This window comes from Epibacterium sp. HA2-3, from assembly GCF_055693725.2.
Genome location: NZ_CM172490.1, coordinates 766214 through 994517 on the forward strand (window position 1 = coordinate 766214; position 228304 = coordinate 994517).

Below are 228304 nucleotides of genomic sequence, written 5' to 3' on the forward strand. Positions count from 1 at the left end.
ACACCAACGGAGCTGCAGATGCCAATGACGGCCTGCCGCCCCCGGCGTACCAGCCGCAGGCACAGCAGCCCGCACCTCAGCCGCAACCGCAGCCTGCACAACCGGCTGTGACCCAGGCCGAAGTCTTTGTGGCACCGCGCGCCCCGGCTCCGGGCACCCCGTCGCAGGATGCCATCGTGCGCCTGCGTGAGGCGGCACAGCGCCACCAGGCCTCGCAGCAACCGCAGCGCCCGGCACAGCAACCCGCCGCAGCGGCACCGCAGCAAGAGCGTCGCAGCGCAGAAGCGCAGGAGCAGCGCCGTTTCGGCCTGAACTCGCTGATCAACCGGATGACTGGCCACCCGCAAGAGACGTCGCAAAACCGTCCTCAAGCGGCGCAGCGGGTCCAGCCCAGCATGCAGAGCGCACAGCCGCAGCAGGCTGAACAGCCCCATGACGAGGATCAAGAGCGCATCGAAATCCCGGCATTCCTGCGTCGTCAAGCCAACTGATCGGTCATAAATCACACCCAAAGAGACCGCCGAGAGGCGGTCTTTTTTTGTTTTGTTTCAAATGAGTAGAGTGGCTTCGGCGGGGTTTTGCCAAGTTGTAATATTCATGTTTCATTCGGTTACAAAGATTGAATTGAGGCTCACGGCAGGAGCGCTTAGGTGTACCGGCGAGACGGTCCCTCAGGGCCGAAGCTATCCATGAGGCACATTGTGCAGAATACGCTCAAAGCAGCAGTCACCTTTGAAGGCACCGGCCTGCATTCTGGCAAACCGGCCAAGATGGTTGTGCATCCGGCTCCGGCTGGTCACGGCATCACCTTCGTGCGTGTGGACATTGCTCTGGGCAATACCCTCATTCCGGCACGCTGGGATATGGTGGAGCGCACCGCTCTCTGCACCCGCCTTGTAAACGGGGCCGGGGTATCCGTGTCGACGGTCGAGCACATCATGGCCGCGCTTGCAGGCTGTGGCGTTCACAATGCACGCGTGGAGATCGACGGGCCCGAAGTTCCGATCATGGACGGCTCCTCGGCAGAGTTTGTGCGTGAGATCATGGCCACGGGTATTCAGCGACTTGGCGTCCCCGTGCGCGCCTGGAAAGTGCTGAAGCCGGTGATGGTGGAAACCGAGGATGCGCGCGCGACTCTGCTGCCCTGCGATCGCCTGAAGATCTCCTTTGATATCGACTTTGCGGAAGAAGGTATTGGCCATCAGAGCCGTGAGCTGGATCTGCGCAACGGTACCTTCGCGCGCGAACTTTGTGACAGCCGCACCTTCTGCCGCCGCGCAGATGTCGAGATGATGCAGGCCAACGGCCTTGCGCTTGGTGGTGTGCCGGGCGAAAACGCGGTCGTGTTTGATGGCCCCACCGTGCATGCAGGGTCCGGCCTTCGCCATCCTGATGAGCCTGTGCGTCACAAGATGCTGGATGCGCTTGGTGATCTTGCATTGGCGGGCGCGCCGATCTTTGGTCACTATGTTGGTGAACGGGCAGGGCACTCGCTCACCAATACGCTTCTTCGTGCGCTTTTTGACACCCCTGGCGCAGTGCGCGAAGTCACCTGCGACCCGATCATGACCGCGCGCCTGCCTGGTCAGGGGCTCGTCTGGTCCGAAATCCCCGCGCAGGTGCGCCGCGTCGCCTGATCCGCGCGGGCCTCATTTAGCGCGCCGCGAAACGGTCGAGTGCTCTTGGAAACGGTCGATGACATCGGCCGTTTTTTGCATTTCCGCTGCATCCTGAGCCGTCCCGTTGCAGGGCAGCTACCAGAAGTTTGGGGCACCTGAACAAGTATGCAGACTTGACCCTCGGCCGCTTTCTCTGCCAATTGAACATCAACGGTGCGAAAGGCGTTTTGCACATCATATGAATGTGCTAGACCGTGGCGACGCCGTCGCCCACACGAGGGGTCGAACGGCCTCGCCCGCGCCAAGACGCAGGCGAAAGGACGCGGTCGCAAGGCTGTAAACGAGACGGTGAAGTGAGGCAGGAATGATCGGCATCAGGGCAGCAGCCAAAGGGATCGGAGTGGTCGCGCTGATGGCGACACTTGCCGCATGCGGCGGCGCGGATGGGGATGCGCAGCGGTCGTCTTTGGATCTTGAAGGGTTCTCGCCCGCCCAGATTTACGAGCGCGGCGAATTCGAACTGGCCCGCAGTCGTGAAAAAGATGCGGCCTATTTCTTTTCCGAGGTCGAGCGGCTCTATCCCTATTCCGAATGGGCCAAGCAGTCCCTGATCATGCAGGCCTTCACCTACCATCAGGCCGAAGACTACGAGAACAGCCGTTCCGCCGCGCAGCGCTATATTGACTTTTATCCGACAGATGCTGATGCCGCCTATGCGCAGTATCTTCTCGCCCTGAGCTACTATGACCAGATTGACGAAGTCGGGCGTGATCAGGGGCTGACCTTCCAGGCTCTGCAAGCGCTGCGGACCGTAATCGAGGTCTATCCCGAGAGCGAATATGCCAGCTCTGCCATCCTCAAGTTTGATCTCGCCTTTGACCACCTTGCGGGCAAAGAAATGGAAATCGGTCGCTATTATCTGAAACGCCAGCACTATTCGGCCGCGATCAACCGCTTCCGTGTGGTGGTGGAAGATTTCCAGACAACGTCCCACACGGCAGAGGCGCTCTATCGCCTGATCGAGGCGTATCTGTCGCTTGGTCTCACGGATGAGGCGCAGTCTGCTGGCGCGATCCTCGGTCATAACTTCCAGTCGACTGATTGGTACGAGGATGGCTATCGGTTGCTGACCGCTCAGGGGTTGAAGCTCAAGGATCGCGGCAACAACTGGCTTGCCAAGATCTATCGTCAGTCGATCAAGGGCCAATGGCTCTGACGCACAACAGGACAGCGCATTTGACTCCGGGCGGCGGACTGCGCCGCGCGGATGGCGCTCAACACGGGGCATCTAGATGCTGCGCGCGCTTGATATTCGCGACCTTCTGATCATCGACCATCTGGAGCTGTCGTTCCAGCCGGGTCTGAACGTGCTGACCGGGGAAACCGGCGCCGGTAAATCCATCCTTCTTGACTCCCTGGGCTTTGTGCTGGGCTGGCGCGGGCGGGCCGCGCTGGTGCGGCAAGGGGCGGATCAGGGCGAGGTCGTGGCCGAGTTCGATCTGCCGGAAGGGCACGCGGCGCGTGCGGTGCTCGAGGAAGCAGGGCTGCCGGTCTCTGACACATTGCTGCTGCGACGCGTGAACACGTCAGATGGGCGTAAGACCGCCTGGGTGAATGATCGACGCTGCTCTGGCGAAGTTCTGCGGGCGCTCTCGGATACATTGCTGGAGCTGCATGGTCAGCATGACGATCGGGGTCTGCTGAACCCGCGTGGCCACCGGGCGATGCTGGATGACTTTGCCAATGTTCAGGCGCAGCTTGACGAGGTGCGCGCTGCCTGGGGGGCCGCGGCCCGCGCCCGCAAGCAAGTGGAAGAGACCCGCGCCGCTCTGGAGAGCGTGCGTGCAGAAGAAGAGTTCCTGCGCCATTCAGTGTCGGAGCTCGACAAACTCAGCCCCGAACCCGGCGAAGACGAAAGCCTCGACATCCGACGGCGCCAGATGCAGGCCGCCTCGCGCATCCGCGGCGATATTGCCCGCGCGCACGGGCTGCTATCGGAAGGCGCCGAAGGCGCGATGGGCGAGGCACAGCGCTGGCTTGAGGCGGTTTCCGGAGACGCAGGCGAGGCGCTTGATGCCCCGCTGGCCGCACTGAGCCGCGCGATGATCGAACTTGGCGAAGCGCAGGATGGCGTCGAGCGCTTTCTGGAAGGATTGGATTTCAATCCCGGCGATTTGGAAGACTGCGAGGAGCGCCTCTTTGCCATTCGCGCATTGGCGCGCAAACATGATGTGCAGCCGGACGATCTGGCCGATCACGCGGATGTCCTGCGCGAGAAACTGCAGGCGCTGGATGCCGGGGATCAGAACCTCGCGGACCAGGAAGATGCCCTTCGCGCAGCAGAGGCGGCGTATACGGCGGCTGCCGAACGCCTATCGGCCAAACGGCGGGACGGTGCCGCAACGCTTGACGCAGCCGTGATGGCAGAACTGGCGCCGCTCAAGATGGAGCGCGCAGTGTTTGAAACCAAGATCACAGAGGCCGAGCCCGGCCCGGATGGCGTGGATGCGGTCGCGTTCACTGTTGCCACCAATCCAGGCGCGCCCGCGGGTCCGCTCAACAAGATCGCTTCGGGTGGTGAGTTGAGCCGGTTTCTCTTGGCGCTCAAGGTCTGTTTGCGGGGCGAGGATGCCGCAAAGACGCTGATCTTTGACGAAATCGACCGTGGTGTTGGGGGCGCAACCGCCGATGCGGTCGGGCGCAGACTGAAGGCGCTTGCCGATGGCAGTCAGGTACTGGTCGTCACACACTCTCCTCAGGTTGCTGCGCAAGGAGCCCACCATTGGCGGGTCCAGAAATCCGTGACCGAGGGCGTGACGCTGTCGCAGGTGGTGCCACTGAATGAGGGCGAGCGCGTCGACGAGATCGCGCGCATGGTCTCTGGTGACAAGATCACACCAGAAGCCCGCGCCGCCGCCAAAGCGCTTCTGGCAGACGTCTAAGGCTATCGGACGCCCGCAAAATTATTGTTAACTACCATGGGGTAGGTGTGGCACTGATAGGTCAGTGAACAGATCGGAGAACCTGGATGGCGCGACGGGAAAGTAGTCCCCTGTCTGAATATCTCGCCAATACCAAGGCGCGCTTGCGGGATGCCCGTCGTGTATTGGTTCACCGTGGACCAAGTCAGCTGCAATTCTGGTTGATTGCTCTGGTCATTGGGGTGCTCGCTGGCTTTGCCGCTTTGTTCTTTCGCAAAGGCATTACCGCGCTGCAAGGGGCCGTCTACGGCGCCGAGGATGTGGACTACCTGCATAGTTTCGCCGCAACGCTGCCGTGGTACGTGCTGTTGCTGGTGCCGGTATTCGGCGGGTTGATCGTCGGGATCATTCTGCACCGCTTTACGCCAGACGGGCGGGTACGATCCGTCGCCGATGTGATCGAAGGCGCGGCCCTCAGAGATGGGCGCGTTGAAATCCGCGAGGGGTTGGCCTCGGCCTGCGCGTCCTTTCTGACCCTCTCGACCGGGGGCTCTTCCGGGCGCGAGGGGCCAGTGGTCCATATCGCAGGAATGATCTCTACCTGGGTGAGCGACCGCATCCGTGCCGATGGCATAACTGGGCGGGACCTCCTGGGTTGCGCGGTTGCGGCAGCGGTTTCTGCCAGTTTTAACGCCCCGATTGCCGGCGCTCTTTTTGCCATGGAAGTGGTGCTCAGGCATTTTTCCGTAAACACCTTCGCGCCCATCGTGGTGGCCTCGGTGGCAGGCACTGTCATCAATCGGCTTGAATATGGGGATGTCACGGAATTTGTGCTCACGACGCCCGGTGCGTTGCAATTCTACGTCGAGTTGCCAGCGTTCCTGATGCTTGGTCTGATCTGTGGCGTCGTCGCGGTTGTGCTGATGCATTCAATCTTTTTGGCGGATCGGGTGGGGACGGCTGTGCAATCGGCGCTTGGCATGCCGCGCTGGTTGCGCCCGACCATAGCTGGGTTTTTGCTTGGTCTGGTCGCGATCTGGTATCCGCATATCATTGGCGTTGGATACGAGACGACCGTGCTCGCCCTGTCCGGGAGCCTGCTGCTCAGCCAGGCGATCCTGTTCACGATTGTCAAAGTGGCTGCAGTCTCCATCACCATGGGCGGGCGCATGGGGGGCGGGGTGTTTTCCCCCTCGTTGATGGTTGGGGCGCTGACCGGGCTTGCCTTTGGCCTCATTGCGACGAATTTCCTGCCGGATGTCTCGGGTACGCATACGCTCTATGCTTTTGCGGGGATGGGCGCTGTCGCCGCTGCGGTGCTGGGTGCGCCCATTTCGACCACGCTCATTGTGTTTGAACTGACAGGCGACTGGCAGATCGGCCTTGCGGTGATGGTATCGGTGTCGATGTCCACGGCGTTGGCCTCGCGGATGGTGGACCGCTCGTTCTTCCTGACCCAGCTTGAAAAACGCGACCTGCATTGCGCGGCGGGTCCGCAGGCCTACCTCTTGGGCACTCTGCGGGTGGGCAAGGTCATGCGGCCCTTGGCGGATAGTGATCCCGAGAGCGCACAGGCGCTGATCGATGAAGGCATCGCCATCAGCCCCACCTCCACGCTGGAGGCGGCGCTGCCGATTTTTGACCGGGCAGGGGTGGAGTATATCCCGGTGGTCACTGAAGAAGAGTTCTCAGAAGAGACCGGAGAGCCACTGATGACCCTGATCGGCGTGCTCCATCATGTAGACTCGCTCAAGGCATACAACAGCGCGCTCGTGGCCATTGCCGCCGAAGAGCACCGGTAGTCTCGCATTTCGGATCTCGCACGTCTGCGCTGCCTGATGGGCGCTCCGTTTGTCCCGGGATTATTCGTGCCGCATTCTTGATGGGTGCGGGGGCGTGAATGCCCCCCCACGAGATAGCTCAGCGCCCGCGCCAGAGCGCGTGAAAGATATGCGTGAAGGTTGCCGCACCAAGTATCGGGATCAGCAAGTTCACCAGTGGGATCGACAAGGGCATCGCCATCAGCACGCCCGCCGCCCAGATCGTCGCCCCATGGCGACGGCGCAGGCGCTTTGCCTCGATCAAGCCGACCCGACGGGCGGCCGCGAGGGTGAAATACTCCCGCCCCAGCAAGAACCCATTGAGCCCCCAGAAGATAAAGGGCGCGGCAGGGGGGAACATCACATAAAGCACCAAGGCCAGCACGTTGGCGGCGATCAGCACGCCGAGGAAATTCACCGTGTCTTTTACGCCCTCCCAGACCGACAGCCCCGGCACCGGCGGCAGGCCTGGATAGTGTTTGGCTTCGACGGCGGCGGCGACCTCATCAAGAAACATGGATGTGATCGCCGAAGCTACCGGTACCATCAGAAACACCGACAACAGCATCATGAAGAAGAAGGAGCCCACCGACAGCAGGTCGTTGAGCCACGTAACCTGACCAATCAGCGGCAGCGAGGTCTCAGGTCCCACAAACATCTGGATCAGGACCAAAAGCCCGACATATGCCGCGACCAGCAGAGCAAAGGTGAGCCCCACCCCAAGCAGGAGGACCCGCTGAAACCGCGGATCCCCCATCTGGCCAAGGGCTTTGCCAAAGGCGGTGAAAATCATGTCTCGACCCATGTGGTAAGCGCCGTCACATCGGGGCGCGGACGTTCCGGCGGCGCGGCGCCTTCGGTGGCAATATGGATGAGACCGGCGATACGCTCGTTCTCGGCCAGATCAAAGGCGGCTTCACAAAAGCCCCGGTCATGGCTCATCCAGCCAGAGAGCCAGTTTGCGCCCCAACCCGCAGCTAGCGCGGCATTCAACAGGGCAAGGCAGACCGCACCTGCGGAATAGGTCATCTCGATCGGCGGGATCTTTGGGCTCTCTTTCTGAATCTCGACGACGACCACAGCCAGTTGGCCCAAATCGAACTGGCTGCGCGCCTTGGAGATGTCCTCTGGCGACTTGCCAAGCCGCAGGCCGGCCTCAGCGGTCAGGTCGCCGAGCCGCTGCATGGCAGCTTTCTCGACCACGATGAACCGCCAGGGTTCCATCTTGCCATGGTCGGGCGTACGCGCGGCGGCGGTCAAGAGCGGCATCAGCTCTGCACGGGTCGGGGCGGGAGCCTGAAGCGTCTTGGCCGGGCGGGACCGGCGGGTTTGCAGAAAATCGAGAGCGGCATCATTGCGTTGCGGCATATGTAAAACCTTTTTACATCTTGTCCTGCCCTATGTCGGGCAGCTTGAGGCGGGTTTCAAGGGGAAAGCGGCCTGGCGGGACGGTCTCGCGACGCGGAGCGCGGCAAAGCTGGGCGCAGCTTGGGCAAAGGTGTAAGCAGGCATCAAAGCCGAGTCCATGGTCGCTCTTGCACAGAGGATCCCGCGTCAGAGCGCATATGGACGATCGGGTGACGGATCAGGCCGCGCACGGGGCGTTGGCGCCGGGAGATTAGAACGGGTGGAGGCATGGCAAAACCAAAGGCACGAGATTTGGCGGATCTTCGGGACCTTGCGCAACCCGGGGCGCAGATCGCTGTACGAGTGACGCCCAAGGCGGCGCAGAACGCGGTGCTGCGCAAGCGGGATGAGATCAAGGTGCTGGTCACGACGGTCCCGGAAGGGGGCAAGGCAAATGCTGATGTGGTCGCACTTCTGTCCCGCGCACTCGGGGTCTCACCGTCACGACTGACACTCCTGCGTGGTGCGACAAGTCGCGACAAGGTCTTTCTTGTCACCGACCCTTGAGTTGTTCCGGCTAGGCACCGGGATAGGTCCTGTCGCGATCACCGGGAGAGGTGCGGGTTTGCCGCATCGTGGCGTAGAGGCGCTCTGCAGCTCGCCTCACCCCTTCCTCAGCGCGATTTGTCCAGAACCAGGCGATAGACCCCCTCGGGAAGGTCGAGCGCCGCAGCGAGATCTTGTAGCTGCTCTGGCGAGAGCGTGATGCGATGGGTTGAATGGGTGCGCGGATCAAACTGCTCGATCGTGACACATTCGGAAAACGCATTGATGATCACATCCTCGGTCAGATGGGGTTTTCCCTCATCGACCAGCGTGATCACCGTGGAATCAAATTCATGCTCGATTGTAAACATAAGCAAAGCTTGCCACCTGTATCCGCGCGCTGGCAAGGCGCGATTGTCGTCGCGCCTCGGGACGGTGCCTCTAGCCGTTTGCACATGTTGTGAAATCTGCGTTAGCCTGACCCCCATACAGGAGTCCCATGCGCCGTTTTTTGATTCTTTTTGTGCTGTTGGTAGCCGGCTGTACCGGCGTTGACCCCAACAACCCGCAATACCGTGCGTTTGTTGCGGTTGCAGAGGATGTGGAGCCCGTTGGCGAGGCGCAGTGCCGCAGCAAGGACCCCGACCGCAACTGCGATTTTCAGATCCAGCTGGATCTCAATCCCTCCGCCCCCGCAAACGCCTTTCAGACGGTCGATCGCAGTGGACGACCTGTGGTGATCTTTACACGCAGCATGCTCGATAGTTTTCGCAATCCTGACGAGATGGCGTTTGTGATGGGTCACGAGATGGCGCATCACATTCTCGAGCATCTCGACCAGCAGCGGATCAATGCGGTCAAAGGTGCGGTCTTTCTGGGCGAGTTGGTATCGCTCGAGGGAGGCACGCCCGAGCAGGTGGCCAATGCGCAATATGTCGGCGCCGTGGTTGGCTCGCGCAGCTATTCCAAAGCGTTCGAGTTGGAGGCGGATGCGCTTGGAACGCTCATCACCTATCAGGCGGGGTATCGCCCCAGCGTCGGGGTGAAGTTCTTCGAAGAGATCCCGGACCCGGGAGATGTATTCCTTGGCACCCATCCGGCCAATCCCGACCGCATCCGTATCGTGCAAAGAACGATCCGCAAATACGGTTTGAACTGAGGTTCCCCCGATGACAAAAAAGACCGAGGCCGCCGAGAAGGCGCTTACAAAGCTTGGTGTGGTGCTCACGGACCGAGGGTCAAAATATGCTGTAAGCGGTGCCCCTGTGCAAAGCCGGGAGGAGGTGGATGCGGTGCTGTCCACGCTCAAGGAAGACCGCAGCTATGCCAAGGCAACGCACAATACCTGGGCTGCCATGCTTCCGAGCGGTGGGCTCAAGGCCGATGATGGGGAAAGCGGAGCAGGCATGGTGATCCTGCGGATGATGGAGCGCGAGGCCCTCAGCAATCATGTGATTATCGTCACCCGCTGGTATGGCGGCAAGAAACTGGGCGGCGACCGCTTTCGACGGGTGCAGGACGCGGTGCGTGCCTATCTCGACGCTGGCTGAGTGCGGGGCCAAAACCTCTATTTGACCTGCATCAAGGCGCGCGCCTTCCAGATCTCATATGACCCTATGGGACCTTATGAGGAGGAACGCGCATCATGATCGATCCTGACAAGCTCAAAACCCACGCCGCCCTCTTTGACAGAATGGGCAAGGCGGTTGGGCTCGACCTTGAAGAAGAGGCCATCAGCGGCTCGCTTCAGTTTGAAGAAATTGCCGAAGCGGTTCTGCGCTGCACCCGCTGTGCGTGCCCCAAAACCTGCTCGCGCTACCTTGGGACCCTGACCCAAGAGATAGACCGCACCCCGGACTATTGCCGCAATTCCGACCTGCTTGACTATCTCAAGGAAGAACGGGGCTTGGCGGCAGAATAAGCATCACCGTCCGTCTCTGACGTGAAAAAGGCGACCTAGCGGTCGCCTCTTTTGTCTTACGTTCTGGCTGGACGCTTAGCCAAGCTTCTTGGCTACAAGCTGGTTCACCGCCTTCGGGTTGGCCTTGCCGCCGGTGGCTTTCATCACCTGACCGACGAACCAGCCCGCAAGCTTCGGGTTTTCTTTGGCCTTTTCAACCTGTGCGGGGTTGGCGGCGATGATCTCGTCCAGAGCCGCCTCAATCGCACCGGTGTCTGTGACCTGCTTCATGCCACGTTCTTCGACGATCTGGGCAGGGTCGCCGCCTTCGGTATAAACGATCTCAAACAGATCCTTGGCGATCTTGCCGGAGATGGCGTCAGAAGCGATCAGATCAATCACACCACCCAATTGCGCCGGGGAGACGGGGCTGTCGGTGATGTCTTTGTCGTCCTTCTTCAGGCGGCCAAAGAGTTCGTTGATGACCCAGTTCGCCGCCAGCTTGCCGCTGCGACCTTTTGCAACGGCGTCAAAATAATGCGCACTCTCCAGATCCGCCGTCAGCACGGACGCATCATAGTCTGTAAGGCCGAAATCTTTGATAAAACGGGCTTTCTTTTCGTCCGGCAGTTCGGGGAGCTTCGACTTGATGTCGTCTACCCAAGCCTGCTCGATCTCGAGCGGCAGAAGGTCCGGGTCGGGGAAGTAGCGATAGTCATGCGCCTCTTCCTTGGAACGCATCGAACGCGTCTCGCCCTTGTCTGGATCGTAAAGGCGGGTTTCCTGTTCGACTTCGCCACCGGCTTCGACAATGGCGATCTGGCGACGTGCTTCGACCTCGATGGCCTGCTGGATAAAGCGCATGGAGTTCATGTTCTTGATCTCGCAGCGGGTGCCGAGATGCGAGAAATCCTGCGTTTCCTGATACTTCTCGTAGGCGCCGGGGCGGCAGATGGAGACGTTCACATCCGCGCGCAGGTTGCCGTTCTGCATGTTGCCGTCACAGGTGCCAAGGTAACGCATGATCTGGCGCAGCTTGGCGATATAGGCGGCCGCTTCCTCGGGGCCACGGATGTCCGGGCGCGAGACGATTTCCATCAGGCAGACGCCGGTCCGGTTCAGGTCCACAAAGGACATGGAGGGGTCCATATCGTGGATGGATTTGCCCGCGTCCTGCTCCATGTGGATGCGCTCGATACGCACCATGCGCGCCGTGCCATCGCCAAGCTCCACCAGCACTTCGCCTTCGCCCACGATGGGGTGATAGAGCTGGGAGATCTGATAGCCCTGCGGCAGGTCGGGGTAAAAATAGTTCTTGCGGTCAAAGGCAGACCAGAGGTTGATGTCCGCCTTGAGGCCAAGACCCGTGCGGACCGCCTGTTCGACGCAGTACTCGTTGATGACGGGCAGCATGCCGGGCATGGCCGCATCCACAAATGCTACGTTGGAGTTGGGCTCCGCCCCAAACTGGGTGGAAGCGCCCGAAAACAGCTTGGCATTGGAGCTGACCTGGGCATGCACCTCCATACCGATGACCAGTTCCCAGTCATGCTTGGCGCCCGCGATTACCTTGGGCTTTGGGAGTTCATATGTCAGGTCGAGCATGGTTTTCCGCCGTATCCGAATGTCCTTGTTTGCCATGCGTTCTAGGCGCGCAGAGGCCGAGGAGCAAGGGGCAATGGCGGCGAGCGGCGTTCTTACCTTCGAAACGCGGGGCTGGCGCTCCATACGGGACGCCAGTCAGGCAAGGTTTGTCGCCACGATCAGTTCAGGTAGGCGCTGACGATGGCCTCGTAGCTGCCATCAGCTTTCATTTCTTCAAAGGCCTGCGCAAGTTTGGTGGCCACTTCGGGATCGAATTCGGCGTTTGAAGCCAGCCAAAGGCGCAGACTGCCCACCGGTGTGCCGATCACGATGGTGCTCGGGTCGAGCCCCTCTGACTTCACGGCGTGCAGGACGCGCTGACTCAGTGTGAACCAGGCATCCACGCGCCCGCCGGTCAAGAGACGTGCAGCCGTCGCGGTATCGGGGGTGGACTGCACATTGCCGAACTCCAGCTTTGCGAGCCGTTTCTCTCGTGGCGCCCCCCCAAGTGTGGCAATTCGAGAGAGCTGGCGCGCGTCCTCAAGAGAGTTCACCGCCTCGGTGGTGGTCGCGAATACTTCGTCAGCCACAATAAACTCTGCGATCCACTTGTAGACGGTTTCACGCGACTCGGTGCGCGCGGCGGTAAAAAGCAGGGCGTTCGGCGTTTTCTGCGCCATCGATTGCGCGCGCTTCCAAGGAAGATACTCAATCTCGATTGTCACGCCCGAGCGTTTCGACATCTCTTCCAAAATCTCGTGAGAGATTCCCGGCATCTCGAGGTCTGGCGCGATCGTGTAGGGCGGGAGGGCTGCGGTGTACGCTTTGATCGCCTCTGCCCGCGCGCTGTCCATGCCCGCCATTAAAAACGAGACACTCAGAGCGATGGCCAACTTTGTTGATTTTAAGATCATGAAACAGAAACCTTATATTCATTGCCGAGACGCCAATTCGGATCTCTGCAAGCAAATGATTGACCCGGCGTCACTTTGAGTAGACGGGTTTCAAATTAAGAATATGCGAATTGTGGGCTGGTTTCTGACGCAGCTTGCTCGCAACGTTTCCTGATCTCGGCTTGGCCTTGATGTTCCGGACCGCTAAGACGGTACTCCGGCCTCAGTGGTGGCGCATCATCGTGGCCGACGCCAAAGCAAAGGAGCAGCAGGTTTTGGATACGACCCTTCGAATTGCGCGGAAGATTTCCGAAGAAATCGGATCATCGGTACAGCAGGTAAACGCAGCCGTGGGGCTTTTGGACGAGGGGGCGACCGTGCCTTTTGTCGCGCGCTACCGCAAAGAGGTGACCGGGGGCCTTGATGACACGCAATTGCGGACCTTATCAGAGCGGCTGGAATACTTGCGCGAGCTGGAAAAGCGACGGGCCGCAATCCTGGAGTCGATTTCGCAGCAAGACAAGTTGACCGATGATCTGGCGGCATCGATTGCCAAGGCGGAGACCAAGGCGCAGCTCGAAGACATCTATCTCCCCTTCAAACCCAAGCGTCGCACCAAGGCGATGATCGCGCGCGAAAACGGGCTTGAGCCTCTTCTGGAGGCTATTCTCGCGGATCGCTCTGCTGATCCCGAGGTTTTGGCCGCGAACTACCTCTCCGGGGAAGTGGCAGACACAAAGACCGCTTTGAACGGTGCACGTGATATTCTCACCGAGCGTCTCACCGAGAATGCCGAGCTTTTGGGGCGGCTACGTAATTTCATGCAGTCTGAAGCCATTTTGCGATCCAAAGTGGTCGAAGGACAGGAGCAGGCGGGTGCCAAATTCTCGGATTACTTCGATCATTCCGAGGCTTGGAAAACCACCCCGTCGCATCGGGCTCTGGCGATGCTGCGCGGCTCCAACGAGGGCGTGCTGACGCTCGATATTGCCCCACCGGGCGAAGAGGGGGTCACGCGAGCCGAAGAAATGGTCGCCGCTGTTCTGGAGGTGCGAAGCTCGGCTCCGGGCGACAAGTGGCTGCGCAAAGCGGCTGGTTGGACCTGGCGGGTCAAACTGTCGCTGTCGATGATGCTGGAGCTGATGGGCGATCTGCGCAGCCGGGCGCAGGACGAGGCTATTTCGGTTTTTGCGCGCAATCTCAAGGATTTGCTCTTTGCCGCCCCAGCCGGTGCGCGGCCGACCCTCGGGCTGGACCCGGGCATTCGCACCGGCGTCAAGGCCGCAGTGGTTGATGCGACCGGGAAATTGGTGGCCACAGAGACCCTCTATCCGTTCCAGCCGAAAAACGATCTGCGTGGTGCGCAGGTCTCCATTCTGAAGCTCATCGCCGAGCACGGGGTTGAGCTGATCGCGATCGGCAATGGCACGGCCAGCCGCGAGACCGAGCGCATGGTCGCCGAAGTTCTAAAAAACCTGCCCGCAAAGGTCAAAGCGCCGACCAAGGTGGTGGTTTCTGAGGCGGGCGCCTCGGTCTATTCCGCCTCCGAACTGGCTGCGCGTGAATTCCCGGATCTTGACGTCAGCTTGCGTGGTGCGGTTTCGATTGCGCGGCGCCTTCAGGATCCGCTGGCGGAACTGGTCAAGATTGAGCCCAAGAGCATCGGGGTCGGACAATATCAGCATGACGTAGACCAGCATAAGCTTTCCAAATCGCTCGAAGCCGTGATCGAAGATGTGGTGAACGCGGTTGGTGTTGATCTCAACATGGCGTCCGCGCCGCTTTTGGCACATGTCTCGGGTCTTGGTCCCGGCCTTGCCGAAGCCATCGTGGCGCATCGCGACCTCAACGGCGCTTTCAAGACCCGCAAAGAACTCTTGAAGGTTGCGCGTCTTGGCCCCAAGGCGTTTGAGCAATGTGCAGGTTTCCTGCGTATCCAAGGCGGCAAAGAGCCTCTGGACGCCTCTGCGGTCCACCCCGAAAGCTATGATGTCGCGCGCAAGATCGTGAGCGCCTGCGGCCGCGATATTCGCGAGATCATGGGGGACGCCACGGCGCTGAAATCCCTCCGGGCTGAGCAATTCGTCTCTGGTGAGGTCGGCCTGCCCACCGTACATGACATCTTTGCGGAGCTGGAAAAACCGGGGCGTGATCCACGTCCTTCTTTCGTCACCGCAAGCTTTACCGATGGCGTGGAGGAGATCACTGATCTCAAACCCGGTATGGTTCTTGAGGGCACAGTGACCAATGTTGCGGCCTTTGGGGCCTTCGTGGACATTGGTGTGCACCAAGACGGTCTTGTGCATGTCAGCCAGCTGGCCGACAAATTCGTCAAGGACCCGCATGAGATTGTGAAAACCGGCCAGGTGGTCAAGGTCACGGTGGTCGAGGTGGACGTGCCGCGCAAACGCATCGGCCTGACCATGAAAAAGGACGGTGGCGCATCTGCGCGGGAGGATCGCGCAGGCCGTGGGCCCTCCCAGAATGCGGCGCGCGGTGGTGCCAAAGGGCGCAATCCCTCCGCACCCAAACGCCACGGCTCTGCCGCGCCCAGAGGCAAATCCGCCTCAGATACCGGCGCAACGGGCAATGGCGCATTGGGGGCCGCCTTGATGGATGCCTTCAAAAAGAAATAGCCCTCGGTTGAAACGCACCGGCTCCCCTTCTTCTAACGGAAAATGTCGCGGGGGAGGGGGCCCGGAAGGGACCACCGCGGGCAGAGCCCCCTTCTGATCGCGAGCGGTTTATCGTACGTCGCTTACCCAGCGGTCAGTTCAGGTCCATCCGCGGTAAAGACGACCCTGTATCCGGCTTCGATATCGTCGCGAAAGGACTCTGCGATTGCGCGCAGCGCGTCCATCCGGCCACGCTCGGCAAACTGTCGCAACGACCTGACCTGGGCGTCATTGTCAAAACCCGCCGCCGCATGCGCCCAGACCATCGGGTGCAATTCGCGCAGATGCTCACGGATGAGCCAATGCGCGGCCTGTGCGATCTGTTGGCGCACCGCTGCGGCGTCGGCTGCGGTCTCGGGCTGAGGTTTCAGCGCGATGCTGCAATAGGCCGACAGGAGATTGATCCGCTCCTGATTGGCGGCGCGGGCCACGATGTCCGCCATCCCATCGAGGAAATAGGGCACATCGACCTCGAGACAGGCCGCATCGGATTGCGCCACCGCATCAAAATAGACCCAAGCATAGCCGGCGGCGCCCCACTGCGCTTGAACCAGTGCTGCAACGCGTCGCGCTTCGAGTTCCAGCGCGCGCAGCCCCTCTGCGCCTTGCTCTGCCAAATGGGTGCCCAATGCGCGCAGGTGGCGCGGGTTGCCGGGATCGAGCCGGATCAGGTCAAAGTAGTCATCTGCGATTTGTCTGCATCCGGCCGAAGCCTCCACACTGTAAAGGGCGCAGCGTGCGGCGGCCACGAAGGGCCGTGCGCGGGCGTCATTCGGGATTTGAGACAATAGCGTTTTGGCGCGCGCGTGATGGGCCTCGGCGCGGGCGTGCAAGGTGTCACGCTGGCGATGTGACTTGCGTTTGGAGATCCGTCGAAACGCCCAGGCAATATCCAGATGAGCAAGCGCGACAACCGTCGTCATCACCGGGGTGCGCGCGCATTCAAGGCGGGTGCGTTCCAGCGCCATGATCCCATCGAGTGTCACCCGCTCAGTGAGGCTAAGACCCTCACTCAACGCATGCTCAACCGCATTGATAATATCTGCGCGCGCCCCGTAGGCGATCAGATCCGCAATGGGGGTCCCCCCGGGCGTCGCGCGCCGCGCCGTATCAGCGGCGAGGATCTCGGCCTCGATCCTTTCCCAATCTTCCTGCCGGGCGAGGAACTGCCCTTCGGCAATCGCGCGGTCACAGGCTTCGTCCTCGGCGTTGGTTACCGGCGTTGGAATGGTCAGCACATCCTCAAGACTGAGCGGTTCTGATGACAGCGTTTCCGGCGCGCCACGGGTCTTTTTCAGCGCCTCGGGCCAGCTGCGCAGGGCTCTGGGCAGGATTTCCCCCGCGCGCGTGATCGGCAGCGGCATGCGCGCAGACACGAGGCGCATGAGGTGTTTCAAACCGTCTTTTGCCGGAGGCGCAGAGAATGGCATCAGGTGGGTCCCGTTGTAGCAGTCTTTTCGTGGGAGCCACTGTCGGAAAAATTTGGGGCGCAAACATGGCAGCCGCGCGGTGTTCACCGGATCAATTTCGGCACCGCGACAGCAGATGGCGGCAAAAGCGCGGCATTATGTTTGCAGGGCAAAAAATGCCGGCAAGAAGCGCGGATTGGAACCGCTCAGAGAACAGTAAAATGCTGTATTTTTAAGGCAACTTGCCGCTGTTGAAGTGCGGCTTCCAGGACTGACGCCTTGGGGGTGACTTCGGGAGGGATCTGATGATGGGTGCCCGGGCGGGTATGGATCGTGGCCCGCACCGAAAAATCGCTCCGCGTGACCATCCGGATATGATCGATCTCGGCCAGTGAGATGTCACCAGAGCTGCGCAGGCTGCGCCAGCTCAAGTGAGTCTCGGTGATCCGGAGCCAGGCCGCATGGGGGCGCCACAGCTCCCAGAGCGAGGGCAGCAAAGGCAACGCAAGGAGCGCCAGTACCCAGCCCCGTGCTTCAAACGCGACCCAGATCAGACCGACAGCCGAAGCCCAGGCCGCGACCAAAACAATCGACCTAAGAGAGCGCGCGTCTCTTTGAAACAGGAACACGTCCTGCGGCTGGGCCTCCGGGTCAGGCGTCAAGGATACGGCTCACCATCTCGTTGGTATCCCGGCTCAGCCCCTCGGTTGCCTTGATCCGCTTGAGTTCTGCTCTGATCTTGTCCTGACGTCCGGCATCATAGCGCTTCCATGTTTGGAAGGCGCTGCACATACGCGCGGTGGTCTGCGGGTTCAGCGGGTCCAGCGCGATCAACTGATCGGCGAGCAAGCGATAGCCGCTGCCGTCGGCCTGGTGGAACCCGGCATGGTTCATTGCTAACGCCCCCATCACAGCCCGAAAACGGTTGGGGTTCTTGATCGTGAACAGCGGATGTTCGGTCAGGCTCTGGGCGATGGCAGGTGCGCGTTCGGGGCGGGCCGTGGCTACCTGAAGCCCGAACCACTTGTCCATTACCAGACGATCATCCTGCCACTGCTCAAAGAAGGCCTGTGATTGGGCGTCACCCTTCTCGGCCTTGAGCAGACAAGCCAGCGCCGAGTTCTGCACGGTCATGTTGTTGGCGGTCTCAAATTGCTTGGTCGCGGCCTCGCCCCCATCAATCCGGGTCAACAGTCCAAGGATACGCCCGTTGAGCGCCCTCAGTCCGGCGCCCTTGGCATCCGGCACATAGGCGCCATCGACCAAAGTGGCTGCAAACAGGCGTGGGAGGCTGTCGGACAGGCTCTGCGCCAGTGTCTGCGCAAAGGTCTCTGCCGCGTCGTGGATTGCGTCCGGGTCGGGTGTTACGCCCTGATCTGCCAGTGCCTGTGCAATCTCGCTCTCGGTGGGAGGTGCCAGAACCAGGGCGCGAAAGGCCGGATCAAGGTGATCGTCGCGCACCAGGGACTGCAGCGCCTCGAGATAGTTCGAGTCTGGGCTTGCACCGTCAATTACCATCGCGATGCGAGAGGCTTTGGCAAGCTCACGGCCCGCTTCCCAACGGGTAAAGGGGTCGGTGTCATGTGCCAGCAAGAAAGCGCGTTCCTTGGCAGAGCTGTCGCGGGTCAGGATCACCGGAGCAGAGAAATCGCGCAAGATCGACGGGATCGGTCGCGTCTTGAAGCCTTCAAAGGAAAAGCTCTGCTCTGCCTCTGTCATTTCGAGCACGGTGGTTGGCAGCACTTCGTCGCCAGTGGGGGTCAGCAGCCCCACCGCAATCGGGATCACCTTTGGATCCTTGTGGTCCTGTCCAGGTGTGGGGGGCGTCTTCTGCCGGAAGGTGAGCGTGTAGGTGCCATCCTCAAAGCTCTCATCGACCGAAAGGCGCGGCGTGCCGGCCTGGCTGTACCAATTCTTGAATTGTGCCAGATCCCGTCCTGTGGAGTCCTCAAACACCTTGATCCAGTCCTCGATGGTGCAGGCCTGCCCATCGTGACGATTAAAGTAGAGATCGAGCGCCTTGTAATAGGCCTCATCACCAACGAGACGTTTGAGCATGCCGATCACCTCGGCGCCTTTTTCATAGACCGTTGCGGTGTAAAAATTGTTGATCTCTTGAAAGGCTTCGGGGCGTACAGGGTGGGCGAGCGGACCGTTGTCCTCGGGGAACTGGCGCGCGCGCAACTCGATCACGTCTTCGATCCGTTTCACCGGAGCAGAGCGCATGTCGGCGGTGAACTGCGCATCTCGATAGACTGTCAGACCTTCCTTGAGGCACAGTTGGAACCAGTCCCGGCAGGTGATCCGGTTGCCGGTCCAGTTGTGAAAATACTCATGGGCGATGATCGCCTCGATCCGTTCGAAATTGGCATCTGTCGAGGTTTCAGGGCTGGCCAAGACGCAGGAGGAGTTGAAAATGTTCAATCCTTTGTTTTCCATTGCGCCCATGTTGAAGTCATCGACTGCAACGATGTTGAACACGTCGAGATCGTACTCACGCCCATAGACCTCTTCGTCCCAGGTCATCGACTTCTTGAGCGCCTCCATCCCAAAGGCGCATTTGCCCTCGTCACCGGGCCGCACCCAGATATTGAGTTCCACATCCTTGCCCGAGCGCGTGGTGAAACGATCGGGATGGTTGAGCAGATCGCCCGCCACCAACGCAAAGAGATAGGCCGGTTTGGGCCAGGGATCGTGCCATTCGGCAAAGCCCTCACCGCTTTCGCCAGGGTTGCCGTTGGACAGCATAACCTTTTCGTCGCCCTCGATACGGACATTGAAGGTGCTCATGACATCGGGGCGGTCGGGATAATAGGTGATCTTGCGGAACCCTTCGGCCTCGCACTGGGTGCAATACATGCCATTCGACATATAAAGCCCCTCGAGCGCGGTATTGGCCTTTGGGTTGATCTCGACCTCTGCTTCCCATGTGAAGGGCGTGTCCGGCACCTCGCAGCTTAGGCCCGTGTCGGTGACATTGGGCGCGACCTCTGCCCCATCAATCTGTGCTGAAATCAGCTTGAGCTTCTCGCCATGCAGAAAGAACTCCCGATCTGAGACATCAGGGTTGGGTGCAAAACGGATCTTGGACAGCACCCGTGTTGCCTCGGGCGAGAGGCGAAATACCAGCTCGACGCGCTCCACCACATAGCCAAACGGGGTGTAGTCCTTCAGGTAGAAGGTCTCTGGCTGCGTGCTTGGGGCGGCGTCTTTCATGGGTACATCCTTCGCGATTTTTTGGGAACACGCGGCGGGGGGCGTGCGTTGCTACCACAAGACCTATGCAACCGAGGGCAGTGGGGCAAGCGCCCTTCGCCCTCATTTGAAAGGAGAAGCTCATGGCCGATGCCGACACACCGATGACCACTCAGCGCGAGGTTCGTCAGCGCAAACGTGGGCTCTACTGGATCATTGCGGTTCTCGCAGCGGTCCTGTTTGGGCTTGCGATTTTTGGGCTGGGGGAAGACCTCACCGGGATTGAGGGCGCTGGGGCCGAGACAAGCGCCCCCAGTAGCGTGGTGGTGGAGGGAGAAATCGGCGGTTGATTGCCCCAGCCGTTTCTTGAGTCATCGCGATAGATGCCGCGCATTCAAAAAGAAAGGGCGCCCTGATTGGGGCGCCCTTCTTGGTATTTGGGGTCTCTCTCGATCAGTCGATGAGATTTAGCAGCGTTGCGAGAGACTGTTTTGCGTCGCCGTAGAACATGCGGGTGTTTTCCTTAAAGAACAGCGGGTTCTCGATCCCGGAATACCCCGTGCCCTGACCGCGTTTGGAGACAAAGACCTGCTTTGCTTTCCAGCACTCCAGAACCGGCATGCCAGCGATGGGCGAGTTGGGGTCTTCCTGGGCGGCCGGGTTCACGATGTCGTTAGAGCCAATAACGATGGCCACATCCGTCTCCGGGAAATCATCGTTGATCTCATCCATCTCCAACACGATGTCGTAGGGCACCTTGGCCTCGGCAAGAAGCACGTTCATGTGTCCGGGCAAGCGGCCCGCCACCGGGTGGATCGCAAAGCGCACGTTCTTGCCCTTGGCGCGCAGACGGCGGGTGAGCTCGGCCACATTGGACTGCGCCTGCGCCACCGCCATGCCGTAGCCGGGGATGATGACGATGCTGTCGGCGTCTTCCAGGGCCGTGGCCACGCCATCGGCGTCGATTGCCACCTGTTCGCCCTCGACTTCCATCGCAGGACCAGCGCTGCCGCCAAAACCGCCAAGGATCACCGAGACAAACGAGCGGTTCATCGCCTTGCACATGATGTAGCTCAGGATCGCGCCAGAAGAGCCCACCAGAGCGCCGACCACGATCAACAGATCATTGCCAAGGCTAAAGCCAATCGCCGCCGCTGCCCAGCCGGAGTAGCTGTTGAGCATGGAGACCACCACCGGCATATCCGCACCGCCAATGCCCATGATCAGGTGATAGCCGATGAACAAGGCCGCCAGCGTCATCAGCACCAGCGGCAGCATGCCGCCTGCGCCCAGATACCAGAACAGGCACAGAAGCGAGATCCCCGCTGCGCCGATGTTCAGCATATGCCCACCAGGCAGCTTGGTCGCCGCCGAGGACACTTTGCCGGAGAGTTTGCCATAGGCAATCACCGAGCCCGTAAAGGTCACCGCCCCGATAAAGACGCCAAGGAAAACCTCGACCCGCAGGATGTTGATCTCCACGCTGTCTTTCTTGGCGAGGAGCGCGGCAAAGCCTTCGAGCGATTTGCGCGCGCCTTCGTCCATCGCGAGCACCCGGCCCAGTTCGATATGAGCGTTAAAGCCCACCAGTACCGCCGCCAAACCGACCAGCGCATGCATGCCTGCCACCAGTTCCGGCATCTGGGTCATCTCGACCTTCGAGGCCAGCATGTAGCCGATCACACCGCCTGCGCCGATCAGCACCAGCGACAGGAACCACAGGCCAGAGCCCGGCCCGATGAGGGTTGCAAAGACCGCCAGCGCCATGCCGACAATCCCGTACCAGACTGCACGTTTGGCGCTTTCCTGGCCCGAGAGTCCGCCCAGCGAAAGGATAAAGAGAACCGCTGCGACCACATAGGCCGCCGTCGTGAATCCAAAGTCCATGATCTCTCCTCCTTTAGGATTTCTGGAACATGGCGAGCATGCGCCGTGTCACGAGGAAGCCGCCAAAGATGTTGATCCCGGCCATAAAGACACTGAGAGCGGCCAGGAAAATCACCAACCAGGAACCAGAGCCGATCTGCATCAGGGCGCCGAGAATGATGATCGAGGAGATCGCATTTGTGACCGCCATCAGCGGCGTGTGCAGGGAGTGAGAGACGTTCCAGATCACCTGGAAGCCCACAAAGACCGAGAGCACAAAGACGATGAAATGCTGCATGAAGCTTGCAGGGGCCACCAGCCCCACCGCCAGGAGCAACGCAGCGCCGACCGCAAGCAATGTGACCTGATTTTTGGTCTGTTGTTTGAAGGCGGCGACTTCTGCGGCGCGTTTTTCCTCGGCCGTCAGCTCCTTGGGGGCTTCGGGTTTTTTTTGCGCCGCAATGGCCTGCACCTTGGGCGGCGGCGGTGGGAAGGTGATCTCGCCTGCGTGGGTCACAGTGGCCCCGCGGATGACGTCGTCCTCCATGTCATGCACCACCTGACCGTCCTTTTCCGGGGTCAAATCGGTCATCATGTGACGGATGTTGGTGGCATAGAGGCTGGAGGACTGGCTCGCCATGCGGCTTGGGAAGTCGGTGTAGCCGATGATGGTCACGCCGTTGTCGGTGACGACTTTCTCGTCCTTCACGGTGCCTTCGACGTTGCCGCCACGCTCGGCCGCAAGGTCGACGATGACCGAGCCGCGCTTCATCGCCGCGACCATATCCGCCAGCCAGAGCTTCGGCGCCTCGCGGTTGGGGATCAGCGCGGTGGTGATCACGATGTCCATTTCGGGCGCCAGTTCGCGGAATTTGGCCAGCTGGGCCTCTCGGAACTCGGGGCTCGAAACAGACGCGTAACCGCCTGTGGCCGCGCCATCCTGCTGTTCTTCCTCAAAGTCGAGGTAGACAAACTCGGCACCCATCGACTCGACCTGTTCGGCCACTTCGGGGCGCACGTCAAACGCATAGGTCACCGCGCCTAGCGAGGTGGAGGTGCCGATTGCCGCGAGGCCCGCAACGCCTGCGCCTACCACCAGCACCTTGGCCGGTGGCACCTTGCCCGCAGCGGTGATCTGGCCGGTGAAGAAGCGGTCAAAGTTGTTGCCCGCCTCGATCACTGCGCGGTAGCCCGCGATATTGGCCATGGAGCTCAGTGCGTCCATCTTTTGCGCGCGGCTGATGCGCGGCACCATTTCCATCGCGATCACGGTCGCGCCCTTGGATTTCGCGAGCTCGAGGCCCTCTTCATTGCCGCCCGGGTTGAAGAAGGAAATCAGGGTCTTGGATTTGTTGAGCCGCTTCAGCTCGGTCTCGGAGGGCGCGCGCACCTTAGCGATGATATCGGCGGCCTTCCACAGCCCGGCGGCGGTCTTGATGACCTCAACACCGGCTTCGGCGTAGGCCGCATCGGTAAAGCCCGCAGCTTCCCCGGCGCCTGCCTCAATGCAGCACTCAAACCCCAGCTTCTGAAGATCTTTTGCCGAGGCTGGCGTCATCGCAACGCGCGACTCGCCCTCGGCTATTTCTTTTGGTGTGCCTATTTTCAACAGTCATCCCCCTGTCTGCACCGATGGTTGCGAATGCTTGCGCACGTTTCGCAAACACATTAAATACACAGCGCAACAAAATTGCGCAAGCAATTTGCTGCGTTGCGGCAAGAAACTGAAATTTCGCCCACAAATGCCCGAAATCGGGCCAAGGGGCGGTCTTCGTTTCACCGCTGGCACACAGCATCAGATGTTGCAGGAAATGAAAAGCACTGGATGTGAGATTTGGCTCTTTTGCGACATTTCAACCGCCGATACCGCCAAGATTCCGGATAAGATCGACAAACTGACCGTTGTCGCGGGCGATTTGGCAGCAAAATGACGCAAAAGCCGTGGGTTAGGCCGACAGCGACAGGGCAGTGGGGCGCCGGTCTTCTGACCAGCTGTGGACCGCGCGGCCAAAGGCCTCGAAGAGGGGGCGCGACACCGGATCCTCGCCTGCACGATACTCGGGGTGCCATTGCACGGCGAGTGAAAATCCAGCCGCGTCCTTGACATAGAGGGCTTCGGGTGTGCCGTCTTCAGCTTCGCCTTCCACAACGATGCGGGCACCAGGTGTTTTGATCCCCTGTCCATGCAGCGTGTTGGTCATCACCTCTGCGGCGCCAAGAAGCTGATGGAATATGCCACCTTCGCGCAGCTTGACCGGATGGCGCAGCGCGAATTTCTCTTCGATGGTGCCATCGGGGGGCATGCGGTGGTTCATACGTCCGGGCAGGTCGCGAATTTCAGGGTAGAGCGTGCCGCCCATGGCGACGTTCACCTCTTGAAAGCCTCGGCAGATCCCAAAAAACGGCTGGCCGCGTTTCACGCATTCCCGCACCAGCGGCAGGGTGATGGCATCGCGCGCGCGGTCAAAATCTCCATGCGCTTCGGTGGGGTCTTCGCCATATTCCTGCGGGTGCACGTTCGGGCGGCCGCCGGTCAACAAGAAACCATCAAAGCTCTCGAGCAGTTCCTCGACTGAAACAAATCGCGGGTCGGTCGGGATCAACAGAGGCAGGCACCCCGCCACATTGGCGACAGCATCCGAGTTCATGGTGCCCCCGGCATGTGTCGGGTACTGGTCATTCATGAGGTAGGAATTGCCGATGATGCCGACTTTGGGGCGCACGTTTGATCTCCACATCGTTTGGTTCAGGGCCTGTTGCCCTATCACATTAATGTGGCTTGTCTTTTGCGCAAGCCCGAGGCGAGGCGCATTGGCCTGTTCACCTATGCACAGACCTCATGTCTCAGCCCCTTCGGGCTGAGACATTGTATCAAGGGCTGTTAGCCCTGAGCCTTCAGTTCCAGACGGCGGGCATGCAGCACCGGCTCCGTATAGCCGGAGGGCTGAATGCGGCCCTTGAACACCAGATCGCAGGCGGCCTGAAAGGCGATGCCGTCGAACCCGGGAGCCATCGGGCGATAAGAAGGATCGGCAGCGTTTTGGCCATCCACAACGGCGGCCATTTTCTGCATCGCGGCCATAACTTGCTGTTCGGAGACAACGCCATGATGCAGCCAGTTCGCCAAGGCCTGACTGGAGATCCGGCAGGTCGCCCGGTCTTCCATCAGCCCCACATCATTGATGTCTGGCACTTTGGAGCAGCCCACACCCTGATCTACCCAGCGCACCACATATCCGAGAATGCCTTGAGCGTTGTTCTCGATTTCGCGCGTAATGGCCTCGTCCGAGAGGTTCTGGCCTGCCATTACCGGGATCGTGAGCAGATCATCCAATGTGCCCCGCGCGCCCTCGGCCTTGAGCTCGTTCTGGCGGCTCAGGACATCCACCTTGTGATAATGGGTGGCATGCAGGGTCGCAGCGGTCGGCGAGGGCACCCAGGCGCAGGTTGCGCCGGATTTCGGGTGGCCGATCTTTGCGTCCAGCATCTCGCCCATACGGTCAGGCATCGCCCACATGCCCTTGCCGATCTGGGCACGCCCCTGCAGACCACAGGCCAGCCCGATATCGACGTTGCGATCCTCATAAGAGGCAATCCACGCGGTCGACTTCATCTCGCCCTTGGGCAGCATTGCGCCCGCTTCCATCGAGGTGTGGATCTCATCTCCGGTGCGATCGAGGAACCCGGTGTTGATGAAGGCCACCCGCGATTTTGCGGCACGGATGCATTCCTTGAGGTTGGCCGAGGTGCGGCGTTCCTCGTCCATGATGCCGATCTTGACCGTGTTGCGCGGCAGGCCCAGTGCGTCTTCGACGTGATCAAATATTTTTACCGCAAAGGCGACCTCTTCGGGACCGTGCATCTTAGGTTTCACCACATAGACCGACCCATGCAGCGAGTTGCCGCCTTCGGATTTGAGGTCATGCATGGCCACCATGACGGTGATCATCGCATCCATCAGGCCTTCGCCCGCCTCGCGGCCCGCAGTGTCCAGGATGGCCGGGTTTGTCATCAGGTGGCCGACATTGCGCACCAACAGGAGAGAACGCCCCTTGAGCGTCGAAGCCTCGCCGGTGGGGGTGGTGTAGGACAGGTCGTCATTCAATACACGGGTAAAGGTCTTGCCGCCCTTGCTGACCTCTTCGGCGAGGTCGCGTTTCATCAGGCCGAGCCAGTTGGCATAGGCGCTAACCTTGTCGTCGGCATCCACACAGGCGACCGAATCCTCGCAGTCCATGATGGTCGAGAGCGCCGATTCAAGCGTGATGTCGTTGATGTTGGCGGCATCGCCTTTGCCGATGTTGCCGCTTGCGTCGATCTCGAGGATCGCGTGCAGGCCGTTGTTTTTCAGCAGGATGCGGCGCGGACTGGTCGCGTCGCCAGCGTAGCCTGCAAACTGGGTTGCGTCCTTGAGTGCGGGCGCGAGGGCGCCATCCTGCACCTGAAGCGCTGCCACATCGGACCAGGAGCCCGCCGCAAGCGGGAAAGTCTCATCGAGGAATTGACGTCCCCATGCGATCACCCTTGCCCCACGCTCCGCATCGTAACCCGAACCGCTCGGAAGATCGCCCATGGCATCGGTGCCATAGAGCGCGTCATAGAGACTGCCCCAGCGGGCGTTCGCTGCATTGAGCGCAAAGCGGGCGTTGGTGATCGGAACCACCAGCTGCGGCCCAGGCACATGCGCGATCTCGGGGTCAACATTCTGGGTTTCCACCTCAAAATCCGGTCCCTCCGGCATCAAATAGCCAATCTCGGTCAAAAAGTCCTTGTAGGCTGCGGCATCATGCGGCTGGCCACGGTGTTCCAGATGCCAGGCGTCGATCTTTCCCTGAATGTCTGCACGTTTGGCAAGAAGGGCGCGGTTTTCATCGCCCATACCCTCGACCAGCCCCGCAAGCCCGGCCCAGAAGGCCTCCTTGCTGACGCCGGTGCCCGGCAGCGCCTGATCCTCGACAAAAGCCACCAGTTCGGAGGCGACCTGAAGTCCATTGCGTTCAATCCGGCTCATTGTTCTCTCCTTCTGATGGTGCACGATTGCATGCAATTAGATAGGCGATAAGTTTCCGATCGGCAACAAATCGTGCTCTCTGGAAATGCAAACGCATCTGTTTGTTTTTCAAGAAAGTGCTGTAGATTTTCGCAACGCTGAGCAGGAGAACTGCGCATTGATGCGGGGCGAGGTCGCAGATTGCCGCTTGGAACAATGGCCCAGGGCAAATCTGGATTTGTATACCGTTGCATCCAGCTAACGCATTGATTGGGAAGTAAAACTTTACACAAGGGGGGTGTTTTCGCTACGGTCTGGAAACTCTTGTAGGAAGGTTCCTATGGCCGCGATAGAAGATCACCCCCTGCGCTATCAGCTCGCCAACGAGCTGCACGCGCGCCCGTTTCCCACCATTTCCGTGCCCGGCACGGTGGCCTATCTTGCGGTGAAACAACCCAGCGAGGCGGTGCATCGCGACCGCATGGCGGATCTGCAGCATCTGAAGGATCTGCTGGACCGTCACGGCGCAGCTCATCCGCAACCAGGTGCCACCCATCACACGGCCCAGCTCGGACGTTACACGTTGAAATGGGAGCAACACACAGAGTTTGTTTCTTATACGCTTTATGGTGATGGGGTGAGTGATCGCGCCTTTGATCCGCAGGATTTTGATCTGTTTCCGTCGGATTGGCTGGCCAAGGCACCGGGACAGCGGATCACGTCGGCTTTGATTCGCGTGGTTGCGCGTCCTGATGCGGAGCAGATCAAAGCGCGCGTGCGGGACTGGTTTGTCCCTGAAAGCCTCGCGATGGCGTCGGTGCTGGATGACAATGCGGTGGTGGCAGGGGACTTTCGCATCGACCCCGCCGGGCATATCCGCTTTGCCCTGTTCGTGAACGAGGAAACCGGCCCGCAGCGGGTCGGTCGTGTGGTGCAGCGGCTTTGCGAGATCGAGACCTATCGGGCGATGTCCATGCTGGGGTTTTCGCGGGCCCGTGGCCTGACGCCGACCATCAGTGCCATGGATGTCTCGCTCTCGGAGATGATGCGGGAAATGACCCGTGGCGAAGTGCCCGCCGAGCAGACCTTGAGCCAGCTCCTGACCATCTCCGCAGAACTGGAGGCCATGGCGGCGCAATCGGCCTTTCGTTTTGGGGCGACCGGAGCCTATGCGGCGCTCGTCAATCAACGGATTTCGCTGTTGCGCGAAGAGCGTTTTGTCGGCTTTCAGACAATGACGGAGTTCATGCTGCGCCGGTTCGAACCCGCCATGCGCACGGTGGAGTCGACAGAGAAACGTCTCGAGGTGCTGGCTGACCGGGCCCGGCGTGCCGGGGAGCTGTTGCGCACGCGGGTGGATGTCGAGCGCTCCGCGCAGAACTCGGCCCTGCTGGAGAGTATGGACCGCCGCGCGGATCTGCAACTGCGGCTGCAGCACACGGTTGAGGGGCTCTCGGTGGTGGCGATCAGCTACTATGCCGTCTCGCTCGCGGGCTATGCGCTTTATCCTCTGGGCACGATGCTCGGTCTCAGCAAGGGGATCCTGACGGCAATTCTGACGCCTCTGGTGATTGGCGCGGTGTTTCTGGCGGTCCGGCGCATTCGCAATAGCCTGCACTGACCGGGCGCGAGGGCCGGAAGCCGAGCAAAGGGTGCAGAAACGCAAAAGGCCGCCTTGACGGGCGGCCTTTCTTTTGATGTTGGGTGCCTCAGCGGCCCCGGATGCGTGGGTCCAGCGCGTCGCGCAGACCGTCACCCAGATAGTTCACCGACAGAACCGTCAGCGAGATCAGAATACCGGGCCAAAGCACGCGCTCGGGGAAGAGGGTCATCCGGTCGACGGCGTCATTCAGCAGGCGGCCCCAGGTCGGGAAGTCCGGCGGGAACCCAAAGCCCAGGAAGGACAGCGCCGATTCGGTGATGATCGCGGTGGCGATCCCCAAGGTGGCCGACACCATGATGGGCGAGAGCACGTTCGGCAGGATGTGACGCGAGATGATATTGCCGGGCTTGGTCCCGATGGAACGGGCCGCCAGCACGAACTCGCGTTCCTTGATCGCCAGCACGTCGCCGCGCACGATCCGTGCGGTCGGCATCCAGGAGGTGATCCCGATTAGACAGACGATCAGTACAAAGATGCCGCCTTCCGGGCCGATGGTTTTCGACAGGCTCTCGCGAAACAACACCGCTGCGACGAGGATCATCGGCAAGAGGGGCAGGGCGAGAAACAGATCAGTCATCCGCATCAGGAGGCCGTCGAGCTTTTTGAAGTAGCCCGCCAGCACCCCGATCAGGCTGCCGAGGATCAGCGCGAGGATCATCGCCGCCATGCCCACGGCAAGCGACACACGACCGCCAAACATCAGACGCGCCAGCGTGTCACGGCCAAGGTTGTCGGTCCCGAGCGGATAGGCCCAGTCCATTTTGGCCGAGGGGTCCCACAGCGCGTGATAGATTGGACGCATGTCCCGCAACGTGATGAAGTCACGGCCCGTGGGCACGAACTTGGCGTCGTTCCAATAGATGAACGGACCAACCACCACGCCCAGCACGATGAACAGGAACAGGCAGCCCCCGAACAATGCGCCTCGGTGCGATTTGAACTGAACCCAGATCTCGCGCCACTGGCTGCGGGCGGGTGTGGCGAGTTCGTCCTGCACGCTGGAGTGCTGCAGGGTCTTTTCTTTCGCAGCGTCAGTCATAGCGGATCCTCGGGTCGAGAATGCCGTAGAGCACATCGGCGATCAGGTTGAACAGCACGATGAGCACGGCAAAGATGAAGGTAAGCGTCTGCACCATGGGCAGGTCGTTGGCCTGGATGGCGCCGATCAGCAACTGGCCAATCCCGTTCACCTTGAACACCTGTTCGGTGATGATGGCGCCGCCAAAGATCGACGGGATGCCCAGGGCGATCACGGTGACAACCGGGATCATGGAGTTCCGAAGCACATGCACCATGACAACCGTATACTCGCCCAGGCCCTTGGCGCGCGCGGTGCGCACGTAGTCCTGGTTAAGGTTGTCGAGCATGGAGGCGCGCATGAACCGGCTGAGCTGTGCGGTGATCTGAAGTGCCAGTACCATCACCGGCATCACCATCTGCTGGAGCTGTTTCACGAAGGTTTCCCAGCTGTTGACCTCGAGCGTGGTGTCATAGATCGACGGGAACCAGCCAAGCTGAACCGAGAAGATCACGATGACCAGAACACCAGAGAAGAACGGCGGCACCGAGAAGCCAACCATGGAGACAAATGTCCCCATCTGGTCGAACCAGCTGTACTGGCGGTAGGCAGAGTAGATGCCGATGGGCAGGGCGATCAGGATGGCCACGATATAGGCGGTGCCCACAACCCAGAGGGTCTGCGGCAAGCGCTGCACCACGATGTCCATCACCGGAGACCGGGTCTGCCAGGAGATGACACGCAGATCGCCTGCGGAAAAGGATGTGCCAAAGATATGGTCGATCAGAACCTGAGGTTCGATCCAGAAGAACTGCACCAGCCATTTCCAGAACCGGATATGGACGGGCTCGCCAAGGCCGAGGGCCAGGCGCATCTTCTCTTTCACTTCGGGGGGGACGGTCAGGGGAACCTGTGCCATGGGATCGCCGGGGGCGAGTTCCAGCAGCAGGAAGATCACGAGACTGATGAACAGCAGTGTCGGCACTGCTATGATCAGCCGTCGGATGGTAAAAGTCAGCATCAGCCGGGCGCCTTTGCAAATGGGTTGTCGACAGGTCCGCGTTTGCCTTACCCTTGTCGGGCGGGTGTCGCGTGATGGCGGGTCTCTTAAGCCAAGTCCAGCGTAACAACAATGCTGAACCTCTCAGAGTTGGGTAACGCGAATACCAGTGGGCCCCGGCGGTGAAGCCGGGGCCCTCAAGAGTGCGGACGGACGCTTATTCGGAGCGGTACCAGTCAGCTGCGTTCCACAGCTCGCTGTCCCACACGTTCAGGTCGACACCACCAAGGGTGTTGGAGTGTGCGGACAGACGGCCACGGTGGACCAGCGGGATCATCCCACCACGCTCAAAGATGATGGTGTTGAGCTGCTGACCGATCTCGATCCGTTTTGCCATGTCGGCGGTTTGCGAAAGCTCTGCGTGCAGCGCGTCGAACTCTTCGTCACAGAAGCGGGAGATGTTCTCACCCTGCCACTGGGAGGCCGGAGTCGGGGCTTTGTCGCACAGACCGTTGCCGAAGTAGGACTGCGGGTCAGTGCCGTTGAAGGTGTTGGCGTACATTTCAACGTCTGCGTAGAACTTCTGGAAGGTGTCCGGGGAGCCCGGGTCGCCGCCGAAGAACACGGAGGAGTTGATGTTACGCAGTTCGGTTTCGATGCCGATCTCGCTCCACCACTGTTTGATCAGCGCCTGGAAGTCCTGACGGACGGCGTTGGTCGAGGTCTGGTACAGGATCTTCAGCGGAACACCGTCTTTTTCGCGGATGCCGTCACCATCGGTGTCAACGATACCTGCTGCGTCGAGCATGGCGTTTGCACCGGCGATGTCCTGAGTCTCACAGCCTTCGGGGCTGATCGCAAAGGCTTCGGGGGCCGGAACCCAGGAGCAGGACACGCGACCTGCTTTGCCATAGCCGATTTCCACCAGAAGCGGACGGTCGATTGCCATGGACATGGCTTTGTAAACCGCCGGATCGGACAGGAACGGGTGTGGACGGATCACCGAACGCTCTTCCGGGGAGAGATCCGCGGAGGGGTTGGTGTTGTTGAGCATGATGCGCTCGAGGAGCGGACCAAAGCCTGCAACCGCTTGGCCTTTGCCGCCTGCTTCCATCTGCGCGATGACATCGGGGGCCAGCTGGAGGTTCCATGCGTAGTCGAATTCGCCGGTTTCCATCACGGCGCGACCGGCTGCGGTTGCATCGCCGCCACCTTTGAACAGAACCTTCGCGAACGCGGGCTTGGCCGGGTCACGGTAGTTCGGGTTCGCGGAGAGGGTGATCACGTCGTTCGGCTTGAACTCGTCGACCACAAACGGGCCGGTGCCGATCGGGTTGAAGTTGGCTTCGGTACACTCAGGTGCTTTGGCACCAAGGCACTCAGCGAACTGTGCGGCCTGAATGATCGGGCTTTCACCGCCGACGAAGGGGCCATAGGGGAAGGGGGTCGCTTTATCGAAGGTCACGACCACAGTGGAGTCGTCGGGGGTCTCGACAGAGGTAACGCCTTCGAACTTGGTGACCTGTGCGCAGCCGCCCTCGGGGTGGGTGCAGTACTCATATGTGAACTTCACGTCCGCAGACGTAAGGTCGGAACCATCGGACCACTTGATGCCCGGCTTCAGTTTCCAGGTGATCTGGGTCAGGTCTTCGCTCACGCCGCCGTTTTCAACGGTGGGGACTTCTTCGACCAGCCACGGAACCATCTCGCCGGAGGAGTTGTAGCGCGCCAGAGGCTCGATCACGAGCGAGGCCGCTTCGACGTCCTTGGTGCCGCCGGACAGGAACGGGTTCATGATGGACGGAGCCTGCCAATAAATAATGTTGACCTGGCCGTCCGAGCCACGCTCGGCAAAAGCCGCAGGGGCGACAGCGGCAGTTGCCACAGCACCCAGCAGAAGGGATTTCAATGTCATTACACTCTCCTTGTCGGAACCGACATAGTGTTATTGTTGTTTAGGACTGCACGTTTTTTGATCTGTGCAGCCCGCGATCGCCTGAAGACGATCTGGGTCTTGCGTCCACCTCGGACATCTGGATGTCAGGAAATCTCGCAGAAAATCTGCGTTAAGTCGGACCCGGTTGAGCCGGACCTGTTTTCATAACCCCCTGTCGCCTTTGGCGTTCACTGAGGGTATCGAACACAGAGTTTTGACGAAATGCAAGACCTGCCCGACAGGAAAACGTCACTGGGGTTTGACGGTCAGCGCTGCATCGGCTTAGATCGCGCCCCAACAGGCACCGCCAAGGTGCGTCAATACAGACAGGATACGCGGATGCTGGACCAGCCCATTGCACAGATCAAAGGCCTTCGGGTCGAATTCGAAACCAAGGACGGCCCGGTGGTCGGGGTTGAGAATGTTTCGTTTGACGTGACTGCTGGTGAAACTTTGTGCATCGTTGGGGAGTCCGGATCGGGCAAATCTGTCTCGTCCCTGTCTTTGATGCGCCTCGTGGAATACGGTGGCGGCACCATCGCGGGCGGAGAATTGATGTTCAATCCCGGCGATGGCGAGGCGATCGACCTTGCTCAGGCCGAGACCGATTTGATGAAGCAGATTCGCGGAAATCAGATCGGAATGATTTTCCAGGAACCGATGACCGCGCTCAATCCGGTCTTCACAGTGGGCCGCCAGCTCACGGAAGGTCTGCGAATCCACAAGGGGATGGACAAAAAACAGGCAGAGGCCCGGGCCATCGAGATTCTGCGCGAGGTCCGCATCCCCGAGGCCGAGCGCCGCATGAAGCAATATCCGCACGAACTGTCTGGCGGGATGCGCCAGCGGGTGGTGATCGCGATGGCGATGGCGTGCGAGCCGCGTCTGCTCATCGCGGATGAACCCACAACCGCGCTCGATGTGACCATTCAGGCCGAGATCCTCGCCCTGATGGACCGCTTGAAGCGTGAAACCGGCACTGCGGTCATGTTTATCACGCACGACATGGCTGTTGTGGCGCAGATGGCCGACCGGGTGGTTGTCATGTTCCGCGGCAACAAGGTCGAAGAGGGCACCGTCCACGAGATTTTCGAGAACCCGCAGCATGACTATACCAAGGCATTGCTGGCGGCGGTTCCCAAGCTTGGCGAGATGCGCGGCAAGGATTACCCCGAACCCATGAAGCTCATGGGCGTCGAGCAGGCCGAGATCAAGCCGATCACCGGTACCGATGAGGTGCTGCTGAACGTCGAAAACCTCGTCACCCGTTTCCCTGTCAAAGGTGGGCTTCTGCGCCGAACCGTGGCGCAGGTCCACGCGGTTGAGGATGTGTCCTTCAAGGTCTTCAAGGGTCAGACCCTGAGCCTCGTGGGCGAATCGGGCTGCGGGAAATCAACCTGTGGCCGGTCGATCCTGAGACTGGTGGAACCGACTTCGGGCAAGGTAGAGTTTGAGGGGCGCGATGTGATTGGCCTCAACCAGAAAGAACTGCACAAGGCGCGCCTTGATATGCAGATGATTTTCCAGGACCCCTTCGCCTCGCTCAATCCGCAGATGCAGCTGATGGATCAGGTCGCGGAGCCGATGAAGAACTACAATATCGCCTCCGGGTCCGAAATTCAGGACCGGGTCGCATCGCTCTTTGATCGGGTCCACCTGCCGCGCAGCTTCATGCGCCGCTTCCCGCACGAGATGTCCGGTGGTCAGCGCCAGCGGATCGCGATTGCCCGTGCGCTGGCGCTCAACCCGAAACTGATCGTTGCGGATGAGGCCGTCTCCGCGCTCGATGTGTCAGTGCAGGCGCAGGTCTTGAACCTGATGATGGAACTGCAGGCCGATCTGGGCCTCTCCTTCCTGTTCATCAGTCACGATATGGCCGTAGTCGAACGGGTGAGCCATCAGGTCGGCGTGATGTATCTGGGGCGTCTGGTCGAAATTGGCCCGCGTGCGCGTGTGTTCGAAAACCCGGCGCACCCCTATACGCAGGCGCTGATGAAGGCGGTTCCGATTGCCGACCCCAACCAGCGCAAGAGCGAAAAGGATCTGAACTTCAAACCGATCCCATCGCCGATCCACGACATGAACTATCAGGCAGAGCCCTCGCAATACATGGAAGTGGAGCCGGGGCACTTTGTGCTGACCACCGATTCTGGCTATTGATCCATGACCCAACGGCTTTCACCGCTGGAGATCATGATACGTCTGGTCTCCTTTCCGACCGTGAGCAGCGAAACCAATCTGCCGCTCATTGAGTGGACGTCGGAGTATCTGAGCGCGCATGGGATCGAGCATCATGTCTGGATCGATCCCGAACAGCCCGAAAAAGCCGGGCTCTATGCTCATGTTGGCCCGAAGGTCGAAGGCGGAGTCGTGCTGTCGGGGCACACCGATGTTGTGCCCGTCGAGGGACAGGACTGGAGCTCTGACCCATTTGAGGTGGTGGAGCGGGACGGCAAGTATTTTGGCCGTGGCTGCGCGGATATGAAGGGGTTTGACGCGCTGGCGCTCTGGGCGCTGGTCGAGGGGAACTACACCGATCTGCAGCGCCCGCTTCAGTTGGCCTTCACCTTTGACGAGGAAATTGGCTGCACCGGCGCGCCGCCCCTGATCGAGGAAATGCAGAAATATCTGCCCAAGGCCGAGGCGGTCATCGTGGGCGAGCCGTCGATGCTCAAGGCGGTGACGGGTCACAAGGGCGCCTTTGCGATGGCGACTCATGTGCGCGGCTTTGAGGTTCACAGCTCGCTGATGCATGAAGGTGTGAGCGCCGTGATGGAGGCGGCGCGCATTGTCGACTGGGCCAACCATCGCAACGCCGAAAACCGCGCAAGGCCCCAGACCGAGGTCGCGGCCATGTTCACGCCGCCCTGGACCACGGTGCATGTGGGCAAAATATCGGGTGGGACCGCGCATAACATCACGGCAGGGGACTGTAATTTCTGGATGGATTTCCGGGTCGTCCCGGGTGAGAGCCTTGCCGATTGGCAGGCGGCATATGAGGCGGAAATCGCCCGCATCGAGGCCGAGATGCAGAGGGTGCGCCCAGAAGCAGGGATCACGCTTGAAAAAGTCTTTAGCGTGCCGGGGCTCGTGCCGGAGACCGATGGTGCCGCAGAAACATTGGTGCGTGCGCTCACCGGTGACAACGCCCGCCATGTGGTGAGCTATGGCACCGAGGCCGGTCACTATCAGGTTGCGGGCTACTCCGCAGTGGTCTGCGGCCCCGGTGACATCGCACAAGCGCATCAGGCGGATGAGTTTATCACCGTTGCGCAATTTGAGGCCGGTACAAAGTTCATGCAAGATCTGCTTTCGCGTCTCTCTGCATAAGGCTCCCTGATACCGCGCATGTCCCGCAGGCCTCGATCCGCGCGGCGCATGCCGCGCGCTTTCGATTGTCGTGCGCTACCGTTCGCCCGTTGCGCAGGCATGTGCATGGGGCATGGCACCTGTTGGTTCACTTGTGCAACAGCCCTTGCGTTCCGGCCCCCCATGCGGCACTCATTTCGCTAACACGTTAAGGAGAGAGCTCATGCCCGTTCGGAATCGCTTTGCCGAGATGCAGCCCGAAATCACCGCTTGGCGTCATGATTTTCACGAACATCCCGAGTTGATGTATGACGTGCATCGCACCGCCGGACTGGTTGAGGAGCGCCTCAATGCCTTTGGCTGTGACGAGGTGGTGCCCGGTATCGGCAAGACCGGTGTTGTCGGCGTCATCAAGGGCAAGAGCACCGCATCGGGCAAGGTGATCGCCCTGCGTGCCGACATGGATGCACTGCCGATCCACGAGGAAACAGGTCTGGATTATGCGTCCAAGACGCCCGGCAAAATGCATGCCTGTGGTCATGACGGCCACACCGCCATCCTCTTGGGCGCTGCAAAATACCTCTCCGAGACGCGCAACTTTGATGGCACGGTGGTTCTGCTGTTCCAACCCGCAGAGGAAGGTGGGGCAGGAGGCAAGGCCATGGTCGACGATGGGGTGATGGATCGTTGGGGCGTCCAGGAGGTTTACGGGTTACACAATATGCCCGGCCTGCCAGTGGGCCATATCGCGACCCGTGTTGGCGGGCTCTTGGCCTCTTCGGACGAGTTCGAAATCGAAGTGACCGGCAAGGGCGGCCACGCCGCAGCACCGCATGACGCGATCGACACCACGCTGGTGGCCTCGCAGATCGTGGTCTCGCTGCACTCTATCGTATCGCGCAACATCGATCCCATTCATCGTGTGGTGCTGACCGTCGGCACATTTGAAACCGACAGCACCGCGTCGAATGTGATCGCCCATCGCGCCAAGCTCAAAGGCACCGTACGCACGCTCGACTCCGAAAACCGCGCCTTGGCAGAAGAGCGCGTGCGCCGCGTGGCCGAAGATACCGCCTCGGCTTTCGGGGCGAATGCCACGGTCAAATGGACCCCGGGTTATCCGGTCACGGAAAACACCGCCCAAGAGGTTGAATATGCGGTGGAGGCCGCCAGAGCAGTTGCCGAGAAAGTCGACCCTGATGCGGCGCCCATCATGCCGTCAGAGGATTTCGCCTACATGCTTGAAGCGCGCCCCGGCGCCTATATCTTCTTGGGCAATGGCGACACGGCCATGTGTCATCACCCGGCCTATCAGTTCGACGACAGCGCCATCCCGCTTGGGTGCAGCTGGTTTGTCGAGCTTTGTGAACGCCGCATGCCCGCCAGCTCATCATAAGGGCGCTGCGTTGCAGCCCCTGTGCACCCGGCCGCTCCCCGTGCCGGGTGTGACCATCCGAAAGACAAGGAGAAAGACCTATGCCCGTCAAGAACCGCTTTGCTGAGTTGCTGCCCGAAATTACTGCGTGGCGACGTGACCTGCACGAAAACCCCGAAATCCTGTTCGAAACCCATCGCACCAGCGCGCTGGTGGAGGAAAAACTCAAGGCGTTCGGCTGCGACGAAGTGGTCACGGGCATTGGCCGCACCGGCGTTGTGGGCGTCATCAAGGGTAAATCCTCCGCATCAGGCAAGGTCATCGGTCTGCGGGCCGATATGGACGCGCTGCCGATCCACGAAGAAACCGGGTTGGAGTATGCCTCCAAGACCGCAAACGCGATGCACGCCTGTGGTCATGACGGTCATACCGCCATGCTTTTGGGCGCGGCGAAATATCTCTCCGAGACGCGGAACTTCGACGGCACCGTTGTGGTGATCTTCCAGCCTGCCGAAGAAGGCGGCGGCGGCGGCAAGGAAATGTGCGATGATGGCATGATGGAGCGCTGGGGCATCCAGGAAGTCTATGGCATGCACAATTGGCCGGGTCGCCCGGTTGGCAGCTTTGCAATCCGTTCCGGAGCCTTCTTTGCGGCGACCGATCAGTTCGACATCACCTTTACCGGCAAGGGCGGCCATGCCGCTAAGCCGCAGGAAACCATCGATTCGACCGTGATGGCATCGCAGGCGGTGCTTGCGCTGCAAACCATCGCTGCCCGCAACGCCGATCCCGTGCATCAGATCGTGGTCTCTGTGACCTCTTTTGAGACCTCCTCCAAGGCGTTCAACGTGATTCCTGAGCGCGTTCAGATCAAAGGCACCGTGCGCACCATGGCGCCCGAGATGCGGGATCTTGCTGAAAAACGTATCAAGGAAATCTGCGCGGGCATCGCAGCGACCTTTGGCGGTGAAGCCGATGTGACTTACCACCGTGGCTATCCGGTGATGGTGAACCATGACGAGCAGACCGAGTTTGCCGCCAAAGTGGCGCGTGACATTTCCGGGCAGTGCGATGAAGCACCGCTGGTGATGGGGGGAGAAGACTTTGCCTTCATGCTCGAAGAGCGTCCCGGTGCCTATATTCTCGTCGGCAATGGGGACACCGCCGCCGTGCATCACCCCAAGTATAACTTCACCGATGATGCGATTCCCGCAGGCTGCAGCTGGTGGGCGGAGATCGTCGAGCAGCGCATGCCCGCAGCCTGATCCGTATCATCAAAGTGAAGAAGGGGGCCACTTCGGCCCCCTTTTTTGTGCAACCGCTTGGGCTTTTGTCTCACCTTCCCAGCCGCACTCTCGTAAGGATCAGCAGACTATTTTTTGTAGCTCTGGCCAATGATCACGCAGCGATCAAATCCACTTGGGAGCGTCGCCTGACACTGGTTCAATGCCGCAATATCTGCGGCCTTCTGATCGCTAAAGCCGAAGGACTGACCGATCGGAAGAACATTCGAGGAGGAGCCGCAGTCTACGTCGACCCCGACCGGGTAGGCCGGCACAGCATAGGATCCGTGGCCATCAATCTTTGCGGCCCAATTCACCATGGCCTGTTTGGAGCTGTCGCATACACGTGCATCAAGTCGCAACAAGCGCAGATCCTTGTCCACCAAGGGATTGGCCGATTGGGCGAAGGCCGGAGCAGAGATCGCAAGAACAGAGCCAAGGGCGATGACGGTAAGTGTAACTTTCTTCAACATTTTAAAAACCTCCTCCATCATGCTGGGCATGACGACTGATACAAAGTTGCGGCAACGATACGCGCCGCGCACTTAGATTACTCTCAAACCCGGAAAATGTTCCGAAAATTTTATGATATTCGGTTTTTGTGATGCGGGCTTTTTCTGCTTTGTGTATGAATATCAGATAGATATCCTAAAGCCTTCACGGCGATTTTGCGCCGAATGCTTGGCAGGGGATTGCACAAGGGCGCGCGAATCCCCACCCCCTGGTCACATTGGGATCACCTTCGGCACCAAAGTGGCTAGCGGGAAGTCTGATCGAAGCTCTGGCCAATCACCACGCATCTGTCAAACCCACTTGGTAGCCGTGCAGTGCAGGCTGCCATCGCAGCAGCGTCTGCCTCTGCTTGCGTGTCAAAACCCCAGGAATATCCAATCGGCAGAACCGAGTCTGAGCCGTCGCATTTCACCTGCTGGCCTGCCGGATAGCGGGGCACAGCATAGGATCCAACGCCTTCTATCCTGCGCGCCCAGCCGATCATATCCTGCCGGGATGTTTCGCAAATACCCTTGGAAATGCGCAGGACCCGGGGCGTCTCTGACGACACCTTTACGGGGTTTCCTGCATGGGTGGGGGTGGAGAAGCCAAAGACGGTTGCCATCATGGCAGCAGTAAGCGCAAAGGGTTTGTACATATTTACCTCCTAACGACATGAAGAATTCGAATTCTTCAAAAGTGCGAATCCATCGGTGGCTCGAGGGACTTATCGCGTAGGTAAGTATTTCAAATATCACCCCCCCCCATATTCGGGGAAAAATCGAAAATATATGTCATTTATTGAAATCTATGGTGTGGGGGCGGATCCCGTCAACATAGTTGAGCGCGTGGGGCGCATTTGCATATTTCAATATGGTGAATGTTTGCGCTTGCGCAGGAGCGACCGCAGGGGTTAGGCGCCCGCGCCGTTTTGGCCGAGCAGCTTGCGATAGATCGCGATGATAGCAGCTACCTCGCCTTCGAGGCGGAAAGTCCCGGCCACATGCTCACGTGCCACTGTGGCCATCTCATTCAACCGGTCTCGATCCGAGAGCAGAGCAATGACATCAGCCGTGATCTTGTCGAGATCCTCTATGTCGCAGAGCGTGCCGGTCTCGCCCGGAATGACCAACTCTTCAAAAGCCCCGACGCGGGTGGCAACTGCGGGCACGCCGCAGGACATTGCCTCAAGCGGTGTGAGCCCAAAGCCTTCCCAGCGTTGTGGTGCAACATAGAGATCAAGCGCCTGGAAATGGCGCGGCACATCTTCGACAGCCACCTCATCGCGGAACAGGATGCGATCCGAGAGGCTCGCCGCAGCCACCTCATCCTTGAGGCCCTGCAGGAACTCTGCGTTGTCCGCTGTCGCCCGCCCCATCATCAGGCCACGCACCTCTGGATTGGCGCGGCAGGCAGCGATCATCGCTTTAACAAAAAGATCATTGCCTTTTTGCGGGCGGATACGCCCAAAACAACCGACCAGCAGCCCGTCCTCGGGAAGATCGAGCGCGCGTCGCAAGGCGGCGCGATCTGCGACCGGTTGGAACAGGTCGCAGTCGATACCGTGTCGGATGACGGTTGCATCGCGTTCCAGATAGCTTGCAGACCTCGAAGAGGTGGCAATCACCGCGTCCATGCGCCGGATCAGCCAGCGGGTAAACCCCGTGTGTCGGCGTTGCGCAGCCGAGGTGAACAGGAGTTTCAGCCGCTTCCCCAAAAGGTATTTGAGCAAAAGCCCAGCCACCATTTCATTGTTGCGTCGGGCGTGCCAGACCCGCGCCCCGGATGGCCCGTTGCGCGCCATGGTCCAGAGCGCGCCGGGTTTGACCTGTGGCACCTCGGCGGGCAAGTCCGGTGCAGCGGCGCAGATGGCGATCTCGCGTGCCTGGATGGGCACAAGCCGGATCACGGTAGACGTCACACCAGAATAGCGTTTCTTAAAGTTCGGCGCGATCACGTCGATCTGGTTGAGGTCGATCTGGCTCATCAGGCGCCCTTTATGTGGGGGACGGCAGCAAGTCGAGCAGCGCCGTCACAGTGTCATCCATCTGGTCGGATTGGCGGGCCAGAAAATCGCGTGCCCGCGCGCGCGCCGTGTCTAGGGTATGCGGCGCGTCGAGCCAAGTCCTGACTGCGTCGGCAAGCGAGCTGGCATCCTGAACTTCATGGGCCGCGCCTAGCTCGATCAGCTCCGCAAAGGATTCGGCAAAATTATAGGCCCCGGGCCCAGTCAGCACCGCGCCTCCTGCCTGCATCACCTCAAAGGGGTTGTGCCCTCCGATTTCGCGGAGAGAACCGCCAAGGAAGACCCGTGGGCACAGGCTGTACCAGATGCCCACTTCGCCCAATGTGTCCGCAAGATACACCTGTGTCGAGGTGCGGGGCAGGGCGTCCCGACTGCGCCGAATGGAAGTGAGGCCTGCCTCGGCAATCATCGCTTCGATTTGATCGCCCCGGTGTGGGTGGCGTGGCGCGAGCAAGAGCAGCAGATCCGGATGATCCACCAAGAGCGCTTTATGCGCCTCTAACACGACTTCCTCCTCGCCCTCATGGGTGGAGGAAGCGACCCAGACCGGTCGCGCACCGATTGCGTCCCGGACGTCCTCCAGGATGGCCTGATCCACCGGCAGTGGCTCCGAGAGCGCCTTAAGGTTGCTGCCAGCGCGCAGGCGTGCGGGGTCTGCACCAATGGCCTTGAGGTTGACCGCCGTCTGGCTGTTCTGGGTGAGCATCAGCGCAAACTGATCCAGTAGAAACCGCGCGGTGGCGTGCCGTTTCTTCCAGCTGGCGACCGATTTGGGCGAAAGACGCGCATTGAGAAGCACCAATGGGACGCCCGCATCGCGCGCGCGCACCAGCATTTGCGGCCAAAGCTCGCTTTCGACAAAGACCCCGAGGTCCGGCTGCCAATGGTTCAGAAATCGCGTCACCGCGGCTCTGGTGTCCAGAGGCGGAAACTGGTGGCGGGTGCGGGGAGGCAGGCGTTTTGCGACCAGATCGGCAGATGTGGGTGTGCCCGAGGTGATCAGGAATTCCAGATCCGGCGCCATGGTGCCCAGACGTTTGATCAGCGTGAGGACCGACAGGCTCTCGCCGACAGAGGCGGCATGAAACCAGATCAGTCGGCCCTTAGGGCGCGGCAGGGTCGCGTGCCCGAGGCGTTCACGAACCCGTTCTTCCGCAACCCCATGCGCGCGCAGCTTGCCTGCAACTTTGGACCACATCAGCGGCGCCAAGAGCGTGCTGGCACCGCGATAGAGGTGATAGAGCAGGGTCGGGGCGACCTGCGATGGATCGGTCATCGTCTGGAGCCTTACCCGCCGGTGTGGCTCATGTGGCGCGGCATCTGGCCGTCGACGGTCTGACGGGAGTAGTCAAAATCATGCCCTTTGGGCTTGAGGTTGATGGCCGCGCGAATGGCTTCTTCGAGGGGCGCCTCGGTGTCGGGATGATCGCGCAGCGGCGCGCGCAGATCAGCCATGTCCTCTTGGCCAAGGCACATATAAAGCTCCCCTGTGCAGGTGAGGCGCACGCGGTTGCAGCTTTCGCAGAAATTATGGCTGAGGGGCGTGATAAAACCGATCTTTTGGCCGGTTTCCTCAAGCCGCACATAGCGCGCAGGCCCGCCTGTGCGTTCCGCTAGGTCGGTGACCTGATAACCGCTCTCGTAGGCTTTGCGCACGTCTTTGAGGGACCAGTATTGGCCCAGACGGCTCTCGTTTCCGATGTCGCCCATCGGCATGACTTCGATCCAGGTGAGGTCGATGCCGCGATCTGCGCACCACTGGGTCATGGAGAACAGCTCGTCCTCGTTAAAGCCCTTGAGCGCAACCGCGTTGATTTTGATTTTGAGGCCCGCGGCCTGCGCCGCATCGATCCCGCGCAGCACTTGCGGCAGGCGGCCCCAGCGGGTGACGTCTGCGAATTTCTTCTCGTCGAGCGTGTCCAGTGACACATTCACCCGCCGCACCCCGGCGTCATAGAGCGCCTGTGCATGTTTTTCGAGCTGCGAGCCATTGGTTGTCAGCGTCAGTTCCTTGAGTGCGCCGCTGTCCAGATGCCGCGTCATCGAGCGGAAAAACGTCATGATGTCACGGCGCACCAGAGGCTCTCCTCCGGTGATACGCAGTTTTTCAACGCCCAGTCGCACGAAGGTGGAACACATGCGATCGAGCTCCTCGAGCGTCAAAAGCTCCTTCTTCGGCAGGAAGGTCATGTTCTCGGACATGCAGTAAACGCAGCGAAAATCGCAACGGTCCGTAACCGAGACCCGAAGATAGGTGATCGCGCGCGCGAAGGGATCAATCAAAGGTGCTGTCATAAAACTATAGGTAAGGCGGGAAATCGCTCAGGACAATAGGAGCTTATGAAGCAAATCCAGCTTTGTGGCTGGCATCCCCCATGAGGTCGGGCTAGGGTCTCGCCATGACAAGACGTGCATTCAAATATCTGACCCTTGCCGCGCTGGCTGCCGGTGGTGTTTCCGCGTGCAACGCTCTGGGCGGTGTGCATCTGAGTTCTCAGGTTTTGCAGGGCTCTGGCTCCGGCGTTCGGATCGAACCGGCGCAGCCGGTTTCGCCCGATGCACCGCCAGAGGTCGAGACGCAGGAGTTGACGACTTCGGGCGGGACATGGACCTCTCCGTCGGATCGTCAGGAGGTCACAACAGCGGCGCTTGATACGCAGCCCGTTCGGGAGGTCGCGCCGCAACCTGTTGCGCCGACGCAAAGCAGCACGCCTGCACCGGTTGTGGCTTCGGCACAGTCCTTTGTCGGGCAGAAAACCACCGTTGCAGGTCTGGGCGATCCCGGGCGTGACGGGCTTTGGATGGAAACGCCACTGGTGTCCTCGCGGCGCAACGCGCGCCTGACTGCGCCGAATGGCAAATCCGTAGTGGTGACGCTGGAACCCATTTCTGGCTCTGCGGGCCAGGGCAGCCGTCTTTCAATCGACGGTATGCGCGCGCTGGGCCTGCCGCTCACAGAGCTTGTTGAATTGCGGGTGGGCCCGGTCTAGCACCGCGCCGCCCACCTCGTGATTTGTCATCTTAGGTATTTCGCGGCTTCTTTGCGGGCAAAGGCTTTCATGCCGTCACCATGCTCGGCCAAGAAATCCTTGCTGCGTTCGGCGTCATGCTTTGAAAGATCCCGCAGCCACCAGCCAATCGCTTTTTGGATAAACCAGTCGCGATCCGGCACATATCCTGCAGCCCATCCCAGAATGCGCTCGCGCGCGGCGAGCTGTTCAGGTTTGGGGTTGGCAAACTTGGCCCAGGGCAGGGTGGACACAAGCGCCGCACGGCGGGTCCACATGTGCTCAGAGGTTGTCCAGTCTTCCACGGTGTCGAGCCGCGCTGGATCAGCAACGAGACGTTTTGAGATCGCCGAGGCGGCATGATCCGCAATCGCCCAGCTGTCAAAGTCGGGCACCCAGCTTTGCAACAGATCCCAGGCGGGTGCATCCGGCTTGATTCGGGCCTGCGTCAGCAATTTGGCTGCCAAAATCCGCGCTTCAAAGATGTCGCTGGCCCAAAGCTCTGCCGCAAGATCGACGCGCGCGTTCAGATCAAGCGCGGCGCGCCAGTCGCGCGACAGCGTGTTCAGCACTTCATTGCCCACGCCCAGAACCTCGCGGCTCTGTTTGTGGTAGGCAATCATCTGCTCTGCGCGTCCAGGCTCAATCTCGGCCCGAAGCGCCTCCAGTGCGTCGTCGAGCGTCATTCGACGGTCACGGATTTGGCCAGGTTGCGCGGCTGGTCCACATCGGTGCCTTTGGCAATGGCGGTGAAATAGGCGATCTGCTGTGCCGGGATCGCATAGAGGATCGGGGCCAGTGCGTCGGGTACCTGCGGCATGGTAATGACCTCTGCGGTGCCCTCGGAGGCCTCGCGCGCGCCTTCGGCATCAGTGACGAGAATAACCCGACCACCACGCGCCATCACCTCCTGCATATTGGAGATGGTTTTTTCAAAGAGCGCATCGCGCGGTGCCATGACAATAACTGGCACGCTGTCATCAATGAGCGCGATGGGTCCGTGTTTCAGCTCGCCCGAGGCATAACCTTCGGCGTGGATATAGCTCAGCTCCTTGAGTTTGAGCGCCCCCTCAAGAGCCAGCGGGTAGAGGGCGCCGCGCCCGAGGAAAATGATGTCGCGTGCGCCGGCCAGATCGCGTGAGGCAGCAGCGATCTGCGCCTCAGAGGCCAGCGACTGATGGATCAGGCCGGGCAGGGCACGCAAGTCAGCGGGCATGCCTGTGGGCAGCTTCTGTCCGCGATCCTGTGCTGCCTTGAGCGCGAGCATCAAAAGCACCGTCAACTGACAGGTAAAGGCTTTGGTCGATGCTACGGAGATTTCCGGGCCGGCGTGGATGGGCAGCACCACATCGCTTTCACGCGCGATCGAGCTTTCGGGCACATTCACCAACCCGGCGATCACATCGGCCTTCCCTCGCATGTAGCGCAGCGCTGCCAGAGTGTCCGCGGTTTCGCCCGACTGGCTGACAAAGAGCGCCAGCGTGCCGGGGCCGACGGGGGGCTCGCGGTAGCGAAATTCCGAGGCCACATCGACCTCAACGGGCAGGCGAGCGATCGTTTCCAGCCAGTATTTCGCCACCAGACACGCGTAGTAGGCAGTGCCGCAGGCCACGAGCGAAAGCCGCTCGATCTTTTTGAAATCCAGCCCTTCTGGCAGCTCAATTGCGCAGCTGTCGTCCAGATAAGCCTTCAGCGCCTTGTCAACGGCGACGGGCTGTTCGGCGATTTCCTTGGCCATGAAATGCTTGTGGCCATCTTTTTCGACGCGGGTGTTCTCCAGTTTGATCTGGCGTTTTTCGCGGTTGGCGATGTTGCCCTTGGCGTCCCGGATTTCATGGCTGTTGCGCGTCAGGACCACAAAATCCCCTTCTTCGAGGTAGGTGATCTGATCCGTCAGCGGCGCCAGCGCAATCGCGTCGGAACCGACATACATTTCGCCCTCGCCATGGCCTACGGCCAGGGGCGATCCCTTGCGGGCAGCAATCAGAAGGTCCTCTTCGCCATCAAACAAGAACGCCAGCGCAAAGGCCCCTTCCAGTCGGGCCACGGTCTTGCGTGCCGCCTCTGCGGCAGAGGTGCCGTCGCGCATGTAGAACTCGCACAAGAGCGCCACGGTTTCTGTGTCGGTTTCGGTCACAAAGCGGATGCCATGAGCCGCCAGTTCGTCGCGCAATTCCTTGAAGTTCTCGATGATCCCGTTGTGCACCACTGCGACGCAGCCCGCCTGATGCGGATGCGCGTTGGAGACCGTCGGCGCGCCGTGGGTGGCCCAGCGGGTGTGCCCAATGCCGGATTTGCCGGGCAGCGGATCATGCACCAAAGTATCCGAAAGGTTCACCAGCTTGCCCACCGCGCGGCGCCGGTCCAGATGCCCGCCGTTCACCGTGGCAATGCCTGCACTGTCATATCCGCGATATTCCAGCCGTTTCAGCGCTTCGACCAGAATGGGCGAGACTTCATGGTTGCCCAGAACTCCGATAATTCCACACATGTGATTACCCTTTGGCCTTTGCGGCTTTCTTGGCGCGCAGCATATCCATCAGCTTGCGTGCGCGGCCTGGTTTGTTCGTCTGCTGGACGCGCGCAATCGCCAGATCTCCATCAGCGACATCCTTGGTGATGACCGCACCTGTTGCCGTCATCGCCTCATCGCCAACGGTCACAGGGGCGACCAAACACGTGTTTGATCCGATAAAGGCGCGCGCGCCGATTTCGGTGCGATGCTTCATGACGCCATCGTAGTTGCAGGTGATTGTGCCCGCTCCGATATTCGTCGCCTCACCCACAGAGGCATCGCCAATATAGGTCAGGTGGTTCACCTTGGCGCCTGCGGCGATCTCGGCGTTCTTGATTTCAACGAAGTTGCCCACATGGGTGTCCTCGGCCAGTTCCGCGCCGGGGCGTAGGCGCGCGTAGGGGCCGACCTTGGCGCCACGCGAAACATGGCAGCCCTCAAGGTGCGAAAACGCCCGGATCAAAGCGCCGCTCTCAACGGTGACACCGGGACCAAAGACCACATTGGGTTCAATCACCGTGTCACGACCAATGATGGTGTCAAAGGCCAGATGGACGGTCTCAGGAGCCGTCAGCGTGACGCCGATGTCCAACAACTCAGCCCGCGCATGCGCCTGAAACACCGCCTCCGCGGCCGCGAGGTCCGCGCGGGAATTGATGCCGAGCGTTTCCGCTTCGGGGCAGGACACGGCCGTGACGCTCAGCCCCTCGGCCCGCGCGAGTTCGACAAGATCGGTCAGGTAATATTCGCCAGAGGCATTGTCGTTGCCCACTTGATCAAGCAGGCCAAACATCACCTCGGCGTTGCACGCCATGAGGCCCGAGTTGCAGAATGTAATCGCGCGCTCGGCGTCGCTTGCGTCCTTGAACTCGACGATTTTCTCAAGGCTTTCGCCCTGCATGATCAACCGGCCGTAGCGCGCAGGATCGGCGGCTTCAAAGCCGAGGATCACTAGATCGGCGCGGCTGCGCGCTTCGATCATGCGTTGCAGCGTCTCGGCCGACACAAAAGGCGTATCGCCATAGAGCACCACGACATCGCCGCGAAATCCCTCGAGTGCCGCGCGCGCTTGAAGTACCGCGTGGCCGGTGCCGAGCTGCTCTTCCTGCAGCACCACTGTCGCTTCAGGGGCGATCTCTGCGGTGGCCGCGCGCACCATCTCGGCCTCGTGGCCTGCCACAACCACCGTGCGCTCGGGATCAAGCGCACCCCCGGCGCGCATCGCATGTTCCAGCATCGGCGCATGAGCGATCTGATGCAGGACTTTGGGCAAATCGGAGTTCATCCTGGTGCCTTTGCCTGCGGCGAGGATGACGAGGGCAGTGCTCATGGGGTGTTTTCCCTTTGAGTTTTTGTTGCCCCCGTTCTATCCGCTAACAGAGGATGCGCAAGATGCGCTGCCATAAACTTCAGTTGCGACTTGCAACATCGGGCGGCGAAATGGCGCCGAAACGGGGGATCTTTCATGCGCACAGTGATCTTTGACCTTGATGGTACCTTGGCCGATACCTCTGTCGATCTGCTGGCGGCGGCCAATCATTGCTTTGGGGTCATGGGGCTCGGCGAAATGCTCACCCATCCCGAGGACGCAAAGATCGCGTTGCGCGGCGGGAAGCGCATGCTTGCCGAGGGGCTGACGCGCGCAGGTCAGTACCGCGAGGCCACGGTCGAGGAATACTACCCTGTGCTTCTCGACGCCTATCGCGACAGCATCGACACCCACACGGTGATGTATCCCGGCGCGATGGCGGCGGTGGAGGCCCTGAAAGGGGCTGGTTACGGCGTCGGGATCTGCACCAACAAACCCGAAGCGCTGGCAGAGGATCTGATGCAGCGCCTTGGCGTGCGTGATGCATTTGCCTCGCTTGTGGGGGCTGACACATTACCGGTGCGCAAACCTGATCCAAAGCCCTTGTTCGAAGCCGCGCGCCGCGCCGGCGGCACACCTGAGATGTGCGTTCTGATCGGGGACAGTGACACCGACCGCAATACCTCGCGAAACGCCGGGGTGCCGTCGGTGCTGGTGACTTTTGGCCCGGCGGGGGACGAAATGGCCGCGTTGGAACCCGAGGCGCTGCTGCATGATTATGCCGATTTGCCAGCTGTCGTGGCGGGGCTGATCGGGATCAACGACGCGCGCTGACCCTGACGGCATCGCACCCCCCTGATGCGTCAGGGGGTCATGATAGATGCGCGTTCAAACGCAGCTTCTGCAGTGGTCAGGTCATCATAGACCAGACGCACCTTGATGGTTTGCACGGACCCCAACTCAAAACTGCGATAGGGGTCGCCGTCGCCGCTCTTGATGGCGCCGGGAGAGCCCTCGTCGGCGTGGCATTCGGGCATGTCCCAGACCTCGTAGTCGCCCTCGTTGATGGCAAGCTCCATCTGTGCAAGCCCGCAGCGCCAAGCCCAGAGATGGGTCACATAGACGAGATCCTGCCCGTTGAATTCCCGCACCGCGACCCAGTTGGACTGAGTGGCGTTCAGGATCGGTTTGACTTCGGTGGCGGTGAGGAACTTGCCGGTCGCAACCTGCGGCTCTGCGGTCAGGCCCGAGGTGTCCTGAGCATCGGCAGCGCCGCTGTAGATCGCGACAGCGAGTGCAATGGAGGGGATGAGGGAGTTCATGTCAGTGGCCCTTTCGCAGGTTCGGATCACAATCTTGGTCAGGTTACCCTGTGGCTTGATCCGAGGGAACCGCAAACCTGCGGCAAGCTGGCACCCTCTGCGCTCTTGACCTTGCGCGGGCGGCGGATCATGACTTTGCTCATGACAGAGCGTTTTACCGGCAATTTCACCCAGCAAGACCCCATCCCCGAGGAGGCTATCGCTGCCGCCGTCGAGGTAATGCGCCACGGGCGCATCCATCGCTACAACCTCGCCGGAGAGGAACAGGGCGAAACCGCGTTGCTGGAGCAGGAATTTGCGCAGCTGATGGGGGCGAAATACTGCCTTGCGGTCGCGTCCGGGGGCTATGCGCTTGCCACTGCGCTGCGCGCCGTTGGGGTGGGGCATGGGGACAAAGTGCTCACCAACGCGTTCACATTGGCGCCGGTGCCGGGGGCGATTGCATCGGTCGGCGCAGAGCCGGTGTATGTTGATGTGACCGAGGATCTGACCATCGATCTCGACGACCTCAAGGCCAAGGCGGGCGAGGCAAAGGTCTTGATGCTCAGTCATATGCGCGGCCACCTTTGCGATATGGATCACCTGATGGAAATCTGCACCGCCGCTGGTGTAACCGTCATCGAGGATTGCGCGCATACGATGGGGGCCAGCTGGAATGGGACACCATCCGGGCGCCATGGCCTGATCGGGTGCTATTCCTGCCAGACCTACAAACATGTGAACTCTGGCGAAGGCGGGCTTTTGATCACCGACGATGCAGACGTCGCGGCTCGGGCCATTATGCTCTCTGGGTCCTACATGCTCTATTCGCGCCATCTGGCGGCACCTGAGCCTGAAGTGTTCGAGCGGGTGAAATACGAGACGCCCAATATCTCGGGTCGCATGGACAACCTGCGCGCCGCGATCCTGCGGCCGCAACTGCGCGACCTTGATGCACAGGTGGCACGCTGGAACGATCGCTACCGCACGCTTGAGGCCGGGGTGAGGGACACACCGGGCCTACGTGTTGTGGAGCGTCCGGAGGCCGAAACCTATGTAGGCTCGTCCTTTCAGTTCCTGCTTCTGGATTGGGCGCCGGAGGCGGTCCAAGACGTGCTCTCGCGCTGTGCAGCACGCGGCGTGGAGCTCAAATGGTTTGGCGGGGCTGAGCCTGTCGCCTTTACCTCGCGCTATGATAGTTGGCGCTATGCGCCCGCGCAGAGCCTGCCAAAAAGCGACCGCATCCTTGCAGGCATCCTCGATATGCGCGTGCCGTTGACCTTTAGTCTTGAGGATTGCGCGCTCATTGCCCGCATCATTCGCGCAGAGGTCAGCGCCGTCTGGCAGGCGCAGGGGCAGCAGGTCTAACCGACGCAGACTCTTAAAACCGGCGATTGTTTCCAGCCCTGCATCGCGTGAGGGCCAAAAGGCCTGCGCGCTGCTCTGTGCAACATCAGCGTTGACCGCTTCGCAGCTCTGTGTCATTTATTGAACAAGTGTTCATTAAATATCGTGACTCGGGAGGAGACGCGCAATGTTCAACGCAAGCATGACATTCGATCTAGGCGAGGACGTAAACGCCCTGCGCGACATGGTGCACCGCTGGGCGCAGGAGCGCGTCAAACCGATGGCGCAGGAGATCGACCAGAAAAACGAATTCCCCGCCGAGCTCTGGAAAGAGATGGGCGAGCTGGGTCTTCTGGGCATCACCGTGGATGAGGAGTTTGGCGGCGCGGGCATGTCCTATCTGGCGCATACCGTCGCGGTCGAGGAAATCGCGCGGGCCTCGGCCTCCGTATCGCTGTCTTACGGCGCGCATTCCAACCTTTGCGTCAACCAGATCAAGCTCAACGGCAATGCCGAGCAAAAAGCCAAATACCTGCCGCGCCTCATTTCTGGCGAACATGTGGGCGCGCTGGCAATGTCCGAGGCTGGCGCGGGTTCCGACGTGGTTTCGATGTCGCTGCGCGCCGAAAAGCGCAACGACCGCTTTGTTCTGAACGGCAACAAATACTGGATCACCAATGGTCCTGACGCGGACACGCTGGTGGTCTATGCCAAGACTGATCCAGGGGCGGGCTCCAAAGGCATCACCGCCTTCCTGATCGAGAAGGAATTCAAGGGCTTTTCCACCTCCAAGCATTTCGACAAGCTTGGCATGCGTGGCTCAAACACCGCGGAGCTGGTCTTTGAGGATGTGGAAGTTCCGTTTGAAAACGTGCTTGGCGAAGAGGGCAAGGGCGTACGCGTCCTGATGTCCGGTCTGGATTACGAACGCGTGGTGCTTGCGGGGATCGGCACCGGCATCATGGCCTCCTGCATGGATGAGATGATGCCTTATATGGCCGAACGCAAACAATTTGGCCAACCCATCGGGAACTTCCAGCTGATGCAGGGCAAGATCGCGGATATGTACACTGCGATGAACACCGCACGCGCCTACGTCTATGAGGTCGCCAAGGCTTGCGACAAGGGCACCGTGACCCGTCAGGATGCGGCGGCCTGCTGTCTCTACGCCTCTGAGGTGGCGATGACGCAGGCGCATCAGGCGGTACAGGCCTTTGGCGGGGCGGGTTATCTGAGCGACAATCCGGTCGGTCGGATCTTTCGCGATGCCAAGCTGATGGAGATCGGTGCGGGCACGTCGGAAATCCGGCGCATGCTGATCGGGCGCGAGTTGATGGGCCATATGAGCTAAGGCGCCGATGCGGGTCGCCTATTGGATCCCGATTGCAATGCTCGCGCTAGTGCTGGCGGTGGTCGGGTTCCGGTACGGGCTGATCCGGCAGGGGATCACCGAAACCGATGTGATTACGCTCTATGCGCAGAAATACCTCAGGGATCACGCAGACTCTGGGGCTTTGGGGGCGGCGCAGATCAGCGATTGCGCAGCGCGTCCGGCAGAGCGCGGGCATCTTTGGACCTGGCTCGTGGTGACATGCCGCCCGGAGGGTCACACGGATGCTGGGAGCTTTCGCTACCGGATAAACTGGCTGGGCGGGCTGATTGAGTACATTGCGCCGGGAGAGGGCGCGCCACGCGCGCCGCAGACCTGACCGCGCAACTGGCGCGGTGGCAAGGCAAGCGCCGCGCAAGGACGGTGGAACAAAAAAGCGCCACCATGAAGGTGGCGCAACTGGGATGGAAATGCTGCGCGGAAAATGCTCGCGCAGCTTGGGCAAAGGATCAGAAGCGGTGCACGTAAGAGACACCCACAGTGACCGGATCAATCTCCGCCTTGCCAATGGGTGCACCGTTGAGCCGTGCGTCGGTGTCGATGTCCATGTAGCGCACGTTCAGACGCAACGCGCCGCGCTCCGAGATCTGCCAGTCAGCACCCACCGTCGCGGCAAAGCCAAAGCTGTTGTCGAGGTCGAGCGTGCCAAGCGACGACTCTTCCGAGAAGAAGGTGGTGTAGTTCACGCCGACACCAACAAAGGGGGTCACCTTGCCCTTGGTGGGGATATGATAGACCAGCGACAGGGTCGGCGGCAGTTGTTTGGTGGAGCCGATGTTGCTGCCTCCAAGCGCGATGTCGTGCTCAAACGGCGAGGCCGCCAAGAGTTCAATGCCGAGATTGTCGCGGATGAAATACTCCGCCGTGAGCGACAGCTGGGTGTTGTCGTCAATCGTGGCCGCAGCGCCGGCAAGCGTGCCATTGTCGGATTTCGGGTTCACGTTGATGACACCGACACCAAAGGTCCAGTCGCCCTGAGACTGTGCCATGGCGGGGGCAGCAAAGCTTGCGGCGGCAACGCCCAGAGCGAGGGCGGAAACCAGAGTTTTCATGGGGAGAATCCCTTCTTTCATCAGTATGGCGCGACATTGCCAGAGATGAGGTGCGCGCGCTCTGATCTAGATCAAATGAGATCCTCCTTTCCCTTTGGAAAGATTGGAAAAATTGCATACCACCTATGCGCTGAACGCAGGGTTAAACATGACTAAGAAACGCATCATTCCCGGGCTGACCGCCACAGGCGCGTGGGACATCCCCGAGCGGCTCAATATGGCGGCGCAGGCGATGGATCACCCGGCCGATAAACTGGCGATCATTGACCTCACCTCCGGGACCCGCCGTGATGTGTTTCATGGGGAATTGGCCGTAATGGTCGATGGTCTGGCGCGCACATTGCTGCAACGTGTCGCCCCCGGTGATCGCGTCGGAGTGCTCTTGTCGCAATCACCTTGGTGCGTGGCGGCGCATCTGGCGATCTGGAAGATAGGCGCAGTCTCGGTGCCGCTATTTAAACTGTTTCAGCACGATGCCCTTGCCAACCGGGTCGAGGATGCAGGTGCAAAATATGTGCTGACCGATCAGGAAGGCGCGGCGCAGCTTGGCGATCTGGCCGAGCCGCTGATCGCCGCAGAGATCGGCGTCGAGGGCGATCCGGTGCCCTTCGCCGACACTGGATCCGAGGACCCGGCGGTCATTATCTATACCTCCGGTACCACGGGCAAACCCAAGGGAGCCTTGCACGGGCACCGGATGCTGACAGGGCATCTGCCGGGCGTGTCGATCAGTCACGACCATCTTGGCCAGCCCGGTGATTGTCTCTGGACGCCTGCGGATTGGGCGTGGATCGGCGGGCTGTTTGACGTCGCCATGCCGGGGCTTGCGCTGGGCGTGCCGGTGGTGGCCGCGCGGCTTGATAAGTTTACGCCAGACACCTGCGCCGAGGTGATCCGCTTGGGTGAGGTGCGCAACGTCTTCTTTCCGCCTACCGCCCTGCGCATGCTGAAAGCAGCGGGGCAGGGGCTCGACGGTTTGCGCTCTGTTGCGTCCGGCGGAGAGCCCCTGGGCGCGGAGATGCTCGCCTGGGGCCAGCGTCACTTGGGCGTCACCATCAACGAATTTTATGGCCAGACCGAATGCAATATGACGGTGTCCTCCTGTGGTGCGGACTTCCCCGTGCGCCCTGGCTGCATCGGGAAACCGGTGCCGGGGCATGTGGTCGAGGTGATCGACGCAGACGGCCAGCCCACCCGTGAGGAAGGCGATGTGGCGGTGCGCCGTGGTTCCGGGTCCATGATGCTGGAATACTGGAACCGCCCCGACGCCACCGCCGAGAAGTTTCACGGCGACTGGCTGGTGACCGGGGATCGCGGCATTTGGGAGCAGGGCTATCTGCGCTTCGTGGGGCGTGAGGATGACGTGATCACCTCTGCCGGTTACCGCATCGGCCCCTCCGAGATCGAGGATTGCCTGATGACCCACCCGGCCGTTGCCACCGTCGGTGTAGTCGGCAAGCCCGACGCCCTGCGCACTGAGATCGTCAAGGCCTATGTGGTGCTGAAACCGGACCACGCCCCAAGCGAAAAAGAGCTGCAGGATTACGTCAAAGAGCGCCTTGCCAGCTATTCCTATCCCCGCGAGATCGCCTTTCTCGACGCTTTGCCGATGACGGTTACGGGCAAGGTGATCCGCAAGGAACTCAAGGCGCGGGCTGCGGGGGAAGGGAAGTGATGAAGGCAAGGAGCCGCAGTTTGAGTGACCAGCATGTCGCTTGGGCGTCGCGCCTGTTTTTTCATACCTGTCCAACATGTGGCGGAGCGGTGCCGCTTTCGCATCTCACGGGGCGCGGTTGGCCGCAGATTGCCGAGTGTCGAGGCTGTGGAAAGCACTGGCGAGTCGCGCTCAGTTCTCGAGCATACCTTTGGCGGTTTGTATCGCGCGCAATACCACTGGTATTTTTCTCTCTGTTTGTGACAAGCGCCGCGCTCCACTTCGCCTTTCCTGAACTGTCGTATCTGGCGCAAAACGGTCAGACCAAGCTGCGTTTCGTGGCTTTCCCATTCCTGGTTTTCTCCGCTTTGGCGTCCGTACTATTTTTTTCACGTCGTCTCCCTTTGGAAGAGGAACCGAAATGAAACTTCAATCCAAGGCAATGCCCTCCTCTGAAGGGTTCAAGGCAAACAAAGCTGCCCATCTCTCCGCTCTGGCCGAGATCAGCGAGGCCGCCGAGGCCGCGCGCTTGGGCGGGGGCGAGAAATCCCGCGCCCGACATGAAAGTCGCGGCAAGATGCTGCCGCGCCGCCGGGTGGCGAACCTGCTTGATCCCGGCTCGCCCTTTTTGGAGGTTGGCGCGACGGCGGCCCATGGCATGTATGATGGCGCAGCCCCGGCGGCAGGCGTGATTGCTGGTATCGGGCGTGTCCACGGTCAGGAGGTCATGGTGGTCTGCAACGACGCTACCGTGAAGGGTGGCACCTATTTCCCGATGACGGTGAAAAAACATCTGCGCGCCCAAGAGATTGCCGAGGAAAACAACCTCCCCTGCGTCTATCTGGTGGACAGTGGCGGCGCCAACCTGCCGCAGCAGGATGAGGTCTTTCCCGACCGCGACCACTTTGGCCGCATCTTTTACAATCAGGCGCGGATGTCGGCCAAGGGCATTCCGCAGATCGCCGTGGTCATGGGGTCCTGTACCGCAGGGGGGGCTTATGTGCCGGCAATGTCCGACGTCACCATCATCGTCAAGGAACAGGGCACCATCTTCCTTGCAGGCCCGCCACTGGTGAAGGCCGCCACGGGCGAGGTCGTCTCGGCCGAAGATCTGGGCGGCGGGGATGTGCACACGCGGCTTTCGGGCGTTGCGGATTACCTCGCTGAGGATGACGCCCATGCGCTGGCCCTCGCGCGGCGCGCGGTCAGCCATCTCAATCGCACCAAACCCCAGGGCGTGAACTGGCAGAGCCCGGAAGAGCCCGCCTACGATCCCGAGGAGATCCTTGGCGTGGTGCCGGGCGATCTGCGCACGCCCTATGACATCCGCGAGGTGATCGCGCGGCTGGTTGATGGTTCGCGCTTTGATGAATTCAAACCCCGCTTTGGCGAAACGCTGGTCACCGGCTTTGCCCACCTCAAGGGCTGCCCCATCGGGATCATCGCCAACAACGGCGTGCTCTTTTCAGAAGCCGCACAAAAGGGCGCGCATTTTGTGGAACTCTGCAGCCAGCGCAAGATCCCGCTGGTCTTCCTGCAAAACATCACCGGTTTCATGGTGGGCCGCAAATACGAAAACGAAGGCATCGCCCGCCACGGCGCCAAGATGGTAACGGCGGTGGCCTCCACCAATGTGCCCAAGATCACCATGCTGGTGGGCGGCTCCTTTGGTGCGGGCAACTACGGCATGGCAGGGCGGGCCTATTCACCCCGGTTCCTCTGGACATGGCCCAATTCGCGCATCTCCGTGATGGGCGGCGAGCAGGCGGCGGGCGTTCTGGCCACGGTCAAACGCGATGCGATCGAGCGCCAAGGCGGCACATGGTCCGCCGAAGAAGAGGCACAGTTCAAGCAGCCCACCATCGATATGTTCGCCGAACAAAGCCACCCGCTCTATGCCTCCGCTCGGCTCTGGGATGACGGTATTATTGACCCGCGCAAAAGCCGCGATGTGCTGTCGTTGTCGCTCAGCGCCGCCCTCAACGCCCCCATCGAGGACACACGCTTTGGCGTGTTCCGCATGTAACCTCTTCTAACCTCAAATATCCCGGGGGGTCGTCCATTGTGCGCCATTGGTTCAAGCCCAATGGGCGGCGGGCAGCGCCCCCGGTCCAACGCTCCAAGCAAAGGACCTGCCCGATGTTCAACAAGATCCTGATTGCCAACCGTGGCGAAATTGCATGCCGGGTGATGGAAACCGCCCGTCGTCTGGGTGTACGCACCGTCGCCGTCTACTCCGATGCGGACCGAGACGCCAAACATGTGGCGCTTGCGGATGAGGCTGTCCATATCGGTCATGGACCTGCCCCGGCGGATAGCTACCTGCTGCAGGACGAGATCCTCGCCGCCGCCAAAGCCACCGGTGCGCAAGGCATACATCCGGGCTATGGTTTTCTCTCTGAAAACCCCGATTTTGTGGAAAAGGTCGAGGCCGCCGGTCTCGCCTTTATCGGCCCCTCTGCCAGCGCGATCCGCAAGATGGGTCTCAAGGACGCCGCCAAGGCACTGATGGAAGAGGCGGGCGTACCGGTGGTTCCCGGCTATCACGGCGACACGCAGGATGCGGGCTTCCTCGCCAAACAGGCGAACAGCATCGGCTATCCGGTCCTGATCAAGGCGGTTGCAGGCGGCGGTGGCAAGGGCATGCGGCTGGTCGAGGACCCCAAGGATTTCAACGATGCGCTGGCCTCGGCGCAGGGCGAAGCCACCACGTCCTTTGGCAATCCGGCGGTATTGATTGAAAAATACATCCAGAAACCGCGCCATATCGAGGTGCAGGTCTTTGGCGACGGCACATCGGCGGTGCATCTCTTTGAGCGCGACTGTTCGCTGCAACGTCGCCACCAGAAGGTGATCGAAGAAGCCCCGGCCCCCGGCATGACCGAAGAGATGCGCACCGCCATGGGACAGGCCGCCGTGCGTGCCGCCGAAGCGATCGGCTATGCAGGTGCGGGCACGGTGGAGTTCATCGTGGACGGCTCGGACGGGCTGCGTGCGGACGGGTTCTGGTTCATGGAGATGAACACCCGTTTGCAGGTAGAACACCCGGTCACCGAGCTCATCACTGGCGTCGATCTGGTGGAGTGGCAGCTGCGCGTCGCCTCTGGCGAAGGGCTGCCCATGCAACAGGACGACCTTTCCATTACCGGCCACGCCTTTGAGGCGCGGCTCTATGCCGAGGATGTGCCCAAGGGCTTTTTGCCCGCCACCGGCACGCTCTCGCATCTGGCCTTTCCCGAAGGGGTGCGCGCCGACAGCGGTGTGCGGGCAGGGGACACCATCAGCCCTTGGTATGATCCGATGATCTCCAAGTTGATCGTGCATGGCCCCTCGCGCGCGGCAGCGCTGCGTCAGCTGGATGACGCGCTCGCGCGGACCGAGGTTGCCGGAACCGTAACAAACCTTGCCTTCCTCGGCGCGCTCGCCCGGCATGCAGGCTTTGCTGCGGGCGACGTGGACACGGGCCTGATCGCGCGCGATCTCGACAGTCTTGCTGCCGCGCCGGAGATGAGGGCCGAACACAAAATCGCGGCTGCGATGGTGGCGCTTGATGTGATCGATGCCAAACCCGAAATGGGCTTCACGCTTTGGGCGGACCTGCACCGTTCCGTTACGCTTGAAGCGCAGGGCGAGCGTTTCGAAGCCTCGGTCGAGGTGAGCGGCCCGGATCGTCAGGACTGGACCCTTGATGGAGATATGTTTGCCGTCAATCGCATGGGGTCGGGCTGGGTCATCAGCGGCATGGCCTTGCCACCCTATGCAAAAAGTGGCGACGCCATCACGATATTTGACCGCTATGGGCTGAGCTTCAAGGTCGTTGACCCGCTGGACCGCGCCGCAGGCGCCGCCGGGGATGGCAACCTCATTGAGGCCCCGATGCCGGGCTTGGTCAAGGCGGTCTTTGCCGAGGCAGGTGCCGCAGTCAAAGAAGGCGACCGGCTCGCCATCCTTGAAGCTATGAAAATGGAACACTCTTTGCTGGCCGCCCGCGACGGTGTGGTTGCAGAAGTTCTTGCGCAAGCGGGCGATCAGGTGGAGGCTGGTGCAGCGCTGGTGCGGCTTGAGGAAGAGGCCTGAGCCGCGCGCATGAACCGGGAGGAGCAAAACCCATGAAAGACCGCGTCGAGATCTTTGAGGTGGGCCCACGCGACGGGCTGCAGAACGAAAAGCGTGACATTCCTGTCGCCGACAAGGTGGCCCTGGTGGATTGTCTCAGTCGTGCAGGCTTTTCCCGGATCGAGGTGGCAAGCTTCGTGTCGCCGAAATGGGTGCCGCAGATGGCGGGCAGCGCAGAGGTTCTGGCCGGGATCACCAAGGCCAAAGGCGTGCGCTACGCGGCGCTCACCCCGAATATGCGCGGTTACGAGGATGCGCTGGCTGCGCGCGCTGATGAAATCGCCATCTTTGCCTCCGCTTCCGAGGGGTTTTCGCAGGCCAATATCAATGCCTCGATTGCCGAGAGTATTGAACGCTTTGCCCCCATTCTGGAGGCTGCGCGTCATATCGACCTGCCGGTGCGGGGCTATGTCTCCTGCGTGACCGACTGCCCCTATGATGGCGCTGTTGCACCCGACAAAGTGGCCGAGGTCGCGGATCGCCTGTTCTCGATGGGCTGCTATGAGATTTCGCTTGGCGATACTGTGGGAAAGGCCACACCCGACAAGATCGCCAAGATGTTGATCGCGGTCAAAGATGCGGTGCCAGTCACCCGCCTCGCAGGTCACTATCACGACACCGCGGGCCGTGCGATCGCCAATATAGATGCGTCGCTTGCGCTGGGCGTGCGGGTGTTTGACGCTGCCGTTGGCGGGCTTGGTGGCTGCCCCTATGCGCCGGGCGCGGCAGGGAATGTGGCCACCGAGGTGGTCCACGAACATTTGACGCGGCTGGGGTACGACACGGGCCTTGATGGCACCGTACTGCAAGAGGCCGCCGCCATGGCGCGGCACTTGCGCCCCGAGCCCACCGACGCCTGAGCTATCAAGACACGAAGGACCCTTTGGCCATGTATGACACGCTTTTGCTAACCCGTGATGATCGCGGTGTGGCGACCCTTACGCTCAACCGTCCCGAAAAGCACAACGCAATGTCGGGCCTGATGCTGCAGGAACTGCAGGACGCGGCGCGCGCGTTGGCGGCGGACCGCAGCGTGCGGGTTGTTGTGCTCACGGGGGCGGGCAAGAGCTTTTGCGCCGGGGGCGATCTGGGCTGGATGCAGGCGCAGATGGAGGCTGATGCCGAAACGCGCGGGCGCGAGGCCCGCGTGCTGGCCGAGATGCTGAACCTTCTCAACACCTTGCCGCAGCCGCTCATTGGGCGGCTGCAGGGCAATGCCTTCGGGGGCGGGGTCGGAATGGCCTCGGTCTGTGATGTGGCCATCGGTGTCGACAGTCTCAAGATGGGGCTCACCGAGACCAAACTGGGACTGATCCCCGCCACCATCGGCCCCTATGTGATTGCCCGCATGGGCGAGGCGCGGGCGCGTCGCGTATTCATGTCGGCGCGACTTTTTGATGCAGCCGAGGCGGTCGATCTGGGGCTCCTGAGCCGCGCGGTACCCGCCGACTCACTTGATGCTGCGGTGGAAGCAGAGGTAACTCCTTACCTCGACTGCGCGCCGGGGGCGGTAGCGGATGCCAAAGCTCTGGCGCGCGCGCTTGGGCCGCGTATCGATAAATCCACAATCGATTTTACAATTTCCGCCCTTGTAACCCGCTGGGAAAGCGCCGAGGCGGTCGAAGGCATCAACGCGTTTTTTGATAAACGCCGCCCCTCCTGGCGTGACAAATAAGGGGAATTCCCCTCTGCGAGCGCAGCACGTTTGCGCTCGTTTTTGATGCACACAATCCTTAGCGAAACCATAAGGATGGTGTGGCCTGTTGCAGCACTGCGAAACTGGCCAATAAAGCGATCCGCATTAACTCCCCTTTGGTTGACGGTCTCTAGGGACAAGAGTAGTAACGGCGCAAGTCAACACGCCAATTGACGGTGCACGAGCAGCGAATTGCCGTGTGCGCGGAAAGGAGCCACTCGTGGAAGAGATGTTGCGGGAATACCTGCCCATTCTGGTGTTTTTGGCCGTCGCCATCGGCCTTGGTCTCGTACTTATTCTTGCTGCCGTCGTTGTTGCGGTGCGCAATCCCGACCCTGAAAAAGTCAGCGCGTATGAATGCGGCTTCAACGCTTTCGACGATGCCCGCATGAAATTCGACGTGCGCTTTTATCTGGTGTCGATCCTGTTCATCATCTTTGATCTGGAAATTGCTTTCCTGTTCCCTTGGGCCGTGGGTTTCAAGGACATCAGTGATGCGGGCTTCTGGTCGATGATGGTCTTCCTTGGGGTCCTGACCATCGGATTTGCGTATGAGTGGAAGAAGGGGGCTCTGGAATGGGAGTGATGGCTGGCGCGAACACCGCAGGTGTCGACAAGGAAATGGTGGCACAAGCCCTGAACGCAGAGTTGCAGGACAAGGGGTTCTTGCTGACCTCTGCCGAGGATATCATCAACTGGGCGCGTACCGGTTCGCTGCACTGGATGACCTTTGGTCTTGCGTGCTGCGCGGTGGAAATGATGCACACCTCCATGCCGCGTTACGATGCCGAGCGTTTCGGGATCGCACCGCGCGCCTCTCCGCGTCAGTCGGACGTGATGATCGTCGCAGGGACGCTCACCAACAAAATGGCCCCGGCGTTGCGCAAGGTGTACGACCAGATGCCCGAGCCGCGCTACGTGATCTCGATGGGGTCCTGCGCCAATGGCGGTGGCTATTACCACTACAGCTATTCCGTGGTGCGCGGCTGTGACCGGATCGTGCCAGTGGACATCTATGTGCCTGGCTGCCCGCCCACCGCAGAGGCGCTCCTTTATGGGCTGATGCAGCTGCAGCGCAAGATCCGCCGCACCGGCACCCTTGTGCGCTAAGGGCAGGAGACTCAGATGATCGAAGCATTGCAAGACCTTGGCCACCAGATTGAAGCCAAGCGCCCCGAGTGCGTATTGTCCTGGGATATTGCCCATGGCGAACTGAACATCGACGTAAAGCCCGCCAACATCGCGGGCCTCGTTGAATTCCTGCGCGTCGACAGCGCCTGCCGGTTCTCCACGCTGGTGGACATTACCGCAGTGGACTATCCCGAGCGCACCAAGCGTTTTGACGTGGTGTATCACCTCCTTTCGATGTACCAGAACCAGCGCATCCGTCTGCGCGCAGCTGTGCGCGAAGAGGACATGGTGCCCTCCATCGTGGATGTGCACCCCTCCGCCAACTGGTTCGAGCGCGAAGTCTTTGACATGTTCGGCATCCTGTTCACGGGGCACCCGGACCTGCGCCGCCTGCTGACGGACTATGGCTTCCGCGGCCACCCGCTGCGCAAGGATTTCCCGACCACTGGTTACACCGAAGTGCGCTACGACGAGGCGCAAAAGCGCGTGGTCTACGAGCCGGTGAAGCTGGTTCAGGAATACCGCCAGTTTGACTTCATGAGCCCATGGGAGGGTGCTGAATATATCCTTCCCGGCGACGAGAAGGAGGGGGCGAAGTGATGGACGGCTCCAAAGGTTTCGAAGACGCCCAGACGGGCGAACAGAAAATCCGTAACTTTAACATCAACTTTGGCCCGCAGCACCCGGCGGCGCACGGCGTGCTGCGTCTGGTGCTGGAACTCGATGGCGAAATCGTTGAGCGCTGCGACCCTCATATCGGTCTGTTGCACCGCGGCACCGAAAAGCTGATGGAGAGCCGCACCTACCTGCAGAATCTGCCCTATTTCGACCGCCTCGACTACGTGGCGCCGATGAACCAGGAACATGCATGGTGTCTGGCAATCGAAAAGCTGACTGGCGTGGAGGTCCCCCGCCGTGCGCAGCTGATCCGAGTGCTCTATTCGGAGATCGGTCGCATTCTCAATCACCTCTTGAACGTCACCACTCAGGCGATGGACGTGGGCGCGCTGACGCCGCCGCTCTGGGGCTTTGAGGAACGCGAAAAGCTGATGATCTTCTACGAGCGGGCCTGTGGTGCACGCTTGCACGCGGCCTACTTCCGTCCTGGTGGCGTGCATCAGGATCTGCCGGACGAGCTGCTGGATGATATCGACCTCTGGGCTATGGAATTTCCGAAGGTCATGGACGACATCGACGGCCTCTTGACCGAAAACCGAATCTTCAAGCAGCGCAACTGCGACATTGGCGTCGTCACCGAGGATGACATTCAGAAGTATGGCTTCTCCGGTGTGATGGTGCGCGGGTCTGGCCTGGCTTGGGATTTGCGCCGCGCGCAGCCCTATGAATGCTACGACGAGTTCGATTTCCAGATTCCTGTCGGCAAGAACGGCGACTGCTACGATCGCTACCTGGTGCGGATGGAAGAGATGCGTCAGTCGCTCTCGATCATCCGTCAGGCTATCGCAAAATTGCGCGAGGCCACCGGTGACGTTCTGGCCCGCGGCAAGCTCACCCCGCCCAAGCGCGGCGATATGAAGACCTCGATGGAGAGCCTGATCCACCACTTCAAGCTCTATACCGAAGGCTTCCATGTTCCCGAGGGCGAGGTCTATGCCGCTGTCGAGGCGCCCAAAGGCGAATTTGGCGTCTATCTCGTGGCGGATGGCACCAACAAACCCTACCGCGCCAAGCTGCGCGCACCGGGGTTCTTGCATCTTCAGGCGATGGATTACGTCGCCAAGGGCCACCAGCTTGCGGATGTCGCTGCAATTATTGGAACCATGGACATCGTGTTTGGAGAGATTGACCGATGACACTACGCGCATTTATCGCAGGGGCCTCCCTGTGTCTGATCGGCCAAACCGCACTGGCAGAAAAATCGCTGGCGGATCTCGTTGCTGAATCCGTTGGATATGTGCAGGTGCGCGATGGCGTCATCCTGATCGAAGATGATTACGACGAATACATCTGCCGCATGACCGCGAGCGATGCCGCATTCGATGCAAAAGCCGCAGGCCAGGAGATCCCCGCTGGGGCGCTCAGCTCGACCTGTATCCTGCTCGAGGAATTCGACAAATCCGGCACGCCCGCGTTTGCAGAGAAATCGCTGGCGGATCTCGTGGCCGAGTCCGTTGGCTACGCGCATGTGCGCGATGGTGTCGTCATGATCGAAGACGACTATGACGAATATGTTTGCCGTATGAATGCGAGCGATGCCGCATTCGACGCCAAGGCCGCAGGTCAGGAGATCCCCGCAGGATCGCTCACCTCGACTTGCATTTTGCTTGAGGAGTTCGACAAGTAATGCTGCGTCGTCTTCATCACGAACAGCCTGACAGCTTTGCGTTCACCCCGGCCAATCAGGCCTGGGCCGAAGCTCAGATGACCAAATATCCCGAAGGCCGTCAGGCCTCGGCGGTCATTCCGATTCTGTGGCGCGCGCAGGAGCAAGAGGGCTGGATCTCCAAACCCGCGATCGAATATGTGGCCGATATGCTCGGCATGGCCTACATCCGCGTGCTGGAAGTGGCCTCTTTCTATTTCATGTTCCAGCTGCAGCCCACGGGTTCGGTTGCGCACATCCAGATCTGTGGCACCACGTCCTGCATGATCTGCGGTGCCGAGGATCTGGTCGCGATCTGCAAGGACAAGATCTCTGCCAAGCCGCATACGCTGTCCGAGGACGGCAAGTTCTCTTGGGAAGAGGTGGAATGCCTTGGCTCCTGCGCCAATGCGCCGATGGCGCAGATCGGCAAGGATTATTACGAGGATCTGACCTCGGCGTCTTTTACCAAGCTGCTCGATGATCTGGCGGCGGGTAAACCCGTCGTACCCGGCCCGCAAAACGGTCGCTACGCTGCAGAGCCAAAGGCGGGCCTGACCTCGCTCACCGAATATGAAGCAGGCAAGCCGCAGTATAATGCCTCGGCGGAGCTTGCGACCGACATCGGTGACGGCGTGAAGCGTATTCAGGGCGATGAAGTTCCGCTCCTGACCCCATGGGTCGGCAAGGATGGCGTGGTTGCAGGGCGTGCCGCTGCAGATCCCACGCCGCCCGCGCCAGAGCGTCCGCAACCCGCGGCCAAGCAGGCTGAGACCGCCAAGAAGAAGGCTCCGGCCAAGCCCGCGGTAAAGAAATCGGATGCGGCAACGCTTGCACAGCCCGAAGCCGCCGCCGCAAAGGTGACGGAACCCAAGGCGGCCGGGGAAGAACAAGCACCCGAGACGCTGACAGCGGCGCGCGAGGGCGGGGCGGACGACCTCAAACTCCTCAAAGGTGTGGGGCCAAAGCTCGAACAGACGCTGAATGAACTGGGCTTTTTCCACTTTGACCAGATTGCCAAATGGACCGAGGCCGAAGTTGCCTGGGTGGATGCGCGCCTGAAGTTCAAAGGCCGCATCGAGCGCGACGGCTGGATCGAGCAAGCCAAGCAACTGGCAGCCGGTGAAGAAACCGAGTTTGCCAAATCGGCCAAGAAAGACGGCCGCTACAAAGACTAAACTCTCCGCTGCGTGCGGCCTCAAGGGCCCTACGCCGTGGTCAAGGATGACTGGACCGGATGACGCAGGACGAACAGGATAAGGCCATCGCTGCCAAAGGGCGGCACATCTCGCTGGTGATTGCCGGTACGATGGTGGCTTGGTTGCTCCTGTCCCTGCTCGTGGGTCCCGCGATTGGCCTGCCGGGCCGATATGCGCTGCTGTTCGATTTTGCGGCTCTGGCCGCGATGATCTACGCGGGCGTCAACATCATTCAACTCTGGCGTATGCGTCAGAACAGTCAAAGGTAGGCACACATGCTGAAGGATCAGGACCGGATCTTTACCAACCTTTACGGGATGCACGAACGCACGTTGGCGGGCGCACAAAAGCGCGGCCACTGGGACGGTACGGCGGGCCTCATTGAAAAAGGGCGCGACTGGATCATCCAGACCATGAAGGATTCCGGCCTGCGCGGGCGTGGCGGTGCGGGCTTCCCCACCGGCCTCAAATGGTCCTTCATGCCCAAGGAAAGCGACGGACGTCCGGCCTATCTGGTGATCAACGCCGATGAGTCCGAGCCCGGCACCTGCAAAGACCGCGAAATCATGCGTCACGATCCGCATACGCTGATTGAGGGCGCGCTGATCGCTTCCTTCGCGATGAACGCGCATACCTGCTACATCTACCTGCGCGGCGAATATATCCGCGAGCGCGAAGCGCTGCAGGCGGCGATTGACGAATGCTACGACAAGGGTCTCCTTGGGAAGAACGCCGCAGGCTCCGGCTGGGATTTCGATCTTTTCCTGCACCACGGGGCAGGGGCTTATATCTGCGGCGAGGAAACCGCCCTGATCGAGAGCCTTGAGGGCAAAAAAGGCATGCCGCGCATGAAGCCGCCATTCCCGGCAGGCGCAGGCCTTTATGGCTGCCCGACCACCGTGAACAATGTGGAATCCATCGCCGTTGTGCCCACCATCCTGCGGCGCGGGGCGGAGTGGTTTGCCGGCTTTGGCCGTCAGAACAACGCGGGCACCAAGCTTTTTGCGATCTCTGGCCACGTCAACAACCCCTGCGTTGTTGAAGAGGCCATGTCGATCAGCTTTGAAGAGCTGATTGAAAAACACTGCGGTGGCATTCGCGGCGGCTGGGACAACCTTCTGGCAGTGATCCCCGGCGGCTCTTCCGTGCCCTGTGTGCGCGGCGAGAAGATGCGCGATGCGATCATGGATTTTGATTACCTGCGCGGCGAGCTGGGCTCTGGCCTGGGCACTGCGGCGGTGATCGTGATGGACAAGCAGACCGATATCGTCAAAGCGATCTGGCGCCTCTCGAAGTTCTACAAGCACGAAAGCTGCGGCCAGTGTACGCCTTGCCGTGAAGGCACCGGCTGGATGATGCGCGTGATGGATCGTCTTGTGCGCGGTGAGGCGGAGCTTGAGGAGATCGACATGCTCTGGGATGTCACCAAGCAGGTCGAAGGCCACACCATCTGTGCTCTGGGCGATGCGGCCGCATGGCCCATTCAGGGTCTCATTCGCAACTTCCGCGAAGAGATCGAAGATCGCATCAAGGCGCAGAAATCGGGCCGTATGGGCGCGATGGCAGCGGAATAATTTGAAAGATGATGATTAACTCCCGTTTTCCTTTGTCGTTGATGCTTGTGGCCTCGCTGGGGCTGGTGGCTTGTGGCCAGTCGCGCGACGACAAGCGTATGCGCTTTGACGGTATCGTGTTCCGCACCAGCGCCAAGCCGATCGACAAGAAGGAAACGCTGCTCAACTTTCGTGTTGAGGTGCGTGACGCGTTGCAATCCCAGCGTGGTGCGCTGGCGGCTGCGACGCATGAGGCCACGCGCTACTGCATCCAGAACTACGGCACTTCGCGGTTTGACTGGACCAACATCATCCCTGACTCTGAGGGCAGCTATCAGATCCAGCTCGACGATCGCGATGCCATCTTCACGGGACGTTGCAAACCGTGACGCGGATCTCGGCATATCATGGCCGGTTTGGCACAGCGCTATTGAATAACAGCGCGCTACACTCCCGTGGTTCCATTGGAACCACGAAGGAGTCTGTTATGTCCAAAACATATGATCTGTCCCCTGCTGATACTTTCTCTGCGCCGCGCGTGCGGATGATGACTGCGCTGGCGGCGCTCTCTGCCTTTATGTTGGCTTTGGGGGCCAGTGCGGGCGAGGCCAAGCCCTCTCTGCGCGATGTACAAGAGATCGAAGACCCGCTTTTTGCCGTGGCGGTGGCAAGCGAAGTCGCAGAGCGCTGCGAACGCATTGCGCCGCGCACGCTCAAGGGTCTCAATCAGCTCTATCAGATCCGTGCGCGGGCCAATGCACTTGGTTACAGCGACACGGAAATCAAATCTTACATCAAGTCGGACCAGGAAAAATCTCGTATGCGGGCCAAGGGCGAGCGGCTCTTGCGTCAGAACGGGGTGAAACTGGACCAACCGGAAACATTCTGTGCTTACGGGCTTGCAGAAATTGAGAAAAACAGCGCGATCGGCGTGTTACTGAGGGCGAAATAGACCATGTCTGACCTCCGCAAGATCAACATTGACGGAACCGAGATCGAAGTCGACGGGGCGATGACCCTGATCCAGGCTTGCGAGCAGGCCGGGATCGAGATCCCGCGTTTTTGCTATCACGAACGTCTGTCGATTGCCGGCAACTGCCGTATGTGCCTCGTCGAGGTTGTGGGCGGCCCGCCGAAACCGGCAGCGTCCTGTGCGATGCAGGTCCGCGATCTGCGCCCGGGACCAGAGGGGCAGGCCCCGCAGGTGAAGACCAATTCACCGATGGTCAAAAAGGCGCGTGAAGGGGTGATGGAGTTTCTCCTGATCAACCACCCGCTCGACTGCCCGATCTGCGATCAGGGGGGCGAATGCGACCTGCAAGATCAGGCGATGGCTTACGGCGTTGATTTCTCGCGCTTCCGCGAACCCAAACGCGCGGTGGACGATCTGAACCTCGGCCCGCTTGTGGGCACCGCGATGACCCGCTGCATTTCCTGCACCCGTTGCGTACGCTTCACCACCGAGGTCGCAGGCATTTCGCAGATGGGTCAGACCGGGCGCGGCGAGGATGCGGAAATCACCTCCTACCTCAATGAGACGCTGGATTCGAACCTGCAGGGCAACATCATCGATCTTTGTCCCGTGGGCGCGCTGACCTCGAAACCTTATGCGTTTACCGCGCGTCCGTGGGAACTCACCAAGACCGAGACCATCGACGTGATGGACGCGCTCGGATCAAACATCCGCGTGGACACTAAGGGCCGCGAAGTGATGCGTATTCTGCCGCGCAACCATGATGGCGTGAACGAAGAGTGGATCTCTGACAAGACCCGTTTTGTCTGGGATGGTCTGCGCCGTCAGCGGCTTGACCGCCCCTATGTGCGCGTCGATGGCAAGCTGAAGCCTGCCACTTGGCCCGAGGCGCTGGAGGCTGTCGCCACCGCGATGAAAGGCAAAAAAGTTGCCGGTTTGATTGGCGATCTGGTTCCGGTCGAGGCAGCTTATGCGCTCAAAGGCCTGATCGAGAGCCTCGAGGGCAAGGTGGAATGCCGCACGGATAATGCGCGTTTGCCCATTGGCAACCGCGCAGGCTATGTGGGTACCGCCACGATCGAGGACATCGATACTGCCAGGGACATCATCCTGATTGGCACCAACCCTCGCGACGAGGCGCCGGTGCTGAACGCGCGCATCCGCAAGGCGTGGCTCAAGGGGGCCAATGTCAAACTCGTCGGTCCTGCCGCTGATTTGACCTATGACTATGAACATCTCGGCACTGATCGCGCGGCGCTTGATGCGCTCTCTGCGATTGAGGACGCGATTGTCATCGTGGGGCAGGGTGCCCTGCGCGAGGCCGACGGTCTGGCGGTTCTCGCCAAGGCGCAGTCTCTGGGTAAGCTCCTGGTCCTGCACACCGCCGCCGCTCGTGTGGGCGCGATGGACATTGGGGCCGTCACCGAGGGTGGCATGGCAGCAGCCATCGACGGAGCAGAGGTGATCTATAACCTCGGTGCCGACGAGGTGGAAATCGACGCGGGTGCTTTCGTGATCTATCAAGGTTCGCACGGCGACCGCGGCGCGCATCGCGCTGACGTGATCCTGCCGGGGGCAGCCTACACCGAAGAAAACGGTCTCTTTGTGAACACCGAAGGCCGTCCACAGCTCTCGATGCGGGCTGGATTTGCACCGGGGGAGGCCAAGGAAAACTGGGCCATCCTGCGGGCGCTTTCCGCAGAGCTTGATGCCAAACTGCCCTATGACAGCCTCGCGCAACTGCGAAAGGCGCTGATCAAGGACGTGCCGCATCTTGCCAAGGTGGATCAGGTGGTCGCAAATGAAGGCGAGGCTCTGCCGGTTGAAAAACTCGGTAAGGCGGATTTCCTTCCTGCGGTCAACGACTTCTACCTGACCAACCCGATTGCACGCGCATCGCAGCTGATGGCGGAGCTCTCCGCTCAGGCCAAGGCGCGCCGCGAAACGGCGCTGGCAGCTGAGTGATCCGCACGGCGCTCATATCGCTTTTGGGGCTCAGCCTCATCGCCTGCACGGATGTGACGGGTGATGAGGTAAGCCGTGCCGCGCCCGACTATCTGGGCGTGAATACCAGTCTCCTCGATGGGGATCTGGTCCAGTTCCATGTGACCATGGACCGGGTTGGGGCGCTTGAGGATCTTAATGACTATGCCGACTGCGCAGCAGCACAATATGCGCTGATCCGCGGCTATGGCTTCGCGCGTCATGTGCGCACAAAAACGAAACAAGAGGCTGGTATTTGGGAGGCCGATGCGGTCTACACCATCTCGCCCGCCTTACCGCGCGGTTTGCGCACCCTCGACGCAGAAGTCGTGGTGCAGGACTGCAAGGCAAACGGAATACCTACGGTGTGAGGACCCATGGCTGAATTCTTTAACACCCCAGGCGGCATTGCTGTCATCATCCTGGCGCAGACCCTGGCGGTTGTCGCCTTTGTGATGATCTCGCTTCTGTTCCTTGTCTACGGCGACCGCAAGATCTGGGCCGCCGTCCAGATGCGGCGTGGCCCCAACGTGGTTGGGGTCTACGGTCTCTTGCAGACCGTCGCGGATGCGCTCAAATATGTGGTGAAAGAGGTGGTCATCCCGGCCGGCTCTGACCGGACCGTATTTATTCTGGCGCCGCTCACCTCCTTTGTGCTGGCGATGATCGCCTGGGCGGTGATCCCGTTCAACGACACTTGGGTGCTTTCGGACATCAACGTCGCCATCCTGTATGTCTTCGCGGTCTCCTCGCTTGAGGTTTACGGCGTCATCATGGGCGGCTGGGCGTCGAACTCCAAGTATCCGTTCCTCGGCTCCTTGCGGTCGGCGGCGCAGATGATTTCCTACGAGGTCTCAATCGGCCTCATCATCATCGGTGTGATCCTCTCGACGGGATCCATGAACTTTGGCGACATCGTGCGCGCGCAGGACGGCAATGCTGGCCTCTTCAACTGGTACTGGCTGCCGCATTTCCCGATGGTGTTCCTGTTCTTCATTTCCTGCCTTGCGGAAACCAACCGCCCGCCGTTTGACCTTCCCGAAGCGGAGTCCGAACTGGTGGCAGGCTACCAGGTGGAGTACTCCTCGACGCCGTTCCTGTTGTTCATGGCCGGTGAATACATTGCCATCTTCCTGATGTGCGCGCTCACCTCGCTTCTGTTTTTCGGCGGCTGGCTCTCGCCGGTACCGTTCCTGCCGGACAGCCCGCTGTGGATGGTCGCAAAGATGGCGTTCTTCTTCTTCCTCTTTGCCATGGTCAAAGCCATCACCCCGCGCTACCGCTACGATCAGCTGATGCGTCTGGGCTGGAAAGTCTTCCTGCCGTTCTCGCTGATCTGGGTGGTGTTCGTGGCCTTTGCCGCACGTTTCGAATGGTTCTGGGGTGCGTTTGCACGCTGGAGCACAGGAGGCTGATATGACCCAGATCGACTACACCCGCGCTGCCAAATACTTCCTGCTGCAAGACGTGTGGCAGGGGTTCAAGCTGGGGCTGAAGTATTTCTTCGCCCCTAAGGCAACGATCAACTACCCGCATGAAAAAGGCCCGCTCAGCCCGCGTTTCCGCGGCGAGCACGCGTTGCGTCGCTATCCCAACGGCGAAGAGCGCTGCATTGCCTGCAAACTATGCGAAGCGGTATGTCCGGCACAGGCCATCACTATCGATGCCGAACCGCGTGAAGACGGCAGCCGCCGCACCACGCGCTATGACATCGACATGACCAAATGCATCTACTGCGGGTTCTGCCAGGAGGCTTGCCCGGTGGACGCCATTGTCGAGGGGCCGAATTTTGAATTCGCCACCGAGACCCGCGAGGAGCTGTTCTATGACAAGGACAAGCTGTTGGCGAATGGCGAGCGCTGGGAAGCCGAGATTGCCCGCAATCTTGAACTGGATGCGCCCTACAGATGAGCTTGAAAGCAGCACATATTATCTTAAAAGGGCTTCTATGGTTCAGTCCTTTACTAATTGCGAGGGCGTGGACCTGGTATAACGACCCTGAGAAATTTGTGCTGGAAGCGCCGATTTATGCTGTCGGCACCGGTGCCTTAGTCTGGCTCATCTTGGCTTACAACGTCATCGAAGAGTTCCAGAAACCGCGTCTCGGCTGGGCAATGGTGGTCATCGGAATTATCGCGGTGGTGTTTCCCTACGGGAGAGTTCTATGAGCGAGACGCCGAAAAACCCTTTCGAAGCCATGATGGCCCAGGCGCAGGAGATGGCGAAGGCCCTCAATCCTGCGCTAGAGAGTTTCTCTCCCAAGGGGTTCGAGGCGCTGTGGCCCACCATGCCCAAAGAGGTCATGGAGATGATGTTCGGCAACACCGTCAACAAAGACGGGCTTGATGCCAAAACCCGCCTGCTGCTGACGCTGGCGGGATTGACCATGCAGGGCGCGCAGGCCGATACGGCCGTGCGTCAGACCGTGCGCCACGCTCTTGCGGCGGGCGCAAAGAAACAAGAGATCGTTGAAACGATCGGACAGATGTCGGTCTTTGCCGGCATTCCGGCCATGACCCGCGCAATGGATTTGGCGCAGGAGGTCATGGACGACAAAGGGGACGATGAGACATGAGCGTTTTTGCCTTTTACCTCTTCGCCATCAGCGCCATCACCGGCGGGCTGTTCACAGTGATCAGCCGCCAGCCGGTGCACTCGGTGCTGTGGCTCATTTTGGCATTTCTTTCTTCTGCCGGGTTGTTCGTGCTATTGGGGGCGGAGTTCGTCGCCATGTTGCTCGTCATCGTTTACGTGGGCGCGGTCGCGGTGCTGTTCCTCTTTGTCGTGATGATGCTCGACGTGGACTTTGCCGAGCTCAAGGCCGAGATGGCCCGCTACACGCCGCTGGCCCTGTTGATCGGGCTGGTGATCCTGATGCAGTTCGTGATCGCCTATGGGTCCTGGGAGAGCGCGCATAGCGTTGCCGAGAACCTGAGCCAGCCGATCCCAACGGACCGTCACAACACCGAGGCGCTTGGCCTCATTCTTTATGACCAATATTTCCTTCTGTTCCAGCTGGCGGGTCTGATCCTTCTGGTGGCCATGATCGGTGCCATCGTTCTGACCCTGCGCCACCGCCAGGATGTGAAGCGTCAGGACGTGCTCGCCCAGATGTATCGCGATCCGGCCAAGGCAATGGAGCTCAAGGACATCAAACCGGGCCAAGGGCTTTGAAGGGGCTTTGATCAATGATCGGAATTGAACATTATCTGACCGTCGCGGCGACCTTGTTCGTCATCGGCATCTTCGGGCTTTTTCTGAACCGCAAGAACGTGATCATCCTGTTGATGAGCATCGAACTCATGCTGCTTGCGGTGAACATCAACCTTGTCGCCTTCTCGTCGTTCCTTGGGGATCTGGTGGGGCAGGTGTTCACGCTGTTCGTGCTGACCGTTGCCGCTGCTGAGGCCGCGATTGGTCTGGCGATCCTCGTCTGCTTCTTCCGCAACCGCGGCACCATCGCTGTCGAAGACATCAACGTGATGAAGGGCTAATCCAGATGGAAACCATTCTCCTCTTTGCCCCTCTGGTGGGGGCTGTGATCTGCGGCTTTGGCCATAAGATCATCGGTGAAAAAGCCGCCATGTGGACTGCCACGGGCCTCTTGTTCCTGACGGCGCTCTTGTCGTGGATCGTCTTCATCAGCTTTGACGGCGAAACCCGCATCATCGAGATCTTCCGCTGGATCGAGAGCGGTAGCCTCTCGACCTCCTGGTCGATCCGCCTGGACCGGCTGACCGCGATCATGCTGATCGTGATCACCACCGTGTCGGCACTCGTGCATCTCTATTCCTTTGGTTACATGGATCACGACCCGCAGTGGAAAGAGGGCGAGAGCTACAAGCCACGTTTCTTTGCGTATCTGTCGTTCTTTACCTTCGCCATGCTGATGCTGGTCACATCTGACAACCTCGTGCAGATGTTCTTCGGCTGGGAAGGCGTGGGCGTCGCGTCTTACCTGCTGATTGGTTTCTACTACCGCAAGCCCTCTGCCGGCGCGGCGGCGATGAAAGCATTCATCGTCAACCGTGTGGGCGACTTTGGGTTCTCGCTCGGGATCTTTGCGCTGTTCTTCCTCACCGACAGCATCAACCTCGGTACCATCTTTGCGGCAACGCCGGATCTGGCCGAGATGTCCGTGTCCTTCCTCTGGACAGAGTGGAATGCGGCCAATCTGATTGCCTTCCTGCTGTTTGTTGGCGCGATGGGCAAATCGGCGCAGCTGATCCTGCACACCTGGCTGCCGGACGCGATGGAGGGCCCGACACCGGTTTCGGCACTTATTCACGCGGCAACCATGGTGACGGCGGGCGTGTTCCTTGTGTGCCGCATGTCGCCACTGATGGAAGTGGCTCCCGAAGCGACTGCCTTTATCACCGTGCTCGGTGCGACCACCGCCTTCTTTGCTGCAACCGTGGGTCTGGTTCAGACCGACATCAAGCGCGTGATTGCCTATTCGACCTGTTCGCAGCTTGGGTACATGTTTGTCGCCGCAGGTGTGGGCATGTACTCGGCCGCGATGTTCCACCTGTTCACACACGCCTTCTTTAAGGCGATGCTGTTCCTTGGCGCGGGTTCCGTGATCCACGCCATGCATCACGAGCAGGACATGATGAACTATGGTGGCCTGCGCAAAAAGATCCCCTATACCTTCTGGGCGATGATGATCGGCACGCTCGCCATCACCGGCGTTGGTGTCCCGGTCTGGATCATGAAGCTGGGCGAAATTCCGATCGGCTTTGCGGGCTTCCATTCCAAGGACGCCATCGTCGAGAGCGCTTATGCCGCCGGGTCGGCCTATGGGTTCTGGATGCTGGTGATCGCCGCCCTGTTCACAAGCTTCTATAGCTGGCGCCTGATGTTCCTGACGTTTTATGGCAAGCCGCGCGGAGACAAGCATACCCACGAGCATGCACACGAGAGCCCGATGGTCATGCTGATCCCGCTAGGCGTCTTGGCGCTGGGGGCGATCTTTGCCGGGATGCTGTGGTACAAATCCTTCTTCGGCCACACCGACCAGGTCGCGAAATTCTACGGCGTGCCTTATGCAGAGGCCTCTGCAGAGGCGCATGGCGATGACCACGCGTCCGACGACCACGGCGCTGACGCATCCCATGGCGGCGGTGATAAAGAGGCAGAGCACCACTATGTCTTTGCCGGGGAGCCGGGCGAGGGTGCGCTGTACATGGCGCCCGACAATACGCTTTTGGATGACGCGCATAAGGTTCCGTATTGGGTGAAAACCTCGCCCTTCATGGCGATGCTTGTCGGGTTCCTCGTGGCCTATTGGTTCTACATCGTGAACCCGGAGCTGCCCAAGCGCCTGTCGCAGCAGCAGCGCCCGCTCTACCTGTTCCTCAAGAACAAGTGGTATTTTGACGAGCTTTACAACGTGGTCTTTGTCAAACCCGCTCTGGCGCTTGGCCGCTTCTTCTGGAAGAAGGGCGACGGAAAGACCATTGATGGCTTCCTCAACGGCGTGGCGATGGGGATTGTGCCCTTCTTCACTCGTCTCGCTGGCCGGGCCCAGTCCGGTTACATCTTCACTTATGCCTTCTGGATGGTGCTCGGGATCGCAGCCCTTGTCACCTGGATGTCGATCGGCGGAGGATCGCACTGATGGACAATATTCTCTCCATCGTAACCTTCATTCCCGCACTGGCGGCCGCCGTGATGGCGCTGTTGATGCGCGGAGACGACGAGGCCGCACAGCGCAACGCGAAATATGTTGCGCTGATGGCCACCTCGATCACCTTTATCGTCTCGCTGTTCATCTATTTTCAGTTCGATCCCTCCGACACGGGCTTTCAGTTCGTTGAGGAACGGGACTGGATCTTCGGGCTGAAGTACAAGATGGGCGTCGACGGCATCTCTGTTCTGTTCGTGATGCTGACGACATTTGTGATGCCGCTGACGATCCTCGCCAGCTGGTCCGTGACCAACCGCGTCAAGGAATACATGATCGCCTTCCTGGTGCTTGAGACGCTGATGCTCGGCGTGTTCATGGCGCTCGACATGGTGCTCTTTTACCTGTTCTTCGAGGCTGGCCTCATCCCAATGTTCCTCATCATCGGCATCTGGGGCGGCAAGGACCGCATCTACGCGTCGTTCAAATTCTTCCTCTACACCTTCTTTGGCTCGGTGCTGATGCTGGTGGCGATGGTGGCCATGTATTTCGATGCGGGTACCACCGATATTGTGAAGCTTCTTAGCCATGAGTTCTCCTACGCCAGCTTTGACCTCCTCGGGATTCACGTGCTGGGCGGCATGCAGACCCTGCTGTTCCTCGCCTTCTTCGCCTCATTCGCGGTGAAGATGCCAATGTGGCCGGTTCACACTTGGTTGCCGGATGCGCACGTTCAGGCGCCGACGGCGGGCTCCGTGGTACTGGCGGCAATCCTGCTGAAGATGGGCGGCTACGGCTTCCTGCGTTTCAGCCTGCCGATGTTCCCCGTGGGCTCAGAGGTGATGACCGATGTGATCCTCTGGATGTCGGCGATTGCGATTGTCTACACCTCGCTTGTGGCGATGGTGCAGGAAGACATGAAAAAGCTGATCGCGTATTCTTCGGTCGCCCATATGGGCTTTGTGACCATGGGTATCTTTGCGGCGAACCAGCAGGGTGTGGATGGTGCGATTTTCCAGATGCTCAGCCACGGCTTCATCTCGGCGGCGCTCTTCCTCTGCGTGGGCGTGATCTATGATCGCATGCACACCCGCGACATCGACGCTTACGGTGGCCTTGTGGTCCGGATGCCAGCCTACGCGCTTGTGTTCATGTTCTTCACCATGGGCAACGTCGGTCTGCCCGGCACCTCCGGCTTTGTCGGCGAATTTCTGACCTTGATGGGCGCCTTCCAGGAGAACACCTGGGTTGCGTTTGTGGCCACCACCGGTGTGATCTTCTCGGCGTGTTACGCGCTCTGGCTCTATCGTCGGGTGGTTTTTGGCGACCTGATCAAAGAGAGCCTGAAGGCAATCAAGGACATGAACGCCCGCGAGAAATGGATCTTTGCGCCGCTCATCGTCATGACGCTCCTTCTGGGTGTCTATCCTTCTGTTGTCACTGACGTGATCGGTCCCTCGACCGAAGCGCTGGTGCAATCCGTCAACACGGCCGTTGCCGACGCGGGGCCCCTCTGGGATGCCGCCGAGGTCGATGTCGCCGCCACCAATTCCCACTAAGGAGCTGATGAGATGCAAGCTGATCTCTCCGTGATCCTGCCCGAGATCATCCTCGCCGTCTTCTCGATGGCGGCGTTGCTCGGAGCTGTCTACACCGTCAAGGACAAGCTGGCGCCGATGCTCGTGTGGGTAACCGCCGCGCTGATGGTGGTGCTGGGTATCTGGATCGGAACCTCCGGTTCCGGCGCTACCGAGGCGTTCGACGGCATGATCGTCAACGATGCCTTTGCGCGCTTTGCCAAGGTCGCGATCCTCTTTTCTGCCGCCGCTGTCATGGTGATGGGGCAGGACTACATGTCCAAACGCGGCATGCTGCGGTTCGAATATCCGATCCTGATCGCGCTTTCTGTCATTGGTATGATGGTGATGGTCTCTGCCGGCGACCTGATGGCGCTTTACATGGGGCTGGAGCTACAATCGCTCGCGCTTTATGTGGTGGCTGCGCTGCGTCGTGACAGCGTCAAATCCACCGAGGCGGGCCTCAAGTATTTCGTGCTTGGCGCGCTCTCCTCCGGTCTGCTGCTCTACGGCGCGTCGCTGGTCTATGGCTTTGCGGGCACCACCAAATTTGCCGGTATCATCGAGGTTGCCCAACATGGTGAGGTCTCCATTGGCCTCTTGTTCGGCATCGTCTTCCTGATCTCGGGCATGGCGTTCAAAGTCTCTGCGGTTCCGTTTCACATGTGGACCCCGGATGTCTACGAGGGCGCGCCGACGCCGATCACAGCGTTCTTTGCCTCCGCGCCCAAAGTCGCCGCGATGGGTCTCTTTGCCCGCGTGCTGCACGACGCCTTTGGCCATGCGATCGAGGACTGGAGCCAGGTTGTCGCACTCTTGTCGGTGCTGTCGATGTTCCTTGGCGCAGTTGCGGCGATTGGGCAGACCGACCTCAAGCGTCTGATGGCCTATTCGTCGATTGCACATATGGGCTATGCGCTCATCGGTCTGGCCGCAGGCACGGCGCTGGGTGTGCAGGCGCTTCTCATCTACATGTCGATTTATGTGGCGATGAACATCGGTACCTTTGCGTTCATCATGATGCTGCACCGCGACGGCAAGCCGGTCACCGACATTCGCGCCTTGAACCAATACGCCAAACGCGAACCTGGTCGTGCGCTTGGGATGCTGGTGCTGTTGTTCTCGCTTGCGGGCGTGCCGCCGATGCTTGGCTTCTTTGGCAAGTTCTTCGTGCTGCGCGCAGCAGTCGAGGCCGACATGGCCTGGCTTGCAATTGCGGGCGTGATCGCCTCGGTCATTGGGGCCTATTACTACCTGCGGATCGTCTTCTTCATGTACTTCGGTGCCGAAGGGGACGATGTGGAGACTTCGCGCTCGCCTGTCTTGCTCGCCTTCTTCACGGTTGGGGCGGCTTTGATGCTGGTCGGTGTTGTAACCACCTTTGGTGTCGAGGGGGCCGCGGCCTCGGCGGCGGCCATGCTGGTCAACTGATGCGCTGCATCACGTTTTTGCACAAAGGCCCGGTCCAACGCGACCGGGCCTTTTGCCTTTTGCGAAACCGGGTGCTAAAGGGGCGCGCATGACAGATTGGCCAATCGGATACGGGCGCCGGGTGCTGGCCGAAGTTGACAGCACCTTGGATGAAGCGGCCCGCCTCGCGCCCGCACTGAGCGGGCCAGAGTGGATCCTTGCCCTGCGCCAGACCAAGGGGCGTGGGCGGCGGGGCCGTGCCTGGACCGACCCTAAGGGGAACTTTGCAGGCACGCTGGTCTATCGCCCGGAAGGCGCACCCGACCAGATCGCGCTACGCAGTTTTGTGGCGGCTCTGGCGCTCTATGACGCCGTAGAGACCGTCACCGGCCGCACCACTGGGCTTGCGCTCAAATGGCCCAATGACGTGCTGCTCAATGGCGGCAAGCTTGCGGGCATCCTCCTTGAGAGCTCAGGTGTGAAATCCGGTGTGGATCACCTCGCCATCGGGATCGGGGTCAATCTGGCCGAGACGCCGATGAAGGAATGGCTGGAACCCGGTGCGGTCTGGCCCGTGTCTCTACAATCCGAGACCGGCGTTCGCGTCGACCCGGAGACGTTTCTGTCGGCGCTTGCTCTTGCATTTGCCCGCTATGAGGATCAGTTCACCACATATGGGTTCGGACCGATCCGGGAGCTGTGGCTTTCGCGCGCGGCCAAGCTGGGCGAGGTCATCACCGCACGCACCGCGCGCGAGGAAACCTCGGGCACATTTGAAACCATCGACGACGCGGGCAACCTCGTTCTCAAGACCGCAAAGGGGATCGTCACCATCCCCGCAGCGGACATCTTTTTCTGACGGAGGCGGGGTATATGCTTCTCGCGGTTGATTGCGGAAATACAAATACGGTTTTTGCGCTCTGGGATGGCGATCAGATGATCGGCCACTGGCGCACGTCGACCGAATGGCAGCGCACGGCGGATCAGTATTATGTCTGGCTCTCCACCTTGATGAACCTGCAGGGCATCAAGGCGCAGATCACGGATATGATTATCTCGTCGACCGTGCCGCGTGTCGTGTTCAACCTGCGCGTTCTGTCGGACCGCTACTTCAACACCCGCCCGCTGGTGGTGGGCAAACCTGAATGCGCGCTTCCGGTGGATGTGCGCGTCGACGAAGGTACCACCGTCGGCCCGGACCGGCTGGTCAATACGGTCGCGGGGTATGAAAAATATGGCGGTGATCTGATCGTCGTCGATTTTGGAACCGCAACTACATTCGACGTGGTGGCCGCCGACGGCGCCTATGTGGGCGGAGTCATCGCGCCGGGGGTGAACCTCAGCCTGGAGGCGTTGCACCATGCCGCCGCCGCGCTGCCACACGTCGACATTTCGAAACCACAGAATGTCATCGGCACCAACACGGTGGCCTGCATGCAGTCTGGCGTCTTCTGGGGCTATGTCGGCCTCGTGCGCGAGATCTGCGATCGCATCAAGGCCGAATCCGGTGTGCCGATGAAAGTCATATCAACCGGCGGGCTGGCGCCGCTCTTCCAGCAGACAGCAGATCTATTTGACGCATATGAGGATGACCTGACCATGCAAGGTCTGAGGCGCATCCACGAGCATAACAAGGATATCGGTAATCACGCATGAGCAGTGAAAGACTAATCTATTTGCCCCTCGGCGGGGCAGGCGAAATCGGCATGAACGCCTACGTCTACGGCTATGGTGCGCCGGGCAAGGAACGGCTGATCCTGGTGGATCTGGGCGTGGCCTTTCCCGACATGGACACCACCCCCGGCGTGGACCTGATCATGCCCGACATCAGCTGGCTGGCGGAACGCGCCGATCAGCTGGAGGGGATTTTCATCACCCACGCCCACGAGGATCACATCGGTGCGGTGGCGCATCTCTATAGCCGCCTCAATGTGCCGGTCTATGCGCGCGCTTTCACCGCCAATATCGCCCGTCGCAAGATGGAAGAGCAGGGTCATGACCCCGACGCCGTGGTGACGATCTCGCCCTGGCCCGAAGTCACAAAGCTCGGCCCCTTCACCATCGGCGCGGTGCCGATCTCGCACTCGATCCCGGAGTCGGGGGGGCTGGTGATCGACAGCCCGGCAGGCCGGGTGATCCATACCGGCGATTTCAAACTGGACGCCAACCCCATCGTGGGCGAAGCCTTTGATCCCGACCTCTGGGCCGAGATTTCCAAAGATGGCGTGCAGGCACTGGTGTGCGATTCCACCAATGTGTTCTCGCCGCATGCGGGCCGCTCCGAAAGTGAGCTCGGCGACAATATTACCAAGCTGATCGCAGAGGCCTCTGGCATGGTGGCGGCAACGACCTTTGCCTCCAACGTGGCGCGCGTCAAAACGCTGGCGCAGGCTGGCGAACGGGCTGGGCGCTCGATTGTGCTTTTGGGGCGGGCCATGCGTCGCATGATCGAAGCCTCGATCGAGACAGGTGTTCTGAGCGATTTTCCAAAGGTGATCCAGCCCGAGGAAGCGGCAGATATTCCGCGTGAAAACCTCATGCTGATCACCACCGGATCGCAGGGCGAACGTCGCGCCGCGACTGCGCAGCTGGCCCGTGGCAAGTATCGCGGCATGGAGCTCAAGGAGGGAGATCTGTTCCTGTTCTCCTCCAAGACCATTCCCGGCAATGAAAAAGGCGTGATCTGGATCATCAACCAGTTCTCCGAGAAGGGCGTTGATGTGGTGGATGACAGCTCTGGTCTCTATCACGTTTCTGGTCACGCAAACCGCCCCGACCTTGAGCAGATGCATGACATCGTGAAGCCCAAGATCCTGATCCCGATGCACGGCGAACACCGCCACCTGCGCCAGCATGCGCGCCTCGGCGAAGAAAAGGGCATCGCCTCCGCGATTGCGGTCAATGGTATGATGATGGATCTCACCGGCGACGCACCCAAGGTGGCCGACTACATCGACACTGGCCGCACCTATCTGGATGGTTCGGTCAAGATCGGTGCCATGGACGGCATCGTGCGCGACCGTATTCGTATGGCGCTCAATGGTCATGTGGTGATCACGGCCATTCTTGATGAAGAGGATGAACCGCTGGGCGAACCTTGGGTGGACCTTAAGGGCCTCGCCGAGACCGGTCAGTCCAATGCCGCGCTCGCCGAGATCATGGAAGAGGATCTAAACCAGTTCCTGATGCGTGCGGGCAAGAAGACCCTCAAGGATGACGACAAGCTGGAGCAGGAACTGAAGCGCATTGCGCGTCAGACGTCGCAATCCGAGATCGGCAAGAAACCTGAGGTGACCGTGATCGTCAGCCGGATGCGCTGATCGTGGGAGAGGGGGCGCTGCCCCCTCGTGCCCCTTCGGGTCACTTCACCCCTGAGATATTTTTGAGAAGATGAAGGGCGAGGCGCTTTGTGCCTCCTGTCACCCAAACTGGGTGGGAGGCGTGTTGCACTCGATGCTGCTATTTATGCAGGGCGCGCGTGATGGGATGTACGAGGTCCGGTCAGAGGCCCACGTATTTGATCGATAGGTGGGGCGCGACCGCAAACAAGGCCTGCGCGACCTCGTTTGCGACGGACTCATTTTATGGGGGATCAGCTTGCGGCGAGGGCCGCAATGATGGGGCCGAAGTCCGCAGCCTTTAGGCTGGCGCCACCCACAAGCGCGCCATCGACGTTGGAAACCCCAAAGATCTCGGCTGCATTGCCTGGTTTCACGGAACCACCATAGAGCAGTGGCAGGTCCTTGCCCGCTGCACCAAAGCGCGCCACCAGATCTGCACGCAGAGCGTCATGCACCTCAGCGATCTGATCGAGCGTGGGAACCTTGCCTGTGCCGATGGCCCAGACGGGTTCATAGGCGACAACTGTGTTCTCCGCCGTGACACCATCGGGCACTGAGCCCGCGAGCTGCGCGCCAACCACCTCTAGGGTGGTGCCAGCCTCGCGCTCCTCGAGCGTTTCACCGATGCAAACCACGGCCACAAGGCCCGCAGCCTGAGCGGCCTCGGTCTTGGCGCGCACATCCGCGTCTCCTTCGCCGTGATCGGCGCGGCGTTCCGAGTGGCCAAGGATCACATAGGTTGCCCCCGCATCCCGAAGCATGTCAGCGCTCAGATCGCCAGTATGTGCGCCGGACGTCTTTGCGTGGCAATCCTGCCCGCCAATTGCGATGTCACCGGCACGGTCGGCCGCGCGCGAGATGAGCGTTGCGGGCGGGCAGATCAGCACATCGACGCCCTCCGGCAGATCACCCTGTGCAAGGTTTTCAAGTTCGGCGAGGTGCTCGCCGGTGCCGTTCATTTTCCAGTTGCCTGCCGCGAGTTTGCGCGCCATGTCGCCCCCCAAATCCTGTTCTGATCAAGTGTCTCCACAGGTGGTAGCACCGGGGCGCGAGGCGAGCAATCACCGCCACACGCGACATTAAAAAAGGGCGGCGCGAAGCCACCCTATTTTGGGGTCTCGTCAGAATAAGGGGCAGTATTATTCGCCGACCTTGAAACTGATCGACTCGCCGCAGCCACAGGCTTCGGCCACATTGGGGTTGTTGAACTTGAAACTCGACTCAAGAAGCGTCGTCTCATAGTCGATTTCGGTGCCAAAGAGGAACATCTGGGCCATCGGGGCGATCAGCACCCGCGCGCCGTCCTGCTCCACCACCTCATCGTTCGGATCGGCGACGTCGACATATTCCATTGTGTATTCCATGCCCGCACAGCCGCCTTTCTTGACGCCGATCCGCAGACCGGCATGGCCTGCGTTCTCCATCAGCTTGGAGATCTGCGCGGCGGCGCGGGGGGTCATGGTGACAGCTTGCTTGCCGGGAATGGCGAACATGGGTGTGCTCCGTTGTGTGTTGCCCTGTAACCTAGGTGGGGTGGCGCAGCCCATCAAGGGGCACGGATGTCAGGGAAAGGCAACAGTCTCATATCATGATCTCAGATCACGATCCTGCGAGCGCAGGTCATGGTTACATGAACCCGAGTTCCAGGCGGGCTTCATCCGACATCATGTCCATGCCCCAGGGCGGCTCCCAGGTGAGTTCCACATCGACGCTTTTGACACCGGGCACGGGCGAGACCGCATCGACGATCCAGCCGGGCATATCGCCTGCCACCGGACAGCCAGGGGCGGTCAGGGTCATGATGATTTTGACGTCGTTTTCATCAGAAATTTCAACAGTGTAGATCAGCCCAAGATCATAGATGTTGACCGGGATCTCTGGGTCAAAAACAGTACGGCAGGCATCAACCACTGGCTCATAGAGCGCGTGGGACACGGAGGAGGGCGCAATCAGCGGAGTGCCTTCAAGCGGTTCGGATGCGTCAGTCATTCAAGCCTCGGTCAGTTATCTGAGGTTTTATATAGGGAAACCTGCAGGCAGGGTCCAGAGATCGCGGTCGATTCACGCGCGTGCAGTGGTTTTGAAGGGGGGCGGAGTGCGTTGCCGAAAATCGGCAAGAGGGCAGGGCGCGCCGGCAGCAATGCTCCGCCGCGCCCGTTGAGTTAGTCGTTGATGTCGGTGTCGAAGGTCTTCACTTGCCCTTTCGGGAGCGAGAAGATGCGTCTGAGCCCCAGCCATGCCACCAGTGACAACACCGCAAAGACCAGCAAAAGCACCGGCAAGGTCAGGCTGAGCGGTGTGAGCAGGATCACCGCAACCGCTGCCGCCCCGATGGCAAACCCGAGAAAGATGAAACCGGGCAGGAGGATCTCGACGATTGCGAGACCGAGGGCGATCACGCCCCAGACCCACCACAGCGACCAAACAGCGTCCATCACTTTGCCTTTAGCATCTTGAAGGCGTCACCGAATGCCTCGATGGCCTGAGCTGGCACGATGATGGTCTGTTTGCCATCGCCATTGCCCAGCGCATTGAGCGCCTCGACCTGCTTGAGAGCGACCTGATACTGGGCCGCCGAAAGACCGTTGTCGGCAATCGCCTGCGCGACCACCTGGGTTGCAAAGGCCTCGGCCTCTGCTTCGATGCGGCGTGCCTTGGCGGTTTGCTCTGCAGCATAAAGCTCGGCATCTGCCGCCAGCTCGACTGCGCGTTTCTTGCCCTCGGCCTCGGTGACCTGGGCGCGGCGGGCGCGTTCGGCATTGAGCTGCTGCAGCATCGCATCGCGGGTCGCCTGATCAAGGTTCACGTCGAGGATTTCGGCGCGGGTCACTTCGATGCCCCAGTCGTCCACGGCACTTTCAACGCTGCGCTTGATTTCACCGATCAGCTGCGAGCGGTTGGATTGCACCTCATCGAGATCCATCTTGCCGATCTCGGCGCGTACGATGCCTGCAACAGTGGTGGAGATGGCGCCATCCACGTCGCGAATGCGATATACCGTCTTTTCAGGCTCAAGAATGCGGTAAAAGACCGAGGTGTCGATCTCCACAAGCACGTTGTCGCGGGTGATCGCATCCTGGCTGGCGTTGGGCAACTGGCGCTCCAGAATGGAGACCTTGTGGCGCACAACATCCAGAAATGGAACGATAAAGTTGATGCCGGGGCCGAGTACGGATTTGAGGCGACCAAAGCGCTCAACTACATATTTTTCCGATTGCGGCACGATGCGTACGCCTTTGAGGATCACCAGGATCACAAAGAGCGCCGCCACGATATAGATAAGCCCACCGGAGAGGGCGTTGATGATGTCTTGTTCTGTCATAGGAAAATTCCGCGACTAAAAAGGATGCGCGCAGGGTTTCCCCTCAACGTCGGAGCGTCAAGGGGAAAGGGCGCAGGGATGTAGCATGGCCTATTCGGCGGCGTCGCCCAGCGCCTTGCGCGTGCGCAGCGGGGTGGGACGGACATTGGCTTCGATCTCGTCGTGAATCAGGGCGGCAATGTCTTTCTTCGACGTCTTCTCGATGCCCTCAAGACCGGGCGAAGAATTGACCTCCAGAACCTTGGGGCCGGTCTCTGAGCGCAAGAGATCAACGCCTGCAACACCAAGGCCAAAGCAGCGTGCGGCGCGGATGGCCGTGGCGCGTTCCTCTTTGGTGATACGCACTGAAACCGCGCTCCCGCCCAGATGCAGGTTGGAGCGGAAGTCGCCCTCCGCGCCGGAGCGTTTCATCGCCGCCACCACTTTGGAGCCCACGACAAAGCAACGAATATCGACGCCTGCGGCCTCTTTGACAAATTGCTGCACGAGGAAGTTGGCCTTGAGACCGCGAAAAGCCGTGATCACGGATTCAGCGGCCTTCTTGGTTTCGGCCAGCACCACGCCTTTGCCCTGGGTGCTTTCCAGCAGTTTCACGATCAAGGGCGCGCCGCCAACAATGTCGATCAGGGCATTTGTATCCTTGGGAGAGGCAGCAAAAGCGGTGGCGGGCATGCCGATCTTGTGGCGGGCCAGCATCTGATGGGCATGCAGCTTATCGCGGCTCGCAGTGATGCCGTCGCTGCCGTTGACGCAATAGGTCCCAAGCGTCTCGAACTGGCGCAGCAGAGCGGTGCCATATTGAGTGACCGAGGCGCCGATACGGGGGATCACCGCGTCATAGCGCGGCAGGCGTTTGCCATCATAGTGGATCTCCGGTGCGAGTGCGTTGATCGACATGTAGCACCGCGTCGTGTCGATCACCTCAACCGAATGGCCGCGCCGCTCGCCTTCCTCGACCAGGCGGCGGGTGGAGTAGTTGTCTTCGCGGCTCAGAACCGCAATGCGCAGCGCGCGGTTGGGGGCCTTCTTTCGGATCGCGGGCGTGGCATAGACCGAATAGTCAAGTTCGGGCTGGCAGTAGCGTTCCGACGGCACCACAGAGATATTCTCCGTGAGCGCCTGACGGCCCAGTAGCATATGCAGCGCCATGCCGCGCCGATCCGTCAGCGTGACTTCCACTGGCCAGACCTGACCGCCGATTTCCAGGTTGGTCTCGATGACATAGCGCATCTCGCGATCGCCATTGGATGATGTTACTTCGCGGCGGTCTTTGATGGCAGCGGAACACGGGATCAGCAGGTCATCGCGCCCCGGGATCGGATGCACGGTGAAGCGGACCTTGGGGGCCTTCGCAGGGCCGAAGGTCTCGATGTCGGTGGCGTGAAGGGCCGAGGTCCGAGCGCCGGTATCGACCTTTGCACGCAGGGCGGGCAGGCCGAGTTCGGGCAATCTGACCCATTCCTCCCAGCCTAGACGTAGGTTCTGGTTCGGGTCATCTGTGGACATGAGGACGCCTCCTTGGCATTAGGGGTGAATCACCGCACACGCGGTGCAGAGTTTGATGCAGGAACATGAGATGGCAGAGCTTTTCAACTTTGAAATGACAGCAACGGACGGCAAAGCACGCACGGGTGTAATCCATACACCACGCGGCGAGATCCGTACCCCTGCTTTCATGCCGGTAGGCACTGCTGCGACCGTCAAGGCGATGATGCCCGAAAGCGTGCGCGCAACCGGAGCGGACATTCTGTTGGGCAATACCTATCACCTGATGCTGCGCCCGACTGCCGAACGGATCGACCGTCTGGGGGGCTTGCACAAATTCATGAACTGGGACCGCCCGATCCTCACCGACTCCGGCGGGTTTCAGGTGATGTCGCTCGCGGGTCTGCGCAAGCTCACCGAAAAAGGCGTGACGTTCAAATCTCATATCGATGGGTCGCGCCACGAGCTGACGCCGGAACGCTCGATGGAGATTCAACGACTGCTGGGCTCTGACATTGTGATGTGTTTCGACGAATGCCCCGCGCTGCCTGCCGACCGGGATCGCATCGCCGAGAGCATGCGTCTGTCGATGCGCTGGGCGGAACGCTCGCGCGAGGCCTTTGGCGACCGGCCGGGACATGCGCTCTTTGGTATTCAGCAGGGTGGGCTGGAACAGGATTTCCGCGAGGAAAGCGCCGAAGCTCTCACCAAGATTGGCTTTGATGGCTACGCGGTGGGTGGTCTTGCGGTGGGCGAGGGGCAGGAGGCCATGTTTGGCTGTCTGGATTATGCGCCCGACATGCTGCCGGTTGATAAGCCGCGCTATCTTATGGGCGTCGGCAAGCCTGATGACATCGTCGGCGCTGTGGCGCGCGGTATCGACATGATGGACTGCGTATTGCCGTCGCGCTCCGGTCGCACCGGTCAGGCGTTCACCCGGCATGGCGTGGTCAACATCAAGAATGCGCGCCATCAGGACGACCCGCGCCCGCTGGATGAGAACTGCAGCTGTCCGGCATGCAGCAATTATTCGCGCGCCTATCTGCACCACGTGTTCCGGTCGAACGAGATGATCTCCGGCATGCTTTTGACATGGCACAACCTGCATTACTTCCAAGACATCATGGCTGGCATGCGGGAGTCAATTGCAGCGGGCACATTTGAGGCGTGGCAGAAGACGTTCCACGAGACGCGCGCCCAGGGCGATATCGAGCCGCTCTGAGCCTATTCCTCGTCGGTGTCAGAAGCTGACACATTCTGTGTCATATATCGCATCACCACCCGCAAAAGAGGTCCGGGTGGTGATGCGTGTATTAGCTTTGTCGGAAATCTTGAGCTGCGAACATTACCTGAAAACGACGCCAATCGTTTTGGGATAGGCGCGTTCTTGTGGCTCCGTGATTTTGTCAAAACGAACCACACGTTTCACCACTTGCTGTCGCGCACCGATAACCGCAGTACATTGTACTGTAATGGTCTCCTGTGTGCCGGGTGTCACATCAAAGGCGAGTTTGGCCGGGGTCTTCACCTTATGATGTTGCCCCGCGCCCTGCCGCATCTCGCAAGGGGCTCCGGCAATTTCAGTGACGGCGCTGTCGGCAACAAAAGCGGTGCGTAGGGCTACGGCTTCTGTACGTTCCATCGCAGCCCCTGAATACCAATTGTCTTTGCGTCTTCCGGCAAGGGCAGCGGGGCGATGCATGCGCTTGGCCCCAAACTCGCTGCGATCAGCCAAACTGCTGGCCGCATCACTTTTTACCCGGCTGCAGGTTCACTTCGATCCGGCCCGGGTAGCGGAACTTGTCATTGGTGGCGTCGCGAGAAGACTTGATCACACCTTTCACCAATGCAACGGCAAGAGCGCCTGCCAAACCACCACCGGAAGATTGCGTATTGTTGATTTTTTCAACGGTCGCGTTGATGGCAGGAATTTTCTGGTTCACATCAGTTGCCCAAATAAGTGGGCAGCGAGACCCGCGCGGGGCGCACGGTTCCGGCACTATAGCCGATACCGTTGATCGTGCAGGGCACACCATTGGCTTCAACTGTTTTGCCATCCGATTGCGTCAACGTGCGAATTTCCACAATGGCGTACTCCCTGACATTTTGTTGTGCGATGCGGCTGGAAAAACGCACGCTCTCCGGCGGGGTGTCCAGCGGCTCATGTTGCATACAGGCAGACAGCGAGCACATCAGTGCCACGAGAGAAATTTTCTTCATATCCAAAACCTGTAGTTATCTAAATTTTTTAGTGCCTCTCGCAGAAGGTGAGTGGTTTTACTGAAACATGAACAGGTTGAACAATATTGCGTGATGAAATTCTAGGTGGCGTGTGCCCGCGTAGCTACGCCCCCTCGCATCGATTGAAACATGACCTGGCAGCCCCGAAGTTCCCCTGCATGACCGCGGGTCGAAGGGGCGATTTCGCAGGTTTTTCGGGGATTGAACATTCTCGTTGCTGGAGGGGTGAGAGGCGCAGGGAATGCTCTGTTCAAGTGGAGCAATACGCCTGATGCTGTATACCTTGAGCGACGGATACTCCCGGTGGGCCAGAAACTGTTCGCCGAAACAACCGCCGGTGCCCTTGAGTTGACAACTCGCTCGGTGATGGCACCGCTGAAGCACGACCGTGCCGGTGACACCACCGCAGAGGAGCTTGAGCGTTACGCCGAATGCCATGCCCAACGCGCCAGCGCCGGTCTGATCATCACCGAAGGGAGCCAGATCAGTACCAACGCCAAAGGGTATATCCACCCTCCGCCGGCATCCACACCGCCGCGCAGGCTGCTGCCTGGCGCAAGGTCACTGATGCGGTGCATGCCAAGGGCGGCAAGATCGTGATCCAGCTGTGGCACGTTGGGCGTAGCACACATGCCGGGTTCGAACCCACCGCGACGCCCGAGGCGCTGACGGTTGGAGGTATTCAGCGCGTGATCGAAGATCGCGTTCAGGCCGCGACATACGCCAAAGAGGCAGGATTTGACGGCGTTGAGTTGCATGTCGCCAATGGTTGTTTGCTGGAGCAATTCCGAAAGGATAGGGTCAACACCCGCAGCGATGCCTATGGCGGATCGGCAGAAAATCGGGCGCGTTTGCTGTTTGAGGTTCTGGATGCCTTGGCCACCGTCTGGGAGCCGGGGCGCATTGCCGTGCGTCTGGCACCCTTTGCCAGCGTTCACGATGTCTTCGATAGCGCCCCCATGGCCCATTCCACCCCGCTGATCGAACGACTGAACACCCATGGTCTGGCCTGATTGTACCTGATCAGAGGCGACACCGGTGGCGCGCGTAGGGGATTTTGAGATCCTCCGCCAGCTTTATACCGGAACCTATATGGCCAATAACGGCTATGACCGCGAGGCGGCCCTGGCCCGGGCCAAAAGCGGCGCGGTGGATCTGGCGGCCTTTCATCTCGAACCCGGATCTGGTGGCGTGCCTGAAGGCGGACGCTCCCTTGGTAGAAGGCGATCAAGCTACCTTTTGTGGCGGCGGCGACAACGGATTCACTGACGACCCAACGCTGGAACTTCAGGCGGCGGAATAGGTCTCGACCTGTGGCCAGATCACATTAGGTTTAACTATCGGGGAGGGGAAACCAACCTGCAGATCAACGCGATTTATGCCTGCTTATTGGCGACTGAACGGCGTGGGCTGACGATGTTAGGGCTTTGCTCACCGTTTCACCATTTGCGCCCTTGTGGTCAGATCATGCACGAGGCATTCTGGTAGACAACGTTTGAGGCAGGGCGGTTGAATATCTCGGCCCGCCTGACCAGATAGATAATCCGAGTAAGGAGACGACCGCGGTTGCCGATAAATCGGGGCCTGGCCGTCTTGCTAAGAAAAAGGACCGAGTATGCAAGAGCCTCTCAATTCCTCCTACCCCGTACTGCCGCTGCGCGACATTGTGGTCTTTCCCCACATGATCGTGCCGCTGTTTGTGGGCCGGGAGAAGTCGGTACATGCCCTCGAAGAAGTCATGTCCGATGACAAGCAGATCCTCTTGTCCAGCCAGATCGACCCCTCTGAGGACGACCCGGATCAGGACGGTATCTACCGCACCGGCGTGCTGGCCAATGTTCTGCAACTGCTGAAACTGCCCGACGGTACCGTGAAGGTGCTCGTCGAGGGCCACCAGCGGGTGAAGATCACCGAGTTTCTGGACAATGAGACCTTCTTTGAGGCGCGCGCCGAGGCACTGTCGGAGATGCCGGGCGATGTGACCACCACCGAGGCGCTCTTGCGCGCGGTCGGCGATGAGTTCGAGCGCTACGCCAAAGTGCGCAAGAACATCCCCGAGGAAGCCCTGACAGCCGTGGGTGAAACCACCGAACCTGCAAAGCTGGCGGACCTCGTGGCCGGTCACTTGGGCATTGAGGTCGAGCGCAAGCAGGAACTGCTTGAGACGCTCCCGATCAGCGAACGTCTGGAGAAGGTCTATGCCCTGATGCAGTCCGAACTCTCGGTGCTGCAGGTCGAGAAAAAGATCAAGACCCGCGTCAAGACGCAGATGGAGAAGACCCAGCGAGAATACTACCTGAATGAGCAGATGAAAGCCATTCAGAAGGAGCTGGGCGACGGCGAGGATGGCGCTGGCGAAATTGCCGAACTCGAAGAAAAGATCGAAGGCACAAAGCTCTCGAAAGAGGCCCGTGAAAAGGCCGATGCCGAGATCAAGAAGCTCAAGAACATGTCGCCGATGTCGGCCGAGGCCACAGTCGTGCGCAACTATCTTGACTGGATGCTGTCGATCCCGTGGGGCACCAAATCCCGCGTCAAAAAAGACCTTGGGCGCGCGCAGGACATCCTCGACAAGGACCACTATGGCCTTGAAAAGGTGAAGGAGCGCATCGTCGAATATCTCGCGGTTCAGCAGCGTTCTGCCAAACTCAAAGGTCCGATCCTGTGCCTTGTTGGCCCTCCGGGCGTGGGTAAAACCTCGCTGGGCAAATCCGTGGCCAAGGCGACGGGCCGCGAGTTCATCCGGATTTCTTTGGGTGGCGTGCGCGACGAGTCCGAGATCCGCGGCCACCGCCGGACCTACATCGGCTCCATGCCGGGCAAGATTATTCAGGCGCTGAAAAAGGCCAAGACGACGAACCCGCTCATTCTGCTCGACGAGATCGACAAGATGGGCCAGGACTTCCGTGGGGACCCGGCTTCTGCGATGCTTGAAGTGCTTGATCCGGAACAGAATTCCACCTTTGTGGATCACTATCTTGAGGTCGAATATGACCTCTCGAACGTGATGTTCCTGACCACCTCGAACAGCTACAACATGCCGGGCCCGCTCTTGGACCGGATGGAGATCATTCCGCTCTCCGGCTACACCGAGGACGAGAAACGCGAGATTTCCAAGCAGCACCTGATTTCCAAGCAGGTGAAGAACCACGGCCTCAAAGCTAAGGAATTCGAGCTGACCGATGAGGCCCTCACCGAGATCATCCGCACCTATACTCGCGAGGCGGGCGTTCGGAACCTCGAGCGTGAAATCGCCAAAGTGGCCCGCAAGGCGCTGACCTCCATCGTCAAGAAGGAGACCGAAAGCGTGAAGGTCACCCCTGAAAACCTCGGGGATTTTCTGGGTGTTGCAAAATATCGTTATGGTCTTGCAGAGCTTGAGGATCAGGTTGGTGTGGTCACCGGGCTTGCCTATACCTCCGTTGGCGGTGAACTCTTGTCCATCGAGGCGCTGCGCCTGCCGGGCAAGGGCCGGATGAAAACCACCGGTAAGCTGGGCGATGTGATGAAAGAATCCATTGAGGCGGCAAGTTCTTACGTGCGCTCCGTCTCACCGCGTCTGGGCATCAAACCACCGCGCTTTGACAAATGGGACATCCACGTTCACGTCCCTGAGGGGGCAACACCCAAGGATGGTCCCTCGGCAGGTCTGGCGATGGTGACCTCCATCGTGTCGGTGCTGACAGGAATTCCTGTGCGCAAGGATATCGCCATGACCGGCGAGGTTACGCTGCGCGGCAATGCCCTCGCCATCGGGGGGCTGAAAGAAAAACTGCTCGCAGCCCTGCGAGGTGGTATCAAGACCGTTCTCATCCCCAAGGAGAACGAAAAAGACCTGCCGGAGATCCCGGACAACGTGAAAGAAGGGCTGGAAATCATCGCGGTCGATCACGTCTCCGAGGTTCTTAAGCATGCATTGGTGAGCCAGCCTGAAGCGATCGAGTGGGACGAGGAGGCTGAAGAGGCCGCCGCCGCTGCCGCTGCGCTCAAGGGTGGCGACGCAAGCGGGGCAACGGCGCACTAAAGATCTGCGGTGAGCCGATATTGATTGAAGGCGTCCCGGTATCGGGGCGCCTTTTTTGTAGAAGAAGCGAGGCTCTGCCTCGCGCTCCGGGATATTGGAAGTTAGAAGAAGTTGACGCGCCATCCGGACTTCTTCTGACCAGAATTATCCCGGGGTGAATTGGCCATAGGCCAAGAGGGGCAGCGCCCCAAACACGTAGAGCGCGGTCAAGGCTCGTGCGCCAGAACAGACACCCGGACATGCGGCCTTTAACGCCTACTACGGCAAAAGATGCCGAACGCAGGTCATCTGATAAGATCATTTGCCTGTGCCACCCCGCCTCCAAATGGCATTCGCGTGCATTGCCCTGCAAAATCGGCGTGGAGCTCAAAAACTACTGTTTCCCCTCTTGCGAAGCTGTGAGGAGATCGGTAAACACCGGCCTCACGGGTGATTAGCTCAGTGGTAGAGCGCTTCGTTCACATCGAAGATGTCAGGAGTTCAAATCTCTTATCACCCACCATCCACTCCATTTTTTCGCAGATCAACTGCAGCAGGCCAGTGTGGTGCCTTGGGCTGTGAATTTGGTGGCGTTTTGCATATCGTCTCTCTCGCGCAAGCCATTTTGGGCGCCGTGCTTCGGTCGCGTTAGGATGGCTCCGAGTCTCCTCGGCCAAAGGGGGCGAGATCAGCAGTGATCTTGATCAGATCCTGGACAAGCGGATTGGGGAAGCGACGGCGCAACGTGACCGCGTAGAAGGTTTCTTTGATCTGCAAATGGTCCTTGGCCTCGTTCAGAAGCCCCGAGGTTAGTTCATCCTTCACCACGATCGGTGCCACCAAGGAGAGCCCGATGTCCTCGCGGGCAAGCAGGCGCATCATCGCCATGTCATCGACCTCTGCGGCGATCTGAGGGCGCACCGACATACGGCTGGCCAGGGAATCAAAGGCCGTGCGCACGCTGTTGTCCATTGTCGGCACGATAAAGGGCTGTTCTGCCAAAAGATCTCGAAGTGATTTGGTCGGATCCAGTCGGGTCGGGGTGCCGACGATACTGACATGTTGTTCCCCGATCTGATGGGTGTCGAAGCGCGTCAAACTGTCATTTGGCGGCGGTTTGTTCATCAGAACCATATCGAGATTGAGGGTCGAGAGCCCCTCCAGGAGCTCGGTTGGGCTACCGGATCGCAGGATGATTTCCACGTCCTGCCGTGCCAGCATGGGGCGTAGGAACTCGATCTGGAAGTTGCGGGACAAGGTTGCCAGCGCGCCCACGCGCAGGGCCTTTCGCTCTTGGACAGCGCCGGTGAGCGTCGCCACAAGTTCTTGTCCTGTCGAGAAAATCGCATCCGCATGATCGAGCGTGATCCGACCGGCCTCAGTAAGATGCAACTGACGGCCGCGGCGTTCAAAGAGCGCGTGACCAAGGCGCTCCTCAAGGTTTTTGATCTGCACCGACAGCGCCGATTGCGACAGATTCAGTCGCTGCGCCGTGCGCGTGAGGTTGCCATCATGGGCGACGGCCCAGAAATAACGCAGGTGATGATAGTTCAGGGGCATGCGTTCTATTTAAGCGAACGAAATCATCCAAACAATGAATTTTTATGGTCGCGAGTTTTGACCTAGTTGATCTCCTCAGGTCGTTGACCCGAAATTCTAAGGAGTGAGATCATGTCCTATCTCTTCGTGCCCCTCTTCAGCCCGCTGGTTCTGCTGGCCGCTGCCGTTTATGCGGCGCGCAATCCGGGCAAGCGACCGGGACGGGTGCCGCTTGTGGCAGAATTGTCCGCGCTGGCGGCCTTTGGCGGCGCGCTGGTGTCCTCTGCGCTGCTGGCGATGGAAGGCCCCGGCACCTCCGCGCTCGTGGGGGCACTTGGCATCGGGATCTCGGTGCGGCTGGATGTGGTGAGCGTTGTGATGCTGGTTCTGGTGAGCTTTATCGGCTGGATCGTCCTGCGCTATGCGCGCACCTATATGGACGGTGAAGAGCGGCAGGGGGCCTTTACCGCATGGATGGCCGCGACACTTGCGACGGTGCTGCTGTTGGTGATGGCAGGCAATCTGGTACAGGTCTTTGCAGCCTGGGTGATGACCAGCCTCCTTCTGAACCAACTGCTGCTGCATTATCCCGAACGCGCCACGGCGCAGCGGGCGGCGCGCAAGAAGGCCTTTGTGGCCCGGCTGAGCGAAGTCGCCCTGGCAGTGTCATTTGTGCTCTTGGTTGTCGCGACCGGAACCACCGACATCGCGACCATTCTGGAGAGCGCGACGGCCACATGGCTGACCATGAGCGCGGCCCTGTTCCTGGCGATCGCTGCTGTTCTCGCATCGGCGCAGTTCCCGATGCACGGCTGGCTCACAGAGGTGATGGAAGCGCCCACACCGGTCTCTGCGCTCCTGCATGCCGGGGTGATCAACGCTGGAGGTTTTCTTCTGATCCGCTTTGCTGACGTGATGCTTCTAGCCCCGGGGGTGATGGCGCTCTTGGTGATGCTGGGCGGGTTCACAGCGCTCTTTGGCGGACTTGTGATGCTCACCCAGCCCGCAGTCAAAACCTCGCTGGCGTGGTCCACCATTGCGCAGATGGCGTTCATGATTATGCAGTGTGGCCTTGCGCTCTTCCCGCTGGCGCTGCTGCATATCGTGGCCCATTCGCTCTACAAGGCGCATGCCTTCCTGCGCTCGGGAGAAGCAGTGCGCAATGTCGCCAAGATCCGCCGGCCCGGCCCGGTCGCGGTGCCAAGCCTGCGCAATGTGGCCCAGGCCTTTCTGAGCGCCATTGCGATCTACGCGCTGGTGGGGCTTGGTCTTGGCTTTGACGGGAAATCGGCGCAGGCCATCGCGCTGGGTGTGATCTTGATCTTTGGTGTGGCCTATCTTCTGGCGCAGGGCTTTGCTGACGAAGCACCGCGCGCCCTGATGCGTCGCACCGTGGTCTATGCGCTGGCCACATCGCTGAGCTACTTCGCACTGCAGGTGATCGCCGTGTCGCTGACCAAGGGGACCTTGCCTGTAACCCCCGCACCTGGACCGCTGGAATGGGCACTGCTGGTGCTGGCTCTCCTAAGCTTTGGCCTGGTGGCGATTGCACAATCGACCTTCCCCCTCTGGGCCACGCATCCAGCCGCGGCAGGTCTGCGGGTCCATCTGACCAACGGGCTTTATGCCAATGCGATCTTTGACAAGCTGCTGGACGGTTGGTCCAAGCGCGCTGCAACCTGAAAGGACACGAGACAATGTTTGCGAAACTAGAAACATATCCCGCCGCGTTGCTCGAACTGGTTGCAACCGCGAATGACGCAGCCAAGGCCATCCCGCCCCTGTTCCCGCTGTCCTCGAGCGTGGCGGTCAACCCCTTCCTTGGCCAAACCGAGGAGCCGCTCGCGGTGACAGCGGCACGGCTGGCGCGGGTCGGAGGCACCAAGATCATGCCGGAGCGGGCGCATTGGGCGGCCAAGCTTGAGGCAGGCGACATCACTGAGACCGACCTGACCGAGGCCCTCGCAGCACTGAAGGGGCGGTTCAACTGCCCCAGCCTTGACGACGTCAAAGCCGCCTTGACGGTTCCATCGCCCACTCCACAAGCCTTGCCGACCGTCGCAGAGCTTGCGGCGGATGTGTCGGGACTGGATTGGCCTGCCCTGATCGAGGATCGGATCAGCGCATGGGCCGCAGGGCATTTTGACGAGGGGCAGGCGCTCTGGCAGCAGGCCAAGACTGGCGGCACTTTCAGCGCATGGCGCGATTTTGCCGCGCGCGATCTCACGCCGGAAATTCAAGGTCTGAGCGGCTTCTGCGCCTTTGTGGCGGCTACCAACCGCTCGCATTGGCGGGCGATCGGACGGGCGTCTGAGCGGCTGAACCTCGGCACCGAAGCCGCGTCGACCGCCTTTCACCGCTGGCTGATGACGCTAGGCGGCTGGGCTCAATATGGTCGCTACCTTCTGTGGCAGGACGAGCTGAACGGCGCGCAGAACAGTACCGTGACCGAGCTTCTGGCCATTCGGATGGTCTTTGATGAGGCGCTCTTTGCGCTCTATGAAGACCAGATTTCCGCACGTTGGGCAGAAGTGGTCGCGGCGCATCGCACGCCGGTGACGCCGACGCCGGATCTGGTCATTGATGCGATCTGGCAGGACGCGGCAGAACGGGCCGAACAGAGACGGCTTGCCGAGACACTGCAGTCGGGGGCAGCGCAACCGGTTGACGGACGCGCCGAGGTACAGGCGGCCTTTTGTATCGACGTGCGCTCCGAGGTGTTCCGTCGGGCGCTCGAGGCTCAGGATCGGCAGATCGAAACCCTCGGGTTTGCCGGATTCTTTGGTCTCGCGAGCGCGCACAAGGCGGCGGGCTCTGATGTGGTCGAGACGCGCGGCCCTGTGTTGCTGCAGGCGGGCGTTTCCTCACAGGCGAAGGAGGCCGAAGAGCTTGATCTTGACCGGCGCTACAGTGCGCGGGCCAAGCGGGCCTGGGGCCGGTTCAAGTTGGCCGCGGTGTCCTCCTTTGCCTTTGTCGAAGCAAGCGGGCCGCTCTATGCAGGTGAACTGATCCGGGACTCGTTGCTCTTGGGCGGAAAAACCAAGGCGGAGCCTGCGCCTGCGCTTGACCCATCGATCAGCCTTGCGACCCGCATTCAGATGGCAAAAACGGTGCTGACAGCGATGTCGCTCACCAGCGATTTTGCAAAGCTTGTGGTTCTCGCGGGCCATGGTGCCGATGTGACCAACAGCCCGCATGAAAGCGCGCTTCAATGTGGGGCCTGCGGTGGACATGCCGGGGACGTGAACGCGCGTCTTCTGGCGGCGCTCCTGAACGACCGGGACGTGCAGAAAGGCCTGCGTGATCAGGGGATCGAAATCCCCTCTGACACGGTGTTCCTACCTGCGCTGCATCACACCACAACCGATGAGGTCACGCTCTACGAGCAGGATCTGTCCTCCTATGCGCTGCAGATCTCCGAGGCGACACGGGGAAAGCTTAAGGGGTGGCTGACCGAGGCCGGACGTCTGGCACGGGCTGAGCGCGCCCAGCGGTTGCCCCGGGCCTCGAGCGAAGCATCGGTCCATATGCGGGCCCGCGATTGGGCCGAGACCCGGCCGGAATGGGGCCTTGCGGGCTGTCGCGCCTTTGTGGCGGCCCCCCGTGCACGCACCAGCGGCGCCGATCTTGGCGGGCAGGCGTTCCTGCACAACTACGTCTGGCAGCGCGATGAGGGCTTCGGCGTGCTGGAACTGATCCTTACGGCTCCGGTGGTGGTCGCAAGCTGGATCAGCCTGCAATACTATGGCTCTACCGTAGCGCCTGCGCAGTTTGGTGGCGGCAACAAGCTGTTGCACAACGTCGTCGGAGGCATCGGCGTGCTTGAGGGCAATACCGGTGCACCCCGCGCGGGCCTGCCGTGGCAGTCGGTGCATGACGGTGACAAGGTGCAGCATGATCCGCTGCGGCTCTCGGTCGTGATCGAGGCGCCACGCGAAGCGATGTCAGAGATCCTCTCGCGGCACCCCGGCGTGCGGGCACTCTTTGACAATGGCTGGCTACATCTCATTGCGATGGATGACGAGGGCAAGCTGGCCTGGCGCTATCGCGGAGATCTGAAATGGTCGCGCTTTGATGCCCCACAGTCCACGCCGAGCGCCTTGGCGGCCGAGTAACTCATTGGAAATGATAGGTAAAAGCCCTGAACGTCGCTCTGACGCTCGGGGCTTTTCTTACCTGTTTGCGGGGGTAATCAAGCCTCCCAGGTCAGGCGACCGCCACAGATCGTAAAGGCTGCGCGGGACTGATCGAGCAACTGGGGATCCATGGCTTCAAGGTTGTGATCCATCACCACGATGTCTGCCATCATACCCGGTTTCAACATGCCCTTGCGGGCCTCATTGAATTCCACCCATGCGTTCTCGACCGTGTAGCTGGCGAGCGTATCCATCAGGCTCTGTGATTGATCTCGCCACGGGGCACCGAGCGAATGCGGCGCAACCGCGCCCTTGATCGTGGGCATCACGTCGACGGGGATTACGGGCCAGTCGGTCGAGAAAATGACCTTTGCGCCGCTGTTGCGGATGTCCTGCCATGCGTATGCGAGCGGGATCTGGTCCGGGTGCAGCATTGCCCCCACGCCCGATGGAGGGAAATAGCCTCCAAAGGGTGCATGCCCTGGTTGGATCGAGGCGACGACGCCCAAGGCCTTGAAACGGGGCAGATCGTCGGGGTGCAGCACTTCGATGTGTTCGATCCGGTGGCGACTGTCGCGCCGGCCATTGCTGCGCTGGGCGGCCTCATAGCCGTCGAGCGTGCGGCGCACGGCAAGATCGCCAATCGCATGGGTGGCAATCTGAAGCCCCATGGCGTCGGCGCGGATGCAGGCTTCGTTGAAGTGCTCCGGCTCAAACACCGCGTCGCCGATATGATCGGTGCCGGGGTAGGGTCGGAGCATCAGGTCGGTGCCGCTCTCGACAACGCCATCCATGAACATCTTTACCCGATTGCACCAGACCATATCGCTGTTGAAGCGTTGGCGCATGTCTTGCGCTTCGGAAAACCGGTCGAGCGGATCTGGGCTCTTGTAGTGAAAAGGTACTTCGGTACGGCATAAGAGCGTGCCGTCCCGCTCCATCTCGGAGAGCAGTTCGAGCTGATAGAAATTGCCATCCATATTGTGCAACCCGGTGATGCCGTGGCTGGCGCAGTGTTTGAGGCCACGTTCCAAAGCTGCCTTGTCTAGCGCGCGTTCGGCGGGCGTGGCTGCTGGTACCGGGTCGGCCCCCGTTACCAGCCCCATCATGTCCCGACCCGCGTGGCGGGTCATGCGCAGCACCGGCGCATAGGCGGAAGGCTCCTGCAGTTCGCCCGTCGCGCGGCCATCGGTGCCCATCACCACTTGCGCCCCCGCTTCGACCTCTGCACCATGAAGAAGCCCTGCGGCCTCCAGCGCGGCGGTATTGGCCCAGACCGTGTGATGATCGGGCGCATACATGGCAAAGGGACGATCGGGCAAAACGCGATCCAGCGCCTGACGGGTGGTTTTGATACCTTCACCCAGAATGGCGTAATCGGCCTGAACCGCAAAGACGAGCCGATCTTCGGTGTTCTTGGCGGCCCATTCGCGCACGACCTCGGTCAGTTCTGTCTCCCCCTGAACACCCGTGAGATCCAGGCACGCGAGTTCGACTGAGCCGCCAAAGAGATGCACATGGCTGTCGATAAATCCCGGCAACACGGTGCTCCCGGCGGCGTCAATCACGCGAGTGGAGGGCGCGGAAAGAGCACGGATTTCGGCGGTGGTGCCCACCGCAGAGATCAGCCCGTCGGTGATGGCGAGCGCCTCGGCAAAGGGGCTGTTGGGGTCAAAGGTGATCAGGCGACCGTTCAGGATCACGGTCTGAGGAGGGATGGTCATCACGCGGAGTCCAGTTTTGGGGTGGGGGCGCGCCCCGATTTGGCGCGCCCCGGGGCTGTTACGCCCCTTCTGCGGGGTTATTTGGTCACTTCGGTCCAGATCTTGGAATAGATCCGCTGCACGTCGGGTGGGCAGGTCTTGGCGAGATAGCCGGCATCTTTCAGCTCGTCGGGAATAACCACCTCGGAGGCCTCTGCCATGGCCGCATCCATAAAGGGTTCAGATCCTTTGATGCCATTGGCGTAGCGGGCAAAATTGGACAGAAGCGCTGCGTTCTCCGGAGCCATGATATAGTTCAGGAACAGTTTGGCATTGTCGACATTCTGCGCATCCGCGAGGATCGCGGCGTTGTCCATCCAGATCGAAAACCCGGTCTGTGGATAGCCAAAGGCGATGTCATCGTTTTGCAGCCGTGCCCGGAATGAGGCGCCGTTCCAATTGACCCCAGCCGCGAGGTCCCCCTTGGCGAACTTCTCGATGTTGCCATAGGCCATGGAGAGCCAGTCCTTTTTAGCCTCGACCAGTTTATCGCGCACTTTGGCCAGCATGTCCTTGTCGGCGGTGCATTGCTCGCCCCCCATGTAGTGAATGGCCATGCCCATCACGTCGAGCATCTCCGGCACCACGTTGATCTTGCCCTTCAGCTCTTCTGGCGGATCAAAGATCAGCGCCGCCGAGTTGATGTCGCCTGAATAAACCGAAGTATTGACGGTGACGCCCACGGTTCCCCATTGCCAGGGCACGGTGTAGTCGCGGCCAGGATCAAAATCCACATCGACCCAGCGCGGGTCCATGTTCTTGAAGTTCTCCATCTGGTTGGGCATCGACTTCATCAACAGGCCCTCGCCGATGAAGATCGGCACATAGGTGCCAGACGGCACCACGATGTCAAAGCCATGCCCACCTGCCTTGATCTTGGCCAGTGCGGTGTCGTTGCTGTCGTAGTCAGTGATGGTGACGTCGATGTCGAACTCCTGTTCGAACTTCTCGATCAATTCCGGGCTGGTGTAATTGCCCCAGTTGTAGATATTCAACTGTCCCTCCGCCATGGCCGCCGTCGCGGAGACGGTCGCAAGCGTTGTGGCTGCAATCAGATGTCTCATAAGTCATTTCTCCTGTCGGATGTTGGGTTTATGGGCGGCCAGTTGTCTCTGGCTCATGGTTTTTGAGCTATTTTCGGACTTTGTTCACAAAGTAAAAAGCGGTCACCATCAGGACCGAAATCGCCAATAGGGCGGTGGAAATGGCGTTGATCTCGGGCGTTACCACACGGCGCAATTGTCCCAGCATATATGTGGGCAAGGTGTCCTGTCCGGCGGATTTGACGAACTCGGTGATCACCACGTCATCAAGAGAGATCACGAAGGCCAGCATCGCTCCGGCGAGAATTCCAGGCCAGAGCTGGGGCAGGGTGATGTGGCGAAAGACCTGAAACGGTGTGCCATACAGATCAGCGCCCGCGTGTTCGAGGCTCAGATCCATGCCCTGCAATCGTGCCCGCACCGGCATATAGGCAAAGGGAATGCAAAATGCCGAATGTGCGAGGATCAGATAGCCAAGCCCGGTATAGCCGGTAAAGGATTTGACGCTGGCAAACACAATGAGGAGCGAGACCGCGGTGACGATCTCCGGCACCATCAACGGTTGATTGACCATTGCAAAGACCACGGTCTGCCCGCGCCAGGGCTTGCTGCGGGTGGTGGCCAGTGCCGCCAAAACCGCTGCGGTGGTTGCGACACCCGACGCGCAGGTCGCAAGGATCAGAGAGCGGATCGTGGCATCCTTGACCTGTTCGTTATCCCAGGCCGACGCGTACCAGCGCCAGGAAAACCCTTCCCAGATTGCGATGGAGTCGCCAGCGTTAAAGGAATAGGCCACAAGAAGTAGGATCGGCAGGTACAGCAGCACAAAGCAGGCGATGGCGATTGCTGTAAAGCCCGTCTGGCGGCGAACATCAAATCCTTTAGACATCGCTTTCGCCCTCCCGCCCGATGGCGCGCACGTAGAACACCAGCGCCACCATCACCACCGCCAAAAGCGTCAGCGCCAGCGCGGCGCCAAGGGGCCAGTTGCGCAACTGCCCAAATTGCAGCTCGATAAGATTGCCCAGCATCAGCTGCTTGCCGCCGCCCAGCACGCGTGGGGTGACATAGGCGCCAAGGCAGGGCACAAAGACCAGAATGGAGCCAGCCACAACGCCAGGTTTCACCAAGGGGAAGATGATGCGCCTCAGCACGTCCAGTCGGCTGGCATAGAGGTCATAGCCCGCCTCCACTAAATCGAAGTCGAGCCGCTCCATCGAGGCATAGATGGGCAGGATCATCAGCGGCAGATAGACATAGGTCATCCCGATCAGAACCGAAAACTCTGTGAACAGCATCTGGATCGGCTCATCAATGAGCCCGCTGGCCATCAACAGCGTGTTGATGGTGCCTTGGTTGCGAATAAGCTCCATGATCGCAAAGGTTCGGATCAACAGATTGGTCCAGAAGGGGATCATGATCAGAAGCATCCACATGTCCCGGCGGTGCTGAGGGCGCGTGGCGATGAAATAGGCGGTGGGAAAGCCCACGATCAGACAGAGAAACGCCGTCATCAGCGAGAGCTTGATAGAGCGCCAGAACACCAGAAGATGCGCGTCCGCCAGTTGCAGCTCTTCGGTGAAAAAGTCCCGCTCGGCCACCACGTTGAACCAGGGCTCCAACGTAAAGCGCCATTCAACACCGCCGTAATCACCGGGGGTGAGGAATGAGTAGATCACCACCACCAGCAATGGCCCGCTTGCGGCAAGGCTGAGGATTACAAGTGCAGGTGTGAGCAGCAACCACCGGCTGCGCCGCTCGCGCCGGGCGCGCGGATCGGGGTGGGGCGGGGCAGTGAGAGCGGGATCCTGCATGGGCTCAATCCTTCAGGATCTGCGCGGTGTCAGGCGCAAAGCACACCCCCACAGTGTCATTGATCGCCAAGGTCTGCGTTTGTCCCGGCTGGTTTTGCCGCCGCAGGATAAAAGTGCCGCCCCCTTCCATTGTGACGTGATAGTGGGTGTCGGTGCCGAAATAGACCACGTTGTCCAAGGTTCCGATCAACAGCGCGTCTCTACGTTCGCAAAGCCTCGCATGTTCAGGGCGCACCGCCAATGTCACCGCCTGCCCTGCGGAAGGGGCGCCCCCTTCCGGAGCCTTGGCCAGGATTTCCTCACCCGATGCGAGCCGGACCAAGGCACCGCTTTCGGTGGAAGATACCATCTGGGCTTTCAGAAAATTGGTGTCGCCGATGAAGTCGGCCACGAACCGCTCGGCCGGATGATCGTAGATGTCCCGCGGCCCGCCGATCTGCCGGATGGTGCCCGCATTCATCACCGCGATGCGGTCCGACATCGTCAGCGCTTCTTCCTGGTCATGGGTGACAAAGACAAAAGTGATGCCGGTTTCATGCTGAAGCCGTTTGAGTTCGAGCTGCATTTCCTTGCGCAGTTTGAAGTCGAGTGCGGAGAGAGGCTCGTCCAGCAACAGGACCTTGGGGCGCGGCGCGAGGGCACGGGCCAGCGCCACGCGCTGTTGCTGACCACCGGAAATCTGCGCGGTTTTCCGGTCGGCCATCGCCGTCATCTGCACCAGCTCCAGCATCTCCGAGACGGTTGCGGCAATTTCCGCCTTCGGTCGCTTAAGCATCTGAAGTCCAAAGGCGATATTCTCTGAAACGGTCATATGCGGAAACAGCGCATAGGATTGAAACACCGTATTGACTGGGCGCTGATGCGGGGGGTGTCGCAAAAGGTCTTTGCCGTCGAGCATCAATTGACCACGAGTGGGATCCAGAAACCCGGCAATCATGCGCAACAGCGTTGTTTTTCCGCAGCCGGAAGGACCAAGGAGCGTAAAAAATTCATTGGATTGAATGGTGAGAGAAACATCATCCAATGCGGTGAAAGCCTCTGCGCCTTCGCCAAATATCTTGGTTAGGCCATCAATTTTGATCATGCAAACGTCCCTTGTTGGCCGCAAGGACGTCATTCACGCCCTTTGAAGCCTGAAATATTTCAAAATGAACGCTGAGGGCGTCTTACGGCTCCTCTTGGTATCTGCTCTTCCAGCTTGCATTTTGATCAAATTGGGAGTCAATGATTTTTATATTTTACCGCAAAACCCGCAGGAAGGCCCAATCCGGACACGCTTGATGCTGCAATGAGAAGGCCTGCGACCAAAGCCCTGAATAAGTGCCTCCTAAAAGCGTCGCGTGTATTCCATCACAGGTGCAAAGAGGTCGGCTTTGGATCGTAGATTAGCCTGCCAAATTTGAGAGAGAACCATAAGCGCTTCGCAACGCTAGGATAAAAAAACTCTGATTCCGGATTTTTATATTGCTGATTTATTAGTCATTAAGCGCTGTGGCGCAGGGTTTCTGATGAGCAAGTGAAACCTCAGCTGCGAAGCCCGGAACGGTCGGTCAAAGAACCGATGGCCTAAGGTCCGGGCCTTTGGCCTTCGTTGCGGGCACACAGTCAGTTTTCATGTTCAGTCACATCAAGGCGCGTCGCGCGCCGTTTGGTCAAAAAGTGAAGTGTGAAAATGTCTGATCCGTCTGAAGTCCAATCAAGACCTCGCCGCAAATTTGGTATTTTCCGCAGTGTGCGCTCTAAACTCAGTGCTGTCTTGGTGCTTCTGGCCGCGGGCATTACCCTATTTGGTTATATCACTTATGGGCTGCTCATGCAGGTCTCCGGGCATATTACCGAACTGAATGACGAAAACCTTCCCGACCTCGAAGTCTCGCAAGACATCACCCTTGCGGCCGATATGGCCAAAGACAGCATGATTACCATGCTGGTGGTGGATAATGCCGCGGGCATCGATCAGGCCATGGGCGAGGTGGACGCCGCGCGCACGGCGCTGGGCAGTGCGATCGCAGAGCTCAACGACGAGATCGAACCCCAGTTTTCCGCTAGCCTTGATGAGGTGTCCCAGGCTCTCGCGGATCTTGCCGAGGCCCGCAGGGTCACTTTTGCAAGTGATGACCAGATCGAGGCCAGAGTACGCGACATGCAAAGTATCATCAGCGAACTCAGCGTCGTCATGACGGAACTGTCGCGCTCTGCCGCCATCGAATTGCGACAGGGCGCCGAGGCGACAGATCAGAAAATTGACAATACGGTCACGCGTCTGGTCGAGGTGGATTTTTACAATCAATCGCTCCTGCTGGAGGCCCAGGCCGAACTCAATCTGCTGACCGGCGCCGCCGTGTCGGCCGGAGGGACCAAAGACCCCGAGACCCTGGCCCAGATAGAGGCCATGGCTGAAAAGTCGCGCGACCGTCTCTTGGAAATCACAGACATTATCAGCGAACGCGCTCCCGAGACTTTTGACACCTCACTCCTGATTACGGCTGTGTTTACGCTCGAGACGGTGCTGGCGCAGAGCCTGTTTCCCTCCGAAACCCTGCGCAAGGCTGCATTGAGCGCCCGCGCCGACACAGCAAAAGCCATTGATACGGCAATCAACGCCCAGATGCGCAGTTTGCTGGCATCGGTTAACGCGGCGAAGGATGCGAACGGCGAGGCGCTCGAGTTGCTGCTCACCAATGAGGTGGGCTTTCTGCGAGAGCTGGTTGAGATCGGGATCGCGATCAACATGTTCCAGGTTGCCGCTCTTGATGCGGCTACTTCCGATGACGAAGCCAGCGTAAGTGACGCCGAGAAGGGAATGGTTGAAGCAGGCGCCCTTTTTGCAAAGTATCAGGATTTTCGCGATGGGCGGGTTGTCGAGTTCCTCTCGCGCCTGAGCGATCTGAATGATCCCGAAACGGGCCTCGCAGCTCTTCAGATCAAAGGCATCAAAGCTGCAGAAGCATCAGACGCGGCCACCCTCAATGCACGCACTTCGGTCGAGGCGATCTCCCAGCGCGCTGCGGAGTTCACCGCCAGCACACTCAGTGAAATCGATGTGATGACGGATGAAATCTTTGATGAAGTCGAGTTGATGGTGCGGGACCTGGTTGTCTCAGCAGCCGTTGCAGGCGTGTGTTTCCTTGCGATATTTTCCGTTATTCAGCTTCTGATCCTGCGTCCGTTGAACCGGATCAGTGCGAGCACGGAACGGCTTGCGGAGGGGGATCGCAGCCCTGTTACCGGGTTTGAACGCACCAGCACGGAGATTTACCGGATCGCGCGCTCGCTGTCGGTGTTTCGCGATGGGATCGTCGAAAAAGAAGAGCTCGAAGAGATGGCGGCCGCCGAGCGCGAGGAGCGCGAACGGGTGCAGGCCAAGGCGGTCGAGGCGCTGGGCACGGGGCTGGAGCGGCTCTCCAGCGGGGATCTGACCGGCCACATCCACGAAGAACTCGGCGAGGGCTATGACCGGCTGCGGCTCGACTTCAACCGCACCCTCGACACCTTGAATGACACCGTCGGCCAGGTGATCGACACCTCTGCCTCCATTCGCAACGGCGCCTCGGAAATCAGCCAGGCCTCGCAGGACCTGTCGCATCGCACCGAAAGCCAGGCCGCGACGCTCGAAGAGACCGCCGCCGCATTGGATGAGATGACGGCCAGCGTGACCTCTGCCGCGGAAGGCGCGCGCGATGTGGAACGCACCTCGAACGAGGCGCGCAGCGAGGCCGAAGCCAGTGGCGATATCGTGCGCAGCGCGGTTTCGGCGATGACCGAGATCGAACAGAGTTCGGGCAAGATCGCGCAGATCATCTCGGTGATTGACGATATCGCCTTTCAGACCAACCTCTTGGCACTCAATGCCGGTGTCGAGGCGGCCCGGGCCGGGGAGGCGGGGCGTGGCTTTGCGGTTGTGGCCTCCGAGGTGCGGGGCCTTGCGCAGCGCTCTTCGGATGCGGCGCTGGAAATCAAGAACCTGATCAGCGACAGCTCGAAACAGGTGGAGCGTGGTGTTGATCTTGTGGGCAAGGCCGGGGAGGCGCTGGACAACATCCTGAACCGCGTGAGTCATGTCTCTGAGCTGATTTCCGGGATCGCCACCGGTGCGCAGGAGCAATCCACGGGGCTCTTGGAAATCAACACGGGTATGAACCAGCTGGATCAGGTGACACAGCAAAACGCTGCCATGGTCGAGGAGGCCACTGCGGCGAGCCAGCTCCTGAACACGGATGCGGAGACGCTTGCGGATCTGGTGGCCCGGTTCCAGACGGCAAATACGGCGCGGACCCCTGCCGCGGGCGCTGGGGATGTGGGCGAGGACGCCGGATCAGAGGCGCTTGCCCCCACAAGCTGGGGCGATGCACAGGACATCGAGTGGGAGGCCACCGAGGTCGAAGAGCCCTTTGTCCCGGAGCAGACAGACTGGTCCGACTTTGATGGCGACGACACTCAGGCAACCGGGACGTAAAAGACCCTTTGAGGGCCTGAATCGGGTTGCGTCGGGTGCTCGAATGCGTCGACCCTATTGGGCATTTTGAAACGCGCGTAGCTGATCAAAGTTTGAGGAATGTGATGCAACAGCGCCTCAGCGCGAGGTGACTTGGCGCAGACGGGCAACGTGATGCCCATCGTTCAAAACTCTGCATCATTGCGTCACTTCAGGTGAAACAACCAGATACTCCAAGTGCCGGATGCTGATACTTTTCGCGATTTTCTTTGAGAACAAGACACGAGGAATACGTAAGCCTATCCTCGCGTCATTGGGCCGCCAGCGACACACATGGTGTTTTCGAACCATGATGCGATCTTTAATGCTCACCTTGGGCCCATTGGTGCGAGGAAATTCACTGGGGTGCGAGGAAATTCACTGATAATAGGAACCTCGAAGCGCAGGCCTATGGAAGTCAAAGGTGTTGGGGCATCGTCTGGGTCGCGAAGCTGAGCCGCTGCAAGAGGTGCGCGGTAGACACCAGAGAATCGACCAAAGGTGCCTGTCTAAGAATTGTCCATTGGCTTTGCTTCGTTTGCCCCCGCTTGGGGGGGGCCGAAAGCAACTCGGGCATTTCGCATTTGCCGCGCAGAGGCGCGTTAGCAATCCAGTCTTTGTCTCGGCTCAGACCAGGTCGGTTCTGAGCGTTTCCGAATTGGTGAAAAGGCTTCAGTTTGGTACTGCGACGTGAAGCTGTGCCCGAGGTCTCGAGCCTTGCGAACTCCGTGGCAAGCCGAAACGGATTGTCTGTATGGACGCCATCAAGTTTCCCAACCGCAGGGCGCGCAGCTTCGCATCACGCGGTATCGCCGTGTTCCTCATATCTTCGGCCAGGTGAGGCAAGGCGTGCAAATTCTTGACCTGACGTAACAGAGCCGTAAGGATAGAAAGCTGGGACGACGCAAAGATACACAAACGGGGGATGGTTTATGGCGATTGTCGATCGGGGTGCATCCAAAGCGGCCGGGTAGAATATACAGTCCGGCGCTTGCCTGTCGTTTCAGGGTGCAAGCGCCATTTTGGTTTCATCCATCACGTTTTTGCTCCCCAGCACCTGTTCTACTCATCCCTTTCTCGCACGCGGGGCTACGTCGCCTATGGCGGTCTGAGCCCGAGACGCTCAATTTGGAAGGCAAATTTTGGTTTCTTCTTCGACGATCCGGGGCCTTGGTCGTACCGCGCAATCTGCGGCGGTTTGTCTGTCGCTTGGCCTGGCCACCTGTGGGCTCATGTCTTTGGGTCTATCCGCGCTGGCCCCATCGAAAGCTCAGGCACAGACCTATAGTCTGGGTGCTGTCGCCGATCCAGAGGTCTATGCGGCGGTGCCAAAGTCCGCACCGCTTGCGCGGGGGGATTATCTGAGCGCCCCACCTCAGCTGTCGCTCAAACGATTTGTACCCCCGGTGGGCGATCAGGGTCAGCAGGGCAGCTGTGTGGGCTGGGCCACCGCTTATGCGGCGCGCACCTTGCTCAAGGCCAAGGATCTCGAGGTTGAGAACACTGATCGGCTGCGCGACCTGGTGCTGTCGCCGTCTTATGTGTTCAACCAGATCCACCAGCCTGGCTGCAACGGGTCTTATGTCGCAGAGGCGTTGACGCTGATGCAGCGGCAGGGCGTTTCGCTCTTGCGCGACTTTCCCTATGATCAATACTCCTGCACGGCACAGCCTTCGGCGAGTCTGCGCGACAAAGCGAGCCAGTTCCGGATCAAAGGCTATTCACGCCTCTGGGGGGGCTATGGCCGCAACAAGCACGTCGCAACCCGGCGCGCGCTGGCCAATGGCAATCCGGTTGTGATCGTCATGGGGGTGGGCGATGGGTTCATGCGCCACAGCGGCAGCGGCATCTGGCAGCCAACCTCTACTGAATGGAGTGAGCTGCGCAGCAACACGCTGGGGGCGCATGCGATGACCGTGGTGGGGTATGATGACACCCGCGGTGGCGGCGCTTTCGAAGTGGTCAATTCCTGGAGTGCGGGATGGGGCAACCGCGGCTATTTCTGGATTTCATACGAGGATTTCAACGCTTTCGTCTATGAGGGCTATGAGGTGTTGCCGCCTGATCCACCTCCGCCGCCTCGGGTGGTCGATATGGCGGGCAGTGCACGGGTGCTGCATCTCTCGGGCAATGAGTTGGACGTGACGCGCAGCCCAGGCGGCTACAAAATCCGCAAACCCCTGCCATCGGGCACGCGCTTTCGGGTCGAGGCCTCAAGCAAATTCAACGGTGCGCTTTATGTGATCGGGGGCGATTCCAGCGGCGACTATGTGAGCCTGTTTCCCCGCGGCGACCGGATGACGCCCTATACCCATGGCGGGACCACGATGCTGTTGCCGGGGCCGACAGAGCAGCATTTCACCCGGCTCAATGACACGGTTGGAACCGATTACTATGTCTTGCTTTACGCGCAGGCGCCGCTCGATCCGGAAACCATCGCGATGCGTATGGCGCGTGGGTCCGGCAGCGTGGAGGCACGGCTGCGCAGTGCGCTTGGCAACCGTCTCGTGCCACAAGATGAGATGGAGTTGCTCGCGTCAGGCATCGGTTTCGAAGCCGCAAGCGGGGAGGCGGATGTGGCGGCTCTGGTCCTGAGCATCGACCATATTGCCCCGGATCCCACGCAAGCCGATCGTGAGGCGCCACTGATTGTGCTCACCAAGCCGGCGCCCGAGGCCTTTGACAGCGCGGATGCGGTGATCCCTGTGCAAAGCCGTCTTTTCCGCCTCGAGGGCATGGCGCAGGATGAAAGCGAGATTGCTTCCCTGCGTGTCAACGGAGCTCTGAGCAGCCGCTATTCCTCGCGCGGACCGTTTCGCGCCGAGATCGAGCTCCCCGAAGGGCCCGGTCCCCATTCCATCGAAATTGAAACACGCGACGCAGCGGGCAATGCCGCGCGCCGGAGTTTTCAATTCAGACTGACTTTCAACTGATCCTTACAGGAGACGTTCCGTGATCCGAACTGCCCTATTCCGAGTCATCCTTTTGCTGATCTTACCCTTAACGTGGGGGGCGTCAGTGCAGGCGCTGGAGTGCCGATATTGCGAAGGGAAGGATCTTGGCGCATTGATCGAGCTGTCCGTCTCGCGCGACAGTGGCGCCTTGCGGGCGCAGATCCGGGGCTGGATTGCCGAGAAACACCCCGATACCCCGGCTGGGTATGTGGCGCGGGCCTGGGCGTTGGATCAGAGCGGCGGGGCTCTCAAAGACGTCGAACAACTTTACAAAGAGGGCATCAGGCGCGACCCCTCGCTCGGTCTTGGTTTTACCAACCTCGGCTACACGCTTGAGCGCCAGAAACGCTATGAAGAGGCATTCGACTACTACTTGGAAGGGGCCAAAGCCTGGCCGCATCACGCGTTTTTTGTGCAATACGCCTTTTTTAACCTCAAGAACCGTCAAGGCGAGGCGGCGGCGCTTGATTGGCTTGCAACCTACGAACGTACCGGGCCAGCGCAGGATTGGGTCTATGATTATGTGCGCGGGGTTCTGGCCCGCAGCAACGGGGATCGCCGTGCGGCAGACCGCTACTTTGAGCAGGCCCTGCGCCGCTCGACGCAGCCGGATGCTTTGACTGCATGGCTCGACAATCGCCTGCGCGTGCTGAGCGCGGAGCGGGCCGATCGCAATACCCGTCTCAATACCATTCGTGAGGCAATCGACTGGGCCAATACCAACCGCAGCGATGGCGCGCTGCGCCATATCGGAAAGATCCTTTGGGAAGATTTCAACCTGCCGCGGGACGCCCATAGCCTGTTTCGTGCAGCCTATCAGATGAACCCATCGCCCGAGGCTGCGCATGATGCCTTTGGTTCGATCGGCAACGACGACTTTGACGCGGGGATTGCGGTCCTGAACCAGGGGCTTCGGGATTTTCCCAACAACTATCATGTTCTGATCGCCGCCAACTGGGCGTGGAGCGAATTCAAGTTCGATCCCCAAAAGGCCGAGGGCTATGGGATGCGCGCGATCGAGATGGCGCCAACGCAGGGGGAGTTGGACAATGCGATCAACCAATATGCCCGCTTTGCCAATGAATCCGCGCAATATGACAAAGCAGTTCCGGTCTTTGAGAAATACCTCTCCTCGGTGAATGGCAGGGCCTATCGCAACATTCTGGGCGATTACGTCGACAACCGTGTCCACGCGCGTGATTTCGATCAGGCCAACCGGCTTCTTCAGCGCGCCAAGGACTATGGCGGCTTTTCGGAAAACTGGATTGCGGGGCGCGAGAACCGTATCCGAAATGCGTTGCGGCTTCAGGGGCAGCGGGATCGCTTTTTTGCAGAGAATCCTTTTCTTAAGGACTGGGAGCAGCGCTTTGGCGACAGCTTGCGTGTGACGGTGGAGTTCGCCACCGGAAAAGCAGATATTCGTGAAGCGGGCCTTGGTGTGCTGCGCCAGGCCGCCGATGCGCTGAAAGCGCGCGGGGCAGAGAACTACGTATTTCTCATTGAGGGCCATACCGACAGCACCGGCAGCGACAAGATCAACCTGCCGCTGAGCGACGCGCGCGCCAAATCGGTTGAGCGCTATTTTGTCGAGAATGCGGGCATTGCGCCGGAGCGGTTGCAAACCGTTGGATATGGTCCGCGCATCCCGCTTGCGACCAACGCGACAGAGGGCGGCAAGCAGATCAACCGTCGGGTTGAAATCCGTCCCTACGGCAATATCTCGGCGCCGCAGATCTCGACCTCAGGCTGGCTTGATGCGCGGTCGCTTACGTTGAGCCCGGATGGCCGGTTTGCAGTGACCGGCAATACGCCGGCACAGGTCTGGGACCTGGAACGCATGCTTCGGGTTCACCAGCTGCCTATTGGAGGCAGCTCGCGCGAAATCTCGCCCAATGGGCGCTATATCGCGGTCAAATCGTCCTTTGTCGGGGTGACGGGGGTCACGGACAATCTGCTTTATATCTACGATATGCGCACCGGGCTCATGCACAGCCAATTGCCCAACGCGCTCGAGATTGATGAAATCTCCTGGTCGCCCTTTTCGGATGCGGTGGCCTTTAGTGATCGCAACGGCTACCTGCGGGTCTATGACATGGCCACGCGCCAGTTTCGCGCGGTCACCAAGATGGGCACCATCCGGGGATCCGAGCAAATCATCTGGACCGGGGATGGCGCGCATATCGTGACCAAGTCGCCGCGCACGTCAACGGCGGTGGTCCGTGATGCGCAATCGCTTCGGCCCGTCACCACCCTGCGCAACGCGGGCCGCGTGCATGGGTTCGCGAACACGCCGGATGGGAAGTATCTGGTGGTCATGAACAACAGTTACGAGCTGATCGTCTGGGCAACTGCGGATTGGCGCGAGGTCGCGCGCAAGCGGATGCCTGCGATGACCTTCAATCTCATTGCGCATCCCACAGAGCCCAAGGTTATGATCGCCGATACCTTCACCAACACCACCCGGCTGGCGCTCGTGGATGTGCCGAGCCTCAATGTGACCGCCACATTTGAGGGCGACCCGGAAAAGATTCACTATGGTGGCTTCACGCCGGACGGGCAGCATTACGTCACTACGCTGGATGATCAGATTGTCTATCTCGACACCCAGAACCTGCGTGTTGATCAACGCAAGGACGGCGCGGCGCACAAGGGCCGTGGCCTCACCATGGTGCCCTCACAGGATCTGGTGCTCTCACGTGACAGCGAAGGCACAAGCGTCTGGAACATCAAGACCGGGCGCCGCGTGCATCGGATCGAAGGGGAGGTATACCAGACCTGGAAGCCGCTCAGTGCGGATGGCTCGGTTCTGTTTACGTTTGACGAAGATGGGCGGATGCTGCGCTTTGACACCACCACCTTCCGCAGCGAGGTGGTGAAGCAGATCGACGGCACGCCCTACAGCATGCGTGAAAACGACACCCACATTGCTGTGGGGACTGTGCCGCAAGGGGAGGGGCCGTTCCAGCGCCCGGTCTCCAACATCTATGTGATCGAGAAGGCAACGCTCAATGTGGTGATGCAGAAGCGCTTTGACATCGTGTCAGAGCCAGTGCGCTACAATGATATCTATGATCCGGCCGTCTATGTCCGCCTGTCAGACGATGGCAAGCTGGCGGTGACCTCGTCCTGGATGGCAGGGTTCAAGCAGGGCACCACCAATGGCCGCGTGGTCACCATCTATGATCCCCAGCGCAACAGCGAAGTGACCAGTTTTCAGGCGGAGGCGCGGTTTTTCCAGATGGACTGGGCCGAGGGGGGCGAGGCGCTCAAGTTCCGAGGCAAGGGCCGCTGGTATTTGCATGATCCCAACACTGGCAAGAACACGGGCCGCGAGACACCCAGTGCCAATTACGAAATCGCGCTTGCAGATGGACGCACGCTGGAGTGGTTCTGGGATCACGTGGCGCTCGATGGGAAGGAACTGACCTTTCCGCATAACCTGCGCCATCTGGAAACCCACGAAGATCGCAATCTGGCAATCGGTCTCACCACGGGCAACGAGCTGATCTTTATTGATCTGAACCAAATGGAACAGGCGCTGACCATTGCGCCGCGCAAGAACGGCGAATGGATCGCCTATACCCCGGACGGGCGCTACACAGCGTCGCTGGCAGGCACCGAGGATGTCTATTGGTCACTTGGCGACAACTACCTTCCGTTCTCGGCTCTTTCGGAGAACTACGAACGCCCCGGCCTGATCCGCAACCTGTTGGAGGCCATCGCCCAGGGCGAGGCGCTGCCGGATGATGGTGTGGACGTGGATGCCGATGTGTTTGAGGCGCCCTATGCGGTCCGATTGATCTCGCCTCAGCGCAGCACGACAGAGGAAGAGACCTTTGTGGTCGAACTTGAGGTGGTCAAGGACAGTGTGGACCTCGCAGACCCCGAGATCGAATATACGCTCAACGGGCGCCGGGTTCTGAAATCTCGCGGGTTTGAGGAAGAGGCGTTCTTTGACGGGCAGGAGACCGTGGGTTTCAGTCGCCGCTTTGACCTCAATCCGGGTCGCAACGTGATCGAGGCCTCGCTGGTATGGCGCGATGCGCGCATCCAGACGCAGACGCTCGAAATCATGCGCGAAGGCGGCGAGGCCCCGGACGAGAAACCCTCTGGCCAAACGCTCTGGTTCTTTGGGGTTGGTGTCTCGGACTACGAACGCTCAAGCCAGAACCTCAACTTTGCCGACCGCGACGCAACCGAGCTGGCCAAGCTGATGGAAGCGCAGGAGGGCAAGCTGTTTAACAGGGTCGAGACCAAGGTTCTGACCGACGCCGAGGCCACCGAACGCAACGTCCGTATCCAGATGAACGAGTTTCTCGATCAATCCTCAGATGATGATGTCGTGCTGCTGTTTCTGGCCGGGCATGGCGTGGTCGACGAGGAGCAGGAGCTCTACTTCATGACCCACGAGGGCGATTTGGCCAAACCCTATACCGGCATGAGCGTGGACCGGTTCCGCGACTACCTCGAGAACCGCCCGCTCAATCAGAATGCGCTGATGTTGCTCGACATCTGCCACTCTGGCGCGGGCAGCGAGCGGGTGGTGGCCGAGGATGCGGTGCAAAACCTCACAAAGGGCACAGGTGCCGTAGTGTTTGCCTCTTCCTCCGGCTCAGAGCTCAGCTTTGAAGACGAGAGCTTTGGCGGCGGACACGGCGCCTTTACGGCGGCACTTCTCGAGGGGCTGCGTGGTCTTGCAGACAACCGTGTCGGGGATCGCAACGGATTCAATTCTCTGCAGGAGTTGGTGCTGTTTACCTCCTCGCGGGTGCCGGAGTTGACCGAGGGCCAGCAACGCCCGCAGATCCCGGCGCTTTCGCTCAACGTAGACTATCCGCTGAGTGTTGCCACAAATTGATGAAACCAGATTTCTCCCGGTGCGCTCCTGCGCTGGGGGTGATCAACAGCCCGTTTGCGCGGCCTCTTGCAAGAGCCAGTCTTTGAGCGCCGCCACCTCCGGGCGAAAGTGATTGCGAGCCTCCGGCTGCACGATGTAGTGCCCCTCGCGCGCGGGCAGGGCAAGGTCCGTGGCCTCCACCAAGGCACCGCTCTCCAGATAGCGCTGGGCAAAGACACGGGCGATCAGTGCAACGCCCATACCTCGCGTGGCGAGCTCAAGCGCGATCAGCGATTGGTCGACCTTCAACGCCGGCCCAGAAGAGGGAGGTGCGAGCCCATGCAGGGCAAAGAAGTGATGCCATGTGTCGGTGACGCCAATCACCTCAATCAGCGGGCAGGACGCTATTGCCTGCGGATCGGGGCCGGGATGCAGCGCAGGCGCACAGACAGCGAGCACCTCGTGATGCATCAGACGCGTCACCTCGCCATCTGACCAACTGCCATTGCCATAGCGAATGTCGATGTCGATCTGCAGCGCCTCTGGCGTCTCACCCCAAAGCGCCGAGAGCACCCGCAGGCGGCAGTCCGGGTGCTGCGCCTGAAAACGCGAAAGCCGCGGCGCAAGCCACAGCATGTTGAGCGAACTCAGGCACCTGAGCGTGATTTCTTGTGCGGCACTCTTGCCAAAGAGGTTCGACGTGGTGGCCTCCAGATCGCCAAATGCCTTGCTCACCACGGGCAGGTAAGCCTGTCCCAGCCGTGTCAAAAACAGCGATTTTTGCTTTCTCACAAAGAGCTTGTGGCCGAGCGTCGCCTCAAGTCCACGCACCTGGTAGCTGACTGCAGAGGGCGTCAGCCCAAGCTCCTGGGCGGCGAGGGTGAAGTTTCCAAGCCGGGCGCTGGCATCAAAAGCGCGCAGCCATGGCAGAGGGGGCAATTCCTGATACATGGTTTTGCTCTACACCAATCTGCGAATATTTTTAAGGTTACGGCGAATTATTTTTCGTTATGGGGATTGGAGCCGGAGCTGTAACGCTGGCGCGATGAATGGAGACCAACATCGCGATGCGTGACTTTGACTATATCATTGTGGGAGCCGGATCCGCGGGCTGTGTGCTGGCCGAGCGCCTGAGCGCCAATGGCCGCCATAGTGTGCTTGTGCTGGAGGCCGGAGGTCGCCCGCGCACACCATGGATCGCGCTGCCGCTTGGCTACGGCAAGACCTTCTATGACCCGGCGGTGAACTGGAAATATCAGACTGAACCCGAAGAGACACTGGGCGGACGCGCCGGATATTGGCCGCGTGGCAAGGTCGTGGGGGGATCGGGTGCGATCAATGCGCTTGTCTACGCCCGTGGCCTGGCGCGCGATTTCGACGATTGGGAAGAGGCGGGCGCGACGGGCTGGAACTGGGACGCGGTCCAGAAAACCTATGAGCGCCTTGAGAGCCGCTTTGATGTCGATGGCACCCGCACCGGCGAGGGGCCGATTCACGTTCAGGATGTCTCGGACCAGATCCACCGGGCCAACCGGCATTTCTTTGCCGCAGCGAAAGAGCTGGGTCTGCCACGGACACCCGATATGAACGGTATCACCCCCGAAGGCGCGGGCGTTTACCGGATCAACACCAGCGGTGGTCGCAGGATGCATTCGGCGCGCGCCTGTTTGGCTCCTGCGCTCCGGCGCGCAAATGTGACGCTGATGACGGGCGTTCTGGTGGAGCGGATCGGCTTTGAGGGAAAGCGGGCCACCTCCGTCGAGGTGGTCCACAAGGGGCGCGCGCAGTCCTTGCAGGCCGGGCGAGAGATCATTCTCGCGGCAGGAGCTGTAAATTCACCGCGCATCTTGCAACTCTCGGGGCTTGGCCCCGCGGAGCTGCTGCGTGAGCATGGGATCGCGCCGCTGATGGATGCGCCTCATGTAGGTGGCAACCTGCAGGATCATCTGGGCATAAACTATTATTTCCGTGCCACCGAACCCACACTCAACAACGTGCTGAGGCCGCTCCATGGCAAGATCCGCGCAGCGCTGCAATATGCGCTCACGCGGCGCGGGCCGCTCGCGCTCTCGGTCAACCAATGTGGTGGATTTTTTCGCTCGGATGCGGGGCAGCGGGCGGCTGATCAGCAGCTTTACTTCAACCCCGTGACCTATACCACCACACCGGACGGCAAACGCACGGTGGTGCAGCCCGACCCCTTTGCGGGCTTTATCCTTGGGTTTCAGCCCACCCGGCCCATCAGCCGGGGGCGGATCGACATTTCCGCCGCCGACGCGCTTGCGCCGCCCCGGATCAGGCCGGACTCGCTGGCTGCTCAGGAAGATCAGGCGCAGGTGATCGCAGGCGGGCTGCTCTGTCAGAAGATCGCCAAGACTGAGGCGCTCAGCCGCTTGATCGCCGCGCCCATGGGCGAGGATCTGCGCGAGATGACACCGGAGCAGATCCTAGCGGACTTTCGCGCGCGCTGCGGCACCGTGTTTCACCCGGTCGGCACCTGTCGCATGGGTGCAGACAGCACCAAGTCCGTGGTTTGCCCTCGGCTCAAGGTGCATGGGGTCGCGGGGCTGCGGGTCGTTGATGCCTCGGTCTTTCCGAATATCACCTCGGGCAACACCAACGCCCCAACCATGATGCTTGCCACCCGCGCGGCCGATCTCATTCTGGAGGACGCATGAGCACGCCTTATTCCACGTCCGGCGCGATGCCGGTGACACATGCGCGCGGTGCCGACGACACTGGCCCGCGTATCAGCAAGATCGAAACCTTCTGCACGCCGCTCATTGGCTTTGTGCGGGTGACTGCGGAGGATGGCAGCCAAGGCTGGGGGCAGGTCTCCACCTACAACAGCGATCTGACCTCGGAGATCCTGCATCGGCAGGTTGCGCCCTGGGCACTCGGGCGGGGTATGGATGCGCTGGAAGAGGTGATTGCCGAAATTCCCCTGCGCGAACATAAATTCCCCGGCACCTATCTGCGCCGCGCCATGGCCGGTCTCGACACCGCCGTGTGGGACTGGCGCGGCAAAGCTCAGGGCAAGCCGGTGGCAGAGCTTTTGGGTGGGTCTGCAGGGCCGGTCCGGGCGTATGCCTCCTCCATGCGCCGCGACATCACACCTGAGGCCGAGGCCGAGCGCATGCAGAGGCTGCGCGACGCGCATGGGTTTGACGCCTTCAAAGTCCGTGTGGGGGCTGAATGCGGTCAGGACCGTGACGAACGGGAGGGCCGCACCGAGGCGATCATTCCCGCCATGCGCAAGGCGATGGGAGCGCAAGCTGCCTTGCTGGTCGACGGCAATTCTGGCTTCAGCCCCGCCCGCGCGATCGAGGTCGGCAGAATGCTGGAGGCCAACGGATACGAGCATTTTGAAGAACCCTGTCCCTATTGGGAGCAGGAACAGACCCGCGAGGTCACCCAAGCGCTTGGGATCGATGTGGCGGGGGGCGAGCAGGACTGCGATCTGCAGCATTGGAAGCGTATGATCGAGAACCGTGTGGTCGACATCATCCAACCGGATATCCTCTATCTCGGCGGGATGGTGCGCAGCATGGAAGTGGCCCGCATGGGCCATGCGGCGGGGCTGCCCTGTACGCCCCATGCGGCGAATCTGTCGCTGGTGACGCTCTTCACCATGCACCTGATGCGTGCGCTGCCCAATCCCGGCCGCTATCTGGAGTTCTCCATCGAGGGCGACGACTACTATCCCTGGCAGCGCACCTTGTTTGCAAATGATCCCTTCCAGATCACCAATGGCCAAGCGCTTGTCCCCGACGCCCCCGGTTGGGGCGTGGAGATTTGCCCCGAGTGGCTGGCCAAATCCACCTACAAATGCAGCGAGGACGACCAATGAGCGTTGACGCCTTAATCTCTACCTATTTCGCCAACGGACGCCTGTCGGATCTGCCGCGCGATCACTTTATCGACGGTCGCTTTGTTCCGGCGGAAACCGGCAACCGGATGGAGAGCTTTGATCCCGGCAGAGCCACCGTCTTTGGGGATTTTGCCGCTGGCACCGCTGTGGATGTGGACCGAGCGGTCAGCAGCGCTGTGGCGGGGTTTGCAATCTGGCGCGACACCGCGCCGGCGACGCGCTGTGCGGTGTTGATGGAGGCCGCACGCCTGATGCGCGCCGAAGCCGACTGGCTGGCTGTAGTCGAGAGCCTTGATAGCGGCAAAACGCTGGCCGAAGCCTACGGCGACGTGCAGGGCTCGGCGCGGCTCTTTGAGTATTATGCGGGCGCGGCAGACAAGCTCGATGGGCGCAGCGTGAACCTCGGCAATGACAACGCGGCCTTCACCCTGCGCGAACCAGTCGGTGTCACGGCGCATATCGTGCCGTGGAACTATCCCAGCTCGACGCTGGTGCGCGGGATCGCGCCGGCGCTTGCGGCGGGGTGTTCGGCGGTGGTGAAACCGGCCGAAACCACACCCTATACGGCACTGATGATTGCCGAGCTGTTGATCCGCGCCGGGTTGCCTGCGGGCGTGGTGAATGTTGTGACCGGCACCGGACCGGAAGCAGGCGCGCCATTGGTGCGCGATCCCCGGGTGCGCCATGTGACCTTTACCGGTTCGGTGCAGACCGGCGTTGGCGTGATGCAGGCGGTGGCCCCCAATGTCACCGGTCTGACGCTGGAACTCGGCGGCAAATCCCCGTTGGTGGCCTTTGCAGATGCAGATGCCGAGAAAGTCGCCGAGGGCGCGCTCTGGGCGATCTTTTCCAACGCGGGGCAGATCTGTTCGGCGGGCTCACGGCTGGTGATTCACCGCGACCTCCATGCGCAGGTGCTCGAACGTCTGGTGCAGAAGGCCACGGCCCTGCGGTTCGGTCATGGGCTGCACAACCCGGATATGGGGGCACTCAACTCCGAACGTCATCAGGCGGCAATCAGCGGCCACGTTGAACGCGCACGCATCCGTGGTGTCGAAATCCTTTGCGGCGGTCAGGCAACCACAGACCCTGCCACGGGCAAGGGCTGGTTCTTTGAACCGACAATTCTGGACGCGCTCTCTGCGGATGACCCGGCCATCCAGCAGGAAATCTTTGGTCCCGTGCTCGGCGTGCAGGTCTTCGACGACGAAGACGAAGCACTTGCTCTGGCCAATGGTACAGAGTTTGCGCTGGCGGCGGGGATCTACACCAAGGACATTTCAACCGCCCTGCGCATGGCGCGCCGCATTGATGCCGGGCAGGTGACGGTGAACGACTATTGGGCAGGGGGCATCGAACTGCCCTTCGGCGGCAATCGCAAGTCTGGCTTTGGTCGCGAAAAAGGGCTGGAAGGCGTCGATGCCTACACCCGCGCCAAGGCAATCACCCTCGCAGTATAACGCCCCTCTGCGCCCCGCTCGCCATGCGGGTGGGGCGCAACGCCGCTTTGAGTTCCATTGCGTCAGCAGCGCACTGGCACGTGTCCTAACTTATGTTTCGGGGCGAAATAGGTCCGCGTGCGACGGCATGTCCGGCGCCGAGGCCCGACAGGACAGGCCTCCGCCGCTCTCCCACACCGCAATCGCGACCACTTAGACGGTCTCTAGTCGCATGCCTCCCGCGCCTATTTCGGTGTGGGTGAGGCCAGCACCGGAGAGAGGCTTTCGACAAAGACATCCATAAAATCACGCACCACGCGCGGCACGCTGACGGCGCTGGGGAAGAGGATCGACAACCGGTGGTGGATCTTTGGCTCGAAAGGTTTGATCACAATCCCTTTGTCGCGAAACCCCTCAGCGTCCAGCGCACTCACCACCGAGGCCCCCACGCCCTCGCGCACCATGAGGCAGGCAGTGGTAAACTGGCGCACCTCAATGAGGCTGTTCATCTCCGTTTCATATTCCGCAAAGGCCCGGGACAGACGACGATAAAAGCCGCTGTCGCGCCGGGTATGAATGAGTTTTTCACCGGCCAGATCGCGCGGGGTGATGATGGTCTTGTGCTCGAGCGGATGCCCCGGAGGCAGGATGCAGGCCGAACGCACAAAGAGATCAATGCTCTCGGTGGCGGGGTGGCCGGCAAAGTCATCCGTTATACCACAGTCATATTGCTCTCCTATGATCCACTCTAGGATGCGCTCGGGGCGGTCGGGTTCCAGCGCCACGGTGACGCCGGGGCGTTCCTTCAGAAACTGCGCAAGAACCTGAGGCAAATGAGAGGTGGCAAATCCCGGCAGGCAGGCAATCCGCATGTGCCCGCCCGTGCGTTCCTTCAGATCGCGGCGCAGATCTTCTAGGTGATCAAGCCCTGCGAGAATCCGGCGCACCTCGGTCAGAAGATGGCGAGAATCGCTTGTCGGTTCGAGGATGCCGCGGCGGCGCTGGAACAATTCCAGGTCCATGGACGCGGAAAAATCCGAAATCAGGCGACTCACTGCAGGCTGCGAGACGCCAAGCGCCTCTGCCGCCTTGGTGATGCTGCCGGTTTCCGCAACGGCCCTGAAAGCCTGAAGCTGGCGGAGTTTAAACTGCACTGTTGCGTCCTTCCTGCGGTGATTTTTTCAAGCCTGATGACAGTATTTATAATATACTGTTATGTCACTGTTGTGAAACTTTCACTTGAATTATGACGCATCCTGTCAAATGCTGCCCCTCGAACGACCTTTGGAGGAGATAACAATGGGTGTTTCAAAAATTGCACTGAGCTGCGCACTGGCGACCGCTCTGACCGCCGGGGCCGCCTGGGCCGAGACCGAAATCCAGTGGTGGCACGCCATGGGCGGCGCCAATGGCGAGCGCATCGACAAGATGGCGGCAGACTTCAACGCCAGCCAGTCCGAGTATAAAATCGTGCCCACCTACAAGGGCAACTACACTGAAACCATGACCGCCGCCGTGGCCGCGTTCCGCGCGGGTGAGCAGCCGCACCTCGTGCAGGTGTTCGAAGTGGGCACCGCCACCATGATGGCTGCCAAAGGGGCGATCTACCCCATCGAGCAGATGATGTCCGATGCGGGCGAAGCCTTTGACAAATCCGACTATCTGCCCGCGGTGATTTCTTATTACCAGACCCCCGAGGGGGAACTGCTGTCGATGCCGTTCAACAGCTCGACACCGGTTCTGTGGTACAATGCCGATGCCTTCAAATCCGCTGGCGTCGATGTCCCGGAAACCTGGGATGACGTGAAATCCGCTGCTCAAGCGCTGGTCGACAACGGCATGGAGTGTGGCCTGTCCTTCGGTTGGCAGTCCTGGGTGATGGTTGAGAACTTCTCGGCCTGGCACAACATCGAGATGGGTACCAAGGAAAACGGCTTTGCCGGGTTCGACACCGAGTTCACCTTCAACAACGAGCAGGTTGCGGCCCGCCTCGAGGACATCGCCTCCATGAGCGAGGGCAACCTCTTCAAATATGGTGGCCGTCGCGGCGACAGCCTGCCGCTGTTCACCAACGGTGAATGTGGGATGTGGATGAACTCCTCGGCCTATTACGGCTCCATGGTCGAGCAGGCAGAGTTCGAATTTGGCCAGACCATGCTGCCGCTCGACACCTCGGTTGCGGACGCGCCTCAGAACTCCATCATCGGCGGTGCGACCCTCTGGGCGCTGGCCGGGCACGAGGCCGAGGAATACAAGGGTCTGGCCCAGTTCATGACCTATCTTTCCTCGCCCGAAGTTCAGGCCTGGTGGCACCAGGAAACCGGCTATGTGCCGATCACCACTGCCGCTTATGAGCTGAGCAAGGAGCAGGGTTTCTATGACGAAAACCCTGGCACCGACACCGCGATCAAGCAGCTGAGCCTGAACGCGCCGACGCCGAACTCCCGCGGGATCCGCTTTGGCAACTTCGTGCAGGTGCGTGACGTGATCAACGAAGAGCTCGAAGCGCTCTGGGCTGGTGACAAGACCGCCTCCGAAGCCCTCGATGCCGCCGTTGAGCGTGGTAACGCGCTGCTGCGCAAATTCGAGCGCTCCGCGAAGTAATCGCCCAAAGGCTCTACCCGGTCTCGCAGCATTTGCGGGGCCGGGTAGGGCCGTTTTCTATCCTTTTTCTAGAAAGGACCATGAGGCGCCTATGCTGAAACGCGTCCATTTCCCATCTTCCCTGCTGCCCTACCTACTGGTCGCGCCTCAAATCGCGATCACTTTGGTGTTTTTCATCTGGCCCGCCGCACAGGCGGTCTATCAGTCGTTCCTCATCGAGGATGCCTTTGGTTTGTCGACCGAATTCGTCTGGTTGGAGAACTTCGAGCTGTTGTTTGAGGACGATATCTACCTGGCCACCTTTGGCCGGACGATCTTCTTTTCTGCTGCCGTAGCGATCCTGTCTATGTCGCTGGCCCTGATTCTTGCGGGCTTCGCGGACCGGGTGGTGCGCGGCGCGACGGCCTATCGCACACTCCTGATCTGGCCCTACGCCGTGGCGCCGGTTCTGGCGGGTGCGCTTTGGGTGTTCATGTTCAACCCGACGCTGGGGATCTTCCCCTATATCCTTGATTTTGTCGGCGTGGACTGGAACCACTATCTCAACGGCAATCAGGCGATGGCTCTGGTGGTCTTTGCCTCCGCTTGGAAGCAGATCGCCTATAACTTCCTGTTCTATCTTGCGGCAATGCAGGCCATTCCGCGCTCGGTGATCGAGGCGGCGGCGATTGATGGTGCAGGCCCAATCCGCCGGTTCAAGGATTTCATCTTCCCGCTGGTGTCTCCGACCACCTTCTTCCTGTTGGTCATCAACGCGGTCTACGCCTTCTTTGACACCTTCGGTATTATCCACGCGGTGACGCAGGGCGGTCCCGCAAATTCCACCACGATCCTTGTTTACAAGGTGTTCAACGACGGCTTTGTCGGGCTTGATCTCGGCGGCTCTGCCGCGCAATCGGTGATCCTGATGGTGCTGGTCATTGCCATGACCGTGGTCCAGTTCCGCTTTGTCGAGAGAAGGGTGCAGTACTGATGGTTGAAAATAGACCCATCCTGAACATCGTCAGCCACATTATCCTGATCCTCGGCATCGCGATCGTGGCGCTGCCCATCTGGATCACCTTTGTGGCCGCCACCCATGATGCGGTGCGCATGACACAGGCACCTATTCCGCTTTTGCCGGGCAGCTACTTCTGGGAAAACTTCAAGCAGACGTTGTTTGGCTCGGGGCTTTCGGGCACCGAGATCGCCCCGGTCTGGCGGATGTTGTTGAACTCTCTGGCGATGGCGATGCTGATCTCGCTGGGCAAGATCGCGATTTCGCTGATTTCCGCCTTTGCCATCGTCTACTTCAAGTTCCCCTTCCGCATGGGGTTCTTCTGGCTGATCTTCATCACGCTGATGCTGCCGGTCGAGGTGCGTATCCTGCCCACATTCGAGGTGGTCGCGGATCTTGGCATGCTCAACAGCTACTGGGGTCTTTCGATCCCGCTGATTGCCTCGGCCACGGCGACCTTCATGTTCCGGCAGGTGTTCCTGACGATCCCTGATGAAATGCTCGAGAGCGCGCGCATTGATGGCGCTGGGCCGATGCGGTTCTTCTGGGACATCGTGATCCCACTCAGCCGCACCAATATCGCGGCGCTCTTCGTGATCTTGTTCATCTACGGCTGGAACCAGTATCTCTGGCCCTTGCTGATCACCACCGACACTGACATGACCACCATCGTCATGAGCATCAAACAGATGCTGGAGGCCGCAGAGCAATCTCCGCAATGGAACATCATCATGATGACCGCTCTTTTGGCGATGATCCCGCCGGTCTTCGTCGTGATCGCAATGCAGAAGCTCTTTGTTCAGGGCCTCACCGAGACAGATAAATAGGCATCCCCATGGCAAGCATTACTCTCAAGGATCTTGTGAAATCCTACGGTGACACCGAGGTCCTCCATCACATCGACGGTGAAATCAACGATGGCGAGTTCATCGTGATCGTCGGCCCGTCGGGCTGCGGTAAATCTACCCTCCTGCGCATGATCGCAGGGCTTGAGACCGTCACCTCTGGCGACATCAAGATCGGCGACCGGGTGGTCAATGATCTGGAACCCGCCAACCGCGACATTGCGATGGTGTTTCAGAACTACGCGCTTTATCCGCATATGTCGGTGCGCGAAAACATGGGCTACGGTCTCAAGATCCGTGGCAACAGCAAGGCGGACATCAACCGTCGCGTCGAAGAAGCCGCCGAGATCCTCGAGATCGGGCAGTATCTCGACCGCAAGCCGCGCCAGCTCTCGGGCGGGCAGCGACAGCGTGTGGCGATGGGACGCGCCATTGTGCGCGACCCGCAGGTGTTCCTGTTTGACGAACCCTTGTCGAACCTCGACGCCAAGCTGCGGGTGCAGATGCGTCTTGAGATCCGCAAACTGCAGCAGCGCCTCGGCGTGACCTCGATCTATGTGACCCACGATCAGGTCGAGGCCATGACGCTTGGCGATCGGCTGATGGTGCTCAATGGCGGCTATGTCGAACAGTTCGGCACCCCGATTGAACTTTATGACCGTCCCGCGACGCTCTTTGTGGCTGGGTTCATCGGCTCACCTTCTATGAACTTCCTGCCTGCCGAGATTGACGCCGGCATGGTCACGCTCGAGAATGGAGCGCGGCTTGCGGGCGGCGGGTCGGCCGCGGGCAAGGTGACACTGGGTTTGCGCCCGGAGCATCTTGTGGCAGATGATAACGGCCCCGTTGAGGTCAACGTGCAGCTCTGCGAGCAACTCGGCGCGATCACGCTTCTGCATGGCCACCTCAACGGAACCGATGCAGAATGTGTCGCCAGCATGCCCGGTCATGTAACAGCCGCCCCTGGCACCCTGATGCGGTTTTCAATCGCGCCGGAGAACCTGCATATGTTTGATCCGCAGACCGGCAAGCGGGTGGCGGAATGACCGCCTTTCCCCAGGTCGACGCCTATCGCGGCGGCGCGGGGCTGATCCGTGTGATCGGCCACCGCGGCGCGCGTGGTGTCATGCCCGAAAACACGCTGGAAGGGTTTCGTTTCACTTTCGACATCGGCGTCGATGTGCTGGAGTTCGACGTCGTGATGTCATCCGATGGCGTGCCGGTCATCACCCACAACCACGCCTTGTTGCCGTCAGCGGTGCGGGACGGGCAGGGGGCTTGGCTGCAACGTGAAGACATTAAGGTTGCGGATCTTACCCTGAAAGAGCTGCGCGATCTGGATGTGGGCGGGCTTGATAGCCGCTCCGACTATGGACGCCGCTTTCCGGATCAGGCCTTCTTGAGTGGCGCGGTGATGCCCACGCTCGCAGAGCTCTGTGCCCTCGTCCAGGAGCCGCAATACGCCCATGTCTCGCTGCTTCTGGAGCTGAAAACAGACCTCAGTGATCCCGACATCGACGCCTTGCGGAGCGCACAGGTTGCTGCCGTGGTGGATGTGGTGCGCGCGCATGGCCTGACGGAACGGACGGCACTCCACAGCTTTGACTGGGCGCTCCTTGATGAGTGTCGCCGTCAAGCACCAGAGATGCCGACCTCCTATCTGTCCGAGGCGCCGCGCGGAGAGGGGGCCAGCTGCCAGCCAGACGGTGTCACCAAGGCAGGCAGCCTGCCAGAGGTGGTGGCCAAGGCCGGAGGGCAGATGTGGTGCCCCTGGTTTGAGGACGTCACCCCCGAGCTGTTGGACGAGGCGCGCGCCTTGTCGCTGCCGGTTGTTGTCTGGACGGTCAACGAGGTGGACGACATTGTGGCCATGATCGAGGCCGGTGTTGATGGCATCGTGACCGATTATCCGGGCCGTGTGCAGCGCCTGCTGCTCGAGCGCGGCCTTGGCTGGAGCGCGCGGGTGTCGACACCGCCGGTCGCGGTCTGATCCATGGCGGGCCAAAGTACAGATATCGGCACTGACTGGGCGTTTCAGCGCTATGAGAGCGTGCGCGCAACCCTGCCCGAGGCCAGTTTTGCGGCGGCCTCACGGCGGGGAGGAGATCTTGGCGACACCGTCGGAGATTATGACGCCTATATCCTCGATGCCTTTGGGGTTTTGAACCGGGGCGAGACCGCAATTGCGGGCGCGGTGGAGCGCATGGCAGCACTCAGGGCGCTTGGTAAAAGGCTGGTGGTGCTGACCAATGCGGCAAGCTACACGCGCGCAGAGGTGCTGGCGAAATATCACCGGCTCGGCTTTGACTTTGACGCGTCAGAAGTGGTCTCAAGCCGCGATGTGGCCTTTGCCGGTCTGCCCGCACTCCCGGCGGGCACCTGTTGGGCCGCCGCCGCCGCCGCAGGTGATGATTTCAGCGATGCCCCCAGTGGCGCTGAAATCGCGCATCTGGCAGAGCGGCCGGAGCTCTTGCAAAGCGCGGGTGGCTTTCTGCTCCTGTCCTCTGCACGCTGGAGCACGGCCGACACAGACGCGCTCACCGAGGCATTGATGGCGTCTCCGCGTCCTCTGGTGGTCGCAAACCCCGATCTCGTCGCCCCGCGCGAGGATGGCCTTTCGATGGAGCCGGGCCTGATCGCGCAGGAGCTGACCGAGCGCACCGGTCAGCCTGCAGCGTTTTTTGGCAAACCCTTTGGCAACGCCTTTGATGCGGCACTCGCGCGGCTCTCTGGCATTGAGCGCACGCGTATTGCAATGGTCGGCGATACGCTGCACACGGATGTTCTGGGAGGCGCGGCGGCAGGGATCGGCTCCATCCTGATCACCGATCATGGCCTTTTTAAGGGCCATGATGTCGCGCCATACATCGAAAAGAGCGCAATTCGGCCGAGTTGGATCGTCTCGACAACATAAACTCGTCGAAAAATACGTTGGGCCATGGCCCAACCCAGAACGAGGACGGAAGATAGGATTGACGGCATTTTTGATTCAGATCGCGGGCGCTGCGGCGCTATTGTTGTGGGCGGTGCGTCTGGTGCGCACCGGTGTGGAGCGTGCCTTTGCCACGCAGCTGAGACAGGGGCTAAGGCGCGCCTCTGACAATCGCCTGCTGGCCGCTTTTTCGGGGCTGGTGTCGGCTATGATGCTGCAGAGCTCCACCGCCGTGGCCATGCTGGTATCGAACTTTGCCAGCAAGGGCGCGCTCAGTATCGCGGTTGGGATTGCCATGTTGCTCGGGGCGGATCTTGGCTCTGCCCTTGTGGCGCAGATCCTTCTGGCCCGTCCAGGCATTCTGGTGCCTGCGCTCCTTCTGGTGGGGGTGGCGCTGTTCCTGCGCAGCGAACAGCGTAAACTGCGCCAGACCGGGCGTATCCTGATCGGGCTTGCGCTGATTTTTGTCTCGCTCGACATGCTGCGCACCGCCACAGCACCAATCATCGAGAGCAAGGGCGCTGTCGCGGTACTGGGGTATCTCGATTCCGACCTGTTTACGGCCTTTATTCTCGGGGCGATCTTTGCCTGGGTGGTGCACTCCAGCGTTGCGGCGATCTTGTTGTTTGTCACCATGGTCGCCCAGGGCGCGCTGCCGCCGATGGCGGCGATGGCGATGGTGCTTGGCGCCAACCTTGGCGGCGCCATGATCGCCTTTGTGCTGACGCTTGCTGCCGATGTGCGCGCGCGGCGTATCGTGAGCGCCAATCTCGTCTTGCGAGGCGGCGGAGCGCTTGCGGTGCTCTTGGCGCTGAACATGAACCTTCTGGACCCCACGTGGCTCGGGCAGGCGGCTGCCGGGCAGGTGATGGGGCTGCATCTGGTTTTCAATCTTGTGCTCTGTCTGCTGGCGCTGCCCTTTGTGGGGCTCATCGCCCGCATGAGCGAGCGGGTGATGCGCGACCCCAATGTTCAATCTCTGGGGCGCGGGATGACGGCCTTGGACCCCGCCGCGCTCGAGGACCCGCCGCGTGCGCTGAACTGTGCCGCGCGCGAGCTGTTGCGCATGGGCGAAGTCATCGAGAAAATGCTGGTTGCGGCCATGGGGCTCTATGAAGTCTGGGATGACCGCGTTGCCGAGGCGATCCGTGACGAGGATAAGGCACTGCGGCAGATGCATCTCGACCTCAAGCTCTATCTGGCGGGGATGAACCGTCACAAGCTGGATGACAGCGCCGTCAATGGCGCGATCGAGGCATCGCTCATGGCCGCCAACCTGGAGGCGGCCGCCGATCAGGTGGCCCGCAAAATGACCGATCTGGCGCGCAAGCTCTCGCTTGAAGGGATCAGCTTTTCCAAGAGTGGCCAGCAGGAAATCAACGATTTCATGGACCGCATTCAAGCCAATGTTCAACTCGCGCTAACGGTCATGATGACCCGCAACCCCGATGATGCGCGCGAGCTGGTGGCCGAAAAGGAAAGCATCCGAACCGCCGAACAAAAACTGCAGAGCAAACACCTGTCGCGCCTTCGCGAAGGCGTCAGCGAAAGCATCGAGACCAGCGCAATCCATCAGGAAACCTTGCGCATTCTCAAGCAGGTCAATACCTCTTTTGCGATGGCAGGTTATCCGATCCTCGACGAATCCGGTGATCTGCTGTCCAGTCGCCTGTCCTCGCAGGGCTGACCTGTCTGATGCCGCCTGCCTCCTGTTCCCTCTGATGCGGGAGCGGGCGAATTTCTATAGCAAGGTATTGAAATGAAAGACTTCCCAAAGATCTGGTTCCTGCGCCATGGCCAGACCGAATGGAACGCAGAGCGTCGGGTGCAGGGGCAGTTGGAATCGGATCTGACGGAGCTCGGTATCACGCATGCTCACCGCCAGGCCGAGCTCATGACGCCGATCCTGCAGGCGCATCAGCCGCCTTGCTTTGTTTCGCCGCTGCGCCGGGCACAGCACACAGCCCGTATCGCGCTTTCTGGGCGGGGTTATGAGACTGAGCCAGCTCTCGCAGAAGTGCACGCAGGCCGGTTCCAGGGCCTCACCATTGACGAGATCGCGGCGCAGTTTCCGCAGGTCGATGCCCAGGCCATGACGCATCTCGACCTCTTCTGCGCGGCCCCCGAAGGCGAGGGATATGCGTCCCTGCATGATCGGGTGCTTGCCCTGTTGCGGCGCCTCGAGCAGCCATCCGTTCTGGTGGCGCATGGGCTTTTGGGGCAGGTGGTGCGGGGCCTCATCTGCGGACTTGAGCGTGACGAGATGGCAGCTCTCCCCAATGAGCAGGGCTGCGTCTATGTGCTTGAACAGGGGCAGGAAACGGTCCTGCGTTAGGGGCGGGCACTTTTTCTCAAAAAACCTCGCGATGCCCTCTTGCACTTTCTTTCAGCATTCTCTAAATCCCCGCTCACCGGGTCGTTAGCTCAGTTGGTAGAGCGCTTCGTTTACACCGAAGATGTCGGGAGTTCGAGCCTCTCACGACCCACCATTCCTCCCTTTCCTTGATGTTCTCTATACCGAAGTATCGCTTCGATGTTGTGACGTGCGAAGTGCGCACTTGCGAGCCGCTGTAGAGGTGGGGCCGCAGTTCCGTCGAGGCCGGCTCCAGCGTATATTCGATGTTTTTGCCACCACCACGCGGGCGGGGCGGCAGAGTTTCAGATGTCCTCTCGCGGTGCACGGCTCAAAGCGCGGTATTTGCAATTCTTTTCAGGCGCTTATTTCCTTTCGTCATTTTTTTCAGTGGAAACCTCGGAAAATGGCATTTCTGCGCTTGACGCCCCCCGCGACCTGCGAATATTACACCCCAACGTTCAGACACGGCGCTGGACGCAACAGCAAGCGGTTGTAGCTCAGTTGGTTAGAGTACCGGCCTGTCACGCCGGGGGTCGCGGGTTCGAGCCCCGTCAACCGCGCCACTGTTGCCCTGCCTGAAGGGCCTCGCAAGAGGGTCAGGACCGTCCCGGAGGGAACGCGCTGGCAAAGGTCAGCATTGAAAGTGCGGTTGTAGCTCAGTTGGTTAGAGTACCGGCCTGTCACGCCGGGGGTCGCGGGTTCGAGCCCCGTCAACCGCGCCACTTTCACCCCGCCTGGGGGCTCGCAAGAGGAACAGGACCGTCCCGGAAGGGAGTAGCTGGCCGAGGTCAGCACTGAAAATGCGCGGTTGTAGCTCAGTTGGTTAGAGTACCGGCCTGTCACGCCGGGGGTCGCGGGTTCGAGCCCCGTCAACCGCGCCACTTTCATCCCTTCCCAATTCTCTGTTGATAGAATTCCGGCGGCGCAAGAGAGCGCGGTGAAGCGATTTTGCCTTTCCCCATGTACGGTCTGGCGGCACAGTGACCTAAGCCCCCTGTGATCCTTCCCGAACATACGAGAGTCCGCCGATGTCCGCATCTCAACCAGATACTACCCCGCAAAATCCGCCCGAGACCCAACCGACAATCCGCGTCATCGCGATGCCCACGGACACCAACCCGGCGGGTGATATCTTTGGTGGCTGGCTCATGAGCCAGATGGATCTTGCGGCAGGCACCATCGCGGCAAGGGTGTCCAAGGGGCGGGCTTCAACCGTCTCGGTCGAGGAGATTCAGTTTCATCGCCCCGTTCTGGTGGGCGACGAGGTCTCGCTATATGCGGAGATGCTGAAAATCGGGCGCACCTCGATGCGCATCCGTGTGCGCGCCTGGCGTCGCGCCCGCCATCAGGAAGAAACCCAGCAGGTGACTGAAGCGATCTTCACCTTCGTGGCGCTGGACGACCATGCGCGGCCGAGGCCGGTGCTGCGCGAGGCGTAAAGCGACACAGCCCCCGCAGAGGCTGCGAGGGCTGGTCTGATCGTTTCGGGGAGAGGGCAGGGCGCCACTGCGCCCTGAGCCCCTCAGGCTTTGCTCAGGGCGTCCAGCACCCGCGCCCAGGAGCGGATCCCCTTGTGGAAGCTCTCGAGGTCGTATTTCTCATTGGGGGAGTGGATCGCGTCATCCTCATTGGCAAAGCCAATCAGCATCGCGTCCATGCCGAGGATCGATTTGAAATAGCCCGCCACCGGAATCGACCCGCCCATGCCGGAGAACACCGCCTCGCGGTTCCATTCCTCGGTCAAAGCGCCGCGCGCGGCCTCGAACTCGGGCCGGGTGGTGTCGATCACATAGGCGGGTGCGCCATCCAGATCGAGGTCCCATTTTACGGTGCAATCCGTAGGCAGGCGGTCTTCGACATGTTTGCGAATCTTCTGGCGCAGATCGGCAGGGTCCATGTCGCCCACGAGACGACAGGTGATCTTGCAATGCGCCTCTGAGGGAATCACCGTCTTGGTGCCTGCGCCCTGATAGCCGCCCCAAAGCCCGTTGATCTCGAGGGTCGGACGCGCCCATTGCTGCTCCAGGGTGGAGTATTTCTTTTCGCCATGCGCCTCGGTGTAGCCCGCGTTGGAGAGATAGTCCTTCTCGTCAAAGCCACAGCCTTCCCACTGGCGCAGGATATCCGCCGGCACCTCCGGCACACCGTTGTAAAAGCCCTCCACGGCCACAGCGCCGGTGTCGGGGTCATGGAAGGATGCAATAATGTGGGAGATCTCTCGCAGCGGGTTCAGACCAGGGCCACCATAGTGCCCCGAATGCAGGTCGATCTTGGGGCCGATCAGGGTGAATTCATCCTTCATCATGCCGCGCAGCTGCGACGCCACCGAAGGCACCCCGCGCGCCACCATAGACGTGTCGCAGATCAGCGCGATATCGGCCGAGAGCTCTTCTTTGGCGGCCTCGAGGAACGGAATGAGCGATGGCGACCCTGATTCCTCTTCACCCTCAAAGAAAAAGGTGATGCGGCAGGGCAGGGTGCCATGCACCGCCTGCCACGCCCGGCAGGCTTCTACAAAGGTCATCAACTGACCCTTGTCATCCGATGCACCGCGGCCGCGGATCACGGTGCCATTGGGCGTTTCTTCAAGCTGAGGCTCAAAGGGTGGCGTGTTCCAGAGGTTCAGCGGATCGACGGGCTGCACATCATAATGGCCGTAAAACAGCAGATGCGGGCCTTTGGTGTTTTCCTCGCCCACATGGCCCACCACCATCGGATGGCCGGGTGTTTCGCGCTTCTCAGCCTTGATGCCGATGGAGTTCAGATCCTTGACCAACCAATCCGCAGCGGCGTCGCAGTCGGCCTTGTAGGCGGGATCAGTGGAAATGGAGGGAATGCGCAACAGTTCCAGCAGCCGGTCGGTGGCGGCGGAAACATCGGAATCGATTTTGTCGAGAACAGGGGTAAGGGACATGGGTCTCTCCTGAAATAGTGCCGTGTTGCCCTTGGGCCGTGATGAGCTTCAACAGGGCAGGGCGGGTCCGTGGCGGAGCCTAACAGCGCCGCATGACAAGGACCAGTCGCACGATTGTATCAGAACATCACCCGCCCAGATGAGGCGCACGCCGGGCCTGTATGCCTGCTGAAGCCGTTTCAGAACAAAGGTTTCCGATCCGTCACATTCCCTCTGGCCCTGCGGCGTTTTGCGCAGGGGGGGGGCATGTCTGCTTTGATGCTGCCGCGCTTGCCTGAATTTCAGAATGCTTCTAAAAGCATCGAAAGGTTTATTTGACCTGTATCAAGGATGATCGGGGGCGTGACACTCTATCACGTTGATCAGGACAAGGGTGCCGGTTAGACACCGCGAGATAGATCGCGGGTGTGGATGCTCCACGGGGCAGGTCGGGATCAAGACGCAGCCAAGCCGGACTGGCATCGGCACAAAGCTATGGAGATGACGGTGGACTATACCGCACAACTCGACGCAGCGATTGAACGCCTTCACGAAGAAGGCCGCTACCGGACGTTCATTGATATCGAGCGTCGCCGGGGGCAGTTCCCGCATGCGGTCTGGACCCGTCCCGATGGCAGCGAACAGGACATCACCGTCTGGTGCGGCAACGACTATCTCGGCATGGGGCAGCACCCGGTTGTGCTGAAGGCGATGCGCGATGCAATTGATGCCACTGGTGCGGGCTCTGGCGGGACGCGCAATATCTCCGGCACCACTGTCTATCACAAAGAACTCGAGAGCGAGCTTGCCGATCTGCACGGCAAGGAAGCGGCGCTTTTGTTCACCTCCGCCTACATTGCCAACGATGCCACGCTGTCGACCCTGCCGAAACTGCTGCCGGGTCTCATTATCTATTCCGACGCTTTGAACCACGCGTCCATGATCGAGGGTGTGCGCCGCAATGGCGGGGCCAAGCGAGTCTTTCGCCATAATGATGTCGCCCACCTGCGCGAACTCCTCGAGGCTGACGATCCCGCCGCGCCCAAGCTCATCGCATTTGAGAGCGTCTACTCCATGGATGGCGACTTTGGCCCGATTGCGGAAATCTGCGATCTCGCCGATGAATTCAACGCGCTGACCTATATCGACGAAGTCCACGCCGTCGGCATGTATGGCCCTCGCGGCGGTGGCGTCACAGAGCGTGACAACCTCGCCCATCGTATCGACATCATCAACGGCACGCTCGCCAAGGCCTATGGCGTCATGGGCGGCTATATCGCCGCCTCTGCCAAGATGTGCGATGCGATCCGGTCCTATGCGCCGGGCTTTATCTTCACCACCTCGCTTGCGCCTTCGATTGCGGCCGGGGCTGCGGCCTCCGTGCGTCATCTCAAGACAGCGCAGGACCTGCGCGATAAGCATCAGGAACAGGCGCGCTATCTCAAAACCCGCCTCAAGATGATGGGACTGCCCGTGATCGATCACGGCAGCCACATCGTTCCGGTGATCGTTGGCGATCCGGTTCATACCAAGAAACTGTCGGATATGTTGCTCTCGGACTTTGGTATCTATGTGCAGCCGATCAACTTCCCGACCGTGCCGCGTGGTACAGAGCGCCTACGATTCACGCCATCGCCAGTGCATGGGCCCAGCGAAATGGACCATTTGATCCGCGCAATGGATAAGCTTTGGTCGCATTGTGCGCTGAATCGCGCCGAATTGGCCGGATAAGCCCAAGCTAAGTGTTCATTAAACGGAATTGTGTTATTCTTTCATCAATGAAACCACGCTGACGAATCGGGAATCGGTTTGTACGGCGCGGATGTCGCAAAACGGCAGGACTTGATGGGACAGCAGGCATGATCGGGCGCCTTACGCAGCGCACTTTTGGACGTCGTGATGAAACCCCGGAACCGCCACGCGGTTTCGATGATTTCGAGTTGCGTCTTGGCGATATGATGCGCGGCGAACGCGCCACCATGGGCAAGTCGCTCCTGGATGTACAGCGCGAGCTACGGATCAAAGCCTCCTACATCGATGCCATTGAAAACTGTGACCCTTCGGTCTTTGACACGCCCGGTTTCATTGCCGGGTATGTGCGCTCTTATGCGCGCTACCTCAACATGGACCCCGAAAAGGCCTTTGGTGCCTTCTGCGCCGAGAGCGGTTTTTCCGTGGCCCACGGCATGTCCTCTGAGGCCTCCGTACGCAAACCCCGCGATATATCCGCCTCCAGCAGCAAAGGTCTCGGGGGCGATGCATTCAGCAATTCCGCCACGCCATTTGTCCCGGTGTCTGACGGTGTCTTTAGCCAGATCGACCCGCGCGCGGTGGGCTCCGTCCTCGTGCTGGCCAGCGTCATCGGCGGGCTTGCCTTTGGCGGCTGGAAGATCCTGCACGAGGTGCAGCAGGTCACATTCGCCCCGGTCGAGCAAACACCGGAGGTGCTTGCGGAGCTGGACCCGCTCGAAACCGCATCTCTCGTCGCATCGGACCTGACCGAGGACCCCGCAAGCGAGGCTTTGGATCGCCTTTACCGCCCTCAGGCGCTGGATGTGCCGGTTCTGGTCGCCCGCGATGCGCCCATCTCGACGCTTGATCCGCGCGCGCATGGGAATTTCGCTGGCTTCGAACAGCCTGGTATCTCATTGGCAGATGCTATGGTGCCCGCAAACGAACAAACCGACCTCGCAGTGCCGCAGGTGCTCGAAGCGCGCGCCCCTTCGGTCGAGATGATCGCCGTGCGCCCCTCCTGGGTGCAGGTCAAGGCCGCCGATGGATCGGTGATCTTCGAGACGATCATGGAGCCGGGGCAAACCTTTGACGTGCCTCTCACCGAAGACGCCCCGCGTCTGCGCACCGGCGAAAGCAGCGCGATCTATTTCGCGGTGAATGGCGAACACTACGGCCCGGTGGGCGGTCGCGGTCAGGTCACCAAGGATGTGGAACTCTCGCCAGATGCGCTCAGCGGCCGCTTTGAGATCGCCGATCTGGAGGCCGAGCAGAATCAGGCGCTTGCCACCATGGTCGCCCAGTTGCGCGCCACGCAACAGACCCCGGGAGACAGCGCCGACTGACGAGACGGCAGAGGACGCACTCAAAACACCCACGGATTTGCAGAAAGCCCCGGACAGCCATTGCAGGCTCCGGGGCGTCGGCCTATCTAAGGGGCAAGCGACACGCAGGACGAGGCAGCCATGTCCATGAATCATATCCGCCCTTGGCGGAACATCGAACGCCGCAAGAGCCGCCAGATCCATGTGGGGAATGTGCCCGTAGGGGGGGATGCGCCAATTGCGGTGCAGACCATGACCAACACCTTGACCACCGACATCAAAGGCACCATCGCACAGGTGCAGGCCGCTGCCGATGCTGGCGCCGATATAGTGCGTGTCTCGGTCCCGGACGAGGCCTCTGCCCGCGCGCTCAAGGAGATCGTGCGGGAAAGCCCGGTGCCGATCGTGGCCGATATTCATTTCCACTACAAACGTGGCATCGAGGCCGCCGAGGCCGGTGCCGCCTGCCTGCGCATCAATCCCGGAAACATCGGCGACGAAAAACGCGTGGCCGAGGTGATCAAGGCCGCCCGCGACCACAATTGCTCGATCCGTATTGGCGTCAATGCTGGCAGCCTCGAAAAACACCTCCTCGAAAAATACGGCGAGCCTTGCCCGGACGCGATGGTCGAATCCGGCCTTGATCACATCAAGATCCTTCAGGACCACGACTTTCATGAATTCAAGATCTCGGTCAAAGCCTCCGACGTCTTCATGTCTGCCGCCGCTTATCAGATGCTTGCGGATGCGACCGACGCCCCCATCCACCTCGGCATCACCGAGGCTGGTGGGCTGATGTCCGGCACGATCAAATCTGCGATCGGCCTCGGACAGCTCTTGTGGATGGGCATTGGCGACACCCTGCGCGTAAGCCTTTCCGCCGATCCGGTTGAAGAGGTCAAAGTAGGCTTTGAGATCCTCAAATCCCTCGGGCTGCGTCACCGGGGCGTCAATATCATCTCCTGCCCGAGCTGCGCGCGTCAGGGGTTTGACGTTATCAAAACGGTCGAAACCCTCGAAGAGCGCCTCGAACACATCAAAACCCCCATGAGCCTCTCGATCATCGGCTGCGTTGTGAATGGTCCGGGCGAGGCTTTGATGACCGATGTCGGCTTCACCGGTGGCGGCGCAGGCTCCGGCATGGTGTATCTTGCGGGCAAGGCCAGCCACAAGATGTCCAACGACCAGATGATCGATCACATCGTCGAAGAGGTCGAGAAAAAAGCCGCCGCGCTCGATGCGCAAGCGGCTGAGGAAATGAAAGCGGCGGAATAACCCCGCCTTCATCTTCTTGGAAATATCCCGGGGGAGGTCCCGAAGGGGCCGGGGGCAGCGCCCCCGGTACGGGAGCTCAGCTACGCCCGGCGCGGATGTCATCCACCATGATCTGCAGCTGCTCTGCGGGCAGGTAGCCACGCAGCATCTCGTCTTCCAGAACAAAGGTGGGCGTGCCAGAGATCGACAGCGTCTGCGCCAGGCTGCGCGTGCGCTGGATCTGCTCTGTCACTTCTGCGTCGTTCATCTTGGCAAGGATTGCATCCGCATCAAGCGACAGCCCCTCCGCCATACGGCGCAACGCCACCTCATTTGGCTCGCCCTGAAACGCGATCAGCGTGTCATGCACGCTCTTGTACGCGTCATCACCAGCCACAAGTTTGGTGGCAATCGCAAACCGGGATGAGAGCACAGACGCCTCGCCGAGGATAGGGAACTCTTTGATGACAAAGCGAATATTCTTATCCGCCGCCAAAAGAGCCTCGATTTCGGGCACCGCCTTGCGGCAGTAGCCACAGCGGTAATCCATGAATTCAACCAGCGTCACATCGCCTTCGGGGTTGCCGCCCACCCAGGAATAGCCATCGTTCTGGATTTCCTGCAGGTTGGCGCCCACCAGCGCGTCATCGCGCGCGGCCTCGGCCTGTTGCTGCTGTTGTTCGAGGACGTCCACCGCCTCCAGGATCACCTGCGGGTTTTCCAGAAGATAGCTGCGCACGGCATCGCCAAAGGCGGCCTTTTCGCTGTCGGACATATCGTTGAGGTCAAGCGCCCGCGCTGCCGGAGCAGAGAGAGAGAGCGCGCAGGCCGCGATCAGGGCCATGCGTGTCGGGGCAATCATTTTTGGTTCCTTTTCTCGTCTTGTTCAAAGGCAATTAGAACATCCTGGGCCCGGCGCCAGGCCGGGGACCCTTTGGCCAGAAGGCCGGTTGCGCGTTTGGCATGTGGTCCTGCATCCTTGAGACGCCCCTGAAGCGCATAGCGCTCGGCGGTCACAAGCGCAGCCATGCCGGTCTGATTGGTTTGCGCATAGGCCAGCGACATATCGCGCAAGAGGGTTGCATTGCGAAAATCAAGGCCACGGGCCTTTTCCATCGTCTTGACGGCGGCGCGGGGATTTCCCGCTGCCAGCTGCGCGCGCCCAAGGCTTGCTAGGATCAAAGGCTCGTTTGGGGCGAGGCTGGTGGCTGTCCCGAAGGATGAAACTGCAGCGCTCCAGCGGCGGTTTTCATAGAGGATCTGTCCCCAGAGCTCGTGGTAATAGGCGTCCTTCGGGCGTGTGGCCAAAAGCGCCTGCATTTCCTTTTGCGCGCGGGAGAAACTGTTTTGCCGGTGATGCGCCACCGCAAGACGCATGCGTTTGACATCCGCATACCCTTCGGAGGCGACCCGTCGCTTGGTCCAGCTTGGCGCGCGCGTAAAGGCGGAAAGCTTGCCCTGCACCCGCGCCAACCAATAGGCGGCGGCAGGGTCGGAGGCCGCCGCGGCGCCCGCGCTGGCCACATAGGCTTCTGCGGCGCGCATCCGGTCGCGTGTCAGCGGGTGCGAGCGCATATAGGGATCTTGCGAACCCGTGCTCAGGACCTCTTGGCCTGCAAAAATCCTGTGCAGTTCCACCATGCCCTTGGGATTGATCCCGGCGGCTGTCATGAACCCGATGGCGGAGCGGTCGGCAGAGGCTTCTTCGGCGCGGGTGTGCGACAGGAAATTGCGCAGCGCTGAGGATTGCACCCCAAAGGCCACGCCCGCGCCCGCCTTGCCGCCCCCTGCGGCCGATGCCAGCAGCCCGAGCGCAACCCCAAGGCCTGCGGCCGTGCTCGCAGAGCGCATGTTCTGCACCCGCCGCCCGATGTGGCCATTGGCGATATGGGCCGCTTCATGGGCGATCAGCGCCTGCAGCATCTCTGGGCTCTCGGCCTTCAGGATCAGACCGTAGTTGATAAAGATCGCCCGGTGGTCGATCACGAAGGCATTGAAACTGCTGTCATTCACCACAAGGATGCGCACCCGGCGCGGGCTCAGACCGGCGGCGGTCAGAATGGGGCGCGCAAGCTCCGTCAGCCCGTGTTCAATATCGGCGTCGCGCAGAAGGCGAATGGATTGCGCCTGCGCCGCGATCGGCGCAAAGGCCAGCACGACAGCAAGACATGCTGCCAGCACCGGCCCACGGCCGCACCCTCCGCCCACCGCTGCGGCCAGAAGACGAAACAGACGTGCGCACGGGATTGACGCCAGAGAGAATACGCGCTCAAAACTCATGGCCGCACCATGGGAGATCAACATGCGAAACTCAAGCCGGTCCAAGGTCGATCCCTTCATTGTGATGGATGTGATGGAGGCCGCCCGCAAGGCGGAAGAACAAGGTCGTCATATCATCCATATGGAAGTGGGGCAGCCCTCCACAGGCGCGCCCGAGGCCGCACGGCGGGCCCTTGCCGATGCGATCGAAAGAGATTCCATGGGATATACTGTCGCGCTGGGTTTGCCCGCGCTGCGCAAACGCATCGCCGCGCTTTATGGGGAGTGGTACAACGTCGACCTCAACCCCGAGCGCGTGGTGATCACGCCCGGCTCTTCGGGGGCGTTCATCCTGAGTTTCACCGCGCTTTTTGACAGCGGGGACCGCGTGGGCATCGGTGCGCCGGGCTATCCTTCCTATCGCCAGATCCTAAGCGCCCTGGGCATGCAGCCCGTGGACATCCAGACCGCGCCCGAGCACCGCCTGCAGCCGGTCGCCGCCGACATTCGCGACCAGAACCTTGCCGGTCTCATGGTGGCAAGCCCCGCCAACCCCACCGGGACAATGCTCGACAAACCGGCGCTCTCGGCGCTGATGGAGGCGGCGCAGGCCGAGGGCGCGAGTTTTATTTCCGACGAAATCTACCACGGCATCGAATATGAGGCCAAAGCGGTCACCGCGCTTGAGATTTCGGATGAATGCTATGTCATCAACTCCTTTTCCAAGTATTTCTCGATGACCGGCTGGCGCGTGGGCTGGATGGTGGTCCCCGAGGATCACATCCGCACGGTGGAGCGGATCGCTCAGAACATGTTCATCTGCGCCCCCCATGCCAGTCAGGTGGCGGCGCTGGCCGCAATGGATTGCCGCGACGAGCTGGAAGCGAACCTCGCGGTCTATGCCCGGAACCGCGCCCTGATGCTCGAGGGGTTGCCGAAGGCAGGGTTTAGCAAGATCGCACCGCCGGATGGGGCGTTTTATGTCTATGCGGATGTATCGGACCTGACGCAGGACAGTCGCGCCTTTGCAGCGGAAATTCTCGAAAAAGCTGGGGTGGCGGTCACACCGGGGCTCGATTTTGACCCGCTGCGCGGGGCCACCACGTTGCGATTTTCCTATGCCCGCTCCACCGCCGACATCGAGGAGGGGCTGGCGCGCCTCAGGGCCTTTATGGAGGCGCGGGGCTGATGCGCGCGCTTTTTGCAAAGCTCTGTCTGTGTCTGACGCTGGCCTATCTGGCGTTGCTGCCTGCTGCCGCCGCGGCGCAGGGGTTTTCGGCGCTCGCGCGGGTTTTGCCCGAAGACAGCAGCCTTCAGGACACTGGCGCAGGCGTGGAGCTCGAGCTGGGTCTGAGCCAGGGCGTGCCATACCGGATCTTTGCGCTCGATGATCCCTATCGTCTGGTGCTCGACTTTCAGGAGGTGGACTGGACCGGGCTTCAGGCCGAGGATTTTGACCGCTCCGAGCTGATCGAACGGACACGTTTTGGGGGCTATGTGCCGGGGTGGTCGCGGATGGTTCTCACCCTCACAGAGCCGATGCAATTGCGCACCGCAGCGATGGACATTGACCCTGAGACCAGCGCGGCGAAGCTGAAACTTGCCCTTGCCCCCATTGATGCCGAGACATTTGCGGCGACTGCGGGGGCGCCCTACGATCCGCGTCTTGATCTTCCGATGCCGGCCGAGCTCAAGCCGCGTGCCCCGCGCGATGACGATGCGCCGCTTGTTGTGATGATCGACCCCGGGCATGGCGGGCTCGACCCCGGAGCCGAGGCCGAAGGCGGGATCGCCGAAAAGGACCTGATGCTGGCCTTTGCCTACGATCTCGGCGAACGGCTGGTGCGCTCGGGGGCCTTTGAGGTGCTGCTGACGCGGGAGGGAGACTATTTTGTCTCTCTCGAGCGCCGTATTGCCATGGCGCATCAGCAGGGGGCTGATGTGTTCATTTCGCTTCATGCCGATGCGGTCACAGAAGGCATGGCCCATGGCACCGTGGTCTACACACTGTCTGAATCTGCCTCTGATGTGGCCTCGGCCAAGCTCGCCGAACGTCACGACCGGGCCGACCTGTTGTCCGGCAGTGACCTCAGCGCTGCTGATGATGTGGTTACGGATGTGATGCTGGATCTCGCCCGGCAGGAGACCCACCCGCGCAGCACCGCTTTGGCGCGCTCGGTGATCGAGGCGCTCATGGAGGCGGGAGGGCCGGTCAATCGCCGCCCGCTGCGCTCAGCGGGGTTTTCGGTGCTGAAATCCGCTGACATCCCGTCGATCCTGATCGAGCTTGGCTTCATGTCGAGCCCAAGGGATCTTGAGCTGCTCACGGATCCCGACTGGCAGGCCAAAACCGCGCAAAGCATCCTGAACGGGCTGCTGGTTTGGCGTGAAGAGGACGCCGCGCGGCGCGCATTGGTGCGCCAATAGCGCCCATACCGCCAAGAGCGGCAGTCGAACAGCAAACGGCGGGCTAAGCTTGCGCATGAGGCCCCCTGTGAAAAGGGAAGTGCTGCGCCGCGCCAGCCCCTTCACCGCACGAGCCGGTTTGCTGCCTCCAACCCCCATGTGCGCCCTTAGTGATGTCGCGGGTGATGCAAGGGGGGAGTTCTTCCCCCTAGACCTGCGCGTGTTTCGCTGGTTTTTGCCGGTTTCACCCCCCATATCCCAATCTGAGGATACAGGTGCGCGCGCTTCTGCTAAACTGGGCGCCACCTCCTAACCGGTGGGGCCCTCGGGCTGCCGCCATAACACGTTTTGACCCTTGTCACCTTGCCCCCTATAAGGGCCGCATCGTGCGAGAGAGGCCCACACTGTGATCAGATTCATTCTGTCGATCTTTGGATCCATATTCAGTACCATCACCCTTGGCATCGGGGTGGTCGCCCTGTCCATTGGGGCGATCTTCTGGGTCTACGGCCGCGATCTGCCGAGCCATGAGTCGCTGGCGCAGTATCAGCCGCCCACCATCAGCCGGATCTTTTCGGGCGAGGGACAGCTGATCGACGAATTTGCCAAGGAACGACGCCTGTTCACACCGTCCGAGGAAATCCCGGCGCTGGTCAAACAAGCCTTCATCTCGGCGGAGGACAAGAATTTCTACTCTCACGCAGGCTATGACGCGCGCGGTATTCTCGCCGCCGCGGTCGAGGCGGTAAAATCGCGCGGTGAAAACGTACGCGGGGCCTCGACGATCACCCAGCAGGTGATGAAGAACTTCCTTTTGTCCGGCGACCGTCGCGCCGAGCGCAAGATCAAGGAAATCATCCTCGCCACCCGCCTTGAGGAAACGCTCTCCAAGGACAAGATCCTCGAACTGTACCTCAACGAGATCTTTCTCGGTCAGAACTCCTATGGGGTGACGGCAGCCGCACAGACTTATTTCAACAAGACCCTCGGCGAGCTGGAGCCGCATGAGGCCGCAACCCTGGCCTCGATGCCCAAGGCGCCGTCGGATTATCACCCGGTTCGGCAGCGCGAACGCCTTCTCAACCGTCGCAACTACGTGCTGCGCGAGATGAAAGAGAACGGCTACATCACCGAAGCCGTCTACGAGGTGGAACGCAACCAGCCGCTGCGCTCGGTTCAGAACGGCGACTTCGACGCCTTCCGCACCGCCTTGCCGCCGCGCGATTATTTCACCGATGAAATCCGCCGCCAGTTGTCGGTCGACTTTGGCGAGGGCGAGTTCTTTACCGGTGGTTTCACCATCCGTGCCACCATCGACGAGGAAATGCAGGACGAAGCGGCGCTTGCCATGCGCAAGGGGCTTGAGGAATTTGATCGCAGCACGGGGATCTGGCAGGGTCCGATTGCCGAGATCGACCCCGCGCGCCTTGCATCCGAGGAGAGCTGGCGCGAGGCGCTGAGCGAAGCCGAAGCTGCCCGTGATATCATCACCGAGGATGGCGCCTGGCATCCGGCTGTTGTGCTCAAGGTCGAAGACAATGCGCTCACGGTTGGGGTCGAGGGCTTTGACGGCATCGGCACCATTCCGCGCTCTGACATCAAGTGGATGAAGGGCAACTTCTTTGACAACTTCAAACCCGGCGACGTGATTCACGCCATGGCGATCCGCGAGGGCGAGGCTGTCAAACACTGGTCTGCGCGTCAGGTGCCCGAAGTGCAGGGCGGCTTTGTGGCGATGGATGTGAACTCGGGCCGCGTTCTGGCCATGCAAGGGGGCTTCTCCTACCAGCACTCGGTGTTCAACCGGGCCACGCAGGCGCAACGTCAGCCGGGATCGAGCTTTAAACCCTTCGTCTATGCGGCGGCGCTCGACAGTGGCTATAGCCCCGCAACCATCGTGATCGACGCCCCGATCGAGATCAACACGCCCCAGGGTGTCTGGCGGCCCAAGAACTCCACCAATAAATTCTACGGTCCCACACCCCTGCGCACCGGCATCGAGATGAGCCGGAACCTGATGACCATCCGTCTGGCGCAGGAGGTGGGCATGCCGGTTGTGGCGGGCTACGCCGAGCGCTTTGGCGTCTATGACAACATGGGCACCTTCCTTGCAAACTCACTCGGCTCCGAGGAGACCACGCTTTACAAAATGGTGGCTGCCTATGCGATGTTTGCCAACGGGGGCGAGCGCGTCGAGCCCACGCTGGTGGACCGAATTCAGGACCGCTTTGGCCGCACCATCTACCGTCACGATGACCGAGATTGCGTCGATTGTAGCGCGACCGAGCTTGAGCAAGGGATCGCGCCCAAGATCGTGACCAACCGCGAACAGGTGATGGACCCGATCACCGCCTATCAGCTCACTTCGATGCTGAAAGGCGTGGTCGATCGCGGCACCGCGTCAAGCGTGATCAACCTGCCGGTGCCCGCAGCGGGCAAGACCGGTACCACCAACGACGCGCGCGATGCGTGGTTTGTGGGCTTCACCTCCAACATCGTGGCGGGCTGCTACTTTGGCTATGACAACCCCCGTCCCATGAAGGGCGGTCGGGGGTACGGCGGCACGCTCTGCGGTCCGGTGTTCCAGCAGTTCATGCAGAAGGCGACCGAGAAATATGGCGGCGGCCCCTTTGACGTGCCCCCGGGTGGCCACTTCATCAAGATCGACCGTTACACGGGCGGTCGTCTTCCCAACGACGCAGGCGGGGCAAATGTGGTCGCCGAGTATTTCCGCGATGGCGAGGAGCCGATCTTTGGTCTCACCTTTGATGGGGGCTTTGGCATGGGGTCGAACCTGCCGCTCTTTGAAGAGGTCACCGAATCCGGCCGTCAGGTCACCACCTCCAGCGGCGGAACCGCCGTCCTCGGCCCAAAGGCGAGCTTCGGCGACGTCAGCTCTGGCGGGCTTTACTGACACAGTCTTACATTTGAGGCGGGCAGGCGGGTAATCCTCGCTTGCCCGCGCTCTTGTAGTGGTCCCGGACGTGCGGTATCACCCATCTTCAAACCAGACTTCAAGGAATGCCCATGCGCGCCGAGATCCAGACCATCGTGGCCGATATCGAAAAATCGCTCGACCTGCTTGCCCAGCGGATGAACTGGGAGACGGCGGAATTCCGGCTTGAGGAATTCAACGCGCGGGTCGAAGATCCCAACCTCTGGGATGACCCTGCGGCGGCGCAAAAGCTGATGCGGGACCGCCAGTCCCTCGTGGACGCCATGGACACCTACAAGAGCATCCGCCAGGACCTGCAGGACAGCGTTGAGCTGATCGAACTTGGCGAGATGGAAGAGGATGCCGAAGTCGTCAAAGACGCCGAAGACACCCTGAAGGCACTGAAGGAAAAAGCCGCCCAAAAAGAGCTTGAAGCGCTTCTGGACGGTGAAACAGACCCCAATGACGCCTTCCTCGAGATCAAGGCGGGCGCGGGCGGCACCGAGGCCTGCGACTGGGCGTCGATGTTGGCGCGCATGTATGTGCGCTGGGCCGAGAGCCGGGGCTTCAGCGTCGAGCTGCAGGAAGAGCAGGCGGGCGCCGAGGCCGGCATTAAATCCGCCACCTATCAGATCAAGGGTCACAACGCCTATGGCTGGCTCAAGTCCGAGAGCGGCACCCACCGTCTTGTGCGGATTTCGCCCTTTGGCAAAGGCACGCGCGAGACGTCATTTGCCGCCGTGGGCGCCTATCCGGTGATCGATGACAACATCGAAATTGAGGTCAACCCGGCCGATATCCGCATCGACACCTACCGTTCGTCAGGCGCGGGCGGTCAGCACGTCAACACCACCGACTCGGCGGTGCGTATCACTCACGAACCCACGGGCATTGTTGTGACCTCCTCGGAGAAATCGCAGCACCAGAACCGCGACATCGCCATGAAGGCGCTGAAATCGCGGCTCTACCAGCTCGAACTTGATCGCCGCAACGCCGAAGTAAACGCGCTGCACGAGGCAAAGGGCGATGCGGGGTGGGGTAACCAGATCCGATCCTACGTGATGCAGCCCTACCAGATGGTCAAAGACCTGCGCACCAACCATGAGACCGCCGACACCAAAGGCGTGCTGGATGGCGACCTTGATGGGTTCATGGCGGCGACGCTGGCGATGAAGGTTGCAGGCAAAAGCCGCGCCGACGCGCAGGGCGAGGATTAAGCTCCGCGTCCGGCAGTCGCCACAAAGATCATTCGTTGAACAAGGCTCCTGACCGTTTGGTCAGGGGTTTTTTGTCTGGGATTGGGGGCGGGTTTTGGACGTCACCCCGACGCGGATGCGCTAGCGCCCAGCGCCCGCGAGGCGTTTGGCCAAGATCAGGCACAGCCCCACCGCAATCAGCAGGAACACCGCCCCAATGATCCAGGCGAGCGAGGTCGTGTAGATCTCAGCAAGGCCTCCAGCCATTAGCAGCCCAACCGCCGCCCCAAGCTGCTGGATCAAAGAGCGCAGCGACAGCATGGTGGAGCGCTGACGGTCCGCCACACAGGCGTGCAAAAGGCTGCTTGCGGGTGTCTCGCTTGCGCCCAGCAGGACCGCGTAGATCAGAAACATGCAGACAAACCCAGCGACACTGCCTTGGATCGCAAGGACGACTAGCGCAGCCGCAAGACAGGCAAAAAGCGCGGCCAGCACGACCGCAAAGCGCCGCCTGAACAGTCGACTGATCCGGGGCGATATCCCCGCGCCAATGGCGATCGCAAAGAAGTACCCCGCCGTCAGTGCCCCAATGAGAGTGTTGGCATAGTCCGCGTCCAGCATTGGTTTGGCATAGGTCGGCCAGAGCACCTCGACCGGGTTGGTCGCCATCAGGAACAGCGCCAAAGCCGTCAACAACAGCGAGAGCACCGGATGCTTCAGCGCCAGGGCGCCGGCCTCTGCAATCACCGCAGGCACGCGTACAAAGCCCTGCTGAAGCGCCCGCGCATCTCGTGGGCGCGGTGGCTCAATGATGACGCGAAGCGTGTGGGCAAACACGCCGACCATGACGGCAAAGCTTGCCGCGTAGGACACATCATAAATGCTGATCCCATACCTGAGGCCAAGGGTGCCAACGGCGTCCGGCAACAGACCACCCATAACCGCCCCCACGGCAAGCCCCATCGCATTGGCCCATTGCGCCTTGGCCAGTGCGGGCTGCACATCCACGTCGGGGGCATGGGCCCTGAACCCCTCAACAAACCACGCATCAAGCGTGCCAGACCGCAAGGCCCGCCCCACGCCGATAAAGGCGAAGGACACCGCCAGCACAGCAAAATCGCGCGACAGCAGAAACAGGGCCAGCGCCATCAAACTGGCGCCCACAGCCCCGAGGAACACGGGCTTGCGCCCGATACTGTCGGCCAAGCCGCCAAACGGAAGTTCCGTCGTCATGGTCGTCAGCGAGTAGACCCCAAAGAGCAGCGAGATCTGGAACAGGTCCATACCCCGATCCTTGAGCGCAAGCGCAACCACCGCCACCGTGAGTCCCATGGCAAAGCGGTCCAGAAACTGATGGATCTGAAACACGCGAATATGCCGGCGCGCCGCGTCGGGCAGGATCTCAAAGGTGAATGCAATGTCGTGGGTCATCGCCACAGCATCCGCCGTTGCACCGTCGGGCGCAATGGCGCATTTCATGCGTTGGCGCTCTTGGGTGGTGTCGGGCGCTGTCCTTGATGCGCATGAAAAAGGTGCGGAATTTTAGGGTCTTTTCAGACCGTTATCCGCAGCCTAGGCTGACCAGCAATAAGACCCAGAGGAACTTCAGATCATGCTTTGCGACAGAACGGCCAGCGACATTCTAAAAGACCTCGCCAGAGGCGCGCTCACGGTCGAGGCCCTGATGCAGGCAACGCTCGACCGCATTGGCGAACGCAACCCGGCGCTGAACGCGATTGTTGCCCTTCGCCCGACCGAGGATCTGATGGCAGAGGCCCGCGCCGCGGATGCGGTGCCACTGGCCGAACGCGGCCCGCTCCATGGTCTGCCAATGGCAATCAAGGATCTCTCGAATGCCAAGGGGCTGGTGACATCCCAAGGCTCGCCGATTTTTGCAGGGCAGGTGGCACAAGAGGACGATATCTTTGTGGCGCGGTTGCGGGCGGCAGGGGTGATCGTGATTGGCAAGACAAATACGCCCGAGTTCGGGCTTGGGTCTCACACCTATAATCCTGTCTATGGCGCCACCGGCAATGTGGTGGACCCCAGCCGCTCTGCGGGCGGATCGTCAGGAGGCGCTGCGGTGGCGCTGGCGGCGGGAATGGTGGCGCTCGCGGATGGCTCTGACATGATGGGCTCACTGCGCAACCCGGCCGGATGGAACGAGATCTACGGCTTTCGTCCCACCTGGGGCTGGATCCCTTCCGAGCCCGTGGGCGATGTGTTCCTGCACCCGCTCTCAACCAGCGGACCGATGGCGCGCACACCAGAGGATCTGGCGCTTCTTCTGGATGTGATGTCCGGCAATGATCCGCGTTTGCCGCTCGCGCGCGGTGCAGAAACGGTCTCTCCGCTCAAGGCCCCAAAGCCACTGCGGCTGGGCTGGCTTGGCGATTGGGGCGGGGCGTACCCAATGGACGACGGCCTCCTTGAGACCTGTGATGCGGCGCTTCAGACCTTTGTGGCGCAGGGCCACACGGTAGAGCGGGTCGCGCCGCCATATCCCGCAGAGAAGATCTGGCAGAGCTGGATCACCCTGCGCTCCTTTGCGGTGGCGGCGGGGCTTCGCGGGTTGAACAACCGGCGCGCGGATCTGAAAGAGGCAGCGCTCTGGGAGTTGGACCGTGGGCTAGGGTTCAGCGCGCAAGAGGTGCAGGAAGCCTCCGATCTGCGCTCGGGCTGGATGCGCGCGGCTGCACGGATGTTTCAGCGCTATGACGCGGTGGTGTTGCCCACTGCGCAATGCTGGCCGTTTCCGATCGACTGGGACTACCCAAAGGAGATCGCCGGCAAACCCCTGGACACCTACCACCGCTGGATGGAGGTGGTGGTGCCCGCAAGCCTGTTGGGACTGCCTGCCTTGGCGGTGCCTGCCGGGCGGGGCGGGGCGGACCACTTGCCCATCGGGCTGCAGATCATCGGCCCGCACGGCAGCGACGGGCAGATCCTCGGGCTTGGGCAGGGATATCACACCGCGCGCGCCGCGCTCTAGCTCCGGCACCCGATCAGATCGCATGTGCATTGCATAGGGAGGCTCTGCAAGACGATGACGCAAACCACAGAAACACCGACCGCGCCTCTTACGCGACCGCTTGGGGTGCCGGACCTCAGACCCGTGAGCGCTGGCACCCTCAGAGACGCGCTCAGGGCAGGCTGGCGGGACTTTTGCGCCAAACCCATCTATGGGCTCATCTTTGCGGGGTTTTATGTGCTCGCAGGCTGGGTCATGGCCTGGGTGACGCTGCAAACGCAGACAAGTTACTGGCTGGTTCTCGCGGCCATCGGCTTTCCGCTGATCGGCCCTTTTGCAGCGGTTGGGCTTTATGAGGTCTCGCATCGGATCGAAGCAGGGCGCAGACTGGACGCCGGGCGGATCTTTGGCGTGATCTTCGAGCAAAGCCGCCGTCAGCTGCCGTCGATCTGCGCCATCATCATCGTTGTATTTCTGTTCTGGTTCTTCCTCGGGCATATGATTTTTGCGCTGTTTCTGGGCCATATGCCGATGGTCAATGTCTCCACCTCGACCGAAGTCTTCCTCACCCCGCAGGGGCTCATGATGCTCGGGGTCGGAACCGTTGTCGGTGCGCTCTTTGCACTCCTGATTTATATGATCACCGTCCTCGGGCTGCCGCTTCTGCTGGACCGTGAGATCGACTTTGTCACCGCGATGATCACCAGTTTTACCTATGTGCAGGCTAACCTCCTATGGATGCTTGCCTGGGCCGTGCTGATCGCCACGCTCACCTTTGTCGCGCTTTTGCCGGGGTTTTTCGGGCTCTTGGTGGTGCTGCCCTGGCTGGGTCATTCCAGCTGGCACCTTTACCGGCTCCTGCGCGTGGAGGAGGACGCTACCTGAAGGGTTTGCCGAGCTGCAAAAGCCGCCGGTGAAAGGGGATGATCTCGGGTGCGGTGGTGAAACCGCAGCCTCTTGCGGCCTTGATCGCCGCGCTTACATCGGTCCCGAGGTACTCATAGATCATACGCAGGGCGCGATCCCCGCTCTCGCTCTCACGGATCGTGCGGGTCACATAGCCGGTCCAGAGACTGTTTTCAGCCGCAGACACCCGGGCGAGGTAATTGAAAGAATAGGTCAGCGTATTGCGCCGACTGAGTACAAAGGCCACGCCGTCCTCGTGACAGGTCATGTAACCACGGTATTCGCGTGAAGGGCCATCCGTGGACAGCCCCTGGTATCGCATACCCGCGCGGGGTTCATAGCCGCGCACATAGGTGACACCGTCGATGCGTTTGACGTGCACGATCCCCAGCACATAGCTTTCATCGCTGATAAAACTGCGCCGCGTGAAGCGATAGAAGCCGCTGGGAAAGATCTTTTCGGTGACGCGCATCAGACCCGCGTCGATAAAATCCCGAAGGTAATCGCTCTGCAGGGGGCTGCCATCGGGACGATCAAGGCTTTCGACCGGCTCCAGCAGGATACGCGCATCCACGTCAAAGAAGCCACAAATCCGGTCAAGCACGTCGGGGCGCGGGAAGCTCTCTCCCGACAGATAGCGGTTGAACTGGGTGCGGTTGATGCCAAGGCGCCGCGACAGCTCGGAAATGGAGGGGTAGTCTTTGGCAAGTTTGCGCAGATTGTCTCCGAACACTGTTCTTAATTCAGCAGGCGATCTGGAGCGTTTCAACATGTTTGTTCCGAGAAAATGGCGTCATGCCTCATATGGGCATCAATGGCTGACGCGAAATAGGTTCAATAACGGTAGATCTGACGCTGTAGAGTATCAACGCCGACACAAATTGCAATTCCCTATTCCTAACTTTGGGATGTTTGAGAATCCGGTTTTGACGCAGAATAGAGACGGGCAAAAAAACGGGGTCCGCAATGATCGGTGTTGTCGTCTGGGCCGATACCGCAAAGTTAAAAGCGGTAATCTGGTGCGAAGATCAAAGAGATTTGGCCTATTTTATTCAGCGCGAGGAGCACGCGCAGACGGTCGCGCTCAACAAGGGCGACCTGGTAAAGTTTGAAAGCCGCTATGAAAGCGGACTGCGGATGGCAGGCCGGGTGCAGGTGGTCGAACCCTGCGCGGAGCCACATCTGTCGGATGCGTTGCTAGATCAGCCAGCCCCGACTCCAGAGACCGTCACAGAGAGCGAGATCTGCGAAAACGCTCATCAGGGCGCAGAAGTCGCCTGTCTCTCCATCCCCGACCGCATTAAATCGCGCAGCGACGGCCACCGCCCGTCAGCAGAGCGCAAAAGCGCCAAGATCCTGGCCTTCCCGGAACGTTTGCGGGCCTGAGGCATGTAGTGGCACCCGGGTGCCCGAAACATGTTTCAGCGTGCCCTAGATCAAAGCCTCAGCAGTCAAATACGCCCGAGCAAAAAGGGGCCACCCAGCCCTCCTGACATGTCTCAAGACCGACCCAAAGGCAAAAAAGCGCACCCGCAGGTGCGCTTTGGCGTTACTGGCTGGTACTAAGGCGCGTCACTCGCCGCGCAACAGCGCCGCAACCCCGGTACGCGCGATCTTGGTCATGCCAAGCGGGCGCATCAGATCGGCAAAGGCGTCGATCTTGTCGGGCGTGCCGGTGATTTCAAAGATGAAGCTGTTGAGCGTCGTATCCACGACCTTTGCGCGGAAAATATCCGCAAGGCGCATCGCTTCGACGCGCTTTTCGCCTTCGCCGACCACTTTGACGATGGCCAGTTCGCGCTCCACAAAGGGGCCCGCCACAGTAAGGTCTGTAACCTCATGCACCGGCACGATGCGGCCGAGTTGCGCTTTGATCTGTTCGATCACCTGTGGCGTACCGGTGGTGACCACAGTGATGCGCGACAGATGCCCGGTGTGGTCCACTTCGGCCACGGTGAGGCTGTCGATGTTGTAACCGCGGCCCGAAAACAGCCCGATGACGCGCGCCAGCACGCCAGGTTCGTTTTCCACCAGAACGGTGATCGTATGGCGCTCCTGCGTGTCGGAGAAATTCGGGCGTAGGTTATAGGCGGAGTGCTTGGTAGCACCTTTTTTGATGTGTAGGGCAGACATGTCAGTCCCTTTCCTCGAAATATCGGGGCAAGGCGCGATGCGCCTTGCAATCAAACCTCAGATGATCAGACCAGAACCGCGCCGCCGGACTGGATCACTCCCTGCGTTTCAGCCGCGCCCAACAGCATCTCGTTGTGAGCCTTGCCCGAGGGGATCATCGGGAAGCAGTTCTCGTGCTTTTCCACCAGACAGTCAAAGATCACCGGCCCGTCATATTCGATCATCTCCATGATCGCGTCATCCAGATCCTTGGGGTCCGAGCAGATGATGCCCTTGGCGCCAAAGGCTTCGGCGAGTTTCACAAAATCGGGCAGCGCTTCGGACCAGCTGTGCGAGTAGCGCTCACCATGCAAGAGCTCCTGCCACTGGCGCACCATGCCAAGGCGTTCGTTGTTGAGGATGAACTGTTTCACTGGCAGGCGGTACTGGGTCGCAGTGCCCATTTCCTGCATGTTCATCAGCCAAGAGGCCTCGCCCGCGACGTTGATCACCAGCGCATCGGGATGCGCGATCTGCGCGCCGATAGAGGCAGGCGTGCCATAGCCCATGGTGCCAAGCCCCCCGGAGGTCATCCAGCGGTTGGGGTCTTCAAAGCCCAGGAACTGTGCCGCCCACATCTGGTGCTGGCCCACTTCGGTGGTGATGTAGCGATCCCGACCCTTGGTCAGCGCCTCGAGACGCTCAAGCGCATATTGCGGCTTGATGGTGGTTTCGGACATCTCATAGGTCAGGCATTTCACCGCGCGCCATTCGTCGATCTGGCCCTGCCATTTTGCCAGTGCTTCGGCGTTGGTCTTGCGCCCGCGGCTCTTCCAGACCTTGAGAATGTCCTCAAGCACATGGCCAACGTCCCCGACAATCGGGATGTCCGCCTTGATCACCTTGTTGATCGAGGAGGGGTCGATGTCGATATGGGCCTTGATGGATTTCGGGCTGAAGGCGTCGATGCGACCGGTGATCCGGTCATCAAAGCGCGCGCCGATGTTGATCATCAGGTCGCAGTCATGCATCGCCATATTGGCCTCGTAGAGACCATGCATGCCGAGCATCCCAAGCCACTGCTTGCCCGACGCGGGATAGGCACCGAGACCCATCAGGGTCGAGGTGATCGGAAAGCCGGTGGCCTCCACCAGTTCGCGCAGAAGCTGGCTTGCGGCCGGGCCCGAGTTGATCACGCCGCCGCCGGTATAAAACACCGGGCGTTTGGCGGTCTCCATCGCGGCGACCAGTTCGGTGATTTCTTCCATGTCGCCCTTGACGACCGGCTGGTAATGCGAAGCCGAAGGTTTCTTGGGCTCATAGGTGCCGGTGGCAAACTGCACGTCCTTGGGAATGTCGATCAGCACCGGGCCAGGGCGGCCAGAGGTTGCGACATGGAACCCTTCGTGGATGGTGGAGGCGAGTTTATCGGTGTCCTTCACCAGCCAGTTGTGCTTGGTGCAGGGGCGGGTGATGCCGACGGTGTCGGCCTCCTGAAAGGCGTCAGAGCCGATCATGAAGGTCGGGACCTGCCCGGTGAGAACCACCAGCGGGATCGAGTCCAGCAGCGCATCCGTGAGGCCGGTCACCGCGTTGGTGGCACCGGGGCCAGAGGTCACAAGCACCACGCCGGGTTTGCCGGTCGAGCGCGCATACCCTTCGGCGGCATGCACTGCGCCCTGTTCGTGACGGACCAGAATATGGCGAATGTCATTTTGCTGAAAGATTTCATCGTAAATGGGTAGGACAGCGCCTCCGGGATATCCGAATACCGTGTCCACGCCCTGCTCCTTGAGGGCTTGGACAACCATTTTTGCGCCGGTCATTTCACGTGTCATCTGCTTTGCTCCAGTTCACGACATCGTCTTTCTTTGCGTCAGTCTAACGTCAGTGTGTATCGCATAAAAAAGCCCCCGATTTTGAGGATCGGAGGCGCATGGGTTCGATTATGGTCTACCGTTACCGGCCCATGCGCGTGTGTCCTACAATTACGACTAGCCGAGCCATCGTCGGGGCCTCCATCATGCATTGGAGGCGACATTATGGGGCAGGGCCGGGAGGGTCAACCGCAAAAAGGCGGTTTTTGTGCCTGGTTTTGAATTTATCTTACGTATGGAGGTGATATTTGGAAATTAATGACAACATCGGGCGTTGAATTTGTAACGGGGCTATGTGATCCGGCGATGCGGAGCGCATTGAGGGGGTAACTTTCCCGGGGGGCGACTGTGCGGGGCGCCTCCGGCGCGCAGGTTTACCCCGCGCTGCCACGCGGGGCCGGGGCGAGGCGCTGCCTCGCGCTCCGGGATATTTCAGTTAGAAGAAGGGGCGGCGGTCACTGGAGCCCTATCGGGCGGGGCGGGCATGCAGCGCAATGGGGGGGCGGAGAGGCGTGGCCAATGCGAAGGTTTCAGAGCCTCTGGTGCGCTGGGCCCTACGGATCAGATACCGCGGCCGGTGCCTTGCAGGACACCGTGTTCCAGCGCATAGCGGGTGAGCCCCGCGGTCGAAGAGATCCCAAGTTTGCGCTTGATGTTCTTGCGGTGGGTTTCCACCGTGCGCACGGAAATGTCGAGCGCTTGCGCCACTTCCTTGTTGGATTTGCCCTGCGCCAGTTCCAAGAGGATCGTCTGCTCGCGCCCTGTGAGCGCTTCACGGCTGGTCTGGGATTGCGGCGAGAGCGACCCGGCGGCGCCGGTGCACAGGTATCGTTCGCCGCGCATCACCGCGTCGATTGCGGTCTTGATTTCTTCGGGCTGGACATCCTTCAGAACATAGCCAACCGCACCGTGGCTGAGGGCGGTGGAGATATATTCCGGGCTGTCGTGCATCGACAGGATCAGCACCCGGATTTCAGGGCAGCGTTCCTGAATGATCTCGGTCGCGCTAAGGCCGCCCACATCAGGCATGTTGAGATCCATCAGGATGACATCCGGCACGAGCGCCTCGGCGCGGGCAATGGCCTCACGCCCGCTTGAGACGGCCCCGACCACTTCGATGTCGCCGTAGCTTTCGAGGATCGACTGGATCCCTTCGGCGACCATCGGGTGGTCATCGACGATCAGAACGCGGATTGGGCCATTCATCTCTTGTCTCCCGATGTTGTCGGTCTGGCGTTCTCCATCAGAGGCCCTCCCTGGCATCTGCTGTGTCCTGCTGGCTCTCAGGGCAGGCGATGCGCTGCAAGCTCGTCGCCCGGCGGGAGCAGGTGGCTCAGGGGCAGGCTGGCGATGATGACTGTGCCACGGTCGCGGCCTGCGCGAAATGACAGAATGCGCAGGGTGCCGTCAAGCTGTTCCATACGCTCTTGCATGTTGCGCAGTCCAATCCCTGAGCGGCTGCGCTCCTCTTCGGTGGGCAGGCCAGAGCCATTGTCAGAGATGCGCATGGTGGCGCCGTTTTCATGGCCGCGCAGATCCATCGTCACCCGCGTGGCACCCGAATGGCGCTCGATATTGGTGAGCGCCTCCTGGGCAATCCGGTAAAGCGCAATCTTGGCCTCCTGATCGAGACGGTTGCGAAAGACCACCGTGGTGAAATCCGTTTCGATCCCGGTGCGGGCTGCAAAATCATCCGTCAGCGCCTTGAGCGCGGGGCCAAGCCCGAGATCATCCAGCACGCCGGGGCGCAGATCGCGGCTGATGCGGCGTACTTCGGTGATGGCGGTCGCAAGACCTTCGACGCCCTTGTCGAGCGGCGCGGCGGTGGTTTCGAATTCGCCCCGCCCGATGCGCCGCCTGACGGTTTCCAGCGCATAGCGTACCCCGACCAGCAACTGGCTGATCGAATCATGGAGCTCTCGCGCCACCCGCCCGCGCTCTTCTTCCTGGGCATCAAAGACCCGCTGCGTGAGCTCCTTGAGCTTGGCGTCGGCCAGACGCCGCTCGCGGATGTTGAGGAGCATCCCCGAGCCAAACACCGCGATCAACGCCACAAGGGTGATCGCCCCTATATAAAGGAATGTGCGACGCACCCGGTTTTCGACCTCCTGACGCGAGCTGGCAATCGAGGCGATCACATCGTCGATAAAAACCCCGGTGCCCACTGCCCATTGCCAGTCTTGAAGCCCGACCACATAGGCGATCATCTGCGCCTCTTCACCGGAGGAGGGCTTTTCCCACATGAAACTGTGCCAGCCAGCACCCTGACGCGCGATGTCGATGAAAGTGTTGACCACAGGCACGCCATTGGCATCCGTCAGCCCCGCCCAGTTGCGGTTGATAAACTCGGTCTGACGCGGGCTGACCAGGTTGGTGCCATCGTAATCATAGACAAAAAAGAACCCGTCCTGGCCGTAGATCATGGCGCTCAGGATCTGGGTGACCTTGCGCTTGGCCTCGGTGTCGTCCGGGGCGGCGGGGCCATAAATATGCATAAAGCCGTTGCGGGCCTGGGTGACGTAGTTGCGCAGTTCGGCCTTCTTGGCCTCGATCAACTGACGCTCCAGCACCTGAATTTCGCGTTCAGCCATGGCGCGGGATTGATAGGCCACCAGGGTCGCGATGCACAGGCAGGCCACGATCAAGGGCAAAGTGGCCAGCAGGGACAGTTTTTGGGCGTAATTCGGGCGGAACATGCGCCGGATCATCGTTTCTGGTTCCTGAAAAGGCCATCGGGAGCGGCGACGGGGCCGTTTCGAATCGTTACGGCACTGAGGTCGAGAATCAAAGCCCTGAAACGGCCGGGCGCAGGCCAAAGGCAAGTGAAGAGTGCCCCGATCCCCTCGATTGCGGCCCGGATGGCTCAAAAAATCGGCGTTTCTACGTAGTACTTGGTATTCACATGTTTGGTGGTCCGGTTAGGGTGTTGGGACTGTAAGGCGGCCACGGGGACGGGGGATCCCCTAACCCACGGTGGCCACACGTTTTGGGAGGAACCAAAAACATGGATCGCAGATCCTTTCTGAAAACATCCGCAATCGGTGGCTCCGCAGCCGCCGCATCCGCAGCTCTCGCCGCACCGGCCTACGCACAGGGCAACCGCACCCTGACCATGGTTACCACCTGGGGCCGTGGCCTTGCTGGTGTGCATGACTCCGCGCAGCGCGTGGCAGACAGCATCACCGCCATGACCGACGGCGCTCTGACCGTTGACCTGAAAGCCGCTGGCGAACTCGTTGGCGCATTCGAGGTGTTTGACGCCGTGACCGCCGGTCAGGCCGACATGTACCACGGTGCCGACTATTACTTCGTGGGTCAGCACCCGGGCTATGCGTTCTTCACCGCCGTGCCTTTCGGCATGACCGCGCAGGAACTGGCCAACTGGTACTACCAGGACGGCGGCATGGAGCTCCACGACGAGCTGGGTCAGATCTTTGGTCTGAAGTCCTTCCTCGGCGGCAACACCGGCGCGCAGGCCGGTGGCTGGTTCTCCAAGGAGATCAACAGCCCCGACGACTTCAACGGTCTGAAGTTCCGTATGCCGGGTCTCGGCGGTAAAGCTCTGGGTAAACTGGGCGCATCCGTTCAGAACATCCCCGGCTCCGAAGTGTATCAGGCGCTCTCATCCGGTGCGATCGACGGCACCGAGTGGATCGGCCCCTGGGCAGACGAGAAAGCGGGCTTCCAGGAAATCACCAAGACCTACTACACCGCTGGCTTCCACGAGCCGGGTGCGGGTCTCTCCGTTGCGACCAACCGCGACGTGTTCGAGAGCCTCACACCGGGTCAGCAGAAGGTGATCGAGATCGCCTCTGCCGAAGCACACCAGTGGAACCTGAGCCAGTTCCTCGCCAACAACGGTGCAGCGCTGCAGCGTCTGCAAGCCGGTGGCGTGAAGGTCATGGAATTCCCCGACTCCGTCTGGGATGCCTTCGGCAAGGCCTCCATGGAAGTGCACCAGGAAAACATGGGCGACGATCTCTACAAGAAGATCTACGACAGCGCCATGGCCTCCATGAAAGCCTCCTCCGGCTGGATCAACCAGTCCTCCGGCACCTATGTGGCTCAGCGCGACCGCGTTCTGGGCTAATCCCGGACCTCTCGCTTGAATTGGATCCCCCGCGCCAGATGCGGGGGATCTCTTTTGCACTCGCGGTCCAACGAGCGTCGCCGGAGCCTTCCGCGCAAAGACGTGCCCGACCGCCTGCTTGAACTTCCGGGGGAGCCATGCAGGACGACATGAGTATTTCCTTTTTTGGCGCGATTGGCGGCTTCCTTTGGTGGCTCGCCTCAAACGTATTTGGCGCCTTTTACAACATCGGCTATGCCGTCACCCATCCCGAGCTGTGGCTCGACTGGCTGACATGGGCCGGCACACCAGAGGACAAGGCATCGGTGATGCGCTTTGTCTACTATGGTGGTTCGGTCGAGTTCTTCTTTGTGGTCTTCACCACACTCCTCGTCCTCACGGGGCTCGGCATCTATTACCGTGGCTTCATGTGGGCGATGGTGCGCGGGCTTGAGGGCTTTGCCAACACCTTGGGGCGCTTCTTTGCCTGGGCCGGTCTCTTGATGGTCCTGCAGCAGATCATCATCGTGTTCATGCAGCGCGTCTTTGCCCGCCCCGATATGAGTTTCGGGCTCGGCATCGCGCTGGAAAAGGACATCTCGTGGTTCGCAGAAGAGCTAAAGCTCTATAACGCGCTCGTCGTGTGTTTCTGTGTCACCTACACCTTTGTGCAGGGCGGCCATGTGCGCGTTGACCTGATCTATGCGGGCATCTCGCATCGCGCCAAACGCGTGGTCGACATGGTTGGTGCGCTGATCTTCATGATGCCCATGGCGGTGATCACCTGGATGTACGGATGGTACTTCCTGTGGCGTCACCTGATCGTGCCAAAACCCTCCGCCTCCGACCAGCTGGATCGTCTGGTCATGAAAGCGCGCGCCTTGCGCTGGAACGTGGAGACCATCGGCTTCTCGCCCAACGGCTTTAACGGCTATTTCCTCTTCAAGATCCTGCTGGTCGCATTTGCGGGCCTCGTGTTCCTGCATGCGGTGGCGTTCTTCTACCGCTCTCTCCTCGAATATATCGAAGGCGAAGAGTCGGAAGGGAAATACCTCGACAAAGATACGCTTGGCGAAGGCGAAGAAGCCTATGAAGGCGCTCATTAACTAAGGGACAGCACCCATGCTATTCGGACTTGATGGCGTCGAAATCGGCCTAATCATCGTCTTTCTCTGCCTCTTCGGGGGCATTCTCTCGGGCTTTCCGGTGGCCTTTGCCATCGGGGGCGCCGGGGTCATCTCCTTCGGGATAATTGCCGCGCTCGACAGTGCGGGGCTTTTGATCCACCAGGCCATTGACACCTCCAGTCAGGCCTATCGAGATATCGTCAGCTCCGGCGTGAAGCCGGATGTGATTTCCGTATTCCGATACCCGGACTTGCCAAGGATCGCAGAGCCTGTGTTCCCGCAGGGCTGGGAAGTTGCGATGGACCGCAACGTCTCCTTCATCGTGAACCGCATCAACGAGCGGGTTCTGGCCGGCGCCTCCATCGAGACGCTGCTGGCAGTGCTGATGTTCGTTCTGATGGGCATCACGCTTGAACGCTCCAAGATCGCAAACGACCTTCTGACCACCATGGCGCGTGTCTTTGGCCCGCTGCCGGGCGGTCTGGCTGTGTCCATCGTGGTTGTGGGCGCGTTTCTTGCGGCGTCCACCGGGATCGTGGGCGCAACGGTTGTGACCATGGGGCTTCTGGCCCTGCCGACCATGCTGCGCAACAACTACTCGCCGGAACTGGCGACAGGTGTGATTGCAGCCTCGGGGACGCTTGGTCAGATCATTCCGCCCTCGATCGTGATCGTTCTTCTGGGCACGCTCGCAGGGGATCTCTACTCCACCGCGCAGGAAAACCGGGCGCAGGAAGCGGGCTGTACGGATGCGCTAACGTATCTTGGCGAGCCTGCGGTTGTGTCCGTGGGCACATTGTTCCAGGCGGCCTTGTTGCCGGGCATCATGCTTGCGCTTCTCTATGCGCTCTATGCCTTTGGCTACGCGCTCCTTAATCCGCACAAGGCTCCTGCCGTGCAGATGGGTGCTGCCAATGAAGAGCCGATCACCCGCGCAGAGAGCCTCACATGGTTCCTCGGCGTTCCGGCGGCTCTGATCGTTGGCACGGTGCTCTTGAACAGCGTGAACCTCGTGGGCAGCCAGAACATCACCGTTTCGGCCTTCTCTGATGCGGGTCAAACCGCAAGCCTGCGCACCAACGTGGGCCCGGAGTGTCAGGCGGCGATGATTGACCTGCATGGTCAGGAAGCCTGGGATGCCGCCGTGGCTGAGCAGGTCGAGATCGATGCGGCGGGCGGCGTGGCTGAAGCCACCAAGCTCTCTGAAGAAGAGCTGGCGCAGGCGCTGGAGCGGAAGATCGCCAATGCGGCGCCCATCGGCACCGGTATTGCGACCATCATCGTGCTTCTGGGGCTGACGCTGGCCGTGGGCCGTGGCGTGGCGCCGTCGCGCGATGCCAAGCCGTTGATCGTTGGTGCCATTGGTCTGTTGCTGCTGGCGCTGATTGATGTGATCGCGATTGGACCGACCACCTCGGCTTCGGCCACGGTGGCGTGGATGCTGCTGCCTGTCCTGCTTGCGCTTTATGGCTGCAAGGAAGCGGCGGCGCGCTGTGCCCGTAACGATCTGATCCGGGTGGTCTTCCCGCCGCTGGTTCTGATCGTGGCGGTGCTGGGCTCGATCCTGGGTGGGATCACCAACCCGACGCCCGCTGCGGCGCTTGGGGCCGGTGGCGCCATCATGCTCGCGGCCTACCGTCGCCTGAAGGATGAGGGTCAATCCGGCAATATCATCATCTGGGCCACCTTCGCGGTGATCCTGGCGATCCTCACCGGCATGAACTTTGACCTTCGGATCAATCAGGATGTGGTTCCCGCAGAAAGCTACGCGGCATTCTTCTTTGCCTACTCGTGCTATCTGTTTGCGCTCTTTGGCCTGCTCTACGGGATCTGGGTGCTCTTCAAAGGCGGGGTGATGACACCGATCGTGCGGGAAACCGCCAAGGTGACCTCGATGGTCTTTACCATCCTCATCGGCTCGCAGCTGCTGAACCTGGTGGTGATCTCCTTTGGGGGCGAGCACTATATCCAGCAGTTCCTGAAGAGCTTTGACAATGAGCTCACCGTGTTCCTCATCGTGATGCTCGTGCTGTTCATCCTCGGGTTTGTGCTCGACTTCCTGGAGATCATCTACATCGTGATCCCCATCGTCGGCCCGGTGATCTATGGTGGATCTTTTGATCCCAAATGGGTGACGATCATGGTGGCTGTGAACCTGCAGACGTCCTTCCTCACGCCGCCCTTTGGATTTGCGCTGTTCTATCTGCGCGGCGTGGCGCCGAGGGAGGTCACGACTGGCCATATCTACCGTGGTGTGTTGCCCTTCGTGTTGATCCAGGTGCTTGGACTGGCGATCCTGTGGTTCTTCCCCTCGATCGTGACCATTGTACCGTCACTGATCCCGAACTGATCGCGCAGTAGGTTCCAAAACAGAAAAGGCCCCGCCATTGTGTGCGGGGCCTTTTTTATTGTGCTGAAAGAGCAAGGGGCGCTGCCCCTCTTGGCCTGCGGCCAATTCACCCCGGGATATTTTGAGTTAGAAAAAGGTAGAGAGCGCCCTTGAAGGGCGGTTTGGCCCCGCACACAGGTTGTGCAGATCCGGGACGGCAGGCGAGGTGGCGCCTAGGCGAACTGGATCAGGTCCCAGCGATTGCCAAAAGGGTCGCGCCAGACTGCAACGGTACCATATGGCTCAACGCGCGGGGCCTCCTCAAAGAGGACACCGGCGGCGGTCATGGCGCGGTGATCGCGGGCGAAATCATCCGTTGCCAGGAAGAGCCCGACCCGTCCGCCAAACTGGTTGCCGATGGCGGCCTCCTGGGCAGGGCCCTCGGCGCGTGCGAGGATCAGACTGCCCGCAGTGGCGCCCGGCGGCAGAATGCGCACCCAGCGCTTGCGGCCCTGATCCACATCCTCGGCCAGGGTCCAGCCAAGTGTCTGGCAGTAAAACGCAATGGCCGCGTCGTAATCGGGCACCACAAGGGAGACGGCGTGGAGAAATTGCACGCGGTTTACCTTTTTTTGGGGGAGGTGCCCTGCGGCAGCTGGATATTGGCCACCTGCTCGGCCACCGGCGCGGTAGAGAGAGGGTGATCCTCGGCGGTAAAGCTTTCGGGGTCCTTCAAGGGAGTCCATTCGCCGCCGAAATAGACTTCAAGGCCGGAGAACTTGGCCTTGTACCCCATCTTCTGACTGCCAGGGACCCAGTAGCCCAGGTAGACATAGGGCAGCCCGGCCTCGCGCGCGATCTCGATGTGATCAAGCACCATGAAGGTGCCGAGCGAGTTTTGCGGAAGGTTGGGCGCGTAGAAGGAATAGACCATGCTCAGCCCGTCTTCGAGCACATCGGTGAGTGAAACAGCGGTGAGCGCATCGGTGTCCAAGTCGGTGTATTCCACCACCCGCGTCCGGATCGGGGTTTCCTCGACCATGGCGGCATATTCAAAGACATCCATATCCGCCATGCCACCGTCGGCGTGGCGCTGGTCGAGATAGTCGCGAAACAGCGCGTATTGATCCTCGGTCGCCCAGGGCGAGGTGGCGCGCCGGTCCAGGTGGCGGTTGCGGTTGAGCGTCTTGCGCTGGCTGCGGGTCGGTTTGAAGTCGGCAACGCTGATGCGTGCGGACATGCAGGCCGAGCAGTCGGAACAGGAAGGACGGTAGAGCACATTCTGCGAGCGCCGAAAGCCCTGCTGGCTGAGCGAGTTGTTCAACTGCTCCACACCGTCGCCCTGCAGCGAGGTGAACAGTTTGCGCTCCATCCGGCCCTCAAGGTAGGGGCAGGGCTGCGGCGCAGTCACATAGAACTGAGGAGCGATCGGTAGAGTGTGGCGCATATGTGAGGTCAGCGGCTCTCGTAAACGTAGGAAGGACCGTCCCTCTTGGACGGCCCGGCATCAGTGTCGTTGAATGTGTGATGATAGCGACCGACCCGGTGCTGGCAAGCCTCCTTGTGCAAATTGGATTAACGCGCAAGGAGGGCGGGTGCGGGGCCGCATCAGAGGCTGCGTCAGGCGCGGCGGCGCAGCATCGCGGTGCCCAGCAGATGGTCGCTCAGGCCCTGACCGCGCGCGGTGGTCAGCATCAGCAGGATCGAGATGATCTGCAGAACCGGGACCGCCATAGAGACGGTATAGCCCACGGTATGCAAAAGCGCGCTGCCGCCGTCGAGCCGGGCGCCGGAGTGTTCGCGCAATTCGATCCCACAAAACCGCATGCCCAAGGTGGCCGACCCGTTTGCCAGCGTTGCAACACGATAGACAAACCCCACGGTCAGATAGAGCATCGGCCAGACCAGAAGGCCCAGAAACGCCGTAAAGGGGACGATCACCGCCGCGATGGCAAAGATCAACGCGGTGTCGATCAAAAAGGCAAACAGACGCTTGGCGGTGACGCCGGAGTAAAACTCGGCCTGCAAGTCTGGATCGGGGAGGGCGGTCATTCGGGGCTCCTGAGAGTGGCAGGGTGGGGGGATGCTGCCCGGGGGGAGCCGGGCAGGGAGTGATGGTGTCAGGCTTTGGACGGGCGAGCGCCATCCTGGGGCTCGTCGTCTGCGTCATTGGCCTCGTCGGGGCGCGCGGCGCGCTCATCCATGAACTGATCGAATTCAGCTTTGTCCTTGGCGGCGCGTAGTCGGCCGAGGAAGGCTTCGAAATCGGTCTGCTCTTGTTCAAGCCGCGCCAGAGTGTCGGCTTTGTAGGCGTCGAACGCACTGTTACCACTGCTTTTCATAGCATGAAAGCCACGGTGCATATGGGTCGAACGGCGGCGGCAGGAAGAATTGAACATGCGTTTGCTCCAGATCATGTAGGCGAGGATTGCAAGGCCGACGGGCCAGACGAAGACAAAGCCAAGGACCATTGCGGCGATCCACGCGCCTTTGCCTTTAGAATCGAGCCAGGATTCGCTTCGGGCGAGCCAGCCCTGTTGCGGGGTCGGCGGCAGATTGGTCGAGTAACTGGTCATTCTGGGTCTCCACGGTGCTGGTTGAATGTGAATTCAATTTACATCACCGATATGTGCAACGCTGCCAGTGCCTTCAAGGGCGCATGTAAATGTTTTTCACATTTACTTTGAGGGGCATTGATTTTGAAGGGAAAAACATGTGTGGATGGATGGGGGAGATGGCCGGGAATGTGATAGCGGAAAGAAAACGCCAAAGGCGTCAACCGATTTTGACGAGTGGAGTAGGGTGCGGCCACGCGCCCCAAACCTTGTGTCATCACTACCAACCCTATCTCCGGTAACATACCGTAGCACCGCCAGATCAGATCTGGGCAGACGGGCAACTCTTAATCGCATCACTCGGTCCCCGAAAAGGGAACGTGACCACCCTACAATTCTACCCCAAAACCAGAAGTTGCGAAAGCGCAGAACGAAAATCGCCGTAAACAATTGTTTCACGGACGCTCACGAACTCGTGAGCAACTTGAGCGAAGGGCAGTTCGCGGCCCCCGGGCGGGGCGGTCTTATACCGGCACCGCGCATGCTGAGGTCTGGCCCTACGGATGCGCTTTTGGCACACGGGCACAAGCGCGCAGGCGGCGTTTTGGGATTGACGCACCGGAGCAGGACACACAGTCTCGCGCCATGTCTCAATCGCTGTCTCATTCGCTCAAACTGCACCGTTGCCCCAGACCCTTTGATCCCGCCATTAGCGCCGAGGTGGTTGCGGAATTTGCGCATCTCTCTCCTGAGTTTCAGGCGCTCCTTGGGGGGACTGCGGGCAGCAGCCCCTATCTCAATACTCTGATCCGCTCCGAGCAGGCGTGGCTCGAGGGGGCGCTTCTGAACCCCGAAGCCGCTCGGGACGCTGAATTCCAAACCTGTCGCGCGGCGCCACCCGATCAGGTGAAATCCATCCTGCGCGCGGGCAAACGCCGGATCGCCCTCTTGTGTGCGCTATGCGATCTCTCCGGGCATTGGCCGCTCGAAGAGGTCACAGGCACGCTCACCCGGTTTGGTGAACTGGCGGTGGATGTGGCGCTCAAGGCCGAGATTGCGCTCCTGATCAAGCGCAACAAACTACCCGGCATGGGCGAAGAAGACATCGCCACCGCCGCCGGCATGAGTGTTTTTGCGATGGGAAAGATGGGCGCTTACGAGCTGAATTACAGCTCTGACATTGATCTCATCTGTCTCTTTGACGAGACTCGTTTCGCGCGGGATGATTTTCTGGATGCGCGGCAGGCCATGGTGCGCGCCACCCGCAACATGAGCGCCGCCCTCAATGACCGCACCGCCGAGGGCTATGTCTTTCGCACCGACCTTCGGCTCCGCCCGGACCCTTCGGTAACGCCGGTTGCCTTGGCGATGGCGGCGGCCGAGCACTACTACGAGAGCCTTGGCCGAACCTGGGAGCGCGCCGCCTATATCAAGGCCCGCGCCTGTGCTGGCGACATCGCGGCGGGCGAGGCGTTCCTCAAGACCCTCACTCCGTTTGTATGGCGGCGGCATCTTGATTTTGCTGCCATTGAGGACGCGCATAACATGCGCCTGCGCATTCGTGAAAACAAAGGCACCGGCGGCCCGATCACCGTGCTGGGACACGATATGAAACTCGGGCGCGGGGGCATCCGCGAGATCGAGTTTTTCACCCAGACCCGCCAGCTCATTGCGGGGGGGCGCGACCCGTCGCTCAGGGTGCGGGGCACTGTCGAGGGGCTGGAGGCGCTTGCGGCAGCGGGGTGGATCACCTCGGAGGTGGCCGCAACCCTGGCCGGTCACTACCGCGCCCATCGTGAAATCGAACACCGCATCCAGATGGTGCATGACGCGCAAACTCATCGCATGCCCACCTCGCAAGAGGGGCTGTCGCGGGTGGCCTGCCTCATGGATGTCGAGGCTGAATCCTTTGTGAGCGGGTTGCGCGACCGGCTGTCTGAGGTGCATCGCCTCACCGAGGATTTCTTTGCCCCGGGCAGCAGCGCGAAACCCGCAGAGCCCTTGCCCGAGGCACTCGACCAATCGGTGATCGCGCGTTGGCCCAGCTACCCGGCGCTACGCTCGGATCGTGGTGCGCGGGTGTTTGAACGTCTCAAACCCGAACTCCTGAGCCGTCTCGCCCGCACCGCCAACCCCAAAGAGGCGCTTTTGGCGCTGGATGGGTTTCTGGCCGGGATGCCCGCTGGGGTACAGCTGTTTTCGCTCTTTGAGGCCAATCCGCAGTTGATTGATCTTCTGGTCGACATCGTTGGCACGTCACCAGCGCTTGCCAACCACCTGTCACGCAACGCATCGGTGTTTGACGCGGTGCTGGATGGCGGGTTCTTTGCAGAATGGCCCGGACGCGACTGGCTGATTGCAGACCTGGAACAGGCCCTGGATGGCGAGGGGGATTATGAACGGCAACTGGATCTGACACGGCGCTGGCACCGCGAATGGCATTTTCGCACCGGCGTGCATCACCTGCGCGGGCTGATCGGGGCCGAGACCGCCGGGCAGCAATATGCGGATCTCGCGGATGCGGTGATTACCGCGCTGCTGCCCAAGGTGGCCGCGCAATTTGCCAGCAAACATGGCCCCATGCCCGGACGGGGCTGTGTCATTCTCGGCATGGGCTCCTTGGGCGCGGGGCAGCTCTCGGCCACCTCTGATCTTGATCTGATCATGATCTACGACCCACTCGATGAGGACAGCTCCGATGGCAAACGCCCGCTGGCGGTGCGCCCTTATTATGCGCGCCTCACGCAGGCCATGGTCACAGCGCTGAGTGCGCCGATGTCCCAAGGTCGGCTCTACGAGGTCGATATGCGCCTGCGCCCGTCGGGCAATCAGGGGCCAGTGGCAACTAGTTGGCAGAGCTTTACTCAGTATCAGGAACATGACGCCTGGGTCTGGGAGCATCTGGCCCTGACCCGCGCCCGGGTGGTGGCAGGCGAAGAGACGCTGGCCCGCGATCTTGAGACCTTCCGCTGCGCCTTCCTCGCAAAACCCCGCAGCCGTCAGGAGGTGCTCTCGGAGGTGATCGAGATGCGCCGAAGGCTGGCCGCGGCCAAAGCCCCCGAGGGGGTGTGGGACGCCAAGACCGGCCCCGGACGCATGCTCGACATCGAACTTATCGCGCAGGCCGGGACGCTTCTGGCCGGGCGGTCCACGCGCGCGGTTGCCGAAGGGCTCAGCGCCGGTGTCGCCAGTGGCTGGTTAAGTGACGCGCAGGCTCAAGGGTTGCGTCGCTCATATGCGCTATACTGGTCGGTGCAAGGCGCCACGCGGCTGATTGCCGGGAAAGGGTCAGATGGGGCGGTGCGCGGCGAAGGGGGGGCGGCCTTCCTGCTGCGCAGCACCGGGTTTGACGATCTTTCCCTGCTGCAACAGGCGCTGGAAGATGCCTATGCCGAGGCGGCCGCGATCATCGAGGCCGCGCTTGGCCCTGTATCGCAGAACCCTGACGCACAAGAGCCGGAGTCCCAGAGCAACGATGACCAAGATGACACCCCCCTCAGCTGACCGCGCGTCTTTGGATCCCAAGGGCCTGTTTCGCGAAGCCTATCGCATGGACGGGCTGGATGGCGCGCAATGCCGCAGCATCTTTCTGGATTGGGCCCTGTCGACCCCCGTCGATCTGGACACGGAGGCCGCGCTCTCGGAGCTTCTGGCGCACTACGGCGAGGCGTTCCCCGATCACCCGATGACGCAGGTCTTGCGCGATGGTCTGCAGGGGGGAGCGCGCCCCAAGCGACGCGGCGGCTGGCGCTCGCGCGAGCGGGCTCCGTTTGAGGATTAACTCGAACGCGCCACAGCACCACCCCTGAGCGCCCGACTTGGTTTGGGCGCGCGTGCTGCCCCTCAAGGGGAAGGGGTGCAGTGTCGAAAGGTTAACAACTCCTTAAAAGGTACGGATTGCGCCAGATTTCCGCCCCGTTTACCCGCCACAACGCAGATGTGGACAGCGAGCGCTGCCGGGTATTAGGGAGATCATCGTGCGCCTTACATCTATTGTTTCCGCAGGCCTTCTGGCCCTGACACTGGCCGCCTGTAGCACGCAGGAGCAGCCAAGCCGCAATGCCTTTTCCGAGCCTCTGACCCTGATCGCCCCTGCGATTGCGCCGTTTCCCGAGTGATCTCGGCATCGGTCGCTCCGCCTGCTGTGACCGGAACTTGACCTCGACCTCAGGGAACGGCGTTTTCGCACTTGGGGCAGCGACGGAGACGCGCTATGTGGGGCCATGACAGACGCTTCCCTGACCCCGCCCGCGCGCCCGCGCGTCAAAATGAAACCCAAGTCAAATGCCCGTGCGATCCGCCACGGCTTTCCTTGGGTCTATGCCAACGAACTGGTCACTGACCGGCGCACCAAGAAGCTCGCGCCCGGCAGCCTCGCGGTGCTCGAGGATGAAGCAGGCCGCAGCCTCGGCCTCGTGGCCGTCAATCCCGAGAGCAAGATCATTGCCCGGATGCTCGATCGCAACCCGGAGGCCTTGATTGATGCAGAGTGGTTTGCCGCGCGCCTGTCGCGCGCCGCAGCTCTGCGTGGCCAGCTTTATGACGCGCCTTTCTACCGACTGGTCCATGCCGAGGCCGATGGGCTGCCGGGCGTGGTGATTGACCGCTTTGGCGAGACTTGTGTTGTCCAGCCAAATGCCGCCTGGGCAGAGGCTCATCTTGAGGCGCTGACACAGGCGCTGGGCGAGGTGACGGGCTGCACGGTGATCCTGAAGAACGCCTCGGGCCGCACCCGTGGGCTTGAGGGGCTTGATGATGAAAACGCGGTGCTCAAAGGTGCCGCACCTGAGGCCCCGGTCCCGGTGGTGATGAATGGTGCCACCTATATGGCGGATCTCACCGGCGGGCAGAAGACCGGCCTGTTTTACGATCAGCGTGACAACCATGCCTTTGCCGCACGTCTGGTAGCGCCGGGGGCCGAAGTCCTTGATGTGTTCTCGCATGTGGGCGGCTTTGGCCTCGCGATGCTGGCGGCGGGCGCAGGGCAGGCGACCTGTGTCGATGGCTCTGCGGCAGCCCTTGATCTTGCGGCAGCGGGCGCCGCGGCCTCCGGCCACGGCGACAGGTTTACCGCCCGTCAAGGCGATGCCTTTGACGTGCTGGCAGCGCTTGGTGCAGAAGGCGCAAAGTTTGATGTGGTGATCTGTGACCCGCCCGCATTTGCGCCCTCAAAACAAGCGCTTGAGGCTGGTTTGCGCGCCTATGAGAGGGTCGCGAAACTGGCCGCGCCCCTGGTAAAGCCCGGCGGCTACCTGGGCTTGTGTTCTTGTTCGCATGCTGCGGATCTGACGCGCTTTCGCAATGCGTCTGCACGCGGGATCGGCAAGGGCGGACGTCGCGGACAGCTCTTGCACACCGGCTATGCGGGGGCGGACCATCCGCAAATGCCGCAACTGGCCGAGAGCGGCTATCTTAAGGCCGTGTTCTTCCGGCTCGACTGAGGTCTCTGACCGTGAAGCTGCTGCTTGATACCTGCGTGCTCTACCCGACAGTGATGCGCGAGATGTTGCTGGGCGCGGCGCGCGCGGGGCATTTTGTGCCGCTCTGGTCGGCGCGGATTTTGGGCGAGTGGGAGCGCGCGGCAGTGAAGCTCGGCCCCGCCGGCGCGGCGCAGGCCACAGCTGAAATTGCGCTCCTGAAGGCGGCTTGGCCCAAGGCGGAGGTCGCGCCAAAACCCGGTCTCGAGGCCCGATTGTGGTTGCCGGATCAGCATGACATTCATGTGCTTGCTGCAGCGATTGCAGGCCATGCAGATGGGATCGTCACCGTCAACGCAAAGGATTTCCCCCGCCAGACGCTGGAGGAGGAGGGGCTGAAGCGCAGCGCGCCCGATGAGCTCCTGTATGACTTCTGGCTCAAAGATCCCGCGGTGATCGAGGCCGTGGGACAGGCGGTGCTTTCGGAGGCCATAAGGCTCTCGGGTGAGGACTGGCAGATGCGGGCGCTGTTGAAAAAGGCGCGTCTGCCACGGCTTGCCAAGGCTCTGGCCTGACCTGAAAAAACTGAGGGCAGAGTTCGACCGCGGGTGGAAGCAAAGCGCCCGCCCATGGGGGCGGTCGGGCGCTGCCCGGGCTGTCGTCCGGGCAAAACTGAACTTTAGCTGTTCCCCAGGATCTCTGCCGCGATCTCAAACGAGCGCAGCCGCGCGTCATGATCATGGATCTGCCCGGTCAGGATCACCTCGTCGGGCTGGTAGGTCTCAATGAGCCGTGCGAGATCTTCGCGCACACTGTCCTTTGAGCCAACCGCCGAAATTGTCAGCGCCTGATTGACCCCGGCAAGAATGTCCGGCGTCAGCACATCAGAAATGTCCTCCACCGGCGCGGGAAGCTTGCCCGGGGTGCCAAGGCGCAACCGGGCAAAGGCTTGCTGCATGGTGGTGCGCAGCCGGATGCCCTCTGCATCCGTGGCGGCGGCAAAGACGTTGACCGCCAGCATCGCATGCGGCTTTTCCAACGTCTTTGAGGGGCGAAACTGGCGGCGATAGACCTCAAAGGCCTGAGAGAGCGCTTGGGGCGCAAAATGCGAGGCAAAGGCGTAAGGGAGCCCCAGCATGGCAGCGAGCTGCGCCTCGTAAAGGCTCGACCCCAGCATCCAGACTGGAACCTCGGTGCCCTCACCGGGGATGGCGCGCAGATTGCTCTCTGTGCGGCGGGGGCCGAGATGAGCGATGAGCTCCTGCACGTCCTCGGGGAAGCGATCGCCTGAGTCCTGCAACCCGCGCCGCATCGCCCGCATCGCCGCCATATCCGTGCCCGGTGCGCGCCCAACGCCGAGGTCGATCCGGTCGCCGTGAATTTCTGCAAGGGTACCAAAGGCTTCGGCTACCATGTAGGGCGCGTGATTGGGCAGCATGATACCGCCCGCGCCGACCCGGATGGTCGAGGTTGCCTGTGCAATATGGCCGATCATCACCGCCGTTGCCGCGCTCGCAATGCCGGGCATGTTGTGATGCTCCGCCAGCCAGTAGCGGTGATAGCCCCAGCGTTCGGCGTGGCGGGCGAGGTCGGCGCTATTGGCGAGCGCCTCTGCAGTGGTGGCGCCTTCTGGCACCGGGGCGAGATCGAGGACGGAATAGCGCATAAAACCTTCTCCTTGCAGGAAGGTTTAGGTAAGGGCTCGCGTCAGGCTGCACAAGAGGGGCGTGGAAAAACATCCAAGCTCAGGGCGCTCAGGCCTCGCGCCACTTGTTCTCGAGCCGCTCCAGCGCGGCGATGCGTTCCTCGGTCTTGGGGTGACTCATGAGCCATGCGGGGGCCATCCCGGCCCGAGAATTCGTGAGCTCTTCGAGTTTGCGAAACAGGTCTTTCTGCGGCTCGACACCGATACCGGCCTTGGTCAGCAGGGCGGCCGCATATTCGTCGGCCTCATATTCATCCCCCCGCGAAAGGCGCGCGGCCAGAAGGTTGGTGAGAACCCCCGCGATCCATGGTCCGACAAAGGGAATGTAGCGCCCGATGACCATCATCAGCACTGTGCGCAGCGCGTTCTGGCCGGAGAAATCGATCATCCGTTTCTTGGCATGTCCAAGCGCCACGTGACCAAGCTCATGGGCGATCACGCTTGCCATCTCGGCATCGGTGACCTCGCCGGACTGGAATTTGCGATAAAAGCCACGGGTGATGAAAATCCGCCCGTCGGGCGCGGCAAGGCCATTCACCGGGTCGATCTCATAGATGTAGACCGGGATGCGCGGCAGCTCGAGCGCGGCCGCAAGCCGGTCGGTCATGCGTTTCAGATGCGGGTCCGCAAGCTCGGTAGAGCGGGCGCTCAATTCGCGGTGGGTGCGCCAGACGGAGAGGCGATACATCACCAGCCCGTAAATCACCGCAAGAAGGATCGGAGTCAGTCTCAGCATCCCTTTGATATGGGCGGGTTGACGGCGCAGGACAAGCGGATTGCGTAAATTCCTGAGGCGGGAGAGCTGTAAACAGACGCTCGGTGGGAATGCGTTTCAGGGGGGGAGACTTCAATGGACTTTGGGGCTGGCCGGTGGCGGCTGGTGTCGGGGAGCCTTGTGACACGGGTGGCAGAACGCGCGCCGCGGCTTTAGGTCCGTAAGGCTGACCTAATGTTTCGCATGCGAAACACTGGGGCAGGAGGGCTGATACTTTTTGTTGGGGCAGGCCGCAGGTCGCCCCCCAGATCCGGGTTGCCTACACGGAGGACGGTTAGATAACAGCATGTTAACCGCAGACTAGCGGGTGAGCTCCCGCATGCCGCGCTCCAGCCCGTCGAGCGTCATCGGCACCATGCGATCCTCAAAGATCTCGCGGATCATCTGGATTGAATGGGTATAGCCCCAGTATTTTTCGGGCACCGGGTTGATCCAGAGATGTGAATTCCATTGGTCGCGCGCGCGCTCCAGCCAGACCTGGCCGGCCTCTTTGTTCCAATGTTCATTGGCACCGCCTGGATAGGAGATCTCGTAGGGCGACATCGACGCATCGCCCACAAAGATGCACTTGTAATCCGGTCCATAGGTGCGCAGCACCTCGTGGGTCGGCGTCTGCGCGTCCCAGCGGCGGCGATTGTCACGCCAGACGCCTTCGTAGAGGCAGTTGTGGAAGTAGTAGTACTCCAGATGTTTGAACTCGCTGCGGGCGGCGGAGAACAGCTCTTCGACGAGCTTGATATGCGGGTCCATCGACCCGCCCACATCGAGAAACAGCAACACCTTGGCGGCGTTGTGGCGCTCGGGGCGGGTTTTCACGTCGAGATAGCCGTGTTCGGCGGTTGCGCGAATGGTGCCGTCCAGGTCGAGCTCTTCTTGTGCGCCCTCGCGGACCCAGCGGCGCAAGCGCTTGAGCGCAACCTTGATATTGCGGGTGCCAAGTTCAACATCGCCATCGAGGTTCTTGAACTCGCGTTTGTCCCAGACCTTGACCGCGCGCTGATGGCGGCTCTCTTTCTGGCCGATGCGCACGCCTTCGGGGTTGTAGCCATAGGCGCCGAAGGGAGAGGTGCCGGCGGTGCCGATCCATTTGTTCCCCCCCTGATGGCGGCCTTCTTGCTCCTTCAGGCGCTCTTTGAGTGTCTCCATCAGCTTTTCAAAACCGCCCAGAGCCTCAATCTCGGCGCGTTCTTCAGGCGAGAGATGTTTCTCCGCCATCTTGCGCAGCCACTCTTCGGGAATGTCCACGGCGTCCATCACAGCAGAGGCGGGGATCTGGTCGAGGCCTTCAAAGGTGGCGGCAAAGGCGCGGTCGAATTTGTCGAGGTTGCGCTCGTCTTTGACCATTACGGCACGCGCGAGGTAGTAGAACGCCTCCACGTCATAGGTGACGAGACCCGCCTTCAGCCCTTCGAGAAAGGCGAGATATTCGCGCAAGGAGACCGGCACGGCGGCGTTGCGCAGGTTCTCGAAGAAGGGCTGAAACATGGGGGCTCCGTCGGTTTGGGGCAGGTCAGCGTCAGATCATCATGCGGTGGGTGACGATGGTGGCGAACAGGCCGAGAATACCAAAGATCATGCCGTAGACAGCCCCGTATTGCAGCATATCGGCAAGATTGCCGCCACGTTTACGGGCCTTATAGGCGCCAAGGGCAGCACCAACGAGCAGGGCGAGGATGACGATCATGTAACACAGGTCCAAAATTCGGGGTGTCCGGGTCTGCGATAGGCGACACGAACGACCGGTGGGGCTTTGGCGTGGATATAGCCCGGCTTTGGCGCAGGTGCAAAGGTCAGCGACGCCGGGAAGGACCGGCTGCGGCAACCTCACGCGGCGTCAGCGCGATGACCGCGCCCGGACCATTGCCATAGAGCGCCCATCCGGCACTCTCTGCGCGCAGGGCGGTTGCGCGGCGATGGTCGCCGCGGCTCTCGGCGATATGCGCCTTCAGGGTCAAAAGCGTGGCCATCAGGGCGGCGTTCTGGCTGGTTTGCGCAGCGCCATAGGCGGTATCGATCAGCTGTTCGGCGCGCGCGACATTGCCCGCGCGCAGCGCATAGGCAGCAAGGCGGGACTGGTTGAGGGCGCGATGCGGCGCGGTGTCCGGCCCGGTGCCGAGGTAGTTGAGCGCGGTGCGAAAATGCGCTTCGGCCTGCTCGGGGGCAGATGTTTCCAGCGTCCGCCCGATCAGGAAATGCCCAAAGGCGCGGCGGTGATCCTGCCAGCCCTGCGCCTCGGCGATATGGGCAGCCGTATGGGCGGCGCGCACGCGCTGAGCGCGTGTTGCGGAGCCACCGAGCGCAGTCTCGACCGCCGAAGTCCAGGCGCTGGGGGTCTGGGGCAGCGGGGCCGAGGCGCGGCGGGCGCCTGCAGGGTTGAGCCGCGAAAGGATCGCGGGCAGGCGCGCGGCGACCTCTTCGCGAGTCATGCCGGTTTTGAGGGAGGGGTCGTAAGTTGCGCGCAGCATCAGCATGTCAAAGCCGGTCAGCACCGCATGTACATTGTCGTCGTTAAAGACCGAATCCCGCAGGCGATAGAGGTCATTGAGCGGCCCCAGCGCCTGCGCCAGTTCCTCGTGCAGGCAGTCGCGCAGCTCTTGCGGGTTCACATCATTGGGCACAAAGATCGCCAGCCGCTCGCGGCTGCGCAGGTTTTTCCAGTCGGTTTGTGGCAGGCGGCGCGCGCGGCGGTATTCCTCGATCGAGCTGACATTTGGTACCACGAAACAGGCGGCATGCGGCAAAAGACGTTGAATGCGCGCGCGGCTCACGGCCTCGATGGTCACGGAGGCGGGCACCTCGCCCGGCGCGCGCAGGCGGACGTTGATCCCGGCCTCGCGGCGCAGGCGCGTCAGCAGTGCCTCAAGATCCATGCGCAGCGTGGCGGGCGCGGCGCCGGTGACCGCGACGCTCACCGGGCCTTCGAAACGGGTGAAGACCGGCATGGTGGTGCCGCCCTCAAGACGAAAATGCAGATCGAGAAAATCCCGCGCCATATCCGCATTGGAGCGCAGCGGCGGCGAAGCCGCGCGGGTGGCAAAGGTGCGGATGGGGGGCAGGTCCGTCGCTAGTGAGGCCGACGCGCGCGAGGGCGGCGTCTCGGCCGGGGCGCAGGCCATCAGGAGCGTGCAGCCCAGAAAAACCGTCTTGAGGCGCAGCGCCCGGAGCGCAGTCAAGACGCGTCCAAGCGCGCCCCAGGGGGGAGAAAAGGTCACATGCACGTCTCTGGTCCGCCTCGGCAAGATCCGGGATCATCTCCCGGCCAAGACACCCAGTATGAACATGATTTGGGCGAAAATTTGAAGTCGGGTCCGATTTTGACGGCACATAGGGCCGGTGTGCAGCCAGCCCGCATCAGATCATCATCAGCGGCCACGTCGCGCCATGAAGGCGAGGCGTTCAAACAAATGCACATCCTGTTCGTTCTTGAGCAAGGCACCGTGCAGTTTTGGCAGCGCATTTGCTCCGTCGCGTTTCAGATCCTCGGGGCTCAGGTCTTCGGCCAACAGGAGTTTCAGCCAGTCGATCACCTCCGAGGTGGAGGGTTTTTTCTTGAGCCCCTGTGTGTCGCGGATTTCGTAGAATTGCGTGAGCGCCGCCGACAAGAGGTCGGGTTTGATGTCGGGGTGATGCACTTCGACGATTTTCTTCATCGTCTCGGCATCGGGGAAGCGGATGTAATGGAAGAAGCAGCGCCGCAAAAACGCGTCGGGCAGCTCTTTTTCGTTATTGGAGGTGATGATCATCACGGGGCGATGTTTGGCGCGGATGGTTTCGCCGGTCTCGTAGACGTGAAACTCCATCTTATCGAGTTCCTGCAAGAGATCGTTGGGAAACTCGATATCGGCCTTGTCGATTTCATCAATCAGGAGCACGACTTTCTCGTCGGCCTCAAAGGCCTCCCAGAGCTTGCCTTTCTTGATGTAGTTCTTGACGTCATGCACGCGCTCTTCGCCGAGCTGGCTGTCACGCAGACGTGACACCGCATCGTATTCATAGAGCCCCTGCTGCGCGCGGGTGGTGGATTTGACGTTCCACTCGATCATGCGCAACCCAAGGGCGTCTGCCACCTGTTTGGCGAGCTCGGTCTTGCCGGTGCCCGGCTCGCCCTTGACCAGCAAGGGGCGCTCCAGAGTGACCGCAGCATTCACTGCAACTTTCAGGTCTTCGGTTGCCACATAGTCCTTAGTGCCCTGAAATAACATGAACTCTCCCTCCGGTCGCGCCTTAGTATTGCCGAATTGGCATGTCAGGCTCCGGTATAAGCACAGCGAGTGACTATTGTGTAGTGACATTCGCGGCACTTGGGATTAAACGCTGCGGCATGGGGGAGCCAGAATGCTTGGAAAATTTGAAGAGACCAAGATGATGGGCCAGACCGAAGGAGCCGAAATGAAGCAGGACGTGTTTCTGCCGGAGGACTATCGCCCGGCCGAAGACGAGCCGTTTATGAATGAACGGCAAATGGAGTATTTTCGACGCAAGTTGTTGAATTGGAAAGCCGAGCTTTTGGATGAAAGCCGGGATACCATCGAGGGCCTGCAGGAAAATACGCGCAACATTCCCGATGTGGCAGATCGTGCCAGCGAAGAGACCGACCGGGCCCTGGAGCTGCGGACGCGCGACCGTCAGCGCAAGCTGGTGGCCAAGATCGACGCTGCGATCCGCCGGATCGACGAAGGGGAATATGGCTATTGTGACGTGACCGGAGAGCCGATCTCCCTGAAGCGTCTCGATGCCCGCCCGATCGCCACCATGAGCCTTGAGGCCCAGGAGCGGCACGAGCGGCGCGAGAAGGTCCATCGCGACGACTAATTTCAGTCATCCACAAGATTATAAAGCGCCGGGTCTTTTGATCCGGCGCTTTTTTGTTATGAGCTTGCTAACGGGTAGCGGGCATTGGGCGCATGAAGTTAGATAAACTCAGAGTAACGGTCGTTGGCGCCGGGATTGGTGGTCTGGCTGTGGCCTACCTGTTGCAACGCGCAGGCGCACAGGTAACGGTGCTGGAGCAGGCCGAGGAGATCTCGGAGGTGGGTGCGGGCCTTCAGGTGACGCCCAACGGGGTGGCCGTGATGCGCGCGATGGGGCTTGCGGATGACCTGGCCTGGTGTGCGCAGCGTGCCCGTGCCGTGGTTCTGCGCCATCACCGTGAAGGGCGCGAGGTACTGCGGCTCGATCTCGATCAATACGCCCATGACCTGCGCTATTACTTTGTGCATCGTGCGGATCTCATCACCCTGCTGGCGGATGCGGTGCGCCGGTCAGGTGTTCAAGTGCGTCTGCTGCAAAAAGTGAACGCCGTGGTGCCGGGCGCACGTCCCAAGGTGCAACTGGCCAATGGCGATACCTGCTGCGCCGATCTGGTGGTCGGGGCCGATGGGCTGCATTCGCGTGTGCGACCTGCGCTCAATTCCGTGGCAGCGCCAAAATTCACGGGTCAGGTGGCCTGGCGGGCAACAATCCCCAACCGGCTGGATCTGGCCGCAGAGGCGCAGGTCTTTATGGGGCCTGGGCGGCATCTGGTGGCCTATCCGCTCAAGGATGGCTCCTTGGTCAATCTTGTCGCGGCACAGGAGCGGCGACAATGGGCAGAAGAAAGCTGGAGCCACGGAGACGATCCCGAGAACCTGCGTCGGGCGTTTTCCATGTTTGGTGGCGCTGCGGCAGAGCTGCTTGCGGATGTGCGTGACGTCAAGCTCTGGGGGCTGTTTCGTCATCCGGTGGCGCAAAGCTGGGGCCGCGACGGTGTGGCCTTGCTGGGGGATGCGGCGCATCCGACGCTGCCATTTATGGCGCAGGGGGCTAATATGGCGCTCGAGGATGCCTACGCTCTGGTGCAGAGCCTTTTGGGGGCAGAGGATTTTGAGGCGGGGCTTTCGGCCTATCAGGCGCGCCGGCACCGGCGGGTGTCAAAGGTGGTTGAGGCCGCAAATGGCAATGCGTGGAAATACCATCTGCGTTCCCCGCTGAGCTGGCCAGCGCATCAGATCCTGCGAGTAGCCGGGGCGCTGGCACCACAACGGATGGTCAGCCAGTTCGATTGGATCTATCGCCACGACGAGACGGCGGTTTGAGCGGGTGATCCTGAGCGGTCGAGTTTGACCGGGTTCGGTAAGTCCCTGATAGTTATTCTTTAATGTCCATGTATGAGGTGTTTCGCTTTGGGCTTTGCCCAAAGCGACCCGCGCCGCGCAGGCACGCCTGCGCGGCGCTTGGCCCAATGTGAGCGCGCGCATCTTGATGCGGGCAGGGACGGGCGGGAGTTCATCCAGCAGGAAGACGCGGGCGCGCGTGCACGGCGCGGTCGTGCCGGTGCGACAGGGCGCATCGCCTGACGACCTGTCAGGCCGCCTGCGGCGCAGCTCAGGGTTCAGAGATCGAGATCCACCCAGATTGGGACATGATCGGAGGGTTTCTCGCGCCCGCGAATATCCTTGTCGATCTGGCAGTCCCGCAGCAGGTCTGCCGCCTGCGGTGTAAGCAGGAAATGGTCGATGCGGATGCCATCGTCCCGGTTCCATGCACCCGCCTGGTAGTCCCAGAACGTATAGTGCCCCGGGCCGCGTGTGCGCGCGCGAAACGCTTCGGTGAAGCCAAGGTTCACAATGCGCTGGAAGGCGGCGCGGCTCTCTGGGCGGTGCAGTGCATCCTCCAGCCAGGCTTCGGGGCGCTTGGCATCTTCGGCCTGCGGGATGATGTTGTAATCCCCCGCCATCAGCGCAGGCATCTCTTCTGCCATCAACTCCGCGGCGCGCGCCTTCAGGCGTTCCATCCAACTGAGTTTATAGGCGTATTTGCCACCCTCAACCGGCGTGCCGTCGTCGTTCAGTTCGACCGGGTTGCCATTGGGCAGGTAGAGACCACAGATCCGGAGCGCTTGTTTGCCCACCACCGTGGCTTCGATCCAGCGCGCCTGCTCGTCGCTCTCGTCCCCGGGCAGGCCCCGGCGCACATCCTCAAGGGGCAGTTTCGACAGGATCGCCACACCATTGAAGCTTTTCTGGCCGTGGGTTTCCACGTTGTAGCCGCGCTCTTCGAAGAGCTCGCGCGGGAACGCCTCATCCACCGATTTGATTTCCTGCAGCACTGCCACATCGGGCTGGGCCTCGTCGAGCCAGTCGGTCAGGGCGTTCACACGGGCCTTGATGCCGTTGATGTTGAAACTGGCGATCTTCATGGCGGTCTCCGTTCTGTGCGTCCACCTGTCTATCGCCGAATTCGCCCGCTCCCGCAAGCAACAGGGCATGTGTTGCACGTCATCCACGAGGCGCAGTGTTCCGACCAGCGCCCTCCGGAAAAAAAGGGTCCAAGCGCCTGCGACTCGCTTGATGGAGCAGGGTCCGGGTCGGGGCGAAGAATCAGCGCAGAGATCCGTCTCCAGACCCCGGCGCCGCAAGTTTTCCTGTGCAACCAAGGGTATAAATCATTTTGCTTTGCAATACTGCGTGTGTGAATAAACCTGTGCAAATATTGTGGGTAACTGAAATTGCATTTTTGAATCAATTAGATGTTAATAAAAATTAATGAAGAGTGAATGCGTTTTTATCTGCATGGTGTTGGAATTCTCTTGTTTTATTTTTTTCAGGTGGCAGGTTTTGGGTGTCTATTACTTTGAATGAAGGAGAAGTCCCGTGAGCGCTCTGAAGAAAACCGTTGCCGATATTGCAGAAAATACAGGTGCATTTGCCGGTGAAAGCGTGGGTCTCGTCAGCTCTACCTGTTTCGATCAAAAGCACGCAGGTGCTCAGGTATCGCTTTACAGCTCCACATGTATTTCCGAAGCCGCCACCGATGCGCTGGTAGGGGATGCAACCCACATGGTCTCTTCGACCTGCATTGAGAGCTGAGTCTTACTCCGTCTCGATTGAAATGCGTTTCGGTGACCCAATTGTGTTGGGTTGCCGAAGATCAATTTAATGATCTTGAGGTCTGTTTATGGGGCAGGTGCTTTCATTTCGCAATGCGCAAGAGAAAAAAATCCGTGAAGGAGCGCCTTTTCTTTTGAATTCATTTGGCTCTTTTCGCAAAGATCCACTGGATGTTTTGTGGATGAAGGAAAATGCAGAGCTGCTCAATGTGTTGGAAACCACAGGTTGCACTTTAAATGAGGGTGCATTGGAGCCGCTTTTGCCATTTTACGAAGGCAGCCTGAGGCACCTGAATTTCTTTCGCCAGTATTATCGTTTCATCCTGTCGATCTGCCTCGATCTGGAGGATCTCGGGGTGCCGGGTCAACGAGCCGAGATCATGTCCGATTGGATCATGCGTCAAGACGTGGCGGCGGCTGAACTTTCGGATTTGCAGCGGGCCGAGGCGCGACGCCTTTTGGCGCGGCGCGGGTTCGAATTGCCCGACGTCGAAGGGCTGGATGGACGGCTGCGGGCCTTTATGCAGCGCTCTGGCGGATTTGCGGTGCCCAATCGCAAGGCTGCCTATGAGTTGACCCATATTGTCTTTTACCTCACCGAATACGGTCGCGCGCCCCTCGAACTGGAAGAAACAGAGCGTCAAAGCCTGTTGTTTGCCGGGTTGATCGCCTTTCTCGATCAGGATGCGGATCTTCTTGCGGAAATCTGCATCGCGCTTCGTTTCTGCAATGAGACCCCTCCACAGGAATGGAGCCGTTGGCTGGAGCAACACACAGGGAAATTTACCCTGCGCGCGGCGCCCGGACGAGTGGGGCAGGACGACTACCATCCCTACCTTATGTGCAATTGGTTTCAACTTCTGGTTGGACGGACTGGGTTTTCTGAGGCACAGTGCGAGGGTTCAGTTGTGATTGAAGGGCCGGGGCGTCCCGGCGCGTTGCGAGGCATGTCGATGGCACTCTATACCCTGCTTGATCAGGCGCCCGGAACTTGGGCGCGGGTGCGCGCGCCTCTATTGCAGTCGCTCAGTTCCGAAGAGGGGGAGGTTCTGCGCCGCGCTGAGGAAAGCACGCCCTTGTTCGAGCCCTTTTTCGAGACATTTTCGCGCTTTGGCCAGGTGAGTAGCGCATGAGCCCTGTCGCCACAGGGGTCCTGGCCGTCTTGCTCTATACGGGGCTGATCGCGGCGGCGGATGGGATCGTGAAACTGATGGCTGGGGGATTTGCTCCGGCGCAGCTTTTTGCTTTGTCGGGTCTTTTGGTGGCGGGGTTCTGTGTTATCGCGGGGCGGCTGCAGGGGCATCCTGACGGTCTGCGCACCAACTGCAAACGGGCAATGCTGCTGCGATCAGGCGCAACTGTGCTGTCCTGCACTTCCTTCTTTTTTGCGTTTCGCTATCTGGCATTGGCCGAGGTGTTTGTCTTTATCGCGCTGATGCCGCTGATGGCGGCGATGATGTCGGGACTGATCCTCAAGGAGCGCATCCGCCCCGTTGTCTGGCTAGCGCTGAGCCTTGGGGTGATCGGCATTCTGGTGATGCGTCCCACGGTGCAGGTCGGAGGGGCTCTTGGGTCGGCGCTGGCGTTGAGCGGGGTTGGGTTTGGGACGCTGTCGATCATCATGGCGCGCTACATCAGCCGATACGAGAGCAACGTGCTGGCGCAGGTCTTCTATCCAAACCTGACGCTTGGGCTGGTGATGCTCTGTGTGTTGCCATTGGTCTGGCGCCCGATGGCGGCAGCGGATCTGGCGCTGGTCGGGGCCTATGCGGTCCTGCTGTTTGGGGCGCGTTGGCTGTTGGTTTTGGCGCTGCGGCAGCTGCCGGCCTATACGGTGACACCGCTTCTCAATCTGCAATTTGTCTGGATGGCGCTGATCGGATTGATGTTCTTTGGTGAAGTGCCATTTGTATCAACCTATTTGGGCATGGCGGTTGTTGCGGCATCGGGTCTCTTTTTGGTCTGGGATCAGGCTCAAACTCAAACACCCGTCCGCACTGAGGCGCCTATGGCGACGATTGCCTCGGACAAATATCGTCGTGGGAACAGGGCGCCTGCACGCGGCGTTCGGCGCAATGACCGGCGCAGTGGCGCTTGGCGCACGCGGCGCCGGGTGCAGTCCGGCCGCTAAGTGCGTCGCGCGCGCGAGTGATGTGCGAGATTGTGTGCGCTGGCCGGGGGGGGGGGGCAGCGCGTAACTTCAATTCTTCGTAGGTCCGATGCCCAAGAGGGAACGCGCCCCGCGAGACATCAGACTAAAGATTCAGGCTGAGCGATCACATCAAGCACCCGCGAACGGGTTCGGGATGAACGCACGCCGAACGGGGGTCACATGGAAAACGAGGTGCCGCAGCCACAGCTGGAGGTGGCATTGGGGTTTTCGATCGTAAAGCGCGCGCCGATCAGCTCTTCGGTGAAGTCGATCACGGCATTCTCGAGAAACGGCAGCGAGATTTCATCGACCACGACTTTCTGGCCTTTGCCCTCAAGCACCAGGTCGTCGGATTTGGGCGTGTCGAGCGCAATCTCATATTGAAAGCCTGAGCAACCGCCGCCTTCGACCGCGATGCGCAGGGCCTGGCCTTGATCTGCAGCGCCGATTTCGGCGAGCCGGTCAAAGGCGCGATCCGTCACTTTTGGGGGCAGTTGCATGTTGGTTTTCTCCGATGGCGTGTTGCAGCGTCAGTGCAAATATAGAAAGGTGCGCGCGAGGCGACAAGATTTGCCGGAGAAAAGAAACACATGTACGCGCCCTATGCCACCATGCCCGACCGTTCGCGCGGGCGGGCTGTTCCCGAAGAAGAGAGCAGTTTTCGGTCTCCCTTTCAGCGCGATAGGGACCGGATCATCCATGCCAGCGCCTTTCGGCGCCTGAAGCACAAGACGCAAGTGTTTGTGGAGCATGAGGGCGACAATTATCGCACCCGGCTTACCCACTCCATCGAAGTAGGACAGGTGGCGCGCACCATTGCAGGCGCGCTGGGGCTCAATCAGGAGCTCACCGAGGCCGTAGCGCTGGCGCACGATCTTGGGCACACGCCCTTTGGCCACACCGGCGAGGACGCGCTGCATGAGATGATGGCGCCCTATGGCGGATTTGACCACAACGCGCAGGCCATTCGCATCGTGACGGCGCTGGAGCGCCACTATGCAGAGTTTGATGGTCTGAACCTCACTTGGGAGACGCTGGAGGCGATTGCCAAGCACAATGGCCCGGTTGTGGGGGAGCTGCCCTGGGCCCTGGCGGCCTGCAACCGGGGGATTGATCTGGAGCTGCACACGCACGCCAGCGCCGAGGCGCAGGTGGCGGCCCTGGCGGATGACATCGCCTACAATCACCACGATCTGCACGACGGTTTGCGGGCCGGGCTTTTCACGGATGACGATGTGTGCAGCTTGTCGATCATCGCGCCCGCCTACGCGGAGGTGGATGAGACCTATCCGGGGCTGGATCATAATCGCCGTCGCCACGAGGCGCTGCGGCGGTTCTTTGGGGTTATGGTCAGTGATGTGATCGAGACCTCGCGGCGTAAGATTGCGGCCTCTGGTGCGCAGTCGGTGGAGGAGATCCGGGCGCTGGATCATGCGGTCGTGACCTTTTCGGATGAGATCTGGACCCAGCTCAGAGAGCTGCGGGCCTTCATGTTCACCCGCATGTACCGCGCTCCTTCGGTGATGGTGGTGCGCGAGCGTGTCGCCGTCGTGGTGAAGGCGCTGTTTGCCTATTACCTCGAAAACACCATGGCGATGCCCGAGCGCTGGCATGGCGACATTCGCAAGGCCGAAACAGAGACTGACCGGGCGCGGATCGTATCGGACTATATCGCCGGGATGACGGATCGTTTTGCGCTGCAGCTCTATGATCGCTTGGCGCTTGGGGCTTGAACGGCGATCTGTGAGCGCGGCCGGGGATGCGAGGCTCTGCCTCGCGCTCCGGGATATTTGGGGTTAGAAGAAGGGGTGCGGCCGCGTGGCCTTTGGGGCGCGTAGGGCTAAGGCGGTTGACCCTGAGCGCGCCCCTCGGTATCCGCTGTGGCTGATACCTATGGGACGCCAGATATGAACCTCTTTACCGATATCCGTACGCTTGTGATCGACAGTCTTGCGGCCATGACGGCCGAAGGGGCCCTGCCGGAGGGGCTCGACTTTGCCAATGTCACCGTGGAGCCGCCGCGCGATGCGGCGCATGGGGATATGGCGACCAATGCGGCGATGGTGCTGGCAAAACCCGCCAAGATGAAGCCGCGCGATATTGCCGAGGCGCTGGCTGCGAAGCTGGCGCAGGACAAGCGCATCACCTCTGCGGAGGTGGCGGGGCCGGGGTTCCTGAACCTGCGTCTGGATCTGTCGGTCTGGCAGGCTGTGCTGGGCAAGGCGCTCAATGCAGAAGAGGCCTATGGCCGCTCTGACATGGGGCAGGGCAAGCGGGTCAACGTTGAATATGTCTCGGCCAACCCGACAGGGCCGCTGCATGTGGGTCATACGCGCGGTGCGGTATTTGGTGATGCGCTGGCGAGCCTTCTGGATTTTGCGGGCTATGATGTAACCCGCGAGTATTACATCAACGATGGCGGTGCTCAGGTCGATGTGCTCGCGCGGTCGGCCTATCTGCGCTACCTCGAGGCCCATGGGCAGAGTGTGGAATTCCCCGATGGCACCTATCCGGGCGAGTACCTCAAGGATGTGGGCGCTGCTCTGAAGGACAAATTCGGCGATCGTTTTGTCGGCCAGCCCGAAGAGACCTGGCTTGAGGAGGTGCGCAACTTTGCCACCGACATGATGATGGATCTGATCCGCGAGGATCTGGCACTTCTGGGCGTGGAGATGGATGTTTTCTATTCGGAAAAATCCCTCTACGGCACCGGGCGCATCGAGGCGGCGCTGGAAAGCCTGGATGCCAAGGGGCTGATCTATGAAGGCGTGCTGGAGCCGCCGAAGGGCAAGAAGCCTGACGATTGGGAGCCGCGCATCCAGACCCTGTTCAAATCTACCGAACATGGTGATGACGTGGATCGTCCGGTGAAGAAATCCGATGGTGCATGGACCTATTTTGCCCCCGATATCGCCTATCACTATGACAAGGTCAGCCGTGGCTTTGACATGTTGATCGACATCTTTGGGGCGGACCATGGTGGCTATGTGAAACGGATGAAGGCGGCGGTGTCGGCGCTCTCGGATGGCAAGGTGCCGCTGGATGTCAAGCTCTGCCAGTTGGTGAAGCTTTTCAAGGACGGGCAGGAATTCAAGATGTCCAAGCGGGCAGGAACCTTTGTGACCCTGCGCGACGTGGTGGATGCGGTGGGCGCAGATGTGACCCGCTTCATGCTGCTGACCCGCAAGAACGATCAGGGGTTCGATTTCGACCTTGATAAGGCGCTGGAGCAGTCCAAGGACAATCCGGTGTTTTATGTACAATATGCCAATGCGCGCATCCACTCGACCCTGCGCAAGGCGCGCGAGGCGGGGATCGCTTGTGATGAGGCGACGCTGAATGGTGCGGACCTGAGCCTGCTCACACATGACGCACAGCTTGCGGTTGCGCGGAAAGTCGCCGAATGGCCGCGCCAGGTGGAGATCGCCGCGCGCACCAATGAGCCGCATCGGATCGCCTTTTTCCTCTATGAGTTGGCGTCAGATCTGCATGGTTTGTACCACCTCGGCAAATCTGAAGAAAGTTTACGATTTGTTAACGAGAGCAGCGAATTGGCAACACATGCCAATTTGGCGCTGGCGCGGGCTGTTTCGATTGTCATTTCTGCCGGTCTTGGTATTCTTGGCGTCAAACCGGCGCAGGAGATGTGACACTAAAGTCGCCCGAACCGCCGGTCTGAGGCAGATCAAGAGACCCTACGTGCAGATGTCCCGCCCTGAATTGGGCGGGCTGTCTGGCACAAATGGGCAGTGAGGCGGATATGGCATATTTTGCACAGGTGGGCGCAAGCACCCCCTCTTCAAATAGCGATGGCGAACGCGGTGGGACCGCATTCGACCCGTTCTCCTCTCATCAATATTCGCGCGCACCCGATCCGGTGCAGAGTGCTCCGGCCGCAGCTGAGGCGGCACCGGAACCATCGTATCCGAGCTTTGGGATCAATCCGACGCAATCGGTAAATGTCGGCACGTTTTCGGGTGTTGGCGCCACGCAAGCGAGCCTGACAGCGACACAGGCGGGCTACGCGGGCGGTATGAGCGCGCCAAGCGTCGCGCCCGAGGCGGGCTATGACTATGTGTCCGACTACGGCGATGCCTATGGCGGCGACGAGGATGAAATGTTTGCACCGCCGCCGGGCGGGCGCAGCGAGTTCGGACGTATGGCCGCGTTTCTGGGCGCTGCGGCCTCGCTGGCACTGGTGGTGAGCATTTCCATGTGGGGCTACAAGCTGATCATGCGCGATGTCTCCGGCGTGCCGGTGGTCAGCGCGCTTTCGGGGCCGATGCGCGTGGCGCCGGAAAACCCGGGCGGGGAACTTGCAGACAATCAAGGGCTTGCAGTGAACTCCGTGGCCGCAAACGGGATTGCCGAAGATCCCGCCGACCGCTTGCAGCTGGCACCGCAAGCGATTTCGCTCACCGAAGACGACCAGCCGATCCCGGTTCTGACAGAGGCCGCCGAAGCCCAGGCCGCACTGGAGGCCGAAGCGCTGGCCCCGGCGGTTGCGCAGGAAACCGCAGCGATTGAGGCGGGCGATGATGTCTCGCCGCTCGAGCAGCGCAGCAATGATATCGACGCGTTGGTGGCCTCGCTCACCGAAGGGGCGGTTCCGCTTGAGGATCTGCGTGAGACTTCGGCATCGATCACCCAGCCAGAACCACTTGCGGCGGCAGAGGTTGCGGCGATCACCACGGTTCCGGCGGCTGTCCGCAATGCGCCCGGCGTGCGCGAAACCCCGCGCCCAATGGTGCGCCCGGCGCGGTTTGCGCCTGCGCCCGCAGCCAGTGCAGACACCACACAAGCCGCGCGCGCCGCGGTTGATATTGACCCCAAGAGCCTTGAGGTCGGGACCCGTCTGGCACAGCTAGGCGCCTATGAGAGTGCCGAGGTGGCGCGCAGCGAATGGACCCGCATCAGCGCCAAGTTTGGTGACTTCTTTGACGACAAGGCCCGCGTGGTCCAGCGCGCCGAGAGCGGTGGGCGGATCTTCTACCGGTTGCGCGCACATGGGTTTGAAGACCTGTCGGACGCGCGCCGCTTCTGCTCGGCGCTGGTGGCGGGCAATGCAGATTGTATCCCTGTGACGATGCGTTGATCGGATGCGATTTGGCGCGACCATCCTGGACGCAGAAGGACTGCGTCTCACCGCCGATGAAAAGGCGCTGTTTCGCGAAGCAGCGCCTTTTGGCTTTATTCTCTTTGCGCGCAATATCGAGAGCGGCGATCAACTGCGTGCCCTTTGCGACGAGTTTCGCGAAGCCGCCGGGCATGACTGTCTGATTACGATCGACCAGGAAGGCGGGCGCGTGCAGCGGCTTCGTGCGCCGCTGGCGCGGGAGTTTCGCCCGGCGCTCGATCATGTGGAGGCGGCCTCGAACCCGGTGCGGGCGATGTATCTGCGCGCGCGCCTCATTGCGGCGGAACTGCGCGACTATGGCATCGACAGCAACTGTGCGCCGCTCGCTGATGTGGCAAATGCAGAGACCCATCCGTTTCTGCGCAATCGCTGTTACGGATCCAACGTCGAGAGCGTCGCCGCCATTGCCCGCGCCTGTGCCGAAGGACATCTGGATGGTGGCGTGGTGCCGGTGATGAAACACATCCCCGGCCATGGGCGATCAACGAAGGACAGCCACCATGATCTGCCCCATGTGACCGCGCCTGCAGACGTGCTGCGCGCAGAGGATTTTGCCGCCTTTGCAAAGCTCCGGGATCTGCCGATGGCGATGACGGCGCATCTGGTCTACGACGCCTTTGATCCGCGCCCGGCGACGCTTTCACCGGTCATGATGGAGATCATCCGCACTGAGCTGGGCTATGATGGTCTTGTGATGACAGACGACATCTCGATGAAGGCCCTGTGGCAGGACGCAGCCGAGGATCAGGCGCGCATGGCTGGCGGCCCGCATCCCGATGACGAAGTGACCTGGAGTGCCCGATTGGCGCGTCAGTCCCTTGATGCCGGTTGTGATGTGGCGCTTTTCTGCAATTCGTCACTGGCGGCGCGGGCCGAGGTGGTCGCGTCTGCCGGGCAGATGACTAAGGCCGCTCAACGGCGCGCCGAGGCGGCCCTGGCCTGCCGCAAGCCCCCTGTCGTGCTTGACACTGAGGCCGTGGAAGCGGAACTATCTGCCCTCATGGGCGGACAGGTTTATGGCTGACGAGAACACGCTTTTTCCAAAAGAGACACAGACGGTCGAGGAGCGGCTTGAGGCCGAGTCCCTGATCGTGGATGTGCAGGGCTTTGAAGGGCCGCTGGATTTGCTGTTGACGCTCTCGCGCACACAAAAAGTGGATCTGCGCCAGATCTCGGTCTATGAACTCGCGCGCCAGTATCTGACCTTTGTGGAACGCGCCAAGGAGCTGCGCATCGAGCTTGCCGCCGATTATCTGGTTATGGCCGCGTGGCTGGCGTTTCTGAAGTCCCGCCTGCTGCTCCCCCCCGATCCCGAAGAGGATGGTCCCACGGGCGAGGAGCTGGCAGCACATCTGGCGTTTCAGCTTGAGCGGTTGCAGGCGATGCGCGATGCGGCCGCCCGGCTAATGGGCCGGGATCGGCTGGGGCGCGATTTCTTTGCCCGTGGGCAGGCCGAGGACGTGCAGCGCATCAAGACGGTGACCTATACCGCCAACCTTTTGGACCTGATGCAGGGCTATGCGCGCATCCGCACCAAGGATGAGTTCCGCCCCTTCGTGATGGACCGCGAGAGCGTGTTCACCATGGAAGAAGCGCTCGAACGTATGCGCGGGCTGCTTGGATTTACCGGCAGCTGGACCGATATGTTGAGTTATTTGCCAGATGGGTGGCACAGCGATCCGGTCAAACGGCGCTCGGCCACGGCCGCAACATTTGCCGCGTCGCTGCAATTGGTTAAAGAAGGCAAGATGGAGATTCGCCAGACCGACAGTTTCGCCCCGATCCAGCTGCGCAACCGGCCCGAGGATAGCTAATGGACGACCACACCCTCAGCGATACGGCCTCGCCAGAGCGTTCAGACAGCGACAGCCTGTTTGACGCGCCGCCCATGGCCGAGCAGGAGCGTATGGTGGAGGCGGTGCTCTTTGCCAGCGCCGAGCCGGTGACGGTGCGCGATCTCATTGCGCGCATGCCGCATGGCTGCAGACCCAGCGAGGCTCTGGAGCATCTGCGCAAACGCTACGAGGGCCGTGGGGTGCGGGTGGTGCAGGTTGGCGAGGCCTGGGCGATGCGCACGGCGCCTGACCTTGGCTACCTGATGCAAAAGGAAACGGTGGAGACGCGCAAACTCTCGCGTGCGGCCATCGAGACGCTGGCCATCATTGCCTATCACCAGCCGGTGACGCGAGCAGAAATCGAAGAAATCCGCGGTGTGTCGGTGTCGCGCGGCACCATCGATCAACTCCTTGAGATGGAGTGGATCCGGCTGGGACGGCGCAAGATGACACCGGGACGGCCAGTGACCTTTGTGGTGACGCCGGTGTTTCTGGATCACTTCGGCCTCGAAAGCGCGCGTGATCTGCCCGGTCTCAAGGAGCTGCGGGCTGCAGGGCTCCTGGAAAACAGGCCACCGCCGGGGGCCTTCCCGATCGGTCAGGGCGACAGCGAGGATGAGCGCCGTGATGAAGAGCAGGCGGAGCTGTTCGAGGACTGACCCTGCACGCAAAAGCGCGGTAGAGGACGGTCCAGTGCGCGAGGGAATGCAGTGCCTCCCACAGCCCGCGCAAGAGACCCCGCACGTCGGAGCCTGTCGCGCGCCCAGAAAACGCCGTACTCCGTCGTTATGGACTGCAGAGGAACCCAAAACTCAGTGAGGATCGGATGGGGTTTGAGCGGATCGCGAACATGGTTCTGCGGCGACTGATTGGACGGGCGGTGAATGCGGGCGTAAGCGCAGGTATCAAGGCCGTCGCCAAACGCAGTCCAGCCAAGGGAGGTGGACGCCACACCACAGGGGCCCCTGTGGGTCACCGCCCCGGCGCGCCGGTGAAGGCGGAACCTGATAGAAACCCAGATCCGCAGACCGAAATCCTGACCGAGGCGCAGGTCCGGGCCGCAGCCGACGCAAAGGCCGAGCGCGCGCGGATCCGAGAGATCAGGCAGGCGCGTCGGGCGCGCCGGGCTGGGCGGGATCCGTCGTAAAGGGCAGGCTGCTGCGCCGAAGGCTCAGTGCCTCGACCGCAGCAAGGGTGGTGAGCGCCGCCGAAATAAGCACACAGCCCATGATCCCGAGCGCTTGAAAGCCGATACCGCCGACAAAGGGCGCGGCAAAGACGCTGAGGTAGGTTGTGGTCGAATAAAGACCCATGATCGCGCCGCGTTGGCGCACATCCAGCACGGTGAGCCGCGCCACAAGAAGATTCAAGCCAAAGTGCTGGAAGATCCCCCACAGGGCTGCCAGCGCCAGAAAGAGCATATAGCTGGCGCCCAACACGCCCATGGCGAGATAGACAAGGCTCAGCGCGAGGAAAACCGGCGTGGTGGCGCGGGCCATCCCGATACGGTCCAGAATCGGGTCGAGCAGCACCGCACCGCCAAACCCCAGTCCATAGATCAGTGGCAAAAGCCCAGCCTGACCGGTGCTCAGGCCAAGGCTTACCGTGGCGTGGGCACCGGTGTAGGAATAGGTGACATAGAAACTGAGCATCAGCCCGACCGAGGCAAAGATGCCGCGCGCCATGCCCGGCACTCGCAGCGCGCTGAGGGGGGAGCTGGCCGCGCCGCCCGGCTCATCCAGACGCGCAAGCGGGGCGCTTAGGGTCCAGATCAGCGCACAAAGCGCCGCCAAAGCGCCATAAACAGCCCGCCAGCCCACAAGCTCTGCGCTCCATGCGGCGAGGCTTACGCCCAGGACCAGCGACAGGGTCCAGCCGGTGAGCACGGCCCCAACCACGCGGGCTTCGCGCCCCTTTGGGGCAATCACGGCGGCCATCGTGTAGATCGAGGGCAGCGCCGCGCCACCTGCAAGGCCGCAGAGCACTTGCGCCGCGATCAGTGCCGCTAGTGACGGGGCCAGCGCGCTGGCAACAAAGCCAAGGGTCAGCACCGCCAAGGCCATACGCAGCAGACGCCCCGCGCCGATGCGGTCGCCGATCGGGGCGATCAGCAGCGCCGCCGCTGCCACCCCAAGCCCATAGCCGCTCGAGGCCCAGAGCACCTGCGCCGGGCTGGCCGCGAGGTCGGCTCCGACGGTTTGCACCAGAGGCGACAGCAACAGCGCGTTGGTGCCCACGATGGCAATGGCGCACATCAGGGTGGCGATGGAGATCCAGAGCGGTGGGGCAGAAGAGGGCATGACAGGTCTCGTGAGGGATTGAATTTCATTCGGCAGTTCGGCCTAATTGGTGAAACTCATTCTGTGAAGATATGAAAGGCCACGGTATGGAAAAAACAGAGACCATTCGGAGCTCCGCGCGGGCGAGCCGTGGTATTGATGCATTGGACCGAAGAATATTAGGTGCGCTCAGCCGGGATGCCACCCAATCCTATGCCACGATCAGTGAACAGGTCGGGCTCTCGGCACCGGCGGTGCATGAACGTGTGAAACGTCTTCGGGCCTCTGGGGCGATCAAGGCCACCGTCGCACAGATCGACGGCGCGCAAGTGGGAAAGCCGATCCTCGCCTTTATCCATGTCGACACCATTGGCTGGGGTAAAACCCGCGAGATCATGGCGCTCGAAGAGTTTCCCGAGGTGGAGGAAATCCACTCCACCACCGGCAATACCTGTCTCATAATGAAGGTGCGTGTGGCCAGCCCACATGCGCTCGAGGGGCTCTTGTCCAAGATCTACGATATCGAAGGCGTGCGTGGCACCAGCACGTATCTGACGCTTTCGACGGTGCTTGAACGCTCTGCGCAAGCGGATGTCACCGCCGATCTTGAAAGTGTCAGCTACCCGCGCTGACCCATTGTCAGCTGGGGCTGCGGAAATGTTTCGAGAGTTTCAGCCCCTGGCCCTGATAGTTTGAGGCAATCCCCGCGCCATAGAGCTGCTCTGGCAGCTCGGCCATGCGCTCATAGACCAGACGGCCCACCACCTGCCCGTGTTCGAGCACAAAAGGCGCCTCGTGACAGCGCACCTCCAGCACGCCGCGAGAACCAGCCCCCCCGGCCGCGGCATGGCCAAAACCGGGATCAAAAAAGCCCGCGTAATGCACGCGAAACTCGCCCACCATTGCAAGGTAGGGCGCCATCTCAGCCGCGTATTCGGGCGGGATATGCACCGCCTCGCGGCTCACGAGGATGTAGAACGCACCGGGATCAAGGATGATCCGGCCCTTGTCGCTGCGCACTTCCTCCCAATAGTCGCGAGGATCATAAGCGGCGATCCGGTCGAGGTCGATCACGCCGGTGTGCGGTTTGGCGCGGTAGCCCACCAGATCGGTGCCGGGCAGGCGCAGATCGACAGAAAAGCCAAGCCCATCCTCGATCACGGCCTCGCCATCCACCAGTGGGGTCTTTGCGTGGAGATCCGCGAGCGCCGCGTCATCTAGCACGGATTGCCCGTCGCGAAAGCGGATCTGATTGAGCCGCATGCCGGGGCGGGCCAGCACAGAAAAAGAGCGCGGGCAGATCTCGGCATAAAGCGGGCCAGTGTAACCGGCGCGGATGCGGTCGAACTCTTCCCCCCCATCGGTGATGGTCCGGGTCAGCAGGTCGAGCCGCCCGGTGGAGCTTTTGGCATTGGCCACGGCGCTTACTGTATCGGGCAGGTCGAGCGATTCCATCAGCGGCACCACATAGACGCAGCCTTTTTCCAACACGGCACCTTCGCTGAGGTCGATGCGGTGCATCTCAAACTCTTCGAGGCGCTCGGCCACGGTGCGCCCTTGGCCCGCAAGGAATGACGCGCGCACGCGATAGGCGACCTTGCCCAGACGGAGGTCAAGGCTTGCGGGCTGGATCTGACCTTCGCTCAGCGGCGCGTCGATTTTGATGTCTGCACGCGCGAGCATGGTTTCGATCGTCTGGCTGGGCAAAACACCGGTCATAGCTGCGGTTCCCTGATGGCGTCCCTGTCCCGAGGGATGCTGACGCATATTCTGTCATGCCACAATACGCAGAATGCGCGTTGCGAATTCTTTTGGAAAACCAACGGCAAAGCAGGCGGCGGATACACAAACGCCCGAGCGTTTGACCGCTCGGGCGTTTCGTTATGGTCGGGCTAGCAGGACTCGAACCTGCGACCTTCCGTCCCCCAGACGGACGCGCTACCAGGCTGCGCCATAGCCCGTTGTGGGAGCTTTCTACTGCTTTTTGCGGCAGGGGCAAGAGGCGAAATTTATTTTTTCTCGCTTTTTCAATGCGCCTCTCATTGGACCCAATGCTCCCCGATCAGTGCCGGGAGGCGATCTCGCGCAAAGCTGTTGCAATCTCGCGCAACGCGCCTTGTTGCGCTGCCGTCAGTGTACCGAGGCGCGAGAGGCGCTGAAGAGGTCCGGCGGCAAAGCTGCCCTCAGGGGTGTCGGAAACCTCGATCACCCGCGGGCGCGGCGACTCCGCTGTGGGCGTCGAGTCAGCCGCCAAAGGTGTGCGCTCTGTCTCTGGGAACTGATCCAGGGCTGCGGCGTCTTCGGCCTCATCTGTGACCGGGGCAGCGGCGTCACGTTCTTCGGCGGTCTCCGCATTGTCCTCAAAGGGGCCTGCATCAGGCGCGGACTGCGGGTCTGCCTCTGGTGCGGCCTCGGCTGCGGTGTCCGTCATCGCATCGGTCACATCCAATGCGGGGGCGGGATCCTGATCCGAGGTTTCGGTATGCGAATCGGACGCCTCGACCTCGGCGTGAGGCATCTCAGACGCGGGTTCTTCTACTGCGGACACATCGCTATCGTCCGCGCCCGTGATGTCGACATCTGAGGGAGCGGATTCGGTGGTCTCAGCCACGGGAGCGGTGGCCTCTGCCAGGGCGCTGGCCATCTGCGCTGCCGGATCGGCGTTTGTTTCCTCTATGGCCGCCAAGTCCGAAGACACTGGCTCGTCGGAGCCAGGTTGGACAGGCACAGGTTCGTCAAAGGGCGGGTGTTGAGAGTCCGGCGAGTCGAATGCGGGCGCGTCCAGTGCGGGCTCAGAACTGGGGTCGTCCGAGGCAAGAGATTGGATCGCCGTCTCGTCGACGCCTGCACTGTCCTCAATGGGCTGCAAGGCGTCGTGGTTTTCAGGCGCGAAATCAGAGGCTTGATCCGTGTCAGGTTCTTGCGCCATCCCAGTGGTGAGAGCATCGGACGCTGGCGCCTGTGCTGGCATCTGTTGCGGTGCGTCTCCTGTAAAAGAGACCTCGGTTGCAGTCTGTTCAGACATATGGGTGGCGGGGCGCGCGTCTGCAACCGGCGCGGTTGATCCCTCTGAGACAGCCTCTGTCGACCCAGCGTCGGGTGCAGATCCTTGAACTGTCCCCGCCTGATCCACAACGGAGGCGCCAGCGAGATCGTCCGCAGGTGCGTCCGCAACCAGTGCCTCTGCGACCTGATCCTCGGCAGGGGGCATCCCGACAGGCGGCGCGGACATCTGTGACTCTTGTTGAGCCAGTGGATCAGGCTGCGCCGGGGCGGGCTGAGTTGGGTTAGGCGCAGGCGGATCGGAGGCAACAGCTGCGCTGTCGGACGCTGGTGCCTGCTCGGCGTTTTGCGCATCTGCGGCTGCGGCAAAGAAATCCTGCTGGTCGGAATTTGATGCCGAAGAGGGGGCTACAGTGGCGGAGGAAGGTGTTGCCGCCGCACGCACGGCCTGAACCTGTGAGGCCATATCCCGTTGCGGTGCGGCGGCATTTGGAAGGTCCATGGGCATCGCCATTTGACCTGCGGATGTCTGCAGCGTCTGCGCGCCGCCCACATGCGCGCGCACGTGATCGCCTTCCTGTGGCGCACTATCTTCTGCGGCGCCTTCCGGTGTGGAAGGGGTGGGCACGGCTGGCGCAGTATCGCTGGTGGGTGCAAACTCACCCGGTGTTTGGCGCAAAGACGCGGCGGCGGCCTCAGAGGGGGCATCGGAGGAAGCGGGAGCGGCAGGCGGCGTTTGCGCGGGCGGCGTGGCTGGTCCTGCGTCAGCGGGCGCAGGCGACGGCGCGGCAGGCGGTACAGAAGGCGGTGTGCCCAGTGGGGCCGCGCCCGCGTCCTGGCCAGCGCCAGCCTCCGCCCCCAGTGGGGTGGGTGCCGCAGGGGGAGTCGTAGGCTGGGACGGGGTCTCGGTGGACGCCAGGCTCTCGGCAGGCCCCGAGGAAGCTACGTTCTCCGCCAGGGCAGATGTTGCCGCGCTGGATGCATCTGCGGAGGCGGCTGTGGGTGTCTCGCCCTGAGGCGGGGCCATGCTGTCGCCCGGCGCAACGGGGGGCGTCGCCGCTGCAGGCGTCACCGGAGCGGTCGGCGCAGGCGGGGTTGCGGGGTAGGGCGGTGGCGGTGGCGGAGCCGCTTTGCGCTCCGATTGCTCTTCGGCGCCGGGGGGATCGCGGTCTACCAGCGGGGCCTTGGGCTTTTCGACCTCGGATGGCTCAACCCATTTGCTCGCTGGTTTGGCCTCAATCGCTGATTCGTCCTCTTGGTCGCCGTCGAGCGGCTTGGAGAGCGACTGCACATGCTGGATGCCCTCTTCGCGCAACAGGGCTTGTGCCTCTTTGATCGACAGGCCTTCTTCGTGCAGGAGGTGCTGAATACCGCCCAGAAGCAACATATCCGTTGGACGATAGTAGCGCCGTCCACCGGCGCGTTTGACGGGTTTGACCTGCGTAAACTTGCTTTCCCAGAATCGCAGTACATGCGCCGGTACATCCAGCCATTCTGCTACCTCGCTGATGGTGCGAAAGGCGTCAGGGGACTTGGACATGGGGCGACCCTTTATTGGCTGCGGCGCATCGGTCTTGCGCATATGGGTATGGCCCCGCAAACGGGGGCCGGTGCTTCATTTGGTATGATCGGCGAAGACGGTTAACTTTTGTTGCCGTCCGCGACGCGATCTTTCATCAGGTGCGAAGGGCGGAAGGTCAGCACACGGCGGGGCTGGATCGGCACTTCTTCACCGGTTTTGGGATTGCGTCCGACACGGGCGGATTTATCGCGCACGCTGAAGGTTCCAAAAGAGGAGATCTTTACCTGTTCGCCGCGCACCAAAGCGTCCGACATGTGCTGAAGCATGCTCTCGACGAGCTGCGCGCTTTCGTTGCGTGACAGACCAACTTCGCGAAACACCGCCTCGCTCAGATCCATTCTCGTAATCGTTTTTTCAGTCATAGCCATCCCCGTTGTTTCTCAAAACAATAGGAGGTCAGGAATTTCCCTGTCAATATCAATGAATTGGAAGGTGCGGTTTCCCCCGCATTACCACCGCAAAACCACAGCACCCCACGCCAGACCGCCACCAATGGCCTCGGTGACGATGAGATCGCCGGGTTTGATCTGGCCGCGCTCAACCCCGACCGACAGGGCCAGCGGGATGGAGGCAGCGGAGGTGTTCCCGTGATCCTGAACGGTCACGACCACCTTGTCCATGGGCAGGCCCATTTTCTTGGCGGTGCCCTGAATGATGCGGATGTTGGCCTGATGGGGGACGATCCAATCCACCTCGTCGGTGCTGGCACCGGCGCGCTCCAGAGCCGTATGGGCTGTGGAGGCGAGTTTTTCGACTGCGTGGCGGAAGACCTGGTTGCCCTGCATGCGCAGATAGCCGGTCGATTGGGTCGACACGCCACCATCGACATAGAGCAAGTCCTTGTAACGACCGTCAGAATTCAGATCCGTCGCCAGAATGCCGCGATCCTTGGAGGTGCCTTCGCCCTCCTGCGCCTCAAGCAGAATCGCGCCCGCGCCATCTCCAAAAAGCACGCAAGTCGAACGATCCGTCCAGTCCATAATGCGCGAAAACGTCTCGGCACCAATGACCAGAACCCGATCGGCCTGACCAGAGGCAATCAGCGCGTTGGCGTTTGAGAGCGCATAGACAAAGCCCGCGCACACCGCCTGCACATCAAAGGCAAACCCCTTGGTCATGCCAAGCTGCGATTGCACCATGGTTGCGGCGGAGGGAAAGGTCAGATCGGCCGTCGATGTGGCCAGAACAATGGCGTCGACATCATCTGCGCCGCGTCCTGCGGATTTGAGCGCGGCCTCGGCGGCACGAGTGGCCATGTGCGAGGTGGTTTCCCCTTCGGCGGCGAAATGGCGGCGTTCGATCCCGGAACGCGAGCGAATCCATTCGTCAGAGGTATCCAGCGTAGCCTCGAATTCAGCGTTCTCTACAATGCGGTCTGGGAGGTAGTGCCCTGCGCCAATCACAACTGCGCGTCGCGTCATTCGTTTGCCTGCCTTCTAGTTCGTGCTCCCGGTCTCAGAATCGCCGGGTGCGTCCGCGCCTGCGGACGTTGCGTCATCTTGGGCAAGCTCTACGGCGGATGCAACCCGGGCTGCAAGCTTTTCCGCAAATCCTTGTTCTGCAAGAAGAAACGCAAGTTTCACGGCAGCCGAAACGCCCGTGGCATCGGCGCCGCCATGAGATTTCACAACGGTGCCATTGAGGCCGAGGAAAACGCCACCATTGACCCGGCGCGGGTCGATCCGTTTGGCAAGGCGGGACAGCGAGGTATAGGCCAAGAGGGCCGCCAGACGGGATAGGATAGAATATTCAAAGGCTTCGCGGATCGCCGAGCGCAACAGGCTGGCGGTGCCTTCGCCGGTTTTGATCGCGACATTGCCGGTAAAGCCGTCGGTGACGATCACATCTGCGATGTCCCCGGGAATGTCGCTGCCCTCGACAAAGCCGACGAATTCGAAATTCGCCTTCTCTGCGTTCTGAGAGATCAGCGCGTAGGCTTCCTTGAGTTCCGCGCGGCCCTTGTGTTCCTCGGTCCCGACGTTCAACAGCCCCACACGCGGGCAGGGCAGATCCATCGAGTTTCGGATGTAGGAGGTGCCCATCAGGGCGTATTGCAACAGATCCTCTGCATCGGCGCGCACATCGGCGCCCACGTCGAGCATGACGTTAAACCCTTGTGGGTTTCGCGAGGGCCAGAGAATCGCAATGGCCGGGCGATTGACCCCGGGCAGCTTGCGTAGGCGCAGCATCGACAGCGCCATCAGGGCGCCGGTGTTGCCGCAGGAGACAACGCCATCAGCCTCGCCAGAGCGCACGGATTCAAGGGCCGACCACATCGAGGTGCCCTTGCCGTTGCGCATGACTTGGCTTGGCTTGTCTTCCATCGTGACCACATCGCGTGCGTCACGAATCTCCACGCGGCCCTTAAGGGTTTTCCTGCGGGCCACAAGGGGTTCTAACTCTTCAGCGGGACCATGCAGCAGGAACCCGATGTCGGGGTTCTTGCTCGCGGATTTGGCGATGCCTGCGACCACAACGGCCGGGCCGGCATCGCCACCCATGGCGTCCACCGAAATCACGGTGCGGCGGGCATCTGCCTGCGATGGAGCGGTGTTACCCGTCATACGACTGCGTGCCTGCCTGGCATACGTGATCCCGTTTCGACTCAGGCCGCGTCTTCGTCCAGGTCGATCTCGTCGGCCTGTGCTACGATCTCTTTGTCGTCATAGTGGCCGCAGGAGGGGCACACGTGGTGGGGACGACGCAGCTCACCGCAGTTGGAGCATTCGTTCGGGTTTGCAGCAACCAGAGCATCGTGCGCGCGGCGGTTGTTGCGGCGCGATTTGGATACTTTGTTCTGTTGGACAGCCATGTCTCAACCTTTGTCTAACTAGGGCCATCAAGCAGCAGAGCCGTCAGGCGCGTTTCATGTTTCCGTGTCAATCGGTGTGACGTCCGGTGTGACCGTGCGTGTAGGCCGCAGTCGCTCCGATGTCCAACCAAAAATTCCGATGAGCGCGCGAAAATACTGCGAATCTGCGTTTGCGCAAGCGATTTCTTCGTGCTCAGTGGTCGTCAATGCCAGCCTGCCCCCGAGTCGAGAAAAAATTCTGCCTCTTTCGGGGGGCGCATGCCTCTGTGCAGAGGCGGCGCGGCTGGACCTCAGGAGTCCTTGTCGCCGGGTTTCAGCAAATCTGCAAGCCCGGCAAAGGGGCGGGTGTCCTCATCCGTCATCGGCGCTGTGCCGGGTTCGGCGTGAATGTGCTGGCCCAGTTCGGCGCCTTCCTTGCGCGGATATTGCGGCAGATGGAGCGCCACGCTTTCGAGCATCACGTCATAGGGAGAGATGAATTCGCCCAGCTCGTCGATATTGTCGTCATCGCTCATCTCGACCTCTGCTTCGTCGGGAATGGCGATCTCTGCGAGAAACAGGCGCTCCACATCGGTGTCGATGCGGGTGGTGACGGGGTCGAGCGTGACCACGCACGGCTGCGTTACCGTAAAGCCGAGTTTGCCCTTCAAAACCCAGTCACGCTTGCCGCGCGCCTTGATCTCGCCCTCGAACCGCAGCTTGCGCAGGGCATCGACGCCGAGTGCGCTGGCGATCCCGACCAGGGCTTTGGCCTCTGGCGTCAGCGTGAATCGCGTCGGGCGATTCTGGGGCAGATCGGCAACCCGCAGGGCGGCGGTCTCAGAGGGGGTGGAACTCACGAGCGTACTTTCATTTCTTGAACCATTAGCTCGAGTTAGGTAATCGGGACTTCAGTCTTTATCAACCCGAACCGCAGGGGAAGCGCATGATTGCAAGTCCGAAGACCGTAAAATCCGCAATGCGGAGCGCGCTTCTCGTTGGGGTGTTGGTGGCGGTCACCGCCTGCACGGCCCAATACCGCAAGCATGGCTGGGTCCCCGGACCTGATCTTCTCAACGAAGTTGTGGTCGGTGTCGACACGCGTGATTCGGTTTCAGAGACCATCGGCGAGCCCACCATCGACTCGCTGGTGGACGACAGCGGCTATTATTATGTCAGCTCGCGCATCAAACGCTTTGGCCCCAAAGAGCCGGAGGTTGTCTCGCGCGATCTCGTGGCGATCACCTTTGATGGGCGCGGCGTTGTCGACAGCGTGCAGCGCTACACACTGGCGGATGGACGCGCCGTCCCGCTCGAGCGCCGCGTCACCGACTCGAATCTCGAGGACAAGACGTTCCTGCGCCAGTTGATCGGCAACCTTGGCAACTTCAACCCAAGCAGCTTCCTGCAATAACGTCGGTAGCGGTCGCTCCGAGGAGCGGCTAGCAGTCTAAAAGTGGCCCGGGGGATGAATTCGTCACCCGGGTTACACATGTTTTGTGCTAGCAAGAGCCGAGCGTGCCCCAAAAGCGGGGCGCGGCGCACAGAACAGAGACAGACACGAGCAGGCCATGGCGATCCCTTCCCGGTCCCAATCTTCCGACCCAGCGCCGCGCGCAGGTGATCTTTTGTCCAAGGGGCGCTATTGCGCGCGTCTGGCGGCGAATGACGGTGATATCGCCGCCGCGCAGGCCCTGCGCACCTTGTGTTTTGGCACGCTGGATGTGGACCGGGACCATTTTGACGACAGCTGTGCCCATGTTCTGGTCGAAGAACGTGCAAGCGGCACGCTGGTCTGCTGCTTTCGCATGTTGGTGCTGGCGGGCGGGGGCGAGGTCGCGCGCACCTACTCGGCACAGTACTATGACCTTTCCGCATTGGCCGATTTCGACGGGCGCATGGTGGAGATGGGGCGGTTTTGCATCCACCCCGAATGGAGCGATCCGGACATCCTGCGGGTTGCATGGGGCGCGATGACCAGCTTTGTGGACCGCGAGGAGATCCAGATGCTCTTTGGATGCTCGTCCTTCGCGGGAACAGAGACGGCGGTCTATCTGGATGCCTTTGCGATGCTCAAACACCGTCACCTGGCCCCCAAACGTTGGCTGCCCCGCGTCAAGGCCCCCGATGTGTTCCGCTTTGCCGCACGGCTGCGGCGCAAGCCTGACGCCAAGAAGGCGATGCTCCGGATGCCGCCCTTGCTGCGCACCTATCTGATGATGGGCGGCTGGGTCAGCGATCACGCGGTGGTCGACCGGCATATGAACACGCTGCATGTGTTTACAGGGCTGGAAATCGGCGCGATTCCCCCTGCGCGCAAGCGTTTGCTGCGGGCGGTGGCGGGCTAGGCCGCGCCCCCCGGCGCCATGATACATTGACGAAGAGAGCGGAGCGGTTTAGCTCCGCTCTCATGGCACGTATTCCTCTTTTGCAGATGTCCGGGATTTCGCTGACCTTTGGTGGCGATCCGGTGTTTTCCGACCTCGACCTCGTGGTGCAGCCCGGCGACCGGGTTGCGCTTGTGGGGCGCAATGGCTCGGGTAAATCGACCTTGATGAAAGTCATGGCCGGTCTTGTGGAGGCGGATGCCGGCTCCATCGTGATCCCGCCCGGAAATTCCGCCGGCTACATGGAGCAAGACCCCAAGATGGAGGGCTTTGCCACGCTGGGGGATTTTGCGGCCTCGGCACTGGAACCCGGCGAGCTTTATAAAGTGGAGCGCGCAGGCGAGGGGCTGAAGTTCGACCCCGCCCGCCCGGTGGAAACCGCTTCGGGCGGGGAACGTCGGCGCGCGGCGCTGGCGAAACTCATGGCCGAGGCGCCCGAGCTGATGCTCTTGGACGAGCCGACCAACCACCTTGATATCGAAGCGATTTCCTGGCTCGAGGGTGAGCTGGCCTCAACCCGTGCAGCCTTTGTGCTGATCTCGCACGACCGCGCGTTCCTGCGCGCTCTGACCCGCGCGACCCTCTGGGTAGACCGCGGGCAGGTGCGCCGTCAGGACAAGGGGTTCGAGCATTTTGAGGCGTGGCGCGACAAGGTCTGGGAAGAAGAAGACATGCAGCGCCACAAGCTCAACCGCCTGATCAAATCCGAAAGCCGCTGGGCGGTCGAAGGCATCTCGGCCCGGCGCAAACGCAACATGGGTCGGGTGCGCGCTTTGCAGGATCTGAAATCCGAACGCGCCAGCCAGATCAAGCGGCAGGGCGCTGCGGCGATGGAGCTAGAGGCGGGGCCAAAGTCCGGCCGCAAGGTTATCGAGGCCGAAGGTATCACCAAACGCTTTGGCGACAAACAGATCCTCAACCACTTCTCCCTGACAGTGCAGCGCGGTGAGCGCGTCGCCTTTGTGGGGCCGAACGGCGTGGGCAAGACGACGCTGTTGAAGATGCTTCTCGGGCAGGAAACGCCGGATGAGGGCACAGTCAAACTGGGCACGAATCTTGAGGTCGCAGTCTTTGATCAGACCCGCGATCAGCTCGATGGAGATTCGAGCCTGTGGGAGAACCTCACCGCGGATCCCTTGATGGGGATTTCCGGCAAGGCAGATCAGGTGATGGTGCGCGGACAGCCCAAACATGTGGTAGGCTATCTGAAGGAGTTCCTTTTTGATGAGCGCCAAGCCCGCGCACCGGTGCGCTCGCTCTCGGGGGGGGAAAAGGCCCGGCTGCTGCTCGCGAAACTCATGGCGCGCCCGTCGAACATGTTGGTGCTGGACGAGCCGACCAACGACCTCGACGTGGAGACGCTTGATCTGCTGCAGGAGCTTCTGGATGCCTATGACGGCACCGTGCTGCTGGTAAGCCACGACCGGGATTTCCTCGACCGGGTTGCGACGACCACGGTCGCCATGGAAGGGCAGGGGCACGCCACGGTCTATGCGGGCGGCTGGAGCGACTACCTCGCGCAGCGCACTCCGAAAGAGGCGCCTGAGAAGGTCGAGAAATCAAAACCTGCGAAATCCAAACCAAAACCAGAGGCGCAGGCACCCAAAGAGGCGTTGAGTTTCAAGGAAAAGCACCGGCTCGAGGCGCTCCCGGACGAGATTGACCGTCTTGAGAAAGAGATTGCCAAACTCGAAGAGCTGATGGCCGATCCCGAGCTTTTCACCCGCGAGCCGGTGAAATTCAAAAAAGCGACAGAGGCGCTGGTGGAGCGTCAGGAAAAACTCGCCGCTGCCGAGGAAGAATGGCTGACGCTGGAAGAAAAAGCGGCTCAGGCTTGACGCGTCAGAGATATAAGTCGGTCTGATGGGGAGGTGTTTCGCTTCGGGCAGAGCCCGAAGCGCCGCGGGCCGCTGCGGCGCGCGCGGCGCTCGGCCCAACCGGATCAATCCGTCCCCTCAGGGGGCGGTGAGCACAGGCGGGAGAGGTCTTAGATCGCAGGCGCAGTTGTCCTCAGCGCATCCGCAGCGCGCCATCGAGGCGAATGACCTCCCCGTTGAGATATCCCATTTCGACGATGAACCCTGCCAGACGTGCGTATTCCTCTGGCTGGCCCAAACGCGCCGGGTTTGGCACATCGGCGGCCAGTTGCGCCTGTGCCTCCTCTGGCAGTCCCGCCAGCATCGGCGTCATAAAGATCCCCGGTGCGATGGCCATCACCCGGATGCCCGAGGACGCTAGGTCGCGGGCCATGGGCAGGGTCATGCCCACGATGCCGCCCTTGGAGGCCGCATAGGCCGCCTGGCCCTTTTGGCCGTCAAAGGCTGCGATCGAAGCCGTGTTGATGATGACACCGCGCGCGCCATCCGCCTCGGGCGTAGACTTGCTGATTTCTGCCGCGGCCAGGCGCGCCACGTTGAAGCTGCCGACCAGATTGATGTCGACGGTTTTCTGAAACGCGCCCAGCGGATGCGGACCATCCCGCCCGACGGTTTTGATCGCATGAGCAATGCCTGCGCAATTCACCGCCGCGCTCAACCCGCCCATTTTGTCGACCGCATAGGCCATCGCCGCCGCAACGCTTTCTTCGCTGGTGACATCGGTCTCGACAAAATGGGCTCCGATTGTCTCCGCGATCTTGGCACCCCGATCGCCATCGCGATCCAGAATTGTGACCTGAGCGCCAGCGTTACGGAAATGACGGGCGGTGGCCTCGCCGAGACCGGATGCGCCGCCCGTGATCACAGCGCGCGTGGTTGCGAGTTTCATCTGTCCCGCTCCTCCCATGAAATGAACATGCGTTCAAATAACCACGGCAGAGCCATTCTGTCCAGTCCCGCGCCATTGTCGGTTCTCGACAATGCATGCGGTCTCGATAACACCCCCTGAGGATGCTAAACCACGCAGAAAGGAGCCGCGATCAGCCGCCCATCAGCCTACGATCCAGAGCAGCCAGAGGAGCGAGGCGGCGTCCAAGCGGGGGCCAATAGAGCCATGTCCCCCCGAGTTGCGAGAGCCGTGCGCCTGTTCCCAGCTTGAACCGTGCAAGCCCACTTGCGTCCTCGGTGTTGATCACGCCAAGATCCAATTGACGGATGCCCTTGGAGGCAAGCCAGTCCATCGCATTCCACATCAAGAGATTATGCGCGGAGAGCCGGCGCCCGCGCTCCGTGCTATGCGCAATATGATAGGTTGCGCCTTCACCATGGGTCAGAACCAGGATACCGGCCACTGTCTCACGCCCCTCATGCGCTTCAAAGAGTTTTGCAGACCCACGATTTGCTTGCGCATAAGCCAGTGTCAGCGCGGCGGGCCAGCTGCGATAGCGACGTTTTTGCTGTTGCGCTGCATCGGCACGTAAAATCCAGTGATCGGGCGCAATCGGCATGTTCTGTCGCGTTACCCGCAAGGCCTGCGCCTCCGCATGCGACAGGCGGTTGCGCCACTTCTGCGCAAGCCGGTTCCGCTGCGCTGTACGATCTGCAAGAATGTCCAGGAGCCCCACGCTGGCCGGCGTCATCAACGGCAAAGCCCCAAGACGGCCAAGTTCGGGCACAGGATGCTCGGGTGACAGGAGCACCGGGGTCCGCCGCAACCCTTCTTCTTGAATAATTTCAAGCAAACGCAAAGGTTTAGGCAATTCTGCGCGGTTGACCATCGCGACCTCGACACCCCAGAATTTGCGCCGCAGCACAAGCATGTCTTGCAGGCGATCCAGATGCAGCGGTGTCTGTCCAACCAGGTTCAATGCGCGCGAGAACTCGGGCGATTGCGCGAGTGTACGGAGTGAAGCGCTGCGTTGAATAGGGCGGGGCATGGCGGGGGTGGAACCAAGATCAAACATACCGCCATTAACAAGATGGAAACCTAATTGATGGTTAATGAAATCATGAAAAAGACCGTTAAAATCTACGGGCGCAGCGCCGCTGGCGCGCGCATGACAAAATGTGCGGCGCTGTTGATTGCCACCGCCCTGTCGATCCCGACCTTCGTCATTCTCACCGTGATCGAGGTGGTCTTTCTCTAGGCACGCCTATTGCCCAACAGGACAGACCGCTGGCTTCTTCTGACCCAAAATATCCTAGGGTGAATTGGCCAGGGGCCAAGAGGGGCAAAGCCCCTCTCGTCCTCTGTTTCCATCAGCCCTCGAGCTGCACAAGCGCGTGACGCTTTTTACCTGCCGACAGTTTGATCGGGGAGGCCAGCGCAGCGGCGTCGATCATCAGACCGGCATCCGTCAGCGGCGCATCGTCAAGCTTGGCGCCATTCTCAGAGATCAGGCGCTTTGCTTCCTTGCCGGATTTTGCGAGCCCGGATTTCACGATCAACTGTACGATCGACATCCCGTCGCCAAGCTCCGCGGGCGACAGCGACAGGGTCGGCAGGTCATCGCCCACACCGCCCTTTTCGAACACTTCGCGCGCTGTCGCCTCGGCAGCGCGCGCCGCCTCGGCCCCATGCAGGAGCGTCGTGACCTCATTGGCAAGGATGATCTTGCCCTCGTTGATCTCAGACCCCTGAAGCGCGCCCAGACGGTCGCATTCTTCAACCGGCAGCTCGGTATAGAGCTTCAGGAACCGCCCCACATCCGCATCGGTGGTGTTGCGCCAGAATTGCCAGAACTCATAGGGGCTCAGCATCTCGTCATTGAGCCAGATCGCGCCGCCTTGCGATTTGCCCATCTTGCGCCCGTCCGAGGTTGTCAGCAGCGGCGAGGTCAGGCCATAGATCTCATTCTCCAACACCCGGCGCGTCAGGTCGATCCCGTTGACGATATTGCCCCATTGATCCGAGCCGCCCATCTGCAACACACAGCCATAGCGGCGGTTCAGCTCCAGGAAATCATAGGCCTGCAGGATCATGTAGTTGAATTCGAGGAAGGACAGCGACTGCTCGCGATCAAGGCGTGATTTCACGCTCTCGAAGGACAGCATCCGGTTCACCGAGAAATGCCGCCCGATGTCGCGCAGGAACTCAAGGTAATTGAGCCCATCCAGCCATTCGGCGTTGTTGAGCATCATGGCGCCATTTTTGGCGTCCGAGTAGTCGAGGTATTTAGCAAACACCTTCTGCATGCCGGCGATATTGGCGTCGATCTGTTCCGGCCCCAGCAGCGGGCGTTCATCCGAGCGGAAGGAAGGATCGCCGACCTTGGTGGTGCCGCCCCCCATCAGGGTGATCGGGCGGTGGCCGGTTTTTTGCAGCCAGCGCAGCATCATGATGTTCAGAAGGTGCCCCACGTGAAGCGACTGCGCCGTGGCGTCATAGCCGATATATGCCGTCTGTGTACCGCTCACCAGTGCCTCATCGAGACCCTGATAATCGGTGCAATCCGCCAGGAATCCGCGTTCCATCATGATGGCGATGAAGTCCGATTTCGGATGGTAGGTCATAGCATGCCTCGGCTTTTGAATATGCAAGCGGCTGTATAAATCGCATCGCCACCGGTGGGAACCTGTTTTCCGGACAAAATGTGCGGTGTATCATTTGCCGGAACGGGCGGGACGGCCCGGTTTTCGCAAGGAAGAGTGCAGAGATGGGCAGAGCCATATCCAAGTCAGGCCTGGTGCGGGCCTTGGGCGCCATGAGCGGGACATCGCTTGACGGGGTCGACGTCGCAGTTCTGGAAACCGACGGGCGCGACATTCTCGGCTTTGGAGAGACGGGCTACCGCGCCTATTCAGACGCGGAGCGGGAGGTGTTGCGGGCCGCGCTGGGCCAGTGGACCGGCGATGCAGTCTCGGCGGCGGCGCGGGTGGTCGAGGCGGCGCATATCGAGGTGATGACGGACCACGCCGATGTTGATCTCATTGGATTTCACGGCCAGACGGTTGCACATGCCCCGCGTCTTCAGGGCACGTTGCAGGTTGGCGATGGTGGTGTGCTGGCCGAGGCCTTGGGGCGGCCTGTGGTCTGGGACTTTCGCTCTGATGATGTGTCGATGGGCGGCGAGGGCGCACCGCTCGCGCCTTTCTTCCATCATGCCTGCGCACGCTATATCGGCGCGACAGAGCCCTTGTGTTTTCTGAACCTCGGCGGGGTCGGCAACGTGACCTATGTTGATCCCCGCAAGGCCCGGCCCGAAGACGAAGGGGCGCTTCTGGCGTTTGATACCGGGCCTGCCAATGCGCCGATCAACGACTTTCTTCAGTCCCGTCTCGGTCTTGCGATGGACGAAGGCGGTAGGATTGCATCCGGGGGCGCGGTGGAAAACGGCGCGCTGGAGCTGTTTCTCGCCGAGCCCTATTTTGCGCGGATACCGCCTAAATCTCTGGATCGAAACGATTTCCCCGAGATGATCGGACTCGTGACCGAGCTCAGCGATGCGGATGCCACCGCGACGCTCACCGCCATGTGTGCTGCAGCTGTGGCGCAAGGCATGGAGCATTGTCCCAGGGCGCCGTCCAAGGTGCTCGTCACCGGCGGTGGGCGTCACAATCCGGTGCTGATGGAAATGCTGCGGGTGTCGCTTGATTGCCCGGTCGAGCCGGTGGAAACAGTGGGGCTCGATGGGGACATGCTGGAAGCGCAGGCGTTTGCCTACCTCGCGGTCAGGGTGGCGCGCGGCCTTCCGACCTCAGCGCCCAGCACGACCGGCGTGCGCGCCTGCGTCGGCGGCGGGACGGTGACCGTTCCCGAAGGATGGACAGCGCGCAAAACCTGATCGTTTAACTTCGGGGTATACCTGCAATTAGTCTGGCGGGCCAGCTCCCGCCCGTCGCGGGCTGCATATGAAATGCACCCGCTCCCGATGGGCCAGGCGCCACGCAGCCGGACCAGCTGCGTGGCGCGGGTCGCTTCGGGCTGAGCCCGAAGCGAAACACCTCTCACGCGATCAGGCGCGGGGGATGTCAAACCCTTCAGTGGCGAGGGTGAACCCGGAAAAATCAAACCCCGGAGACACGGTGCAGCTGACGAGTGTCCAATCCCCCGTGCTGCGCGCCGCCTGCCAGTGGTCTTTGGGCACGATCAGCTGCGGGCGCCCCTCACGCAGGTTCGGTGTCAGCAGGTGATCCGTTGCCGGCCCCTGATCTGTCGCGGCAAGCGATAGCACCAGCGGCGCGCCCGCGTGATAGAGCCAGATCTCGGTGGCATCGACTCGGTGCCAGTGGCTCTGCTCGCCTGCGCCAAGCAGGAAATAGATGCAGGTGCCTGAGGGGCGTCGGGGTGCGCTCCGACCTGCGTCGCCTCCGGACGCCGCACCCGCCGTGTCCTCGACCCAGGTCTGGCGATACCAGCCCCCTTCGGGATGACGCTCCAACTGGAGGGTCTCGATGATCTCTTGTGCGTTCATGTCCTGCATCATGCGCCTGTGCTCCGGTCTGGTTCTGATTGCGGCTGGTAATTCGCGTGGGTCACCATATGTTTGCCCCATGACCCTCGATATCCCGTTTGACAATACATACGCGCAACTCGCGCCTGAGTTCTACACGCGACAGGCGCCCACGCCGGTAAAGGCGCCGCGCCTTCTGGCCTTCAACGACGCGCTTGCGACTCTTTTGGGGATCGCGCGAGGCACGGACGCGGAGCTCGCCCGGGTTTTTGGCGGCAACGAGCTGCCCCGGGGGGCTGACCCTTTGGCGCAGCTTTATGCCGGGCATCAGTTCGGCACCTACAATCCCCAGCTCGGCGACGGGCGCGCGGTGCTCTTGGGCGAGGTGGTTGGGACCGACGGTCTGCGCCGTGACATTCAGCTCAAGGGCTCTGGCCCCACGCCCTATTCCCGCCGAGGGGATGGGCGCGCTTGGTTGGGTCCTGTGCTGCGCGAATATGTGGTTTCAGAAGCGATGCATGCGCTGGGCATTCCGACCACCCGCGCCCTTGCAGCGGTTGAGACAGGCGAGACGGTCTGGCGCGAGGGTGGATTGCCGGGGGCTGTGCTGACGCGGGTGGCCTCCAGTCATCTGCGTGTTGGCACCTTTCAGATCTTTGCGGCGCGGGGCAACACGGAGGCGCTGCGCAGCCTTACGGAGTATGCCATTGCGCGCCACTACCCAGAGGCCCAGGGCCCGCTTGGTCTGTTGCGGGCCGTGCGGGACGCCCAGGTGGAGCTCGTCTCGGCGTGGATGAGTGTTGGCTTCATCCACGGGGTAATGAACACGGACAACTCCTCGATCGCGGGAGAGACGATCGATTACGGACCCTGCGCTTTTATGGACGTGTATCACCCCAATCGGGTGTTTTCCTCGATCGACCGGACAGGGCGCTATGCCTATGGAAACCAGCCACAAATCGCGGTGTGGAACCTCGCACAGCTTGCGACGGCGCTGATCCAGCTTGAGGACGATCCCGAAAGCGTACTGGAAGAGGCCACCGAGATCGTGCATGCGATGCCGGAGCTCTTGGAGGACGCTTGGCTGCGGCGGTTCCGCGCCAAGATCGGCCTTCGGGAGGTCGCAGAGGGCGATCTGGAACTGGTGTCGGATCTCTTGGGGATAATGGCGCAGGGGCAGGCGGATTTCACCAATACCTTCCGGGGGCTGCTGGACGGCACCGCGCGGGATCAGTTTCTGCAGCCCGAGGCGTTTGATGTCTGGGAGAGCCGCTGGAAGGACCGCCTGTCGCGGGAAGCGGACCCGGAGGCGCTCATGGCGCGCAGCAACCCGGTTCTGATCCCGCGCAATCACCGGATTGAGCAGATGATCGCTGCAGCCGTCGGGGGAGATTATGCTCCGTTTGAACGTCTGATGGATGCGCTGTCGCACCCGTTTGAGGCGCGGGAGGACTATGCCGATCTGCGCCGCCCGCCAGCGGAGGATGAGGTGGTGCAGGCGACGTTCTGCGGCACCTAGCCCGCTCAGGTTTTGGCGGTTCGAGGACTGTTTCTGTAACAGGAGCGTTTGCGCCGCGTTGCGCGTCGCCCGGGGCGCAGGCCGTTCTTGATGTTGGCCGAGCAGTACGGAACAAGCGCTGAGACATGCCGGGCTAAAAAACGCGGGCTCAAGATCGCTGTCTTGAGCCCGCGTTGCGATTTCTCATTTGCGATCAACCAGATGTGCTGGCGCCGCCTTTCCCTGACAAAGACAGGTGAGTGGCACCAAGGTCGATCAGGACTTGCGCCGCTGCCGTCCACCGGCACCAGCGGCACCACGGGATTCGCCTGCGCCCCCCGAGGGGGCTGCGGATTTGCCACCACCAAAGCGACGACGACCGCCGCCAGGCTTGCCACCGCCTTTGCCACGGCCACCGCCGCCGGGGCGACCGCGTCCGCCACCGCGTGCGGGTTTGGCTGCGGGGTCCGGCAGCTCTTCCCAGGCGCGACCAGAGGCCACGGGGATGGTGATGCCCATGGTTTTCTGGATCGCCTTCAGATCGCCAATCTCATCCGGCGCACAGAAGGCGACGGCCTGACCGTCTTTGCCTGCACGTGCGGTGCGGCCGATGCGGTGCACATAGGCATCCGGCACATTGGGCAGCTCGTAGTTGTAGACGTATTTCACATCGGGAATATCAAGCCCGCGCGCGGCCACATCGGTGGCCACAAGCACGGTGATTTCGCCCGATTTGAACGCTTTCAGCGCGCGCTCGCGCTGGCCCTGGCTCTTGTTGCCGTGGATCGCGGCTGCCTTGAAGCCTGCCTTGTCCAGCACCTTCATCAGCTTTTCCATGCCATGTTTGGTGCGGCCAAAGACCAGCGTGCGCTCGCCGTCATGGGCAGAGAGCAGCTCTTTGAGAAGGCTCAGCTTTTCCGCCTTGGCGATGAAATGTACCGATTGCGTGACCTTGGCGGCGGGTTTGCCCGGAGGGGTCACTTCGATGCGCACGGGGCTCTTGAGATAGGCGTTTGCGATCTCGTTCATCTGCTTGGGCATCGTGGCCGAGAACAGCATGGTCTGGCGCTCTTCGGGCAGGAGGGCCGCGATCTTGCGCAGGGCGTGGATGAACCCGAGGTCGAGCATCTGATCGGCCTCATCAAGAACAAGAAAGTCGCAAGATCCCAGATCCAGCGCCTTGCGGTCGAGGATGTCGAGCAGGCGGCCGGGGGTCGCCACCAGAATGTCGGTGCCTTTGGACAGGCGGTGGATCTGCGGGTTGATCGACACGCCGCCCACGACGAGCCCGGTCTTCAGCGGGCTGCCTTCGGTGAGGCCGCGCAGGGTCTCTGCGATCTGATTGGCCAGCTCGCGGGTCGGAGCGAGGATCAGGCCGCGCACTGTACCGGCCGCAGGCTTGCGACCATATTCGAGCATCTGCGCCACCAGCGGCACGCCAAAGGCCGCGGTCTTGCCGGTGCCGGTCTGGGCCAGGCCCAACACGTCCTGACCATTCAGCGCATGGGGAATGGCGCGCGCCTGGATCGGGGTGGGTGTATTGAACCCCATCGCTTCCATGCGGGTGTGCAGGTGCTTGGGCAGGTCCATAGAGGAGAATTCGGTCATTCAAAGTCCTTTCGACGGCTGCAGCCTCGAGGCGCGCAACCGTTTCGGGCAGGGCCAGATGCCGCATACCCGATCATTCAGTGGGGCGGAGACCTCAGACCCAGACGGCCGCATGCCGTTCGGTCGATCTGCCGCAACTAGCCCCACGCGTGATCTTGGAACCATGGCATCCCCGACAAGATCCGGTTAACATGCCCCGCGCTTGCAAGAGTGCAGCGGCGGTTTGGGGCAGGGTGGCCATGTCGCTTGCGACGGGCCCGCTCGGATCTCTGCTCACGCGGCAGAGGGTATGCCTGAGGGGCACATGGCGTGGTGTGGGTGAAATGTCAATGGTGTGCGGGCAAGATGGCTGTTTGCTATGCGTCTTGCATTCGCTAAAAAGAAACGCCAAGCAAGGGACCCCGCATCGAACGACAGGGACAGATCAGGCATGACCGACACGATAATCTCGCGCTGTGAGGCCCATGGCCTGCGTATGACCGGCCCGCGCCGCACCATTGCGCGTGTTCTGGAGGAAAGCGACGATCACCCCGATGTCGAAGAGCTGCATGCGCGCGCCAATGCGCAGGATTCGGGGATCTCGCTGGCGACGGTCTACCGCACCGTCAAACTCTTTGAGGAATCAGGCATTCTGGAACGGCTGGAGTTTGGCGATGGCCGGGCGCGCTATGAGGATGCCGACCGCGATCATCACGACCATCTCATTGATCTGAACACGGGCGAGGTGATCGAATTCTGTGATCCGGAGATCGAGGAGCTGCAGGAACGCATCGCCAAAAAGCTCGGCTACGAGCTGCGCGGTCATAAGCTCGAACTCTATGGCGTGCCGATCAAAAAGGGCAGCTGAGCGGGCGCGGTTTGGGTCGCAGCCTGCGGGTCTCATCACCATCGTGAATAGAAAACCTCACAACTTCTGCTGAGGCAGGTGCGATTTCACGCTTGCGTCATGTGGTCGCATCGCGCCATGGCTGGGGTGTATTCAACGCCCCGCCAAGGACGCACGCCCATGGATAATGTCAAAGGTATTTTGCTGCTGCTGGTCGCGATGGTCGGCTTCACCGTCGAGGATCTCTTTATCAAACAGCTCTCCGGTAGCCTGTCGGTGGGGCAGATCCTGGTGTTCATCGGGCTGGGGGCTGGGCTGTTGTTCTATGTGGCGCTGCGCCTGCAAAAGCAGCGCCTCTGGACCCGGGAGGCCTGGCAGAGCATGCCCGTGCTGCGCGCATTGGCCGAAGGGGGCGCGGCCATGAGCTTTGCCACCGCGCTGGCGCTGGTGGACATCTCGGTGGTGGCGGCCGTGTTTCAGGCGACGCCGCTGGCGATCACGATGGGGGCTGCGCTGTTTCTGGGGGAACAGGTCGGCTGGCGGCGCTGGAGCGCGATTTTTGTCGGCTTCATGGGGGTTTTGATCATCATTCGCCCCGGCCTTGACGGGTTTGAGCCCAACGCGCTTCTGGTATTGATCTCGGTGTTCTTTGTGGCGGCGCGCGATCTGATGACACGGCGGATGCCTGCGAGCATTCCTTCCTCCGTGGTGAGCGTACAGGCCTACCTCGCGGTGGTTGTCGCCGGCGGGGTGATGCTGATGTTCACACCGCAAACGCTGGTTGCGCCAACGTCCTTTGAATGGGCGATGCTGGCGGGGGGGACGCTTTTTGGGGTGATCGCCTACTATGGCATCGTCACCGCCACGCGGATTGCAGATGCCGCTGTCATCACGCCGTTTCGCTACTCGCGACTGGTGTTTTCCATGATTGGCGGCGCGATTGTGTTTTCGGAGCGCCCTGACGCGATGACGCTGCTCGGCTCCGGGCTGATTATCGCAACCGGGCTCTATACCTTTGTGCGCGAGCGCCGTCTGGCGCGTCAGGCCGCGCGACTGGCGGCACAGCCCGTCTGAGATCAGGCTGCGCGTGGGGTCAAGCGCTGTCGCGCGCCGCGCACGCCGACCCAGATGCAGAGTGTTGTCAGCATGAAATAGACTGCGATACCGTAGCCTTGGGCGTCGAAATCAATCCCGAGGTCGATAAGCGCTCCGGTCAGGCCCGGGCCGATCGCGGTGCCAAAGACCATCACCGCCATGACCAGCGATTTGATCGCGCCGATATAGCGCGTGCCATAGGCCTCGGCCCAGAACGAACTTGGCAGTACCGCATGCGCGCCTACCGAGAGCGCCATTGCAAGGAAACCCGCTGCCATGCCGATACCGCTGGCGGTGGTGGCAAAGATCGCAAAAGCCGCAACCATTGGCAGCTGATAGAGCGGCATCAGCCGCGCCGCGCCCCAGCGATCCAGTGCCCAGCCCGCAACCAGCATGGAAAGAACGGACATCACTGTGAAAAACGGGAAATAGGCCACCAGCTCCAACAGACTCCAGCCTTTGGTGGTGGCGAAATGGAGTTGATGAAAGAAGAATGCGGTCGAAAAGGCCGCCGGGCCCAGAATGGATGGCACCATCAGCCAAAAGAGCGGCGTGCGCAGCACCTCGACACGGGACCAGTGGCGGTTGTCCATGCCGGTGCTGCTCACATCCTGAGAGGTGGCACGCGGTGTGCGCTCTTGTGACAACAGACGCAAGAGCAACGGCGCGCCAAGCAGACAGATCGCCGCGCTCAGAAGCCAGAGCATGCGCCAGTCAAAGCGCACCATCAACGCCACAAAGATCAGCGGCAGCAGCGCCTGACCAAGGGATACGCCCAGAGCCGCAATCGACAGAGCCCGTCCGCGCGTGGCCACAAACCAGCGCGCCATGGCGACCACCGCGAGATGAGTGCTCATACCCTGTCCAAAAAAGCGCAACGCAAAGACAGAGAGCGGCAGGACCCAATAGTTGCGATTGAGCGCCATCAGTACGCAGGCCGCCGCCAGCCCACAGAGCACAAAGGCCCCAAGCTGGCGCACCCGAAGCACATCCGACAGACCACCTGCCGCCACCATCACAAGTGCAGAGGCCGTGGTCCCCACCATGTAGATGGCACCCCATCCGGCGTGGCTCAGACCAAACTCTGCCTGAATAGGCCCGGCAAATACCGAGATGAAAAAGGTCTGACCAAAGCTCGACAGGAACGTCAGCAAGACCCCTGCCGAAAGATAGGGGGCGTTGCGCAATAGAAATTCGTGGAATCGCAGGGGGGCAGCCATGGCGACAGCTTTACCTGTTAAGGATCTGACGCAAGGGTGAGCGCTATCATCTTGCGGTATCGCGTGGACGGCGCGTCTTTTTTGTCGCGCCATGAGCCAGGGGGCGACGGCTTATGCAGAAAAATTCCCGATGTTAGGGATAAACCTCTCGAATAAGAGCCGTTAGCGATAACGCTTCCGGTTTACTTTTTGCGCGGGCTTGCTATGACCGGGGGCAAATCGTGTCACAGTGAGGGACCATTTGCGATGAGCACCATTATCGACATTCACGCCCGCGAGATCCTCGACAGCCGGGGCAACCCCACCGTCGAAGTCGATGTCGTTCTCGAGGACGGCATCATGGGCCGCGCGGCCGTGCCATCGGGCGCTTCGACCGGTGCCTATGAGGCGGTGGAGAAACGCGACGGCGACAAATCCCGCTACATGGGCAAGGGTGTCCTTGAGGCCGTTGCGGCCGTCAATGGCGAAATCGCTGATGAGCTGGTGGGCTTTGATGCGACCGAGCAGGTCTCTATCGATCGCGCGATGATTGAACTCGACGGCACCGAGAACAAGGGCCGCCTCGGCGCAAACGCGATCCTTGGCGTGTCTATGGCCGTGGCCAAGGCTGCCGCCGATTTCACCACCCAGCCGCTCTATCGCTATGTGGGTGGCGCTGCGGCGCGCATCCTGCCGGTGCCGATGATGAACATCATCAATGGCGGCGAGCATGCCGACAACCCCATCGACATCCAGGAATTCATGATCATGCCGGTGGCCGCGGAAAACATCCGCGACGCGGTGCGCATGGGCTCTGAAGTGTTCCACACGCTGAAAAAAGAGCTGTCGGCGGCGGGGCTGTCGACAGGGATCGGCGATGAGGGTGGTTTTGCTCCCAATATCGCCTCCAGCCGTGAAGCGCTGGATTTCATCCTGAAATCCATCGAGAAGGCAGGCTACAAACCCGGCGAGGAGATCTATCTCGCGCTCGATTGCGCGGCGACCGAATACTACAAGGACGGCAAATATGTGCTGTCGGGCGAAGGCAAGACCCTGACCTCTGAGGAAAACGCGGCCTATCTCGCCGCGCTGGTGAATGACTACCCGATCATTTCGATCGAGGACGGCATGTCCGAGGATGATTGGGACGGCTGGAAGGCGCTGACCGATCAGATCGGCGACAAGGTGCAGCTCGTTGGGGACGACCTCTTTGTGACCAACCCGGTGCGTCTGGCAGAGGGCATTGAGCGCGGCTGTGCGAACTCCATGCTGGTCAAAGTGAACCAGATCGGCTCGCTCACCGAGACGCTGCAGGCGGTCGATATGGCGCATCGTGCGCGCTATACCAATGTTATGTCGCACCGCTCGGGCGAGACCGAGGACGCCACCATCGCCGATCTCGCCGTGGCGACCAACTGTGGTCAGATCAAGACCGGCTCGCTGGCGCGTTCTGACCGGCTTGCAAAATACAACCAGCTGATCCGGATCGAGGAAACCCTCGGTGAAATCGCGGAATATGCGGGTCGTTCGATCCTGAAGGGCTAACGCCTTCTCAAAGCCGACCAACCATGCGCCCCGGGTCACACCGGGGCGTTTTTCTTTGGGGTTGCCGCAAGGAACGGGGCTTCGTAAGGAGGGTGGATTGGATACAAAATTCTTGGAGGAATGCCATGGCGGCCAACCCAGCCCTGCCGGAGGGTATCAGTGATCTGCCTGCGGGCACGCTGGCCTCTGTTGTGACCTATCTCGAGATGAAGACACCGCCGCCGATCAAGGGGCTGGAGACGCCGCCCGGGCTGCGTTTGTTGCGCCATGATGCGCCTGATGTGGAGTGGTACCGCGTGCTTTATCGCCTGGTGGGAGAGGACTACCTGTGGTTCTCGCGTCTGATGTGGGACGATGCAGCGCTTGCGGCGCATCTCGCCTCTGATCGGGTCGAGGTTTGGTCCCTACAGAAACAGGGGGTGGATCTGGGGCTGTTGGAGCTGGAGTGGATGCAGGATGGCGACTGTGAGCTGTCGTTTTTTGGCCTCTCCAAAGAGCTGATCGGCGCTGGCGTTGGGCGTTGGTTGATGGAGCATGCCACCGCGCGGGCGTTTTCGCGGGAGATCTCGCGGTTCTTTGTCCATACCTGCACCCTCGATAGCCCACAGGCGCTTGGATTCTATATGCGCTCGGGATTCGTGCCTTATGGACGAGCGGTCGAGATTGCAGAAGATCCCCGGCTGACCGGGCTGATCCCCAAGACCGCAGCGGCACATGTGCCGCTTATCCAGCGCTAGGCTGATCGACTGCTAGACCGGGCAGTCGAGGGGCCAACCCCTCGCACCCCCGAGGTATTTTTGAAAAGATGAAGGACGCTCAGAGCGTGCGGCTCATCAGGAGGTAGCGGTCGCGTGCGGTAAAACGGGCGCGCTTGTACAGTCTCAGCGCGGCGTCATTGTCGCGATCTACCTCAAGATGCAGGGCGCGAACGCCCGCTTCGGCCAGGGTGCGGGGCAGGGCGAAGAGCACTTCGGTGGCGATGCCGCGACCACGCACGGCGGGGCGGATGAAGAATTCGTCGATCATCCCATCGAGACCGCCAAATTCCACCGACCAGGTGAAGGTGACGATTATGTAGCCGATGGGCGCGCGGGTGGGGCCGATGAGGTAGATGGCGCCGTAAGGTATGCCCTCAAGCAGGGGCAGGAGCGCACCGCGGCGCTGGGCGTCGTCGCTTTGAATACCTTCTTCGCTGTGAAAACCCTGAACCAGCGGCAGGAGTTTCTCCAGGTCCTCGGGGCGGGCCAGATGCAAAGAGGCGCTCATAGGCGGGCCAGCCTGTTGGTGAGGAGCGAAAAGAACCCATCGGCATCTATGTCGCCGATGAAAAGAGCATTGGCCGGTCGATCGGTCACGCCCCACCAATCGGCCACAGTCATGCCAAGGGTGAGGGCGGAAGCGGTCTCGATCTCGACGTTGATATGGCGACCACTGAAGAGAGCAGGGTCGATGAGGTAGGCAATCACGCAAGGGTCGTGCAGCGGGCCGCCTTCGGAGCCGTATTTCTCCACGTCGAAGCGTTCAAAGAAATCGAGCATATCGGCGGTGAACGCGCCCACGGGGCTTTGCAGCGCGCGAAAGGCTTCGACGCGGGCACGGGTGGTCAGCGCCTTGTGGGTCACATCAAGCGGCATCATAGTGATCTTGATCCCGGAAGAGAGCACCTCATGCGCAGCTTCGGGGTCGACGTAGATATTGAACTCGGCGGCGGGGGTGATGTTGCCCACCTCAAAATAGGCGCCGCCCATAAGGACGATTTCCTGCACACGCTCCACCACATCCGGCGCAGCCCGAAAGGCGGCCGCGATATTTGTAAGAGGGCCAAGCGGGCAGAGGGTGACCGTGCCAGCCGGTTCGCGGCGCAGGGTCTCGATAATGAAATCGACCCCGTTTTGATCCTGCAGCGGCATCTCGGGATCAAACAGCTCCGGGCCGTCGAGGCCAGTGCCCCCGTGGACATGCTCTGCGGTCACCAGAGGGCGTTCGAGTGGGGCGGCGCGGCCTGCAAAGACTTTGACATCCTGACGCTTGGCGACCTCGCAGACGATGCGGGCGTTTTTCTGGGTCAGCTCCAGCGGCACGTTTCCGGCAACGGCCGTGATGCCCAGAAGGTCGATGTTCTCGGGCGAGGCAAGGGCCAGAAGGATGGCAACCGCATCGTCCTGTCCGGGGTCGGTATCAATGATGATCTTGCGGGCGGGCATGGTATTTGGGCGCTCCTCGAGGTGATGCGCGGACCCTCGCAGCCCGAACCCGGTTTGTCCACCAGCCGATCGGGGAGACAAGTTGGAATGCGCCTGATATGAGTGAAAAAAATCAACAGAGTGCAGATCTAATGGCGCGGCAGTATTTTCTTCATCTCGGGGCGCATCGCACGGGCAGCAGCTCGTTTCAGCTCTGTTTGCATGAAAACCGCGCCGCTTTGGCCGACGCGGGCTATGGCGTCGCTTTTCCCGCGCGCGATGGTATCCGGGCGGGGCAGCTTGCTCTGCGCCTGCCGCAGCCGCGCCATGGCGCCGAGGCGGAGGCTCGGATGGCCGAGGCCGCGCGCCAGCACCTGACGCAAGACATCGCCCCGGCGCCGGATCAGAAGGTCCTTTTGTCGGAAGAGAACATTCTCGGCAGTATGTCTCATTTTCAACAGGCCTTGTTCTATCCCGCCTGCGCCAAGCGGCTGCGGGCGCTGCGTCAGGCGATGGAGGGGCCTGCGGCCGCTGTGCTGCTGGTGGTGCGCGATTATGGGCCGTTCTTTCGTTCCTGTATTCGCAAACGGATGGAAGAAACGATCGTGACGGATTTCGAAGGTGCCGTTTCGTCCTATCTGGCGATGGATCGCGGCTGGCTTGAGGTGCTGCGGGAGGTGCGCGACATCCTGGAGCCTGCAAAGCTGATTGTGGCGCGACATGAGGCCCGCCCGAAGCGGGTCGATCTGTTGCGAGAGCTGGCTCCGGATCTGGCGCAGGTGGCCTTGATGCAGCCCAGCACGTCATTGAACATCAGTGCCACGGACCGCGCCCTGAGCGCGTTGCAGGCGCGCTATGCCACCGGCGAGAAACTCTCGCGCAAAGCGTGGCGCGCCACCCTTGCAGAGTGGCGCGATGACGCGACACCCTTGGGGCTCACTGAGTTTACACCGCGGGAATTGCGCGCCTTCTCAATGCGCTACGAGCGCGATCTGTCAGAGATCGCCAAGGAACCGGGGCTTACTCTGATTTAGAGTCTTGGCCCTTGCGCGCTTTCTCCTCGGCTTTGACCGCGTCCCAAAACGCATCCATTTCCTCAAGGTTGCTGTCTTCGGCGCGCTTGCCCCGTTCTGCCAGCTTTGCCTCTACCGCCTTGAAGCGGCGGGTGAATTTCGCGTTGGTGCGGCGCAGGGCCGCCTCTGGTTCGACGCCGAGGTGGCGACCGAGATTGGCCATCACAAATAGAAGATCGCCGAATTCCTCTTCGACCTCATCCTGAGTGAGCGTGTCGCGCGCCTCGACGAGTTCGGCGGATTCCTCGGCAATCTTGGCAAGCACATTCTGTGCCGAGGGCCAGTCAAACCCCACCCGCGCCGCGCGTTTTTGCAGCTTGTAGGCGCGCAGCAAGGCCGGCAGGCCCACCGCGACACCATCCAGCGCGCCAGTCTCGGCCTTTGCGGCGCGCTCGGCGGCCTTGATGGTCTCCCAGTCCTGCGTTTGCTGTTCGGCGGATTTATCGCGGCTCTCGTCGCCAAAAACATGCGGGTGCCGCGACACCATCTTGTTGGACATGGTTGTGACCACATCCTGAAAGGTGAAATGCCCGGCTTCGGCAGCCATTTGTGCGTGAAAGACGGATTGGAACAAGAGATCGCCCAACTCACCCTTAAGTTCGTCCCATTTCTCACGCTCGATGGCGTCGGCGACCTCATAGGCCTCTTCGATGGTGTAGGGCGCGATGGAGGCAAAATCCTGCTCGATGTCCCAAGGGCAGCCGCCCTCCGGATCGCGCAGGCGGCGCATGATTTCCAGGAGCCGTTCGATGCCTGCGGTTTCATCGTGGATCAAGCTGTCGTCGCTCATTGCACCTGCCTGCGTTTTCGTGTCTGCTGCATCATCCCGACTATTTGACAGGAGTCCACCCCATGCCGGTCGTGAACCGCATCGCTGATTTTGCCGAAGACATGAAGACCTGGCGTCGCCACCTGCACCAGATCCCCGAACTGGGGTTGGACACAGTAAAAACCGCTGCATATGTGACTGAGATCCTTGAGACATTCGGCGTAGATGAGATCCACGGCGGTATTGCGCAGAACGGGATCGTGGCGATCATCAACGGTCAGGGCGACGGGCCAACACTTGGGCTTCGCGCCGATATGGACGCGCTGCCGATCACCGAGGTGCGCGACCTCGACTACAAATCCCAGACCCCCGGCAAAATGCATGCCTGCGGCCATGACGGGCACACCACCATGTTGCTCGGGGCGGCGAAATATCTGGCGGAAACGCGTAATTTCAAAGGCCGCGTGGCGTTGTTGTTCCAGCCCGCCGAAGAGATCATCGGCGGCGCCAAGATCATGGTCGAAGAGGGCGTGATGGAGCGCTTTGACATCAAGGAGGTCTACGCGCTGCACAATGCGCCGGGCTTGCCGGTCGGGCATTTCATGACAACGCCGGGCGCTTTGATGGCGGCGGTGGATGAGTTTACCATCAACATCAAAGGGCTGGGTGGCCATGGCGCAATGCCGCATGAAACCCGTGATCCGGTGATGGCCGCCTGTGGCATGGCGCAAGCGATCCAGACCATCGTCAGCCGCAACCATCAGGCTACCGAGGATCTGGTGATTTCCGTCACTCAGATCCACACCGGCACCGTCGACAATGTGATCCCGGAAACCGCCTATATCAACGGCACGGTGCGTACCTTCAATCCCAATGTGCAAAAGATGGTCATGGCGCGCTTTGACGAGATCGTGAAAGGCTGCGCCGTGGCCTATGGGGTGGAAGCGGAGCTGGATTACGAGGTCGGCTATCCCGCCACGATCAACGACGCGGAAAAGGCGGCTTTTGCCACCGATGTCGCGCGCGACATCTCGGGCGAGGCCAATGTGCAGGGCGATGCGGGGCGCGAGATGGGGGCTGAGGATTTCTCATATATGCTGGAGGCCCGTCCGGGCGCCTACCTGTTCCTCGGGCAGGGGGATTCGGCGGGGCTGCACCACCCTGAGTATGACTTCAACGATGAGATCTCGCCTCTTGGGGCATCGTTCTTTGCCCGTCTGGTGGAGAAAGCACAGCCAGCGGGTTGAAATCGCGATGTGGGGCGGGCTTTCGGATGACAAGCCCGCCTGCATTGGCTAGGACGTCAGCAGAACCCGAGAACAGGGAGCAGTCCAAAATGGCGCTGGAAGACGCAAAAACGCAGGTAGATCAGGCATTTACGCGCGAGGACCTTAAGGGTCTCAGCTTTGAGAACACTTTTGGAGGGGCCACGTCGTTTTTGCGGCGTCGCTACACCAAGGATCTGACCCACGCGGATATCGCCGTGACGGGTATTCCGTTTGATCAGGCGGTGACAAACCGCCCCGGCACACGGCTGGGTCCGCGCGCGGTGCGCGAGGCCTCGGCCCTGCAAAGCCCCGATGCGCCTTATGGCTGGGATATTTGCCCTGCAAGCGAGCTGGCAATCGTGGACTATGGCGATCTGGCCTTCGACTATGCCAATGTTCCGGCCTTTCCCGACACGCTCACGGATCATATCCGCGGTATTCTGGCCACCGATACAGCATCGGTGGCGATTGGCGGCGACCATTATGTGAGCTTCCCGATCCTCAAGGCCTATGCCGAGAAATACGGGCCTGTTTCGCTCTTGCATTTCGATGCTCACAGCGACACCTGGGCGGATGATGATTTCAGCCGCGTGGATCATGGCACGATGTTCTACAAGGCGGTGAAATCCGGCATCATCGATCCGGCGACCTCGGTGCAGGTGGGCATTCGCACCACCAATGAGGACAATCTGGGCGTGCCGACTATCGATGCCCCCACGGTGCATGAGATCGGCCCGGTCGAGACCGCGCGCCGCATCCGCGAGGTGCTGGGCGACCGGCCGGTCTATCTGACCTTTGACATTGACTGCCTCGATCCGGCCTATGCGCCGGGCACTGGCACCCCGGTCTGGGGTGGCCTCACTTCGGCGCAGGCAGAGGCGATCCTCAAGGGGTTGCGCGGCATCAACATTCTGGGCGGCGACGTCGTCGAAGTCTCGCCCCCCTTTGACACCACCGGCGCCACCGCCATCGCGGGCGCCCATGTGGCCATGAGTATTATCTGCCTTCTGGGCTGGAGGATGACAGGACGATGAGCGAGTTCAATCAACCCATCAGCGGCAATGATCTGGCGCGGTTCTCGGGGCCGGGCACCTTTATGCGCCTGCCGCAGGCCACCTCGCTAGAGGGTCTGGATGTGGCGGTGCTGGGTGTGCCGATGGATATTGGCACCTCCTGGCGTTCCGGGACGCGGTTCGGGCCCAAGCAGATCCGCGCCGAGAGCGCGATGATCCGCCCGTACAACATGGCCACCGGGGCTGCGCCTTTTGATGCGCTCAACATTGCCGATATTGGCGATCTGGCGATCAATACGTTCAACCTTGCAGAGTCGCTGCGCATCATCGAAGACAGCTATGACGCGATCCTCGGTTCGGGCGTGCTTCCCTTTGCGATGGGGGGCGATCACTCGATCACCCTGCCGATCCTCAGGGCGATGGCGCGCAGGTATGGCCCGGTTGCGGTGATCCATGTGGATGCCCATGCGGACGTCAATGACGAGATGTTTGGCGAACGCGAAACCCACGGCACCGTGTTCCGCCGCGCCTATGAAGAGGGGCTTTTGGAGGCGGATAAAGTCTATCAGATCGGTCTGCGCGGTACCGGCTATGGACCGGATGATTTCAAAGAGCCGCAGAGCTGGGGCTTTCAGCACTTTGTCGCCTCCGAGCTCTGGAACCGATCGCTGCACAATATGGGGGCGGAAATCCGTCGCGATATTGGCGGGCGTCCGGTCTATATCTCCTATGATATCGACAGTCTCGATCCCGCCTTTGCGCCGGGCACCGGCACGCCGGAAATCGGCGGGCTGACCACCATGCAGGCGCTGGAGCTGATCCGCGCCTTCAAGGGGCTTAATGTCGTGGGCTGTGATCTTGTTGAAGTCTCGCCGCCCTATGACCCTTCGGGGAATACGGCGCTTGTAGCAGCCAATCTGATCTATGAGATGCTGTGCATCCTGCCCGGACGGGATAGGGCGTAACGCGTCAAAGGTCGCGCGTATCATCACCGCCGGGTGAGCAGGGGCTAGGTGCGCCGGGCGGAGAGGCTCCCGCCTGTTGCTGGATCAGCAGAGCCGATCAGCCTGTGTTGGGCCGCGCGTGGGGTGAATGCCCGCCGGTGGCGCGTCCAGATCTTCCCTGATCATTCGTGCTGCAACGGCTTGCAGGGCGTGGCGCCGGTTTTTTCGAAAGCAATGGCTTGGGGGATCTGCGCGGGTGCCCCAGGGCGCCCGGACAGGTGTTGCGAGCGACCCTAAAGGCGCGGCATCACCGCGGGCAGCGGGCTCAGGCGGTTTGAGGCCGAAAGGCAGCCCTCCTGAACCTTACGCCACATCGGTACGTTGAGCGACATTTGGCACTGCGCCATGAACATGCGCCCATCCACCTGCAGGCAGATGGTTTCCCCAAGCTCAATCCGCGCGCCCTGTTTGTCGGTGCAATAGCAATCTATGGTCTTGCCGCCGGGGCCGACGACATCCGCGTGGGCGCCACCCCCCGTTGCCACAATCAGCAGGCTCACCGCTACAGCCGCCGTATGTGCGGCGCGGGCAGCAAATCGGACAAGACCACTGGCATGTTTCATGCCTCTAGCCTATCACAAATGCAGCCCCGCGCCAAAGCCTGACGCGCGCCCAACAGTGAGATACGCCAAGACATGATCCCCGAAGACCGGCTGCAACAGATTCTGCAACGCTACCAGTACCTCGAGGCCGCGATGGCGGATGGGGCAGGGGGGGATATCTCCAAGCTGGCCAAGGAATATTCCGAGCTGCGCCCGGTGGTCGAGCAGATCAGCGCCTATCAGCAGCTGTTGAGCGATCTGGCCGAGGCCGAAGAAATGCTGGCCGACCCGGACATGAAGGCGCTCGCAGAGGAAGAGATACCGACCCTGAAGGCCGCACTTCCGGAGGCAGAGCATGCGCTGCAACTCGCGCTTTTGCCCAAGGATGAGGCCGACAGCCGCGCCGCCATTCTCGAGATCCGACCCGGCACGGGCGGTGACGAGGCGGCGCTCTTTGCTGCGGATCTCTATCGCATGTACAGCCGCTATGCGGAGACGCAGGGCTGGAAAGTGGATGTCATCGAAGAACAGGCCTCCGAACTCGGCGGGCTCAAGGAACTGGTGGCGCGGATCAATGGCGACGGGGTCTTCGCGCGGCTCAAGTATGAAAGCGGCGTGCATCGGGTCCAGCGGGTGCCCGTGACCGAGAGCGGCGGGCGCATCCACACCTCTGCGGCGACTGTGGCGGTGCTGCCAGAGGCCGAGGATGTGGACATCAAGATCGACGCAAACGATCTGCGCATCGACACCATGCGGGCTTCGGGCGCGGGGGGGCAGCACGTCAACACCACCGACTCGGCGGTGCGGATCACCCACCTGCCGACCGGGCTGGTGGTCACCAGCTCGGAAAAATCCCAGCACCGCAACCGCGAGATCGCAATGCAGGTGCTGAAGACCCGGCTCTATGACCTTGAACGCCAGCGTATCGACACGGAACGCTCTGCGGATCGGGCTTCACAGGTGGGATCGGGAGATCGTTCGGAACGTATCCGGACCTATAACTTCCCGCAGGGGCGGATGTCGGACCACCGGATCAACCTCACGCTTTATAAGCTCGATCAGATCATGGGCGGCGACTTGGATGAAATCATTGACGCGCTGATCTCCGAGCATCAGGCGAAACTCCTGGCGGAGATGGGGCAATGAGCACCACCGCCGCACAAGCCATGGTGGCGGCAACGGCGCGCCTGCGAGCGGCGGGGGTAGAGGACCCTGCGCGCGATGCGCGGGTGCTGTTGGCGCATGCCGCGCGGATTGAGGCGGCGCGGGTCACATTGATCGCGCCCGAGGAACTCTCGCATGAGGTGGCCGAACGCTATGACCAGCTGATTTCCCTGCGCGCGATCCGGGTTCCCGTGTCGCATCTCGTGGGCGAGCGGGATTTTTATGGCCGCCGCTTCAAGGTCTCTGGCGATGTTCTGGACCCGCGTCCCGAAACCGAAACCCTAATCGAAGCGGCGCTTGCAGAGCCGTTCGAGCGGGTGCTGGATCTTGGGGTGGGGTCGGGCTGCATTCTGGTGACGCTCTTGGCAGAGCAGCAGCGCGCGCGCGGCCTTGGCGTGGACCTCAGTGAAGCCGCCTGTCTTCAGGCCAGCGCCAATGCGGTGTTGCACCGCGTCGAGGCGCGTGCCGACATCCGCCAGTCGAGCTGGTTTTCCGCTGTTGAAGGGCAGTTTGACCTGATTGTCTCCAACCCGCCTTATATTGCGCTTGAAGAAATGGATGGGCTCTCGGCAGAGGTGCGCGATCATGAACCGCAAATGGCGCTCACGGATGGGGCGGATGGCCTCAGCGCGTATCGGCAAATCTGTGCAGGGCTTGCGCCGCATCTCGCAGCAAATGGGCGCGTGATGGTGGAAATCGGCCCCACGCAAGGTCCGGCTGTTGCGCAGATGATGCACGAAGCGGGGCTTCGCGATGTCAGCGTGCTGCCGGACCTGGATGGCCGGGATCGGGTCGTTTTTGGCCGAAATGCGTGACGTGCCGCGTCAATAGCGCTCAATTTTGACAAAAAGAGCCAAAAAACTCCCTGTGCCCCCTTGTTTGTGACAAAGGAACGTGGTTACTCAAGATGTCGCTGTTGCAAGAGGACGTTAGTCAACCTCTCGGCGACGCCAAGCCCAAAAACGTTCGCAGGCCCATGCGCAGGAAGCGCGGTACGCGGTCTTCGACAATTAGAACCAAGGCTGACGTTAGGCATATGAGATCGTCAAAATCACGTTCGCGTTCAAAGTCGAACCGTAATCGTCCAAATGGGGCCAATGTTGTCAACCGCGTGTTCGACAGCTCGGGACCCGAGGGCAAGGTTCGCGGAACGCCGCAACAAATCATCGACAAATACAACCAGCTTGCCCGCGACGCGCAACTTGGCAATGACCGTGTTGCGACCGAGAATTTCCAGCAGCACGCGGAGCATTACCTGCGCATGCTGAATGAGGCACAGCGCGAGATCGAAGCCAAGCGTGAGGAGCAGGAGCGCCAGAACCGCGAACGCCAGGCCGAACGCGATCGTGAACGTGCAGAGCGTCTGGAACGTCAGGAGCGCGAAGCCGCCGAGGCCGCAGCAGGAGATGGCCCGCAGCCCGAGATCGCTGACCCGCGTGAGGCACCGGTCCAGGAAGCACAAGACGACAGCGGACTTGTCGAGACCCCCGAAGGGAAAACCTCTGAGGGCGAGGCTACGCCCGCCAAGAAAGCCCCCGCTCGCAAGCCGCGCAGCCGCAAGCCTGCCGCACCCAAAGAGGGCGAAAACAGCGAGGCGAAACCAGAGGCAGAGGCGAAGCCCAAGCGCAGCCGCGCCAAGCCCAAACCAAAGCCCAATCCGGACGAGCCGCAGGAAGCGGCGGAATAAGCCGAGATCAATCCAGATCAGAAAAAACCCCCACAGCAGGCGCTGCGGGGGTTTTTTCATGTCCGGCGCAATGGTCGGGGCGGGCCGTAAGAGTGCGCTGGATCAGCCCTTCTCCAAACTACGGGCAAGGGCGCAGAAGGCCTCAAGGCTGACCTGCTCGGCGCGTTCGGTTGGCGGAATACCTGCGGCGTTCAAGTGGTCTTCGATCTGGGGAGAGACGCCTTTGAGAGCGGCGCGCAGCATCTTGCGACGCTGATTGAAGGCGGCGGCAACCACGCGGCTCAGGATCGCGGCATCGGCTGGGTAGCGGGGCTCTGGCAGGGCCGTCAGATGGACCACGGCGCTCGAGACCTTTGGCGGTGGCGTAAAGGCGCCTGGGGGCAGCGAGAGGGCGATCCTGGCCTCGGCGCGCCACTGCGCAAGGATTGCCAGCCGCCCGTAGGCTTTGGAACCAGGTTGCGCAACGATGCGCTCGGCCACTTCGCGCTGAAACATCAAAGTGAGGCTCTGCCAGAACGGGGGCCACTCTTTTGGGGTGAGCCACCGCACCAAAAGTTCGGTGCCGACATTGTAGGGCAGGTTGGCGGCGACGCGGATCGGCGGCGTCAGATGCGCCAGCGGGTCGATCTCCAGCGCGTCCCCGTTGATGACCTCGAGCCGCCCCGGATAGGCGGCGGCGATGTCCTCCAGGGCGGGCAGGCAGCGCTGGTCTTTTTCGATGGCGAGGATCTTGCGCGCGCCTTCGCTGAGAAGCCCGCGTGTGAGGCCGCCGGGGCCGGGGCCGATCTCCAAGACGTCGCAGCCTGTGAGATCACCCGCCTGACGCGCGATCTTGGCGGTCAGGTTCAGATCCAGAAGAAAGTTCTGACCCAGCGATTTGCGGGCCGAGAGCTGGTGGGTCGCGATGACCTCACGCAGCGGGGGGAGATTGTCGATAGCGCTCATGAGGGAGCTTCATAAGGCGCGCGCGGGCATCTGGAAAGCGGGATTTGTATCCCAAAGGTGCGCAGGGGCTTCCCTGCGCGCAGGTTTGACTTGGGATGAGGGGCGCTGCCCCTCAAACACCCCGGGATATTTGGGGTTAGAAGAAGAGATCAGGGCTGGCGGGTCTTGGCCATGGTTTGCGCCAGACGCAGGGCTTCGATGAGGCTGGAGGGATTGGCAAGACCTTTGCCAGCGATGTCGAACGCGGTGCCGTGATCGGGGGACGTGCGGATGAAGGGCAGGCCAAGGGTGACATTGACGCCCTTGTCGAAGTCGAGCGTCTTGATCGGGATGAGCGCCTGATCGTGATACATGGCGATGGCCGCGTCATAGCGCGCGCGGGCGGCGGCGTGAAACAATGTGTCTGCCGGATGCGGACCGGTGAGCCGGTAGCCTTCGGTCTGCATCTCGCGGATCAGTGCTTCGATCCAGTCGCCTTCTTCCTGGCCCATGGCCCCGCCTTCGCCTGCATGAGGGTTGAGGCCAGTGACGGCGATGCGCGGGGTGGTGAGGCCGAACTGGTCGCGCAGGCCACGGTCTGTGAGGGTGATGACGCGGCGCAGGTGGTCCGGTGTGAGGACCTTGGGCACCGCACTGAGGGGGATGTGGATGGTGGCTGGCACCACCCGCAGAGCGGCGCTGGCCAGCATCATCACCACATGGTCGACCCCTCCG

Annotated in this window: 201 protein-coding genes, 6 tRNA genes and 1 pseudogene (2 of these 208 cut by a window edge); 124 read left to right on the plus strand and 84 right to left on the minus strand. The window is 60.9% G+C overall.

All coding sequences use genetic code 11. The features are described from left to right. The 5 genes from ftsZ to ACZ1HH_RS03615 all read left to right on the plus strand — a co-directional run. Positions 1–491, plus strand: partial view of a cell division protein FtsZ gene (ftsZ, locus tag ACZ1HH_RS03595; RefSeq protein ID WP_472635888.1) — the final stretch only. Its footprint begins 1183 nt before the window's first position; the window shows 491 of its 1674 coding nt (coding positions 1184–1674); its start codon lies beyond the left edge, outside the window; it ends in the stop codon at positions 489–491. A gap of 198 nt (positions 492–689) precedes the next feature. After that, on the plus strand, positions 690–1637 hold the full coding sequence (gene lpxC, locus ACZ1HH_RS03600) for a UDP-3-O-acyl-N-acetylglucosamine deacetylase (protein ID WP_472635889.1): 948 nt from the start codon (positions 690–692) through the stop codon (positions 1635–1637). A gap of 346 nt (positions 1638–1983) precedes the next feature. After that, a complete protein-coding gene (locus ACZ1HH_RS03605) occupies positions 1984–2835 on the plus strand; it encodes an outer membrane protein assembly factor BamD (protein ID WP_011538036.1) in 852 nt (283 codons plus the stop codon). A 76-nt stretch (positions 2836–2911) separates the two neighbouring features. Then, a complete protein-coding gene (recN, locus tag ACZ1HH_RS03610; RefSeq protein WP_487320383.1) occupies positions 2912–4561 on the plus strand; it encodes a DNA repair protein RecN in 1650 nt (549 codons plus the stop codon). An 86-nt stretch (positions 4562–4647) separates the two neighbouring features. Next, a complete protein-coding gene (locus ACZ1HH_RS03615; protein WP_168610377.1) occupies positions 4648–6342 on the plus strand; it encodes a chloride channel protein in 1695 nt (564 codons plus the stop codon). A gap of 118 nt (positions 6343–6460) precedes the next feature. On the opposite strand, the gene ACZ1HH_RS03620 is transcribed toward ACZ1HH_RS03615, so the two are convergent. Further along, the gene (locus ACZ1HH_RS03620) at positions 6461–7153 is read right to left on the minus strand and encodes an EI24 domain-containing protein (protein ID WP_472635891.1); all 693 of its coding nucleotides are present in this window, start codon (positions 7151–7153) and stop codon (positions 6461–6463) included. Continuing rightward, positions 7150–7728, minus strand: a complete 579-nt coding sequence (locus tag ACZ1HH_RS03625) for a nitroreductase family protein (protein WP_472635892.1) — start codon at positions 7726–7728, stop codon at positions 7150–7152. The genes ACZ1HH_RS03620 and ACZ1HH_RS03625 overlap by 4 nt, the downstream gene beginning before the upstream one ends. 267 nt (positions 7729–7995) lie before the next feature. Here ACZ1HH_RS03625 and ACZ1HH_RS03630 point away from each other — a divergent pair, with 267 nt between their 5' ends. Then, positions 7996–8274, plus strand: coding sequence for a DUF167 domain-containing protein (locus ACZ1HH_RS03630; protein ID WP_472635893.1), 279 nt, complete (start codon positions 7996–7998; stop codon positions 8272–8274). 107 nt (positions 8275–8381) lie between these two features. Here the strand turns inward: ACZ1HH_RS03630 and ACZ1HH_RS03635 are convergent, their stop codons facing one another. Then, complete coding sequence (locus ACZ1HH_RS03635) at positions 8382–8624, minus strand: hypothetical protein (RefSeq protein ID WP_168610383.1); 243 nt, start codon at positions 8622–8624, stop codon at positions 8382–8384. Between the two features lie 128 nt (positions 8625–8752). On the opposite strand from ACZ1HH_RS03635, the gene ACZ1HH_RS03640 reads away from it, so the two are divergent. The 3 genes from ACZ1HH_RS03640 (at position 8753) to ACZ1HH_RS03650 (ending at position 10174) form a co-directional block, all read left to right on the plus strand. After that, on the plus strand, positions 8753–9412 hold the full coding sequence (locus ACZ1HH_RS03640) for a M48 family metalloprotease (RefSeq protein ID WP_168610375.1): 660 nt from the start codon (positions 8753–8755) through the stop codon (positions 9410–9412). 10 nt (positions 9413–9422) lie between these two features. Next, entirely contained in the window at positions 9423–9803 is a 381-nt protein-coding gene (locus ACZ1HH_RS03645) for a YigZ family protein (protein ID WP_011538044.1), read from the plus strand. Positions 9804–9898: 95 nt separating this feature from the next. Further along, on the plus strand, positions 9899–10174 hold the full coding sequence (locus tag ACZ1HH_RS03650; protein WP_472635894.1) for a DUF6455 family protein: 276 nt from the start codon (positions 9899–9901) through the stop codon (positions 10172–10174). A gap of 75 nt (positions 10175–10249) precedes the next feature. Here the strand turns inward: ACZ1HH_RS03650 and gatB are convergent, their stop codons facing one another. Both gatB and ACZ1HH_RS03660 read right to left on the minus strand, forming a co-directional pair. Next, positions 10250–11758 carry an Asp-tRNA(Asn)/Glu-tRNA(Gln) amidotransferase subunit GatB gene (gene gatB, locus ACZ1HH_RS03655; RefSeq protein WP_011538046.1) on the minus strand — a complete coding sequence of 503 codons (1509 nt, stop codon included), beginning with the start codon at positions 11756–11758 and terminating at the stop codon, positions 10250–10252. Between the two features lie 158 nt (positions 11759–11916). Then, the gene (locus ACZ1HH_RS03660) at positions 11917–12651 is read right to left on the minus strand and encodes a substrate-binding periplasmic protein (RefSeq protein ID WP_487320384.1); all 735 of its coding nucleotides are present in this window, start codon (positions 12649–12651) and stop codon (positions 11917–11919) included. 254 nt (positions 12652–12905) lie between these two features. On the opposite strand from ACZ1HH_RS03660, the gene ACZ1HH_RS03665 reads away from it, so the two are divergent. Beyond that, on the plus strand, positions 12906–15266 hold the full coding sequence (locus ACZ1HH_RS03665; protein ID WP_472635897.1) for a Tex family protein: 2361 nt from the start codon (positions 12906–12908) through the stop codon (positions 15264–15266). A gap of 122 nt (positions 15267–15388) precedes the next feature. Here the strand turns inward: ACZ1HH_RS03665 and ACZ1HH_RS03670 are convergent, their stop codons facing one another. The 3 genes from ACZ1HH_RS03670 to pepN all read right to left on the minus strand — a co-directional run bounded on the left by ACZ1HH_RS03670 (position 15389) and on the right by pepN (position 19930). Then, the gene (locus ACZ1HH_RS03670) at positions 15389–16735 is read right to left on the minus strand and encodes a hypothetical protein (RefSeq protein WP_487320385.1); all 1347 of its coding nucleotides are present in this window, start codon (positions 16733–16735) and stop codon (positions 15389–15391) included. A 185-nt stretch (positions 16736–16920) separates the two neighbouring features. Further along, positions 16921–17376, minus strand: a complete 456-nt coding sequence (locus ACZ1HH_RS03675) for a hypothetical protein (RefSeq protein WP_472635900.1) — start codon at positions 17374–17376, stop codon at positions 16921–16923. Further along, complete coding sequence (gene pepN, locus ACZ1HH_RS03680; protein ID WP_472635901.1) at positions 17366–19930, minus strand: aminopeptidase N; 2565 nt, start codon at positions 19928–19930, stop codon at positions 17366–17368. Before pepN ends, ACZ1HH_RS03675 begins: the two co-directional genes overlap by 11 nt. Positions 19931–20052: 122 nt before the next feature. Here pepN and ACZ1HH_RS03685 point away from each other — a divergent pair, with 122 nt between their 5' ends. Next, entirely contained in the window at positions 20053–20259 is a 207-nt protein-coding gene (locus tag ACZ1HH_RS03685) for a hypothetical protein (RefSeq protein ID WP_472635902.1), read from the plus strand. 103 nt (positions 20260–20362) lie between these two features. Here ACZ1HH_RS03685 and ACZ1HH_RS03690 read toward each other — a convergent pair whose 3' ends face one another. Both ACZ1HH_RS03690 and ACZ1HH_RS03695 read right to left on the minus strand, forming a co-directional pair. Beyond that, positions 20363–21796: an NAD(P)(+) transhydrogenase (Re/Si-specific) subunit beta gene (locus ACZ1HH_RS03690; RefSeq protein WP_011538052.1), complete on the minus strand. Its 1434-nt coding sequence runs from the start codon at positions 21794–21796 to the stop codon at positions 20363–20365. A gap of 13 nt (positions 21797–21809) precedes the next feature. Next, positions 21810–23384 (minus strand): Re/Si-specific NAD(P)(+) transhydrogenase subunit alpha, encoded by a 1575-nt coding sequence (locus tag ACZ1HH_RS03695; RefSeq protein ID WP_011538053.1) that lies wholly within the window; start codon positions 23382–23384, stop codon positions 21810–21812. A 37-nt stretch (positions 23385–23421) separates the two neighbouring features. On the opposite strand from ACZ1HH_RS03695, the gene ACZ1HH_RS03700 reads away from it, so the two are divergent. Then, positions 23422–23706 (plus strand): hypothetical protein, encoded by a 285-nt coding sequence (locus ACZ1HH_RS03700; RefSeq protein WP_472635903.1) that lies wholly within the window; start codon positions 23422–23424, stop codon positions 23704–23706. A 15-nt stretch (positions 23707–23721) separates the two neighbouring features. Here the strand turns inward: ACZ1HH_RS03700 and ACZ1HH_RS03705 are convergent, their stop codons facing one another. Together ACZ1HH_RS03705 and ACZ1HH_RS03710 are read right to left on the minus strand one after the other, a co-directional pair. Then, the gene (locus ACZ1HH_RS03705) at positions 23722–24513 is read right to left on the minus strand and encodes a gamma-glutamyl-gamma-aminobutyrate hydrolase family protein (RefSeq protein WP_416368084.1); all 792 of its coding nucleotides are present in this window, start codon (positions 24511–24513) and stop codon (positions 23722–23724) included. A gap of 143 nt (positions 24514–24656) precedes the next feature. Continuing rightward, entirely contained in the window at positions 24657–26786 is a 2130-nt protein-coding gene (locus tag ACZ1HH_RS03710) for a malate synthase G (protein WP_472635904.1), read from the minus strand. Between the two features lie 319 nt (positions 26787–27105). On the opposite strand from ACZ1HH_RS03710, the gene ACZ1HH_RS03715 reads away from it, so the two are divergent. Continuing rightward, positions 27106–28386, plus strand: a complete 1281-nt coding sequence (locus ACZ1HH_RS03715) for a DUF3422 family protein (protein WP_472635905.1) — start codon at positions 27106–27108, stop codon at positions 28384–28386. 88 nt (positions 28387–28474) lie between these two features. Here ACZ1HH_RS03715 and ACZ1HH_RS03720 read toward each other — a convergent pair whose 3' ends face one another. From ACZ1HH_RS03720 to ACZ1HH_RS03730, 3 genes are all read right to left on the minus strand, one after another. Continuing rightward, the gene (locus ACZ1HH_RS03720) at positions 28475–29467 is read right to left on the minus strand and encodes an ABC transporter permease (protein WP_011538058.1); all 993 of its coding nucleotides are present in this window, start codon (positions 29465–29467) and stop codon (positions 28475–28477) included. Continuing rightward, positions 29460–30467, minus strand: a complete 1008-nt coding sequence (locus ACZ1HH_RS03725; protein WP_011538059.1) for an ABC transporter permease — start codon at positions 30465–30467, stop codon at positions 29460–29462. The genes ACZ1HH_RS03720 and ACZ1HH_RS03725 overlap by 8 nt, the downstream gene beginning before the upstream one ends. A 196-nt stretch (positions 30468–30663) precedes the next feature. Beyond that, complete coding sequence (locus ACZ1HH_RS03730) at positions 30664–32361, minus strand: peptide ABC transporter substrate-binding protein (RefSeq protein WP_011538060.1); 1698 nt, start codon at positions 32359–32361, stop codon at positions 30664–30666. A 360-nt stretch (positions 32362–32721) separates the two neighbouring features. Between ACZ1HH_RS03730 and ACZ1HH_RS03735 the strand changes: the two genes are divergently transcribed. The 4 genes from ACZ1HH_RS03735 (at position 32722) to ACZ1HH_RS03750 (ending at position 38331) form a co-directional block, all read left to right on the plus strand. Continuing rightward, positions 32722–34542: an ABC transporter ATP-binding protein gene (locus ACZ1HH_RS03735; RefSeq protein ID WP_011538061.1), complete on the plus strand. Its 1821-nt coding sequence runs from the start codon at positions 32722–32724 to the stop codon at positions 34540–34542. 3 nt (positions 34543–34545) lie between these two features. Continuing rightward, on the plus strand, positions 34546–35712 hold the full coding sequence (gene argE / locus ACZ1HH_RS03740) for an acetylornithine deacetylase (RefSeq protein ID WP_472635906.1): 1167 nt from the start codon (positions 34546–34548) through the stop codon (positions 35710–35712). A 202-nt stretch (positions 35713–35914) separates the two neighbouring features. Further along, complete coding sequence (locus tag ACZ1HH_RS03745) at positions 35915–37087, plus strand: M20 aminoacylase family protein (RefSeq protein ID WP_472635907.1); 1173 nt, start codon at positions 35915–35917, stop codon at positions 37085–37087. A gap of 80 nt (positions 37088–37167) precedes the next feature. Continuing rightward, on the plus strand, positions 37168–38331 hold the full coding sequence (locus tag ACZ1HH_RS03750) for a M20 aminoacylase family protein (RefSeq protein WP_011538064.1): 1164 nt from the start codon (positions 37168–37170) through the stop codon (positions 38329–38331). A 107-nt stretch (positions 38332–38438) separates the two neighbouring features. Here the strand turns inward: ACZ1HH_RS03750 and ACZ1HH_RS03755 are convergent, their stop codons facing one another. The 5 genes from ACZ1HH_RS03755 to moaA form a co-directional block, all read right to left on the minus strand. After that, on the minus strand, positions 38439–38822 hold the full coding sequence (locus ACZ1HH_RS03755) for a hypothetical protein (protein ID WP_472635908.1): 384 nt from the start codon (positions 38820–38822) through the stop codon (positions 38439–38441). Between the two features lie 284 nt (positions 38823–39106). After that, complete coding sequence (locus ACZ1HH_RS03760; RefSeq protein WP_472635909.1) at positions 39107–39499, minus strand: hypothetical protein; 393 nt, start codon at positions 39497–39499, stop codon at positions 39107–39109. Positions 39500–39754: 255 nt separating this feature from the next. Then, positions 39755–40828 (minus strand): glycosyltransferase family 4 protein, encoded by a 1074-nt coding sequence (locus tag ACZ1HH_RS03765; RefSeq protein WP_472635910.1) that lies wholly within the window; start codon positions 40826–40828, stop codon positions 39755–39757. Positions 40829–40838: 10 nt separating this feature from the next. Beyond that, positions 40839–42143, minus strand: a complete 1305-nt coding sequence (locus ACZ1HH_RS03770) for a 3-deoxy-D-manno-octulosonic acid transferase (protein WP_487320386.1) — start codon at positions 42141–42143, stop codon at positions 40839–40841. 11 nt (positions 42144–42154) lie between these two features. Beyond that, positions 42155–43162, minus strand: coding sequence for a GTP 3',8-cyclase MoaA (gene moaA, locus ACZ1HH_RS03775; RefSeq protein WP_011538069.1), 1008 nt, complete (start codon positions 43160–43162; stop codon positions 42155–42157). Positions 43163–43266: 104 nt separating this feature from the next. On the opposite strand from moaA, the gene ACZ1HH_RS03780 reads away from it, so the two are divergent. Continuing rightward, positions 43267–43857 carry a hypothetical protein gene (locus tag ACZ1HH_RS03780; protein ID WP_416368092.1) on the plus strand — a complete coding sequence of 197 codons (591 nt, stop codon included), beginning with the start codon at positions 43267–43269 and terminating at the stop codon, positions 43855–43857. Positions 43858–43883: 26 nt separating this feature from the next. On the opposite strand, the gene ACZ1HH_RS03785 is transcribed toward ACZ1HH_RS03780, so the two are convergent. Genes ACZ1HH_RS03785 through glmU form a run of 3 tightly spaced genes read right to left on the minus strand, consistent with a single transcriptional unit; the run spans position 43884 to position 47720 of the window. After that, the gene (locus ACZ1HH_RS03785) at positions 43884–44561 is read right to left on the minus strand and encodes a DNA alkylation repair protein (RefSeq protein ID WP_472635911.1); all 678 of its coding nucleotides are present in this window, start codon (positions 44559–44561) and stop codon (positions 43884–43886) included. Beyond that, the gene (glmS, locus tag ACZ1HH_RS03790) at positions 44558–46366 is read right to left on the minus strand and encodes a glutamine--fructose-6-phosphate transaminase (isomerizing) (protein WP_472635912.1); all 1809 of its coding nucleotides are present in this window, start codon (positions 46364–46366) and stop codon (positions 44558–44560) included. Before glmS ends, ACZ1HH_RS03785 begins: the two co-directional genes overlap by 4 nt. A gap of 4 nt (positions 46367–46370) precedes the next feature. Beyond that, complete coding sequence (gene glmU, locus ACZ1HH_RS03795) at positions 46371–47720, minus strand: bifunctional UDP-N-acetylglucosamine diphosphorylase/glucosamine-1-phosphate N-acetyltransferase GlmU (RefSeq protein WP_472635913.1); 1350 nt, start codon at positions 47718–47720, stop codon at positions 46371–46373. A gap of 135 nt (positions 47721–47855) precedes the next feature. Between glmU and ACZ1HH_RS03800 the strand changes: the two genes are divergently transcribed. Next, on the plus strand, positions 47856–48533 hold the full coding sequence (locus tag ACZ1HH_RS03800; protein WP_472635914.1) for an HAD-IA family hydrolase: 678 nt from the start codon (positions 47856–47858) through the stop codon (positions 48531–48533). Positions 48534–48562: 29 nt separating this feature from the next. On the opposite strand, the gene ACZ1HH_RS03805 is transcribed toward ACZ1HH_RS03800, so the two are convergent. After that, positions 48563–49021 (minus strand): hypothetical protein, encoded by a 459-nt coding sequence (locus tag ACZ1HH_RS03805; protein WP_011538075.1) that lies wholly within the window; start codon positions 49019–49021, stop codon positions 48563–48565. 141 nt (positions 49022–49162) lie between these two features. On the opposite strand from ACZ1HH_RS03805, the gene ACZ1HH_RS03810 reads away from it, so the two are divergent. The 3 genes from ACZ1HH_RS03810 (at position 49163) to ACZ1HH_RS03820 (ending at position 52056) form a co-directional block, all read left to right on the plus strand. Further along, the gene (locus ACZ1HH_RS03810; RefSeq protein WP_472637295.1) at positions 49163–50368 is read left to right on the plus strand and encodes a DegT/DnrJ/EryC1/StrS family aminotransferase; all 1206 of its coding nucleotides are present in this window, start codon (positions 49163–49165) and stop codon (positions 50366–50368) included. A 166-nt stretch (positions 50369–50534) separates the two neighbouring features. After that, complete coding sequence (locus tag ACZ1HH_RS03815; RefSeq protein ID WP_011538077.1) at positions 50535–51698, plus strand: isovaleryl-CoA dehydrogenase; 1164 nt, start codon at positions 50535–50537, stop codon at positions 51696–51698. 7 nt (positions 51699–51705) lie between these two features. Then, positions 51706–52056: a hypothetical protein gene (locus ACZ1HH_RS03820; protein ID WP_472635915.1), complete on the plus strand. Its 351-nt coding sequence runs from the start codon at positions 51706–51708 to the stop codon at positions 52054–52056. 130 nt (positions 52057–52186) lie between these two features. Here ACZ1HH_RS03820 and ACZ1HH_RS03825 read toward each other — a convergent pair whose 3' ends face one another. After that, positions 52187–52789, minus strand: coding sequence for an OmpW/AlkL family protein (locus ACZ1HH_RS03825; RefSeq protein ID WP_472635916.1), 603 nt, complete (start codon positions 52787–52789; stop codon positions 52187–52189). Between the two features lie 148 nt (positions 52790–52937). On the opposite strand from ACZ1HH_RS03825, the gene ACZ1HH_RS03830 reads away from it, so the two are divergent. The 29 genes from ACZ1HH_RS03830 to ACZ1HH_RS03970 all read left to right on the plus strand — a co-directional run bounded on the left by ACZ1HH_RS03830 (position 52938) and on the right by ACZ1HH_RS03970 (position 81350). Continuing rightward, entirely contained in the window at positions 52938–54464 is a 1527-nt protein-coding gene (locus ACZ1HH_RS03830; protein ID WP_472635917.1) for an AMP-binding protein, read from the plus strand. Between the two features lie 400 nt (positions 54465–54864). Further along, a complete protein-coding gene (locus ACZ1HH_RS03835; RefSeq protein ID WP_065326945.1) occupies positions 54865–56469 on the plus strand; it encodes a carboxyl transferase domain-containing protein in 1605 nt (534 codons plus the stop codon). Between the two features lie 113 nt (positions 56470–56582). Further along, positions 56583–58520: an acetyl/propionyl/methylcrotonyl-CoA carboxylase subunit alpha gene (locus ACZ1HH_RS03840; RefSeq protein WP_472635918.1), complete on the plus strand. Its 1938-nt coding sequence runs from the start codon at positions 56583–56585 to the stop codon at positions 58518–58520. Positions 58521–58552: 32 nt separating this feature from the next. Further along, positions 58553–59419, plus strand: a complete 867-nt coding sequence (locus tag ACZ1HH_RS03845; RefSeq protein ID WP_472635919.1) for a hydroxymethylglutaryl-CoA lyase — start codon at positions 58553–58555, stop codon at positions 59417–59419. Between the two features lie 29 nt (positions 59420–59448). Beyond that, a complete protein-coding gene (locus ACZ1HH_RS03850) occupies positions 59449–60234 on the plus strand; it encodes a crotonase/enoyl-CoA hydratase family protein (protein ID WP_011538085.1) in 786 nt (261 codons plus the stop codon). A 241-nt stretch (positions 60235–60475) separates the two neighbouring features. Next, positions 60476–60841, plus strand: a complete 366-nt coding sequence (locus ACZ1HH_RS03855; protein ID WP_011538086.1) for an NADH-quinone oxidoreductase subunit A — start codon at positions 60476–60478, stop codon at positions 60839–60841. Then, complete coding sequence (locus ACZ1HH_RS03860) at positions 60832–61365, plus strand: NuoB/complex I 20 kDa subunit family protein (protein WP_472635920.1); 534 nt, start codon at positions 60832–60834, stop codon at positions 61363–61365. The genes ACZ1HH_RS03855 and ACZ1HH_RS03860 overlap by 10 nt, the downstream gene beginning before the upstream one ends. 15 nt (positions 61366–61380) lie before the next feature. Beyond that, complete coding sequence (locus ACZ1HH_RS03865) at positions 61381–61986, plus strand: NADH-quinone oxidoreductase subunit C (RefSeq protein ID WP_416368107.1); 606 nt, start codon at positions 61381–61383, stop codon at positions 61984–61986. Continuing rightward, complete coding sequence (locus ACZ1HH_RS03870; RefSeq protein ID WP_416369371.1) at positions 61986–63200, plus strand: NADH-quinone oxidoreductase subunit D; 1215 nt, start codon at positions 61986–61988, stop codon at positions 63198–63200. The genes ACZ1HH_RS03865 and ACZ1HH_RS03870 overlap by 1 nt, the downstream gene beginning before the upstream one ends. Then, positions 63197–63691, plus strand: a complete 495-nt coding sequence (locus ACZ1HH_RS03875; protein WP_011538090.1) for a hypothetical protein — start codon at positions 63197–63199, stop codon at positions 63689–63691. The genes ACZ1HH_RS03870 and ACZ1HH_RS03875 overlap by 4 nt, the downstream gene beginning before the upstream one ends. Continuing rightward, complete coding sequence (locus ACZ1HH_RS03880) at positions 63691–64887, plus strand: NADH-quinone oxidoreductase subunit E (RefSeq protein WP_472635921.1); 1197 nt, start codon at positions 63691–63693, stop codon at positions 64885–64887. Before ACZ1HH_RS03875 ends, ACZ1HH_RS03880 begins: the two co-directional genes overlap by 1 nt. A 59-nt stretch (positions 64888–64946) precedes the next feature. Continuing rightward, positions 64947–65177, plus strand: a complete 231-nt coding sequence (locus tag ACZ1HH_RS03885; protein WP_011538092.1) for a DUF5337 domain-containing protein — start codon at positions 64947–64949, stop codon at positions 65175–65177. 6 nt (positions 65178–65183) lie between these two features. Next, positions 65184–66482, plus strand: a complete 1299-nt coding sequence (nuoF, locus tag ACZ1HH_RS03890; RefSeq protein ID WP_011538093.1) for an NADH-quinone oxidoreductase subunit NuoF — start codon at positions 65184–65186, stop codon at positions 66480–66482. Positions 66483–66490: 8 nt separating this feature from the next. After that, entirely contained in the window at positions 66491–66850 is a 360-nt protein-coding gene (locus ACZ1HH_RS03895; protein ID WP_472635922.1) for a hypothetical protein, read from the plus strand. Positions 66851–66948: 98 nt separating this feature from the next. Further along, the gene (locus ACZ1HH_RS03900; RefSeq protein WP_416368114.1) at positions 66949–67413 is read left to right on the plus strand and encodes a DUF5333 domain-containing protein; all 465 of its coding nucleotides are present in this window, start codon (positions 66949–66951) and stop codon (positions 67411–67413) included. A 3-nt stretch (positions 67414–67416) separates the two neighbouring features. Continuing rightward, positions 67417–69399, plus strand: a complete 1983-nt coding sequence (nuoG, locus tag ACZ1HH_RS03905; protein WP_487320387.1) for an NADH-quinone oxidoreductase subunit NuoG — start codon at positions 67417–67419, stop codon at positions 69397–69399. Further along, entirely contained in the window at positions 69396–69788 is a 393-nt protein-coding gene (locus tag ACZ1HH_RS03910) for a hypothetical protein (protein ID WP_416368116.1), read from the plus strand. Before nuoG ends, ACZ1HH_RS03910 begins: the two co-directional genes overlap by 4 nt. 6 nt (positions 69789–69794) lie before the next feature. Further along, entirely contained in the window at positions 69795–70832 is a 1038-nt protein-coding gene (gene nuoH, locus ACZ1HH_RS03915; protein ID WP_416368117.1) for an NADH-quinone oxidoreductase subunit NuoH, read from the plus strand. Position 70833: 1 nt separating this feature from the next. After that, complete coding sequence (gene nuoI / locus ACZ1HH_RS03920) at positions 70834–71328, plus strand: NADH-quinone oxidoreductase subunit NuoI (protein ID WP_011538099.1); 495 nt, start codon at positions 70834–70836, stop codon at positions 71326–71328. After that, positions 71325–71585, plus strand: a complete 261-nt coding sequence (locus ACZ1HH_RS03925) for a hypothetical protein (RefSeq protein ID WP_472635923.1) — start codon at positions 71325–71327, stop codon at positions 71583–71585. Before nuoI ends, ACZ1HH_RS03925 begins: the two co-directional genes overlap by 4 nt. Next, complete coding sequence (locus ACZ1HH_RS03930; protein ID WP_005624621.1) at positions 71582–71992, plus strand: carboxymuconolactone decarboxylase family protein; 411 nt, start codon at positions 71582–71584, stop codon at positions 71990–71992. Before ACZ1HH_RS03925 ends, ACZ1HH_RS03930 begins: the two co-directional genes overlap by 4 nt. Next, complete coding sequence (locus ACZ1HH_RS03935) at positions 71989–72591, plus strand: NADH-quinone oxidoreductase subunit J (protein ID WP_011538101.1); 603 nt, start codon at positions 71989–71991, stop codon at positions 72589–72591. Before ACZ1HH_RS03930 ends, ACZ1HH_RS03935 begins: the two co-directional genes overlap by 4 nt. Before the next feature lie 14 nt (positions 72592–72605). Continuing rightward, entirely contained in the window at positions 72606–72911 is a 306-nt protein-coding gene (gene nuoK / locus ACZ1HH_RS03940; RefSeq protein ID WP_011538102.1) for an NADH-quinone oxidoreductase subunit NuoK, read from the plus strand. A 5-nt stretch (positions 72912–72916) separates the two neighbouring features. Next, positions 72917–75037: an NADH-quinone oxidoreductase subunit L gene (gene nuoL / locus ACZ1HH_RS03945; protein WP_472635924.1), complete on the plus strand. Its 2121-nt coding sequence runs from the start codon at positions 72917–72919 to the stop codon at positions 75035–75037. After that, positions 75037–76602, plus strand: a complete 1566-nt coding sequence (locus tag ACZ1HH_RS03950) for an NADH-quinone oxidoreductase subunit M (protein ID WP_472635925.1) — start codon at positions 75037–75039, stop codon at positions 76600–76602. The genes nuoL and ACZ1HH_RS03950 overlap by 1 nt, the downstream gene beginning before the upstream one ends. 12 nt (positions 76603–76614) lie before the next feature. Next, the gene (nuoN, locus tag ACZ1HH_RS03955; RefSeq protein WP_011538105.1) at positions 76615–78051 is read left to right on the plus strand and encodes an NADH-quinone oxidoreductase subunit NuoN; all 1437 of its coding nucleotides are present in this window, start codon (positions 76615–76617) and stop codon (positions 78049–78051) included. Positions 78052–78139: 88 nt separating this feature from the next. Beyond that, entirely contained in the window at positions 78140–78889 is a 750-nt protein-coding gene (locus ACZ1HH_RS03960; RefSeq protein WP_011538106.1) for a biotin--[acetyl-CoA-carboxylase] ligase, read from the plus strand. Positions 78890–78903: 14 nt separating this feature from the next. Then, positions 78904–79686, plus strand: coding sequence for a type III pantothenate kinase (locus ACZ1HH_RS03965; RefSeq protein ID WP_011538107.1), 783 nt, complete (start codon positions 78904–78906; stop codon positions 79684–79686). After that, positions 79683–81350, plus strand: coding sequence for a ribonuclease J (locus tag ACZ1HH_RS03970; RefSeq protein ID WP_487320388.1), 1668 nt, complete (start codon positions 79683–79685; stop codon positions 81348–81350). The genes ACZ1HH_RS03965 and ACZ1HH_RS03970 overlap by 4 nt, the downstream gene beginning before the upstream one ends. 272 nt (positions 81351–81622) lie before the next feature. Here the strand turns inward: ACZ1HH_RS03970 and tpiA are convergent, their stop codons facing one another. From tpiA to rimK, 6 genes are all read right to left on the minus strand, one after another. Next, positions 81623–82363, minus strand: coding sequence for a triose-phosphate isomerase (gene tpiA, locus ACZ1HH_RS03975; RefSeq protein ID WP_472635926.1), 741 nt, complete (start codon positions 82361–82363; stop codon positions 81623–81625). 147 nt (positions 82364–82510) lie between these two features. Continuing rightward, a complete protein-coding gene (locus ACZ1HH_RS03980; RefSeq protein ID WP_011538110.1) occupies positions 82511–82864 on the minus strand; it encodes a HesB/IscA family protein in 354 nt (117 codons plus the stop codon). Between the two features lie 133 nt (positions 82865–82997). Next, entirely contained in the window at positions 82998–83360 is a 363-nt protein-coding gene (locus tag ACZ1HH_RS03985; RefSeq protein ID WP_011538111.1) for an SUF system Fe-S cluster assembly protein, read from the minus strand. A 173-nt stretch (positions 83361–83533) separates the two neighbouring features. Then, the gene (locus tag ACZ1HH_RS03990; protein ID WP_416368122.1) at positions 83534–83806 is read right to left on the minus strand and encodes a hypothetical protein; all 273 of its coding nucleotides are present in this window, start codon (positions 83804–83806) and stop codon (positions 83534–83536) included. Further along, positions 83806–84693, minus strand: coding sequence for an SPFH domain-containing protein (locus tag ACZ1HH_RS03995; protein ID WP_472635927.1), 888 nt, complete (start codon positions 84691–84693; stop codon positions 83806–83808). The genes ACZ1HH_RS03990 and ACZ1HH_RS03995 overlap by 1 nt, the downstream gene beginning before the upstream one ends. A gap of 90 nt (positions 84694–84783) precedes the next feature. Beyond that, complete coding sequence (gene rimK, locus ACZ1HH_RS04000; RefSeq protein WP_011538114.1) at positions 84784–86199, minus strand: 30S ribosomal protein S6--L-glutamate ligase; 1416 nt, start codon at positions 86197–86199, stop codon at positions 84784–84786. Between the two features lie 70 nt (positions 86200–86269). On the opposite strand from rimK, the gene tgt reads away from it, so the two are divergent. Beyond that, complete coding sequence (gene tgt, locus ACZ1HH_RS04005) at positions 86270–87400, plus strand: tRNA guanosine(34) transglycosylase Tgt (protein WP_472635928.1); 1131 nt, start codon at positions 86270–86272, stop codon at positions 87398–87400. Between the two features lie 123 nt (positions 87401–87523). On the opposite strand, the gene ACZ1HH_RS04010 is transcribed toward tgt, so the two are convergent. The 3 genes from ACZ1HH_RS04010 to ACZ1HH_RS04020 form a co-directional block, all read right to left on the minus strand. Then, a complete protein-coding gene (locus ACZ1HH_RS04010) occupies positions 87524–87820 on the minus strand; it encodes a hypothetical protein (protein ID WP_472635929.1) in 297 nt (98 codons plus the stop codon). 106 nt (positions 87821–87926) lie between these two features. Then, positions 87927–88121, minus strand: coding sequence for a hypothetical protein (locus ACZ1HH_RS04015; RefSeq protein ID WP_472635930.1), 195 nt, complete (start codon positions 88119–88121; stop codon positions 87927–87929). A gap of 1 nt (position 88122) precedes the next feature. After that, on the minus strand, positions 88123–88398 hold the full coding sequence (locus ACZ1HH_RS04020) for a hypothetical protein (protein ID WP_472635931.1): 276 nt from the start codon (positions 88396–88398) through the stop codon (positions 88123–88125). 324 nt (positions 88399–88722) lie between these two features. Here ACZ1HH_RS04020 and ACZ1HH_RS04025 point away from each other — a divergent pair. The 3 genes and pseudogenes from ACZ1HH_RS04025 to ACZ1HH_RS04035 all read left to right on the plus strand — a co-directional run bounded on the left by ACZ1HH_RS04025 (position 88723) and on the right by ACZ1HH_RS04035 (position 92945). Then, positions 88723–89722: pseudogene (locus ACZ1HH_RS04025) on the plus strand (oxidoreductase). Positions 89723–90034: 312 nt separating this feature from the next. Continuing rightward, positions 90035–92443, plus strand: coding sequence for an endopeptidase La (gene lon, locus ACZ1HH_RS04030; protein ID WP_472635932.1), 2409 nt, complete (start codon positions 90035–90037; stop codon positions 92441–92443). 427 nt (positions 92444–92870) lie between these two features. Next, positions 92871–92945 (plus strand) — tRNA-Val (locus ACZ1HH_RS04035). 125 nt (positions 92946–93070) lie between these two features. Here the strand turns inward: ACZ1HH_RS04035 and ACZ1HH_RS04040 are convergent. Further along, a complete protein-coding gene (locus ACZ1HH_RS04040; RefSeq protein ID WP_472635933.1) occupies positions 93071–93982 on the minus strand; it encodes a LysR family transcriptional regulator in 912 nt (303 codons plus the stop codon). Positions 93983–94093: 111 nt separating this feature from the next. On the opposite strand from ACZ1HH_RS04040, the gene ACZ1HH_RS04045 reads away from it, so the two are divergent. Both ACZ1HH_RS04045 and ACZ1HH_RS04050 read left to right on the plus strand, forming a co-directional pair. Then, positions 94094–95644: a proton-conducting transporter transmembrane domain-containing protein gene (locus ACZ1HH_RS04045; protein ID WP_472635934.1), complete on the plus strand. Its 1551-nt coding sequence runs from the start codon at positions 94094–94096 to the stop codon at positions 95642–95644. Between the two features lie 14 nt (positions 95645–95658). Then, positions 95659–98076 carry a YbcC family protein gene (locus tag ACZ1HH_RS04050; RefSeq protein WP_472635935.1) on the plus strand — a complete coding sequence of 806 codons (2418 nt, stop codon included), beginning with the start codon at positions 95659–95661 and terminating at the stop codon, positions 98074–98076. A 77-nt stretch (positions 98077–98153) separates the two neighbouring features. On the opposite strand, the gene ACZ1HH_RS04055 is transcribed toward ACZ1HH_RS04050, so the two are convergent. The 5 genes from ACZ1HH_RS04055 to ACZ1HH_RS04075 form a co-directional block, all read right to left on the minus strand. After that, positions 98154–99821: an amidohydrolase gene (locus tag ACZ1HH_RS04055; RefSeq protein WP_472635936.1), complete on the minus strand. Its 1668-nt coding sequence runs from the start codon at positions 99819–99821 to the stop codon at positions 98154–98156. A 77-nt stretch (positions 99822–99898) separates the two neighbouring features. Continuing rightward, entirely contained in the window at positions 99899–100924 is a 1026-nt protein-coding gene (locus ACZ1HH_RS04060) for an ABC transporter substrate-binding protein (RefSeq protein ID WP_011538180.1), read from the minus strand. A gap of 67 nt (positions 100925–100991) precedes the next feature. Beyond that, positions 100992–101792, minus strand: a complete 801-nt coding sequence (locus tag ACZ1HH_RS04065) for an ABC transporter permease (protein WP_416368131.1) — start codon at positions 101790–101792, stop codon at positions 100992–100994. Then, the gene (locus ACZ1HH_RS04070; protein ID WP_416368132.1) at positions 101785–102717 is read right to left on the minus strand and encodes an ABC transporter permease; all 933 of its coding nucleotides are present in this window, start codon (positions 102715–102717) and stop codon (positions 101785–101787) included. Before ACZ1HH_RS04070 ends, ACZ1HH_RS04065 begins: the two co-directional genes overlap by 8 nt. 4 nt (positions 102718–102721) lie before the next feature. Next, positions 102722–103801 (minus strand): ABC transporter ATP-binding protein, encoded by a 1080-nt coding sequence (locus tag ACZ1HH_RS04075; protein ID WP_472635937.1) that lies wholly within the window; start codon positions 103799–103801, stop codon positions 102722–102724. Positions 103802–104389: 588 nt separating this feature from the next. On the opposite strand from ACZ1HH_RS04075, the gene ACZ1HH_RS04080 reads away from it, so the two are divergent. From ACZ1HH_RS04080 to ACZ1HH_RS04090, 3 genes are all read left to right on the plus strand, one after another. After that, positions 104390–107173, plus strand: coding sequence for a methyl-accepting chemotaxis protein (locus ACZ1HH_RS04080; RefSeq protein WP_472635938.1), 2784 nt, complete (start codon positions 104390–104392; stop codon positions 107171–107173). A gap of 1160 nt (positions 107174–108333) precedes the next feature. Beyond that, positions 108334–110124 carry a C1 family peptidase gene (locus ACZ1HH_RS04085; protein WP_472635939.1) on the plus strand — a complete coding sequence of 597 codons (1791 nt, stop codon included), beginning with the start codon at positions 108334–108336 and terminating at the stop codon, positions 110122–110124. A 133-nt stretch (positions 110125–110257) separates the two neighbouring features. Next, on the plus strand, positions 110258–115003 hold the full coding sequence (locus ACZ1HH_RS04090; protein ID WP_472635940.1) for an OmpA family protein: 4746 nt from the start codon (positions 110258–110260) through the stop codon (positions 115001–115003). A gap of 42 nt (positions 115004–115045) precedes the next feature. Here ACZ1HH_RS04090 and ACZ1HH_RS04095 read toward each other — a convergent pair whose 3' ends face one another. After that, complete coding sequence (locus ACZ1HH_RS04095) at positions 115046–115933, minus strand: LysR substrate-binding domain-containing protein (RefSeq protein WP_011538189.1); 888 nt, start codon at positions 115931–115933, stop codon at positions 115046–115048. 116 nt (positions 115934–116049) lie between these two features. Here ACZ1HH_RS04095 and ACZ1HH_RS04100 point away from each other — a divergent pair, with 116 nt between their 5' ends. From ACZ1HH_RS04100 to ACZ1HH_RS04110, 3 genes are read left to right on the plus strand one after another with little or no spacing between them, the layout of a single operon-like run. Next, entirely contained in the window at positions 116050–117660 is a 1611-nt protein-coding gene (locus tag ACZ1HH_RS04100; RefSeq protein WP_472637296.1) for a GMC family oxidoreductase, read from the plus strand. Beyond that, complete coding sequence (locus ACZ1HH_RS04105; RefSeq protein WP_487320389.1) at positions 117657–118832, plus strand: mandelate racemase/muconate lactonizing enzyme family protein; 1176 nt, start codon at positions 117657–117659, stop codon at positions 118830–118832. Before ACZ1HH_RS04100 ends, ACZ1HH_RS04105 begins: the two co-directional genes overlap by 4 nt. After that, the gene (locus ACZ1HH_RS04110) at positions 118829–120313 is read left to right on the plus strand and encodes an aldehyde dehydrogenase family protein (RefSeq protein ID WP_472635941.1); all 1485 of its coding nucleotides are present in this window, start codon (positions 118829–118831) and stop codon (positions 120311–120313) included. The genes ACZ1HH_RS04105 and ACZ1HH_RS04110 overlap by 4 nt, the downstream gene beginning before the upstream one ends. A gap of 224 nt (positions 120314–120537) precedes the next feature. Here the strand turns inward: ACZ1HH_RS04110 and ACZ1HH_RS04115 are convergent, their stop codons facing one another. Then, on the minus strand, positions 120538–121446 hold the full coding sequence (locus ACZ1HH_RS04115; RefSeq protein WP_472635942.1) for a LysR substrate-binding domain-containing protein: 909 nt from the start codon (positions 121444–121446) through the stop codon (positions 120538–120540). Positions 121447–121591: 145 nt separating this feature from the next. On the opposite strand from ACZ1HH_RS04115, the gene ugpB reads away from it, so the two are divergent. The 13 genes from ugpB to ACZ1HH_RS04180 all read left to right on the plus strand — a co-directional run bounded on the left by ugpB (position 121592) and on the right by ACZ1HH_RS04180 (position 131465). Further along, positions 121592–122896 (plus strand): sn-glycerol-3-phosphate ABC transporter substrate-binding protein UgpB, encoded by a 1305-nt coding sequence (gene ugpB, locus ACZ1HH_RS04120; RefSeq protein ID WP_011538194.1) that lies wholly within the window; start codon positions 121592–121594, stop codon positions 122894–122896. Positions 122897–122987: 91 nt separating this feature from the next. Then, on the plus strand, positions 122988–123869 hold the full coding sequence (gene ugpA / locus ACZ1HH_RS04125) for a sn-glycerol-3-phosphate ABC transporter permease UgpA (protein ID WP_011538195.1): 882 nt from the start codon (positions 122988–122990) through the stop codon (positions 123867–123869). Continuing rightward, complete coding sequence (gene ugpE / locus ACZ1HH_RS04130) at positions 123869–124720, plus strand: sn-glycerol-3-phosphate ABC transporter permease UgpE (RefSeq protein WP_011538196.1); 852 nt, start codon at positions 123869–123871, stop codon at positions 124718–124720. Before ugpA ends, ugpE begins: the two co-directional genes overlap by 1 nt. Positions 124721–124728: 8 nt before the next feature. Further along, entirely contained in the window at positions 124729–125784 is a 1056-nt protein-coding gene (locus ACZ1HH_RS04135; protein ID WP_472635943.1) for a sn-glycerol-3-phosphate import ATP-binding protein UgpC, read from the plus strand. After that, complete coding sequence (locus tag ACZ1HH_RS04140; protein WP_472635944.1) at positions 125781–126728, plus strand: glycerophosphodiester phosphodiesterase family protein; 948 nt, start codon at positions 125781–125783, stop codon at positions 126726–126728. Before ACZ1HH_RS04135 ends, ACZ1HH_RS04140 begins: the two co-directional genes overlap by 4 nt. Before the next feature lie 3 nt (positions 126729–126731). Beyond that, the gene (locus ACZ1HH_RS04145) at positions 126732–127652 is read left to right on the plus strand and encodes an HAD-IIA family hydrolase (RefSeq protein ID WP_472635945.1); all 921 of its coding nucleotides are present in this window, start codon (positions 126732–126734) and stop codon (positions 127650–127652) included. Between the two features lie 58 nt (positions 127653–127710). Then, positions 127711–129357 carry a Na/Pi cotransporter family protein gene (locus ACZ1HH_RS04150; RefSeq protein WP_472635946.1) on the plus strand — a complete coding sequence of 549 codons (1647 nt, stop codon included), beginning with the start codon at positions 127711–127713 and terminating at the stop codon, positions 129355–129357. A gap of 72 nt (positions 129358–129429) precedes the next feature. Next, on the plus strand, positions 129430–130005 hold the full coding sequence (locus tag ACZ1HH_RS04155) for a histidine phosphatase family protein (RefSeq protein WP_472635947.1): 576 nt from the start codon (positions 129430–129432) through the stop codon (positions 130003–130005). Positions 130006–130083: 78 nt separating this feature from the next. Next, positions 130084–130159 (plus strand) — tRNA-Val (locus ACZ1HH_RS04160). 353 nt (positions 130160–130512) lie between these two features. Continuing rightward, positions 130513–130589, plus strand: a tRNA-Asp gene (locus ACZ1HH_RS04165). A gap of 82 nt (positions 130590–130671) precedes the next feature. After that, positions 130672–130748 (plus strand) — tRNA-Asp (locus tag ACZ1HH_RS04170). An 82-nt stretch (positions 130749–130830) separates the two neighbouring features. Beyond that, positions 130831–130907 (plus strand) — tRNA-Asp (locus ACZ1HH_RS04175). Positions 130908–131054: 147 nt separating this feature from the next. Continuing rightward, positions 131055–131465 carry an acyl-CoA thioesterase gene (locus ACZ1HH_RS04180; protein WP_472635948.1) on the plus strand — a complete coding sequence of 137 codons (411 nt, stop codon included), beginning with the start codon at positions 131055–131057 and terminating at the stop codon, positions 131463–131465. A gap of 83 nt (positions 131466–131548) precedes the next feature. On the opposite strand, the gene ACZ1HH_RS04185 is transcribed toward ACZ1HH_RS04180, so the two are convergent. Next, positions 131549–132940: a dipeptidase gene (locus ACZ1HH_RS04185; RefSeq protein ID WP_487320390.1), complete on the minus strand. Its 1392-nt coding sequence runs from the start codon at positions 132938–132940 to the stop codon at positions 131549–131551. Between the two features lie 114 nt (positions 132941–133054). Between ACZ1HH_RS04185 and ACZ1HH_RS04190 the strand changes: the two genes are divergently transcribed. The 4 genes from ACZ1HH_RS04190 to ispG all read left to right on the plus strand — a co-directional run bounded on the left by ACZ1HH_RS04190 (position 133055) and on the right by ispG (position 137250). Beyond that, positions 133055–133258 (plus strand): hypothetical protein, encoded by a 204-nt coding sequence (locus tag ACZ1HH_RS04190; protein ID WP_487320391.1) that lies wholly within the window; start codon positions 133055–133057, stop codon positions 133256–133258. 168 nt (positions 133259–133426) lie between these two features. After that, positions 133427–134650, plus strand: coding sequence for a 5-aminolevulinate synthase (hemA, locus tag ACZ1HH_RS04195; protein ID WP_044027051.1), 1224 nt, complete (start codon positions 133427–133429; stop codon positions 134648–134650). 128 nt (positions 134651–134778) lie between these two features. After that, the gene (locus tag ACZ1HH_RS04200) at positions 134779–135996 is read left to right on the plus strand and encodes a helix-turn-helix domain-containing protein (RefSeq protein ID WP_472635949.1); all 1218 of its coding nucleotides are present in this window, start codon (positions 134779–134781) and stop codon (positions 135994–135996) included. A 120-nt stretch (positions 135997–136116) separates the two neighbouring features. Next, positions 136117–137250 carry a flavodoxin-dependent (E)-4-hydroxy-3-methylbut-2-enyl-diphosphate synthase gene (gene ispG, locus ACZ1HH_RS04205; RefSeq protein ID WP_487320392.1) on the plus strand — a complete coding sequence of 378 codons (1134 nt, stop codon included), beginning with the start codon at positions 136117–136119 and terminating at the stop codon, positions 137248–137250. 76 nt (positions 137251–137326) lie between these two features. Here the strand turns inward: ispG and ACZ1HH_RS04210 are convergent, their stop codons facing one another. Together ACZ1HH_RS04210 and ACZ1HH_RS04215 are read right to left on the minus strand one after the other, a co-directional pair. Then, positions 137327–138091, minus strand: a complete 765-nt coding sequence (locus ACZ1HH_RS04210) for a DsbA family protein (protein WP_487320393.1) — start codon at positions 138089–138091, stop codon at positions 137327–137329. After that, positions 138088–139533, minus strand: coding sequence for a M48 family metalloprotease (locus ACZ1HH_RS04215; protein WP_472635950.1), 1446 nt, complete (start codon positions 139531–139533; stop codon positions 138088–138090). The genes ACZ1HH_RS04210 and ACZ1HH_RS04215 overlap by 4 nt, the downstream gene beginning before the upstream one ends. Between ACZ1HH_RS04215 and ACZ1HH_RS04220 the strand changes: the two genes are divergently transcribed. From ACZ1HH_RS04220 to prfB, 4 genes are all read left to right on the plus strand, one after another. Beyond that, positions 139532–140677 carry a pyridoxal phosphate-dependent aminotransferase gene (locus ACZ1HH_RS04220; protein WP_472635951.1) on the plus strand — a complete coding sequence of 382 codons (1146 nt, stop codon included), beginning with the start codon at positions 139532–139534 and terminating at the stop codon, positions 140675–140677. The two genes, ACZ1HH_RS04215 and ACZ1HH_RS04220, sit on opposite strands and share 2 nt — an antisense overlap. Beyond that, positions 140677–141915, plus strand: a complete 1239-nt coding sequence (locus tag ACZ1HH_RS04225) for an N-acetylmuramoyl-L-alanine amidase (protein ID WP_472635952.1) — start codon at positions 140677–140679, stop codon at positions 141913–141915. Before ACZ1HH_RS04220 ends, ACZ1HH_RS04225 begins: the two co-directional genes overlap by 1 nt. A 385-nt stretch (positions 141916–142300) precedes the next feature. Then, positions 142301–144808 (plus strand): penicillin-binding protein 1A, encoded by a 2508-nt coding sequence (locus ACZ1HH_RS04230; protein ID WP_472635953.1) that lies wholly within the window; start codon positions 142301–142303, stop codon positions 144806–144808. Positions 144809–144921: 113 nt separating this feature from the next. Next, positions 144922–146046 carry a peptide chain release factor 2 gene (prfB, locus tag ACZ1HH_RS04235; RefSeq protein WP_011538213.1) on the plus strand — a complete coding sequence of 375 codons (1125 nt, stop codon included), beginning with the start codon at positions 144922–144924 and terminating at the stop codon, positions 146044–146046. A 120-nt stretch (positions 146047–146166) separates the two neighbouring features. On the opposite strand, the gene ACZ1HH_RS04240 is transcribed toward prfB, so the two are convergent. Further along, on the minus strand, positions 146167–147456 hold the full coding sequence (locus ACZ1HH_RS04240) for an MFS transporter (protein ID WP_472637297.1): 1290 nt from the start codon (positions 147454–147456) through the stop codon (positions 146167–146169). A gap of 181 nt (positions 147457–147637) precedes the next feature. Between ACZ1HH_RS04240 and ACZ1HH_RS04245 the strand changes: the two genes are divergently transcribed. After that, positions 147638–149017, plus strand: coding sequence for an amidase (locus tag ACZ1HH_RS04245; RefSeq protein WP_472635954.1), 1380 nt, complete (start codon positions 147638–147640; stop codon positions 149015–149017). 54 nt (positions 149018–149071) lie between these two features. Then, the gene (locus ACZ1HH_RS04250) at positions 149072–149881 is read left to right on the plus strand and encodes a DUF2189 domain-containing protein (RefSeq protein ID WP_472635955.1); all 810 of its coding nucleotides are present in this window, start codon (positions 149072–149074) and stop codon (positions 149879–149881) included. On the opposite strand, the gene ACZ1HH_RS04255 is transcribed toward ACZ1HH_RS04250, so the two are convergent. Next, positions 149874–150635: a helix-turn-helix domain-containing protein gene (locus ACZ1HH_RS04255; RefSeq protein WP_472635956.1), complete on the minus strand. Its 762-nt coding sequence runs from the start codon at positions 150633–150635 to the stop codon at positions 149874–149876. The genes ACZ1HH_RS04250 and ACZ1HH_RS04255 overlap by 8 nt on opposite strands. Positions 150636–150868: 233 nt before the next feature. Between ACZ1HH_RS04255 and ACZ1HH_RS04260 the strand changes: the two genes are divergently transcribed. Further along, positions 150869–151288: a hypothetical protein gene (locus tag ACZ1HH_RS04260; protein WP_011538218.1), complete on the plus strand. Its 420-nt coding sequence runs from the start codon at positions 150869–150871 to the stop codon at positions 151286–151288. Between the two features lie 186 nt (positions 151289–151474). Here ACZ1HH_RS04260 and ilvN read toward each other — a convergent pair whose 3' ends face one another. The 4 genes from ilvN to ACZ1HH_RS04280 form a co-directional block, all read right to left on the minus strand. Further along, positions 151475–152035, minus strand: a complete 561-nt coding sequence (gene ilvN / locus ACZ1HH_RS04265; protein WP_011538219.1) for an acetolactate synthase small subunit — start codon at positions 152033–152035, stop codon at positions 151475–151477. A gap of 65 nt (positions 152036–152100) precedes the next feature. Then, the gene (locus ACZ1HH_RS04270) at positions 152101–153852 is read right to left on the minus strand and encodes an acetolactate synthase 3 large subunit (RefSeq protein ID WP_011538220.1); all 1752 of its coding nucleotides are present in this window, start codon (positions 153850–153852) and stop codon (positions 152101–152103) included. A gap of 600 nt (positions 153853–154452) precedes the next feature. Beyond that, positions 154453–155097, minus strand: coding sequence for a response regulator transcription factor (locus ACZ1HH_RS04275; RefSeq protein ID WP_472635957.1), 645 nt, complete (start codon positions 155095–155097; stop codon positions 154453–154455). A 77-nt stretch (positions 155098–155174) separates the two neighbouring features. Next, positions 155175–156599 (minus strand): cache domain-containing protein, encoded by a 1425-nt coding sequence (locus ACZ1HH_RS04280; protein ID WP_487320394.1) that lies wholly within the window; start codon positions 156597–156599, stop codon positions 155175–155177. Between the two features lie 296 nt (positions 156600–156895). Between ACZ1HH_RS04280 and ACZ1HH_RS04285 the strand changes: the two genes are divergently transcribed. From ACZ1HH_RS04285 to ACZ1HH_RS04295, 3 genes are all read left to right on the plus strand, one after another. Beyond that, positions 156896–157981, plus strand: a complete 1086-nt coding sequence (locus ACZ1HH_RS04285) for a TRAP transporter substrate-binding protein (RefSeq protein ID WP_011538223.1) — start codon at positions 156896–156898, stop codon at positions 157979–157981. A 137-nt stretch (positions 157982–158118) separates the two neighbouring features. After that, positions 158119–159066 carry a TRAP transporter small permease subunit gene (locus tag ACZ1HH_RS04290; protein ID WP_472635958.1) on the plus strand — a complete coding sequence of 316 codons (948 nt, stop codon included), beginning with the start codon at positions 158119–158121 and terminating at the stop codon, positions 159064–159066. A gap of 16 nt (positions 159067–159082) precedes the next feature. Then, on the plus strand, positions 159083–161437 hold the full coding sequence (locus ACZ1HH_RS04295; protein WP_472635959.1) for a TRAP transporter large permease: 2355 nt from the start codon (positions 159083–159085) through the stop codon (positions 161435–161437). A gap of 212 nt (positions 161438–161649) precedes the next feature. On the opposite strand, the gene ACZ1HH_RS04300 is transcribed toward ACZ1HH_RS04295, so the two are convergent. The 4 genes from ACZ1HH_RS04300 to ACZ1HH_RS04315 all read right to left on the minus strand — a co-directional run bounded on the left by ACZ1HH_RS04300 (position 161650) and on the right by ACZ1HH_RS04315 (position 163992). Beyond that, entirely contained in the window at positions 161650–162033 is a 384-nt protein-coding gene (locus ACZ1HH_RS04300; RefSeq protein ID WP_011538226.1) for a VOC family protein, read from the minus strand. 5 nt (positions 162034–162038) lie between these two features. Beyond that, positions 162039–162863 carry an arginyltransferase gene (locus ACZ1HH_RS04305; protein ID WP_168610537.1) on the minus strand — a complete coding sequence of 275 codons (825 nt, stop codon included), beginning with the start codon at positions 162861–162863 and terminating at the stop codon, positions 162039–162041. 173 nt (positions 162864–163036) lie between these two features. Continuing rightward, positions 163037–163468 carry an RDD family protein gene (locus tag ACZ1HH_RS04310; RefSeq protein WP_011538228.1) on the minus strand — a complete coding sequence of 144 codons (432 nt, stop codon included), beginning with the start codon at positions 163466–163468 and terminating at the stop codon, positions 163037–163039. 68 nt (positions 163469–163536) lie between these two features. Next, positions 163537–163992: a DUF2852 domain-containing protein gene (locus ACZ1HH_RS04315; protein WP_472635960.1), complete on the minus strand. Its 456-nt coding sequence runs from the start codon at positions 163990–163992 to the stop codon at positions 163537–163539. Positions 163993–164628: 636 nt separating this feature from the next. Here ACZ1HH_RS04315 and glnE point away from each other — a divergent pair. The 5 genes from glnE to ACZ1HH_RS04340 all read left to right on the plus strand — a co-directional run bounded on the left by glnE (position 164629) and on the right by ACZ1HH_RS04340 (position 169963). Continuing rightward, positions 164629–167475: a bifunctional [glutamate--ammonia ligase]-adenylyl-L-tyrosine phosphorylase/[glutamate--ammonia-ligase] adenylyltransferase gene (glnE, locus tag ACZ1HH_RS04320; RefSeq protein ID WP_487320441.1), complete on the plus strand. Its 2847-nt coding sequence runs from the start codon at positions 164629–164631 to the stop codon at positions 167473–167475. Then, on the plus strand, positions 167447–167752 hold the full coding sequence (locus tag ACZ1HH_RS04325) for a hypothetical protein (RefSeq protein WP_044026703.1): 306 nt from the start codon (positions 167447–167449) through the stop codon (positions 167750–167752). The genes glnE and ACZ1HH_RS04325 overlap by 29 nt, the downstream gene beginning before the upstream one ends. Before the next feature lie 196 nt (positions 167753–167948). Further along, positions 167949–168089 carry a hypothetical protein gene (locus ACZ1HH_RS04330; protein WP_166485537.1) on the plus strand — a complete coding sequence of 47 codons (141 nt, stop codon included), beginning with the start codon at positions 167949–167951 and terminating at the stop codon, positions 168087–168089. Positions 168090–168194: 105 nt separating this feature from the next. Next, on the plus strand, positions 168195–169412 hold the full coding sequence (locus ACZ1HH_RS04335; RefSeq protein WP_472635962.1) for an RSP_2647 family RNA methyltransferase: 1218 nt from the start codon (positions 168195–168197) through the stop codon (positions 169410–169412). 11 nt (positions 169413–169423) lie between these two features. Then, positions 169424–169963, plus strand: coding sequence for an RSP_2648 family PIN domain-containing protein (locus ACZ1HH_RS04340; protein ID WP_472635963.1), 540 nt, complete (start codon positions 169424–169426; stop codon positions 169961–169963). A gap of 104 nt (positions 169964–170067) precedes the next feature. Here the strand turns inward: ACZ1HH_RS04340 and ACZ1HH_RS04345 are convergent, their stop codons facing one another. The 6 genes from ACZ1HH_RS04345 to ACZ1HH_RS04370 all read right to left on the minus strand — a co-directional run bounded on the left by ACZ1HH_RS04345 (position 170068) and on the right by ACZ1HH_RS04370 (position 176070). Continuing rightward, positions 170068–171054, minus strand: coding sequence for an LLM class flavin-dependent oxidoreductase (locus tag ACZ1HH_RS04345; RefSeq protein ID WP_472635964.1), 987 nt, complete (start codon positions 171052–171054; stop codon positions 170068–170070). An 88-nt stretch (positions 171055–171142) separates the two neighbouring features. Continuing rightward, positions 171143–171829 carry a M48 family metallopeptidase gene (locus ACZ1HH_RS04350; protein ID WP_472635965.1) on the minus strand — a complete coding sequence of 229 codons (687 nt, stop codon included), beginning with the start codon at positions 171827–171829 and terminating at the stop codon, positions 171143–171145. 339 nt (positions 171830–172168) lie between these two features. After that, positions 172169–173353 (minus strand): vWA domain-containing protein, encoded by a 1185-nt coding sequence (locus tag ACZ1HH_RS04355; RefSeq protein WP_416368166.1) that lies wholly within the window; start codon positions 173351–173353, stop codon positions 172169–172171. A gap of 31 nt (positions 173354–173384) precedes the next feature. Further along, positions 173385–173552, minus strand: coding sequence for a hypothetical protein (locus ACZ1HH_RS04360; protein WP_011538237.1), 168 nt, complete (start codon positions 173550–173552; stop codon positions 173385–173387). 106 nt (positions 173553–173658) lie between these two features. Next, positions 173659–175107 carry a DUF2927 domain-containing protein gene (locus ACZ1HH_RS04365; RefSeq protein WP_487320395.1) on the minus strand — a complete coding sequence of 483 codons (1449 nt, stop codon included), beginning with the start codon at positions 175105–175107 and terminating at the stop codon, positions 173659–173661. 123 nt (positions 175108–175230) lie between these two features. Further along, on the minus strand, positions 175231–176070 hold the full coding sequence (locus tag ACZ1HH_RS04370; RefSeq protein ID WP_011538239.1) for an AAA family ATPase: 840 nt from the start codon (positions 176068–176070) through the stop codon (positions 175231–175233). Positions 176071–176257: 187 nt separating this feature from the next. Between ACZ1HH_RS04370 and dksA the strand changes: the two genes are divergently transcribed. Both dksA and ACZ1HH_RS04380 read left to right on the plus strand, forming a co-directional pair. Next, a complete protein-coding gene (gene dksA / locus ACZ1HH_RS04375; RefSeq protein ID WP_005634254.1) occupies positions 176258–176680 on the plus strand; it encodes an RNA polymerase-binding protein DksA in 423 nt (140 codons plus the stop codon). A gap of 92 nt (positions 176681–176772) precedes the next feature. Next, positions 176773–177942, plus strand: a complete 1170-nt coding sequence (locus tag ACZ1HH_RS04380) for an FAD-dependent oxidoreductase (protein WP_472635967.1) — start codon at positions 176773–176775, stop codon at positions 177940–177942. 296 nt (positions 177943–178238) lie between these two features. Here the strand turns inward: ACZ1HH_RS04380 and xth are convergent, their stop codons facing one another. Further along, positions 178239–179045, minus strand: a complete 807-nt coding sequence (xth, locus tag ACZ1HH_RS04385) for an exodeoxyribonuclease III (protein ID WP_472635969.1) — start codon at positions 179043–179045, stop codon at positions 178239–178241. A gap of 454 nt (positions 179046–179499) precedes the next feature. On the opposite strand from xth, the gene ACZ1HH_RS04390 reads away from it, so the two are divergent. From ACZ1HH_RS04390 to ACZ1HH_RS04400, 3 genes are all read left to right on the plus strand, one after another. Then, positions 179500–179715 carry a hypothetical protein gene (locus tag ACZ1HH_RS04390; protein WP_168610827.1) on the plus strand — a complete coding sequence of 72 codons (216 nt, stop codon included), beginning with the start codon at positions 179500–179502 and terminating at the stop codon, positions 179713–179715. A gap of 88 nt (positions 179716–179803) precedes the next feature. Next, a complete protein-coding gene (locus ACZ1HH_RS04395; protein WP_472635970.1) occupies positions 179804–180868 on the plus strand; it encodes a DUF6902 family protein in 1065 nt (354 codons plus the stop codon). After that, positions 180865–181866 (plus strand): DMT family transporter, encoded by a 1002-nt coding sequence (locus ACZ1HH_RS04400; RefSeq protein WP_416368174.1) that lies wholly within the window; start codon positions 180865–180867, stop codon positions 181864–181866. The genes ACZ1HH_RS04395 and ACZ1HH_RS04400 overlap by 4 nt, the downstream gene beginning before the upstream one ends. 197 nt (positions 181867–182063) lie before the next feature. On the opposite strand, the gene ACZ1HH_RS04405 is transcribed toward ACZ1HH_RS04400, so the two are convergent. After that, positions 182064–182387: a HesB/IscA family protein gene (locus tag ACZ1HH_RS04405; protein WP_011538246.1), complete on the minus strand. Its 324-nt coding sequence runs from the start codon at positions 182385–182387 to the stop codon at positions 182064–182066. A 90-nt stretch (positions 182388–182477) separates the two neighbouring features. On the opposite strand from ACZ1HH_RS04405, the gene ACZ1HH_RS04410 reads away from it, so the two are divergent. The 6 genes from ACZ1HH_RS04410 to scpB all read left to right on the plus strand — a co-directional run bounded on the left by ACZ1HH_RS04410 (position 182478) and on the right by scpB (position 189518). Further along, entirely contained in the window at positions 182478–183620 is a 1143-nt protein-coding gene (locus ACZ1HH_RS04410) for a deoxyguanosinetriphosphate triphosphohydrolase (RefSeq protein WP_472635971.1), read from the plus strand. A gap of 174 nt (positions 183621–183794) precedes the next feature. Continuing rightward, positions 183795–185537 (plus strand): arginine--tRNA ligase, encoded by a 1743-nt coding sequence (argS, locus tag ACZ1HH_RS04415; protein ID WP_472637299.1) that lies wholly within the window; start codon positions 183795–183797, stop codon positions 185535–185537. A gap of 110 nt (positions 185538–185647) precedes the next feature. Next, positions 185648–186982, plus strand: coding sequence for an SPOR domain-containing protein (locus tag ACZ1HH_RS04420; RefSeq protein ID WP_472635972.1), 1335 nt, complete (start codon positions 185648–185650; stop codon positions 186980–186982). A gap of 4 nt (positions 186983–186986) precedes the next feature. Beyond that, positions 186987–188048 (plus strand): glycoside hydrolase family 3 N-terminal domain-containing protein, encoded by a 1062-nt coding sequence (locus tag ACZ1HH_RS04425; protein WP_487320396.1) that lies wholly within the window; start codon positions 186987–186989, stop codon positions 188046–188048. Then, entirely contained in the window at positions 188041–188838 is a 798-nt protein-coding gene (locus tag ACZ1HH_RS04430) for a segregation and condensation protein A (RefSeq protein ID WP_011538251.1), read from the plus strand. Before ACZ1HH_RS04425 ends, ACZ1HH_RS04430 begins: the two co-directional genes overlap by 8 nt. Beyond that, positions 188838–189518 (plus strand): SMC-Scp complex subunit ScpB, encoded by a 681-nt coding sequence (scpB, locus tag ACZ1HH_RS04435; protein WP_011538252.1) that lies wholly within the window; start codon positions 188838–188840, stop codon positions 189516–189518. The genes ACZ1HH_RS04430 and scpB overlap by 1 nt, the downstream gene beginning before the upstream one ends. 441 nt (positions 189519–189959) lie before the next feature. Here the strand turns inward: scpB and ACZ1HH_RS04440 are convergent, their stop codons facing one another. Then, positions 189960–191159 (minus strand): MFS transporter, encoded by a 1200-nt coding sequence (locus ACZ1HH_RS04440; protein WP_011538254.1) that lies wholly within the window; start codon positions 191157–191159, stop codon positions 189960–189962. An 86-nt stretch (positions 191160–191245) separates the two neighbouring features. On the opposite strand from ACZ1HH_RS04440, the gene ACZ1HH_RS04445 reads away from it, so the two are divergent. Further along, positions 191246–191770, plus strand: a complete 525-nt coding sequence (locus tag ACZ1HH_RS04445) for an Lrp/AsnC family transcriptional regulator (protein WP_472635977.1) — start codon at positions 191246–191248, stop codon at positions 191768–191770. 7 nt (positions 191771–191777) lie between these two features. Here the strand turns inward: ACZ1HH_RS04445 and ACZ1HH_RS04450 are convergent, their stop codons facing one another. The 8 genes from ACZ1HH_RS04450 to ACZ1HH_RS04485 form a co-directional block, all read right to left on the minus strand. Then, positions 191778–192857: a 2'-deoxycytidine 5'-triphosphate deaminase gene (locus ACZ1HH_RS04450; protein ID WP_416368181.1), complete on the minus strand. Its 1080-nt coding sequence runs from the start codon at positions 192855–192857 to the stop codon at positions 191778–191780. Between the two features lie 165 nt (positions 192858–193022). Continuing rightward, positions 193023–193099: transfer RNA gene (locus tag ACZ1HH_RS04455), tRNA-Pro, on the minus strand. A gap of 101 nt (positions 193100–193200) precedes the next feature. Beyond that, positions 193201–195681 carry a MerR family transcriptional regulator gene (locus ACZ1HH_RS04460; RefSeq protein WP_487320397.1) on the minus strand — a complete coding sequence of 827 codons (2481 nt, stop codon included), beginning with the start codon at positions 195679–195681 and terminating at the stop codon, positions 193201–193203. 101 nt (positions 195682–195782) lie between these two features. Continuing rightward, a complete protein-coding gene (gene ihfA, locus ACZ1HH_RS04465; RefSeq protein WP_005623412.1) occupies positions 195783–196085 on the minus strand; it encodes an integration host factor subunit alpha in 303 nt (100 codons plus the stop codon). An 87-nt stretch (positions 196086–196172) separates the two neighbouring features. Beyond that, complete coding sequence (locus ACZ1HH_RS04470) at positions 196173–197144, minus strand: beta-ketoacyl-ACP synthase III (protein WP_487320398.1); 972 nt, start codon at positions 197142–197144, stop codon at positions 196173–196175. A 15-nt stretch (positions 197145–197159) separates the two neighbouring features. Then, the gene (gene plsX / locus ACZ1HH_RS04475) at positions 197160–198287 is read right to left on the minus strand and encodes a phosphate acyltransferase PlsX (protein ID WP_472635979.1); all 1128 of its coding nucleotides are present in this window, start codon (positions 198285–198287) and stop codon (positions 197160–197162) included. 41 nt (positions 198288–198328) lie between these two features. After that, positions 198329–198535: a 50S ribosomal protein L32 gene (gene rpmF / locus ACZ1HH_RS04480; protein WP_005623419.1), complete on the minus strand. Its 207-nt coding sequence runs from the start codon at positions 198533–198535 to the stop codon at positions 198329–198331. 290 nt (positions 198536–198825) lie between these two features. Continuing rightward, positions 198826–199374, minus strand: a complete 549-nt coding sequence (locus tag ACZ1HH_RS04485) for a YceD family protein (protein ID WP_011538260.1) — start codon at positions 199372–199374, stop codon at positions 198826–198828. Between the two features lie 86 nt (positions 199375–199460). On the opposite strand from ACZ1HH_RS04485, the gene ACZ1HH_RS04490 reads away from it, so the two are divergent. The 3 genes from ACZ1HH_RS04490 to ACZ1HH_RS04500 all read left to right on the plus strand — a co-directional run bounded on the left by ACZ1HH_RS04490 (position 199461) and on the right by ACZ1HH_RS04500 (position 202739). Then, on the plus strand, positions 199461–199928 hold the full coding sequence (locus ACZ1HH_RS04490; RefSeq protein ID WP_011538261.1) for an outer membrane protein assembly factor BamE: 468 nt from the start codon (positions 199461–199463) through the stop codon (positions 199926–199928). Positions 199929–200085: 157 nt separating this feature from the next. Continuing rightward, entirely contained in the window at positions 200086–200862 is a 777-nt protein-coding gene (locus ACZ1HH_RS04495) for a GNAT family N-acetyltransferase (protein WP_472635980.1), read from the plus strand. Positions 200863–200924: 62 nt separating this feature from the next. After that, complete coding sequence (locus ACZ1HH_RS04500; RefSeq protein WP_487320399.1) at positions 200925–202739, plus strand: ABC-F family ATP-binding cassette domain-containing protein; 1815 nt, start codon at positions 200925–200927, stop codon at positions 202737–202739. Between the two features lie 172 nt (positions 202740–202911). On the opposite strand, the gene ACZ1HH_RS04505 is transcribed toward ACZ1HH_RS04500, so the two are convergent. Both ACZ1HH_RS04505 and ACZ1HH_RS04510 read right to left on the minus strand, forming a co-directional pair. After that, positions 202912–203667, minus strand: coding sequence for an SDR family NAD(P)-dependent oxidoreductase (locus tag ACZ1HH_RS04505; protein ID WP_011538264.1), 756 nt, complete (start codon positions 203665–203667; stop codon positions 202912–202914). A gap of 151 nt (positions 203668–203818) precedes the next feature. Further along, positions 203819–204742 (minus strand): GNAT family N-acetyltransferase, encoded by a 924-nt coding sequence (locus ACZ1HH_RS04510; RefSeq protein WP_472635981.1) that lies wholly within the window; start codon positions 204740–204742, stop codon positions 203819–203821. Between the two features lie 45 nt (positions 204743–204787). On the opposite strand from ACZ1HH_RS04510, the gene ACZ1HH_RS04515 reads away from it, so the two are divergent. Further along, a complete protein-coding gene (locus ACZ1HH_RS04515) occupies positions 204788–204925 on the plus strand; it encodes a hypothetical protein (RefSeq protein ID WP_166485539.1) in 138 nt (45 codons plus the stop codon). Between the two features lie 112 nt (positions 204926–205037). Here ACZ1HH_RS04515 and tyrS read toward each other — a convergent pair whose 3' ends face one another. After that, positions 205038–206291: a tyrosine--tRNA ligase gene (gene tyrS / locus ACZ1HH_RS04520; protein WP_011538266.1), complete on the minus strand. Its 1254-nt coding sequence runs from the start codon at positions 206289–206291 to the stop codon at positions 205038–205040. 143 nt (positions 206292–206434) lie between these two features. On the opposite strand from tyrS, the gene ACZ1HH_RS04525 reads away from it, so the two are divergent. After that, positions 206435–207562 (plus strand): anhydro-N-acetylmuramic acid kinase, encoded by a 1128-nt coding sequence (locus ACZ1HH_RS04525; RefSeq protein WP_472635982.1) that lies wholly within the window; start codon positions 206435–206437, stop codon positions 207560–207562. Positions 207563–207733: 171 nt separating this feature from the next. Here ACZ1HH_RS04525 and ACZ1HH_RS04530 read toward each other — a convergent pair whose 3' ends face one another. Next, positions 207734–208204: a cupin domain-containing protein gene (locus ACZ1HH_RS04530; RefSeq protein ID WP_487320400.1), complete on the minus strand. Its 471-nt coding sequence runs from the start codon at positions 208202–208204 to the stop codon at positions 207734–207736. A gap of 67 nt (positions 208205–208271) precedes the next feature. Here ACZ1HH_RS04530 and ACZ1HH_RS04535 point away from each other — a divergent pair, with 67 nt between their 5' ends. Continuing rightward, positions 208272–209690 (plus strand): protein adenylyltransferase SelO, encoded by a 1419-nt coding sequence (locus ACZ1HH_RS04535; protein ID WP_487320401.1) that lies wholly within the window; start codon positions 208272–208274, stop codon positions 209688–209690. A gap of 255 nt (positions 209691–209945) precedes the next feature. On the opposite strand, the gene ACZ1HH_RS04540 is transcribed toward ACZ1HH_RS04535, so the two are convergent. Then, positions 209946–211277, minus strand: coding sequence for a DEAD/DEAH box helicase (locus tag ACZ1HH_RS04540; RefSeq protein WP_472635983.1), 1332 nt, complete (start codon positions 211275–211277; stop codon positions 209946–209948). 430 nt (positions 211278–211707) lie between these two features. Between ACZ1HH_RS04540 and ACZ1HH_RS04545 the strand changes: the two genes are divergently transcribed. Both ACZ1HH_RS04545 and ACZ1HH_RS04550 read left to right on the plus strand, forming a co-directional pair. Then, a complete protein-coding gene (locus ACZ1HH_RS04545) occupies positions 211708–212124 on the plus strand; it encodes a Fur family transcriptional regulator (RefSeq protein WP_416368192.1) in 417 nt (138 codons plus the stop codon). 159 nt (positions 212125–212283) lie between these two features. After that, positions 212284–213177, plus strand: coding sequence for a DMT family transporter (locus ACZ1HH_RS04550; RefSeq protein ID WP_472635984.1), 894 nt, complete (start codon positions 212284–212286; stop codon positions 213175–213177). A gap of 2 nt (positions 213178–213179) precedes the next feature. Here ACZ1HH_RS04550 and ACZ1HH_RS04555 read toward each other — a convergent pair whose 3' ends face one another. After that, complete coding sequence (locus tag ACZ1HH_RS04555; RefSeq protein WP_472635985.1) at positions 213180–214418, minus strand: MFS transporter; 1239 nt, start codon at positions 214416–214418, stop codon at positions 213180–213182. Between the two features lie 246 nt (positions 214419–214664). Here ACZ1HH_RS04555 and eno point away from each other — a divergent pair, with 246 nt between their 5' ends. Then, positions 214665–215942 carry a phosphopyruvate hydratase gene (eno, locus tag ACZ1HH_RS04560; protein WP_472635986.1) on the plus strand — a complete coding sequence of 426 codons (1278 nt, stop codon included), beginning with the start codon at positions 214665–214667 and terminating at the stop codon, positions 215940–215942. A gap of 125 nt (positions 215943–216067) precedes the next feature. Beyond that, on the plus strand, positions 216068–216679 hold the full coding sequence (locus tag ACZ1HH_RS04565) for a GNAT family N-acetyltransferase (protein ID WP_472635987.1): 612 nt from the start codon (positions 216068–216070) through the stop codon (positions 216677–216679). 79 nt (positions 216680–216758) lie between these two features. Here the strand turns inward: ACZ1HH_RS04565 and ACZ1HH_RS04570 are convergent, their stop codons facing one another. Together ACZ1HH_RS04570 and ACZ1HH_RS04575 are read right to left on the minus strand one after the other, a co-directional pair. After that, positions 216759–217208 carry a GNAT family N-acetyltransferase gene (locus ACZ1HH_RS04570; RefSeq protein WP_011538276.1) on the minus strand — a complete coding sequence of 150 codons (450 nt, stop codon included), beginning with the start codon at positions 217206–217208 and terminating at the stop codon, positions 216759–216761. Further along, a complete protein-coding gene (locus ACZ1HH_RS04575; RefSeq protein ID WP_011538277.1) occupies positions 217205–218146 on the minus strand; it encodes a nucleoside hydrolase in 942 nt (313 codons plus the stop codon). The genes ACZ1HH_RS04570 and ACZ1HH_RS04575 overlap by 4 nt, the downstream gene beginning before the upstream one ends. 98 nt (positions 218147–218244) lie before the next feature. Between ACZ1HH_RS04575 and ACZ1HH_RS04580 the strand changes: the two genes are divergently transcribed. After that, positions 218245–219159, plus strand: a complete 915-nt coding sequence (locus tag ACZ1HH_RS04580; RefSeq protein WP_472635988.1) for a hypothetical protein — start codon at positions 218245–218247, stop codon at positions 219157–219159. Here ACZ1HH_RS04580 and mazG read toward each other — a convergent pair. Further along, positions 219146–219988 (minus strand): nucleoside triphosphate pyrophosphohydrolase, encoded by an 843-nt coding sequence (gene mazG / locus ACZ1HH_RS04585; RefSeq protein WP_472635989.1) that lies wholly within the window; start codon positions 219986–219988, stop codon positions 219146–219148. The genes ACZ1HH_RS04580 and mazG overlap by 14 nt on opposite strands. Before the next feature lie 62 nt (positions 219989–220050). On the opposite strand from mazG, the gene ACZ1HH_RS04590 reads away from it, so the two are divergent. The 3 genes from ACZ1HH_RS04590 (at position 220051) to speB (ACZ1HH_RS04600) (ending at position 223213) form a co-directional block, all read left to right on the plus strand. Beyond that, positions 220051–221214 (plus strand): M20 aminoacylase family protein, encoded by a 1164-nt coding sequence (locus tag ACZ1HH_RS04590; RefSeq protein ID WP_472635990.1) that lies wholly within the window; start codon positions 220051–220053, stop codon positions 221212–221214. Positions 221215–221303: 89 nt separating this feature from the next. After that, on the plus strand, positions 221304–222269 hold the full coding sequence (speB, locus tag ACZ1HH_RS04595; protein ID WP_044026708.1) for an agmatinase: 966 nt from the start codon (positions 221304–221306) through the stop codon (positions 222267–222269). Then, on the plus strand, positions 222266–223213 hold the full coding sequence (gene speB / locus ACZ1HH_RS04600; protein ID WP_011538282.1) for an agmatinase: 948 nt from the start codon (positions 222266–222268) through the stop codon (positions 223211–223213). The genes speB (ACZ1HH_RS04595) and speB (ACZ1HH_RS04600) overlap by 4 nt, the downstream gene beginning before the upstream one ends. 272 nt (positions 223214–223485) lie before the next feature. Here the strand turns inward: speB (ACZ1HH_RS04600) and ACZ1HH_RS04605 are convergent, their stop codons facing one another. Next, positions 223486–223815, minus strand: a complete 330-nt coding sequence (locus ACZ1HH_RS04605) for a hypothetical protein (RefSeq protein WP_416368200.1) — start codon at positions 223813–223815, stop codon at positions 223486–223488. A gap of 72 nt (positions 223816–223887) precedes the next feature. On the opposite strand from ACZ1HH_RS04605, the gene prfA reads away from it, so the two are divergent. The 3 genes from prfA to ACZ1HH_RS04620 all read left to right on the plus strand — a co-directional run bounded on the left by prfA (position 223888) and on the right by ACZ1HH_RS04620 (position 226645). Next, a complete protein-coding gene (gene prfA, locus ACZ1HH_RS04610) occupies positions 223888–224940 on the plus strand; it encodes a peptide chain release factor 1 (protein WP_487320402.1) in 1053 nt (350 codons plus the stop codon). Further along, positions 224937–225773, plus strand: a complete 837-nt coding sequence (gene prmC / locus ACZ1HH_RS04615; RefSeq protein ID WP_472635991.1) for a peptide chain release factor N(5)-glutamine methyltransferase — start codon at positions 224937–224939, stop codon at positions 225771–225773. The genes prfA and prmC overlap by 4 nt, the downstream gene beginning before the upstream one ends. Before the next feature lie 221 nt (positions 225774–225994). Continuing rightward, positions 225995–226645 carry a DUF4167 domain-containing protein gene (locus ACZ1HH_RS04620; protein WP_416368202.1) on the plus strand — a complete coding sequence of 217 codons (651 nt, stop codon included), beginning with the start codon at positions 225995–225997 and terminating at the stop codon, positions 226643–226645. Positions 226646–226747: 102 nt separating this feature from the next. Here the strand turns inward: ACZ1HH_RS04620 and rsmA are convergent, their stop codons facing one another. After that, the gene (gene rsmA, locus ACZ1HH_RS04625) at positions 226748–227590 is read right to left on the minus strand and encodes a 16S rRNA (adenine(1518)-N(6)/adenine(1519)-N(6))-dimethyltransferase RsmA (RefSeq protein WP_487320403.1); all 843 of its coding nucleotides are present in this window, start codon (positions 227588–227590) and stop codon (positions 226748–226750) included. 149 nt (positions 227591–227739) lie between these two features. Beyond that, positions 227740–228304, minus strand: the 3' portion of a protein-coding gene (gene pdxA, locus ACZ1HH_RS04630; protein ID WP_472635992.1) for a 4-hydroxythreonine-4-phosphate dehydrogenase PdxA. It continues 416 nt past the right edge of the window; 565 of the gene's 981 nt are visible here — the last part of the coding sequence; the start codon falls outside the window, past its right edge; the stop codon is at positions 227740–227742.

Coding starts and splice junctions, on each gene's coding strand:
- ACZ1HH_RS04280 (WP_487320394.1), bottom strand. CDS start 156,599: ATGATCCGGCGCATGTTCCGCCCGAATTACGCCCAAAAACTGTCCCTG.
- ACZ1HH_RS03870 (WP_416369371.1), top strand. CDS start 61,986: ATGGACGGCTCCAAAGGTTTCGAAGACGCCCAGACGGGCGAACAGAAA.
- ACZ1HH_RS03970 (WP_487320388.1), top strand. CDS start 79,683: ATGAGCAGTGAAAGACTAATCTATTTGCCCCTCGGCGGGGCAGGCGAA.
- rsmA (WP_487320403.1), bottom strand. CDS start 227,590: ATGAGCGCTATCGACAATCTCCCCCCGCTGCGTGAGGTCATCGCGACC.
- ACZ1HH_RS03830 (WP_472635917.1), top strand. CDS start 52,938: ATGACTAAGAAACGCATCATTCCCGGGCTGACCGCCACAGGCGCGTGG.
- ACZ1HH_RS04145 (WP_472635945.1), top strand. CDS start 126,732: ATGGCGGGCCAAAGTACAGATATCGGCACTGACTGGGCGTTTCAGCGC.
- ACZ1HH_RS03780 (WP_416368092.1), top strand. CDS start 43,267: ATGACAAGACGTGCATTCAAATATCTGACCCTTGCCGCGCTGGCTGCC.
- ACZ1HH_RS04580 (WP_472635988.1), top strand. CDS start 218,245: ATGAGTGAAAAAAATCAACAGAGTGCAGATCTAATGGCGCGGCAGTAT.
- ACZ1HH_RS03950 (WP_472635925.1), top strand. CDS start 75,037: ATGGACAATATTCTCTCCATCGTAACCTTCATTCCCGCACTGGCGGCC.
- tyrS (WP_011538266.1), bottom strand. CDS start 206,291: ATGACCTACCATCCGAAATCGGACTTCATCGCCATCATGATGGAACGC.
- ACZ1HH_RS03815 (WP_011538077.1), top strand. CDS start 50,535: ATGTTCAACGCAAGCATGACATTCGATCTAGGCGAGGACGTAAACGCC.
- dksA (WP_005634254.1), top strand. CDS start 176,258: ATGAAGCAGGACGTGTTTCTGCCGGAGGACTATCGCCCGGCCGAAGAC.
- nuoL (WP_472635924.1), top strand. CDS start 72,917: ATGGAAACCATTCTCCTCTTTGCCCCTCTGGTGGGGGCTGTGATCTGC.
- ACZ1HH_RS03840 (WP_472635918.1), top strand. CDS start 56,583: ATGTTCAACAAGATCCTGATTGCCAACCGTGGCGAAATTGCATGCCGG.
- ACZ1HH_RS03825 (WP_472635916.1), bottom strand. CDS start 52,789: ATGAAAACTCTGGTTTCCGCCCTCGCTCTGGGCGTTGCCGCCGCAAGC.
- ugpA (WP_011538195.1), top strand. CDS start 122,988: ATGCTGAAACGCGTCCATTTCCCATCTTCCCTGCTGCCCTACCTACTG.
- ACZ1HH_RS04140 (WP_472635944.1), top strand. CDS start 125,781: ATGACCGCCTTTCCCCAGGTCGACGCCTATCGCGGCGGCGCGGGGCTG.
- ACZ1HH_RS04420 (WP_472635972.1), top strand. CDS start 185,648: ATGGCATATTTTGCACAGGTGGGCGCAAGCACCCCCTCTTCAAATAGC.
- ACZ1HH_RS04040 (WP_472635933.1), bottom strand. CDS start 93,982: ATGCCCCTGAACTATCATCACCTGCGTTATTTCTGGGCCGTCGCCCAT.
- ACZ1HH_RS03735 (WP_011538061.1), top strand. CDS start 32,722: ATGCTGGACCAGCCCATTGCACAGATCAAAGGCCTTCGGGTCGAATTC.
- ACZ1HH_RS04210 (WP_487320393.1), bottom strand. CDS start 138,091: ATGATTGCCCCGACACGCATGGCCCTGATCGCGGCCTGCGCGCTCTCT.
- ACZ1HH_RS04550 (WP_472635984.1), top strand. CDS start 212,284: ATGGATAATGTCAAAGGTATTTTGCTGCTGCTGGTCGCGATGGTCGGC.
- ACZ1HH_RS04060 (WP_011538180.1), bottom strand. CDS start 100,924: ATGAGACATCTGATTGCAGCCACAACGCTTGCGACCGTCTCCGCGACG.
- ACZ1HH_RS04045 (WP_472635934.1), top strand. CDS start 94,094: ATGTCCTATCTCTTCGTGCCCCTCTTCAGCCCGCTGGTTCTGCTGGCC.
- ACZ1HH_RS04335 (WP_472635962.1), top strand. CDS start 168,195: ATGACAGACGCTTCCCTGACCCCGCCCGCGCGCCCGCGCGTCAAAATG.
- ACZ1HH_RS03995 (WP_472635927.1), bottom strand. CDS start 84,693: ATGACAGAACAAGACATCATCAACGCCCTCTCCGGTGGGCTTATCTAT.
- ACZ1HH_RS04445 (WP_472635977.1), top strand. CDS start 191,246: ATGGAAAAAACAGAGACCATTCGGAGCTCCGCGCGGGCGAGCCGTGGT.
- ACZ1HH_RS04080 (WP_472635938.1), top strand. CDS start 104,390: ATGTCTGATCCGTCTGAAGTCCAATCAAGACCTCGCCGCAAATTTGGT.
- ACZ1HH_RS03730 (WP_011538060.1), bottom strand. CDS start 32,361: ATGACATTGAAATCCCTTCTGCTGGGTGCTGTGGCAACTGCCGCTGTC.
- ACZ1HH_RS04495 (WP_472635980.1), top strand. CDS start 200,086: ATGGCGATCCCTTCCCGGTCCCAATCTTCCGACCCAGCGCCGCGCGCA.
- ACZ1HH_RS04275 (WP_472635957.1), bottom strand. CDS start 155,097: ATGAATGGCCCAATCCGCGTTCTGATCGTCGATGACCACCCGATGGTC.
- tgt (WP_472635928.1), top strand. CDS start 86,270: ATGGCAGAGCTTTTCAACTTTGAAATGACAGCAACGGACGGCAAAGCA.
- ACZ1HH_RS03715 (WP_472635905.1), top strand. CDS start 27,106: ATGGCCGCGATAGAAGATCACCCCCTGCGCTATCAGCTCGCCAACGAG.
- ACZ1HH_RS03900 (WP_416368114.1), top strand. CDS start 66,949: ATGTCCAAAACATATGATCTGTCCCCTGCTGATACTTTCTCTGCGCCG.
- nuoF (WP_011538093.1), top strand. CDS start 65,184: ATGCTGAAGGATCAGGACCGGATCTTTACCAACCTTTACGGGATGCAC.
- ACZ1HH_RS04295 (WP_472635959.1), top strand. CDS start 159,083: ATGCTATTCGGACTTGATGGCGTCGAAATCGGCCTAATCATCGTCTTT.
- ACZ1HH_RS04440 (WP_011538254.1), bottom strand. CDS start 191,159: ATGCCCTCTTCTGCCCCACCGCTCTGGATCTCCATCGCCACCCTGATG.
- ACZ1HH_RS03720 (WP_011538058.1), bottom strand. CDS start 29,467: ATGACTGACGCTGCGAAAGAAAAGACCCTGCAGCACTCCAGCGTGCAG.
- ACZ1HH_RS04450 (WP_416368181.1), bottom strand. CDS start 192,857: ATGACCGGTGTTTTGCCCAGCCAGACGATCGAAACCATGCTCGCGCGT.
- ACZ1HH_RS03605 (WP_011538036.1), top strand. CDS start 1,984: ATGATCGGCATCAGGGCAGCAGCCAAAGGGATCGGAGTGGTCGCGCTG.
- ACZ1HH_RS03690 (WP_011538052.1), bottom strand. CDS start 21,796: ATGGACTTTGGATTCACGACGGCGGCCTATGTGGTCGCAGCGGTTCTC.
- prfB (WP_011538213.1), top strand. CDS start 144,922: ATGCGCGCCGAGATCCAGACCATCGTGGCCGATATCGAAAAATCGCTC.
- ACZ1HH_RS04570 (WP_011538276.1), bottom strand. CDS start 217,208: ATGAGCGCCTCTTTGCATCTGGCCCGCCCCGAGGACCTGGAGAAACTC.
- ACZ1HH_RS04575 (WP_011538277.1), bottom strand. CDS start 218,146: ATGCCCGCCCGCAAGATCATCATTGATACCGACCCCGGACAGGACGAT.
- nuoG (WP_487320387.1), top strand. CDS start 67,417: ATGTCTGACCTCCGCAAGATCAACATTGACGGAACCGAGATCGAAGTC.
- argS (WP_472637299.1), top strand. CDS start 183,795: ATGAACCTCTTTACCGATATCCGTACGCTTGTGATCGACAGTCTTGCG.
- ACZ1HH_RS04620 (WP_416368202.1), top strand. CDS start 225,995: ATGAGATCGTCAAAATCACGTTCGCGTTCAAAGTCGAACCGTAATCGT.
- ACZ1HH_RS04270 (WP_011538220.1), bottom strand. CDS start 153,852: ATGACACGTGAAATGACCGGCGCAAAAATGGTTGTCCAAGCCCTCAAG.
- ACZ1HH_RS04225 (WP_472635952.1), top strand. CDS start 140,677: ATGCGCGCGCTTTTTGCAAAGCTCTGTCTGTGTCTGACGCTGGCCTAT.
- ACZ1HH_RS03670 (WP_487320385.1), bottom strand. CDS start 16,735: ATGCCATTCTCTGCGCCTCCGGCAAAAGACGGTTTGAAACACCTCATG.
- ACZ1HH_RS03935 (WP_011538101.1), top strand. CDS start 71,989: ATGAGCGTTTTTGCCTTTTACCTCTTCGCCATCAGCGCCATCACCGGC.
- nuoH (WP_416368117.1), top strand. CDS start 69,795: ATGGCTGAATTCTTTAACACCCCAGGCGGCATTGCTGTCATCATCCTG.
- ACZ1HH_RS04400 (WP_416368174.1), top strand. CDS start 180,865: ATGAGCCCTGTCGCCACAGGGGTCCTGGCCGTCTTGCTCTATACGGGG.
- ACZ1HH_RS04050 (WP_472635935.1), top strand. CDS start 95,659: ATGTTTGCGAAACTAGAAACATATCCCGCCGCGTTGCTCGAACTGGTT.
- ACZ1HH_RS04020 (WP_472635931.1), bottom strand. CDS start 88,398: ATGAAGAAAATTTCTCTCGTGGCACTGATGTGCTCGCTGTCTGCCTGT.
- rimK (WP_011538114.1), bottom strand. CDS start 86,199: ATGTCCACAGATGACCCGAACCAGAACCTACGTCTAGGCTGGGAGGAA.
- ACZ1HH_RS04395 (WP_472635970.1), top strand. CDS start 179,804: ATGGGGCAGGTGCTTTCATTTCGCAATGCGCAAGAGAAAAAAATCCGT.
- mazG (WP_472635989.1), bottom strand. CDS start 219,988: ATGAGCGACGACAGCTTGATCCACGATGAAACCGCAGGCATCGAACGG.
- ACZ1HH_RS04010 (WP_472635929.1), bottom strand. CDS start 87,820: ATGGAACGTACAGAAGCCGTAGCCCTACGCACCGCTTTTGTTGCCGAC.
- ACZ1HH_RS04460 (WP_487320397.1), bottom strand. CDS start 195,681: ATGTCCAAGTCCCCTGACGCCTTTCGCACCATCAGCGAGGTAGCAGAA.
- ACZ1HH_RS03875 (WP_011538090.1), top strand. CDS start 63,197: ATGACACTACGCGCATTTATCGCAGGGGCCTCCCTGTGTCTGATCGGC.
- nuoN (WP_011538105.1), top strand. CDS start 76,615: ATGCAAGCTGATCTCTCCGTGATCCTGCCCGAGATCATCCTCGCCGTC.
- ACZ1HH_RS03705 (WP_416368084.1), bottom strand. CDS start 24,513: ATGTGGAGATCAAACGTGCGCCCCAAAGTCGGCATCATCGGCAATTCC.
- ACZ1HH_RS03965 (WP_011538107.1), top strand. CDS start 78,904: ATGCTTCTCGCGGTTGATTGCGGAAATACAAATACGGTTTTTGCGCTC.
- ACZ1HH_RS03865 (WP_416368107.1), top strand. CDS start 61,381: ATGATCGAAGCATTGCAAGACCTTGGCCACCAGATTGAAGCCAAGCGC.
- ACZ1HH_RS04545 (WP_416368192.1), top strand. CDS start 211,708: ATGACCGACACGATAATCTCGCGCTGTGAGGCCCATGGCCTGCGTATG.
- ACZ1HH_RS04065 (WP_416368131.1), bottom strand. CDS start 101,792: ATGTCTAAAGGATTTGATGTTCGCCGCCAGACGGGCTTTACAGCAATC.
- ACZ1HH_RS04380 (WP_472635967.1), top strand. CDS start 176,773: ATGAAGTTAGATAAACTCAGAGTAACGGTCGTTGGCGCCGGGATTGGT.
- ACZ1HH_RS04220 (WP_472635951.1), top strand. CDS start 139,532: ATGCGAAACTCAAGCCGGTCCAAGGTCGATCCCTTCATTGTGATGGAT.
- ACZ1HH_RS04515 (WP_166485539.1), top strand. CDS start 204,788: ATGAAAAAGACCGTTAAAATCTACGGGCGCAGCGCCGCTGGCGCGCGC.
- ACZ1HH_RS03985 (WP_011538111.1), bottom strand. CDS start 83,360: ATGACTGACGCATCCGAACCGCTTGAAGGCACTCCGCTGATTGCGCCC.
- ACZ1HH_RS04110 (WP_472635941.1), top strand. CDS start 118,829: ATGAGCGTTGACGCCTTAATCTCTACCTATTTCGCCAACGGACGCCTG.
- ACZ1HH_RS04305 (WP_168610537.1), bottom strand. CDS start 162,863: ATGCGCCACACTCTACCGATCGCTCCTCAGTTCTATGTGACTGCGCCG.
- ACZ1HH_RS04470 (WP_487320398.1), bottom strand. CDS start 197,144: ATGACGCGACGCGCAGTTGTGATTGGCGCAGGGCACTACCTCCCAGAC.
- ACZ1HH_RS04135 (WP_472635943.1), top strand. CDS start 124,729: ATGGCAAGCATTACTCTCAAGGATCTTGTGAAATCCTACGGTGACACC.
- ACZ1HH_RS03755 (WP_472635908.1), bottom strand. CDS start 38,822: ATGTTGAAGAAAGTTACACTTACCGTCATCGCCCTTGGCTCTGTTCTT.
- ACZ1HH_RS04505 (WP_011538264.1), bottom strand. CDS start 203,667: ATGAAACTCGCAACCACGCGCGCTGTGATCACGGGCGGCGCATCCGGT.
- glmU (WP_472635913.1), bottom strand. CDS start 47,720: ATGAGCACTGCCCTCGTCATCCTCGCCGCAGGCAAAGGCACCAGGATG.
- prfA (WP_487320402.1), top strand. CDS start 223,888: ATGATCCCCGAAGACCGGCTGCAACAGATTCTGCAACGCTACCAGTAC.
- ACZ1HH_RS03725 (WP_011538059.1), bottom strand. CDS start 30,467: ATGCTGACTTTTACCATCCGACGGCTGATCATAGCAGTGCCGACACTG.
- ACZ1HH_RS03785 (WP_472635911.1), bottom strand. CDS start 44,561: ATGACGCTCGACGACGCACTGGAGGCGCTTCGGGCCGAGATTGAGCCT.
- ACZ1HH_RS03820 (WP_472635915.1), top strand. CDS start 51,706: ATGCGGGTCGCCTATTGGATCCCGATTGCAATGCTCGCGCTAGTGCTG.
- ACZ1HH_RS04055 (WP_472635936.1), bottom strand. CDS start 99,821: ATGACCATCCCTCCTCAGACCGTGATCCTGAACGGTCGCCTGATCACC.
- ACZ1HH_RS04310 (WP_011538228.1), bottom strand. CDS start 163,468: ATGACCGCCCTCCCCGATCCAGACTTGCAGGCCGAGTTTTACTCCGGC.
- ACZ1HH_RS03895 (WP_472635922.1), top strand. CDS start 66,491: ATGATGATTAACTCCCGTTTTCCTTTGTCGTTGATGCTTGTGGCCTCG.
- xth (WP_472635969.1), bottom strand. CDS start 179,045: ATGAAGATCGCCAGTTTCAACATCAACGGCATCAAGGCCCGTGTGAAC.
- ACZ1HH_RS04100 (WP_472637296.1), top strand. CDS start 116,050: ATGCGTGACTTTGACTATATCATTGTGGGAGCCGGATCCGCGGGCTGT.
- ACZ1HH_RS04425 (WP_487320396.1), top strand. CDS start 186,987: ATGCGATTTGGCGCGACCATCCTGGACGCAGAAGGACTGCGTCTCACC.
- ACZ1HH_RS04530 (WP_487320400.1), bottom strand. CDS start 208,204: ATGATGCAGGACATGAACGCACAAGAGATCATCGAGACCCTCCAGTTG.
- moaA (WP_011538069.1), bottom strand. CDS start 43,162: ATGACAGCACCTTTGATTGATCCCTTCGCGCGCGCGATCACCTATCTT.
- ACZ1HH_RS03980 (WP_011538110.1), bottom strand. CDS start 82,864: ATGTTCGCCATTCCCGGCAAGCAAGCTGTCACCATGACCCCCCGCGCC.
- eno (WP_472635986.1), top strand. CDS start 214,665: ATGAGCACCATTATCGACATTCACGCCCGCGAGATCCTCGACAGCCGG.
- ACZ1HH_RS03800 (WP_472635914.1), top strand. CDS start 47,856: ATGCGCACAGTGATCTTTGACCTTGATGGTACCTTGGCCGATACCTCT.
- ACZ1HH_RS04405 (WP_011538246.1), bottom strand. CDS start 182,387: ATGCAACTGCCCCCAAAAGTGACGGATCGCGCCTTTGACCGGCTCGCC.
- ugpB (WP_011538194.1), top strand. CDS start 121,592: ATGGGTGTTTCAAAAATTGCACTGAGCTGCGCACTGGCGACCGCTCTG.
- argE (WP_472635906.1), top strand. CDS start 34,546: ATGACCCAACGGCTTTCACCGCTGGAGATCATGATACGTCTGGTCTCC.
- ACZ1HH_RS04555 (WP_472635985.1), bottom strand. CDS start 214,418: ATGGCTGCCCCCCTGCGATTCCACGAATTTCTATTGCGCAACGCCCCC.
- pepN (WP_472635901.1), bottom strand. CDS start 19,930: ATGAAAGACGCCGCCCCAAGCACGCAGCCAGAGACCTTCTACCTGAAG.
- ACZ1HH_RS03810 (WP_472637295.1), top strand. CDS start 49,163: ATGACAGAGCGTTTTACCGGCAATTTCACCCAGCAAGACCCCATCCCC.
- scpB (WP_011538252.1), top strand. CDS start 188,838: ATGGACGACCACACCCTCAGCGATACGGCCTCGCCAGAGCGTTCAGAC.
- nuoK (WP_011538102.1), top strand. CDS start 72,606: ATGATCGGAATTGAACATTATCTGACCGTCGCGGCGACCTTGTTCGTC.
- speB (WP_044026708.1), top strand. CDS start 221,304: ATGGCGCTGGAAGACGCAAAAACGCAGGTAGATCAGGCATTTACGCGC.
- ACZ1HH_RS03760 (WP_472635909.1), bottom strand. CDS start 39,499: ATGTACAAACCCTTTGCGCTTACTGCTGCCATGATGGCAACCGTCTTT.
- ACZ1HH_RS04075 (WP_472635937.1), bottom strand. CDS start 103,801: ATGATCAAAATTGATGGCCTAACCAAGATATTTGGCGAAGGCGCAGAG.
- ACZ1HH_RS03925 (WP_472635923.1), top strand. CDS start 71,325: ATGAGCTTGAAAGCAGCACATATTATCTTAAAAGGGCTTCTATGGTTC.
- ACZ1HH_RS03845 (WP_472635919.1), top strand. CDS start 58,553: ATGAAAGACCGCGTCGAGATCTTTGAGGTGGGCCCACGCGACGGGCTG.
- ACZ1HH_RS03850 (WP_011538085.1), top strand. CDS start 59,449: ATGTATGACACGCTTTTGCTAACCCGTGATGATCGCGGTGTGGCGACC.
- ilvN (WP_011538219.1), bottom strand. CDS start 152,035: ATGTCTGCCCTACACATCAAAAAAGGTGCTACCAAGCACTCCGCCTAT.
- ACZ1HH_RS04590 (WP_472635990.1), top strand. CDS start 220,051: ATGCCGGTCGTGAACCGCATCGCTGATTTTGCCGAAGACATGAAGACC.
- ACZ1HH_RS04510 (WP_472635981.1), bottom strand. CDS start 204,742: ATGTTTGATCTTGGTTCCACCCCCGCCATGCCCCGCCCTATTCAACGC.
- ACZ1HH_RS04245 (WP_472635954.1), top strand. CDS start 147,638: ATGCTTTGCGACAGAACGGCCAGCGACATTCTAAAAGACCTCGCCAGA.
- ACZ1HH_RS04565 (WP_472635987.1), top strand. CDS start 216,068: ATGGCGGCCAACCCAGCCCTGCCGGAGGGTATCAGTGATCTGCCTGCG.
- ACZ1HH_RS04200 (WP_472635949.1), top strand. CDS start 134,779: ATGATCGGGCGCCTTACGCAGCGCACTTTTGGACGTCGTGATGAAACC.
- ACZ1HH_RS04070 (WP_416368132.1), bottom strand. CDS start 102,717: ATGCAGGATCCCGCTCTCACTGCCCCGCCCCACCCCGATCCGCGCGCC.
- ACZ1HH_RS04325 (WP_044026703.1), top strand. CDS start 167,447: ATGACCAAGATGACACCCCCCTCAGCTGACCGCGCGTCTTTGGATCCC.
- ACZ1HH_RS03745 (WP_472635907.1), top strand. CDS start 35,915: ATGCCCGTTCGGAATCGCTTTGCCGAGATGCAGCCCGAAATCACCGCT.
- ACZ1HH_RS04500 (WP_487320399.1), top strand. CDS start 200,925: ATGGCACGTATTCCTCTTTTGCAGATGTCCGGGATTTCGCTGACCTTT.
- glmS (WP_472635912.1), bottom strand. CDS start 46,366: ATGTGTGGAATTATCGGAGTTCTGGGCAACCATGAAGTCTCGCCCATT.
- ACZ1HH_RS03650 (WP_472635894.1), top strand. CDS start 9,899: ATGATCGATCCTGACAAGCTCAAAACCCACGCCGCCCTCTTTGACAGA.
- ACZ1HH_RS04355 (WP_416368166.1), bottom strand. CDS start 173,353: ATGTTTCAGCCCTTCTTCGAGAACCTGCGCAACGCCGCCGTGCCGGTC.
- speB (WP_011538282.1), top strand. CDS start 222,266: ATGAGCGAGTTCAATCAACCCATCAGCGGCAATGATCTGGCGCGGTTC.
- ACZ1HH_RS04430 (WP_011538251.1), top strand. CDS start 188,041: ATGGCTGACGAGAACACGCTTTTTCCAAAAGAGACACAGACGGTCGAG.
- ACZ1HH_RS04250 (WP_472635955.1), top strand. CDS start 149,072: ATGACGCAAACCACAGAAACACCGACCGCGCCTCTTACGCGACCGCTT.
- ispG (WP_487320392.1), top strand. CDS start 136,117: ATGTCCATGAATCATATCCGCCCTTGGCGGAACATCGAACGCCGCAAG.
- ACZ1HH_RS04535 (WP_487320401.1), top strand. CDS start 208,272: ATGACCCTCGATATCCCGTTTGACAATACATACGCGCAACTCGCGCCT.
- gatB (WP_011538046.1), bottom strand. CDS start 11,758: ATGCTCGACCTGACATATGAACTCCCAAAGCCCAAGGTAATCGCGGGC.
- ACZ1HH_RS03660 (WP_487320384.1), bottom strand. CDS start 12,651: ATGATCTTAAAATCAACAAAGTTGGCCATCGCTCTGAGTGTCTCGTTT.
- lpxC (WP_472635889.1), top strand. CDS start 690: ATGAGGCACATTGTGCAGAATACGCTCAAAGCAGCAGTCACCTTTGAA.
- ACZ1HH_RS04105 (WP_487320389.1), top strand. CDS start 117,657: ATGAGCACGCCTTATTCCACGTCCGGCGCGATGCCGGTGACACATGCG.
- nuoI (WP_011538099.1), top strand. CDS start 70,834: ATGACCCAGATCGACTACACCCGCGCTGCCAAATACTTCCTGCTGCAA.
- ACZ1HH_RS03640 (WP_168610375.1), top strand. CDS start 8,753: ATGCGCCGTTTTTTGATTCTTTTTGTGCTGTTGGTAGCCGGCTGTACC.
- ACZ1HH_RS04315 (WP_472635960.1), bottom strand. CDS start 163,992: ATGACCAGTTACTCGACCAATCTGCCGCCGACCCCGCAACAGGGCTGG.
- ACZ1HH_RS03615 (WP_168610377.1), top strand. CDS start 4,648: ATGGCGCGACGGGAAAGTAGTCCCCTGTCTGAATATCTCGCCAATACC.
- ACZ1HH_RS04490 (WP_011538261.1), top strand. CDS start 199,461: ATGATTGCAAGTCCGAAGACCGTAAAATCCGCAATGCGGAGCGCGCTT.
- ACZ1HH_RS03805 (WP_011538075.1), bottom strand. CDS start 49,021: ATGAACTCCCTCATCCCCTCCATTGCACTCGCTGTCGCGATCTACAGC.
- ACZ1HH_RS04285 (WP_011538223.1), top strand. CDS start 156,896: ATGGATCGCAGATCCTTTCTGAAAACATCCGCAATCGGTGGCTCCGCA.
- lon (WP_472635932.1), top strand. CDS start 90,035: ATGCAAGAGCCTCTCAATTCCTCCTACCCCGTACTGCCGCTGCGCGAC.
- rpmF (WP_005623419.1), bottom strand. CDS start 198,535: ATGGCTGTCCAACAGAACAAAGTATCCAAATCGCGCCGCAACAACCGC.
- ACZ1HH_RS03710 (WP_472635904.1), bottom strand. CDS start 26,786: ATGAGCCGGATTGAACGCAATGGACTTCAGGTCGCCTCCGAACTGGTG.
- ihfA (WP_005623412.1), bottom strand. CDS start 196,085: ATGACTGAAAAAACGATTACGAGAATGGATCTGAGCGAGGCGGTGTTT.
- ACZ1HH_RS03620 (WP_472635891.1), bottom strand. CDS start 7,153: ATGATTTTCACCGCCTTTGGCAAAGCCCTTGGCCAGATGGGGGATCCG.
- ACZ1HH_RS04290 (WP_472635958.1), top strand. CDS start 158,119: ATGCAGGACGACATGAGTATTTCCTTTTTTGGCGCGATTGGCGGCTTC.
- ACZ1HH_RS03860 (WP_472635920.1), top strand. CDS start 60,832: ATGGGAGTGATGGCTGGCGCGAACACCGCAGGTGTCGACAAGGAAATG.
- ACZ1HH_RS04095 (WP_011538189.1), bottom strand. CDS start 115,933: ATGTATCAGGAATTGCCCCCTCTGCCATGGCTGCGCGCTTTTGATGCC.
- ACZ1HH_RS04605 (WP_416368200.1), bottom strand. CDS start 223,815: ATGAAACATGCCAGTGGTCTTGTCCGATTTGCTGCCCGCGCCGCACAT.
- ACZ1HH_RS04180 (WP_472635948.1), top strand. CDS start 131,055: ATGTCCGCATCTCAACCAGATACTACCCCGCAAAATCCGCCCGAGACC.
- ACZ1HH_RS03630 (WP_472635893.1), top strand. CDS start 7,996: ATGGCAAAACCAAAGGCACGAGATTTGGCGGATCTTCGGGACCTTGCG.
- ugpE (WP_011538196.1), top strand. CDS start 123,869: ATGGTTGAAAATAGACCCATCCTGAACATCGTCAGCCACATTATCCTG.
- ACZ1HH_RS04260 (WP_011538218.1), top strand. CDS start 150,869: ATGATCGGTGTTGTCGTCTGGGCCGATACCGCAAAGTTAAAAGCGGTA.
- prmC (WP_472635991.1), top strand. CDS start 224,937: ATGAGCACCACCGCCGCACAAGCCATGGTGGCGGCAACGGCGCGCCTG.
- ACZ1HH_RS04240 (WP_472637297.1), bottom strand. CDS start 147,456: ATGACCCACGACATTGCATTCACCTTTGAGATCCTGCCCGACGCGGCG.
- ACZ1HH_RS03835 (WP_065326945.1), top strand. CDS start 54,865: ATGAAACTTCAATCCAAGGCAATGCCCTCCTCTGAAGGGTTCAAGGCA.
- ACZ1HH_RS03765 (WP_472635910.1), bottom strand. CDS start 40,828: ATGAGCCAGATCGACCTCAACCAGATCGACGTGATCGCGCCGAACTTT.
- ACZ1HH_RS04155 (WP_472635947.1), top strand. CDS start 129,430: ATGAAAGACTTCCCAAAGATCTGGTTCCTGCGCCATGGCCAGACCGAA.
- ACZ1HH_RS04370 (WP_011538239.1), bottom strand. CDS start 176,070: ATGTTATTTCAGGGCACTAAGGACTATGTGGCAACCGAAGACCTGAAA.
- ACZ1HH_RS04185 (WP_487320390.1), bottom strand. CDS start 132,940: ATGTCCCTTACCCCTGTTCTCGACAAAATCGATTCCGATGTTTCCGCC.
- ACZ1HH_RS04410 (WP_472635971.1), top strand. CDS start 182,478: ATGTACGCGCCCTATGCCACCATGCCCGACCGTTCGCGCGGGCGGGCT.
- ACZ1HH_RS04360 (WP_011538237.1), bottom strand. CDS start 173,552: ATGATCGTCATCCTCGCCCTGCTCGTTGGTGCTGCCCTTGGCGCCTAT.
- ACZ1HH_RS03685 (WP_472635902.1), top strand. CDS start 20,053: ATGGCCGATGCCGACACACCGATGACCACTCAGCGCGAGGTTCGTCAG.
- recN (WP_487320383.1), top strand. CDS start 2,912: ATGCTGCGCGCGCTTGATATTCGCGACCTTCTGATCATCGACCATCTG.
- ACZ1HH_RS03750 (WP_011538064.1), top strand. CDS start 37,168: ATGCCCGTCAAGAACCGCTTTGCTGAGTTGCTGCCCGAAATTACTGCG.
- ACZ1HH_RS04540 (WP_472635983.1), bottom strand. CDS start 211,277: ATGACCGAATTCTCCTCTATGGACCTGCCCAAGCACCTGCACACCCGC.
- plsX (WP_472635979.1), bottom strand. CDS start 198,287: ATGACGGGTAACACCGCTCCATCGCAGGCAGATGCCCGCCGCACCGTG.
- ACZ1HH_RS03960 (WP_011538106.1), top strand. CDS start 78,140: ATGACAGATTGGCCAATCGGATACGGGCGCCGGGTGCTGGCCGAAGTT.
- ACZ1HH_RS03880 (WP_472635921.1), top strand. CDS start 63,691: ATGCTGCGTCGTCTTCATCACGAACAGCCTGACAGCTTTGCGTTCACC.
- ACZ1HH_RS04525 (WP_472635982.1), top strand. CDS start 206,435: ATGGGCAGAGCCATATCCAAGTCAGGCCTGGTGCGGGCCTTGGGCGCC.
- ACZ1HH_RS03635 (WP_168610383.1), bottom strand. CDS start 8,624: ATGTTTACAATCGAGCATGAATTTGATTCCACGGTGATCACGCTGGTC.
- ACZ1HH_RS04345 (WP_472635964.1), bottom strand. CDS start 171,054: ATGCGCTATTCCGTCCTCGATCTCGCCCCGGTGCCAGAAGGCGCCACC.
- ACZ1HH_RS03990 (WP_416368122.1), bottom strand. CDS start 83,806: ATGGACGCTGTTTGGTCGCTGTGGTGGGTCTGGGGCGTGATCGCCCTC.
- ACZ1HH_RS03625 (WP_472635892.1), bottom strand. CDS start 7,728: ATGCCGCAACGCAATGATGCCGCTCTCGATTTTCTGCAAACCCGCCGG.
- ACZ1HH_RS03930 (WP_005624621.1), top strand. CDS start 71,582: ATGAGCGAGACGCCGAAAAACCCTTTCGAAGCCATGATGGCCCAGGCG.
- ACZ1HH_RS03770 (WP_487320386.1), bottom strand. CDS start 42,143: ATGACCGATCCATCGCAGGTCGCCCCGACCCTGCTCTATCACCTCTAT.
- ACZ1HH_RS04215 (WP_472635950.1), bottom strand. CDS start 139,533: ATGTTGATCTCCCATGGTGCGGCCATGAGTTTTGAGCGCGTATTCTCT.
- tpiA (WP_472635926.1), bottom strand. CDS start 82,363: ATGGCGCGCAAACTCGCGGCAGGCAACTGGAAAATGAACGGCACCGGC.
- ACZ1HH_RS03645 (WP_011538044.1), top strand. CDS start 9,423: ATGACAAAAAAGACCGAGGCCGCCGAGAAGGCGCTTACAAAGCTTGGT.
- ACZ1HH_RS03885 (WP_011538092.1), top strand. CDS start 64,947: ATGACGCAGGACGAACAGGATAAGGCCATCGCTGCCAAAGGGCGGCAC.
- ACZ1HH_RS04350 (WP_472635965.1), bottom strand. CDS start 171,829: ATGCTGAGACTGACTCCGATCCTTCTTGCGGTGATTTACGGGCTGGTG.